Below are 227,026 nucleotides of genomic sequence, written 5' to 3' on the forward strand. Positions count from 1 at the left end.
CGACGGCGACCAGGAAGACGCGCCGGTGCTGCGCAGCTGCCTGAGCCTGCCCGTGCGCTCACGCTCGGGCCAGTTGCTGGGCCGGCTGCTGCTGGGCCATCCGCAGCCGGGCATGTTCAGCCAGCGCAGCGAACGCATCGTGGCGGCCATCGCGGCCCAGGCCGCTGTCGCACTCGACAATACCCGCCTGTACGTGGAGGCGCGGCGCGCCGCCGAAGAGCGCAAGGTGCTGCTCGACAGCGAACGCGAGGCGCGTGCCGAAGCCGAGCGCACGAACCAGCTGAAAGACGAGTTTCTGACCACCCTGTCGCACGAATTGCGCACGCCCTTGTCGGCCATCCTCGGCTGGGCCCAGGTGTTGCGGCGCGGCACGCGCGACCAGGCCGACCTGCACCGCGGGCTGAACAGCATCGAGCGCAACGCGCGCGCGCAGGCGCAATTGATCGAAGACCTGCTCGACATGAGCCGCATCACGTCCGACAAGGTGCTGCTGGACATGCAGACCATCGTGCCGGCCACCGTGATTGCGTCGGCCATCGACACCCTGCGCCCGGCGCTGGACGCCAAGCACATCATCTTGCATACGCGGATCGCCGCCAATGCCGGCACCATGACAGGCGACCCGGGCCGCATGCAGCAGGTCGTCTGGAATCTGTTGTCGAATGCGCTCAAATTCACGCCCCAGGGCGGCCAGGTCGATATCGATGTGGTGCGCGAGGGCACGCGCCTGGTGCTGACCATTGCCGACAACGGCATGGGCATCCGTGCCGACTTCCTGCCCCATGTATTCGACCGTTTCCGCCAGGCAGATGCCTCGACCACACGCAAGCATGGCGGCCTGGGCCTGGGCCTGGCCATCGTCAAGCACCTGGTGGAACAGCACGGCGGCACGGTCGCCGCCAGCAGCCCCGGCGAGATGCAGGGCGCCACGTTTACCGTGCGCCTGCCGGCCGACAGCCCGGCGCTGGCGCCGCGCCGGGAGCCGGCCGAACCACGCGACCTGGCCGGCATCAAGGTGCTGGTGGTCGATGACGAGGCCGATGCGCGCGAGCTGGCCGAACGTATCCTGCGCGACGCCCACGCCGACGTGGCCAGCGCCGCCAGCGCCGCGGAAGCCTTGCGCCTGCTGGCCGGCGCCCCGCCCGATATCCTGGTCAGCGACATCGGCATGCCCGATACCGACGGCTTCGAGCTGCTGGCCCAGCTGCGCGAGCGCGGTGGCGACCTGCCGGCGCTGGCGCTGACGGCGTTTGCCCGGCCCGAGGACCACCAGCGTGCGCTCGACAGCGGCTTCCAGGCCTATCTGGTCAAGCCGCTTGACCCGGCCGCCTTGCTGGCGGCAGTCGCCGGGCTGGTCATGCCGGCCGCTGAAAAAGTGGAGCAAAAGCCATAAAAACAGAGCCGCAAAAATGATGTGAAGAAACAAATAATTCAGATTAAAAATGTATGAATTTGGTTTAGACTTCCTACTTCCAGACGCGGCTCTGTCCTACAAGCAACTTCAAACCTGTTTGCTACACTAAAATGAATAGCAACAGCTCTCCACAAGCAGAGGCGCAGAGGCGCGCCACCTTGCCAGGCAGGGTCGAACCGGACTGATACGCTTTCGTGCGCCCTATCTTGATGCAAGCGGTTACTATCGTCGCGCTCCTCTGCTGGCCGCTGTCGCCGCGGACGATGGCTGCGATGACTTTACAGAATTCACCGGGACACCCCATGCCAAGCCAAGATGAAATTTTGAAAGCGAAGATTTTGGTCGTCGATGACTCACCGGACAATGTCGACCTGATGCTCGAAATACTGCGCGACGCCGGCTACAGCAACGTCACGGCCACCATGCGCCCTGCCCAGGTCTGCCCGCTGCACCTTGAACACTGTTACGACCTGATCCTGCTCGACTTGCAGATGCCCGAACTCAATGGCTTCCAGGTCATGAAAGGCCTGAAGGAGATCGAACAGGGCGGCTACCTGCCCGTGCTGGCACTGACGGCGCAGCCCAGTTTCAAGATTGCCGCCCTGGAAGCGGGTGCGCGCGACTTCATCAGCAAACCGTTCGACCTGATGGAAGTGCACAAGCGCATCCACAACATGCTCGAAGTGCGCCTGCTGTACAAGGAACTGGCGCAATACAGCAAGCAGCAGCAGGAACTGGCGCTGCACGACCCGCTCACAGGACTGCCCAACCGCCGCCTGCTGGAAGACCGCATCGAACACACCTTGCAGCATTCGGCCAGGGTGCGCGGCAAATCGGCCATCCTGTATCTCGATCTGGACGGTTTCAAGGCCATCAACGACAGCTATGGCCACGCCTACGGTGACGAAATCCTGAAACTGGTGGCCGCGCGCCTGGTCAACGCCTCGCGCAAGGAAGACACGGTGGCGCGCATCGGCGGCGACGAGTTCGTCATTGTGCTGGGCAACCTGGCCGGCAAGGGCGACGCGCGCGAGCCGGCCGCCAAGCTGATCGAAGTCATTTCCGAGCCGTATTTCATCAACGACCTGACCCTGCGCCTGTCGACCAGCATCGGCATCAGCATCTACCCCGATGACGCCACCACCGTCGACGCGCTGCTGAGCGCGGCCGATACGGCGCTGTACGAAGCGAAGCGGGCCGGCAAGAACCGCTATTGCTGTGCGCCGCATGACGTGGCCGCGGCGCAGGTGAGCCAGCATGGCATCACTTCGATCGCCTGAGACCGTCGTTTCCATGAAAAACCGGGATGCCGCTGTGACGCGGCATCCCGGTTTTTTTTATTGCCGCAAGCGCGCTTTATCTGGCTTTCTTGCCCGCCGCTTCCTCATGCTTGCCAGCATGCTGGTGATCGCTGGTGGCGTTGACTTTTTCAGGCGCCACTTCGATGCGCGTAATGCCGGCGTCAACGGAAATCGGGTCGCTGGCAGGGAACGTCATTTCGACGGCGTCGTCGAGCAGCTCCTCCTTGGCCTTTTCTTCGACCGTCATGCCCTCTTCGTCGGCCAGGATGGCCAGCGCACTGGCCCATTTGACAAAGTTCAGGTTGGCCAGCTCACGCACCGTAGTCACGCCGAAAGCCTGCTGCAGCGCCTTGGCGTCCTTGGCGCTGACGCCGCGCAGGGCGCTGATGGGCGCGTTGACGATGTCGCGAAAGCTTTTGGCACAGTATTCCTGGTCAACAATGGTATCGATATTCATGGCTAGTCCTTTCGTTTGGTGGGGGCCGGTCCTGCACCCGAGCCGCAATGGCGGCAATTGCCGCATCTGCTGCATGGCTTGCGCACAGGCTTACTATGGCAGGCGTGGCCGGCATGGTATGTGCGCAAGCGTACGCACGGCGCACAGTGCCAGCGGCGCCATGCGGCACGGTGTTGACCGCCAGCCATCATAGTTGTCGGAAAGATAGAAATTTTCCTGCCATGCGCCCTGCAATGGAATCCTCATGTATGATCCCGTCATTCCGGTCGTAATCTTTTAACACTCATGGGGCGCCATGTCCGCACACACAGATCAGAGCAAGCAAGCGGCCCATGCCGATGCGGCGCGTGCCGCCGATCTCAGCGAATTGCTGGGACACACCAATACCAGCTGGGACAATGAACGGCGCGCCCTGTCGCGCCAGCTGCATGACAGCCTGGGCTCATCGCTGACGGCGCTGACCATGCATTTGTCGCTGCTGACGCAAAAAATGCCACAGGAACAAGTGCTGCTCGATCGCGCGGCCACCATGAAGCAGTTGCTGTTGAATGTGATCGAGACCAACCGCCAGATGCAGATCAAGCTGTGGAATGACAAACTGGAATTCCTGGGCGTCAATGTCGCGCTCGGTGAGTTGGCGGCGCAATTTGCCGACCAGCACAAAATCACCGTGCGCTGCAGCCTGCCCGAAGATGAACTGGTATGTCCGCGCAATGTGGGCGTGGCCCTGCTGCGCACGCTGGAAGAAGGACTGGCCAATATTGCCGCCCACGCCCAGGCCACGGAAGTGGACGTCATCGTCGACGACAATGACGAAGCGCTGATGATGACGGTGAAGGATAACGGCGCCGGCCTGCCCGCCAGCCTGCCCGAAGACCTGCACAAGCATGGCCTGCGCGCCGTGCGCGAACGGGTCGCCTACCTGGGCGGCACCCTGTCGCTGGCCGCCCATCCACAGGGCGGCACGGCATTGACGGCGGTGCTGCCACGCGGCGCGCCGCTGTAGTCTTGCCCTGGTTTATCGGTGGCGCTCGCCCGTCTGCGCATCACAGCGCACCCGCGACATGGGATAGTTTATGGTGGTCAGCTTTCCTTGCAAGGTACCGACAATGCTGGCGTGCACCACGCGTTCACTGACATGGCGGTAGATGATGCGGCTGGGGAAATCATTGTCCAGGTTGGCGAAGATAAATTCGCTCGGTTTATCCTGGCGCAGCAGATTGAATTCCACCGCAGGCCCGCCCGACGGCTGTACGATATAAGCGAGCTGGCCCGGCACGGTCAGCCGCAGTTGCACGAATTCAAACGCGGTGGTCTTGCCGCCCTTGACCGTGCGGCTGGTGCCCAGGATGGTGCCGCCGGCCACCGTGCTCCACTGCTCGCCTGAACCAGGCTCGGCGCCATCGACCTGCCAGCAACCGGTCAGCCAGGCAAATTTGGCCACCGTTTCCGGCGGCGCCACTTTCTCTGCGGCCTGGGCCGGCCCCCATCCATAACACAGCGCTGCCGCCATCAGAATACTCAACGATCGTTTCATGCGGTCTCCGGCAGAGGGCCTGGCCCCATGGGGTCAGTGCAGCTTGACCTGCGGCGTGCTGCGCTTGATGAGGAAGCGGCCCATTGCCATCACGGCCGTGCGCACGCTGCCCAGCACCGCATTGTGGTGCATCAGGTGCAGGCTGACATACATCATGCGCGCCACAAACCCTTCGACAAACCAGCTCAGGCCCTTGAGCGAACCCATCAGGGTGCCGACCGAGGTGGTGCGGCCGAACGACACCAGCGAGCCGTAATCGAGATATTCATACGGCTTGGTCTGCGGCGGCTTGCCCTTGGCCTGCAGCATGAATGTTTTCAGCAGGTAATCGGCCTGCTGGTGGGCGGCCTGGGCGCGCGGCGGCACCAGCTTGCCATTTTCGCCCATGCAGGCGGCGCAATCGCCCAGCGCATGGATATTCGCATGGCCCTGCACGTTGAGCATGCCAGTCACTTCGAGCTGGCCGGCGCGGTTGGTCGGCAGGCCCAGGGTCGACAGGAATTCGGGCGCGCGGATGCCGGCCGCCCACACGCAGATATCAGCCGCGTAGCTGGTGCCGGTGGCAACATTGACCTTGTCGGGTTCGATCGAGGTGACGCGCGTATCGGCCGCCACGGTAATGCCATGCTGCAGCAGCAATTTGCTGGCCGCGCGCGAGACGCGCTCGGGCAGCGGCGCCAGGATGCGCGGCGCGCCTTCGAGCAGGGTGATGCGCACGTCCTTGATGGCGTTGAGGTTCTGGAAACCATAGGCCGCGTACACGTCGCTCGCTTCGCGCAGTTCGGCCGCCAGTTCGACGCCGGTGGCGCCGCCGCCGATGATGACGATATCGACACCGGGGTGGCCGGCGTCGCCACGGCGCTGTTCGGCCATTGCCAGCAGTTTCAGCAAGGTCAGGCGGAAGCGCTCGGCGTCTTCGGTGGCGTTCAGGGAAATCGTGTTTTCCTGCGCGCCCGGCACGCCGAAATAGTTCGAGGTGCTGCCGACGGCCAGCACCAGCTGATCGTAGCTGAGCTGCCGCTCGGGCAGCAGCAACTCGCCCTTGTCGGTACTGATCGCACCCACCGTCAGGCTGTTCGAGGCCGCATCGAGGGCGATCAGGGGGCCGTACACATAGCTGAAGCCGTTATCGTGCGCCAGCATCTGGTAGGACAGGCCTTCCTGGTGGATATCGAGGGTGCCGGCCGCGACTTCATGCAGTGACGGCTTCCAGATATGGTAGAGGCGGCTGTCGACCAGGGTGACCTGGCCGGCGCCGAGCTTGCGGCTGAGTTTGCAAGCGAGCTCAAGGCCGCCTGCTCCGCCACCGACAATGACGATTTTACTGTGCAAAGATCCTCCTGATCAGCATGCTTAATTCCTGTGGCCGTTGTTGCCGTTACCGTTACCGTTACCGTTACCGTTACCATGGCCGTTGCCCTTGCCCTTGCCCTTGCCTGGATGGTCGTCATGACGGTCGTGCTTGCCATGGGGAACGGGACGGCCATGCTGCGGCTGCGGACGGTACGCAGGCGGACGCGCATGTTCCTGGCGATAGCGTGGTGCGTACTGCTTGTTATACCAACTATCCTGGACAAAATACACTTCCTGGTTGCAGGCATTATAGCGGCGGCAGTGCTTGGACCAGTTTTTGGCGTGGCCGGGCGGCACGCGCAGGTAGATCGGGCGCGCCGAGTAATACTGCGGCCGTTCGACGATCACAGGCTGGGCATAGATCAATTCCGGTGCGGGATAGCTGCCCACGTCGATACGCCCGTAAAAGCCGGGCTGGCCGATGCTGACGGTAACGGCGGCAGTGGCAGTGGCCGCGCTGGCGGCGGCGAGCAGCAGGCTGGCGGCAAGAACGATGGTTTTCATGGGGAGACTCCTTGGATAATGTCCCGATTGTAGTCCTTGCAGGAAACACCGTATGTTCGCAAGGACACATAAGCAATCGCTGCCCGGCAGCCGGGCCACATCAGCAACAACTCAGGCCAGGCGGCGCAGCGGCTGCGCCCTGGCGGCAGGCGGACGGCGCAGCGGCGTGACGTTGCTGGCCGGTGCGCCGGCGGCCGGTGCCGTGCCGTGCAGGCGAAACACGCTGACAATGTCGTTGAGCGCCATGGCCTGGTCCTGCATCGATTCGGCCGCGGCGGCGGCCTGCTCGACCAGCGCCGCGTTCTGCTGGGTGACCTGGTCCATCTGCACGATGGCCATGTTGACCTGTTCGATGCCGGCGCTCTGCTCGCTGCTGGCGGCGGTGATTTCCTGCATGATGTCGGCCACCCGGCGCACGCTGCCGACCACCTCGTCCATGGTCTGGCCGGCGTCGCGCACCAGCCTGGCGCCCACCTCCACCTGCTCGACCGAATCGCCGATCAGGGCCTTGATTTCCCTGGCGGCGCTGGCCGAGCGCTGCGCCAGGTTGCGCACCTCGGACGCCACCACGGCAAAGCCGCGCCCTTGCTCGCCGGCGCGCGCCGCTTCGACGGCCGCGTTGAGGGCCAGGATATTGGTCTGGAAGGCAATGCCGTCGATCACACTGATAATGTCGACGATCTTGCGCGACGAGGCGTTGATCGATTCCATGGTCTGCACCACCTGCCCCACCACGGCGCCGCCCTTGCCGGCCACGTCCGACGCGGCGCCGGCCAGGGTGTTGGCCTGGCGTGCGTTTTCCGCATTCTGGCGCACGGTGGACGTGAGCTCTTCCATCGACGAGGCGGTTTCCTCCAGCGAACTGGCCTGCTCTTCGGTGCGTGAGGACAGGTCCAGGTTGCCCTGGGCAATTTCGCCCGATGCGGTGGTGATGGTTTCGGTGCCGGCACGCACCTGGCTGACAATGCCGACGAGCTTGTCGCGCATGGTTTTCATGGCAAACAGCAAGCTGCCGCTGTCGCCGTTGCGGGTCTCGATGGCCACCGTCAGGTCGCCTTCGGCAATCGCGCTGGCGATCTGCGCCGCATAGCCCGGCTCGCCACCGAGCTGGCGCGCCAGGCCGCGCGTGATCAGCGCCCCCAGCGACAGGCCGGCCGCCACACTGCCCAGCACCAGCGCGATCATGAAGCCGCGGCTGGTCTGGTACACGCTGGAGGCCTGCTCGGCCGCTTCTTTCGCGCGCAACTCCTTCTGCTGCGACAGTTTGTCGAGCACACTATCGAGTTCATCCGCATGCGCGCGCGTCTTGTCGAGCAGGGCGATCAGTTCAGGGCTGGGCTGGGCCAGCGGCCCGGCGGCGGCCATTGTCAACGCCTGCGCCATGCTGCTGGCATAGTCGGCCTCGACCACGGCAAAGCGGGCAAACAGTTCCTTGGCGGCCGGTGTGACGAACAGCGGCTGCGCCTTGGCCAGGTTATCCTTGTTCTCGGCGAGGAATTTGGCGATATCGGCACGGCGCGTGGCGCGCTCCTCATCGGTGGCGGCCAGCAAAAAATTGCTGCGCGCGCGGCCCGCCTTGATCAGCGCAATATTGGCTTCCTTGATATACGACAGGCCCAGCAGTTCATTATTGTACATCTGGCCGGCCATGGTATCGATCTTGCCCATGTTGTAAATGCCGATGCCGGCGACGATGGCGCCGAGCAAGGCGACGCAGAAGAACGCCGCCAGCAGGCGCGTGCCCACTTTCATTTGATTCAACATGTTTTCTCCGATACGTTCAAGGTGCAGGTGTTATCCGATATGCCTGGGCGCATCGCGGGCAAACTATAAGCTATTGAATATAAAGAAAAAAACAACTGAACAAAAGCGCAAATTGTCACAATCGGACAATTCATTGATCTTTCACAACACATTCCATGGCTTTCCGTGTTAGCAAAGCTCTCATGTTTATTCAATAGATATCAGTGTCCGGCGTGACCAGTTGGCTTTCGTACACTCATTTCCACCGCTGCGGCGGCCGGTTTGCCGGCGCGCTGCGCCCGCACCGGTTCCGGCAAGGCGCCCGTCCATTCGCAGGCCACGCTGCCTTTCGGATGGCGGTACCAGCCCGGATCGCGGTAGTCGCCCGGCTGCTGGTCCTTGCGCACCTTGACGGTGGTAAACATGCCGCCCATGCCGATGGCGCCAAACGGGCCGTCGCCGGCCATCATCGGCAGGGTATTGTCGGGGACCGGCATCTGCATCCCGCCCATGTCGGCCATGCCGCGCTCGCCCATCACCATATAGCCGGGCACCAACTGGTTGATCTTCGCCGCCACGCCCTGGTGGTCGACGCCGATCATGGTCGGCACATCGTGGCCCATGGCGTTCATCGTGTGGTGCGATTTATGGCAGTGAAAGGCCCAGTCGCCAGGGTCGGTGGCGGTAAACTCGACCGCCCGCATCTGGCCGACGGCCACGTCGGTCGTCACTTCGGGCCAGCGCGATTCGGGCCGGGTCCAGCCGCCATCGGTGCCGGTCACTTCGAACTCGTGGCCATGCATGTGGATCGGGTGATTGGTCATGGTGAGATTACCCACGCGCACGCGCACCTTGTCACCCTGGCGCACCACCATCGGATCGATGCCGGGGAACACGCGGCTGTTGAAGGTGAACAGGTTGAAGTCGGTCATGGTCATGATCTTCGGCGTGTAGCTGCCAGGATCGATGTCATAGTTGCTGAGCAAAAACACGAAATCGCGGTCGACCTTCATGAAGTTGGGGTCTTTCGGATGCGTGACCCAGAAGCCCATCATGCCCATCGCCATCTGCGTCATTTCATCGGCATGCGGATGGTACATGAAGGTGCCGGGGCGTTTGGCGACGAACTCGTAGACAAACGTCTTGCCTGGCGCGATGCCGGGCTGGGTCAGTCCCGTCACGCCATCCATGCCGTTCGGCAAGCGCTGGCCATGCCAGTGCACGCTGGTGTGTTCCGGCAATTTATTGGTGACAAAGATGCGCACGCGGTCGCCCTCCACCACTTCGATGGTCGGGCCCGGCGACTGGCCGTTATAGCCCCACAGATTGGCCATCATGCCGGGCGCCAGCTCGCGCACGACGGGCTCGGCCACCAGGTGGAATTCCTTGACATTGTTATTCATGCGCCAGGGCAAGGACCAGCCGTTCAGGGTCACCACCGGGTGATACGGCCGGCCATTCGGCGGCGGTGGCGGCGCCTGGGTCTGTGCACCGGCCATGCTGGCCGCTTCCGGCAAGGATGCCGCGCCGACCCGGCTGACGGCGGCGGCGCTCAGGGCGACAGCGCCCGCGTTCATGAAAAAGTTTCTACGTGTAATCATCATCAGTCCTTGCTGGTGGAAACGCCGCTGCCGTTGATAGCGGACTGCAACTCGGTTTGCGCGATCCAGAAGTCGCGCTGGGTGTCGATGGCGGCATTGACGCTGGCGACCTGTTCGCGCGCGTCCGACAGCAGTTCGAACACGCTGGCCAGCATGCCGTTATAGCGCAGCAGCACCTCATGCGAAATCGTCTTGCGCAGCGGCACCACCTCGTCACGGTAGTGGCGCGCCAGGTCGTAGGCCGTGCGGTAACTGGAATACGCCTCGCGCACCTGCGAGCGGGCATTGACCGCCGTGCCCGCCGTGCGCTGCAGCGCCTGCTCGTAGATGGCTTGCGCACGCGCCTGGCGCGCCGTACCCCAGTCGAACAGCGGCAATTCCAGCGCCACCTCATAGCCGTTTTCACGCGGCGCCGCGCTGGTGCTTTTGCTGGTGTAGCCCACCTCGAGCACATTGACAAAACGCGTGACCCTGGACAGGCCCAGCGCGCTGGCCGTCGCCTGCGCATCGAGTTTGCTCATCTGCACATCGAGCCGCTGCTCCATCGCCTGCGCCTCGATATTGGCCGCCTCCTCGGCCCTGGCCGGCAGCTCCGGCAGCCGCTCGGGCAAGGCAAAGGCAGCTTGCCGGCCCCACAGGCCCAGCAGGCGCGTCAGCCGTTCGCGCGCGGCGGTGGCCTGGTGGCGCGCGCGCGCCAGGTCGCTGACGGCGTCGGCGTAAAACACCTGCTGGCGCGCCTGGTCGAGCCGGCTCCAGTTGCCCGCCTGCCGCAGGCGCGTGGCCAGCTGGGCGCCGGCCTCGGCCGACACCAGCGCGCGCTGCATGAACTGCTCGGTCTGCACGGCGGCCACGGCCGTAAAGTAGGCGCGCCGCGTGTCGCTGGCCAGTTGCACGGCCTGGCTTGCCGCCTGCAGCTTGGCCTGCTCGAAGCGGCCGCGCTCGATATTGAGGCGCATCGGCATGGTCAGCAAGCCGGCCAGGTCAACGCTGACGCCCCGCTCGATCTCATGGCCTTCGCTGCCATGCGAGCGGCCGAACGACAGGCCGGGATTGCGCAGGCGGCCGGACTGCACCAGGTCGGCTTCCGAAGCGCCCAGCGCGGCCAGCGCGCTTTTCATGCCGGGATTGTTCATCAGCGCGATGCGCACGGCGCCATCGGCGCTCAGGGGCTGGGCCAGCAAGGGTGCAAGACGGTCTTCGCCATCGCCAGCGGACAAGGCGTCTGGCACGCCGGTACGGGCGTCGGCCAGCGCGGCAACCTCGGCCATGCCGCCATCGGGGCTGAAGCTGGCGCAACCGGCCAGCAGCAAGGCGGCCGCCAGCGGCGTCAGGCGCGTCAGTCGTAAATAGCTGTGGAAGTTCGCCATCTCAATGCCCCTGGTGTTCATGATGCTGCTCAGCCTGGGCCTCGGGCGCGGCAGGCTTGGCTATCGGCATTTTCATCGGCATTTTATGGTCTTTCATCATCTGGCCCATATGGCCGCCGGCGTCGCCCACCTTGCGGTTAACGGCGCGCCAGGTTTCATCGGGTGTGGCCTCGTCTTCCACGGCGGACTGATAGGTGTCAAAGGCGGAACGGTAAACGACGGACGGCACGCTTGCTTGCGCGTCTTGCGGCGCGGGCGCGGCATGGGCGGCCAGCGGCAGGCAAGCGGCCAGGGCGAGGCTGAACAATAGCTTCATGGGGTATCTCGATAACAGGACGGTCGTGCCTTGCAGGCACGCACACAAACGCTGGCGCAAAGGAAATGGCCGCCAGGCTCAGCGACGGTCAGGCGAAGCGGGCCATCCTGGGCGGACGCTCAAGCCCGGCCGGGATATGGCCGGCAAACAGCAGCGGCAGTGCGGCCGGCGGCGCCTGTGCACCGAGGCTCAATGGATGGAGCGCAGGCACCGGTGGCGGCGCCGTGGCGGCAACGCTGCACGCGCCATGGTTGCCGCAATCGTGGCCATGGCCGACGTCCATCGTGCCGCCATGCTCCGGCGTCGCGGCCATGGCATGGCAATGCGGCGCAGCCGCCTTTTCCATCACCGCTACCGCAGTGGCCTGCTGCAGGCAGCAGCTGCGCATGGCCGCGGCAAAGCCCTGCAAAGGCAGCGTGGCGACCAGCAGCCAGAGCAGCGAGCGCACGAAGTAACGGTAGAAGGTACGGTTCATGGCAGCACTATAAACCTTCCCATGCCGGCAAGGTCAAGCATTTATCTGTTCCAGCCAGATAATATAAACGCCGAAATAACCTTGCCCTTCCAACAGCACTTCATCGTCGACATAGCGCACCGTCTGCAGGGCGTTGACGGTAAAGTAAGCGCGTCCATCGGCGTTGCGCGGATCGCCGCTGCGGCGCGGGCGGTACGGTTCGGCGCCACAGCGGCGCGCGATTTCCTCCAGCAGCTCGCGGTACAGATAGTCGACCAGCAGTTCGGCCAGCAGCGGCCGGTGGCGCTGCAACATGGCGGCAAGATCCGGATAGCCGGCCTCACGCAGCGCCGGCAAGTCGCACTCGCCCAGCAAGGCGTCGTCATCGCGGCAGGTTCGCACGAATGCATCGCACTCGGCACCGACCAGGCTGTCGAGCATGTCGGCAGGCAGGCGCAACACGAAAGGGTGCAAGGGCAAGGCGCTGTGATGGCCATAGCCGAGTTCGCGGCAGCCGAGATAGCGCAGATCCAGGCCCCGTCCCGCCACCTCGCAGCGGCTTGCTGGCGCAAGATGCATGGTTTCCTCTTTCATCAATGGTGGGCCAGTTGTTCCTTGACGCCAACGCAGTTGCGCCCTCTTTCCTTGGCTATATACAAGGCCGCGTCGGCGCCCAGCAGGATTGAGGCGCTATCGCCGTCCTGCTCGCTCGACGATACCACACCCAGCGACACGGTCACCGTGCCGGCGCCGGGTATCCGCGTCTCAAACACCCTGTCGCGCAGCCGTTCGGCCACCTGCAGCGCCACGTCCAGGCTGGCGTCGGGCAGCAGCATGATGAATTCATCGCCGCCATTACGGCACAGCACGTCGGCGTCGCGCGAACCGGCGCGCATCAACTGCGCCAGGCGCAGGATCACGGCGTCGCCCACGGCATGGCCATGGCGGTCGTTGACCTGTTTGAAGTGGTCGATATCGATGGCGATCACGGAAAACGGCCGCGCCTGCGCCTGCCATGCTTCCAGTGCGGCCGACAAGCCGCGCCGGTTGGCCAGGCCCGTCAGCGGATCGGTCTGCACGTCGCTGTTGAGCTTGCCTATTTTTTTCTGCAACAAGGACATGCCGAGCAACAAGGCGCGCTTGATCTGCGCCGCTTCCAGGTACCACACGCCGATGCTGCCGATGCGCTCGGCCATGCCGGGCGTATCCATGCGGCTGGCGCCTTCGGCCAGCTGCACCAGCGGCCGCGAAATCAGCCGTGCCAGCCACCAGATCAATGGCAGGCTGAGCAAGGCAATCGGCAGGCTGTGCCACAGGGTATCGCGCAGCAGCTGGTTCAACGGCGCCAGCGTGGCCAGGATCGGGCGCTGCGCCACGATGCCCCAGCCCGTTGACGGCAGCACGGCATAGCCGGCCAGCATGCCGACACCCAGGGTATTGACGGTGGGGCCGGCGCCGCTTTCGCCGCGCACGATGGCGTCGATCACCGCATTGGCGCCGGCGGTGGCGCCCAGGCGGCCGGGGTCGGGGTGATAGAGCAGGCGCCGCCGCTGGTCGACCACATATAAATAAGAGCCATCACGGTAGTAATGCTGGCCCAGCAGGCTGGACAGGATATTCTGCTGCTTCAGGTAAATCGAGCCACCCACATAACCGAGATAGCGCCCGCGCGCGTCGACTATCGGATGGGAGATAAAGATCACCAGGTTGCCCGCCGAGGACAGATAGGGCTGGCTGATCAGGGGCCGCCGTTCGCGCAGCGCCTGCAGCGCGCCGCTTGACGCCAGCTGGGCATTTTGCACCGCCAGGGTTTCCGGCGAGACGGCCAGTACCACGCCCCTGGCGTTGACGACAAGAACCGAGTTGAAGCTGTTGGTCTGTGCACGCAAGCGCCCGGCCTCGGCCTTCAGGCCGGCCACATCGCCAAAGCGGCGCGCCAGCAGCCCGGCACTGTAGGCCAGCTGCTGGCGCGTCGACTGCAGGAAATCCTCGGTGCTGCCGGCCAGCTTGTGCGCATACGCCTGATTCGCTTCGAGGGTGCTGTCGATGAGCAACTGGCGCTGCACGCGATAGCTGGCATAAAAGGTATTGGCCAGCGCAAGGATGGCGCTGGCAAACGCCACCAGCAAGATCAAACGGCGCAAGTTGATGCGCGAGGACAGCTTGGGATGATGCGGCATGAGCAGGACGGCGCCAGAAAAGCACGCATTATACATATCTTTAGGGCAACAACAGACGATGGCAACCGTCTATTGCGCCAGGCACCGCGCCGCATCCATGCGCCAGCAACCGCGTTATCTGGGCTGCATGCGTATCGCGCCGTCGAGCCGGATGGTTTCGCCATTGAGCATCACGTTTTCAATGATGGCGCGCGCCAGTTGGGCGTATTCGGCCGCCTTGCCCAGCCGTGGCGGGAAAGGCACCATCTGGCCCAGCGCCTGCTGCACTTCGGGCGGCATGGCCAGCAACATCGGCGTTTCGAAGATGCCCGGCGCAATCGTCATCACGCGGATGCCGCTGCGCGCCAGGTCGCGCGCCATCGGCAGGGTCATGCCGGCCACGCCCGCCTTCGACGCGGCATAGGCGGCCTGGCCGATCTGGCCGTCGAAAGCGGCCACCGAGGCGGTATTGATCAGCACGCCGCGCTCGCCATCCCCGGTCGGCGCCTGCTGTGCCATCGCTTCGGCGGCCAGCCGGCACATATTGAAAGTGCCGGCCAGGTTGATGCCGACCACGCGCTGGAACAGGTCCAGCCGGTGGGGGCCGTCCTTGCCGACGGTTTTCCCGGCCGGCGCCACGCCTGCGCAATTGACCAGGCCGCGCAAGGTGCCTGCGGCAACGGCGGCGGCGACCACCGCGCGGCCGTCGTCCTCCGACGTCACGTCGCAGTGCACGAAGACGGCGTTCAGTTCGGCCGCCAGCGCGGCGCCGGCCTGGTCCTGGACGTCGGCCAGCACGGCCTTGCCGCCCTGCGCCACGATCATGCGCGCGGTGGCCGCGCCCAGGCCCGACGCGCCGCCGGTAATGATGAAGACTTGATCCTTGATCCGCATTGCTTGCTTTCCTTGCTAAAAGTGCGCCGCCGCGAACACGGCGGCATGGCGTCAGCGGCCGCTGTACTGCGGCGCGCGCTTGTCGAGAAAGGCGCCGACCGCTTCCAGGTGGTCGGCCGTGTTATGGCAGACGCCCTGCAGCACCGCGCACTGGTCGAGGAAGTCGGCCAGCTCCTGGCGCTGCGCCGACTTCATCAGGCGCTTGCTCATGCGCAGTGCCTGCGGTGGCTTGGCGGCAAAACCGGCGGCCAGCGCCTGCGCGCGCGCCATCAGCGCCGCGCCGTCGACCACCTCCATCACGATGCCCATCGCCTGCGCTTCGGCCGCGCCGAACACGCGGCCGCTGAAGGTCAGTTCGGCCGCGCGCTGGTAGCCGATCAGGCGCTGCAGGAACCAGGCGCCGCCGTCGCCGGGAATGATGCCCATGTTGACAAAGGTCTCGCCCATCACCGCCTCGCTGGCGGCCAGGCGGATATCGCACATGCAGGCCAGGTCGAAACCGGCGCCGATGGCCGCGCCGTTGATGGCGGCGATCACCGGCACTTCGAGCCGGTGCATGGCCAGCGGGATGCGCTGTATGCCTTCGCGGTACTGCTTCTGTACGGCGTACACGTCGCCGCCAAACGTGCCTTCGCGGCCCAGCATGTGCTTGACGTTGCCGCCGGCCGAAAAGGCCTTGCCGGCGCCCGTGACAATCAGCGCCGAGACCGCCTCGTTGGTGTTGACCCAGCGCGCCACGGCCTCGATGTCGTCGACCAGGCGGGTGCCGGTCAGCTCGTTGCGTACGTCGTCGCGGTTCAGGGTCAGGGTGGCCACGCGGCCATCGAGCTGCAGCAGCGCATCATGCAGCTGCGGCAGGGAAGGAGTCGTTGTTTGGTGCATATTGTTCGCTTTCGATAACGGTTATTGATAAATGCCGCACATGATGATCAGGTCGCCTGACTTTTCCAGCCAGGTCGATTTCTGCTCGACCTTGCCGCTTTGCGGATTGGGCCATTTGTAGTCGACCCAGCCGCGTCCCTTTTCCAGGGCCAGCGCGCGCTGGGCCTGGAAGATCGCCTTGCCGTCGGCATCGCGGATATCGCCGGTGGCCTTGCCGACCAGGCGCGGATTCAGGTGCGCCAGGCCATTGCCCTGCAGGTCGAACACCGCCAGGTACAGGTCGCGGTCGCGGAACTGGCCCTGCGGCCGGTTGAATTCCTCCAGTGCCTTTTGCCGGCCGTGCTGTTGCAGGTACAGCACCGCCTTGCCGACCATCGCCTGCGCCTCGGCGGCGCTGCCGCGTCCGGCGCCATGCGCCGCGCCGCCCAGCAGTGCCAGCCACAGCGCCAGGGCCCACGTCACGGCGCGCATCAGGCGTCCCTCCGCTGCCAGGCACTGGCCTGCAAGGGTAGTTCCGCCCGTCGCGCGCGGCGCCGCATCACCAGCAGCGCGCCGGCCAGTACCAGCGCGGGCGTGGCCGCCACCAGGAACAGCGACGAGATGCTCCAGTGATTGGCCAGCAGGACGCCGCCCAGCACCGGTGCCAGGATCGAGCCGAAACGGCCCACGCCCAGTGCCCAGCCGATGCCGGTGGTGCGCAAGGACACGGGATACGACGCCACCGCCAGCGCATTGATGCCGTTCAGGCCGCCAATCGCGCAAAAGCCGACCACGAACACCACCGCGAACAGCGCCGGTGGCGAGGTGGCCACCTGGCCGATCAGGGCGATCGCCAGCGCGCCGACCAGGTAGCTGGCCGGCAGCACGCGGAAATAGCCATAGCGGGTAATCAGGCGCGCCAGGCACAGGGCGCCGAGCACGCTGGCGATCTGCAGGATGGTGCCGGCGATAACGGAGGTGCGCAGCGGCAAGCCGGCATCCTTGACCAGGGTCGGCAGCCAGTTGGCCAGGAAATACAGGATCGCCAGATTGGCGAAATGCATCAGCCACAGCAGCAAGGTGGTGGTGCGCCGCCCTTCGCTGAACAGCTGGCCGATCGGCGCGCCGGCCGGACGTGCTTCGCCGTAGACGATGCGCGCTTCATCGGCCACCGCCACCTGCGGCGCGATACGGCGCAAGATGCCGAGCACGGCCGCGCGCTGGGCCGGGCCCTGGCGCCGCAGCAACACGTCCAGCGACTCGGGCAACATGAACAGCATCAGCACGCCGACCACGATCGGGCCGACACCGCCGACCACGAAGACCGCGCGCCAGCCGAAGTCCGGTATCAGCAAGGCCGCCGTGGCGCCGCCGACCGCCGCGCCGATCGACAGGCAGCAGGCCATCATCATCACCAGGAAGGTCTTGTGGCGGCCGGGGCTGTATTCGCTGGTCAGCGCGAGCGCATTGGGCAGGATGGCGCCCAGGCCAATGCCGGTCACAAAGCGCAACGCCAGCAGCGCTTCGACCGACTGCGCGCTCGAGGTGGCCAGCGTCACCACGCCGGACAGGATCACGGCGCCGATCAGCACCGGCCGCCGGCCGTAGCGGTCGGCTACCGCGCTCAGCATCAGCGAGCCGATCACCATGCCGATCAGGCTGGCCGAAAAGATCGGCCCGAACACGGCCGGTCCCACTTGCCAGTCCTGCCGGATGGCGGGCGCGACAAAGCCCATGGCTTGCACGTCGAAGCCGTCGAACACGACGGCCAGTGCGCACAGCAGCAGTATGCGGACCTGGTAGGCGCCCAGCTTGCTGCGGTCGATGATGTCCGAGAGCACGATCGCTCCCGCTGCGGACGTGCCGGTGGCCGCCCGCCGATGGTCTGGCATGTTCAAGTTTGTCTCCTGTATTGGTATTGTTTGACTTGCCCAGCTTTAAATAGTATGCGCCCGCACCTCCCCATCAGCTTCCTGCAAGCAGGCGATGGCGCCGGCCGCGCACAGCGCATCGATGCGCGTCTCGTCCAGCTGCAGCAACTCACGCAGCACGGCCCGCGTATGCTGGCCCAGCAGCGGCGGCGCGTGGCGGTAGCTGACCGGCGTGGCCGACAGCCGGAGCGGACTGGCCACCAGCGCCACCTGGCCCGCCAGCGGATGGGCCATCTGCACGCGCATGCCGCGCGCGACCACTTGCGGGTCCTCGAACACCTGGCGCACATCGTTGATCGGCCCGCAAGGCACGCCGGCCTGTTCGAACAGCCCGACCCAGTGACCGGTGCCCTGGCGCAAGGTCTGCTCCTGCAGCAGGGCGATCAGTTCGACCCGGTTGGCCACCCGCGCCACATTGCTGCAAAAGCGCGCATCCTCGGCCCAGCCAGGCTGACCCAGCGCCTGGCACAGGCGCGCGAACTGGCCGTCATTGCCCACCGCAATGATCATGAAGCCATCGGCGGTGGCGAAATCCTGGTAGGGCACGATGCTGGGGTGGGCATTGCCCATGCGTTGCGGCACCACGCCGGTACTCAGGTAGTTCATGGCCTGGTTGGCCAGGCCGGCCACCTGCACATCGAGCAAGGCCAGGTCGATATGCTGGCCGCTGCCCGACACGGCGCGCGCAGACAGCGCCGCCAGCACACCGATCACGGCATACAGCCCCGTCATCACATCGGTCAGCGCCACGCCCACCTTCATCGGCCCGGCGCCCGGCTGGTCGCCGCCGTGGCCGGTGATGCTCATCAGGCCGCCCAGTCCCTGCATCAGAAAATCGTAGCCGGCGCGCGCCGCATACGGGCCATCCTGGCCGAAACCGGTAATCGAGCAATACACCAGGCGCGGGTTGAGCTTGCTCAGCGTGGCGTGGTCGAGGCCGTAACGCTGCAGGCCGTCGACCTTGAAATTCTCGATCAGCACATCGCACTCGGCAGCCAGCGCGCGCACCAGCGCCTGCCCCTCCGGATGCGCCAGGTCGATCGCCACCGATTTCTTGTTGCGGTTGGCGGTGGCAAAATACGCGGCCTCGGCCGTCGGCTGGCCATCGGCGCCGGTGAGATACGGCGGGCCCCAGGCGCGCGTATCGTCGCCCACGCCCAGCCGCTCGACCTTGATCACTTCGGCGCCCAGGTCGGCCAGGATCTGGCCGGCCAGCGGCCCGGCCAGCACGCGCGACAGGTCCAGCACTTTCAGGTGCGACAGCGCGCCGCTCATGCGCCGCTCCGCTTGTTGTTAAGCTTCGATATCATGATTTTTCCCGACGATCAGCAAGGTGCAATATAAGCGGTCTTCACCGTGGTGTAGAACTCGGCCGCATGGCGGCCCTGTTCGCGCGCGCCGTAGCTCGATCCCTTGCGCCCGCCAAACGGCACGTGATAATCGACCCCGGCAGTGGGCACGTTGACCATCACCATGCCGACCTGGGCGTTGCGCCGGAAATGGCTGGCGTATTTCAGCGAGGTGGTGGCGATGCCGGCCGTCAGGCCGAACGGCGTGTCGTTGGCCAGCGCCAGCGCCTCCTCGTAATCGCGCACGCGGATCACGCCGGCCACCGGGCCGAACACTTCCTCGCGGTTCAGCCGCATGGAAGGCGTGGTGTCGGCAAACAGCGCCGGCGCCAGGTAAAAGCCGCGCGTGGCGCGTTCCAGCCGTGCGCCGCCGGCCACCAGGCGCGCGCCGTCGGCACGCGCCGAGGCGATGTATTCGAGGTTCTTGTCGAGCTGGCGCTGGTCGACCACCGGGCCGATCTCGGTGCCTGCCTGCAAGGCGTGGCCCACCTGCAAGGCCTGCACGCGCTGGCCCAGCGCGGCAACAAAGCGGTCGTGGATGGCGTCGGTGACGATCAGGCGGCTGGCCGCCGTGCAGCGCTGGCCGGTGGAATAGAACGCACTTTGCAGCGACACGGTCACGGCCGTATCGAGGTCGGCGTCATCGAGAATGACTTGCGGATTCTTGCCGCCCATTTCCAGCTGCAGCTTGGTCATATTGGCCACCGCCTGCGCCGCCACGCGCCGGCCCACGGCTTGCGAGCCGGTAAAGCTGATGGCATCGACATACGGCGAGGCCGACAGCACCGCGCCGACGACGTCGCCGCGGCCCATCACCAGGTTGAACACACCGGCCGGCACGCCGCTGCGGGCGATGATGTCAGCCAGCGCCCAGGCGCTGCCCGGCGTCAGTTCGGCGGGCTTGAAGACCACGCAGTTGCCATACGCCAGGGCCGGTGCGATCTTCCAGGCAGGAATGGCGATCGGAAAGTTCCACGGCGTGATCAGGGCCACCACGCCGACCGGCTCGCGGCTGATCTCGACCCCGATCCCGGGGCGCACCGACGGCAGGGTCTCGCCGCCGCTGCGCAGCACTTCGCCGGCAAAAAACTTGAAGATATTGCCGGCGCGAACCACCTCGCCGATGCCCTCGGCCAGCGGCTTGCCTTCCTCGCGCGACAGCAGCTGACCCAGTTCGGCGCTGCGCGCGAGGATTTCCGTGCCGATCCGGTCCAGCATGTCGGCGCGCGCCTGGATGGGCCCACGGGCCCAGGCCGGAAACGCCGCGCGCGCCGCCGCGATGGCGTCCTGCGCCTGCGCCGCCGTGGCAAAGCGGTACTCGCCCACCACCTCGGCCGTATCGGACGGGTTCAGGTTGGCGACCAGCTCGCCGCCACCGACCCATGCGCCGTCGATCAAATTATCATATGTCATTGTCGTCTCCAGTCAGGCCAGGGTTTACAGCACTTGCCAGGCGTGCAGCACCACGCTGCCGCCCTGGCGCTCGGCCTGCGCCACGGCGATCGCGCCATTGAGCCAGGCCAGCGCCGGGGCCGACGTTTCAAAGCGCATCACGGTGCGGAAAAAATACTCGCTTGGTGCCACCGCCTCGCCACTGGCCAGGCGCGCCATCACCTCGGCCGGCCCATGGCGGTAACCCTGGTTGACGATGCGCAACAATTCGCCATGCTCCAGCCGCACGACATAGGCGGCGTCGATTTCCAGCACACCGTCGGCGCGCAGCAGCTGCGTATCGCTGCCGGACAGCAATTGGCCGCGCAGCTGCGGTCCTTCCAGGATGCCGCCGTCGATGCCGGCCACGCGCCGCTCGCCGACCGCCAGCGGCCCCAGCGAGACCAGCGCACCGAGGCGCAAGGTCAGGTCGAACAAATGCTTGGTGGCAATCATGACGCGGCCTGCTCGTCGATCACGCTGTTGCGCAGCACGCCGATCTTTTCGATTTCCACTTCGACCACGTCGGACGGGCGCAGGAAACGCGGTGGCTTGAGGGTCCAGCCGGTGCCGGCCGGCGTGCCGGTGACGATCACGTCGCCCGGCACCAGGTCGAAAATGGTGGAGATATAGTTGATCAGGCGCGGCACGCCGAAAATCATGTTGCTGGTGTGCGAGTCCTGCACCAGTTCGCCATTGAGGCGGGTTTGCAGCTTGAGCTGCGACGGATCGGCGATCTCGTCGGCCGTCACCATCCACGGCCCGAAGCCGCCGGTGCCGACGAAATTCTTGCCGGCCGCGATCTGCTGCGCATGGAATTGCCATTCGCGCACGCTGGCGTCGTTGTAGCAGGCATAGCCGGCGACATGCGACAGAGCCTCGCTTTCGGCAATATGGCGCCCGCCCTTGCCGATGATGACGGCCAGTTCGCCTTCCCAGTCGAGCTGCTCGGAAATGGCCGGGCGCACGATCGGCGCCTCATGGCCGATCTGCGAGCGCCACACGCGCAGGAACAGCGGCGGAAACTGCGGTACTTCGCGCTTCAGGCCGGCGGCCACCACTTCATTGTGGTGGTCGAGATAGTTCCTTACCAGCAGGACGATTTTTTCAGGACGGGTAATTACCGGCAGCGGCGTGATGTCGGACAGGCGCAGGTCCGGCTGGCGCCCTGCCAGCAAGGCCTCGCGGCGGTCAAAATCGGCGCTGCCGATAAAGTCCTGCAGCAGCGGATACTGGCCGGCAAACGCCAGGCCCAGATCGACGACGCCGTCGCCGAGCACGGCGCCCCAGCTGTCACGGCCATTGCAGGTAAAAGAGAGCAGTTTCATGGTGATCCTTTCGCTCGCCGCATGGCGAGATGAGTGATGAACAAAATAATTGGCGGCACGGCTCCACCAGGGTGCGCGGGCGCATCCTGCTGCAGGCAACGATTCAGTGTTGGGCCGGGCCGCCGTCAGGCGGCGCCTGGTTCAGGCGCTGGAGCTCAGCTCAGCTCCAGGGGCCGAGATAGGTCTCGCCCAGGAAGCTGTCGGACGCGGCCGGCACGGTGTCGGGCCAGTGCTGCGGGTCGATCACGGGCCGCAGCGCGGCCGGGCGCGGCCGGCCATCCCAGCCGACCTGCTCCATGTAGTAATAGAGCTGGATCGCAAAGCCGTCCGGGTCGAGGGCGAAGGCGCAATAATCGATGCCGGGAAACAGTTCGGGCGGCAGCATCTTGATCGTCACGCCCTGGTTTTTCAGGAAAGCAACCGCGTCGCGCAGTTGCTGGTAATTGGCGACCTGCATGCCGAAGGAAAACAAGGTCGCGTGCGGGTTCAGGCCCAGTTCGGCGCGCAGCGCCATCGGATACAGCGCCAGCGAATGGTGTTCGGTATTGGCGCGCAGGAACACGCAGCGGTGGCCGTTCCACACCACTTCTTCGGTGATCATCAGGCCCAGTTCGTCGCGGTAGAAGCGCAGCGACTGTTCCATGTCCTGCACGAACAGGCGCACCGGGCCGACGCGGGTCACCTTGTAGGGCCGGCCCAGCAGCACGCCGTCGACATTCCAGGTTTCCGGCATCGCTTCGTGCTGCTGCCAGCCGGTGCTGCCGTCGATGCCTTCGCGCACGCAGGCCTGCACTTCGGCATATTCGGACGGGTGAGGCAAGTCGGGCGGGCGCGTGTAGCGCACCTTGTGCATGCTGTAGGGCTTGCTTTGACCGTTCCAGCCGACCTGCTCGATGCCGTAATACAGTTCATTGACATGGCCGTCCGGATCGAAGGGATAGACGTTCCAGTTCGAGCCGGGCAAGTCGCGCCCCGAGCGCTGGATGCGCATCTCTTTCTTGACGAACCAGTCGTGGCCGTCGACCACTTCGCGCAGGCTGCCCACCTGCCAGGTGATCTGGTTGGTCACCACTTCCGGGTAGTCGGCCGGAAAACCGTAGACGGCGTTGAGCACGCGGCGCGGGAAGAACACGAAGGAATGGTGTTCGGTGCCATGGCGCGCAAAATAGCCGACATGGGGGCCATGCCTGGCCATCTCTTCTTCGGGCAGGCGGCCACCGAAATCGAGCACATCGGAAATACGAAAGCCCAGCAGCTTTTCGTAAAAGTGGCGCGACACTTCCGGGTCGTGCACATTGATGCCGAAATGGCCCAGGCGCCGCACCTTGAACGGGCGCGGCAAGGTCACGCCGCCGACCACGCAAGCTTGTTTTGTTGTATTCATCGACTGTCTCCTCTTGTTGTCAGGTCCGCCGACGACAGCTTGCCCAGCACGGCGGCAACGTTTTCGGCGGTACGAAAAATATGGTCATGCAACAGCGCCACCGCTTCGGCCTTGTTGCGCGACAACACCACTTCCATCATCTGGCCATGCTCGGCCGCCTTGTGGCGCGGTTCGACCCGGTGCTTGATCGACAGGCGGCGGTAGCGCTCGGACTGGTCGAACAGGGCCGAACTCAACTTCATCAGCTTGCCGGAGCTGCAACCGGCCAGCAAGGCCATGTGAAAATCCTTGTGCCGCACGGTCCAGTCCGCGTCCAGGGTCAGCGGCCCCTCGCCGTGGCGGCCTTCGATGCGCGACAACCAGTGAAACGCCGTGACGATATTGGCTTCCCACTGGTCGTCGCCGTGCTCGATCGATTCGGCCAGCGCCTCGCAATCGAGCATCAGGCGCAAGCGCGTCACGTCGCGCAGGTCTTTCACCGACACGGGGGCGGCGCTGAAACCGCGCCGCTCGTCGCTCACGACCAGACCTTCGACCACCAGCCGGCTCAGCGCTTCGCGCAAGGGGCTGCTGGAGACACCGAGGTCGCGCTGCAGCGTGTCGATTTTCAGCTTGACACCCGGTTCGTATTCGCACCGCAAAATTTTTCCTCGCAGCAACTGAAACGCCCGTTCGGACACTGGTACATCCATCAATTCTTTCGCTCCCATGCAGTACTCCTCAACAGATTTGGCAAGGCCTACTACATACCACTCTTCAAGCAATTTTTCAGCATTTTTCAGATTATACTCAGACATTTCAATTTTGTGCACAAAATTATTTTTATACATAAGCCGTATTTTATGCATATAATTTAACTGCGCAGACCGAGTGCCGGTGGCCAGCAAGCCATCGCGACACGACGCTGCGTGCGGCACAACTACTTATAAAAACAATGGAGATCGACAATGAAACGTACCCTGTACGCACTGGCCCTGCTCGCCTCGGCCACCCCCTACGCCCTGGCCCAGGGCAATGTCAACATCTACGGCACCTTCGATGGCGGCGTGCGCAAGCTGACCAATAGCAATGCCGCAGGCGACAGCAAGCTGTCGGCAGGCTCGAACGGCACTTATCTGGCGAACCGCCTCGGTTTCACGGGCACCGAAGACCTGGGCGGCGACAATAAAATCAGGTTCATGCTGGAATCGGGCTTCAATACGGGCACCGGCGCGCTGGACAATGCCAATGGCGTGCTGTTCAACCGCGCCGCCTGGGTCAGCGTCGCCGGCAAATGGGGCAGCCTGATGGCCGGCCGCCAGTACACGGTGGCGTTTGCCGCGGCGCGCGACTATGAACCGTTCACTTTCCGCTACATCAGCCTGATCCCGGTGGGCGGCGGCGCCGGCACCACCCTGCCGGCGGCGGCCATCGCGGCCGGCCTGGGCGCCTCGGCCACCAGCGGCACGCGCTTCAATAATGACCTGCAATACCGGCTGACGACCGGGCCGGTGACGGTGATGGCCGAATATGCGGCCGGCGAGCAGGCCGGCAGCGTGCGCAATGGCGCCGCGCAAGCGGTCGGCCTGAAATACGCCGAAGGCCCGTTCAACCTGGGCGGCGCCTACACGCAAAAGAAAACCATTGCCGGCCAGGACAACATTTCCTGGACGGCTGGTGGCGGCTACCAGCTGGGCGACATGATCGTCAAGGCCGGCTACTCGAAAGAGCGGCAGCAGACGCCTGCCGCCGGCACCTACGCCAATCAACTGGGCTGGGTCGGCCTGCTGTACCAGATCACGCCGAAGGTGGAACTGGCGGCGGCCTGGTATCAGACGCGCTATCGCCATACGGCCACGGGCGAGCGCGACTTCTTCATTATCAGTTGCCACTACGCCCTGTCCAAGCGCAGCCGCCTGTATGTCGACCTGGACCGCAATCTGTACCGCGGCGCCCTGGTGCCGGCCACCCGGCAAACCGGCCAGACCGGCATCACCGTCGGCTTGAGCCACAGTCTCTGATTTCTTTTACTTCACGCCAGGAACCACCATGAAGCACGCCCCCCTCCCCCACGCCACGCCGGACTATGCCGGCACGGCCATCTTCCTGCACTGGCTGGCCGCACTGCTGGTGGGTGGCTGCTTTGCGCTGGGATGGCTGATGACCGATATTCCCGGCCTGACACCGACCAAGCTCAAGTATTTTTCCTGGCACAAATGGATCGGCCTGACCGTGCTGCTGACGATGCTGCCGCGCCTGCTGTGGCGTTTGCTGCGCACGGTGCCGGCCATGCCGGCGGGCATGGGACGCTGGCAGCGGCGCGCCGCCCACCTGGCCCATCTGGCGCTGTACTGCCTGCTGCTGGCGGTGCCACTGTCGGGCCTGCTGTACAGCCAGGCGGCCGGCGTGCCGGTGGTGCTGTTTGGCGTGCTCGACATTCCCGCCCTGATCGCCCCCGATCCCGGCTGGAAGGCGGTGCTGAAAAGCGCGCACTGGCTGCTGAACTACACCTTGCTGGCGCTGGTGTGCCTGCACGTACTGGCCGCGCTCAAGCACCAGTTCCTCGACCGCGACAACTTGCTTTCCCGCATGTTGCCGTTTCTGAAGCACAAGCAATAAATGGATGTGAACTTTTTTCAGGAGACCCCGCATGACCTTCAATCTTTATGGCGCCGCCGCGCTCGCCTTGCTGCTGCCGCTGGCGGCCGGCGCCCAGACGCCACTCGACATGCAAAAAAGCAGCATCGTCGCCGGCTTCAAGCAGATGGGTGTGCCGCTGGACGGAAAATTCCAGAAATATGCGCTCGACATGCAGTTCGACCCGGCCAAACCCGAGCAGGCGCGGGTGCGCCTGGAAGTCGATGTCAACAGTTTTGATATTGGCGACGAAAGCTACAACCGCGAGGTGCGCAGCAAGACCTGGTTCAACGCGGCCGCGTTTCCGAAAGCCGTGTTCGTTTCCAGCGCGGTCAGGCAAACCGCGCCCGGCCGTTTTACGGTGCAAGGACAGCTGACCATCAAGGGCAAGACGGCCGAGGTGGTGATCCCGGTGCAGCTGAGCCAGGCAGGCAAGGCGTCGGTGTTCGACGCCAGCTTGCCGATCAAGCGGCTGCAATTCAATATCGGCGAACAGGAGTGGAAAGACACCTCGCTGGTGGCCGATGAAGTGACATTGAAACTGCGCCTGGTGACGGCGCCCAAATGAGCTGTTGCCCTGACGCTATCGCACCCACAAGGAAAAACCACATGAAAACCATCCTGATCGCCGCCGCCCTGGCCAGCTCGCTGGCGGCGCCGGCACACGCCGCCGAGACCTATACCTTGCTGCCCAGCCATACCTATCCCAGTTTTGAGACCGATCACTGGGGCGGCATGTCGGTGTGGCGCGGAAAATTTACCAAAAGCAGCGGCAGCGTGGTGCTGGACCGCCAGGCCAGGACCGGCACCCTGGAGGTGACGGTCGAAACGGCCTCGGTCGATGTCGGTCATGCGGCCATGAACGCCGTGCTCAAGTCGGCGCGCATCCTCGACGCCGAAAAATACCCGACCGCCGTCTACCGCGGCAGCAGCATGCGCTTCGACGGCGAACGCCCGGTGGAAGTGATCGGCGAACTGACCTTGAACGGCGTGACGCGGCCGCTCAAGCTGCAGATCGATTCCTTCAAATGCATGCAAAGCCCGCTGTACAAGCGCGAAGTGTGCGGCGTGAATGCGTTTGCCAGCTTCAACCGCGCCGATTTCGGCGTGACAGTCAACCTGGACCTGGGTTTCAAGCCCGAGATCAAGCTGGCGATCCAGGCCGAAGGCTTGCTCAAGGTCGACTGACGGCCGGCAGCGGCGGCGGTGAATCAGGCGTGGATCGCGTGTTTCTTGACCCAGTCGACATAGCGCTGCATCCAGGCCTGGAAAAAGCCCAGGCTGGCTTCACCGATATTGCCGTGTTCATCGAACAGGCCGTCCTTGGCCTGGATAAACATTTCCGGCTGGCCCAGCAGTGGCACGTCGAGGTAGGCCAGCACATTGCGCAGATGCTGCTGCGCCATGGCCGTGCCGATGGCGCCGACCGATACGCCCAGCACCGCGCCAGGCTTGCCGGCCCACACGCTCTGGCCGTAAGGGCGCGAGGCGTGGTCGATGGCATTTTTCAGCACGCCCGGAATCGAGCGGTTGTATTCGGGAGTGATGAACAGCAGGGCCTGGGCATCGGCGATCCCGGTTTTCAGGCGCAGCACGGAAGCGGCTTGGGCGCCGTCATCGTCCTGGTTGTACAGCGGCAGGTCGCCGATCTCGATATGCTTGAACGAAAATTCAGGCGGTGCCAGCTTGACGATGGCGTCCGCCAGCTGGCGGTTGAAGGAATCCTTGCGCAGGCTGCCGACGACGATTGCGACTTGGTATTGACTCATGTAATCCTCCGGTGATGGTGAAAGAAAAGGCCTGTGGTGATGTTCACGACAGGCCCATCTTGCCATACAAGTATTGCCGGCGTCTGCACGCCAGAAGGTCAGGTGGCGCCTGGCGCAAGACCTGTATATATGCGGAAATACCGTCCGCCGAGATTGGTCAGCACTTCATAGCCGATGGTGTGGGCCATGGCGGCCACCGCATCGACCGGGTGTTCCGGGCAGATCAGGTCGACCAGCTGGCCCGGCGCGACCCGCGCGGCATCGATATTGCTGACATCGAGCGTGATCGAATCCATGGAGATGGCGCCCACCTGTGGCACGCGCACGCCGTCGATCACGGCCACGCCCTGGTTGCTCATGCTGCGCAGCCAGCCGTCGGCGTAACCGACGGACACGGTCGCCACCACGCACGGGCCGGTGGCCGTGTAGCGGCAGCTATAGCCGACATGGTCGCCGGCATTGATGCTGCGCGTCTGTATCACTTTTCCCTGCAGGCGCACCACCGACTGCAGCGGATTCGGTTCGCCCGCCTGCGGCGTGATGCCGTACAGGGCCGCACCGGGGCGCACCAGTTCAAAATGGTAGTCGGGCGACAGGAACACACCCGAGGAATTGGCCAGGCTGCAGGCGTATTGCGGCAGGCGCGCGCGAATTTCCAGGAAGCGCGCCAGCTGCTGGGCGTTGGCCGGATGATAGCGCTCGTCGGCGCAGGCCAGGTGGCTCATCAGGTACAGCACCTTGATGCCATCGAGAAAGTGCGCATCGGCCAGCCAGCCGTCGATTTCCTGCGCCGACATGCCCATGCGCGACATGCCCGTATCGACCTGCACGATGGCGTCCAGCTCACGGTCGAGCGCGGCGGCATGCGCGCGCCAGCCCGCCACCTGCGGCGCGCTGTTGAGCACCGGTGTCAACTCATGGCGCGTGAATTCGCCTTCCGTGCCGACCGGCGGGCCGTGCAGCACGAAGATCGATGCATCGGGCGCCAGATGCGGGCGCAGACTGATGCCCTCTTCCAGGTGGGCGACAAAGAAATGCCGGCAACCTTCCTGGTACAGCGCTGGCGCCACTTGCGCCGCACCGAGACCATAGGCATCGGATTTGACCACCGCCGAGCAGGCGGCCGGATGGGCGCGCTCGCGCAGCAGCCGGTAGTTGGCGCGCACGGCGCCGATATCGATCGTCAGGGTGGCGCCGCTGCGCGCTTGTGCCGTTACATTGTTCATCTTGGACATCAGGAATTACGCCTCCGCATAGTGCAGCTTGCCGCGCCGCTCCCCGCCATTGTAGCGGCCCACGGACAGGTCGTCGGCCTGGATCGCCGGCTGTTTCGACGACATCAGATCGGCCAGCAATTGCGCCGAACCGCAGGACATGGTCCAGCCCAGGGTGCCGTGGCCCGTGTTCAGGTACAGATTGCGCAGCGGCGTGCGGCCAACGATGGGCGTGCCGTCCGGCGTCATCGGCCGCAAGCCGGTCCAGAACGTGGCCTCGCCGGTATTGCCGCCACCGGGGAACAGGTCGTTGACCACCATTTCCAGGGTTTCGCGGCGGCGCGGGTTCAGGCGCAAGTCGTAACCGGCGATCTCGGCCATGCCGCCGACGCGGATGCGGTCGTCGAAACGCGTCACCGCGATCTTGTAGGTCTCGTCGAGAATGGTCGAGACCGGCGCCTTGGCCGCGTTGACGATGGGCACGGTAATCGAATAGCCCTTCAGCGGATACACGGGAATGCCCAGCAAGGGATTGAGCAAAGTGCTCGAATAAGAACCCAGTGCCACCACGTAGGCGTCGGCTTTCACCACTTCGCCGCCGCACTGCACGCCGGCAATATTGTCGCCCTGCGTCAGCAGCGCGTCGATCGCCACGCCATAGCGGAACTGCACGCCGAGGTTGACGGCCATCTCGGCCAGGCGCGTGGTAAACAGCTGGCAGTCGCCGGTTTCGTCGTTGGGCAGGCGCAGGCCGCCGAACAGTTTGTCCTTGACCGCTTCCAAAGCCGGTTCGGCGCGCGACAGCTGATCGCGCCGCAACACCTCGAACGGCACGCCGGCGTCGCGCAGCACGTCGATATCCTTGGCCGCGTCGTTATACTGTTTTTCAGTGCGGAACAATTGCATCGTGCCTTGCTGGCGGCCTTCGTAGCGGATGCCCGCGTCCAGACGCAGCGCCTTGAAGCAGTCGCGGCTATATTCGGCCAGGCGCACCATGCGCTCCTTGTTGACGGCGTAGGCTTCGGGGGTGCAGTTGCGCAGCATCTGCCACATCCATTTCAGCTGCGACATGCTGCCGTCGAGCGAGATCGACAAGGGCGCGTGGCGCTGCATCATCCATTTCACGGCCTTCAAGGGGATGCCGGGCGCCGCCCACGGCGAAGCGTAACCAGGAGAAATTTGCCCGGCATTGGCGAAACTGGTTTCCAGCGCCGGACCCGGCTGGCGGTCGATGACGGTCACGTCATGCCCTGCCAGGGCCAGATAGTAGGCACTGGTGACGCCGATGACGCCGCTACCCAGAATCACGATACGCATAATTTCCTCGATTTATTTTTAGGGCAAATTGCCAGATTTACCGCTATGATATTGCCAAGTCCATAGTATATGTTCACGTATAAATCGAGATATTCAGCAAATAATCATAAAAATCCATGAGAATTCTAAAAGAATCGTCACGCGGCCTCGACAAGCTGGACCGGCACATCCTGCGCATCCTGCAACAGGACGGCCGCATCTCGATGAAAGACCTCGGTGAACAGGTCGGCCTGTCGATCACGCCCTGCATCGAACGGGTCAAGCGCATGGAGCGCGACGGCGTCATCACGGGCTATCACGCCAAGGTCAATCCGGCCGCGCTGGGCGCCAAGCTGCTGGTGTTCGTCGAAATCACGCTGAACCAGAAATCGGCCTCGGCCTTCGAGCAGTTTCGCCGCGAGGTGCTGCAGATCCCCGAAGTGCAGGAATGCCACCTGGTGTCGGGCGATTTCGACTACCTGATCAAGGCACGCATCCATGAGATGGCGGAATATCGAAAATTGCTGGGTGACATGCTGCTGCAGCTGCCGGGCGCGGCGCAATCGAAGAGCTATGTGGTGATGGAGGAAATCAAGGAAACCCTGGCGGTGTCGACCGAAGTGCTGCAAGGACGCTGACAAGTATCGCCTTGCGCCACCATCGGCATCGTTTCATGCGCCTTTGTATATTCATGTAGCAGATCGTTACAAATGCACGCACACTTCCCCTCGACATCACGCCCGTCCCCTCTGAGATTGGAAGCAGTGATGCGCACCGGGACTACTGCTATGAATACTTTTTTAAAACTGGCGTTTTCTTGTCTCGCGGCTGTGAGCATGGCCGTGTGCAGCGCCAGCGAATACACCGTCAACCGCGCGCCGGCAGACGGTGCCATCTATAAAAACATTACCGTCGGCAAAACCACGCGTCTCGACCTCGACGCCGCCCTCGGCAGCGCCACGGTGGTCAAACTCGACCCCGGCTATGAAGTCTGGGTCTACAAGAACCAGGTGCAAGCGCCCTCCAGCAGCCGTTTCCTGCCCTTGCTCGACACCAAGGGCACGCGCGAAGTGGCCGTGATGTTCGACCGCGCCGGGGTGGTCAGGAAGTTCCGCATCCACGAGCCAAAGAAGTAGGCAAGCGTACGCCCTGATGCCGGTCCCTGCGCTACAGTAAGGTTTTATCTACCTGTGGCGCGACATGCAACGACCAGCCAACCTCGATCTCATTTCGCTGGACAAACACTGGCAGCACGCCAGGCCCTACCCGCCGCTCGGTTTTGTTCCCTTTCACGAAGCCGCCCTCGGCAATGGCGACAGCTTCGGCCTGTACTGGCCGATCGGCCGCGAAGCGCTGCAGCCCATCGTGGTCGAAACCTGGCACGACGAATGGCGCATCCAGCCGCACTTTTCCAGCCTGGCGGCCTTTTTGCAGGCCCATGCGCGACTCGATGAAGACGATGATGAGGGCTATGTCGACACGCCGGCGCTGGCTGACGACCCCGCTTCGCCACGCGCGTCCTTTCTGGCGGCCAGGGAACTGATCGCGCAGCACGATGGCGCCGCCGCCATTGCCCTGCTGGAAGCGGCGCTGGCCATCGTGCCCGAATATACGGACGCGCTGGTGGCGCTGCATGGCCAGTATGTACGCGCGGGAAGGATTGACGAAGCCGTGAAAGTGGCCATCCAGGCCCTTATCTCGCCGCCGTCGTTTGGCGGCCCGCCGCTGAAGGCCTTGCACTGGCTGCGCCAGCAAGCCTTGCCGGAGGCCGAGCCGGACCCCATCTGGCGCCACTGCGGGCAGCTGTCGCTCAGCTTTGGCGGCAGCAAGGAAAACGCCGATTACCCGGTGCTGGCGGCCGCCATCGACACCTATCTGGAACAGGGCAAGCTGCGCTCAGGCGCTACCCTGATGCAGACCTATGCGGAACTGATGAGCGCGGAAACCGTGTCCTTCCAGGAGCGTTACGGCTTTGATCAGGACGCCTTCATTGCGCGCCAGATCGCCCTCAGCGCGCAACTGGCCGAAGGCGGACGCGACCCGGCGCGACTGTGGACAGTTCAATCGGCTTGATTCATTGGCGCACCTTGCTGGCGGAACTGCTTGCGGTAGGCCGACGGCGAGGTCTGCAGGCTGGCGCGAAAATGCTGGCGCAGCGACAACGCCGTGCCAAAGCCGGCCTCTTGCGCCACCACATCGATGGCGGCATCGCTTTTTTCCAGCAGGCCCTGCGCATGCGCCAGGCGCTGGCCCAGCAGCCACTGCTTGAACGAGGTGCCCGTCGCCTGGCGGAAATGGCGGGTAAAGTTGCGCCGGCTCATGGCGGCCCGTTCGGCCAGCGCGTCGATGCCGTGCGCCTGGCCCAGGTGCGCGCCCACATAAGCGAGCACGTCGGCAAAGCGCCCTTCGCTGTGCGACACCGGCAGCGGCCGCTCGATGAATTGCGCCTGGCCACCTTGCCGGTGCGGCGCCACCAGCAGGCGGCGCGCCACGCGGTTGGCCAGCCCGGCGCCGGCCAGCTGGCGCAGCAGGTACAGGCAGCAATCGAGCCCGGCCGCCACGCCAGCCGAGGTCAGCAGGGCCCCATCGTCGACATACAGCATGTCCTGTTCGACCAGCACCTGCGGATGGCGCGCCGCCAGGATGGCCGCCATGCCCCAGTGGGTGGCGGCGCGCCTGCCGTCGAGCAGCCCCGCCTGCGCCAGCGGAAACGCACCGAGGCACAGCCCCACCATGCGCGCGCCGCGCCGGTGGGCGCCCTGCAGCGCGGTGACCAGCGCCTCCGGCGCCGGCCGGCAATCGTCGTGCCAGGACGGCATGATGACGATATCGGCCGTCTCCAGCAGCGACAAATCATGCGCGGGCACGATGGCAAAGCCGGCCGCAGTGGGCAGCGGCGCGGCAACGGCGGCGCAAACCCTGACCACGAACCGGGGCGCACCGGGCGCCTCGGCCTCGTCCAGGGGCGTACCGAACACCAGGCAGGGCACGGACAGATGGAAAGGCGTGATGCCGTCATAGGCGATCACGGCAACTTCAAGGGGACGGGTGGCGGAAAGTGTCAACATGGCCCGATTGTATCGCAGACAGGCCTTCAGGCCACTGTCGTGCCAGCGCCGCGTGGGCCAGAATGGCCCTCAGTCCACCTTGAAAGGCAACCCATGTCCAACACCCCACCGCGCCGCGCCCTGCTGGTCATCGATGTCCAGAACGAATATTTTACCGGCCAGTTGCCGATCGAGTACCCGCCGGTCGACATTTCCTTGCCCAATATCACCGCCGCCATGCAGGCCGCGCGCGCCGCCGGCGTGCCCGTGATCGTGGTGCAGCACGACGCGCCGCAAGGCTCGCCCGTATTTGCCAGGGGCAGCGACAGCTGGCAGCTGCATCCGCAGGTGGCCGCCATCGAGGCCGATCATCATATCCATAAAACCATGGGCAGCGCCTTTGCCGGCACGGATCTGCGCGAGTGGCTCTCTGGCAAGAACATCGATACGCTGGCCATCGCCGGCTACATGACGCACAACTGCGATGCCGCCACCATCTACCAGGCGGCGCACGACGGCCTCGCCGTGGAATTCCTGGCGGACGCCACCGGTGCCCTGCCCTATGCCAACGCGGCCGGCAAAGCCAGCGCCGAGGAAATCCACCGCGTCTACAGCACCGTGTTTCATTCGAACTTTGCCGCCGTGGCCAGCACGGCCGACTGGATCGCGGCGGTCAGGCAAGGCGAGCCTCTGGAAAAGGACAATATTTTCCTGTCCAACCAGCGTGCGCGCCAGGCATAAAGCCCGCTTGGCAGGTATCATGCCGCATGCTCAAATACCTGCTGATATTGCCGGCCAGCGTGCTGCTGGCCTCGGCCGCGATCGCCGTTGCCGGCCTTGATGACAGGATCGCGCCGGCCGACATGATCGTCGTGCCCGGCAATACGGTGGCACCCGACGGCACGCCCAGCCCGCGGCTGCAGGCCCGGCTCGATGCGGCGCTCACCCAATTTCGCAACCGCCAGGCGCCGCGCATCTTTGTCAGCGGCGGCACCGGCAAGGAAGGCTTTGACGAAGCGGCCGCCATGGCCGGCTATCTCAAACAGCAAGGCGTGCCGGCGGCGGCCATTATCGAAGACAAGCAGGGCTGGACCACGGAGGCAACGGCGAAGAATGCCGCCGCCTATCTGCATACCCACGGCCTGAGCACGGCCATGGTGGCCACGCAGTACTTTCATGTGCCGCGCTTGAGGCTGGCATTGGAGCGCGCCGGCGTGACCGTCAGCGCCCAGGTGCACGCGCCCTATGCCGAGCTGCGCGACCTGTATTCGACACCGCGCGAGGCCGTCGGCTACGCGGTGTATTACCTGAAACAATAACGCTTATTCGCTCCAGTCGCGCGAGCGCTCGACGGCGCGCTGCCATTTGTGCAGCCTGCTCAAGCGCTCGTCGTCGGCCATGGTCGGCTCGAAACGGCGCGCCACGCGCCACTGGGCGGCGATTTCTTCCAGCGAACTCCAGAAGCCCACGGCCAGCCCGGCCAGGTAGGCCGCACCGAGCGCCGTCGTTTCCGTCACTTCGGGGCGCACCACCGGCACGTTGAGGATGTCGGACTGGAACTGCATCAGCATGTCGTTGCGGGCCGCGCCGCCGTCGACGCGCAATTCGGATAGCGCAATGCCCGCGTCCTTCTGCATCGCCGACAGCACGTCGACGTTCTGGTAGGCCACGCCTTCCAACGCCGCGCGCGCGATATGCGCCTTGCCGGTGCCGCGCGTGATGCCGATCAGGGTGCCGCGCGCATACGGGTCCCAGTAGGGAGCGCCCAGGCCGGCAAACGCCGGCACGAACACCAGGCCGCCCGTATCGGGCACGCTGGAAGCGAGCGCTTCGACTTCGGACGAGTGTTTGATGATGCCCAGGCCGTCGCGCATCCATTGCACGGCGGCGCCGGCGACAAACGCACTGCCTTCGAGCAGGTAATCGGTGCTGTCGGGGCCGTCGCCGAGGCGCCAGCCAACCGTGCTCAGCAAACGGTTTTTCGAGGGCAAGGGCTTTTTGCCCACATTCATCAGCATGAAGCAGCCCGTGCCATAGGTATTTTTCGCCATGCCCGGCTTCAGACAGGCCTGGCCGAAGGTGGCGCCCTGCTGGTCGCCGGCGATACCGGCGATCGGCAGCGACACGCCCAGCAATTCGGCATGGGTATGGGCGGCCACGCCGCTCGACGGCACCACCTGCGGCAGCAAGGAAGCGGGAATATCGAGCAGCGCCAGCAGGTCCGCATCCCATTGCTGGGTATAAATATTGAACAGCATGGTGCGCGAGGCGTTGCTGGTGTCGGTCAGGTGGGCGCCACTGAGTTTGTAGATCAGCCAGCTGTCGATGGTGCCGAAAGCCAGTTCGCCGCGCTCGGCCCGCGCCCGCGCGCCGGGCACATGGTCGAGCAGCCACTTGAGTTTGGTGGCGGAAAAATACGCGTCCAGCACCAGGCCGGTTTTTTGCTGGATCAGTTCGGCCTTGCCTTCTTCCAGCAACTGCTCGCAGAAGGCGGCATTGCGGCGGTCCTGCCAGACGATGGCGTTGGCCACCGGTACGCCCGTGGCGCGGTCCCACAACACCGTCGTTTCGCGCTGGTTGGCCACGCCGATGGCGGCCACCTCGCTCGCGGCCACGCCGCTGTCGTGCATCACTTGCCGCATCACACTCAGCTGTGAGGCCCATATTTCATTCGCGTCGTGTTCCACCCAGCCAGGCTGCGGAAAAATCTGGCGGAATTCACCCTGGGCGCAGGCGTGCAGATGGCCGGCATGGTCAAACAGGATGGCACGCGAACTGGTGGTGCCCTGGTCTAAAGCGAGTATGTATTTAGTCATTGTCTGCTACTACAAAAAAACCGGTAAAAACAGGCGCAAGCTGTTGTCCGCTTGCGCCCTCATGACAGCGCGGCAGTTTACCTTACCTTGCCTTCCTTCCAAGCTTGCAGCAATTTATCGTAAGCGATGGTCTCTCCTTTTGGTTTTTCGTTGGCCAGTTTCTTCCACGGCGCGTGGCTGTCGGACAGATACTGGTTCGGGTCGCCCTTGGCGTTCAGTTTCGGCGCGCAGGCCTTCATGCCGGCCCGCTGCAACCGCGCCATCACCTGGTCCATTTCCTCGGCCAGGTTGTCCATCGCGGCCTGCGGCGTTTTTTCGCCGGTAATCGCGGTGGCCACGTTCTTCCACCACAGCTGCGCCAGCTTCGGATAGTCGGGCACATTGTTGCCGGTCGGCGTCCAGGCCACGCGGGCCGGGCTGCGGTAGAACTCGATCAGGCCGCCGTATTCATTGGCGTGCTTGGTGAAATAGTCGTGGCGGATATCGGAGTCGCGGATGAAGGTCACGCCAACGATGGATTTTTTCAGCGACACGGTTTTCGAGGTGACGAACTGCGCATACAGCCAGGCGGCGGCCTTGCGGTCGTCCGGCGTCGATTTGAACAGGAACCAGGAACCGACGTCCTGGTAGCCGTTCTGCATGCCATCCTTCCAGTACGGGCCGTGCGGCGACGGCGCCATGCGCCATTTCGGCGTACCATCCTTGTTTACTACCGGCAAGCCCGGTTTCACCATGCCGGCCGTAAACGCCGTGTACCAGAATATCTGCTGGGCAATTTCACCCTGGGCCGGCACCGGGCCGGACTCGGAGAAATTCATGCCGTTCGCCTGCGGCGGCGCGTATTTCTTCATCCAGTCGATATATTTGGTCAGCGCAAACACGGCCGCCGGCGAATTGGTGGCGCCGCCGCGCGACATCGAGGCGCCCACCGGCGTGCACTTGTCGGGGGCCACCTTGATGCCCCATTCATCGATCGGCATGCCGTTCGGAATGCCCTTGTCGGCGGCGCCAGCCATCGACAGCCAGGCATCGGTAAAGCGCCAGCCCAAGGATGGATCCTTCTTGCCGTAATCCATGTGGCCGTACACTTTCTTGCCGTCGATTTCCTTGACATCGTTGGTAAAGAAGTCGGCGATATCTTCATAGGCGGACCAGTTCTGCGGCACGCCCAGCTCGTAGCCATACTTGGCCTTGAACTTGGCCTGCAGATCCTTGCGCGCGAACCAGTCGGCGCGGAACCAGTACAGGTTGGCGAACTGCTGGTCGGGCAGCTGGTACACCTTGCCGTCCGGCGCGGTGGTAAAGCTGATGCCGATAAAGTCCTTCAGGTCCAGGCCGGGATTGGTAAATTCCTTGCCCTTGGCGGCCATGTAGTCGGACAGCGGCTCGACGGCGCCATAGCGGTAATGGGTGCCGATCAGGTCCGAGTCGGAAATCCAGCCGTCATAGATGCTCTTGCCGGACTGCATGGACGTTTGCAGTTTTTCCACCACATCGCCTTCCTGGATAATGTCGTGGCGCACCTTGATGCCGGTGATTTCCTCGAACGCCTTGGCCAGGGTCTTCGATTCGTAGACGTGGGTGTCGATGGTTTCCGACACCACGGAAATTTCCTTGATGCCCTTGGCTTTCAGCTTGGCGGCGGCGTCGATAAACCATTTCATTTCATCGAGCTGCTGCTGCTTGCTCAGGCTGGAAGGCTGGAATTCCTTGTCGATCCAGGTTTGTGCCTGCTTGACGTCGGCCAGCGCCGCGCCAGACATCAACAGCGCGGCTGCCGCCGCAATGACCGTACACTGCAATTTCATCGTGATTCTCCTTTATAGTTGTCATCCGGCCGGTCGCACCAGCCGGTGTCCGCATCTACGACTACTCCTACGACTTTATCCCCAACGCATTACTACCAACAACAGTACAAAACTGATCGCCGCTCCTATGGTTTGTTGAAATTCGGTAAAGCCGGCCCAGGCCAGGTTGACATAGGCCGCCGCCAGCAGGCCGACAAACAGGCGGTCGCCGCGCGTGGTCGGCATCGGCAGGAAGCCTTTGCGCTCGATGCTGGGCGAACGGATCTGCCAGATCGTCATGCCGGCCAGCATCAGGCCTATGCAGATAAAGAACACCGCCACTTCCGGCGTCCACGCCATCCAGCCGAACAGGCTGGTAGTGCTGTCGCTATTGTTTTCCATCTCACACCCTCCCCATGGCAAAGCCCTTGGCGATGTAATGCCGCACGAACCAGATCACCAGCGCGCCCGGCACGATAGTCAAGACGCCGGCCGCCGCCAGCACGCCCCAGTCCATGCCGGCCGCCGACACGGTGCGCGTCATGGTGGCGGCGATCGGCTTGGCATTGACCGAGGTCAGAGTGCGCGCCAGCAGCAGTTCGACCCAGCTGAACATGAAGCAGAAAAACGCCGTCACGCCCACGCCCGACTTGATCATCGGCAGGAAGATTTGAATAAAGAAGCGCGGAAAGCTGTAGCCGTCGATATACGCCGTCTCGTCGATTTCCTTGGGCACGCCCGACATGAAGCCTTCCAGTATCCACACGGCCAGCGGCACGTTGAACACCATGTGCGCCAGCGCCACGGCCAGGTGGGTGTCCATCAACCCCACGGTCGAGTACAGCTGGAAGAACGGCACCAGGAACACGGCCGGCGGCGTCATGCGGTTGGTCAGCAGCCAGAAGAACAAATGCTTGTCGCCGACAAAGTTGTAGCGCGAAAAAGCATAGGCGGCCGGCAAGGCCACGGTGACCGACAGCACCATGTTCAGCGCCACGTAGATCATCGAGTTGATATAGCCGCTGTACCACGACGGATCGGTAAAGATGGTGTGGTAGTTGGCGAACGTCAGCTGCTGCGGCCACAGGCTCAGCACGCCAACGATTTCCTCGTTGGTCTTGAGCGACATGTTCAGCATCCAGTAGATCGGCAGCATGGAGGCGAACAGAAAGGCGACCAGCACCAGGCTCTTGAGTTTGTGCTGCATCATTTCTGGTCTCCCGTGCCAACGCGTTGCATCCAGGTGTAGAGCACGAAGCAGAACAGCAGGATGATCAGGAAATAGATCAGCGAGAAGGCCGAGGCCGGTCCCAGGTCGAACTGCCCCACGGCTTTTTGCGTCAGGTATTGCGACAAAAAGGTGGTGGCGTTGCCGGGCCCGCCGCCGGTCAGCACGAACGGCTCCGTATAGATCATGAAGCTGTCCATGAAGCGCAGCAGCACGGCGATCATCAGCACATTCCTCAGCTTCGGCAGCTCGATATAGCGGAACACGGCCAGGCGCGAGGCGCCATCGATGCGCGCCGCCTGGTAGTAGGCGTCGGGTATGGCGCGCAGGCCCGCATAGCACAGCAGGGCGACGAGCGGCGTCCAGTGCCAGATATCCATCACCATCACCGTCAGCCAGGCGTCGAGCGAATTGCCGTTGTAGTTATAGTCTATGCCGAGCGAATTGAGGGTGTAGCCCATCAGCCCGATATCGCCACGGCCGAAGATCTGCCAGATGGTGCCGACCACGTTCCAGGGGATCAGCAGCGGCAGCGCGATCAGCACCAGCGCCAATGACGCCTTCCAGCCGTCGGCCGGCATGCACAGGGCGATCAGAATGCCCAGCGGAATCTGGATCGCCAGCACCGAGCCGGAGAACAGCAGCTGGCGCAGCAAGGCGCTGTGCAGGTCGCCGTCCCGCATCACCATGCGGAACCATTCGGTGCCGACAAACACCTTTTGCGTCGGGCTCAAAATATCCTGCACGGAATAATTAATCACCGTCATCAGTGGCAAAATCGCGGAAAACGCCACGCACAGCAGCACGGGCAGTATCAAAAACCAGGCACGGTTGTTATCGGTTTTCATCAAGCCACCCGTTTGTCGTTAAGGTAGTACAAGGTGCGCTCGCGCGCAAAGCGCAGCCGCACGCCGTCGCCCGCGACGGCGGCGATGGCGCGCAGCTTGGCCGCCACCGTCGCGCCGCCCAGCTGGAATTCGGCCAGGTAGTGCGTGCCCATATTGCGCACGGCCAGCACGGTGGCGGCCAGCGTATCGTCGCCAGCCTGGCCGGCGCTCGCGCACTCGACAAACTCGGGCCGCACGCCCAGCGTGATCTTGCCTTGCGCCCCGCAGAGCGCCGCGCGCGCCGCTTCGGACAGCGCCAGGAGCTGCCCCGCCACCCGCGCCTGGCCGTCCTCGACTGTGCATTCGAGCAAGTTCATGCCGGGGTTGCCGATAAAGTAGCCGACAAAGGTATGCTCGGGCGCTTCGAACAGCGCTTGCGCACTGCCCGTCTGCACCACTTCGCCTTGCGTCATGACGACCACCTGGTCGGCGAAGGTCAAGGCCTCCACCTGGTCGTGGGTGACGTAGATCAAGGAAAGCTTCAGTTCGTGATGGATTTCTTTGAGCTTGCGGCGCAGCAACCACTTCAGGTGCGGATCGATCACCGTCAGCGGTTCGTCGAACAGCACCGCCGCCACGTCGGGGCGCACCAGGCCGCGGCCCAGCGAGATTTTTTGCTTGGCGTCCACCGACAGGCCGCTGGCGCGCATTTTCAGGTCGCTTGATAGCTCCAGCATCTGCGCCACCTGCTGCACGCGCTTTTTCACCTCGGCTTCCTTCCAGCCGCGATTGCGCAGCGGAAAGGCCAGGTTGTCGTGCACGGTCATGGTGTCGTAGATGACGGGAAACTGGAATACCTGCGCGATATTCCTCGCTTCGGTCGGCAGTTGCGTCACGTCCTTGCCATCAAACAATACCTTGCCGTGCGACGGTTTGACCAGGCCGGAAATAATATTGAGCAAGGTGGTCTTGCCACAACCGGACGGTCCCAGCAAGGCATAGGCGCCGCCGTCCTGCCAGCTCATGCTCATCGGCCGCAATGCGTAATCGGTGGGGGCGGACGGGTTCGGTTTGTAGGCGTGCGCCAGGTCAACGAGTTCGATGCGCGCCATCTCAAGCACCTCCCTGTGGCGCGAACAACAGGGCGCCATCGGCGCCGAAGATCAGCAGCGATTGGGCCTGGCAATACATGGTGCAGGCGCTGCCGATGTCCAGCTTGTGCACGCCACCGAGCTGCGCCACCAGCGCCAGCGCGCCGCGGCGCGCGTGGACATAGGTTTCCGAGCCGCTGATTTCGGCCAGGTCCACCTGCGCCGCGATCGCCAGGTCGTCGCGCGATTGCGGCGCCAGGTGCAGGCTGTGGGCGCGCACGCCCAGGGTCACTTGCCGCTGGCCGGCCACGGCCGCCAATTGCTGCGCGCTCAGGGCAATCGCCAGCCCATCGGCGGCCTGCGCCACGCCGCTGGCGTCGAGTTGCGCCTCGATCAGGTTGATCGGCGGATCGCTGAAGGTACGCGCCACGGCGATGCTGTTGGGGGCGTTGAAGACGTCGAGCGTGCGGCCCTGCTGCAGCAGCCGGCCTTCGTGCAGCACCGCCACATGGCCGCCCAGTTGCAGCGCTTCGAGCGGCTCGGTGGTGGCGTAGACCACGGTGGTGCTGCCGCTGGAAAACAGTTCCGTCAGCTCGCGCCGCAATTCCTCGCGCAGCTTGTAGTCGAGATTGACCAGCGGTTCGTCGAGCAGCAGCAGGGAGGCGTCCTTGATCAGCGCGCGGCCCAGCGCCGTGCGCTGCTGCTGGCCGCCCGACAGTTCGCCGGGACGGCGTTCCAGGTAGGGCGTGATATGCAGGCGCTCGGCCAGCGCCAGCACCTTGCCGCGGATCTGCGCTTCGGGCTCCTTGCGCAGGCGCAAGGGCGAGGCCATATTATCGTAGACGGAAAACGCGGGGTAATTGATGAACTGCTGGTAGACCATGGCCAGGTTGCGCCTGCTGACGGGCACGCCCGTCACGTCGACGCCGTCGGCCACCACCTTGCCGGCGGTAGGCTTGTCCAGCCCGGCCATCACGCGCATCAAGGTGGTCTTGCCGGCGCGCGTGGTGCCCAGCAGCACATTGATGGCGCCCGGCACCAGCGCCAGCGACATCGGATACAGATAAGTGTCAGCACCCTGCTGCTTGCTGATCTCGCTCAAGTCAAGTTGCACGTCGTCTCCTCCAGGATAGTTCGCCGCGCCCTCTGCCGGGGCATGGTCGTCTGCCGCTTGCTGCTGTTACCTGTTTCTACATCGGATGGGCCGCCAGCCACGCATCGAGCAGCTGTTCCGTGCCAGCCGGCAGATGCAGGCCCAGCTTGGAGCGCCGCCATAATATGTCGGCCGCGCTGCTGGCCCATTCATGGCGCCGCAAGTAATCGATCTCGGCCGCGTACAGCCCGCTGGCCACTTCCTCGCCCATCTGCTCCACGCCGCTGCGGCCTTGCAGCAGCACATGGATGCGCGTGCCATAGGCGCGTGCGTAACGCGCCACCAGCCTGGCCGGCAGCCAGCCATATTGCCGCTGCAAGCCGGCGACAAAGTCGCCGAAGCCGCTCACCGCGCGGTTGTCGGGCAGCTTGCCGGCCACGTCGCCACCGGGCAGACAGGCTTGCGCCGTCCATGGCCCTTTTTTACTTTCCAGCAAAGGCTCAAGCAGGTCGACCGCTTCCTCGGCCAGCTTGCGGAAGGTGGTGATCTTGCCGCCGAAAATGCTCAGCAGCGGTGCGCCTTCACGGTCCAGCTCGAACCGGTAGTCGCGGGTGACCGCCTTCGCTTGCGCCGATGCATCTTCGACCAGCGGACGCACGCCCGAATAGGTCCAGACCACGTCGGCAGGCACGATCGGCTTGCTGAAATAGTAACTGGAAAGTTCGCATAAGTAACTAATTTCTGCGTCATCGATCGCAACTTTTCCGCTGTCGCCTTTGTAATCGAGGTCGGTGGTGCCGATCAGGGTGAAATCCTGTTCGTAGGGAATCGTAAACACGATGCGTCCGTCATGGTGCTGGAAGATGTAGGCATGATCATGGTCGAACAGCCGCTTGACGACGATATGGCTGCCCTTGATCAGGCGCAGATTGCGCCCTTGCGCGGTGGGCGCGGCCTGGCGCAGGAAGTCGGCCGTCCATGGGCCGGTGGCATTGACCACGCTGCGCGCGCGCACCTGCATGGTGCCGCCATCGCTGCGCTGCAAGCTGGCCAGCCAGTGATCGGCCTCGCGCACCAGCGCCGTGCAGCGCGTGCGCGTGAGCACGGTCGCGCCCTTCTCTTTCGCATCGAGCGCGTTGAGCAGCACCAGGCGGGCGTCGTCGACCCAGCCGTCGGAATACACGAAGCCGCGCTTGAACTGCGGCTTCAATGGTTTGCCGGCCGGGTGGCTTTGCAGCTTGATGCTGGCGGACGCTGGCAGCAATTCGCGCTTGGCCAGCATATCGTACAAAAACAGGCCAGCGCGTATCAGCCAGGCCGGGCGCTGTCCTTCGGCATGGGGCATCACGAAGCGCAGCGGCCACATGATGTGGGGCGCCGAGCGCAGCAGCACTTCGCGTTCGATCAGGGCCTTGCGCACCAGGCCGAATTCGTAATATTCCAGGTAGCGCAGGCCACCGTGGATCAGCTTGGTCGAAGCCGACGAGGTGTGCGAAGCCAGGTCATCCTTTTCGCATAACACCACCGACAGGCCCCGCCCGGCCGCGTCGCGCGCGATCCCGGCGCCGTTGATCCCACCGCCGACGACCAGCAGATCGCATTCCATCATCCCGTTTGCCTGTACCGCCACCATCAAAACTCCCTGCCGTTGTGATCAATAAAGATATAATTCGTATGCCAGATGAATAAGATTACGCCAGAATACGAACTCATGGCAACATATTTTCATTACTATTTGTTCGTTTCTGTTCGATTATAAGAAAGAATGCATCATGATCCTCAATCCCCGACAGCGCAGCCTGCTCGACGCCGTGCGCCAGCACCTGACCGTTTCGGTCGAAGAATTGGCCCAGCAATTGAAAGTGACGCCGCAAACCGTGCGCCGCGATGTCAAGCAGATGGAGGAAGCGCGGCTGCTGGCGCGCTACCATGGCGGCGTCGGCCTGCCCTCGTCGGTGGAGAACATCGATTACAGCCAGCGCCAGGTGCTCAACAGCGAAGCGAAGCGGCGCATCGCCGCCGCCGTCGCATTGCAGGTGCCGCATGGCTGTTCGCTGCTGATCAATATCGGCACCACCACCGAGGAAGTGGCGCGCGCGCTGGGCCAGCACACGGGCTTGCACGTGGTGACCAACAACCTGAACGTGGCCGCCATCCTGGCCGACAACCCCGGCTGCGAAGTGATCGTGGCCGGCGGCGTGGTGCGCGGGCGCGACCGCGGCATCGTCGGCGAGGCCACCATCGACTTCATCCGCCAGTTCAAGGTCGATATCGGCATCATCGGCATTTCCAGCATCGACGAGGACGGCAGTCTGCGCGACTTCGATGCGCGCGAGGTCAAGGTGGCGCAGGCCATCATCGAGCAGTCGCGTGAAGTGTGGCTGGTGGCCGACCAGCACAAGTTCGGCCGCAAGGCCCTGGTGCGCCTGGCCGACCTGGCCCAGGTCGACATGCTGTTTACCGATGCGCCGCCGCCGGCCCGGTTTGCCCAGGTCTTGCGCGACGCCGCCGTCAAGCTGGTGGTGGCCGCCTGAGTTTCACCACTGAGGGGAAGGGTGGCGGCGCATTGCCGCCATGTGTGGACGATCTCACTTAACACGGTGAAATAGTTAGCAAAACCAAAAAGATTCCTGTTACCATTGCGGCAACAAGAGTTGGTTTTTTAATCTTCCTCTCTGGCAACACCATTGCATGCATGGCATGACTGGTCGCGACGGTGCGGAAGGATGAAAAACTGGTGGGGCAGCGCCGGCAGGAAGAGCGCCGCTTTCCTTGCACATACCGACAACCATGCACTCGACCGCAAGCGCCCCGACCCTGCCCCATGCTGCCCAGTGAAGGAAACAAGATGAATCACAATGTCGAAGCGGCCACCATGCCGCCCCCTGCAAGTGCCACCAACGCCGCCAATGCCGCCAGCGTCAGCGAGCTCGAAGCCCACCTCGGCTACTGGTTGCGCTTTGTCTCCAACCATGTCTCGCACAGCTTCCAGAAAAAAGCCGAAGCCAATGGCGTGACGGTGTCCGAATGGGTAGTGCTGCGCGAGATGTTCCGCCTCGGCTGCACTTCGCCCACCGTGCTGGCGCAGGTGGCCGGCATGAGCAAGGGCGCCGTGTCGAAACTGATCGACCGCCTGGAAGGCAAGGGCATGGTCAGCAAGTCGATCCTGCTGGCCGACCGCCGCCAGCATTCGATCGAGCTGACCACCGAAGGCGAAGCGCTGGTGCCGGTGCTGGCCGGCATGGCCGACCAGAACGACGAGGAATTCTTCGGCCAGCTGCCGCCGCAATTGCGCGAAAACCTGCTGGTGGCGATGAAGGAAGTGGCGCGCACGCACCAGCTCAAAAGCGAGCCGCTGAACTAAGCCTCGCCGCCCACCAGCGCCACGCCGTCGCGGCCGGCGTCCTTGGCCTGGTACAGCGCCTGGTCCGCCAGGTCCAGCAGCTGTTCGGGCGTCAGCGCCGCCGCGCCGCTGATGGCAATGCCGATGCTGGTGGTCGCGCTCAACGGTCCGCTGGCCAGCACAAACGGTGCGCGGATGGCGGCCACGATCTTGGCGCCGATCTGGCGCAGCTCGGCCGCATTTTTCACGCCCTCGAAAACGATCACGAACTCATCGCCCGCCAGGCGCGCCACCAGGTCGCTGGCGCGCACGCATTGCTGCAGGCGCTGGGCAAACTCTTTCAACACTTCGTCCCCTGCCTGGTGGCCCAGGCTGTCATTGATGGCCTTGAAGCGGTCGATGTCGAGGTAGGCCAAGGCCATCGGCGCGCCTGTTGCCTGCGTACGCGCCAGGCATTGCGCCATGTGTTCGTCGAAACGGCGCCGGTTGGCGATGCCCGTCAAGGTATCAGTGGCGGCGGCGAACTGCAGCGCCGAGTGCGCCGCCTTGACCTTGGTGATTTCATGGATCAGGCCATATACGCCGATCACCACGCCATGGTCATCGACGTCGGGCACATAGCTGGTCTGGAAGGCGCGGCCATTGCCGCCGATGCCGGAACCGTGGTCATCGAACGTGAACTCATACTCCACCTCCTCGCCCGCAAACGCGCGCCGCAGATACTGCTCGCGCATCTGGTAAGCCGCTTCACCGAGCACCTCGCTGATCGAACGCATCATGCCCTCCCTGGCCGACACGCCGAACCATTTTTCAAATGTGGCGTTGATGAACTGGTAGCGGTGCTCGCGGTCGATATACACGATCACCACCGGCACGTGATCGGTCAGCAGCTTCAGCCGGCGCTCGCTGTCGCGCGTCTGCGTCTCGGCCAGCTCGCGCTCGGCCACCAGGGTGTAGAAATCGCGGCTCAAATCGCCGATCTCGTCGCGCCGTTCGATCTGCAGCGCGTCGATGCCGAGACGGTGGCGGCGGATCTGGTGCACCTGGCTGCGCAGCCGTTCGAGCGGCTGCAGCAGGCGCAGCACCACGCGCCAGCCGGCCAGGCCGGCCAGCGCCGCCAGCACCAGCGCCGCCAGCAAGATCTTGCTGCGGATGGCGCGCAGCGGCGCAAAAGCATCGCGCGTGGGGTAGACCGAGGCCAGTATCCAGCCGGTGCTGGCGAGGCGGCGGTAGGCAAACAGGGCCTCGTCGCCATTGCTGGTCTTGCCCGCCATCGAACCCTGGAAGCCCTGCATGGCGCTGCGCGTGGGCACGCTGGGCGGGCACAGGGCGCCGATATGCTGCATGATCAGCGACTTGTCGGGATGTTCGATGACGATGCCCTGCTCTGTCATGACATACAGATGGCCGCCCGGTCCCGGCTTGAGGGTGTCGAGGCGCCCGAGAAAATCGGGCTGGCGCAGATTGACGCTGGCCGCCAGCACCAGGCGCACCTGGCCGCGCGCGTCAAATACGGGTTCGGTGACGACCACCAGCGGCATGCCGGAGATATTGCCTTGCAGCGGCTCGGAAATCACCGAGCGTTTCAGCGCCAGGGTCTGCGTGAAATATGCGCGCTCCCTGACGCTGGCCCCAGGCGGCGGCCGGACGGAACCGATGCTGGCCAGCACGCTGCCGTCGACATCGATCACGCCGGCCGTGAAAAACTCCTTGCCCAGCACCGTCTGGGCGGCCAGGAAACGCTGCAGCCCGGCCCTGCCCGCCACATCCTGCGCGGCGATGCTGTCGGCCATCACGCGCAGCACATTGCGCCTGGCGGCCATTTCTTCGTCGATGAACACGGCGGCGCTGGCCAGCGACGCATATTGCTGCTGGCTCGTCACGCCGCGCATGTCGCGTTCGGCCACGGCCAGGGTCGCCAGCGCCAGCAGCGCCACAGCGCCCAGCACCAGCAGGAAGACGACCACACTCATGCGCGCCTTCAGGCTGGCGGGCAGGCTTGTGCTGATGCTCTTGCGTAGTCTCGTTCTCATGGAATCAGGGGTCGGGACTTACTGGCGCTGCGCCCCTGCTATCGTCGTCGCCAGTCCTGGCGCGTGCGCCGGCAGGCAAAACATGATGTTGCTTTACGATATGATACCAAATTGTCCATGCTTATGCGCAACACGGGCGCACTTACAACAGGGTGGCATGCACCAGCAGGCGGCGGTACAACTGTCCGGCCGAGTCCTCCAGCGCCTGGTGCTGGGTATCGAGCGTCATGGCCGGCGCCAGCGGCGCTTCGTAGGGGGCGCAGACGCCCGTGAATTGCGCAATCTGCCCGGCGCGGGCGCGCGCATACAGGCCCTTGGGGTCGCGTGCCTCGCACACCGCCAGCTGCGTGCTGACATGGACCTCAATAAAGTGCGTGTCGCCGATAATCGTGGCGGCCATGGCGCGGTCGGCGCGGTGCGGTGAAATCAGGGCGGCGATCACGCTCAATCCCGCCGCGTTCATCAGCCGCGCCACTTCGGCCGTGCGGCGGATGTTTTCACGCCGGTCTTCGGGCGTAAAACCGAGATCGCGGTTCAGGCCATGGCGCAGCAGGTCGCCATCGAGCACCGCGACCGGGCGGCCGTCTGCCTGCAGGCGCCGCGCCAGCGCCTCGGCAATGCTGCTCTTGCCGGCGCCGCTCAATCCCGTCAGCCAGACCGTGGCCGCCCTGCTTTGTGCTTGCTTCATCTGCTCTCCTGTGGTGACAGGAAATATAACAAAGCGGCGGCAAAAAAGACAGCCTATGCCGCGCGCTCGGCCAGCGCTTCGGCCGCCACCACCGCAATCAGCTGGCGTATCTCCGGCACGCAGGAGCCGCAATTGCCACCCGCCTTGACGCAAGCGGTCACCTGCGCGGTGGTGGTCAAATTGTCCTTGCGGATGGCGTCGCAGATCGTGTTGCGGCCGACGCCAAAGCACGAGCACACGGTGGGACCGGCGTCCATGCCTTTGGTAATCGGCTGACCCAGCAGCACGCCGGCACGGTCCGCGGCGTCGAGCTGTTCGTGCGCGAACAGGCCAGCCAGCCAGGCGCGCGACGGCAGGTCCGGCCGTGGCGACACATACACGCATTGCGCGATGCGCCCATCGGTCAGGTGCACCGCGCGATACACGCCAGCGCTGGCGTCGGCATAATCGAGCCAGTCGGCGTCGACGTCGGTCACTCCCAACTGACCACGCGCCCAGCCGGCCAGGTCGTCGATGCGGTTGCGCCCGGCCAGCTCGTAGCGCAGGAACTGCTCGCCCTGCACCCGCGTCCAGTGCGCCACGCCGTCGAGTGGCAACGGCGTGCGGCTCAGGACGAACGCATGCCAGTGCACGCGGAACTGTTCGATGCGGATCGGCGTATGCTTGAATTCCGGTTCGCCCGAGACCGGGTCGACCACCGGGTTGACCACGGCGCCCACCCGCGCGTCGGACGCATTGGCGTCGCTCCAGTGGATCGGCACGAACACCTGGCCGCGCGCGATGCCGCCGCCATGCACCACGCGCGCCACCATCGCGCCCCAGCGGCTGGAAATGCGCGCCAGCTCGCCTTCGCGCACGCTGTACAGCAGCGCGTCCTGCGGGTGGATGTCGATGAACGATTCGGCGATATGGCCCGACAGTTTCGCCGCCTTGCCGGTGCGCGTCATGGTGTGCCACTGGTCGCGCACCCTGCCAGTATTGAGCACCAGCGGAAAATCCTCGTCCGGCAAGTTGTGCGGCGTGCGCGGCGCGGTGGCAATGAAGCGCGCGCGCCCGTCGGCATGGGCAAAGCGGCCGTCGCCGAACAGGCGCGGCTGGTCTTGCGGCCATTGCTGCGGCGCCAGCGCCTCGTACTGCACCGCATCCAGCGCCACCAGGTGCGACAGGTTGAACAGCCGCGCCGTCTCGCCCGCGTTGCGAAAGGCGGACAAGCGCGCATGTTCGTCGAAAATCGCCTGCGGCGTGGTGAAATCAAAACCGTCATAACCCATGCGCTTGGCCACCTCGCACAGCACGCGCCAGTCGGCGCGCGCCTCGCCGGGGGCCGGCAGAAAGGCGCGCTGGCGCGAGATGCGGCGCTCGGAATTGGTCACCGTGCCGTCCTTTTCGCCCCAGCCCAGCGCCGGCAGCAGCACGTCGGCATACGCATTGGTATCGGCCTGCGCGCTGATGTCCGACACCACCACCAGTTCGCATTTGTCCAGCGCACGGCGTACCTGGTCGGCGTCGGGCATGCTGACCAGCGGATTGGTGGCGATGATCCACACGGCTTTGACCGTGCCCGCCTCGATGGCGCTGAACAGGTCGACCGCTTTCAGGCCCGGTTTGCTGGCGATGCGTGGCGCATCCCAGAACGTCTGCACCGCTTCGCGATGCGCCGGTTTGTCGAGGTCCAGGTGGGCCGCCAGCATGTTGGCCAGTCCGCCCACTTCGCGCCCGCCCATGGCGTTGGGCTGGCCCGTCAGCGAGAAAGGCCCCATGCCGGGCTGGCCGATGCGCCCCGTCGCCAGGTGGCAGTTGATGATGCTGTTGACCTTGTCGGTGCCGCTCGACGACTGGTTCACACCCTGCGAAAAGGCCGTGACGACCTTGCGCGTGGCGGCGAAATCGCGGTAAAAGCCAAGCAGCGCCTGCGGGTCGACCTTGCAGATTCTGGCCACCTGCAGCGGGTCGGCGCAGTCGACATGGGCGGCGGCCAGCGCTTCGTCGAGACCTGCGCTGTGCCGCGTGACGAAATCATCGGCGATCAGGCCCTCGCTGGCGAGATGGCACAGCAGGCCGTTGAACAGCCACACGTCGGTGCCCGGTTTGACGGGAAGGTGCAGGTCGGCCAGCTCGCAGGTGGCGGTGCGGCGCGGGTCGATCACCACCAGTTTCATATCCGGCCGGCTTTCCTTGAGGCGCGCGATGCGCTGGAACAGGATAGGGTGGCACCAGGCCGTGTTCGAGCCGACCAGCACCACCATGTCGGCCAGTTCCAGGTCCTCGTAGCAGCCCGGCACGATGTCTTCGCCGAAGGCGCGCTTGTGGCCGGCCACCGCCGACGACATGCACAGGCGCGAATTGGTGTCGATATTGGCGCTGCCGACATAGCCTTTCATCAGCTTGTTGGCGATGTAATAGTCTTCCGTCAGCAGCTGGCCCGAGACATACAGCGCCACCGCATCAGGACCATGTTCGTCGACGATGGCGCGCAGGCCGCCGGCGACCTTGTCGAGCGCGGCATCCCAGGACACGCGGGCCAGCGCGCCGTCCTGGCGCACCTGCGGGGTCAGCAGGCGCTGGTCGAGACCGACCGTGTCGCCCAGGGCCGAGCCTTTCACGCACAGGCGGCCCAGGTTGGCCGGATGCTTGGCATCGCCGGCGATGCGGATGGCGCCGTCGGGCAGGCGCGTCGCTTCGACACCGCAGCCGACGCCGCAATAAGGGCAGGTGGTTTTCACGGGCGTGCAGGTCGTCATGGGAGCTTTCCGGTCAGGCGGCCAGGTCGCACAAGGCCTGGCCAAACAAAAGGTGCGAACGCAGGCGGCTGATGTCGCTGCGCTTCTGTATCAGGTCGAAATACCACGGGCCGTCCTGCACCTCGCCATACAGCACGGCGCCGGCCAGGCGATTGCCCTGCACCACCAGGCGCTTGTAGACGCCGCGGCGCGGGTCGCGCAGCACCAGGTCCTCGCTGCCCTCGCCGCCGATGATATCGCCGGCCGAATACAGGTCGATGCCCGTCACTTTCAGTTTCGTCGCGCTGGCCTGCTGCACATAGCGCCGGTGGCCGGCGCCGGCCAGGTGGGCGCCGCACACGCGCGCCTGTTCCCAGATCGGCGCCACCAGGCCGAAGGTGGCGCGGCGGTGCTGCACGCATTCACCGACGGCATACACGCGCGGATCATAGCTTTGCAGGCAGTCGTCGACGACAATGGCGCGCTCGCAGTGCAGGCCGGCCTCTTTCGCCAGCGCGATATTGGGCCGCACACCGGCCGTCATCACCACCAGGTCGGCCGGAATCGACGTTCCATCGGCAAAGCGCACGCCCTGCACGCGGTCAGTACCAAGGATTTCGGCCGTCTGCGCCTGCATCAGGAACCGCAGGCCGCGCGCTTCGAGCGCCGTTTTCAGCAGCATCGAGGCGGGTGCGTCGAGCTGCTGGTTCATCAGGCTGCCACTCATGTGCACCACGGTTACGTCCATGCCCTGGCGCTGCAGGCCATTGGCCGCTTCCAGCCCCAGCAGGCCGCCGCCGATCACCACCGCGTGGCGGTGCTCGCGCGCCGCGCGCAGCATGGTGTCGACGTCGTCGATATCGCGAAAGCCGATCACACCGGGCAGTTCGTGGCCCGGCACCGGCACGATAAAGGGCGTCGAGCCGGTCGCCAGCAGCAGGCGGTCGTAGCTTGCCTTGAGGCCGGACAATGATTCCACCCTGCGCGCCTTGCGGTCGATGCGCACCACCGGGTCGCCGGCGTGCAGGGTGATGCCGTGCTGCGCGTACCACTCGCGCGTGTGCAGCATGATGTCGTCAACCGTCTTTTCGCCGGCCAGCACCGGGGACAGCAGAATGCGGTTGTAATTGCCATGCGGCTCGGCGCCGAAGACGGTGATGTCGTACAGGTCCGGGGCGAGTTTCAGCAATTCCTCCACCGTGCGCATGCCGGCCATGCCGTTGCCAACCACCACCAGCGATGGCCGCGCTGCGGGGGCCACGGCGGCATTCACAGCGCCACCCACACCATGCCGCCGAAGACGCGCGTCGGCCAGGCGGCCACCGAATGCTCGGGCGCTTCGATGCACTCGCCCGAGCGCAGGTCGAAATGCTGCTTGTAGATCGGCGAGGCGACCACGATGCGCTCCCCCAGGCTGCCGACCAGGCCGCGCGACAGCACCGAAGCGCCCGCGTTCGGATCGACATTGTCGATGGCGAAGATCTGCGGGCTGGTGTCGCCGACGCGGAACACGGCCACATGCCGGCCGTTCAACAGCGCGCAGACGCCGGTATCGGGCACGATATCGTCGAGCTGGCAGATGGCCATCCAGTTGTCGGCGGTAACGCCGGAAAGTTCGTTAATCGCGTTCATGGCTCAAGCCTCCACGGCAAGGATGGGGATCACGGTACTGCGGCGTTCGAGTTCGGTGGCGGGACGGATCTGGCCGCGCTCTTCGACAAACACCACGTTTTCATCGTGCTTGTCACTGTTGACGAAATGGCGGAAACGCTGGCGCACGGCCGGGTCGTTGACGGCCATCTTCCACTCGCACGCATAGGTGTCGACCACGTGCTGCATGTCCGCTTCCAGCTCAAGCGCCAGGCCCAGGCTGTCGTCGATGATCACGCGTTTCAGGTAATCGAGGCCGCCTTCGAGGTTGTCGCGCCACACGCTGGTGCGCTGCAGGCGGTCGGCCGTGCGTACATAGAACATCAGGAAGCGGTCGACATAGCGCACCAGCGTGGCTTCGTCGAGATCGGAGGCGATCAGTTCGGCGTGGCGCGGCTTCATGCCGCCATTGCCGCACACGTACAGATTCCAGCCTTTTTCGGTGGCGATCAGGCCGATGTCCTTGCCTTGCGCCTCGGCGCATTCGCGGGTGCAGCCGGACACGCCAAACTTGATCTTGTGCGGCGTGCGCAAGCCCTTGTAGCGGTTTTCCAGTGCAATCGCAAAGCCCACGCTGTCGGCCACGCCGTAGCGGCACCAGGTCGAACCGACGCACGATTTGACGGTGCGCAGCGACTTGCCGTAGGCGTGGCCCGATTCGAACCCGGCCGCGATCAGCTCTTCCCAGATCGCCGGCAGCTGATCGACGCGCGCGCCGAACAGGTCGACCCGCTGGCCGCCCGTGATCTTGGTGTACAGGCCGTATTTTTTCGCCACCGTGCCGACCGCGATCAGGCCGTCGGCCGTCACTTCGCCGCCGGCCATGCGCGGCACCACCGAGTAGGTGCCGTCCTTCTGGATATTGCCGAGAAAATAATCGTTGCTGTCCTGCAGGCTGGCATGCACGGGCGTCAATACGAAATCGTTCCAGCAGGAGGCCAGGATATTGGCCGCCAGCGGCTTGCACACGTCGCAACCGAGGCCATGGCCGTGCGCCGCCAGCAGCTCGCCGAAGCTGCGGATCTTGCCGACCCGCACCAGGTGGTGCAGCTCCTGGCGCGTATAGGCAAAGTGTTCGCAGACATGGTTGTTGACCGCCATGCCCTGCTTCTTCATTTCGGCCTTCATGATTTGCGTCACCAGCGGCACGCAGCCGCCGCACGCCGTGCCCGCTTTCGTGCAGCTTTTCAATGCGGCTATGGTGGTGGCGCCGTCGGCCACCGCCGCGCACAGCGCGCCTTTCGACACATCGTTGCACGAGCAGATCTGCGCGCCATCGGGCAAGGCGTCCACCCCCAGGCCGGCCTTTTGCTGGCCGTCGGCCTGCGGCAGGATCAAAAATTCCGGTGACTCAGGCAGCTCGATCTTGTTGAGCATCATCTGCAGCAAGGTGCCGTATTCGCTGGCGTCGCCCACCATCACGCCGCCGAGCAGGTATTTGCCGCAGTCCGAGACGACGATCTTCTTGTAGATCTGCTTGCGCTCGTCCATGAACTGGTAGGAGCGGCTGCCCGGCGCATTGCCGTGCGGGTCGCCCAGGCTGGCCACGTCCACGCCCATCAGCTTCAATTTGGTGCTCATGTCGGCGCCCTTGAACGACGCCTCGCCCTCTTCCTGCAGCAGATGGCGCGCCGCGATGCGGGCCATTTCGTAGCCGGGCGCCACCAGGCCGAAGATCAGCCCGCCCCACAGCGCGCACTCGCCGATGGCGTAGATGTCGGGGTCGGAAGTAACGCAGCTGTCGTCGATGGCGATGCCGCCGCGCGGCCCCACTTCCAGGCCGCAGGCGCGCGCCAGTTCGTCGCGCGGACGGATGCCGGCCGAGAACACGATCATGTCCGCTTCCAGGTGGCTGCCGTCGGCAAACTGCATGCGGTGCGTGGCGTGTTCGCCGTCGACGATGGCCAGGGTGTTCTTTTGCGTGTGGACGGTGACGCCCAGCTCTTCGATCTTGCGGCGCAACACGCGCGCGCCGCCTTCGTCGACCTGCACCGCCATCAGGCGCGGCGCGAACTCCACCACGTGGGTGTCGAGTTTCAGGTCGCGCAGCGCTTTAGCGCATTCCAGGCCCAGCAGCCCGCCGCCGATCACCACGCCGGTTTTCGATTTGTCGCCCCAGGCCAGCATGGCTTCCAGGTCTTCGATGGTGCGGTAGACGAAGCAGCCATCGCGCTCCTTGCCCGGCAGCGGCGGCACGAACGGCGTCGAGCCGGTGGCGAACACCAGCTTGTCGTAGGCCAGGATCTCGCCGCTGCTGACGGTGACGGTTTTTGCCGCACGGTCGACCGCGATGGCGCGGGCATTGAGTTTCAGCACCACATTGCCCTGGTCGAAAAAGCCGGGCGCCACCAGCGACAGCTCTTCCGCCGATTTGCCACTGAAAAACTCGGACAGGTGCACGCGATCGTACGCAGGGCGCGGCTCTTCGCATAGCACGGTGACCGACAGGCGCGTGTTGTTTTCCAGCGCCAGCCGTTCGAGGAATTTATGCCCGACCATGCCATGGCCCAGGACGACGATTTTCAGGGGATTGCTCATGCTATTCTCCTCAGGCCGCAGCCATCTTCGATTCGGCCGCGCTACTGGTAAAACGCACGGCGATGGCACACAGCGCCGACACCACCACCAGCACGCTCAAAATGATCAATGTCTGGCGGATATCGCCGGTGCCCTTCATCAGGAACCCGGCCGCCACCGCACCGACATTGCCGCCGGCGCCGATAATGCCGGCCACGCCGCCCAGTGCCTTGCTGTCGATAAATGGCACCAATGCATACGTCGCGCCGCAAGCCATATGGGTGAACAGGCCAAACACCAGCATGGCGATCACGGCCCAGGTGACGCTGTCGACCTTGGCAAACCACAGCAGGCCCACGCCTTCGCCGATCATCAGCATGAACAGCAGGGTGACGCGGCTATTGAGGTTGCCGCGCAGCGCCAGCTTGTCGGACATCCAGCCACCGAGGGCGCGGGCAAACAGGGCCAGCAGACCGAAGCTGCCGGCGGCCAGGCCGGCGGATTTCAAAGACAGGCCGAAATGGTCGACGTAGTAGACGGCGGCAATATTGTGGATAAAGATCTCGATGCCGAAGCAGGCACCGTAGGTGACGAACAGCAGCCATACACGGTAGTTGCTGCTCGCCGCCTTGAAGCTGGCCCAGCCACCCTTTTTTCCGCCTTCGATGGCGATGCCGGCCTTGCGCATGTCGGAATAATTGCCTTGCGGGCAGTCCTGCGTAAAGCGCCAGTACAGGGCCGCCATCACCAGCATCAGCACGCCAGGCACCAGCAGGGCCACGCGCCAGCCCAGCGACTCGGACACGCCCAGCATCACCAGCGCGCCCAGCAGCAGCGGCATCAGCGCCTGCGCCGCGCCGCCGCCCGCATTGCCCCAGCCGGCGGCGGCCGCATTGGCCGTGCCGACCACGCGCGGCGCGAACATCACCGAGGTGTGGTACTGGGTAATCACGAAGCTGGCGCCGACCGCGCCGATACCGAGGCGGAAGAACAGAAAGCTCTCGTAGCTTTGCGAAGCGGCCACGCCCAGCACGGGAATCGCGCCCAGCAGCAGCAAGCCGGTATAGGTCTTGCGCGGACCGTAGCGGTCGCACATGGGGCCGACGATCAGGCGCACCAGGATGGTGATGGCGACGGCGGCGATATTGATATTGGCCACTTGCGCCAGCGACAGGCCGAACTCGCCCTTGATGATGGGCATCAGCGGCGCGCAGGCGAACCAGGCGAAAAAGCAGACGAAGAACGCCATCCACGTCAGGTGGAAGGCGCGCATGGGTGGCGTGGCGAGGGAAAAGAGCGTGATGCTGGTAGCTTTGCTGGCCATGATGGTTCCCGAAGTATCCCGTTAGAAAAACAAAAACGGCGCCCGCTCCCACCGATCACAAAATCAGTTGAGCGGACGCCGTTGTCCATGGTGGTCCGTCGTTGGACCGTTGTTTGTTCAGGGGATCGCCGTTGATCCGTCCCTATCCTTTAGCAAGCGCCGTGCCAGCTGTTACAAGGGGCTAGCCGGTGAAACGACAGCCGTTTGCGCGCAATCATGGTTTATCGCGGTGCAGCATCGCCACTTCGTGGTGCACGCAGGGAACCGAAAGATGGCAGAGCTTGTCTAATCATTATCAAAGTCATCCCTGTGGAGGCAATCATGCACGGGCGACGGTGGTATCTGGCGGCAAGCCGGGCTTGTGTGCTGGTGTTGATGTCCTGCCCGGCGCAGGCTGGCGAACCGAAAGAGCATAGCGAGCTGGCAGCAACGGTCAGCGCGCCGTTCCGGGCCACGCCGGCGCAGCGCCGCACGCAGGCGCGCACCTTTGTCGTGCAGTTTGATCATTCTGAAGGCGACCACACGGATGCCGTGGACTGGCGCCTGATCCTCTCCGGCCCCGGCCCACAGGGTGTCTTGCAGCGGGTCTGGTCAGGGCGCAAGCGACTCCACACAGGCAGCGCCACCGTGCGCCTGCACTGGGATGGCCTGGGCAAAAACCGCCGGCCCGCGCCGCAAGGCCTCTATGACCTGCGCCTGGTGGCCGGCAGCGGTGACGACCGCGTGGAACAGCAATGGCAGATCGCCGTCGAGCGCAGCACGCCAGAAGCACCGCGCCTGATGGCGATGGCGCCGCCGCCGGCGCTCGACAGCAACTCGCCCTACCGCATCGTCTACGCCAACCTGCACAGCCAGACCCGTCACAGCGACGGCGGCGCCGCGCTCGCCTACTGCAAGGGTGCGCAGGAACCGCAATCGGCGCCTTACGGCCCGCTGGACGCCTACCGCTACGCGCAGGAACACGGGCTGGACGTGCTGCTCGCTTCCGAGCACAACCATATGTATGACGGTTCCGACGGCACCAATGCGGCGGCCGAACCGTTTGACGCAATCGCGCTGTACCACGACGGCCTGGCCACAGCGGCCGCCTATAGCGCCGCCCACCCCGGCTTTCTGGCCCTGTACGGCATGGAATGGGGCGTGATCAACAAGGGCGGCCACCTGAATATCCTCAATGGCGAGCACCTGCTGGGTTGGGAGAAAAATGGCCGCGGCCAGCTGCTGGCGGAGGTCGAGACGCCGAAAGGCGATTACGCAGGCCTGTACACCCTGATGCGCGCGCGCGGCTGGCTGGGCCAGTTCAACCACCCGGCGCGCTCGGGCCAGTTTCTGGTCGACGGCGCGGCACTGGGCTACACGCCGGACGGCGACGCCGCCATGGTGCTGTGCGAAGTGATGAACACCTCGGCCTTTTCCACCAACGAGCATGAAACGGAAACGCGGCGCAGCAATTTCGAGGCGGCCTGCAACCAGGTGCTGGCCGCCGGCTACCATGTCGCCTTCAGCAGCAACCAGGACAACCACTGCGCCAACTGGGGCGCCGCCTACGGCAACCGCACCGCCATCCTGGTCAGGCGCGACGCCGCCCTGTCGCGCGACAGCCTGTTCGAGGCGCTGCGCGCGCGGCGCGTGTTCGCCACCATGGACAAGCATGCGCAACTGGTTTTCACCGCCAACGGCAGGATGATGGGCGAACGTTTCGACAACCGCGGTCCCTTGCGGCTGGCGGCCAGTTTCAGCAACGCGCGCGGGCGCCAGATCGCCGCCGTAGCGCTGTTTCAAGGTATACCAGGCGCCAATGGCAGCGTCACTGTGCTATCGGACCAGGCCAGCCTGAGTCTGACGCCTTCTACAGGCGCGCATTTTTACTATGCGCGCGTGACCCAGGACGACGGCAACCTCGTGTGGTCGGCGCCGGTGTGGGTCAATCAGCTGCCTTGACATTCGCCTGCTGCGCCATCAATTCGACCACCCAGTCGATAAACACGCGCAGCTTCTTGCTGACATGGCGGTTCGGCGGATAAGCCAGGTACAAGGGCATCGGCTCGACCGTCCAGCCGGCGAACAGCGGCAGCAGTTCGCCCCTGGCCACCTGCGCACGCGCCATATAGTCCGGCAGCCACAGCACGCCCAGCCCCGCCACCCCGGCGGCCAGATAGGCGTTGCCGTCGTCAATCGACAGCACATACCGGCCATCGATCCTGACGCGCTTGCCTTCGCGCTGCATCACGTACGGAAAACCATTGCCGCCGCGCGCCCAGCGAAAGCGCACGATGCGGTGCGCGCTGTGCTGCAAGTCCAGCGGATGCAAGGGCGTGCCCAGCCGCTCCAGGTAGGCTGGCGCCGCATACACGCCCAGCTGCAGATCGGCCAGCTTGCGCGCCATCAGCGACTGGTCAGCGAGTTCCCCACCGCGTATCACGCAATCGACATTGTCGGCGATCACGTCCACCATGCGGTCGCTGGCGCCCAGGTCGAGCCGGATGTCGGGATACAGCGCATGAAACCGCGGCAGCGCCGGCACCAGCAGCATGGCGGCCAGCGGACTGGGTACATCGATCCGCAGTTGCCCACGCGGCAGCGCGGCCGCCTGCGGCAAGCTCGTTTCGATTTCTTCCAGCGTATCGAGCACCTGCACGATGCGCTCGTAATAGGCGGCGCCGTCGGCCGTCACGTTGACCTTGCGCGTGGTGCGGTTCAGCAGTTTCAGGCGCAGCCGCGCTTCGAGCTGCTGCACCAGCTGCGTCACGGTGGTGCGGCTCATGCCCAGCGTCGCGGCCGCCTTCGTGAAACTGCCTGTCTCGACCACCCGCACGAACGCCTTCATCGCATCAAACCTGTCCATAACTGCCTTTGCAATCCGATTGTTTGGATTATACAAATAGTGTTGGCGATTCCAGCCACTTTATCTGTCGGTACCTGGCAGATAAAGTGTTCTTCAGGCAGCAGCTTTGCTGCATCAAACAAGGAAACCCCATGAAACGCGACGTCATCTTCCCCCCGGGCCGCCAGGCCCTGTATGAAAAGAACCGCTATTCCCCGGCCGTGCGCGCCAACGGCCTGCTGTTCGTCTCCGGCCAGGTCGGCAGCCGCGAAGACGGCTCGCCCGAACCCGGACTCGAAGCGCAAGTGCGGCGCGCCTTCGACAACCTGAACGCCATCCTTGCCGCCGCCGGCTGCACCTTCGACGATGTGCAGGACGTCACCATCTTTATTGTTGACCCGCAAGAGAACTTCCAGCGCATCTGGGATATCGTGCAGGCCGACTACTGGGGCGCGGCGCCGCATCCGACCGTGACGGCGGTGGGCGTGACGTGGCTGTACGGGTTTGACTTCGAGATCAAGGTGGTGGCGAAGTTGCCGTAGGCGGCAACACGACGGTGATGGCCGCAGATTCTGCGGTCAACGTCTATTCCAGCAAACAATATTGGAAAAGCATGGTTTTTGCTGACCAAGCACTTGTGGCCTCTGGTTCCGCCTGGCAATCCATGGCAACATGGCTGCGCCGTTTTGACAGCAACGCGGCATAACCGACCAATGTCAAGGAACCCTGTCCATGTCTTTTTATCGCAAGTTTGCCGGCAGCATGCTGCTCGGCATGGCCGCGGCGGGCGCCGCCCATGCGCAAGCGCCTGGCGCCGCCACCGCTTCCAATCCCCCGACCGATCCGCTGCAATGGCTGGAAGAAGTCGCCGGCGAAAAACCGATGGACTGGGTGCGCCAGCACAATGCCGTCAGCCTCAAGGAACTGGAAGGCAAGCCTTCGTTCCCGGCCCTGCAGGCGCGCCTGAAAACCATCCTCAATTCGAAGGAGCGCATTCCGTATGTGAGCAAGGAAGGCGAGTATTACTATAATTTCTGGCGCGACGCCCAGCATGTGCGCGGCATCTGGCGCCGCACCACGCTGGCGCAGTTCCAGCTGCCTGACCCGGCCTGGGAAACCGTGATCGACCTCGATCAGCTGTCGGCCAGCGAGAACGAGAACTGGGTCTGGGGCGGCGCCAATTGCCTGTATCCGAAAGGCGAACGCTGCCTCATTTCGCTGTCGCGCGGCGGCGGCGACGCCAAGGTGGTGCGCGAATACGACGTCGCCAGGCGCGCTTTCGTGACGGACGGTTTCACCCTGGCGGAAGCGAAAAGCAATGCCGGCTGGATCAACGACGACACCCTGTTCGTGTCCACCGATTTCGGCCCCGGCTCGATGACCAGTTCGGGCTATCCGCGCATCATCAAGGAATGGAAGCGCGGCACGCCGCTGGACCAGGCCAAGACCCTGTACGAGGCCAAGGCCACCGACATGAGCGCCGGCGCCTACAAGGATTTCACGCCCGGCCATGAATACCAGTTTGTCGAGCGCCAGATCGATTTCTACAGCGGCGAGATGTTCCTGCGCGAGGGCGACAGCCTGGCCAAGGTGCCGAAACCGGACGACGCCACGGCGTTCACCGTGCGCGACCAGCTGGTGATCACCCTGCGCTCGGACTGGAAAGTCAACGGCACGACCTATTCGCAAGGCGCCCTGCTGGCGACCGATTTCAAGTCCTTCATGCAGGGCAAGCAGGCGTTCGAGGTGCTGTTCGCGCCGACCGCCACCACCTCGCTCGACAATGTATCGGCGACCAAATCGGCCATCCTGCTGACCACCCTCGACAAGGTGAAAAACCGCCTGACGGAACTGCGCCATGTGAATGGCACATGGCAGCGCCGCGTGGTCGACGCGCCCAAGCTGGGCACGCTGGCGGCCAGCCCGCTCGATGCGGTCGATACGGACCAGTACTTTCTGACGGTGACCGACTTCCTGACCCCCACCACCCTGTACCTGGCCACGGCCGGCAGCGACGCGCGCACCAAGATCAAGTCGCTGCCCGCCTATTTCGACGCCAGCCCGTACAAGGTGGAACAGTTCGAATCGACCTCGAAAGATGGCACCAAAGTGCCGTATTTCGTCATCATGAACAAGAAGACCAAATACGACGGCAAGAACCCGACCGTGCTGTACGGCTATGGCGGCTTTGAAGTGTCGCTCAAGCCCAGCTACAGCGGCATTACCGGCGCCGCCTGGCTCGCCCAGGGTGGCGTGTATGTGCTGGCCAATATCCGCGGCGGCGGCGAATTCGGCCCGCGCTGGCACCAGGCGGCGCTCAAGGAACACCGCCAGAAAGCCTACGACGACTTCATTTCGGTGGCGCAGGACCTGATCAGGCGCAAGCTGACCAGCCCGCGCCACCTGGGCATCATGGGCGGCAGCAATGGCGGCCTGCTGGTGGGCGCCGTGCTGACGCAGCGGCCGGACCTGTTCAACGCCGTGGTCAGCCAGGTGCCGCTGCTCGACATGCGCCGCTATAACAAGCTGCTGGCGGGCGCCTCGTGGATGGGCGAATATGGCGACCCGGACGTGCCGGAGCAATGGGCCTACATCAGCAAGTACTCGCCCTACCAGAACGTGTTCAAGGATAAAAAGTATCCGCGCGTGTTCTTTACCACCTCGACGCGCGACGACCGGGTCCACCCTGGCCACGCACGCAAGATGGTGGCCAAGATGGAAGAGCAAGGCCACGACGTGCTGTACTGGGAAAATACGGAAGGCGGCCATGCCGGCGCCGCCAATAACGACCAGCAGGCGCTGATGTGGGCGTTGACGTATACCTTCTTGCAGCAGCAATTACGGTAACGCCATGCCGGATTACGCGTTCCGCCAATCTGACCTACGATACTTCCGCGGTAACGGTGGCGATGTCGGGTTACGCCCTCCGGGCTGACCCGACCTACGATGCCTTCACGGGGCCGTAGGTCGGATTAGCTGGCCGCCAGGCCGGCGTAATCCGACATGCGCGTCCAGAATGGACAGATGTATTTATTTTGCCTGCGCGCTGGGGCGCTCGGCGATGCGGTCGCGCCAGGCTTGCAGATGCTGCAGGCCTTCCGCGCCCGGGCGGTATTTCATCAGGCCGCGCGCGAACTCCAGCGCGCAGAACGCAGTGATGTCGGCGATGGTAAACCGTTCGCCGGCCACATACGGCTGGCGCGCCAGCAGCTGGTCCAGCCACTGCGCCGTCTCGCGCATCTTGCTTCCCTGCGCCGCGCCGAAGTCGGGAAACTGCGGATTTTCCAGCACCGCCAGCGCCGGATGGCTGTGGCGCACGCAGTTGGCCACGCCCAGGAACAGGTGCAGTTCCACCCGGCGGTCGGCCATTTCAATAAAGGCGCGCTCATCGAACCCCTCGCCCATCAGGTTCGGTTCCGGCTGCAAGCCTTCCAGATACGTGCAGATGGCGCGCGTTTCGGCCAGCACGCGCCCGTCCGGCAGCTCCAGGGCCGGCACCCTGCCCATCGGGTTTTTTTCCAGGAAACCGGGATCGCGGTGCTGGCCCGCCATCAGGTCGAGCGAGACTTCCTCGATGCCGGCGATGGCTTTTTCGGCAATGAACATGGTGACGCGGCGCGGATTCGGCGTGCGGGGGCTGACATACAGTTTCATGGGGGTCTCCTGGTTGTTGTACTTGTTGATGACAGTTTGTATCTTATCAGCCGCCGCAGCCCCCGGCGTTTGACTTTGCCCCGGTTTACAACTAGATTGCTGGACGGGAATGCTGACCACGCCACGCCGACGCCAGCGCACCCGCCACTCTTCCATTGCGCCTGCCGCTTACAAGGCCGGCCGGCGCCACACTCTTTATCAACAGGGTTTTCATGCACCGCAATCTTTCCCGCAGCCGTATCGCCGCCGCCGTCGTCCTCGCGCTGGCGTCCTTGACCAGCCATGCCGCTCCTGCGGCGGCGCCACAGGCTTCGGCCAGCCATGCGCTTTCCACCACCACCCAGCTGCCGCGCGGCGTCACGCCCAGCCACTATGCGCTGTCGCTGACGCCGGACGCGCAGGCGGCCACCTTCACGGCCAACGTGACGATCACGGTGGACGTGGCGGCGCCGACGCGCAGCGTGACCCTCAATGCGCTGGAACTGGCCTTCGTGGGCGCCACCGCCGAAGGCGCGGGCGGCACGCAGCAGGCCAGCAGGATCGACGTCGACGCGGCCACGCAAACGGCCACCCTGCACTTCGCCCAGCCGCTGGCCAGGGGCAAGCACACGCTGGCGATCAGCTACAGCGGCAAGATCGGCACCCAGGCCACCGGCCTGTTCTCGCTCGACTACGATACCCCGGCCGGCCGCCAGCGCGCGCTGTACACGCAGTTTGAAAACTCGGACGCGCGCAGCGTGATGCCGTCGTGGGACGAACCCGACTACAAGGCCACCTTCGCGCTTGACGTCACGGTGCCCAGCACGCAAATGGCGGTCGGCAACATGCCCGTGGCCAGCAGCACGGAGCTGGGCAATGGCAAGAAGCGCGTGGCGTTCGCCGTCACGCCGCGCATGTCGACCTATCTGCTGTTCTTTGGCCTCGGTGACTTCGAGCGCGCCACGGCCATGGCCGACGGCACCGAAGTGGGCGTGATCACCAAGAAAGGCGCGCTGGCGCAAAGCCGCTTCGCGCTCGACGAGTCGGCCGCCCTGCTGCGCGAATACAACGATTACTTTGGCGTGCGCTATCCGCTGCCAAAACTGGACAATATCGCCGCACCGGGCCGCAGCCAGTTCTTCGGCGCCATGGAAAACTGGGGCGCCGTGTTCACCTTCGAATACAGCCTGCTGCTCGACCCGGCCATCTCGACCCAGTCCGACAAGGAAAACATCTACACCACACTGGCCCATGAAATGGCGCACCAGTGGTTCGGCGACCTCGTCACCATGCGCTGGTGGGACGACCTGTGGCTCAACGAAGGCTTTGCCTCGTGGATGGAAAGCCGCGCCACCGAACGCATGCACCCGGAGTGGAACACGGCCTTGTCTTCCGTGCGCGTGCGCGAAGGCGCGATGAGCCGCGACGCGCTGGCCACCACGCATCCGGTGGTGCAGCGCATCGCCACGGTCGAACAGGCCAGCCAGGCCTTCGACACCATCACCTACCAGAAAGGCGAATCGGTGATCCGCATGCTCGAAGCCTATGTGGGCGCCGACACCTGGCGCACGGCCGTGCGCAGCTACATGCGCAAGCACGCCTACGGCAATACCGTCTCGAACGACTTGTGGCGCGAAGTCGACGCCGCCGCCGGCAAGCCGGTCAGCGCGATCGCGCACGACTTCACCTTGCAGCCTGGCGTGCCCCTGATCCGCGTGGGCGAAGCCGTCTGCAAGGCCGGCAATACCAGCGTCACCTTGAGCCAAGGCGAATTTACCAAGGACCGTGAACAGAAAAAGCCGCTGTCGTGGCGCGTGCCGGTGATCGCGCAAACTGTCGGCAGCGACAAGCTGGCGCGCGTGCTGGTGCAAAACGGCAAGACCAGCTTGACCGTGCCCGGCTGCGGCCCGCTGCTGGTCAACGCCGGCCAGAGCGGCTACTACCGCACCCTGTATGCGCCGAAACAGGCTGGCGCGCTGGCCTCAAGCTTTGCAACCCTGCCCGCCATCGATCAGCTGGGCCTGCTGTCGGACAGCCAGTCGCTGGGCATGGCCGGCCTGCAGAACCCCGCCGATTTCCTGGAACTGGTGAAAGCGACGCCCTTGCAGGCCGACCCGCAAGTATGGGGCAAGGTGGCGGGCGCCTTGAATAACTTGCACGACCAATATGCGGGCGACCAGGCACGCCAGCGCCGTTTCGACGACTGGGCCATCGCGCGCCTGGCGCCGGTGATGGCGCAAACCGGCTGGCAGGCGCGCGCTGGCGAGGCGGCCACCGTGGCCACCCTGCGCAGCCAATTGATCGGCACCCTGAGCGATCTGGGCGACCCGGCCGTGATCGCCGAGGCGCGCCGCCGCCATGCCGCCGCCGGCAGCGACCCGTCCGCCATGCCGGCGGCGCTGCGCCGCACCATCCTGGGCGTGGTGGCCCAGCATGCCGACGGCGCCACCTGGGACCAGCTGCACGCCGAAGCGCAAGCGGAAAAAACGCCGCTGGTCCGCAATCAGCTGTACGACCTGCTGGCGTCGAGCGACGACCCGGCCCTGGCCCGGCGCGCCCTGGCGCTGGCGCTGACGGACGAGCCGGGACTGACCAACAGCCCGGCCATGATCAGCCGCGTTTCCCACGCGCACCCGGACCTGGCGTTCGACTTCGCGCTGGCCCATATCGACCAGGTCAACGCGCGCATCGACGCCAGCTCGCGCAGCCGCTACTTCCCGCGCCTGGCCGCCGCCTCCGGCAATCCGGCCATGCTGGACAAGCTCGCCGCCTACGCCAGGGCCCACCTGGCCGCCACCGCGCGCGGCGACGCCGACACCTCGATCGCCGACATTCAATACCGCATCAAGGTGCGCGCACAACGGTTGCCGGCGATTGACACCTGGCTGGCGAAACAATCGTAACGATCGTCGGACTAGCGCGGCGCAGCCGCGCGTAATCCGACAACAGAGTTGGCGTCAACAATGGTGTCGGGTTACGCGCAAGCGCCTCGGCGGCCCCGCTAACCTGACCTGCGCTGTTTGATCAGGCAAAAAAAACCGGCTTCGCGTGAGCGGCAGCCGGTTGAAACGCTTTTTCAGAGCGCAGGGATAAACAGGGAGACAGTACAGTAGTGCGGTACGACACATTCGTGCCGGTCATTGAGGTGTCCGGCAACCTTGCGCCCGGGTATGTGTCCGTGCGCCATGTGTGTACTATGCCAGTCCTGCCTTGAATCAGGCTTAGGACTTCATTAAGCCTGCCTAATTTTCCTGCCTGCTCCTATTTTGCTGCAAAATTGGTGCCGATGGTTGAGCTCACCGGCTAAGCTGTTGAGTCATAAGGGCATCCTATCGCTCCCGGAGCGTAGTGATGTGCGCCACCTATGCTGTGCCAACAAAAGAAGGATAACAGCGCCATATGACGCCAGCATGACGCGCGCCAACTGACCGGTGTTCTTCCGGTTTTTTTTGCAATCGCTTACCATTGCTTATTATTTCCCCCCAGGAACCACCATGCGCCATCCCTGCCTGCTCCTGACCTGCCTGCTGCTGGCCGCCTGCACGCCGCTGGCCGTCACGCCCCCTGCACCTGCCAGCCAGGCAACCGTCAGCGCGCCCTTGCAAGCGCCTGCCAGGGACGAAAACGTGCTGGCCATCGATAGCCAGGCTACCTTGCTGACGATTACCGTGCGGCGCGGCGGCGCGCTGGCGCGGCTGGGGCACGATCATGTGGTGGCCAGCCGCACCGTCACCGGCTGGGTAGCGCCACAGCTGAAACAGGCCGACTTCCAGTTCCGGCTCGACGCCATGAGCGTCGACGAGAGCGCGCTGCGCCAGCGCGCAGGACTGGAGACGACGCCCTCGGCCGAGGCCATCGCCGGCACGCGTCACAATATGCTGGTGCGCGTGCTCGACGCCGAACGCTATCCCGATGTCAGGGTGCAGGCGACCTTGCAGGCCGGCGCAAACGCCGTCGACGCCGCCATCACCCTGCACGGCGTGACGCGCCAGGTGGTGGTGCCGGTCACGCTGGCGCAGGCGCCAGATGGGCGCGGCCTGCGCGCCAGCGGCGCCTTTGTGCTGAAACAAAGCGACTTCGGCATCGTGCCGTTCTCCATCATGGGCGGCGCGATGGCGGTGCAGGATCAGATGGAACTGGCCTTCGATATCGTCGCCGGTGCTCGGGCTAGCGCGCCAGGATCAGCCTCAGCCCCAGCGCGATAAAGATGGTGCCGGCCACCCGGTCCAGCCACAGGCCGGCGCGCGGGCGGCGGTTGAGCCACTTGCCGACGGCGCCCGAAAAATAACCGAGCAGGCCGAACAGCAGGCAGGCCTGGGCCGTGAACACCAGGCCCAGCTGAAATGTCTGCCAGCTGGCATGGCCTTGCGACGCCACCACGAATTGCGGCAGGAACGACAAAAAGAACAGCACGACTTTCGGATTGATACTGTTGGCAAACAATCCCCTGGCAAACAAACAGCCCAGCGATACGTCGGGCAAGGCGGTGGCGCCATCGACGCTGGCGCCACCGCGGCTGCGCATCGCGCCGATGCCCAGCCACACCAGGTACAGGCCGCCGGCCACCTTCAGCACCGTAAAGGCCGTCGGCGAGGCGGCCAGCAAAGCCGACACGCCCAGGCTCGCCAGCACCGTGTGCGTGAGGCAGCCCAGTGCGCAGCCCAGGCCGAAGGCCATGCCCTGGCGCCGTCCGCGCGACATGCCCACGCCCAGCACCATCAGGTTGTCGGGGCCGGGACTGGCCGTGACCAGCATGGCGGTGGCCAGGAAGGCCATCAATTGTTCGGGGCTCAGCATCGTCGTGCTCGCAGGAAAAAAACGCCATGATACAGAAACTGTTGCGGCCGCATCAGCCTTGATGCCTTAAATGCAATAAATTGCATCTGCCCCATACTTGTCGATTAGAATGAGAGACCCCAGCACAGGGCATACCAGACCAGCCGATGCCAGCCCACTTTCTCCTATTGCTCCGCCGCTCCCGTCCTGCCCTGCGCACCATGACGGCGTGGCTGTTCGTGCTTGTGCTGGGATGCCTGGCGGGCCGCGCGCAGGCGCAAGGTGGCGCCATCGCCTTGCCGCTGCAGGGCATTCATCACCTGGGCACGCAAGGGCAACTCTATAGCGCCAGCGATGACGCCGCGCCCATGGCCACCAGCGCCCTGCCCGCCTGGCTGGCGCGGCAGCGGCCGGCAGCGGAAGTCGACCTGTTCGGCGGCGCCTACTGGCTGCATGCGCGCGTGCGCAACGACACCAATGAAACGGCGTGGGTGATCGATCCGAACGACACCCTGATCGACAAGGTCGATATCCATGTCTACGGCCCCGGCCAGCACAGTGCGCCGGCCACCTTGCTGTCGGGCTACCAGCGGCCGCACGAATACTTGCTGCACTATGGCGCGAATGTCGCCCTGGCGCCAGGCGCCACGTACGACATCCTGATCCATTTTTCCAGCCCCTATTACGCGCGCCCGCCGCTGTTCGCCGTCAAGACGCAGCTGGACTACCGCAAGCTGGTGGGCCAGGAAAACTTCCTGATCATCGCCTCTATCGGCGCGCTGCTGGCGCTGGGCCTGTTCAATTTCTTCATCTTTTCGCTGACGCGCGAAACAGCCTCGTTCTACTATGCGCTGTACGTGCTGGCCTACGGCCTGGCCTGGGCCATGACCTTCCACGTGTTTTCCGACCTGCTGGACTGGCGCTGGCTGCAGTTCCACTACGTGCCGTTCTTCCTGCTGCCGTTACTGAGCACCCTGTTCTACATGCAGTTCCTGCGCCTGCGCGAGCTGGCGCCGCGGCTGCATCGGTGGAGCCGCCTGAACCTGGTGCTGCCGCTGCTGCTGATGCCCAGCTGCTTTTTCGCGCTGCAGTACGCGCATGCGCTGGCCACCATCGCCATCACCATCTGGATGGTGCTGGCGCTCGCCTCGGGCATCGTCGTCTGGCGCGGCGGCTACCAGCCGGCGCGCTTTTTCGTGCTCGGCTTTGTCGCCCTGATGCTGCCCGGCTTCGTGATCCTGCCGGCCAACCTGGGCTTGATGCCGGCCGTGGTGAGCAACGCACAATTGTGGACCCTGCTCGGCGGCACGCTCGACGGCCTGCTGCTGGCGTTCGCGCTGGCCGAGCAGATACGGTTGCTGCGCAACCACCTGGAACAGCGGGTACAGGAACGCACGCAGGCGCTCACGCACAGCAACGACGCGCTGCTGGTGGCCAAGACGCAGGCCGAAGTGGTCAGCCGCCACCGCATCGATTTCCTGTCCGCCATGAGCCACGATATCCGCACGCCATTGGCCGGCGTGATCGGCATGCTGAAATTCGCCCTGCGCGACCAGACCGTGCGCGGCCGCACCCAGGAATACCTGCGCATCGGCCTGCACAACGGCGTATCCTTGCTGACCATCCTGAACGACATCCTCGACTTTTCCAAGATCGACGCCGGCAAGCTGACCCTGGAAACGGTGGACTTCGACCTGCTGGCCCTGATCGGCGACGCGGCCGCCATCGTGCAGGGCCAGGCCGACGCCAAGAGCCTGCTGCTGCGGCGCGAACTGGCGCTGGACCTGCCGCGCTACGTGCGCGCCGACCCGACGCGCCTGCGCCAGATCCTGATCAACCTGCTGGGCAACGCCATCAAGTTCACGGCCAACGGCGAAGTGCTGCTGGAAGTGCGCTGCAGCCGCACGCCATCGCACCACAAGAACTGCCAGCAGATCGATTTCGTCATCAGCGACACGGGCGCCGGCATCGATGCCGACACCCTGCCCCGTTTGTTCCAGAAGTTCGAGCAGGCCGACCATTCCACCACGCGCCGCTATGGCGGCACAGGCCTGGGCCTGGCCATCTGCAAGCAGCTGGTCGAACTGATGAAGGGCAGCATCGGCGTGGAAAGCCGGGTCGGCATCGGCTCGCGCTTTCACTTCACGCTGCCGCTGCCCGAAGGCAGCGCGCCGCCCGTCGATGCGCGCCAGGTGAACCGCAATGCGCGCCACGCCTGCCGGCTGCATATCCTGTGCGCCGAAGACGTGCGTACCAACCAGATCATTATCGGCACGCTGCTGGAGGGCATGGGCCACACCGTCACCATCGTCGAGAATGGCGAGGAGGTGCTGCGCGCGCTGGCCAGCGCGCCGTACGATGCGGTGCTGATGGACGGGCGCATGCCGCTGATGGATGGCGAACAGGCGGCGCGCCTGATACGCGCCGGCGGCAAAGCGGACTGCCAGGTGCTCGACTCGCGCATTCCGATCATCGCGCTGACGGCCAACGCCAGCGAGCATGACCGCCAGCGCTACCTGGCCGCCGGCATGGACGATTTTCTGACCAAGCCGGTCGACGAAACGCTGCTGTTCCAGAAAATCGACGCGCTGATCGACCTGCTGCTGGCGCGCGGCCATGCGCTGCCCTCCACCGCGCCGGTGCCGCCGGCGCAGGTGGACGAGGATGCGCTGGCGCGCCAGTTCGGCCTGGGCAAGGCCGCGCACGAAGACGCCAGTGCGGCAGCGGCGCCCGATCCGATAGCGGCACCGGTGCACATCCTGCCGCTGGCCGGCCTGTCGCCGCAGCACGTGCAGCGCATCGCGCGCGCCTTTCTCGACGAAGCACCGCGCCGCTTCGACCTGGCGCGCCACGCCGTGCGCGACGGTAACGCCAGCGCGGTGGCCGCCGCCTTCCATGCGCTCAAAGGCAGCGCCGGCTATTTGAGCCGCCCCACCTTGCATGCGCTGTGCCACCAAATGGAAACGCTGGCCTCGAACGGGCGGCTCGACGATGTGGCGGATAGCCTGCCGCAGATCGAGTCGGCGCTCGACGAGGCGCGGCGCGACCTGGCCGCCTCAGTGTGAACCGGCGCCGAGCCAGGCCTGCAGCAGCTGCGGCCAGGCGGCCGGCTCGCTGTCCTTTCTGCCCATGCCCCAGCCATGTCCGCCATGCTGGAACACGTGCAGCGCCACCGGCACCTGCGCGCGGTGCAGCGCCACCGGCACCTGCGCGCGGCGCAGCGCCGCCAGCATCAGCAGGCTGTTGTCAACAGGGGCGATGGGGTCATCGAGCGCCTGCGCGAGGAACACCGGCGGCGTGCGGCCATCGACCAGGGTTTCCACCGACAGCGCGTCGCGCGCGCCTTGCGCGGGTGAGGCCCCCAGCAGGATGCTTTTCGCATGCGTGGTATCGAACGGCGCCTGCATGGTCAGCACCGGGTACAGCAGCACGGCAAAGTCGGGCCGCGCCGAGGTCTTGTCCATGGCATCGATGACCGCAGTGAGCGGCGCATCGGGCCGCATTGGAGCGCAGCAGCCGCATGGCGCGCTGCGCGTCCTGGAATGGCGCCTGGGCGCCGCCACCTTCGCGCGGCAGGCGGTAGACCAGCTCGAAGGCGGCGATGCCCTGTGACTGCAGCCAGGCGGCGGCCGGCCCGCTCTCCTTGCCCGCCTCGATATGCGCGTAGCCGCCGCCGCTGATCACCAGCATCGCCATGCCATTGGGCCGCGCCGGCAGGTGGGCGACCAGGTAAGGCTGCGCCACTTGCGTGATCGAGCCTTTGCCGCTGACCTGCTGCGGTCCCCGGGCCGCACCGCCGGGCGTCGCGCCGGGCCACAGCGCGATGGCGCCGGGCGGCAGGGCCAGCGCGGGGAGGCAGGCAAGGGCGAAAACGACGGCAAGCAGGCGTTTCATGGGCGCTCCGGTGAAAAGGAGGCCCATGATACCAAGTCTAAAAATCGGTCTCGCCCTGGATCAGCGCCGGGTGCCCCGTCATCGCGCCCAGTTTTGCCTGCCCGGCGCAGCGCGCGGGAAAGCCGGTATTGGTCACCGGCGGGTAGCTGGCGACCGGATACGCGCTGCAGAAATACGAAACGTTTTTCGGCTCCATGCCCACCGGCCAGTCTTCGCGCGCCAGCAATTGATCCATCGGCGCCCAGGTGTCAAACGGCTCCGTAAACGCCGACAGCACCGGCTGCTGGCCGCGCGGCTGCGTGGCCCAGCCCATTTGCGCCAGGTCCTTGTTCAGCCACACCTGGTAGGCTTGCGTGGCCACCGTTTTCACCGTGTCGACCGTCTGCGCCAGCGCCGGCTTACAAGGCCACGTAGTCCTGCTGCTTGAAGGCGTCGCGCCAGGTCGCCAAAGGCGAACCTGCCGGGCGATCGAGGCTGGCATAGGCCCGCCTGATCATGCTGAACGCGTTGGCGTAGAAGCCGAACCAGATATGCAGGCCGTGCTCCTCGATGCGCTGGCCCTGCTGCGCATTGCGCCCGCTGGCGCCCTTGCCGCCCAGGCGCCAGCCCAGCTGGTAGACGGTGATCTCGTGCCGGCTCTGCCAGCCCGGCTGGCCGAAGAGGTACCAGGCGGCGGTCAGCGCGCCCACGCCGCCACCAAGGATGGCGATTTTTCCGGCGCGATGCTTGAATTGTCGACCAGCTCCTCGCCCGGCATGGCGGTAAAGTCGAAATTCACATGGAATGGCAAAATGGCCGATTGCGCGCCCAGCTTCAGGCCCAGGGTCTGGTGCAGCGGGAAGCTGTCGAAGGCGTGCAAGGTGCATTCGTACTCGTAACCAAGCAGGCGGCCGCTGTGCAGGTGCTTGATTTCGGCCGGCGCGGCCACCAGCGCCTGGTAGACGGCTTTCACGCCTGCGCTGTCGGGAAACTGCTTGAGGAAGATCTGGTCGATGCGCGGCTTGCGCAGCAGCGACAGGATATGGTGCCAGCCGGCGGCGTCCAGATCGAAAAAGTCGGGGATCGCCAGGAAGATCCTGAACGCCTGCTTGATCAGATCGAGGAAGCTGTTGACGGGTTTGTGCGGCCCCGTCTGCACGGTGGCGTTGACTTCCAGCAGCGGGTGCAGGGCAATTTTCGTCTCCGGCGAAACAGGGTGGAAACCCTTCGCGGCCACCGAGCAGCGCAGCGGCTCGCTGCCGGCTGCGGGGATCTCGTAGGCGCACAGGTAGTTCGGGTAGCCGAACAGCTCGCGCCCGTTGATCAGCGCCATCGCATCGTCGACAAAGATATGGCAGGGATACCAGTAGATGTGCGCCAGCTTGCCGTGTTCGTCCATCTGGCCGGCCATGATCCAGGTAACGATATCGACCTCCGTGATCCAGCCCTTGGCCTGGTCGGCCGGGTGGGCCGAGTCGGCGTGGTGGACCCTGGTAAAGGTCAGCATCACATATGGCGACAAGGCCTTGAAACGCAGTCGATCGCCAGCCACCTGGTTCAGGGTGGCATCGATGGTGGCCTGCAATTTTGCCAGCTCGCCCTTGACGAAGTAGCCAACCATCTCGGCCTGTTTCAGTTGCAGCGGCGAGTGCATCATCATCGAGCCGCCCTGGTAGATATAGTCAGGTCTTGCCGTCATCGCCCGCTCCCGCCGATAGGAAATATGATGCACATAGTCTAGGCGGAAATGAAAGATTGACGATATGAAATTAATTGCCGGGTTCGCCTACACGAACCTGCCCCGGCGCGCCGCCCGGTGTACGATGGCGGCATGCCCATCGCACCCGCCATCCAGACTATCGACATGCAAGCCGCCGCCATCACCACCGACTATGTTTCCACCTTTTCCGGCAACCGCTTCTACCCGCTGCGGCCCCATATCGACCGGGTCGCCATCGAAGATATCGCCCACGGCCTGGCCTACCAGTGCCGCTTCAATGGCCAGACCAAGACCTTTTATTCGATTGCCCAGCACAGCCTGATCGTCGCCGACCTGGTGCCGCCGCCCTTGCGCCTGGCCGCCCTGCTGCATGACGCGGCCGAAGCCTACCTGGGCGACATGGTCAAGCCCTTGAAAGTGCTGATGCCGGAGTTTGCCGCGCTGGAAGACCAGGTGACGGCGATTATCGCCGCCACCTACGGCATCGATTTTTCCGATTACGCGCCGATCAAGCGCGCCGACCTGATCGCCCTGGCGACGGAAAAACGCGACCTGATGCCGCACTCGGCCGAGCGCTGGGCCTACCTTGACGGCATTGCCCCCTTGCCCGGTATAATCGTGGCCATGGATCCGGGCCAGGCGAAGCAGTGCTTCCTCCAGCGTTTCCAGCAATTGCATGCGGCGTGACCCGTCGGCAAGCCCCGCTAAGCCCCGGTTTTTGCACGGCTTTTCCAGATATCCACAGCAACTGTGGATAAAGTTGTTGATAAGCCCCTCTTGACAAGCCGCAACGCCAGCATTGATGCGGGTTTCAATAATTTGCTGAATTCGCAGGCAATTTTTTTCCTGAATATAATCAATGACTTGCAATCGCGCCCTCGCGCTAGGCCAGGAATGTTTTGTCCATAAGGAAAAATATTTTTTCTGTGCATAAGCGCAGCGAAAAAAAGCGGCCGGTCGCCGCCCTGCCCTTTGACAAAGCGCGCGCACTGGCCTAAGGTAGATGCGGCGCGCACGCTCAACGCTGGGAAATGCATGAATACCGATACTGTAAAAGCCGCCAACGCGGATGAAGAACCGGACTGGCTGGTCGACGATCCGCAGCACGGGGACGAAGAAGACACCGGCCAGGCCAGTGTGCAGCCATGGCGGGTACTGATCGTCGACGATGACGTCGACGTGCATGTGGTCACCAAATTCGCTCTCAGCCAGGCCAGCTTCGAAGGCCGCAGGCTGAGCTTTCTGCACGCCTATACGGGCGAGGAAGCGCTGGCCCTGCTGCGCAGCACACAAGATATCGCCGTGGTGCTGCTCGACGTGATCATGGAAACCCAGGATGCCGGCCTGCATGTGGCGCGCCAGATCCGCGAAGACCTGCACAACAGCGCCGTGCGCATCATCCTGCGCACCGGCCAGCCGGGCCAGGCGCTCGAGCACCGCATCATCATCGACTACGATATCAACGACTTCTGGTGCAAGACCGACCTCACCACGCGCAAACTGTTTACCACAGTAATTTCCTCACTGCGCACCTACGCCAGCCTGCGCGATGCACAGCGCCAGGTTGCCGACCTGGCGAACGCGCTCGAACACTGCATCGACCTGCCGCACGACCCGGCCGCCTGAGTTTCATCGCGGCACTGGATAGGCATACAGCACTATTTTTGGCGGACTCAGACGCCGCAAAGTTCGCGATATTCCGACTGGAATGTGCTAAGTGGCGGATTGTTAAGCGCTTTTTCAGATATCCACACGGACTGTGGATATCTTTGTGGATAAGCGCCTCTTGACAGCCTTCAAAGCCACAGCCCGTGCGGCTTTCAATAAACTGCTCAATCAAGCAGCAGAATATTTCACCATTAAAATCAAGCACTTGCAAACACGGTGCAGCTCACCGGAAAATTATTTCCGCTGTTTCAGGAACTCATTATTTGTGTATAACTGAACAGTATGCGGCGGCGCGCCGGGCCGCGGCAGGGGGAATCTTCCGCCCCTGGCGCTGTCCAACCAGCACAGCCCTCAACAGGAGATTGCCATGCCCCCAGTTCCTCAAGACCAGAACACCCATCCGGGCGATATCGCACCACCGGGCACGCCGGGCACCGGCGAAAACGTCTGCACCCACTGCCATGGCGAGGGCAGCATGCCCGACGGCCACACCTGTCCCATGTGCGAAGGCAGCGGGGTGGTGATCGCCGGCATCGGCGGCGGCTAAAGGGATGGACAAGGTGGGCGCGGCCCGGCCATAATCGGTCATGAACGCGCCTGATTCCCTCCCCCTTGCCGATGACCCCGACCAACCACGGCCGCAATCGCTGTCCGACCTGTTTTTCTCGTTTACCTGGCTGGCCCTGCAAGGCTTTGGCGGCGTGCTGGCCGTGATCCAGCGCGAAATGGTCGAGCGCAAGCGCTGGCTGACGCCGGAACAGTTCCTGGAAGACTGGGCGGTGGCGCAGATCATGCCCGGCCCGAACGTGGTCAACCTGTCGCTGATGGTGGGCGGCCGCCATTTCGGCCTGCCCGGCGCGCTGGCGGCGCTGTCCGGCATGCTGGCCGTGCCGCTGCTGATCGTGCTGCTGCTGGGCGTGCTGTACACCGGCCTGGGCGACCATCCTGAAATGGCCGGTGCGCTGCGCGGCATGGCGGCCGTGTCGGCCGGCATGATCGCCGCCACCGGCATCAAGCTGGCCGCCGCGCTGGCCAAACATCCGCTGCCCTTGTGGCTGACCTTGCCCCTGGTGGTGCTGGGCGTGCTGGCCGTGGCCGTGCTGCGCCTGCCGCTGGTCTACGTGCTGCTGGTGCTGGGCGGCCTGGGCTGCACCCTGACCTACCGAAAACTGTCGCCATGAACCCGCCCTTGCAACTGGTGCTGAGCACCTCGGACTGGCTCAGCCTGTTCGGCCACTACCTGATGCTGTCATTGATGTCGGTCGGCGGCGCCATTTCCACCACCGCCGAAATGCACCGCTACCTGGTGGAACAGAACGGCTGGCTGACGCAGGCGCAGTTCAACGAATCGATCGCCATCGCCCAGGCCGCACCGGGTCCCAATGTGCTGTTCGTCGCGCTGATGGGCTGGAACGTGGGCATGAACGCCGGCAGCACCGCCGCCGCCTGCCTGGGCGTGCTGATCACCATGGTCGGCATCATGCTGCCCAGCACCACCCTCACCTATATGGCCGCCAGCTGGGGCCACCGCAACCGCCATCTGCGCGGCGTGCGCGCCTTCAAGCAGGGCATGGCGCCCATCGTGGTCGCCCTGTTGATCTCGACCGGCATGATACTCGGCGGCGCCAACCACAACCTGGCCACCGACTGGCCGATCTGGACCCTGTCGGTGGTGGCCGGCCTGATTATCTGGCGCACGAAAATCCACCTGCTGTGGCTGCTGGCGGCGGGCGCCGTGCTGGGCTGGTTTCAGGTGGTGTGAATCACACGGCCAAATGCCGTTTGACATCCTCGCCATCCATCAATTGCGCCGCGCCGCTGGCCACCACGCTGCCGCGTGACAGCACGATGAACTGGTCGGCCAGTTCGCGCGCAAAATCGAAATACTGTTCGCACAGCACGATAGCGATATCGCCGCGCTGCTTGAGCAGGCGGATCACGCGGCCGATATCCTTGATCACCGACGGCTGGATGCCCTCGGTCGGCTCGTCGAAGATGATCAGTTCCGGGCTGGCCAGCAGGGCGCGCGCGATCGCCAGTTGCTGCTGCTGGCCGCCGGACAAATCCCCGCCGCGCCGCGCAAGCATTTCTTTCAAGACCGGAAACAGGTCGTAGACCATGTCGTCGATGCGCGAGGCCTGGCGGCCGCTTTTGACGGCCATGCCCATCAGCAGGTTTTCCTCGACCGTCAGGCGGGCGAAAATGTCGCGCCCCTGCGGCACATAGGCGATGCCCAGTCTGGCGCGCGCATGCGGCGACAATTTGGTGATGTCGCGGCCGTTGAACACCACCTTGCCCTGGGCCACCGGCAGCACGCCCATCAGGCATTTGAGCAAGGTGGTCTTGCCGACGCCATTGCGGCCCAGCAGGGCCAGGCATTCGCCTTTTTTCGCCGTCAGGGACACGCCGCGCAAGGTGTGCGAGGAGCCATAGTATTGGTTCAGTTGCGTCACTTCCAGCATGTTATCTTCCCAGGTAGACTTCGATGACGCGTTCGTCGGCTTGCACTTCGTCCATGCGGCCCTGCGCCAGCACCGCGCCTTCATGCAGCACGGTGACGATGCCCTGCTGCGCGATTTCCGTGACAAAACCCATGTCATGCTCGACCACCATGATGGAATGCTTGCCGCGCAGTTCATTCAGCAGCTCTGCCGTGCGCGCCGTTTCCGCGTCCGACATGCCGGCCACCGGTTCGTCGAGCAAGATCAATTGCGGCTCCTGCATCAGCAGCATGCCGATTTCCAGCCACTGCTTCTGCCCGTGCGACAGCAAGCCGGCCAGCCGCGCCTCCTGGCCGTGCAGGCGGATCAGGCGCAAAATCGCTTCGATCCTGCCTTCCTGTTCCGCGTTCAGGCGCGCGAACAGGGTGGGCGCCACCCGCTTGTTCATCTTCATCGCCAGTTCCAGGTTGTCGAACACCGTATGCTGTTCGAACACGGTGGGACGCTGGAACTTGCGGCCGATGCCGGCGTGGGCGATCGCATATTCGGTCATGGTCGACAAATCCATGGTCTGGCCGAACCAGGCCGTGCCGGAGGTGGGCCGTGTCTTGCCGGTGATTACATCCATCATGGTGGTCTTGCCGGCGCCATTCGGGCCGATAATGCAGCGCAACTCGCCGACCGAAATATCAAGGCTCAGCTTGTTGATGGCCTTGAAGCCGTCAAACGATACCGTGATGTCTTCCAGATACAGAATCGCGCCATGCGTGGTGTCGACGCCCTCGCCCTTGACCCTGGCATAGGACGAGCCAGCTTCGCCACCGGCCATGCCAGGTACCATGCGGATACTCATGCGGCCTCCTCTGCCACGACGGCGGTTTTCCTGCGTTTCAGTTTGGCCAGCACGCCGAGCATGCCTTGCTGCATGAACAGGGTGACGACGATAAACAGCAGGCCCAGCGCGAACAGCCACAGTTCCGGCAAGGCGGCCGTAAACCAGCTTTTCAGGCCGTTGACGGTAAACGCGCCCAGGATGGGGCCGATCAAGGTGCCGCGCCCGCCGACGGCCACCCACACCACCATTTCGATGGAATTGGCGGGCGACATTTCGGACGGGTTGATGATGCCCACCTGCGGCACATACAGGGCGCCGGCAATGCCGCACAGCACCGCCGACAGGGTCCAGACAAACAGCTTGAACCACAGCGGGTTGTAGCCCAGGAACATCAGCCGCGCTTCGCCGTCGCGCACGCCCTGCAGCACACGCCCCAGTTTCGAGCTGACGATGGCGCGCGCGCCGACCAGCGCGCTGACCAGGAACGCCAGCGTCAAGAGGAACAGCACGGCCTTGGTGGCGGGCGCCGTGACGCTGTAGCCGAGGATGCTCTTGAAGTCGGTAAAGCCGTTGTTGCCGCCAAAGCCGGTGTCGTTGCGGAAAAACAGCAGCATGAAGGCATACGTCATCGCCTGCGTGATGATGGAAAAATACACGCCCTTGATGCGCGAGCGAAACGCAAAGTAGCCGAACACGAAGGCCAGCACACCGGGCACCAGCACCACCAGCGCCATGCAGTACCAGAAGTGTTCGGTGAAGGCCCAGTACCAGGGATAGGTCTTCCAGTCGAGGAACACCATAAAGTCGGGCAAGGCGCTTTGATACTGGCCCTCGGCGCCGATGGCCCGCATCAGATACATGCCGTGCGCATACGCGCCCAGCGCGAAGAACACGCCGTGGCCCAGCGACAGAATGCCGGTATAGCCCCAGACCAGGTCGAGCGCCAGCGCGGCCAGCGCATAGCACATGAACTTGCCGACCAGGCCGACCGTATAGGCCGACACATGCAGCCGATGGCCTTCGGCAAAGGCCAGGTTAAAAATCGGCAGCAAGGCCGCCACGATGGTGAAGGCGGCGATCGCCGCCCAGACAGGCCGCGAAAACAGGCCCTGCTTGACGCGTAAAGAGGTAATCATTCGACGCTGCGTCCCTTCATGGCAAACAGGCCCTGCGGCCGGCGCTGGATAAAGATAATGATGAACACCAGGATGGCGATCTTGGCCAGCACCGCGCCCGCCACCGGTTCCAGGAATTTGTTGACTTCACCCAGGCCCAGGGCCGCGATCACGGTGCCGGCCAGTTGGCCCACGCCGCCCAGCACCACCACCATGAAGGAGTCGACGATATAGCTTTGGCCCAGGTCCGGTCCCACGTTGCCCAGCTGCGACAGCGCCACGCCGCCCAGGCCGGCGATGCCGGAACCGAGGCCGAAGGTCAGCATGTCGACCTTGCCGGTGGCCACGCCCACGCAATCGGCCATGCGGCGGTTTTGCGTGACGGCGCGCACGAACAGGCCGAGCCGGGTTTTATTGAGGATCAGCCACACCGCCACCACCACCAGCATGGCAAACGCGATGATGGCGATGCGGTTGTACGGCAGCACCAGGGAACCGAGCACCGTCACGCCGCCCGACATCCAGGCCGGATTGGCCACTTCCACGTTCTGCGCGCCGAAGATGGTGCGGACAAGCTGCATCAGGATCAGGCTGATGCCCCAGGTGGCCAGCAGGGTTTCCAATGGCCGCCCGTACAGCCAGCGGATCACCGTGCGTTCCAGCACCACGCCGACCATGCCGGCAACAAAGAACGCGGCCGGCAGCGCCGCCAGCAGATACCAGTCCTGCATGCCCGGCAGGTAGCTGCGGAAGAACAGCTGGCAAAGATAGGTGGTGTAGGCGCCTATCATCAGCAGCTCGCCGTGCGCCATATTGATAATGCCCATCAGGCCAAACGTGATGGCCAGGCCCAGCGCGGCCAGCAGCAGCACGCTGCCCAGCGACAGGCCGTAAAAGATATTGCCGACGAATTCGGTGCGCTGCACCCGTCCGCGGATTTGGGCGATGGTATCGACGGCGGCGATGCGCACCGCGTCATCGGGCTCGCCGGGCTTGCCGTCCGGCCCTTTGTCGAGCATCGCCTGCAAGGGCGCGATCAGGCGCGCGTCGCTGCTGACGGCCAGGTCCCGCACCGCCTGCTTGCGCGTGGCCGCGTCCGGCGCATGCAGGTTGGCGCTGGCGATCAGCACCTGCAGCATCTGTTTGATTTCGGTATCGGTTTCCTGCGCCAGCGCCTTGCGGATCAGCGCAAGCTGCGCCGGGCTGACGGCTTTTTGCAGTTCACGCGCTGCGGCAAGCCGTGTTTCGCGCTGTGGCGCCAGCAGTTTCAGGCCAGACAAGGCGCCCTCCACCACGCCGCGCAGGCGGTTATTGACCATCACGCCATCGATGCCGTCCGGCGCCGGCCCGCTCTTGCCGGTGGCCGGATCATACGCTTGCGCGCCGTCGCCGTCGACGATCAGCACCTGGCCGCCGGGCGTGGCATACAGGGTGTCGGCCTGCAGCGCCTGCAGCACGCGGGCCGCCTCGGGCGTGGCCAGCGCGGCGATCTGGCCGACGGCCGCGACGCGCGCTTCGGGGTTGTCGCCGGACAGCGGTTGCAATAGCGTGGGGTCGATGGCGGCCTGGGCCAGCGAGGAGAACAGCAGGCAGGCGAGGGCCAGCAGTTTGGGAAGGAGCTGCATGCGCATGGGTTCCTGGGTGGAAAAGCAACTAAGATCAGGGGTCAGACCCGGCGGGTCTGACCCCAGCTTTTAAGCTAGCTCAGAGCGCAAATCACAACTTCTGCTTGCCTTCATTACCCTTGATAAACGGGCTCCACGGCTGCGCGCGGATCGGCTCCTTGGTTTTCCACACCACGTTGAACTGGCCGTCGGCCTTGATCTCGCCGATCATCACCGGCTTGTGCAGGTGGTGGTTGGTGGCATCCATGGTCAGGGTGAAGCCCGACGGCGCCTTGAAGCTCTGGCCACCCATGGCGGCGATCACCTTGTCGGTATCGGTCGACTTGGCCTTTTCCACCGCCTGCGCCCACATATGAATGCCGACGTAGGTCGCTTCCATCGGGTCGTTGGTGACCACCGAGCCCGCGTTCGGCAGCTTCTGCTTGACGGCGTAGGCTTTCCACTTCTTGATGAAGTCGGTATTGACCGGATTCTTGACGGACTCGAAATAATTCCATGCCGCCAGGTGGCCCAGCAAAGGCTTGGTGTCGATGCCGCGCAGCTCTTCCTCGCCGACCGAGAAGGCCACCACCGGCACGTCGGTCGCTTTCAGGCCGGCATTGCCCAGTTCCTTGTAAAACGGCACGTTCGAGTCGCCATTGATGGTGGAGATGACGGCCGTCTTGCCGCCGGCCGAGAACTTCTTGATATTGGCGACGATGGTCTGGTAGTCGGCATGGCCGAACGGCGTGTAGACCTCGCTGATATCGCTGTCCTTGACGCCACGGCTTTTCAAAAAGGCGCGCAGGATCTTGTTGGTGGTGCGCGGATACACATAATCGGTGCCCAGCAGCACGAAGCGCTTGGCCCCGCCACCATCGGCGCTCATCAGGTATTCGACGGCGGGAATCGCCTGCTGGTTCGGCGCGGCGCCCGTGTAAAACACATTCTTTTCCAGTTCCTCGCCCTCGTACTGCACCGGGTAGAACAGCAGGCTGTTGAGTTCCTTGAACACCGGCAGCACGGACTTGCGCGACACCGAGGTCCAGCAGCCGAACACCACCGACACCTTGTCCTGCGCCACCAGCTGGCGCGCTTTTTCCGCGAACAGCGGCCAGTTCGAGGCCGGGTCGACCACCACCGGTTCGAGCTGCTTGCCCAGCACGCCGCCCTTGGCGTTGATCTCGGCGATCGTCATCAGCGCCACGTCTTTCAGCGACGTTTCGGAAATGGCCATGGTGCCGGACAGGGAATGCAAAATCCCTACCTTGATGGTGTCGGCGGCAAGCGCCGACTGCGTGTAGGCCGAGGCAAGCAAGGCCATTGCGCCTGCTGCTGCCGCTTTCAAGATGATGCGTCGTGACATGTGGACTCCTGAGGGTGATGGATAGTCGAGAGGGGCATACCATGTTGTTAAAGCAGAATGCATGCCAGCATCGGTCCGCCTGCCACATGCACAAAGCGCCACTGTTTGGTGCGCCCGTGTTTTTGTTGCACGAAAAAAAAACCCGGCTGCACAAGGACTGTGCAGCCGGGTTGGCCTGGTGCTGCAGCTTGGTGCTGCGCTGGTGCTTTACGTCACGACGCCCTTGCGTGGTGCGCGCAGCCGGCGCCATCCTTTGCGCAGCAAGGGGAACAGGATGGCAAAGCCCACCAGCCACGGCAGGATGAAGGCCAGCGCCGTAATGGCGTTGGCCGTGCCTTCTGACAGGTTTTCCGTAAAGTTGCCCAGCGAACGCTTGACGGGCGACCAGAACGAACGCTTGCCCTGCGCGCTGATCGAGACGTTCAGCAAATCGGTATCGATGCGCTGCATCAGCAGCGCATTGGCGGCCGTCGCCTCTTCCAGCTCCGTCTGCACGGTGGCCAGCTCTTTCGTGACCTTGATCAAGGCATCGACATTATTACCGGAGCGCTTTTCCAGTTCCTGCAACTGAGCCTGGTACTGCCTGAGCATTTCCAGGCGCTTGCGGCTGTCCATCACGGGACGGCCCAGGTCTTCCGCCTTGGTGCCCTGGCTGGTCAGTTCGCCTTCGGCCGCCACCAGCGCGACGAGCTGCTGGATGCCGGCCGGCCTGGCGCGCAGGCTGATGCGCGCCTGCATGTAGCGGCCGCTGTCAAGGCTGGAATCGAGCAGCATGCAGCCATTGGCCGTATCGGCCTTGCAGGCGGCCACCACTTTTTCATACAGCGGCCGCACCTGGGCCTCGCCGGTGTCGACGCCGACCGAGTGTTCGTAGGCGAGAAACTCCGCGCCCTTTTCCTTGCCTTGCAGGCGCGCGGCGCTCGATTGGCCGCCGGCCTCGTTCTTGCTGCCGCAGCCAGCCAGCACCACCAGGGCGATCGTCGCCGCCACCCTGGCCACCTTCGCCAGCTTGATCGAAAATTGCATGATTTCCTTTTTATTAATATACCGTCGCCGGCATTTTATGGCCAAACCCGTATCATCGCCAACGCGGCAGGCAAGCGGGCAAACCCGCCCGCTTTGGCCCGGCGCCGCTAACTGGTATCATGCGGGCAAACGCTGGCCGCTCACGCTGCCCCAGCCCCGCAACACACCGCGAAGCGATCCCGCGCCAGTGCGCGGCGCTGACGCCATACTATAAGAGAAACCATCGATCATGAACACCGCAAACCATCCGTCGTTCTGGCGCCGTATCCCGCTCGCCTTTGGCGCCTTTTTCAGCACCCTGTCCGATGGCGCTTATGCCGCCCGCGTGGAAAAGCTGAACCTGCCCGAAGCCGCCCCGGTCGCCCCGGCTCCCGCACCCGTGCCGCCGCCGGCCGCCGCCCCCGTGATCCTGAAAGAAGCCACGCCTGACGCCGCCCTGCAACTGCTGGCGCTGCTGCAACGCGAAGCGCGTCTGATCGACTTCACCCAGGAAAACCTGGCCAGCCATGCCGACGCCGATATCGGCGCGGCCGCCCGCGTGGTGCACGAAGGCTGCGCCAAGGTCATGCGCGAATACTTCAGCATCGAACCGGTGCGTTCGGAAAACGAAGGCGCCCGCATCGTGCTGCAGGAAGGCTTTGATCCCGCCAGCGTGCGCCTGACCGGCAATGTGGTCGGTACAGCGCCGTTCAAGGGCACCCTGAGCCACCGCGGCTGGCGCGCGTCCAGCGTGCGCCTGCCGAAACTGAACGACAAGCATGACGCAGCCATCCTGGCGCCGGCCGAGGTGGAACTGTGAACGCGCAGACTGTTACCCCGCAATTTGCCATCGGCATCGACCTGGGCACCACGCACAGCGCCCTGTCGTATGTGAATCTGGGCGCGAGCGACGGCGAAAAATCGATCCACGGCGTGCTGCCGGTACCGCAATTATCAGCCCCCGGCACGCTGGAAGAGCTGCCGCTGCTGCCCTCGTTCGTCTACCTGCCGCATGCCGAGGAAGTCGCGCCCGGCGACCTGGCCCTGCCATGGGTCAGCGAAGAAGCCGAGGCGCCGTTCGTGGTGGGCGAGATGGCGCGCAGCCGTGGCGCCACCACGCCGATCCGGCTGGTCTCCAGCGCCAAGAGCTGGCTGTGCCACGCCGGCGTGGACCGCCGCGCGGCAATTTTGCCGAGCGACGCGCCGCCGGAAGTGGCCCGCATCTCGCCGATCACGGCCGCCACGCGCTACCTGACGCATTTGCGCCAGGCCTGGGACTACGCCCACCCTGAAGCGCCGTTCACGCAGCAGGAAATCACCGTCACCATCCCGGCCTCGTTCGACCCGTCCGCGCGCGAGCTGACGATGGAAGCGGCGCAGGCGGCAGGCTACGGCAACCTGACCCTGCTCGAAGAGCCGCAAGCGGCCTTGTACAGCTGGATCCAGACCAGCGAAGGGCGCTGGCGCAAGGACGTCAAACCGGGTGACATCATTCTGGTGGTCGATGTCGGCGGCGGCACCAGCGACTTTTCGCTGATCGCCGTGTTGGAGCGCGACGGCGTGCTCGAACCGCACAGGGTCGCCGTCGGCGAACATATCCTGCTCGGCGGCGACAATATGGACCTGGCGCTGGCGCACCTGGTGGCGCGCAAGCTGGCTGCCAACGGCACCCAATTGGATGCCTGGCAGATGCGGGCGCTGACCTATGGCTGCCGCAGCGCAAAGGAAAGCCTGCTGGCCGACAGCGGCATGGACAGCGCGGCCATCGTGGTGCCAAGCCGTGGCTCGAAGCTGATCGGCGGCTCGATCCGCACGGAACTGACGCGCGAGGAAGTGTCGACCTTTATCCTCGATGGTTTCTTCCCGCAGGTCGAAGCGTCGAGCCGCCCCACGGTGCGCACGCGCGCCGGCCTGACGCAACTGGGCCTGCCCTATGCGCAGGACGCGGCCATCACGCGCCACCTGGCGGCGTTTTTGGGCCGGCAAGTGGCAGCCACCGCCGAGCTGGAAGGCTTTGCCGGACGCCAGTCGAGCGAGGCGAGCTTCTTGCACCCGACCGCCGTGCTGTTCAACGGCGGCGTGTTCAAGTCCGACCTGCTGGTGCAGCGCATCATGGGCGCCGTCAACGACTGGCTGTACCTCGAAGGCGCGGAACCGGCGCGCATGCTGGCCGGCGCCGACCTGGACCTGGCGGTGGCGCGCGGCGCCGCCTACTACAGCTATGTGCGGCGCGGCCATGGCGTGCGCATCCGCGGCGGCACGGCCAGCGCTTTCTATGTGGCGATCGAATCGGCCATGCCGGCCATTCCCGGCATGGAGCCGCCGATCCAGGCCCTGTGCGTGGCGCCGTTCGGCATGGAGGAAGGCAGCGAGCTGGAACTGCCGGGCCAGCAATTCGGCCTGGTGGTCGGCGAACCGGTGCACTTCCGCTTCTTTGCCTCCTCCACCCGCCGCAACGATCAGATCGGCGACCTGCTCGACTTCTGGGCGCCGGACGAACTGCAGGAGCTGAGCGAGATCCAGGCCACGCTGTCGGCGGAAAACCGCCAGGCCGGCGACGTGGTGCAGGTAAAACTGCATGCGCGCGTCACCGAAGCGGGTACCCTGGAGCTGCTGGCCGTCTCGCTCGATGGCGCCGAGCGCTGGAAGGTGGAATTCGACGTGCGCGGCACGGCGCAGTAAATGGCCAAGGCCAAGGCTGCGGCTTCCTATCTGGTCGGCATCGACCTGGGCACCACCAATACGGTGGTGGCCTACGCAAATGCGGCCGACGCCGGCGATACGGCAGCCGCAATCAGGCTGTTCGAGATCGAGCAGCTGGTCGCGCCCGGCGAAGTGGGGCCGCGCGCCCTGCTGCCCTCGCTGCGCTACCACCCGGCCGAGGGCGAACTGGCGCAGGACGAGCTGCGCCTGCCCTGGTCGCAGCGTGACGTGGGCGGCGTGGACAACGCCGTCACCGGGATGCTCGCGCGCGTATTGGGCGGCCAGGTGCCGGGCCGGCTGGTGGCCAGCGCCAAGAGCTGGCTGTCGCATGCCAATGTCGACCGCCAGGCGCCCATCCTGCCCTGGGGTGCGGATGGTGATGTCGCCAAAGTCTCGCCGGTGGCCGCCAGCGCCAGCTACCTGGCCTACGTGCGCGCCGCCTGGAATGCGCGCTTTCCTGACTCACCGCTGGAGCGCCAGGAACTGGTGCTGACCATTCCCGCCTCGTTCGACGAAGGCGCGCGCGCCCTGACCCTGGAAGCGGCGAAACTGGCGGGCCTGCCCACGCTCAGGCTGGTCGAAGAACCGCAGGCCGCCTTTTATGACTTTTTGCACCGCCACCGCGACGACCTGCACACGCAGCTGGCGCACACGCGGCGCATCCTGGTGGTCGATGTGGGCGGCGGCACCACCGATTTCAGCCTGATCGATGTCGACCTCGATGAACACGGCGAGCCGCAGTTTACGCGCAGCGGCGTGGGCAACCACCTGATACTCGGTGGCGACAATATGGACCTGGCGCTGGCGCATCTGGTGGAAACGCGCATGTCCGCAGGCCTGGAGGGCTGGATAAAGCTGTCGGCGGCGCGCTTGTCGCAGCTGATGGAGCGCTGCCGCGCCGCCAAGGAAGTGCTGCTATCACACAATGCGCCGGAACAAGCCACCGTCACCCTGCTGGGGTCGGGCTCGCGATTAATCGGTGGCACGCGCTCGGTCGAGCTGACGCGCGCGGAAGTGGCCAGCATGGTGGTCGACGGCTTTTTCCCGCTGGTGGACGCGTCCGACACGGCCAGGAAGGGCCGCGCCGGCATTGTCGAGTTTGGCCTGCCCTACGCCCAGGACGCGGCCATCACGCGCCATCTGGCCAGCTTTTTGCAGCAGCATCCGGGCGAGATGCCCGACACCCTGCTGCTGAACGGCGGCGTATTCCGCGCCGACGCGCTGGCGCGGCGTCTCACAGCCACCTTGAGCGCCTGGCGCGGCTCGCCGGCTACCCTGCTGCACAACGATAACCCCGACGTGGCCGTGGCGCGCGGCGCGGTGGCCCATGCGCTGGCGCGTCGTGGCCAGGCGCCGAGCATTGCCGGCGGCTCGCCACGCAGCTACTTCCTGGTCCTCGGTGTAGCGGGCAAGGACCAGCGCGCCGTCTGCATCCTGCCGCGCGGCGCAGCCAGCGGCGAAGAAGTGCGCCTGCTTGAGCGCAGGTTCGCCCTGCGCCTGGGCCGGCCCGTGCGTTTTCACCTGGCCTCGTCCACCGGCGAGACCGGCACGCCGCCGCAGCTGGGCGATATCGTCGACCTGAACGAAGGCGACTATGTGCGCCTGCCGCCGCTGGCCAGCGTGCTGCACGACCCCGACCATCCGCAGGACAAGCGCGAAATCACGGTGCAGCTGGCCACCGTGATGACGGAAGTGGGCACGCTGGAAGTGCACTGCGTGGCGGAAAGCCAGGCCGGCTTGCGCTGGCTGCTGGAATTCCAGCTGCGCGGGGAGGACGAGATGGACAGCGAGGCGTCCACTGTTTCACCGCGCGTCAAAGAAGCGGTCGACAAGATCGAGCGCATCTTTGGCGGCAAGGCGCAAAAAGTCACGCCCAAGGAAGTGCGCCAGCTGCGCCAGCACCTGGAACAGGGCCTCGGTGGGCGCGAGGGCTGGGATACCGCCCTGCTGCGCCAGCTGTTCGACGCCCTGCTGCAGCGCAACCGGGGCCGGCGCCGCTCCGCCGAGCATGAACGGGTGTGGCTGAACCTGGCCGGCTGGTGTTTGCGCCCCGGCTACGGCGATGCGCTCGACCCCTGGCGCATCGAGCAGCTGTGGGCCATGTTCGACAGTGGCGTGCAGCACCACAAGGACAGCCAGGTCTGCGCCGAATGGTGGACCCTGTGGCGGCGCGTCACCGGTGGCCTGGACGCGACCGCGCAGTTGCGATTGCTCGACGACTTCGCCTTCAACCTGCAGGCCGACGCTGCACAGCGCGGCAGCCGTCCCGTCACCCTGGTCAACGGCAGCGACGACGACATGCTGCGCCTGGGCGCGTCCCTGGAACGCATCCCCGGCAGCTACAAGGCCGAAGTGGGCGCCTGGCTATTGAAACGCCTGGAAAAGACCAGGGGACGCACCGACGCCGGCGACGCCCACAACCTGTGGGCCCTGGCCCGCGTCGGCGCGCGCCAGCCCTTCCACGGCAGCGCGCATGAAGTGGTCGATGCGGCCACAGCGACAGAATGGCTGGACCGTCTGCTGGCGCTGGACTGGAAAAAAACCGAAGCGGCCGCCTTTGCCAGCGCCCATATCGCCCGCATGACAGGCGACCGCTCGCGCGACATCGGCGACGCGCAGCGCGCCACGATTGTCGCCAGGCTCAAAGGCATCGGCGCGCCCGAGAACTGGGTGGCGATGGTGCGCGAGGTGGTGCAGCTTGATGAGGCGGCTACCCGCCGCATGTTGGGCGAGGCGCTGCCGCCGGGGTTGAAGCTGCTGGCTTGAGGCCCTGCTTTACCACACTATATGGGTGTCGCTGGTGATGCCGGCTTACGCGCCTGCGCTAACGGCGTCGCGCGAACCCGCATACCTCGGCAGCCCATCGGCCAGCCTGACCCACTCGACCTGCGTCGCCGTATAAATATGGCTCTGTGGCGCAAACCGCCCGGGCTCATCGAGGCTGCAGGTGGTCAGGTCGACCTCGTCCGCGTAGCGGTCGTCCTTGAACATCAGCTGGGTGCCGCAGCGCGGGCAGAAGCTGCGCTTGCCGTGCTCGCTGGAGACATAGGTCGCGGGCTGGCCCTGCAGCCAGCGAAAGTTGGCGCGCGGCACGCTGAACCAGGCGACAAACGGCGCGCCCGAGGCACGGCGGCACATGGAACAGTGGCAGGCGCTCTGGTGCATGGCACCCGCACCTGCTTCGTAGCGGATATCTCCGCACAAACATCCTCCGGTCAGCATGGCATCCTCCGTAGGTCGGATTAGCGCTTCGCGCGTAATCCGACGCCATCGTTGGCCGCGTTAACACTGTTGTCGGATTACGCGGGGCTTTGCCCCGCTAATCCGACCTACGCGACGGCAATGATAAATAGTACCACCGCCAGCGGCGCCTGTACCAGCACGATGCCCGGATGGGTGCGGCGCAGCTGGGCCCACACGTTCAGGCCAGGCACTTCTTCGTGCGGGTGGTGCGCTTCGTCGCGCAGCGACATGGCGTGCAGGAACATGCCGGCGATCAAGGGGCCGGGATTGACCCACCAGCCCTGCTCCAGCAGGCCATGCGACAGGTAGACGGCCAGCACACCGATCAGCACGGGCGAGGCCCATACCACGACCAGGATCGCGCGAATGCCATAGAACTCGGCCAGCGTGCCCATGCGGTGCAAGCGGCTGATGTCCGTGTTTTCCATGCGCTTGTCGATCGCCAGCTCGGCGCGGCCGTACAAGGTCCACAGGCCGCCGAACAGGCAACCGAGCAAGATGCCGATAAAGATGTCGGCCGCGAACACCGCATACTTGTTGACGTCGGCCGTGCCGATGCCCAGCGAGGTGTGGGCGGCGGCATGCAGGTGCAAGCTGGCCTGCTCGCCTTCGGCCGTGGTGTAGCGGTCGCGCACGTCATAGGTGCTGCCGATATACACCACGTTCTTGCGCAAGGCCTTGTCATCCACCCCCGCCTTGCCATCGATCAGTTTCACGCGCGTGCGCGTGGGGTCGAGAAACTCGCGCGCCACGGCGGTCGGGTGGAAGGGCGCCGTGACGGCGTTCTGTTCCCTGGCGTCCCTGGCGTCGCCATGGATCACGGGCTCGAACGCCCAGCGCGCCAGTTCCTTTTCGCTGCTGGTGCGATTGGCCAGCTGGCAGACGCGGTCGGCCAGCCCCACCACCTCCTTTTGCTCGGACAAGACGGCAGGAATCGGCTGCTGCTGTTCCTGCTCCTTGACGCCATGCGCCAGCTCGAAGGCGACCGCGGCCAGCACCGGGCTTTTCACTTCGATGCGGGTGACGGCGCCCATGCGCTCGCGGATGCGGGCGCTGGCGAAATGCAGGCCGGCGGCGCAGCGCTCGCGTATCCACGGCAGATTGGCGTTCTGGTCCGACTGCTCGGGCAGAATCAGCACCAGCTGCTGGCCGCCCCGGGCGAGCTTGTCGAGCAGGCTGTCGAGCGGGCGTTCGCCGGCCTTGTGCTGTTCATACACGGCCGGCGCCAGGTCCAGGTCGATGGCCAGCACCTTGCTGCCGCGCGCGGCCGCGCTGGCGATCAGTTGTTCCAGGCGCGAGCGTTCCAGTGGTTCGCGCTCGTCGAACACCTGCTCGAACGCGGGCTGGTCGATCTCGATGATGCCGGGCCGGTATTTCGAGCCCTGATCGGTACGCTCGCGCACGATCTGTCCGTGCTCGGCGCTGAAGCGCAGCATGGCCGCATCGAGCCATTCGAGCACATGCAACCCCTCCAGCGCCAGCATCAGCGAGGCGATCAGGGCCGCGCCGATAATATGGTGCAGCAAATGCGTGCCCGTCAGCTTGAAGGCATGGCCCACCTGCACAAAGGGCCACAGCAGGCGTTTTCCCAAACTCAGCCTTGGCGGCGGGGGCGGTGCGGCGTGGTCGTCGGCATTCATGGTGTTCTTGTCTTTCTGAAGCTTGCTTCTTGATGAACAGTTATTAACGACAAGAGTTAGTAACGAGAAGAATATAGTATTGCAATAGTGCTCAGAAGCAGCGCACCTTTGGACGCGCCCATGCTGCGCCGCAGAATGCATCGCGCGCCGCTTCGTGCTACAAACACCCCATCAAAAAGGAGAACGCCATGCCCTATGTGCGCCAGACTACGCATCTCGAACGGGTCCGCAACCTGATCGCCGGCCGCATCGTCAACCCTGGCGACGACGTGGCACGGCTGGCTTCTTCCTACCAACGCTCGCTCGACGACTACCGGCTCGACCCGGCCTGCACCACCGGTCCGCGCATCCTCACCAGCGCCGAGCTGCGCGCGATCCAGCAGGCCGAGGAAGGTTTTTTGCGCTCGACCGGCCAGTGCCTGCCGCGCCTGCACGCCATGGTGCGCGAGGCCGGCTATTGCGTGATCCTGGCCAATGCGCATGGCGTGACGATCGACTACGCGGTGGACCAGGAACAGCGCAAGCATTTCAAGAAAGCCGGCCTGTACCCCGGTTCGTGCTGGTCCGAACACGAGGAAGGCACGTGCGGCATCGCGTCGGTGCTGCTGGACCATGAGGCGATCACCGTGCACAAGACCGACCATTTCCGCGCCGCGTTCACGGGCCTGACCTGCAGCGCGGCGCCGATCTTTTCGCCGCATGGCGAGCTGATCGGCGTGCTGGACGCCTCCGCCCTGGCCTCGCCAGACGCGCGCGACAGCCAGCGGCTGGTCAAGCAACTGGTGCGGCAAAGCGCCACCGTGATCGAGGACGGATACTTCCTGAAATCGTACGGCCACTGCTGCATCGTGCTGGCGCACCGCAACCGCCATTTCGTCGAAGTGCAGCCGGAGATGCTGCTGGCCATCGACGAAACCGGCAACGTGGTGGCGGCGAATCGCTGCGCGCGGCAGGTCATCGCGGGTCTGGACGCCCTGCCCCGGCCCGTCGGCGACGTGCTGGAAGTGCGCGCCGAACGCCTGGTCGATGCGCGCCCCGGCCAGAACCTGCTGTCGCTGCGCCTGGCGGGCGCCGGCAACTGGCTGCATGCCAGGCTGCGGCCGCCAGCGAAAACGGCATCGCTGCGCAGCCGCCTCAACAGCGCCCCTCCCGCGACCTTGTCACCTGATTACTCGAACGAGGAGCTGGCCGAGCGCACGCGCATCGAGCAGGCGATGGCGCAGTCGAAATGGCGGCACCTGACGGCGGCGGCCATGCTGGGCGTCTCGCGAGCCACCTTGTACCGGCGCCTGAAACACTTCCGTATCGTGCCGCCGCACAAACAGCAAGGGTGAGATTTTTGTCTCATTGCCGCGCGTGCTGCAATGCGCAATGCCAGCATAAAACGTGCGTGATACAACATCGTCAGCGGTGCAGTGGAACCTGCAAAGCCGCATTCCATCATCACGCCATGAGGAGACACGATGACTACCAACCCCCATCAATACACGGTCGCTGCCCTGCTCGAGCAGCTTGAAGGCGCCCTGCGCACGAACGACTTTGACGGCGCGGCGCAGCTGTTCGAAGACGACGGCTACTGGCGCGACCTGGTGCTGTTTACCTGGAACCTGAAAACCCTGGAAGGCCGTGCCCAGATCGCCGCCATGCTGGCCACCCAGCTTGGCGCCGTGCAGCCGGTCACCCTCCGCATCAGCGACGGCGAACAGGCCAGCGAGGCCGGCGGCGTCACCCAGTGCTGGATCACGGTCGAGACCAATGTGGCGCGCGGCGTGGGCTTTGTCCGCATCCGCGATGGCAAGATCTGGACCCTGCTCACCACCATGAGCGAGCTGAAAGGCTTTGAAGAAGCCAGGGGCGGGCGCCGGCCGATGGGCGCCGAACATGGCGCCCACACCAACCGCAGCAGCTGGCTGGAACAGCGCGAGCGCGAAGCGGCCGAACTCGGTTACGAGCGCCAGCCGTATTGCGTGATCATCGGCGGCGGCCAGGGCGGCATCGCGCTCGGCGCGCGCCTGCGCCAGCTGAACGTGCCGACGATTATCATCGAAAAGAATGCCCGCCCCGGCGACAGCTGGCGCAAGCGCTACAAGTCGCTGTGCCTGCACGACCCGGTCTGGTACGACCATATGCCGTATATCCCGTTCCCCGACAACTGGCCCGTCTTCACGCCGAAGGACAAGGTCGGCGACTGGCTGGAAATGTACACCAAGGTGATGGAGCTGAACTACTGGGGCTCGACCACGTGCGAGTCGGCCAGCTTCGATGACGCCACCGGCGAGTGGACCGTCAAGGTGGTGCGCGACGGCCAGGCCGTCACCTTGACGCCGAGGCAACTGGTGCTGGCAACCGGCATGTCGGGCAAGGCCAACATGCCCAAATTCAAGGGCATGGACGTGTTCCAGGGCGAGCAGCAGCATTCTTCGCAACACCCGGGGCCGGACGCCTATGTCGGCAAGAAGGTGGTGGTGATCGGCGCGAACAATTCGGCGCACGATATCTGCGCCGCCTTGTGGGAAGCGGGGGTGGACGTGACCATGGTGCAGCGCTCGTCGACGCACATCGTGAAATCCGATTCGCTGATGGACCTGGCGCTGGGCGACCTGTACTCCGAACGGGCGCTGGCGGCCGGCATGACGACGGCGAAAGCCGACCTGACCTTCGCCTCGATCCCCTACAAAATCCTGGCCGATTTCCAGAAGCCCGTGTTCAGGGCGATCCGCGAACGCGATGCCGATTTTTATGCGCGGCTCGAAGAAAAAGGCTTCATGCTGGACTTCGGCGACGACGATTCGGGCCTGTTCATGAAATACCTGCGCCGCGGCTCCGGCTATTACATCGACGTCGGCGCGTCCGAGCTGGTGGCCGAAGGCAAGATCAAGCTGAAAAGCGGCGTCGGCGTGGCCGAGCTGAAGGAACATTCCGTGGTGCTGACGGACGGCAGCGAACTGCCGGCCGACCTGGTGGTATATGCCACCGGCTATGGCTCGATGAACGGCTGGGCGGCCGACCTGATCTCGCCGGAAGTGGCCAACAAGGTGGGCAAGGTGTGGGGGCTCGGTTCGGCCACCACCAAGGACCCGGGCCCGTGGGAAGGCGAACAGCGCAATATGTGGAAGCCGACGCAGCAGCAGGCGCTGTGGTTCCATGGTGGTAATCTGCACCAGTCGCGCCATTATTCTCAGTATCTGTCGCTGCAGCTGAAAGCGCGGATGGAGGGGCTGGACACGCCCGTGTACGGGCAGCAGCAGGTGCATCACCTGTCGTGACCGCAAATTCACGATACCGCGATTCCGCGTAGGTCGGATTAGCGCGCAAGCGCGTAATCCGACAACATTGTTGGCGCGTTCGGTGGTGGTGTCGGCTTACGGCCTGCGGCCTCGGCGGCCCCGCCTAAGCCGACCTACCCGACGGACGAAAAAAATGGCGGCGGGCCATCAGCCCGCCGCCATTTTTTCATGTAAAACAATTACTCTTTGACCGATTCGATCGCAAACGTCAGGGTCACTTCATCGCTGACGGCTGGCGCGTATTTGCCGGCGTTGAATTCCGAGCGCTTGATCTGGGCCGTGGCGTTGGCGCCGCAAGCGTCTTTTTTCAGCATCGGGTGCGGTGCGCAGTTGAACGAGGTGACGGTCAGGGTCACTGGCTTGGTCACGCCTTTCAGGGTCAGGTTGCCTTCAACGGTGGCCAGCTTGTCGCCCTTGAAGTTGAACTTGGTCGACTTGTAGGTGGCAACCGGGAACTTGGCGGTGTCGAGGAAGTCTTCGCCCTGGATGTGCGAGTTGAACAGGGTCGAGCCGGTGTCCACCGATTTGGTATCGATCAGCACTTCAACCGAGCCGGTCTTGGCGGCGCGGTCCAGGGTGATCTTGCCGGTCGTGTTATTGAAACGGCTTTGCTGGGTCGAAAAACCCATGTGGCTGTATTCGAAACGCGGGAAGGTGTGGCTGCCATCGATGACATAGACTTCCGGCGCGGCGACGGCGGACAGCGAGAAGCCGGCGGCGGCGATAAAGGCGAGCAGTTTTTTCATGGTCAAGTCCTGAATGTGTGGATTAAGGTAAAACCGCAGGCAGCGCGCATGCACTGGGCAATCGGCAGGCTGGTGTGGCTTCTGTTGCAATGATTATGCATGGCATGCAGATCGATGTAAAACGGAAAATTTACCTAGTTAGCATCGAAAAAATCGATAGTACCGCTCAACTTGCCCGCGAATTGCTCGTCAGTAGCCGATTATTCACCGCGCGGTTGAAAAACTGCAGCCCTTTAGATGAGAATGATTCTTGTTATTATTCACCATGCTTGCTATCATCCCTGCCTTTTGCGGCGTCTGCAATATCGCGCCGCATCCGCCATAATAAGAGACCTACAGCGAGCCCGCCATTCATGACCATCACCGCTACCCTGGACTCCACCGATTTGAGCATCAGCCAGCCCCCTTCCCTGGCGCGCAGCGCGCGCCTGAAAGCCGACACCTCGGCCACCCATGACGTGCTCGACAAGCGCATCATGGCCGCCGCACCGTTCGACAACCGGCAAAACTATGTGCGCTTCCTGCAGGCGCAGTACGCCTTCCTGCGCGATGTCGACGCCCTGTACGATCACGCCGGCCTGGCCGCCCTGCTGCCCGACCTGCAACAGCGGCGCCGCTACGCCAGCATCGCCGCCGACTTGCGCGACCTGGACACGCCCCTGCCGGCCGGTTCGCCGACGCCGCCGTTCGGCGTGCAGCTGGACCTGGCCACGGCGCTGGGCTGGCTGTATGTCAGCGAAGGCTCGAAGCTCGGCGCGGCCCTGCTGTACAAGCTGGCCGGCCAGCTCGGTCTCGATGAACACCACGGCGCGCGCCACCTGGCCGGCCACCCGGACGGCCGCGCGCGCCACTGGCGCGAATTTACGGCCGTACTCGATTCGGCGCCGCTCGACATGGAAGGCGAAGCGCGCCTGATCGACGGCGCGCGCGCCGCCTTCATGCGCATGCACGGCCACGTCGAAGCGCAAGGACTATGAACGAAACCGGTCCGGCGAAAGCGGTAGTGGCGAGCGTGCGCGAAGCGCATGGCGCGCGCCTGCGCCGCTGGGCCTGGACCGCGGCCGGCATGCTGATGGTCGCGCTGGGGGTGATCGGCGCCATGCTGCCCGTGATGCCCACCACGATATTCCTGATCCTGGCGCTGGCCTGTTTCAGCCGCGCCTCGCCGCGCCTCGAAAACTGGCTGCTGCACCATCCGCGCTTCGGCCACCCTTTGCGCCAGTGGCGCCAGCACCGCGCCGTCTCGCGCCGCGGCAAGGCCATGGCCTGCATCGGCATGGCGATCGGCTTCGTCGCCATGTGCCTGGGACATCCGCCATGGTGGGTGATCGCCATGGTCGGCGCGATGGAAGCATGCGTATTGATCTACCTGCTGCGCCGCCCGGAAGGCCAGGCGGCGCGCGACACCACGTCAACCAGCTGAATTTTATTCGGCCTATCCTCAAGCTGACTGCTTTTCGCCGTTAAAACCGCCTCCATAGACATTATTTGCATATCCAAAGCAAGAATCTATCGTTGGCGTAATAACGCGATCAGGTATACTACGCAACCAACGTCGCAGTGCGGCCATCCGCCGCCCCCGCACGTGCACTGCCAGCGCCGCGAGGCGCCAATAATAAAAGGAACAGCATGACCACACCATCCCGCCCGCCGGTGATCCGCATCGAAGGCGCGAACAAGACCTTCGCGCTGCCCAAGGGCGAGCAATTTCACGCGGTCAAGGACGTCACGCTCGATGTCTACCCTGGCGATATCTTCGGCCTGATCGGCAAGAGCGGCGCCGGCAAATCGACCCTGCTGCGCCTGATCAACCTGCTCGAACGCCCGGACAGCGGCACCATCACCGTGGCCGGCCGCGAACTGACGCGCCTGTCCAAGAGCGAACTGCGCGACGCGCGCCAGAATATCGGCATGATCTTCCAGCAGTTCAACCTGCTGCAAAACGCCACCGTGTTCGACAACGTCGCCTTCCCCCTGAAAATCCACGGCACCGCCAAGGGCGGGCAGATCGCCGCGCGGGTCGGGGAATGCCTGGCGCTGGTCGGCCTGTCCGACAAGCAGCACAGCTATCCGGCGCAGTTGTCGGGTGGGCAAAAGCAGCGCGTGGCGATCGCCCGCGCACTGGCCAGCCACCCCGATGTGCTGCTGTGCGATGAACCGACCTCCGCACTGGATGCGGAAACCACGCGCGCGCTGCTGGGCACCCTGCGCGACATCAATCAACGCCTGGGCGTGACCATCGTTTTCGTCAGCCACGAATTGTCGGTGCTCGGCGCCATCTGCAACCGCGTGGCGGTGGTGGAAAACGGCGCGATCGCCGAACAGTTCGAACTGGCCGACACCGCCACCCCGCGCAAGACGGCGCTGGGCCGCGAACTGGCCTATTACGGCACCGCAGCGTTTGAAGCGACCGCCTGGAAGGATGCAAGCCATGTTTGAAAAATCGATCGATAACGTCGTCGCCCTGCTGCCGGAAATCTGGGTCGCGCTCGGCCAGACCATGACCATGCTGGGCATCGGCCTCACCGCCGCCATCCTGATCGGCGGCCCGCTCGGCGTGCTGCTGTTCCTGGTATCGGAAAAGCAGTCGCTGGAAAACCGCCCGCTGTCGATGATCCTGGGCTGGCTGGTCAACACCGTGCGCTCCTTCCCCTTCATCATTTTGCTGGTGGCGCTGACGCCATTTACGCGCGTGATCGCCGGCACCTCGATCGGCCCGCTGGCCGCCGCCGTACCGCTGTCGTTCGCCGCCATTCCGTATCTTGCGCGCCTGGTGGAGCAGAACCTGCGCGAAGTGCCGCGCGGCGTGATCGAGGCGGCGCACGCCATGGGCGCCTCGGAAATGCAGATCATCGTGCGCGTGCTGCTGGTCGAAGCGCGCTCCGGCCTGGTGCTGGCCCTGACCGTGCTGTCGATCAGCTTCCTGTCCTATTCAGCCGTGGCCGGTGTGGTGGGTGGCGGCGGCATCGGCGACCTGGCCATCCGCTACGGCTACTACCGCTTCGAGACCGACATCATGGTCGTCACCGTCGCCATCCTGATCGTGCTGGTGCAGATCATCCAGTTCGCCGGCACCCGTATCGCCAAGCGCCTCGACAAACGTTAATCCATATTGAATCAAAGGACACTCATGAACATCATCCGCCGCAACCTGCTCGCCGCCGCCGTCGGCCTGTCCCTGGCGTTTTCGGCCCAGGCCAAGGACCCGAAGGAAATCGTTATCGGCACCAGCGCCGGCCCGTATGGCGACCAGCTGAAAATCGGCATCAAGCCCATCCTTGAAAAACAGGGTTACAAAGTCAAGATCGTCGAATTCAACGACTACGTGCAGCCGAACTACGCCTTGGCCGAAGGTTCGCTGGACGCCAATGTGTTCCAGCACATCGTCTATCTCACCAAGTTCGCCACCGATAACAAGCTGGCCATCACGCCGCTGATCACCGTGCCGACCATCCCGATTGCCATGTACAGCAGCAAGCACAAGGCCCTCACCGAGATCAAGGACGGCGCGACCATCGCCATGCCGAACGACCCGACCAACCAGGCGCGCGCGCTGGTGGTGCTCGACAAAATGGGCTGGATCAAACTGAAACCGAACGTCGACCCGCTGCGCGCGTCCGAGCGCGACGTGGCCGCCAATCCGAAAAAACTGAAACTGGTGCCGCTGGAAGCGGCGCAACTGCCGCGTGCCCTGGCCGATACCGACTTCGCCTTTATCAACGGTAACTTCGCCCAGGCCGCCGGCATCAAGCTGACCAGCGCGCTGGTGGCCGAGAAAATTTCGGACAGCTATATCAACCTGGTGGCCATCCGCACCGCCGACAAGGGCAAGCCCTGGGTGAAAGACCTGGAAGCGGCCTACCGCTCGCGCGCCTTTCTGGACGTGACCAACAAGCACTTCGCCGGCTACGAAAAGACCGATTACCAGGTTGCGCTGGAAAAGACGCTCAAGAAGTGATACGTAGGTCGGCTTAGGCCGCAGGCCGTAACCCGACACCACCACTGTCACTGGCGCCCCTCCCTCCGGTCTTTTGATACGCTCGACGCCTGTCAGCTGACCAGAAGGAGATCTCATGTTCCCCGTTTTCAAACTCGCACGACTCATGCCGCTTGCCGCCGCCATCACGCTGGCCGCCGGCTGCGCCAGCACCGCCCCTGCCTCGTCGACGGCATCCCTGACCAATACCTACTGGAAGCTGACCGAACTCGATGGCGCGCGCGTCAGCATGGCGCCGGAACAGGAACGCGAAGTGCGCATCACGCTCGACGACAACGGCAAGGTCACCGGTTTCACGGGCTGCAACCGGGTGATGGGCGGCTATACGGTGGCGGCCGAGGTGCTGCGCTTTACGCAATTGGCCGGCATGCGCATGATGTGCCCACCGCCGGCGATGCAGCTGGAAAGCGCCGTGCTGGCCAATCTGAACAGCGTGACGGGCTTTCGCATCGACGGCGAGCAGTTGATACTGCTCAAGGACGGCGCGCCGGTGGCCCGCTATGAGAGCGTCTACCTGAAATAAAGACGCACTACCGTTACAATGGCTTTCACCGTATTTTTGGAAGGAAACCATGTCCGCCGTTCCCGCATCCCCACCCTCGGCAGCCGCCGGCCGCTACCGCGCATTCCTGTTCGATATGGACGGCACGGTGATCAATTCCATCGCCGCCGCCGAACGCATCTGGGGGCTGTGGGCAAAGCGCCAGGGCCTGGACGTGGCAACTTTTTTACCCACCATCCACGGCGCGCGCTCGGTCGACACGATCACCAAACTGGCCCTGCCCGGCCTCGATCCGCGCCAGGAAGCGCAGGGCATCACGGACGCCGAGATCATCGATGTGGAAGGGATAATTGAAATTGCCGGCGCCCAGCGCTTCCTGCAATCGCTGCCGCCCGCGCAATGGGCCATCGTCACCTCGGCGCCGCGCGCGCTGGCCGTGGCGCGGCTAAAGGCGGCCGGCATGCCGGTGCCCGCCGTGATGGTGACGGCGGAAGACGTCAAGGCCGGCAAACCCAAGCCCGACTGCTATCTGCTGGCGGCGGAAAAACTGGGCGTGTCGCCCGCCGACTGCCTGGTGTTCGAAGACGCCTTGGTCGGCATCGAGGCCGGTGTAGCGGCCGGCGCCAGGGTAATGGTGATCACCGCCACGCACGCGCACCCGCTGGCCACGCCCCACCCGGCAATTGCCAGCTATGAAGCGATGGTGGCCACCGTCGACGCCGATGGCTTTATCGTGCTGGCGCAGTCGGCCGCAACACCCGTCCAAGGATAGACTGCTCCAGTGCCGCAAATTGCGCGCTGCCGCGCTGGCGCGGGCGCGGCAGGTCGACCCGCACGTCGAGCGTGATCTGGCCGTCCTCGATCAGCAGCACGCGATCGGCCAGCGCCACCGCCTCGGCCACGTCATGCGTGACCAGCACCGCCGTAAAACCGCGCGCCAGCCACAGCGACTCGATCAGTTGCTGCATCTCGATGCGGGTCAGCGCATCCAATGCTCCCAGCGGTTCATCGAGCAGCAGCAGCTGCGGCTCATGCACCAGCGCGCGCGCCAGCGCCACGCGCTGCTTCTGGCCGCCCGACAGCGCGGCCGGCCACTCGTCGGCGCGCTCGGCCAGGCCCACCGTCCACAGCGATGCGGCGGCAGCGCCCACGCCGCGCGGCAAGCCGAGCGCCACGTTGTCCAGCACCGTCTTCCACGGCAGCAGCCGCGCTTCCTGGAACATGATGCGGATATCGGCTGCGGTGTTACCCGAGCCCACCGTGATTGCGCCCTGGTCGATGCTTTCCAGGCCGGCGATCGAACGCAGCAAGGTGCTCTTGCCGCAGCCGCTGCGCCCGACGATGGCGACGAATTCACCGGCGTCGAGCTTGAGGTCGACGTTTTTCAGCACCGGGCGCGTGGTATAGGACTTGCTCAGGTTTTCCAGCAGCAGAGGCACGCCGCTGCGCTCGCTGGCAGGACGCGGCGCCAGCTTCGCACGCGCCGGGGTGACAGGTGCATCCTGCGCAAAGTGGGAAAACAGATCCGTTTCGACTTGAACAGGAGCTAACAGCATGATGATTCCTTCTTAACGGTAGGCGGGATTCCAGCGCAGGCAGCGTTTTTCCAGGCGGCGCGAAAACAGATCGGCGGCCTTGCCCAGCAAGGCGTACAGCAGGATGCCGACCAGGACCACGTCGGTTTGCAAAAATTCACGCGCATTCATGGTCATGTAGCCGATGCCGGCCTGCGCCGAGATGGTTTCGGCGACAATCAACAGCACCCACACCAGGCCCAGCGAAAAGCGCACGCCGACCAAAATCGACGGCATGGCGGCCGGCAGTATCACGTCCCGGTACAAGGGCCAGCCGGACAGCCCATAGCTTCTGGCCATTTCGATCAGGCCCTGGTCGGCCGAGCGGATGCCGTGGAAGGTGTTCAGGTAGACGGGAAAGAATACGCCGACGGCCAGCAGGAACAGCTTGGCCGTTTCGTCGATGCCGAACCATAAGATCACCAGCGGTATCAGGGCCAGGGCCGGGATATTGCGCACCATCTGCAAGGTGGTGTCCAACAGGGTCTCGGCATGGCGAAAGCTGCCCGTCAACAGCCCCAGCAGCAGGCCCAGGCCGGCGCCCACGCCAAAGCCGGCGCTGGCCCGCCACAAGCTCGTTTTCAGGTGCAGCCACAACTCGCCCGACTCGGCCAGCGTCCGGAAGGCCTTTGCCACCGCCCACGGTTCGGGCAGGATGCGGCTCGACAGCCAGCCCAGCTGCGAGGCCAGTTGCCAGCCCAGCAGCAGCGCCACCGGCAAGGCCCACGGCGCCAGGTTGTCGCGCCATGGCGTGGGCGCGCCCACGCCATGGCTACTGAGGGTCGCCGCCATCTCAGGCTGCCTTTTTTTGCGGGGCGGCCGGCACGATATTGCTGGCCATCACTTCGCCGAACGGGCCGCTGAGGGACTGTTCGCCGACGGCCTTGCCCTTGCCCAGCAGCGGGAATACCAGCTCGGCAAAGCGGTACGACTCTTCCAGGTGCGGGTAGCCCGAAAAAATGAAGGTGTCGATGCCCAGGTCCGCGTACTCCCTGATGCGCGCCACCACCGTTTCGGCGTCGCCCACCAGGGCCGTGCCGGCGCCGCCGCGCACCAGGCCCACGCCGGCCCACAGATTGGGCGACACCTCCAGCTTGTCACGGTTGCCGCCGTGCAGGGCCGCCATGCGCTGCTGGCCCACCGAGTCCATTTTGGAAAACGCCGCCTGCGCCTTGGCGATGACTTCGTCGTCCAGGTGGCTGATCAGTTCATCGGCGGCGCGCCAGGCCGCTTCAGTGGTATCGCGCACGATCACGTGCAGGCGGATGCCGAAGCGCACCGTGCGGCCTTTTTTTGCAGCGCGGGCGCGGATATCGGCAATCTTCTCGGCCACCGCGGCCGGTGGCTCGCCCCAGGTCAGGTACACGTCCATCTGCTCGGCCGCCAGTTCATGCGCCGGTTCCGACGAGCCGCCGAAATACAGCGGCGGATACGGTTTTTGCACCGGCGGGTACAGGGTCTTCGAACCCTTGACCTGGATATGCTTGCCCTCGAAATCATAGCCGGCCGCGCCGCCCTCGCCGGCCAGGGTGGCGCGCCAGACCTTGATGAATTCATCCGAGATTTCATAGCGCCTGGCATGGTCGGCAAACAGGCCGTCGGCTTCCAGTTCGCCCTGGTCGCCGCCGGTCACCACGTTGATCAGCAGGCGGCCGTTCGACAGGCGGTCAAAGGTCGAGGCCATGCGCACCGCCAGGCCCGGCGTCGACAGGCCGGGGCGCACGGCGACCAGGAACTTGAGTTTTTGCGTCACGCTGATCAGGGACGACGCCACCACCCACGCGTCTTCGCAGGAGCGGCCGGTCGGCAGCAGCACGCCGTCGTAGCCCAGCGTGTCGGCGGCCACGGCCACCTGGCGCAGGTAATCGGCATCGACGGCGCGCGCGCCTTGCGAGGTGCCCAGGTAGCGGCTGTCGCCGTGGGTGGGAATGAACCAGAAGATATTCAATGACATGGTGTTCTCTCTTTCCTTGTTATTTGGTGGCGACCTGTTTGGCGGCCGGCAGCAGCGCGTCCCTGACGACGATGGGTTTGGGGATCAGCTTGAGGTTGGAAAACGCATCGGCGACTTTCTGCTGGGCCGCGATCACGTCCACCGACACCGGCTTGACGCCGTAGGCATAGCGCGAGGCGGCCAGCGCCACCACTTCCTTGCTCAAGCCCGTCTGCGCCGACAGCATGGTCGCCACTTCGTCCGGGTTGTTGCGGCCCCAGTCATCGACCTTGGCCACCTCATCGAGCACGACGCGCAGGATCTCGGGGTTCTTTTCCGCATAGCTGCGCGAAGCCAGGTAGAACTGGTAGTTGGCGACCAGGCCCTTGCCATCGGCCAGCACGCGCGCGCCGATCTGCTTTTCGGCGGCCGCCAGGAACGGGTCCCAGATGGCCCAGGCGTCCACGCTGCCGCGCTCGAAGGCGGCGCGCGCATCGGCCGGCGGCAGGAACACGGGCTGGATATCAGCGTAGGCCACGCCGGCTTTTTCCAGCGCCTTCAACAGCAGGTAATGCACGTTCGAGCCCTTGTTCAGGGCAATTTTCTTGCCTTTCAAGTCGGCCAGGGTACGCAAGGAAGAGCCCTTGGGCACGACGATGGCTTCGCTGGCCGGCGACGGCGGTTCATTGCCCACATAGACGAGATTCGCGCCGGCCGCCTGCGCAAAGATGGGCGGCGCTTCGCCGACGGTGCCAAAGTCGATGCTGCCCACGTTCAGGCCTTCGAGCAGCACCGGGCCGGCCGGAAACTCGCTCCACTTCACGCCCACGCCCTGCTCGGCCAGGCGTTTTTCCAGGGTGCCGCGGCCTTTGAGCAGCGTCAAGGTGCCGTATTTCTGGTAGCCGATGCGTACTTCGCCCTTGGTCTGCGCCTGCGCCGTGGCCGGCATGCCGCCGGCCATCACGCCGAGGCCGGCAAAGGCGGCGAACAGCAAGCCCACGGTGCTGCGGCGGGAGAGGCGTTTTTGGTGGCGATCGGTCATGGCGGTTTCCTGTGGTGTCAATAGTGGTGGATCAGGCGGTTTGCAGGGATGCGGTGCAGGGCTGTTCCTGCAGCGAGCGGCTCGGCGGCGCCACGGTGTGATCGTTGACGGCCGCCGGGCGGCGCGCGCCCTGCAGGATGAACAGTCCGGCCGACACGTCGGCGATGCCGGCCTGCACCCGCAGTTCGATCGCCGCGTCCAGGGTCAAGCCCCGTTCCTCATGCCAGTCGAGCTGCTGCGCATTGGCGTAGATGCTGGTAAATACCTGCTTGGCGCCCAGCGCGTGCAGCACCGGCCGCAGCGCGTAATCGAGCGCCAGGGTGTGGGCGTGGCCGCCGCCGGTGGCCAGCGGCAGCACCAGCTTGCCGGCCAGGCCGTCCTGCGGCAGCAGGTCGAGAAAGGCTTTCAGCAGGCCCGTATACGACGCTTTGTAAATCGGCGTGGCGATCACGATGGCGTGCGCTTCGGCCACGGCGCGCACGGCGCCGGCGATATCGGCATCGCTGTAGTCCAGCTGCAGCAGCGCACGCGCCGGCAGGTCGCGCACGTCGAGCTTGCTGCAGCTGTGGCCGTGCAGCGCCAGCTGGTCGCCGATATGCCGCAGCAGACGGCTGGAACTCGAAGGTATCTGCGGGCTGCCGCCCAGTAAAAGTATGCTCATGGTGTCCGTCCCTGTAAGTTGTCTGTGTCGAAAGGCGCTGCTGGAATGGATGCAGCCTATCGCCATCAAGGCCCGGGCAAAACGAATGCTTTCACGCTTCGATATGTGTTTTTCGACTAAGGCGCCACGACGCCCGGCAAGCGCCTCGCATTGACCGCGATCGATCTTTTTCGCATATCCAAGCGCGCTTTTCTTCGTGTACGGCGCCGCGATTGCGATGCAATACTGGCTCCATCGATTTTCTGGAATGACCGCCATGTCCGCTGCTTTTATCTATGCCCCCGCGCCACGAACCCCGGCTGCGCCACCCGACGCCATCGCCGTCGCCACCGCCCTTGCCGCCCGCCTGGCCGCTACCGCCAATGAGCGCGACCGGGCCGGCGGCCATGCGGCCGAGCAGCGTGACTGGATACGCGAATCCGGTCTCTTGACCCTGTCGATTCCCGCGCAGTTTGGCGGCCAGGGCGCCGCCTGGCCGCTGGTGTACCAGGTGATCCGCATTCTGGCGCGCGCCGACAGCGCACTGGCCCATGTCTTCGGTTTTCATCATCTGCAGCTGGCCGGCTTGCAGCTGTATGGCAGCGCCCAGCAGCAGCGCCGCCTGCTGACCCTGACGGTGGACGAGGGCCTGTTCTGGGGCAATGCCCTGAACCCGCTCGACAAAAGAGTCACCGCCACCGACAGCGCCGACGGCTTTATTCTGGACGGCATCAAGAGTTTTTCGTCCGGCTCGGTGGGCTCGGACTGGCTGACCGTATCGGCCTGGCACGCGCCCACGCAAACGGCGCTGATCGCCGCCCTGCCCACGCGCCAGCCGGGCATCAGCGTGCAGCCGGACTGGGATGCGTTCGGCCAGCGCCAGACCGACAGCGGCAACGTGCATTTCGAGAACGTCGTTCTGCCGGCGGCGCTGGTGCTGCAGGCGCCCGCGCAAGCGGCCACGCCACAGGCCACCGTGCGCTCGCAGATCGCCCAGCTGATCATGGCCAATCTCTACCTCGGCATCGCCGAAGGCGCGTTCGAGGCGGCGCGCAACTACACCAGCGAGCAGGCGAAGGCCTGGTTCGCCTCCGGCGTGGCGCAAGCGGCGGACGATCCGCTGGTGCAGCACCGCTACGGCCAGCTATGGCTGCTGCTGCGCCCCGCGCAAGTGCTGGCCGACCTGGCGGCGCGGGAACTCGACACCGTGTTCCGCAAGGGCGCCCTGGTCACCGCCCAGGAACGCGGCCTGCTGGCCGTCGCCGTGGCCGAAGCCAAGGTCTTGTCGCACAAGGCGGGGCTGGACATCAGCAGCCAGCTGTTCGAACTGACGGGCGCCCGCTCGACCTCGGCGCAATTCGGCTTCGACCGCTACTGGCGCAACGTGCGCGTCCATACCCTGCACGACCCCGTCGACTACAAGCTGCGCGACCTGGGGCGCTATGCGCTGTCGGGCACCGTGCCCGAGCCGACGGCTTATTCCTGACACCACCCCAACCATCCGGAGACACCACCATGACCATCACCCGCCGCACCCTTGTTCTCGGCGCATTGAGCCTCGCCCTGGCTACCACCTTCGCCCACGCCAAAGACCCGAAAGAGATCACCATCGGCGCCAGCGCCGGTCCGTATGCGGACCAGATCAAGCTGGGCATCAAGCCCATCCTGGAAAAGCAGGGCTACAAGGTCAAGCTGGTCGAGTTCAACGACTATATCCAGCCGAACTACGCGCTGGCCGAGGGCTCGCTGGACGCCAACGCCTTCCAGCATATCGTCTACCTGAAAAAATTCGCGCTCGAGCACAAGCTGGCGCTGACGGACCTGGTGCAGGTGCCGACGGCGCCCATCGCGCTGTACAGCAAGAAACACAAATCGCTGGCGGAGGTGAAGGAAGGCTCGACCGTCGCCCTGCCGAACGATCCGACCAACCAGGCGCGCGCGCTGGTGCTGCTCGACCAGCTGGGCTGGGTCAAGCTGCGCGACAATATCGACCCGGTGCGCGCCTCCGAAAAGGATATCGCCGTCAACGTCAAAAAGCTCAGGATATTGCCACTGGAAGCGGCGCAGCTGCCACGCTCGCTGGGCGACACCGACTACTCTTTCATCAACGGCAATTTCGCGCTGGCCTCGGGCCTGAAGCTGACCGAGGCGCTGGTGGCCGAGAAAATCCCGCCCAACTACATCAACCTGGTGGCCGTGCGCACGGCCGACAAGGACAAGCAGTTCGCCAAAGACCTGGCGGCCGCCTACCGCTCGCGTGAATTCCTCGACATCACCAACAAGCACTTTGCCGGCTATGTCAAACCCGACTACCAGCAAGCGCTGCAGACGGCATCGAAATAATGAGCAAAGCCATCCGCTTCAACGCCTTCCAGATGAACACGGTGGGCCACCAGTCGCCGGGCCTGTGGACGCATGCGCGCGACCGCAGCGACCGCTATACGGACCCCGCCCACTGGACCGAACTGGCGCGGCTGCTGGAAAAAGGGCTGTTCGACGCGGTCTTTTTGGCCGACGTGCTGGGCGTGTACGATGTGTACCAGGGCAGCCTGGATGCGGCGCTGGCGCACGGCGTGCAAGTGCCGCTGAACGATCCGCTGGCGCTGGTGCCGCTGATGGCGCAGGCCACCACGCACCTGGGCTTTGGCGTCACCTGCGCCCTCACCTACGAGCATCCATATACCTTCGCGCGGCGCCTCTCGACGCTCGATCATTTGACCGGTGGGCGCATCGGCTGGAATATCGTCACCGGCTACCTCGATAGCGCGGCGCGCAACTTGGGCCTGGACCAGCAACTGAGCCACGACGAACGCTACGACCTGGCCGACGAATACCTGGACGTGGTCTACAAGCTGTGGGAAAAAAGCTGGGACGACGACGCGGTGGTCAACGACAAGGTGCGCGGCGTGTATGCCGATCCGGCGCGCGTGCATGCGATCAACCATCTGGGCCGCTACTACAGGGTGCCGGGCATTCACCTGTGCGAACCGTCGCCACAGCGCACGCCGCTGCTGTACCAGGCCGGCACCTCGCCGCGCGGCACGCGCTTTGCGGCGCGCCATGCGGAAGCGACCTTTGTCAGTGGTCCCGGCAAGACGGTGGTGAAACGCTATGCGGACGACTTGCGCGCGGCCGTGCGGCAAGCCGGACGCGATGGCGACAGCCTGGTGATCTATGCGCAGGCACTGATCATCACGGGCGCCACCGAAGCGCAGGCGCGCGCCAAGCACGAGGACTATCTCAAGCATGTCGATATCGAGGCGGCGCTGGTGCTGCTGTCGGGCTGGACCGGCGTGGACTTTTCACGCTTCCCGCTCGACGCCACCATCGACTACATCGACTCCGACGCCGGCCGCTCGGCGCTGGCCTCGTTCAGCCAGGCCGACCCGGACCGCACCTGGACCGTGCGCGAAGCGGCGCAGCATATCGGCCTCGGTGGCCGCGGCCCGGTGATCGTCGGCGATGCGCGGCAGGTGGCCGACCAGCTGGAAAGCTGGCTTGATGAGACCGGTATCGACGGCTTCAACCTGGCGTTTGCCGTGGCCCACGACAGCATGGCCGACGTGGTCGACCATATCGTGCCAGAACTGCAGCGGCGCGGGCGCTACAGGACACAGTACGAGCAAGGCAGCTTGCGCCACAAGGTATTCGGCCACGGCCCGCGCCTGCCGGAAAGCCACGCGGGCCGGCAGGTCAGCATCACGAACGACACCGCCGCGCTGGCGGCATGACTCTCCACTTACTACTCAGGACTCCATGAAACGCAGAACCGTATTGCAACTGGCCGCCGCCGGCGTTTTGCCCGGGCTTTCCCATGCCGCCGCCCAGCCACCCCTGAAAGAGCTGCGCCTCGACTACGCCTATTACTCGCCCACCAGCCTGGTGCTGCGCCGCTTCGGCTGGCTCGAAGAAGCGTTCAAGGCGGACGGCACCAGCATCAAGTGGGTGCTGAGCGCCGGCAGCAACCGCGCGCTCGAATACCTGAACGCCAACAGCATCGATATCGGTTCGAGCGCCGGCCTGGCCGCCCTGCTGGCGCGCGCCAATGGCAATCCGATCCGCGCGCCGTATATTTTTTCGCGCCCCGAATGGACGGCGCTGGTGGTGCGCAAGGACAGCACCATCCGCAGCGTGGCCGACCTGAAAGGGAAAAAGGTCGCCGCCACCAAGGGTACCGATCCGTATCTGTTTTTACTGCGCGCGCTGAAGACGGCGGGCCTGAAACGCGGCGATATCGAACACGTGAGCCTGCAGCATGCCGATGGCCGCGCGGCACTGGAGCAAGGCAAGGTCGATGCCTGGGCGGGGCTGGACCCGCATATGGCCGCCAGCGAACTGGAAGCGGGCTCGCGCCTGATCTACCGTAACGTGGCCTTCAATACCTACGGCTTTTTGAACGTGCGCGAGGACTTCCTGGCCAGCCGCCCGGCCGAGGTGGGCAAGGTGATACAGGCCTATGAACGGGCGCGCGCCTGGACCAGCGCCAATCCGGCCGCGGCGGCAAAAATCCTCGCCGAGGAAGCCAGGGTCAGCCTGCCGGTGGCGCTGCTGCAGGTGAAACTGAGGAGTGACTTCAGCAATCCGCAGCCGTCCAGCGAGCATGTAAAGGCGCTGCTGGTGGCCGCCCCCATCCTGGTTGACGAAGCGCTGGTCAAGCCGGGCGCGGACCTGAACCGCGCCATCACCGGCCTGGTCGATACCCGCTTTGCCATCCCTTATATTACCAATCTCAAGAAGGCATAGGACTCGTCATGGCCAGAGACACGCTCACCGCACCGGCGTCCGAAGCTGAAGCGCAAGCTGATACCGGCGCGCGCCGCGCGCTGCGCATGCCGCGCGCGGCGGTTGGCCTGCTGCTGCCGGCACTGGCCTTGATCGCGGCCGAAGCCGGCGTGCGCGCAGGCCTGATACCGGCCAACCTGTTGCCGGCGCCCAGCGAAATCGCCGCCACCATCGCCGGCCTGGCGCGGCAGGGCCTCGGTGGCCATGTGCTGGCAAGCACGGTGCGCGTGGCGATCGGCTTTGCCGGCGGCGCGCTGCTGGCCATGTTGCTCGGTGCGGCGGTGGGCCTGAACCGCACGATGGAAGCGCTGCTCGACCCCACCTTCCAGGCGCTGCGCGCGATTCCGTCACTGGCCTGGGTGCCCTTGCTGCTGCTGTGGCTGGGCATCGACGAAACGCCCAAGCTGGTGCTGATCGGCATCGGCGCCTTTTTTCCGGTCTACATGGGCGTGGCCTCGGGCATCCGCGACGTCGACCGCAAGCTGATCGAGGCGGCCCGCATGTACCGTTTGAGCCGTCCCGCGCTGGCGCGCCGCGTGCTGCTGCCGGCCGCCCTGCCCGCCATTTTCACGGGCCTGCGCAATGGCCTGAGCCTGGCCTGGATGTTCATGGTGGCGGCCGAACTGATCGCCGCCAGCCAGGGCCTGGGCTATCTGCTCAGCGACGGGCGCGAGACCAGCCGCGCCGATATCGTCTTGTCCGCCATCGTGCTGCTGGCCCTCTTGGGCAAGGCCAGCGACAGCCTGATGCAGCGCCTGGAACACCGTTTGCTGGCCTGGCGCGACAGCTATGCCCCCGTCTGAAAGGAATACGCCATGAGCGCACTGCTCGACATCACCATCCATGAAAAGGCCTATGGCGCGCGCCGCGTGCTGCATAACGTGCGGCTGCAGCTGCGCCAGGGCGACATCGTCAGCCTGATCGGCGCCAGCGGCTGCGGCAAGAGCAGCCTGCTGTCCATCGTCGCGGGCCTCGACGCCGACTTTCGCGGCAGCTTGCGCCTGGACGGCCAGCCGCTCGCCGGCGTGCATGGCGATATCGGCCTGATCTTCCAGGAACCGCGCCTGTTCCCCTGGCTGACGGTGGCGCAAAATATCGCCTTTGGCCAGGGCCCGAAAGGCCAGCACGATCCGAAGGTCGCGCAGCTGCTCGACGAAGTGGGCCTGCACGGCCAGGCGAACAGCCTGCCCAAGCAGCTCTCGGGCGGCCAGGCGCAACGCGCGGCGATTGCACGCGGCCTGTTCGGCCAGCCACGCATATTGCTGCTGGACGAACCGTTTTCCGCCGTCGACGCGTTTACCCGCATGAAGCTGCAGGACCTGCTGGCCGACGTGGCCGCCCGCCACGGCCTGACGGTGCTGCTGGTGACCCACGATATTGACGAAGCGCTGTACCTGAGCGACCGCATCGTCATGCTCGACACCCGCGCCGGCCCGCCGCGCGCCCGCTACGACGTGGCGGCACCGCGCCCGCGCTCGCGCGCCCCGGCGACGCAGGCGGCGCTGAAAGACGCCATCCTCGGCGAACTGCACGCGGCGCACGCGATCTGACACGCCGCCGCATTTGCGCGGCGCCCGGTTCCATGTCAGCATAGGCCACCCTGGCCACTGAAAAGGACCGCAATGCCCTCTCTTTTTCCACCTGTGCTGGCCGTGCTGCTGGCCGCGCCCATGCTGGCGCAGGCGCAAGGTCCGGCGCCGTTCCGCCTGTTTGCCAACACCTATTATGTGGGCACGCAGGACGCCAGCTCGGTGCTGATTACCTCGAATGTAGGCCATGTGCTGATCGACGCCGGCCTGCCGGAGTCAGCTGCCACCATCATCGCCAATATCGCCGCGCTGGGCTTTCGCATCGAAGACGTGAAAATGATCATGAATTCGCACGGCCATGCCGAGCATGCGGGCGGCGTGGCCGAACTGCAGCGGCGCAGCGATGCGCTGGTCTACGCCAGCCCGTCGTCGGCGCTGGATCTGGCGGCCGGCGAAGTGGGGCCGGACGATCCGCAATACCATGCGGCCGCCACATTTCCACCGGTGAGCGACATGCGCCTGGCGCGCGATGGCAACCATTACACGGTCGGTCCAATCAGGCTCACCGCGCATGCCACTGCCGGCCATACGCCGGGCGGCCTGTCGTGGAGCTGGCAATCGTGCGAGGCCAACCGCTGCCTGGACATGGTCTATGCGGACAGCCTGGAGCCGGTGTCGCGCCCCGGCTTCAGATTCAGCGCCAGCAGCGAGTATCCGAACGCGCTGGACGACTTTGCGCACAGCTTCGAGGTACTGGAAAAACTGCCTTGCGATGTGCTGGTCTCGGCGCTGCCGCAGGCATCAACGCTGTGGCAAAGGCTGGCGGCCAGCGCCGACAAGGGGCCGGACGCCTTTGTCGATGCGGGCGCCTGCCGCGCCTATGCGGCGGCGGCGCGCGCCGCGCTGGCCACGCGGCTGGCCAGCGAAAAACCGTAAATGCACGCCCAGCCGTACGCGCCTGCCGGACGCACTTCTGCTAATCTGCCGCCATCTTTACAATGAGGACCGCCATGTTGACATTTTCCAGAGCCGTTTCCATCCTGGGCGCCGCCGCCGTGATCGCCGGCTGCGCGCAAACCCCGCCCGCCAGCCAGGGCGCCGGCGCCCCTGTCGCCAGCGCATCGGCCAGGCCGGCGCCGCCGCTGGCCGGCACCACCTGGAAACTCAAACAGCTCAACGGCCAGCCAGTGACGCGCACCGCGCCGCGCCAGCGCGACGTGACCATCGGGTTCAATAACGGCCGTGTCAGCGGCCACAGCGGCTGCAACCAGATGATGGGCGCCTACGGCACCAACGGCAGCAGCACGCTGACGTTTTCGCAGTTCGCCGGCACCATGATGGCCTGCGAAAAGGCCGACATGGACCTGGAAAACCAGCTGCTGAAAAGCCTGGGCACCGTCAACGGCTACCGCTTTGACGGGCAGCAGCTGCTGCTGTTGAAGGATGGCGTGGCGGTGGCGCGATATGAGGCGGTGAAGTAATCAATCGTGGCGTGTATGAGCCTGCGACACATTGCTGTTCGCCGGCACGCTCTGCGTCAGCCACACATTGCCGCCCACGGTCGACCCGGCGCCGATGGTGATGCGGCCCAGCACGGTGGCGCCGGCGTAGATCACCACGTCGTCTTCGACGATGGGGTGGCGCGGCGTGCCCTTGATCAGCACGCCCGACTCGTCGGCCGGGAAGCGCTTGGCGCCCAGGGTGACGGCCTGGTACAGGCGCACGCGCTCGCCGATGATGGCGGTTTCGCCGATCACCACACCGGTGCCATGGTCGATGAAGAAGCTCGCGCCGATCTGCGCGCCCGGGTGGATGTCGATGCCGGTCAGGGTGTGGGCGATATCGGCCACCAGGCGCGCCAGGAATGGTGAACCCAGCTTGTGCAACTGGTGCGCCAGGCGGTGGTACAAAATGGCGATGGTGCCCGGATAGCACAGCATGATCTCGGCCACCGAGGTGGCGGCCGGGTCGCCCGCATAGGCGGCCTGCACGTCGGACACCAGCAGTGCGCGGATGGCGGGCAGGCTGGCGGCGAAGTCGCGCGTGATCTCGCGTGCTTTCGCCGCCAGCGCGGCGTCATCGCTGGTTTCCGTCCGCGCGCCGCCCGGGGCTGAAAACAGCAGGCCGCGCCGCACCTGTTCGCTCAGGCGGTTCAGGGTGGTGTTGAGTGTGTCGCCGACAAAATAATCGATGCTTTCATCGGTCAGGTTGGGCCGCCCGTAATGGGTCGGAAACAGGGCCGCCGACAGGCCGTTGACGATGGTGGTCAATGCCTCGCGCGACGGCAGTTCGCGCACGCGGCCATTGTGGCGGATCTTGTGCTTTTCTTCGCGCGACACGCGCAGCGCGGCGATCACCGGGCCGAGGTTCCACTGGACCGTGTCGTCGACGCCGGCCGGACTATCTGTACTGTGCATGGCTGTTCATTTCAAATAAAACGGCGCGCAGGCCGGGTCGCCCCAGCTTATCGGCTGCCGCCTGCAAACCCAAGGAAGCATTTCATGCATCGATATGCGAAAAACGCATATCGACAGGCGGGCCGGAGCGGCCTCCGACGCCATCCCTGCCACTAGCGTAAAATGGCGGCCTAACAAAAACACTGTGAAACATGACTAAATTATTAACCTGGATATTGGCGGGCCTGGCGATGGTCGGACCGCTGGCCATCGATACCTACCTGCCGTCTTTCCCCGCCATCGTCACCGATTTTAACGCCAGCCCGCTGCTGGTGCAGCAGACCCTGAGCTTTTTCCTGTTTTGCTTTGCCTTCATGATGCTGTTCTACGGCACCCTGTCCGACTCCTTCGGCCGCCGCCCGGTGATCCTGGTCTCGCTGGTGCTGTACGTGATCGCCTCGGTCGGCGCCGCGCTGGCGCCGTCGCTCGGTTGGCTGCTGGCCTGGCGCGTGCTGCAGGGCCTGTCGGCCGGCGCCGGTTCGGTGATCGGCCGCGCCATCGTGCAGGACCGCTACGCGGGCGCCGAAGCGCAAAAAATCCTGTCGCACATCATGATGGTGTTCGCGCTGGCGCCGGCAATCGCGCCCGTGCTGGGCGGCTGGCTGCAGGTGGGCCTGGGCTGGCGCTGGATCTTCTGGTTCCTCGGCGCCTTCGGCGTGCTGATGTTTGTCGTCGTCTGGCGCGCGCTGCCGGAAAGCCTGCCGAAGGAACAGCGCCACGCCTTCCACCTGGGCAGCATCGCCGTCAACTACTGGAGCGTGCTGCGCCACCGCCAGTTCCTGCTGCTGTCGACCGCCATCGGCGCGGCCTTCGGCGGCTTCGCCCTGTATATCGGCTCGGCCGCCTACTTCATCATCAATATCCTGCACCTGCCCGAAACGGCGTTTGCCTGGCTGTTCATTCCTTTGATCAGCGGCATGGTGTTCGGTTCGGCCCTGTCGAGCAAGATCGCCCACCGCTACAGCCAGCGCCAGATGGTGTGGGCCGGTTTTGCCCTGATGCTGGTGGCGGCGGCCGTCAATATCGTCTACAACTACTTCTTTGCCGCCGAAGTGCCGTGGGCCGTGCTGCCGCTGTTCTTCTACTCGTTCGCCCTGTCGCTGGCGATGCCGCCGATGACATTGATGGCGCTGAACCACTTCCCCAACAACAGCGGCCTGGCCTCGTCGATGCAGTCGTTTATCCAGATGCTGCTGTTCGCGCTGGTGTCGGGACTGGTGGCGCCGCTGCTGTTCGACAGCGCCTTGAACCTGGCGTATGGGGTGATGGGCGGACTGGTGGTGGCGCTGGTGTGCTGGGTGCTGGCGCAAGGGATGCGTAGGTCGGATTAGCGCTTCGCGCGTAATCCGACGCCATTACGCCATTGTTAACGCGGCCAACGGTGGTGTCGGATTACGGCCTTCGGCCTAATCCGACCTACGCGACCTGTAATTTGCCATCAGGGCCAAGGAGCGGGGGTGACGTCGCGATACTGCGCCCCGCCATCCTCCGGTTCGGCTTCATCTTTTTGCGAGGGCTGGCTCAACGGTCCGGCCGGCGAGCGCAGGCCGAGGATTTCCTTGCGCGTCTCGACGAAGTCGGCCGAACTCAGGGGGTGCTGCTGGTCGGGCCAATGGCCCACGGCCCATTCCTGCAAGGCTTCGAAGCGGCGCCACAGTTCGGCGATGAACTCGCGGCGCGCCGCTTCCTGCTGTTCGGATGTCTTGTCGGTAACGTCGCCCACATTTGCTTCCATGGCTGCTCCTGGCTGATGGCTGATATATCGTGCCGCCATCTTAAGTATGGCCAGGGACAGCGTCTGTACGCGAACGAACGCTCAGACTACACCGGCATCTTGCCGAAACCCACGGCCAGGCGGTTCCAGGTATTGATGGCGCCGATGGCCAGGGTGACGTTGACCATTTCGGCCGGTGTCAGTTCCGCCGCCAGCGCCGCATACACGTCGTCGGACGGATGGGCTTGCGCGATCAGGGTCTGCGCTTCGGTCCAGGCCAGCACCGCGCGCTCGCGCGGCGTGAAGAACGGCGTTTCGCGCCAGACCGATACCGCATACAGGCGGCGCTCGGTTTCGCCGGCCTTGCGCGCATCGCTGGTGTGCATGTCGACGCAAAACGCGCAGCCGTTGATCTGCGAGGCCCGCAGTCGAATCAGCTCGATCAGCGAATGCTCGATGCCCAGTTTGGCGATGGCCGCTTCCAGTGCATACATGGCCTTGTTGGCGTCGGGCGAAGCGACTGCGAAGTCGATGCGTTGCTGTGTCATGATGATGTTCCTCGGTCAGTTGGAGATGCACCATTGTAGAATCGCGGCAACGGGCCATGGCAGGCCAATGTTCACGGAAAACAGCAGACCATTCATGGAACTACATATCAGCCTGGAAGGCCGGCGCGACCTGGGCGGCCAGTTGTACCGCCAGTTGCGCGAGGCGATCACCGCCGGGCGCCTGGCCGACGGCCAGCAGCTGCCGCCGTCACGCCTGCTGGCCAGCCAGCTGGGGCTGTCGCGCAAGACGGTGTCGGACGTCTATGACCGGCTCGCCTATGAACAGCTGCTGGTGGGCAAGGTGGGTGTCGGCAGCTTCGTGCAGGCGCCATCAGCCGCGCCACTGCCCCGCCCCGGCGGCGCGCCGCTTGCCAGCAGCGAACGCCTGGCGCGCTGGGAGGCGACGGCGCGGCCGCTGGTGCAAGGGCCGCGCAGCGGCTTTGCGCGCTACGCGTTTATCGGCGGGCGCGCCACCCCTGCCCTGTTTCCACACGACCAATGGCGGCGCTGCGTGCAGGCCGCGCTGCGCCAGGAACGCGGCGAGCGCGGCAACTATGGGCCGGTGGCCGGGTTGCCAGAGCTGCGCGCGGCGATCGCCGGCCACGCCGCCTTTACCCGGGGCATAGTCTGCACGCCGGAGCAGATCCTGGTGACCAATGGCGCCCAGCAGGCCTTGTCGCTGCTGGCAAACACCCTGCTGGACGCTGGCGACACGGTGGTGGTGGAGGAACCCGGTTATCCGATGGCGCGCCAGCTGTTCGAGGCCACGGGCGCGCGGGTGGTCGGCGTGGAGGTGGACCAGGAAGGCATGCTGGTGGCGCAGATTCCCGACAGCGCCAGGCTGGTCTATGCGACGCCGACCCACCAGTTTCCGCTCGGTATGCCGATGAGCATGGCGCGCCGCCAGGCGCTGCTGGCGCGCGCGGGCGAGCTGGGCGCCATCATTATCGAGGACGACTACGACAGCGCGTTTCGCTACGAAGGCCGGCCCACGGATTCGCTGCAAAGCATGGACCGCCACGGCCTGGTGGCCCATGTGGGCAGTTTTTCCAAGACCATGCTGCCGGAATTGCGCATGGGCTATGTGGTGCTGCCGACAGCGCTGGTGCGCGCCGTGCAAACAGTGAAACACCTGACCGACTGGCACACGCCCACCTTGATGCAACTGGCGCTGGCGCGCTTTATCGACGAAGGCCACCTGCAGCGCCATATACGCCGCTGCCACGCGGTGTACGCGGGCCGGCGCGAGCGGCTGCGGCACTGGTTCGGCGGCCCGCTGGCGCCGTGGTTCGAACTGGTGCCGACCGCGGCCGGCTTCCATGTGGCGGCGCTGGTGCGCGACCATGTGCGGCTCGACATGGCTGAACTGCTGCGCCGCGCCCGGCGGGCCGACGTGGGGCTGCTGTCGATCGCGCCGTTTTACCATGGAACGCCGCGCCGGCACGGACTGTACCTGGGCTATGGCGCCATCGATACGCTCGATATCGATGCGGCGCTCGGCATCGTGCAGGGTATCCTGGCCGATATGGCCGCCTGATTATCTGACTTTCCAGCGGTAATGCCCGGTAACGGGATAGGCAAACAGGATGTTTTCTTCTTTGGTGCCCGCGCCGATATTGTGGATGATCAGCGGCACGCCGCCGGCCTGCCTGTCGCTGACAATGCCGATATGCGTGAGATTGCCCGGCAGCATCCAGGTGACGATATCGCCCGGCTTGTAGTTGCGGCCGTCCTTGCTGACCGGCAGGCTGCTGCCGTGGCGGCCGAAAAACGTCGCCAGGTTGGGCACGCGCCGGTGGTCGATATTGCGGTCCGGCGCCTTCATCTGCCAGCGGCCCTGCTTCTGGTAGACCGCCCACGCCTGCCGCATGTCCTGGTGCACCAGCACCTGCAAGTCCGCGCCCAGCTTGCGGTAGGCGCGCACCACCACGTCGGTGCAGACGCCGCGCTCGATCGGCACGTCGCCACCCGGATAGGCCAGGCGCTCGTAGCGCGGATCGTAAGAGAGCGTGACACCGACCTGGCTGCGGGCGGCATCGACCAGGCCGGTGGCCGGCGCCGCATGGACAGCGGGCAAGACGGCCTGCGTGATGGCAAGCAAGAGGATGGGGAAGATTTTGACCAGCATGAGTCGGTGCATCAATCGGCAAAAGACCGACTGTACACCGTCAGAAAGCAGGACGGCGCGCGCGCTGAATCACTGCATGTTTGCCGGGCATATGGAACAAATGTTCCATGGAGCTTTCAATGTGATTGCCATAGACTCCGACTTCACCCTTGTGATTGCCAACAAATAAGCCAACAATGAAAAAGCGAACAAAGATTATTATTTCCGGATTGGCTGGCATTATCATCATGCCAGTGTGGATCTACACATTTTACCTGCTGTTTTTTGACAAATCGGAAGGCAAATCCGGGGAAATCGGAAAATCCGCGATTACAATCCAGGAGGGAATCTTGAGCGACGTCGGCCCTTCAAATAGCCATGGAATCATATTCTCAATGACAGAGTATTCACATCTGGTGATTGGCGATAATGAGCTCAAGGAACTGAGAATCGTCGATGAACTACGAAATTCACTGTCCGATGCAATGCGTAAAAGATGTACCCTGTACATCTACAACAGCACCATTGTCGGCATCAAGCTTTCCAATGGAAGAACTTATTGCGCGAATTACAAGCTCGGCGGCTTGTGGCACTTCCTGGGCTGGCTGTTGGTCATATTGGGCGTCCCGCTTATCTTTGCTTTGGGACTCGGAATATTATGTTTGATAGGTGGTTACGGCCTGATCAAGCGCGGTAAAATCTACTCCTGCGCCTCCAATGTACCTGATGGGGTTATTCTCACTGCCTGAAAATGAAAGGCTTTGCAGGTGGCTTGCGACGGATGCACAGCTGGAGCGTGCCGGTCAAGAGCGGCGATGTCCTGTGACGTAACAGGAGCCTGCGCTATACTCGGCGCCTTGATTCATTTACAGAAAGCTCCTTACCCATGTCCACAGCGGCCGAATTCTTCCACGCGATACTGCGCGCGGCGATCGATGAAATCAAGTCCCGCAATATCCCCGTCTACACGTTTGCCTTCCACCACGACCATCCGGGGCGCGCCGTCTCGGTCTGCGTCGATACGAAAGCGAGCTCGCAGCGGTCGGTGCAGGAGTCCAATACGGTCTGCCTCGAGTATTTCATGGAAGCGCTGGCCGACGGCGACCTGAAGGAGGCCAGCCAGTGGCCGGCCAATGGCGGCAGGAGCCTGACCCTGGCCGACTTCGCCGCGGTCAATATCGCGCGCCAGGAAATCGGCGATGTGCGCGTCAACAAGCAGTTTCATGGCCAGATGATACGGGCCGTGCTGGCGTTCCAGGATGAGATCGCCAGCCTGTCGCAGGAGCCTGCCGAGCTGCTGCTGACCTGCTCGGGGCCGGACGAAGAAGTCGAGTATGTCTGGTCGCTGCCGCCGGGCGTCCAGCAATAACTGCCCACCGCCGCGCGCCTCAGGAAGGCCACCACCAGCGCCGCCGTGCCGCATACGCCAGGCGCGCCGGCACCTTGACAACAATCCGTGTGCCGGGCGCCACTGCGCCATCGACCGCCAGCTTGCCCTTGATGCGCGCCACCCGTTCGCGCATGCCGACCAGGCCCCAGCGCCCTTCGCCGGCGCCCGGCGCCATGCCCTTGCCGTTGTCGCGCACCGCCAGGCTCAGCTGCCGTAAACCGAACTCCAGCGTGACTTCAACATGGCTGGCGCCGGCATGCTGGAAAGCATTGCGCAGCGCTTCGCGGGCGACCTCGCCCAGCTCTTCGGCCACCAGATCGCGCAGCAGCACCCGCCGCCCACCCGTCCGCAGCTGGAACGCCGTGCGCGGATGATCGCGCATCAGGCACTCGCCGGCCTCGGCAATCGCGTCCTCGATATCGCCGGCGGGGCTGAGCCGAAGCGCACTGACCTGGTCGCGTCCGTCGACGTAGGCCTGGTCCGCGTCATCGATCACCTGGCCCAGGCGCGCGCGCACAGCATTTCCTTCTGGCAGTGCGCCGCGCGCCACATGCAGGTGCAGGATAATGCCCTGCATGCTTTGCAGGATGGTGTCATGCAAAGCGCGCGCAATCCGGGTGCGTTCGCCCAGGCGCTCGTTCATGCGTACCTGCAACTGCGCCGTCAGCCGGGCCAGGCGCCAGCGGTGCAGCAGCCACGCCAGCAACAGCACGGCCAGCACGCACAGCACGCGAAACCAGGTGGTCTGCGCCAGGCCCGGCAGCATCTCGAACGACAGCTGGGCGCCGGTCTCGTTCCACAGGCCATCATCGTTCGAGGCCATCACGCGAAAGCGGTAATGTCCTGGCGCCAGGCTGGCATACTGGACCGAGCGCCGCCCTTCCACCTCGTGCCAGTCCTGGTCCAGGCCATCGAGCCGGTAGCGCAGGCGCATGCGCTCGGGCGCGCGCAGGCTGAGCGCTGTAAAGTCGATGTTCAGCTCGCCGGTACGCGGCGGCAAGCGCAGCCCGTCGCGCAGCGGATAATCCTGGCCGTCGGCCTTGAGTGCCGTGATATGGACGGGTGGCACGACACGATTGCGCGGCAGCCTGGCCGGGTCGAACGTGTAGACGCCGCCCATGGTCGAAAACCACAGCGCCCCATCCGTGCTGCTCACGGCGGACGGAAAAGGCGTGATCGCGCTGGCCGTGCCCTGCAGGCCATCGCGGTAGTCGAGCCGTCCGAACCGCACGCGGTAGCCGGGCTCGCTCAGGGCGCGCCGCAGCTCGGCTGGCGCAATCGATGACAGACCGGCGCCGCCATTGAGCCACAAGCTGCCATCGGCAGCAAACACCAGCCCCGTGGTACCGGCAAACGGGTCGTCGCCAACGCCGCTGACGGGCGTGACTTTCCGGCCCTCGACATGGGCCACGCCGTTTTCGCCGCCTATCCAGGCGCCTTGCGCCGTCGGCAAGATGGCCAGCACGGTGCCCAGCTGCACGCCGTCGGCACGGCCGATGGTGCGCAAGCCGCCCTGCTCGAGCACCGTCAGCCTGTCATTGGTCGAGCCAAACCAGGTACGCCGCGCATCGCTGGCAATGACGGACGGCGCCAGCCCCGCCAGGCCAGGCACGCCGCCGTTTTCCTGCCAGGCGCCAGCGCGCAGCGTGTACAGGCCACGCCTGCCCATGCCGACCCACAAGGCGCCCGAGGCATCGGTGGCCATCGACAACACCACTGCCGTGGCGGGATCGCGCAGGCCCGGTGGCAAGGGCACGGCCATGCGTTTGCCCTCGTGGATTTTCCACAGCGCCCCGATGCCGCCGCTCCACAGCACACCGTTTGGCGCCGCATGCAGGGCCGAAGTGAGATCGGTGGAAGTGGACGGTGGCGCGTACGGTTCGGCCGAGGCACCGGCGCTGGCGACGATCGAACGGTCGACCCAGACGCCGCCCGCGCCACGCGGCGCCAGTGCGCGCGCGGCGGCCAGGTACCTGGGCAAGGCGACAGGCGCCAGCTGGTACGCGCGAAACCGGTCGAGCCCGCTTTCCGTCCCCACCCAGAGATTCTGTTCGCGGTCTTCGAACACGGCAAAGCCATGCTGGCCTGACAGACCCTGTCCGGCACCGGTGCGCTGCGCGGGAAAGGCGCCGGCACCGGCGGCGCTGATGCGGCTCACGCCGTTATAGTTGGGCATCCACACGGTGCCGGCATGATCGAACAGAAAATAGCTGATGTTGCCCAGGCTGGCAGAGTCGGGCATGGGGGCTGCCGGCGTACCGGCCACCAGGTGCAAACCGGGACGCATGGTGTCGGAGGTCCAGATACTGCCATCCGGATGCTGGGCCAGCTTGCCGTAGCCCACCACCGCCGGCCCTTCCATAAAGCGCGTACCGTGTTTTTCCAGCGCATGGACGGCCTGGTTGGTGCGTACGTGAAATGTGCCCCTATTGTCGAGCAGCATTGCCGTGGCGATGCCACCGGACGCCGCCATCGATGCTGGCGGCACGCGCCAGTTGCCATCGGCGCCAAGCAGCATCAGGCCACGCGCGCCGGCCAGCCACAGCCGCCCGTCGCCGTCCTGTCCCAGGCATGCGGCGGTGCCGCCCGGCATGCCATGCTCGCCGACGCGAAAATGCCGCATGCCCGCCGCCGACAGCAGGCTGGCGCCGCCAAACTTGTAGGTGATCCACAGGCGGCCGTCCGGCAACAGCCCCAGGCTCTGGATGCTCGACGACAGCGGCGCCTGCGCACCGCTCATGCGCTCGAAGCGCACGCCATCGAAACGGAACAGGCCCATCGCGCTGCCGATCCACAACCAGCCGTCAGCGGTCTGGGTAATGGCCGTGATGCCGGTTGGCGCACCGTCTTTCGCGGTCCAGCTGGCGTGCTGCATGTCGATGATGGGGCGGCTGTCGGCGGCGCGCACCAGCGAGGCGCAGAAAAACACATGGCAGGCCAGTAAGCAGGCGGCAAAGGAGAGTGAACGCATCGGTCAGCGCAGGGATGGAACAAGCCGCCATTTTACGGCAAGCGCGGCCAATTCCGTACCGCCAAAAGGCCGGTATCGAGTTTGTCTGGCAAGTGCTTATGCCAGGCGCTGCGCTTTCGAGCGCGCCCAGCTGACGATGGTATTGGCATCGACCGCACCCGGCTGCCGCGCCACTTCCATGCCGTTCTGGAACAACGCCAGGGTGGGAATGCTGCGGATGGCCAAGCGGGTGGCGATGTCCTGCGATGCTTCGGTATTGACCTTGACCACGCGAAACGCCGGCTCCAGGGTTTGCGCGGCCTGGGCGTAGAACGGCATCATGGTGCGGCAGGGGCCGCACCATGGCGCCCAGAAGTCGACCAGCACGGGAATGTCGGTACGCTCGATGTGCTTCAAAAAGCGCGCGCTTGAAAGATCCACCGGCGCGCCGGTGAACAGGTCCTTGCCGCACTTGCCGCAGGTCGGCTGCTCACGCAGGCGCGCCGGCGGCAGGCGGTTGACGGCGTCGCAATGGGGGCAGACGATATGCAGGGATGCTGGCGAGGTCGGGGTCATGATAAAGCCGCTGGCTGATTCATAAAACCCCACCTTAGCAGAAATCCCTGCCGCCTTCCGCAGCCTTGCTTACAGGAACAGCGAGGCCGCAATCGACCACATCACCAGCGCGATGATGGCGTCGAGCACGCGCCAGGCCACCGGCTTGGCGAACACGGGCGCCAGGTAGCGCGCGCCAAAGCCCAGCACGAAGAACCACAGCGCCGAGGCCATGATGGCGCCGCCGGCAAAATACACGCGGCCGCTGCCTTCGTGCTGGCCACCGATCGAGCCCAGCAAAATCACCGTATCGAGAAAGGCGTGCGGGTTCAGCAGGCTGAACGCCAGCGCCGCGCCGATCACGGCCCAATAGCCATCGGGTGCCTTGGCGGTGGAGGCCGTCAAGGCGGCGGGACGCCAGGCCGATTTGGCCGCCCGCAGTCCGTAGGCGATCAAAAAGGTGGCGCCGCCGGCCTTGGCCCACAGCAAGAAGCTGGGGTTGTTGGCGATGACCGTGCCCATGCCGGCCACGCCGGCCGAGATCAGCAAGGCGTCGCACACCAGGCAGACCAGGATGCAGGTCAGCACATAGTGGCGTTTCAGGCCCTGTTTCAGCAAGAAGGCGTTTTGCGTGCCGATGGCCACGATCAGGCTGGCGCCCAGGCCCATGCCTTTCAAAAAGATTGCGCTATCCATGATGATTCCTTTATCGATGCTTTCCCCTGGCGCGCAGCCGCCCACGCCAGGCCGGCAAGACGCTCGGCGAGGCTGTAAAAGGTAGAAGGACGGTGGGCGCGAATGTCAGCGTTGCCGGCTGTGCCGGCAGTGCTGCGCGCGGAGGAAGTTGTTACCCTAAGGCAGCAGTGTAAAGAAAAAGTAAATATAAGTATAATCAATGATTCTAACCTTATATAAGAGATACTTATGCGAATGGTCGATTACCGGGGCCTGGCCGCGCTCGATGCCGTGATCGGCCTGGGCAGCTTTGAAAAGGCGGCGCAGTCGCTGGCCATCAGCCAGCCGGCCGTGTCGCAGCGCATCCGCACTCTGGAAAACCTGGAAGGCACTTTGCTGGTGATACGCAGCCATCCGCCGGCGCCCACGGAAGCGGGCCAGCGCCTGATCGCCCATTATCGCCAGGTCAAGCTGCTCGAAGCGGCGCTCGATGCACAGCCCGGCCCCAGCACGCGCCTGCCCGAGCTGGCGATCGCCGTCAACGCCGACAGCGCCGCCACCTGGATACCGGAAGCGCTGGGGCCGCTGTTGACGCCGCCAGCGTGCCTGCTCGACATTCGCCTCGATGACCAGGACCACACCCTGAGCCAGCTGCGCGAGGGGCGCGTGTTTGCCTGCGTCACCAGCGCCACCGACCTGGTGGCCGGCACCACCGCCACGCCGCTGGGCGGCATGCGCTATCTGTGCGTGGCCGCGCCCGCGTTTGCGGCACGCTGGTTTGCCGGTGGATTTACCGCCGACGCCGTCAGCCAGGCGCCCGCCATCACCTTCGGCAGCAAGGACGCGCTGCACGAGCGCTACCTGGAGCACCGGCTCGGCTACACGGGCCGCTATCCGCACCATGTGCTGGGCTCGGCGCGCGACTTCGTGCGCCTGATCGAAATGGGCTACGCCTATGGCATGGTGCCGCTGCTGCAGGCCGAAACGGCGCTGGCCGCCGGCCGGCTGGTCGACGTGGCGGCCGGCCAGTCGCTCGATGTGCCCCTGACCTGGCATGCCTGGGATATCCAGACGCCGCTCACGCGCACCCTGTCCGACGCGGTGATCGCCACGGCGCGCAAATGGCTGCTGCAACCCTGAGCGCGTCGCCAGCAGTGTGCGCTTGCCGACCCGATTGCCTTACACTGAGGCAACGATGAATAACAGGCAGGCATCATGAGCATTGCGCGTACCACCATCCTGGCCCTGTTGGCCCTCATACCCCTGACGGCCGGCCTGGTCGCCTGTTCGCCTCTGCGCGCCATCAATGCCCTGTCGTCCGGCAGCGCGTCAACCGTCACGCCGGACCTGCCCTACGGGCCGCTGCCCCGGCAAAAGCTCGATGTGTATGCGCCGAAAAGCCATGCCGGCCTGGCGCCGGTGGTGGTGTTTTTTTACGGCGGCAACTGGAACAGCGGCCAGCGCGCCGACTACGCCTTTGTCGGCCATGCGCTGGCCTCGCGCGGCTATGTGGCGGTGATCGCCGACTACCGTCTGTATCCGCAAGTGCATTACCCGGAAATATTGCAGGATGCGGCGCGCGCCGTGGCCTGGACGGCGGTCGAAGTGCGCCGCCATGGGGGCGACCCGGCGCGCCTGTTCGTGATGGGCCACAGCGCCGGCGCCTATAACGCGGCCATGGTAGCACTCGATACGAGCCTGCTGGCCCGCCACGGCATGCGCCCACAAGACTTGCGCGGCTGGATCGGCCTGGCCGGCCCGTATGATTTCCTGCCGATCGACAACCCGGACACCAAGCCCGTGTTTTTCTTCCCCGACACGCCCACTTCCTCGCAGCCGATCCACCATGTGACGGCAACGGCGCCACCGGCGCTTCTGATCGCGCCCCAGCGTGGCCACGACAAGCTGGTCGACCCGCAGCGCAATACCGGTGGCCTGGCGGCGGCCCTGCGCGCGCAAGGCCGGCCCGTGACGGAGCTGTATCTCGATGGCGTCAGCCACGCCACCCTGGTCGCCTCGCTGGCCAGCCCCCTGCGCAGGCTGGCACCCACCCTCGACCATATCAGCGCCTTTATCGACGCCAACAGCGGGCCGGAAACAAAAACGCCCGTCCGGTAAGGGACGGGCGCTGGCAAGTTAGCAGGTCAGCCAGGCTTCTGGACGGCGCTGCCACTACGGGGCTCAGCCCCCTGCGGGCAGTGCGGCCGTGGCCGGGCCGATGCCGGCCGGCTTACTCCTTGCGGCTGCTGGTCTTGCTTTGGCTGCCCGCATGGCTGGCCGATGCTTGCGCACCGCCGCTGGCGCCTTCGCTGGCCGACTGGGCGCCGCCCTGGGCACTGCCCTGGCCGCCGCTTTGCAGGCTCTGGCCTTCACGGCCCTGGGCGCCGCGCTGGTCGCGGCCATTGCCATTCTGGAAGCCCTGGAAAGGCTCGGCGATGCGCTGCATGGTTTCCTGCTGCTTGCGCAGGTTCTTTTCCGTTTCTTCCGAAGCCGTGCGGGCCACTTCCTCGGCCAGCGCCTTGGCGGTGCGGCTGGTCTCGGACACATGCTGCTCGGCCACGGTGGCCATTTCCACCTGGGTGTCGGCGGCCACGCGCGACAGTTGCTGTTGATACACACGCAGCTGCTCGGCGGCCGGCTGGCCGGAGGCGGCTGCCACGCGGAAAGCGTCTTCCGGACGCTCGACCGTGATCATGTTATGCGTGGCGATGGTGGCTTCTTCCAGCAGGCTTTGCGCCAGTTGCACATGCAGGTCGCTCACTTGCTGCACCGAATGAAACAACGATTTCGAGATGCCGTTGAAGAACGCCAGCTGGGCTTCCAGGTGATTCTTGGCGGCAGGGGTGACATTACGTGAATATGGATACATGGAGTTTCCTTTACGTGACATGGGTTGAGATGCCAAAGTGGCATCGGGCAATACGCGAGAAACATGACTGCGTGGAGGACAGCTGCTTGGCAACGCGAGCCCCAAGGCTACGTGAGGACTACTGATGAAGGATGATCTGGATCAAAGATGCGCAGGGCTGCGCAAAGAACTTTGCCAGGACGGCGCATCTTTGGTGCAGCGCAACATGAGAGAGGAAAAACTGTGCAGGGCCGGCAGACATAGCTCAGGCGACGCGAAAGTAGCCTTGGCGCAAAAGAGACGCTTCCAGCCAGCGGTTGCCATACCAGCCGCGCAGCATCAGGTAGGACAGCTGCACGCAGCTGGCCAGCAGCAGCGCCGCTTCCCTGCCCTGGATATCGGCCAGTTCGGCGCAGCCCGACAGCACGACGTCCAGGCACAGCATCGGCAGCAGCCACCACCAGCGGCGCTTGGCGACCGCCCACAAGGGACCGAGAAAGAACGCGGGCCAGGAAAAGCCCGCGCTGACATACGCGTAGCGGCCACTGCCGTCAGCGTACAAGGTACTGCCTGGTTTCATGCCATCCCTGACGTTAACGCAGGTTGCCCGTATGGCCCAGCGAATAGCGGCCCGGCTGCGGCCACACGGTCAGGCCGTGCGGCTCCTGGCCCACTTTCACCTTCGACACCTCGCCGCTGGTCGTACTGATGCGGTACACCACATCGTCAAAGCGGCCGGACAGCCACAGGTATTTGCCGTCGGCCGAGACATTGCCCATGTCCGGGCTGCCGCCGCCCGGGATGACCCACTGCGTCACCACTTTTTCGGTGGCAAAATCGATGACGCTGACGCTGCCCTTGCCATTGCGCTTGCCATGGATGCGGTGCGTGCCGCGGTTGGCCACGTACAACCGTTTGCCATCGCGGCTCGGGTACAGGCCGTGCGCGCCGACGCCGGTCTGGATAAAGCCGATTTCCTTCAGGGTGGCGCCATCGACGATGTGCACGCCGTCGGCGTCCATGTCGGCGATAAAGAATTTCTTGCCGTCCGGCGAGATGCGTATGTCCTGCGGCATGCCCTTCTTGACGCTGCAGATTTCATTGGCCGGGCCGCCCACCGGGCCGGACTCGGCAAAGCGCTTGGCCGGCATCTGCAGCTTCAGGTAGCCTTCGACCTTGCGGTTCACCAGGTCGATCTTGGCGATGGTGCCGTCAAATTCGCAGGTGAACATGGCATAGCGGCCATCGTTCGAAAAGTCGGCATGGTTGATGCCGCCGCACTGCGGCGTGTCGATCGAATACTGCACCGCCATGGTCTTCGGATCCCTGAAGTCCAGGCGGTGGCGCGCCTCGGCCACCACGATGGCCGACTTGCCGTCCGGCGTGTAATACATATTGTAAGGATCGTCGACCGCCACTTCCTTGCCGTGCTTGCCCGTCAGCGGGTCGATCGGCGTCAGGCTGCCCTTGTCGGTGCGCTCGGCGTTATTGGCCACCCACAGGGTGCGCAAGTCCCATGACGGCACCACGTGCTGCGGGCCCAGGCCGACCTTGAACTTGTCGACCACTTTCAGGCTTTCCTGGTCGATCACGTACACATCGTTCGAACGCAGGTTGGGCACGTAGACGCGCGGCAGGTGGTCCTTGACCACGGCGCTCATGTTGGACGGGCCGATGCTGCCATAGACATTTTTCGGGTCGACCAGCGGCGGCATGCCGGGCAGCGGCGAATAGGCCGGCGCGGCGGCAGGAGCGGCTGCTGGCGCCGGGGCCGGAGCCGCAGCGCCGATGACCTGGCTGGCCACGCCCAGGCCGGCGAATGCGGCGGCCAGGGCGGAAACGGTGACGAGGGTGCGTCGTTGGAGTATTTTCATGTCGGTTCGCGTATTGTCGTTGCAAATACCGGGCGCCCGCTGGCGTCCGGGTGGAAAGAATTATTTGTGCTGCAATAATTGTTTGATGGCCGCCACCGAGGTGTCGACCTGCAGCCTGACGCCGATCTGGCCCAGTTCGGCCGTGGCCCGCGTGGCGTCGCCGCGCACGCCGTCGGCCACGCCGGGCCTGGCACCATGGGCCATGGCCTCGCTGCGCACCATGGCCGGCTCGGTCGCCAGCATCAGCGCCGCGTCGGCCAGGCCCGCATGCAGGCCGATCTCGGCGGTGCTGAAGCCGCGCTTCTGCAGCTCGGCGATAAATTTTGTCTGGGTAATGTCGTAGTAGTCGAGCAAGGCGTATGCGCGCGCGTCCGCGTTTGGCCCACTTTTGCCGCCCTTGCTCCAGGCGCGGTTCAGTTTGGCGGCGACGTTCTGTTCGTTCTTCTGGTAGCCGCCATGGTCGCCGATAAAGATAATGTCGCGAAAGCCATGCTGGCGCAGGCTGGCGGCCGCGCCCTCAAGGATGGCTTCGAAGGCGGCCGGCGGTATCGAAATGGTACCCGCATGGCGCATGTGGCCGGCCGGCGGCGAGATACTGCCTTCCGGCACATAGGACACGACCGGCGCGACGATGGCATTGCCCAGCTTTTGCGCGATCTGGCGCGCCAGCATGCCGGCGCGCACGTTGTGCTTGCCCAGCGCGATATACGGGCCGCTCTGTTCGACGCCGCCGATCGGGATGATCGCCGTGGTGGCGCCGTGGTCTATGCGTGCGCGCAATTCGCTGCTGGTGAGTTCTTCCAGCACCACGCTGGACGAGGCAGGCGCGGCGGCCAGGCACGACAAGGGCAAGGCGAGGGTCAGGGACAAGGCAAGCAGACAGGCGCGGGGCGCCAGTGGCAGGCGGTACTGCAAATTCATCATCAAACATCTTTCGTGGTCATCAAGCGTGACGCCCTGCCTGGCGAGACCAGGCCAGCTGCTGCCACGAGGAATTGTATTCCATCGGGGCAGCATCGGCACGTTAATTTGACACGGTTTGGTGCGAATTGACTACAGGCAGCTTGTTACGCCAGCAGGCGCTGGGCAGGCTCCACGCGACGTGGTGCCGCCGTCACCGGCAAGCCACCGGCCACGCTCAGCTTGCGTCCGGTGGCGTCGCCGCGCAGGCGGAACACGGCCACCACGTCGACCAGTTCCACCGCGCGGTCCTGCAGCGAGGCTGCTGCGGCGGCGGCTTCCTCCACCAGCGAGGCATTCTGCTGGGTGACCTGGTCCATCTGCGAGATGGCCTGGTTGACCTGTTCGATGCCGGCGCTCTGCTCGTGGCTGGCGTTGGCGATCTCGCCCATGATGTCGGTCACGCGGCGGATGCTGACGACAATCTCTTCCATCGTGGCGCCGGCCTGGTCAACCAGCGCGCTGCCGGTGTTGACTTTCTCGACCGAATCCTCGATCAAACCCTTGATTTCCTTGGCCGCCGCCGCGCTGCGCTGGGCCAGGTTGCGCACTTCGGTGGCCACCACGGCAAAGCCGCGGCCCTGCTCGCCGGCACGCGCCGCCTCGACGGCCGCGTTCAGCGCCAGGATATTGGTCTGGAAGGCGATGCCGTCGATCACGCCGATAATGTCGGCGATCTTCTTGGCCGACGCATTGATCGAGCCCATGGTGCCGACCACCTGCGCCACCACGGCGCCGCCCTTGCTGGCCACTTCCGAAGCCGACACGGCCAGGGTGTTGGCCTGGCGCGCATTGTCGGTGTTCTGGCGCACGGCCGAGGTCAGCTCTTCCAGGCTGGACGCGGTTTCTTCCAGCGACGAGGCCTGCTGTTCGGTGCGTACCGACAGGTCGGCATTGCCGGCCGTGATCTGGCCGGCGGCCACGCTGACGGTATCGGCCGAGGTGCGCACGGTGGCGATCACGTCGACGATGCGCTCAAGGAATTTATTGAAGGCGGTGGCGGTGCGGCCCACTTCGTCCATGCGCTCGACCGGCATGGCGGCCGACAGGTCCATGGTGGCGCTGACGCGCTCCAGCGTGCTCTGGATATTGCCCAGGCCGCCGCTGATGGTGCGGTAGATATGCCAGGCCAGCGCGCCCGTCAGCAGCATGGCCACGGCCAGCACCGCCAGCATGGTGTTGAACGCCGTGTCGTAGGCGGCCAGGCTTTCCGCTTTCACGTCCGACACCAGCTTGTTGTTGTAGGCGATATGGTCATCCATGCTTTTCTTGGCGGCGGCGGCGGACAGCGCCAGCGGCGTACCGGCCAGCAAGGTGGCGCGCACGCCATCCATGTCGCCCGCGTGGGCGGCGGCAAAGAACGGCACCAGCGCGCGGCGGTAGGCTTCCATCGCGGCCTGGTCGGCGTCGAGCATCTTGCGGTCGGTGTCGTCATACAGGCGTTCGGCGCGGTATTTGGCGACCAGGTCGTCAAAATCCTTGTTGGCCGCGGCCAGCGCCTTGTCCAGCGCGGTCTTGTCGGCCAGGTTGGAGAATACCGACAGGCGGTAGCCGGCCAGGCGCGAATCGGTCAGCGCGGCTTTCGCCGCGTTCAGGCCCTGGATGCTGGGAATGATGCGGTTTTGTACCGTATCGAAACGCTCCTGGGCGCGCTGGAGCTGGATGGCGCCGCCGGCGCCCAGCAACAGCAGGGCCAGCAAGGCGATGGACAGGGTGAGGATTAATTGTTTGGTGATATTCATGGTGTGCTCGTCAGTGAAGCAGGACTGATTGGTGAAGTAAGTGGTTCATTGAAGCGGCAGGTCAGGCGGCCAGCGCCGACTGTTCCGCCGTGCGGCGCAGCAAGTCGCCATGTTCGCGGCAGAAGGCGGCGCCGGCCTTGTAGCCTACGTCGAACAGCAATTGCATGTTCGAGCTGGACCAGTCGAGGGTATCGGGCCAGTGCTGTTCCGGGATGCCTTTCATCAGGTCGAGCTTGAGCAGGCGGCGCTTGGGCTGGCCCGTGTGCGCGTCGGTGTTGTGCTCGAGCTCGAACAGGCGCAGCTCGGACTTGGAAATTTTTACCAGCGGCGTGATGATGGAACGCACCCAGGCGTCGTACAGATTGCGCGGCTTGCGCAACAGGCGCTCGTCGCCGAGGATGTCGAGAATGACCAGGGTATCGGCGTCGTGGTGCTCGCCCTTGCCTTCGATGAATGGGTCGAAATTGAGGGTATCGAGCGCCGCGCCTTCGATGTAGTCGCTGCCGGCAATATTGGTCGGCGCGTACAGGAAGGGAAACGACAGCGCCGCGCGCACGTGTTCGGGGGCGATTTCATGCTTGCCCCAGTTCTGCATGCGGTGCTCGGTCAGGTTGTAGGCGTTGATGTAGAACTGCGGACGCATGGTTTTTACGCCCGAAAAATCGACCGCCTTTTCCAGGAAGGGCAGGTGCGCGCACAGGCCCAGGCTTTTCGACGACAGGTCCGATGGCGACAGCGACGACAGCATCAGCTTGCCCCAGTCCGACCAGGCAGTCGGCGCCCCCGCAAACGTTTGCTTGAAGGCCTGCACGAAGGGATTGCTGGCCGGTGGCTGAAATACGTCGCGGAAGGTGCTGGCCTGCATGCCCGGCTTCTGGAAGATCTTGTAGTTAATCGGGATCATCTTGTAGATGCTGTCGGCCACGCCGGTATCGGCCCAGCTTTGCAGTGCCTGGCGCGGCGTCGCTTCGTGCGGCGTGGTGTACAGCAAGCCCATCAGCACACCCGCGCCCGACGCCGAGATCACGTCGAACTCGATGCCCTCGTCGACAAAGGCGGCCAGCGCGCCGGCGATCAGGGTGGAATTGGGTGCGCCGCCACCGAGCAGCAAACCGGTCTTGCGGGCCGGCATCGAGGCAACGGCGGGGGATTTGAGGTTGACAGATTTCATGCACGCTCCTGAATGGCGGAGCACCTGCGCCCCTGGGATTGTTAATCGCTTGTGATGTACGCAGCACTGTTTTAGTGAAACAATGTTGCAAAATTGAATGGCAAATTAACACAGAATAATTCCATATGGCAATTTAGTTGTCGTATATACGATATTCAGAAATGCCATAAGCAGCACCCATGCGGCTTGCGAGTGTTGCAGTGCAGCAAAAAAATATTTTGAAAGAGTGTCAATAAGTGTTGACTCATGGAAAATTTGGCAACTCCGCAAGCATGACGCGAACGCCGTACCGGCGGACCTTGGCCGCTTGCTTCATATATCAGGGCCGCACTAGCTTATGACTTAAAATTCTATCAAGCATGCCGACCCGGCAAGCACCTCATGGCACAATGGCAGCGGATTTCAACCCTACAAATTCAACACCGGAGACCCACCATGAGAATCGAAACCCTGGCCGTGCATGCAGGCTATACCCCCGACCCGACCACCCGGGCCGCCGCCGTCCCCATCTACCAGACGGTGGCCTACGCCTTTGACAATGCCCAGCATGGCGCCGACCTGTTCGACCTGAAAGTGGCCGGCAATATCTACACGCGCATCATGAACCCGACCCAGGACGTGCTGGAAAAACGGGTGGCCGCGCTCGAAGGCGGTGTGGCGGCGCTGGCCGTGGCCTCGGGCATGGCGGCGATTACCTATGCGATCCAGACCATCGCCGAAGCGGGAGACAATTTTATTTCGGCCAGCCAGCTCTATGGCGGCACCTACAATCTGTTTGCCCACACCCTGCCGCAGATCGGCATCGAAGTGCGCTTTGCCGATGCGCGCCAGCCCGACACCTTCGCCGCGCTGATCGACAGCCGCACCAAGGCGATCTTCTGCGAATCGATCGGCAACCCGCTGGGCAATGTGACGGACGTGGCGAAACTGGCCGAGATCGCCCACGCCCACGGCATTCCGCTGATCGTCGATAACACGGTGCCCAGCCCCTATCTGTTCCGCCCGATCGAGCATGGCGCCGACATCGTCGTTCACTCGCTGACCAAATACCTGGGCGGCCACGGCACCACGGTCGGCGGCGCCATCGTCGACAGCGGCAAATTTCCGTGGGCCGAACATAAAGAGCGCTTCAAGCGGCTCAATGAACCGGACGTGTCGTATCACGGCGTGGTGTATACCGAGGCATTCGGCCCGGCCGCCTTTATCGGCCGCGCGCGGGTGGTGCCGCTGCGCAATATGGGAGCGGCGATCTCGCCATTGAGCGCCTTCCAGCTGATACAGGGCATTGAAACGCTGGCCCTGCGCATGGACCGCATCTGCGACAACACGCTGGCGCTGGCCAAACATCTGAAGCAGCATCCGAAAGTCGCCTGGGTCAATTACGCCGGTCTGGAAGACCATCCGGACCACGCGCTGGTGAAAAAATACATGAACGGCCGCGCCTCGGGCATCTTGTCGTTCGGCCTGAAGCTGGCCGGCGGCGCGAATGTCAACCCGGACCCGCGCGCGGCCGGCGCCCGCGTGCTTGACGCGCTGCAGCTGTTCACGCGCCTGGTCAATATCGGCGACGCCAAGTCGCTGGCCACCCATCCGGCATCGACCACGCACCGCCAGCTGAACCCGGAAGAACTGGCCAGGGCGGGCGTATCGGAAGACATGCTGCGCCTGTCGGTCGGCATCGAGCATATCGACGATCTGCGCGAGGACCTGGAGCAGGCGCTGGCGGCGGCGTAGGTCGGATTAGCGCGCGGCGCGTAGTCCGACAACATTGTTGACGTCGTGGTGACGCCCGATTACGCCAGCAGGCCGGCGACCTGTTCGATCCGCTGCCGCACGCTGCCCGTCACATCGACATACGCAGTCCCCCGCCGCGCCAGCTCTTGCTGGTACCACGCATGCTGGCGCGCGCGAAAATCCTCGTCGCGGCGCGTGCCGTCCTGGATGAACGGAAAGTCCGGCGCGCACAGCAGCACCAGGTCGTAGCGGTGTTCGGCCAGCCGCGCCAGTTCCGGCTCGGCGCGGCCGAACATCTCGACGCAGTAGAAAAACGTGGTCATCGGCGAGGTGTCGCAAAACAGCCAGCGCCGCGCCTGCAAGGCCGCTTGCGCCTCGCGCTCGAGCTGCTCGCGGCCGATCTTCAGCAAGTCGTCATAGGCCAGCACGCCATCCTGGCTTTCCCACAATTGGCGGCCATATTCGGCCACCCAGCCGGTGCCGAAATGCGCGGCCAGCGCGGCGGTGAGCGTGGTCTTGCCGCTCGATTCGCCACCTAGCACGCAGATGCGCGTGACCAGGCTGGCGTACACCAGCGGCGACAGAAACGCGCGCTGCCCATGCGGATCGAGGCGCACGGCCGTGCCGGACACGGGTACCAGCGTTCTCGCCTGGTCCACGCTGACATGGGCCACCGGTGACTTTGCATAACATTCGCCCAGCACCTGTGCAAAGCCGGGCCCATAGCCTTCGCTGGAAAACACGGCGTCGACCGGCAATTTCAATACCGTCCAGCACAGCCAGCCCATGAAGTGACGGTGCACCTCGCCATCGTCGAGCTCATTGTGCGGCAAGCTGCGGGGCGCCACACCGCGCGCCGCGCACAGCGCGGCCAGGCGACCATCATCGAGCACGACGACGGTCGCCTGCGGATACAGCGCGCGCAGCCAGCCTTCACGGCGCGCCGGGTCCAGGCCGGGAAACTCGGGTTTGGTATAGCTGACGATCAGCAGTTCTTCGCAGGCCTGCCGCGCGCGATCGAGCAGCAGTTGATGGCCCAGGTGCAGCGGGCAAAATTTGCCGACCACCAGGGCACGTTTGTAAAGGTTCATGCCGCCGCTTCCTGCAGATCCGAGGTGTATTGAATGATCTTGTCTTCCGCCAGCAGGGCCGCCACCGTGATGTCGCCGAAGAATGGCGCGAGCAAGGCGCAAGCCTGTGGCGCCTGCGCCATGGCGCCGGGCGCCAGGCGCAGGACGACGCCGCCGTCCTGCCGCTGGTGCACGCCGAACAGCGCGATGGCCAGCGGTTTCAAGGCATGCGTGATATCGATATTGTTGATCCAGGCGCCGCTGCTGGTGCGGTAGCGCAGCGGGCTGCGCCCGGCCAGGCCCACCAGCACCGGGCCATCGGGGCCGTGCGCCAGCGAGGCGTAATCGCCGGTGCGGTAGCGCACGAGCGGCAGGCAAAAGTTGAAGCCGCCGGTGACCGTAATTTCGCCGCGCGTCCCATCGGGCACCGGCTTGCCGCCGGCGTCGAGGATTTCCACATACAGCCGGTGCTGCAGCAGCAGATGGCCTCCGGCCTGCTCGTCGTGGACGGCCACCGGCCCCACTTCATTGAGCGAATAGATATCGAGCACCGGGCAATGAAAACGCTGTTCCAGCCGCGCGCGCATGCCGGGCAACAGCATCATCGAGACCGACATCAGCGCGGCCGGCCGGTGCGTCATCGGCAACGTCAGCAGCTCGGCAAACGAGATCGGGTCGCCCGCGATCAGCTCGGGCGCCATCGCGTCCAGGTAGCGCGCGCGGTCATCGCGATGGCGCCAGTCGTCTGCGTGCAGGTTCAGCTTGGCCAGGCCCGATTCGCCCATGGTGGGCGTGACGGAGACATAGGTAAAGCAGCGCCGCTGGTGGCCCAGCAGCATCACGCCGACCTGCCCCGCGCCATGGCGCAAGCTCACGCCAGAGCGGCGCAGCGCGCGCTTGTGGTAGGCCAGGTAGCGCCCCGCCACCACCGGATGCGAAGCGATCAGCAAGGGGTGGCCTGTCGTTCCGGTGGTCTGGAAATTGATCATGCGCGCCACATCGGCGTCGTCCGGCACGAACGACGCGATATCGTGCGACAGCTCGGCGCGGCTGACCGGCGGCACGTCCTGCAGGCGCGCCGGGGGCGAGCCGCACGCGCGGTAGTGCGGTACCGTGGCCCAGACCCGTTCCAGGAAGGCCGCCATCCACGCTGGCGGCTGGCCGGGCTGCCAGCCGATGACCGCGTCCATCACTTCCTGTTCGTACGCGCGCAAGGCCGCCACCTCGTGCGCCTGCAGCTTGTTGCCGCTGCGGTTGCGGTAGACGGGTGCGGCCGGGTGGCCGCGCAAGCGCGCCAGCATGCGCCGGCCCGCGTCCGTCAGGGTGGGACAATAATCGAGATCGCTGTCCCAGGCGCCCGCTGGCAGGTTGTCATCACTAGCCAACGAGGTCATTCGCGCGACCATTTGTCGGCCGATTCCTCGGCCGCTTTTTTGGCCAGCGCCTCGCGGATCTCGCGCGAACGCTGTTCGGCCACGCGGCTCGCCTCCAGCAGGCGGCGCCGCTCGGTGCCGCTGATGGCCGACAAGCGGTCGATGGCCTGCGCCTCGCTTTCGTCGCGGGGACGAAAACCGAGGCGCGCCAGCACGATGCGCGCCAGCTCCTCGCGCCGCTCGGGGTCCTGCGTGTACTGGTGCGCCGGCGACGCCGCCGCCAGCTCGCGCGCGGCCTCGCCCAGCACCTGCAGCAGGTCGGCCTGCGCCAGCTGCCGCGCGACAAACCAGTCGTCGGCCAGCAGCCAGCACATGATCATGGCCAGCGCCAGCCGGTTGCGGTCGGCCCTGGCCTGGGCGCCATGGAAACCCTGCAGCGAGGTGGCCGGCGCGCGCGCGCCATGCAAATGCAGGGTGTCGTTGACCAGCGCGGCCACCGCCACCGCTTGCGGGTTATGCACGCCGGCGATGCGCGGCTCGCGCAGGAATTCCGCAGGCGTGTCGGCCAGGCGGTGGGTCAACACTTCAAGGTGGGGGCCGGATTGATTCATGCTTTAACTCTTCACATAATGCCGCTGGCTGAACAAGCGCGCAAATTCCAGCAGGTCCTCGAACTGCGCCACGGCATGGATATCCCAGCCTTGTTCGTCACGCGCACGTTTCAGGTCGCCGAAGATTTTCTGCATCCACTTGCCGCCGCCGTCCTGGTCCCAGCTGGTCGAGATATTGAGCGCCATGGTGCCGCCGGCGCCGCCATGCTCCATCGCCCTGGCCGAGATATCCCAGCCGCTGTTGCCCCGTTCATCCTTGTCGAACATGGTGGTGATGCCGCTGTCGGAAATTTGCAGGATATGCGTCGGCCGCTTGCGCTTGACGGCGTAGGTCTCGCGCAGGCAGTGGATGGGAAAGGCCGTGCCGCCGCCAAAAAAGCCGGTCAGCACGCCCAGTATCATGTCTTCGTCGCGCACGAAGCCGGGCGTGCGCATCACCTCGCGCTTGCCGCTCCACAAGGTGACTTGTACTTTCGAACCGGCGCGCAGCGCGGACAGCGCGATCACGGCGCCGGCCAGGGCCAGGAAGGAGGTGTGCTGCTGCGGGTTGGGCATGGAGCCGGAGCTGTCGACATACATGTCCAGGTCGACGGGGGTATTGTCGATGTCGCGCGCCGGTTCGCGCCCGTATTCGCGGCGCACGGTGGTCACGCCGGGGATCGGCCGCGGCGACTGCATCACCGACTGCAGCCAGTCGATTTCATCGAGCGGGTCGCCGATCTCCCATGGCGACAGCCCTTCCATCTGCGGCTCGGCTGTCTCGGGCGCGGGCCGCGACGGAAAGCGCACCAGGTGCGGCAAGGCGCGCTCGCGGTAGTAGCTGATGGCGATTTCATGGTCGCTCAGGTCCACGCCGGACGCTTTCAGGATGTCGCCCAGTTCGAACGGTTCGCGCAACTGGCCACCGCCTTGCCGGTGCGCTTTCTCAGCCAGCTCGCCCTCGGCGTCGTCCAGCCCCGAGATGCGCTTGTCGTGCACCGGGTGGATGGCGCCGTTTTCCTCGTCGTCTTCGATCTGCTGCGCGCCATAGGTCTGGCAGCCGCGCGCCGCGTCGCGGGTGTCGTGGAAATAGCGGCTGGGATCATTGCCCTTCAAGGCGCCCGTGTCCTCCACCAGATAAGGCAGCAGCAAGGTGGCAAAGCGCCCCGCCGCCAGCATCCAGTCGTTGGCATAGACGCGGATCAGGCGCGCGCCGAGCCAGGCGTCGGTATCGAGCCGCTCGTCGGCGCCGTCATCCATGCCTGCGCCGCCAAGATCACCCCTGGGCAGCTGCCACAGGTTTTCATAGATGCGCATGTACAGCAGCCAGACCTTGCCCGACGCCGGGCTATCCTGGCTTTTTCCCTGCTCGAGCTTGCGGTAGATATCGGCCATGCGCAGGCTGGCCTGGCGCTGCAGGCGGTCGTTGATGAACAGGTCGGTGTACAGATTGGCCACCATGGGCGCGTGCTGCTCCAGCGTGGGCAAGGCGCGGCGCATGCGCGCCAGCAGGCGGAACTGGTCGCCGGCGCTGCCGGGCGCCAGGATATGGTGGCCGATCTCATGCGCCAGGATTTCCAGCCCGTAGTCTTGCAGCCCCAGCTCCGCCACCAGCGGCAGGTCGACCACCACGCTCTGGTCCAGCAGACGGATCATGGCAAAGCTGCCCGTGAGGCCTTCCTTGCCAGCGTGCACGCGGCTGACGCACAGGGCCGGGTCGCGCAGGCGCGTGAATTTGCTCCACACGGCCAGCGCCTGCGGCCAGGCGGCGCGCCATTGTTCGATCAGTTCGGCGTGCTGGCTTTTCATGGCAAGGGCAGCAGGCGGATCGCATGCGTATAAGGCGAGGTGACGGCCAGCGTATGGGCGTTGGCGGCCAGCGCGATGTCGCCCGCAGGCAAATCGAGCGCCACGGTGCGCGCGCCCAGATGCAAGGTGGCGCCGTCGAGCCGCAAGGACGCCGGCACAGTCGCAGACGCCTGCGCATACTCGTCATCGCTGGCGCCATGCAGCACGGCGCCATGGGCGTCGGCCACCAGCAGATAAAAGCGCTCGCCGGCGCTGACGATAAAGCCGTCGGCGGTGGCGCGCACCTGCGGCGGCGTGGCGAATTCGCCGCCCAGGCCGGCAAAGGCGCCGAACTCGATGCCGTCCGCATTGCCGCGCCAGGGCCGGGTCAACAGCTGCGCGCGCAAGGACGGCCAATCGCCCTGCTGCTCGCCAAAGGCGGCCAGCGCCAGCGCCGGCGGCAAGGTGTCGGCGGCGGCAATCGCGCCCAGGCGAAAGTGCGCCACGCCGGCGCGCCAGGCCAGCACCTGGCCGACGGCGCGCAGCTGCGCCAGCGTGAGCACTTGCGGCGCGATGGCGGCCATCTCGTCCCGCCACTGCGCGGTGCGCGCGCCGGCCACGCCGCGCAGATGGATGGCCGCGTTGCTCAGCATGCCCAGCGCATCGACCGGGCTTGCCGCCAGCAGCGGCGCAAAGCGCGGCACCAGCTCGCGCCAGACGGCGCCGAGAAAAGGCATTTTCGCCGCCGGGCCGGCCAGGCCATGGCCCACCAGCTCCAGGGCCATATCGTAGGCAGCCAGGGTAAAACTGCCGGCGCGCTCAGGCGCGGCGATCGCCACCGCCTGCACCACGGGATCGACACCGTCCTGCAAGAACGCGCCGAAAGCCTGCATGTCGAGCGCGGGAAAGCTGCGCCGCGCTTCCACCGCGCGCGCATTGAACTGGGCGCGGCCACTGGCCAGGATGGCGGCAAAGGCAGGGGAAATCATCGGTGCGCGCAGCTCATTGCGAACGCAGCCAGCTGCGGTAGTTGGTATAGCGCTGGTGCAGGTACTTGAGCTTCAACAGGTCGTCGTACAGCGGGCCATACAGCTTGCGTCCCTTGGTGCGTTCGGCGATCAGTTTTTCGATGCGGTTCAGGCGCGCCAGGGTATCGCGCTCGCTCAGGCCGTCGAGGCCCAGGTCGAACTCGGCCGACAGCATACCGACCGGATCGTCGCGGTCCAGGTCCAGGCGGTTGAATTCGTCGTTCGACAGGTCAAACAGGCGGCGCAGCCAGCCCAGCCTGTCGCTGCGGTAGGCGGCGTTTTCGGGCAGCGCAAAAAACGGCGCGTCCAGGTCCGGCTGCAGCTTGTTGTGCAGCACGAACGGCAGCACCTGGCGCAGGTCTTCCAGCGCCACTTCGCCGTTGCCGCGGAAGTAAGCCATGGCTTTCGCGTAGATCAACAGCGCCATCAGGGTGCGTACCGAGATGCCGTTCAAGGTCTGGCAGCCGAGATCCTTCAGGCGGTCGCGCCCGTTGTCGGCCGCCTGCGCGGCATTGCGGTCAGCGCCGGACAGGCGCGCCGTATCCTTGGTCATGTATTCGAACTGGCCGCCGGCCGTTTCGAACAGCTCGAACTGGCTGGCGAAAAATTCCAGCCGGCGGCGCACGGCGTCGGGCACGCCGACCTGGCGGATATCGTTGCCGATCTGGTCCACTTCGCTTTCCGTGAAGATGATATCGGGCGGCACCAGCTCTTCGGGACGCACGTTTTCTTCCACGCGCAGCAGCAGTTCGTTCAGGAAGCGCGGATTGAAGGCCAGCGCCTGCACGGTCACGTCGACGCGGTCGCGCAGCGCCTCGATCACCTGGTAGGTGCCGCCGCCCTGGTCGTCATTGGCCGTCAGATACCAGGCCGCTTCCGGACACTCGTAGATATGGTTCAGCACTTCCGCGTAATTGTCGCCCATCACGGTCAGCAGCGCGCTTTGGGTGCGGGTGGGAATGCGGTTGTATTCGTCGACGATTTTCACGCGCATGCCCAGCCAGGCGCGCCAGGCGATGCGGATCTCGTCCATGCTTTGCGCGTTGACCAGGTCCGCCGGCAGCGGATTGCCAAGCAGGTCGGCGATCGTCATCTGCGGATGGCCGTGCTGCATGGCGCGCTTGACTTCCTTGACGGAGGAGCCGGCCAGCACCCCCATCAGCAGTGCGCTGGCCGTCTTGCCGCGCCCGGGACCGCCGACAAACAGGCATTTGCGGCGCGTGGCGAAGGTCAGCAGCGGCAGCAGAATAAAACTCGAATAGCTTTGCGCCGACGGCAAATTGAGCACGCGACGGCTGTCGCCCACCGCGTAGGTTTGCGACGGGCCGTCGTTGTATTCGATATCGTAATGGGGGCTGATGATGGCGTGGTTGACGATCCAGAAGTAAGCCTGGCGCAGTTTTTCGTCAAACGGCCGTGCCATGCTCTTGCCTTCCCCGCTCAGCGCCACCGGCCCCTGGTACAGGTCCGCCACATCGAACTGCCGCGCAACGGGGGCGGACCTGGGTTTGGTGGGGGCCTGGGACAGGCGCTGGAACAGGTTAAAAGGCGGCATGGCGATACTCTTCCGTTAAGGAAATGAAATTATTGCACAAGCCGCCTGCAATCCCTGTTTCAGATGAAACTCAGCCCGCCAGCGGCCCGGTCATGCAACACGCCAGCGCCGCCAGCCCAGTACCAGGCACGCGGCCAGCAAGACCAGCAGCCCGGCCACTTCATGGCGTATGTCGTGAAGCGACGCCCCCATCTGGTTCAGCGCGACAAAACCCTGGATGCCGGCCGTCGACGGCAGCAGCCAGCGCAGCGCCTGCAGCAGCGCGGGCATGGAGCTGACGGGCCAGGTCAGGCCGGCCAGGAACAATACCGGCATCGAGGTGGCGATCATCAGCTGCGTGCCCCGTTCGCGCGTGCGGAACAGCATTGCCAGCAGCATGCCGAAGGCGGCCTCGGTGAGCGAAAACAGCGCCAGCAGCAGCACCATGCCGCCAAAATTGCCGCCGCGCGGATAGTCCTGGAACCAGAACACGAAGCCGAAGAAATAGCAGCAGTTCAGGAACACCACCGAGGCGAACGCCAGCAGCATGCCCGCATAGCCGCCCATCGTGCGCCTGCGTGGCAAGGGAAAGGTCTTGCGCTGGTACCAGGTACCGAACAACATGGTCATGCCGATCAACAGCGTCTGCTGCACGATCAGGGTGGCAACGCCCGGCACCACATAGGCGCCATAGCCCTCCTTCACGTTGAACAGCGGTACGGCGTCAAACGCGATCGGCGAGCGCTGGTCCGCCGCCTGGTAGCTTGACGGCGTGGCGGCGGCCAGGCGTTTGAGTTCGATGCCGGCCGAGACCGTGCCCACCACTTCGGCCAGGCCGTTCAAGGCCACCTTGTTGAGCATCAGGTACAAACCGTTGCCCGCCACCTGGGCCTGGGCGGCGCGGCCGGCCAGCACGTCGGTCTGCAGGCCTTCCGGGATAATCAGCACGCCCATGACATCACCGCGCCACAGCAGGTCCTGGGCGGCGGGCAGTTCGGGCGTCACCGCCACCACCTGCAGGGCAGGATGGGCCATGGCAAAGCGCGTCATCTGGCGCGACATGCTGCTGCGGTCCTGGTCGACCACGGCCACCGGCACGCGCTGCACCACTTCCCGGGTGTAGGGCAGCGGATAAAAAAACGAATATAAAACACCGCCGGCAAACAGCAATGTCAGCGCCCCTTTGTCGGCCAGCATGGCGCGCCAGGTGGCCAAAAATGCCGTCCACATCATGTGCGCCCCCAGGCGGCGGGCACGTTGGCGCGATGCGCCAGCAGCAGCATGCCCAAAGCGCCGCAACCAACGGCAAAGCCGGCCAGCACCAGCAGCTGCGGCACGCCATAGCGCCATGGTGCGCCGCCCAGCCAGCAGATCGTCTGCAGCTCCAGGTAATGCGTGAGCGGCAGCGCTTGCGCCCAGGCGCGCGCCACCGGCGGCATGGCCATCAGCGGAAAAGCCTGGCCGGCAAACGCGAACGCCGGCGCGGTAATAAAGGCGGTGCCGGACAGGGACAGGCGCAAGGACAAGGTAGCGGCGACCAGCAGCAGGCCCAGGGCGCAATACGCCAGCACCAGCAGCAGCATGCCCAAGAGCAGGCCAGGCACGCTGCCCGCCACCGCCCAGCCGCGCACTACGCTGAAAAACAGCAGATACAGCAGGGCCAGCGCCGTGTAGGCGAGCAAGGGGAACAGCAGCTTGGCGCCCACCGCGCGCCACCAGCTGCCCTTGGCCGAGGCCAGCCATTGCGGCACCGTGCCGTCGCGCAGTTCGCGCCCGATGGTGGTCACCACCGCGATGACGATAAAGATCTGCAGCATGGACGGCATCAGCGCCAGGGTCAAAAACGCCTCGTAGCTGATGTTCTCGTTATACAGGCTGTTCAACTGCGTGCGGACCGGCTCGAACTGCGCGGCCGCCTGCGCGCCGGAGACGCCCCTCTTTGCCCGCGCCGTCATCTCGACGCCGGCCGACAAGGTGGTCGACACCGTGCGCACGTCGCGCAGCAAGGACCCCGCATGTGAGGAAAACTGCGCGTTGTAGAGCCATTGCACGGTGGCCTGGCGGCCAGCGAGCAGCTCTTTTTGAAAATCCGGAGGGATCACCAGATAGCCAAACGCGCTGCGCTCGCGCAGCAGCTGCAGCGCTTCCTCGCTGGAGCCGACCCTGGCGGCCACCTGCACGCCGGGCGAGGCGTCGAGCCAGCGCGTGAGCTGGCGCGACAAGGCCGAGTTGTCCTTGTCGATCACCGCGATCGGCAGCTCGCGCGCGATGCCGGCCGAAAAAATCCACCACAGCAGGCCACACAGCAGCAGCGGTATCCAGCTCAGCATGGCCAGATCCCAGAAGTCGGCGCGCAGCCGCGCCCACTCGCGCGCTACTGCGCCTGGCTGCCGCTGCCTGAGCGCTTCAGTCATGCCGTTTCACAGTGGCGGAAACACGACCGACATGCCGGGGCGCAGGCCTTCTACCTGAATGGCCGGACGCAAGCGGATCTCGAAGGTGCGCAGGTCGGTGCCGCCCGGGCGCGCCGCGCGCCAGGTGGCGAAGTCGGGCATCACGGCCACCGAGCTGACCTTGAAGGTCAGCTGCTGTTTCAGGCCCGGCACATTGGCCGTATGCGTGCTGCCCATGGCAAACGCCGCCATCTCGTCTTCGCGCACCTGCAGCACGGCCCAGGCGTCGGCCAGGTTGACCAGGGTAATCACGGGAAAGCCTTGCGGCGCCAGTTCGCCCGGCTGGATCTGGATCTTGCTGACCTGGCCGGCCACCGGCGCGGCGATCTTCGTTTCGGCCAGCGCCACCTGCGCCTCCGTCAGCACGGCGCCCACCTGGCGCGCCTGGGCACTGGCGGCGTTCCTGTCTTCCGGCCGGGCGCCGGCGCTGGCCATGTCGTACTGGGCGCGCGCGGCCTGCGCCTGCTGTTCGGCGGCGCGCCACTGCGCTTCGGCCTCGTCGCGCTTCTGGCGCGCGATCACGCCTTCGGCAAACATGTTGTCGACCCGCTCATAGGTGGTTTTCGCAATGGCCGCGCCGGTCTGCGCACGCTGCCAGTTGGCCCTGGCCGCCCGCACTTCCTCGGGCCGCGCGCCGGCCTGCGCTTTTTGCGCGACGGCGTCGGCCGCCTGCGCGGCGGCGGTTGCCTGCGCAACCTTGGCGTCGACTTCGGGGCTGGTCAGCTGGAACAGCACCTGGCCCCGGGTCACGGTATCACCCAGCTTCACATCGACCTGGCCGACCCGCCCCGCCACCTTGGACGAAACATTGACTTCCTGCGCATCCATCTGGCCCTGCAAGGGCAGGCGCTGCGGCTGGAACGCCCGGTACAGGCCCCAGGCGACAAAAGCCAGGATGACGATGCCGAACAGCGTGGCAAGCTGTTTTTTGAAGGTGCTCATTGGGGGGTATCCAGAGGTAGATGTATGTCGGCTTGCGCGGCCAGGCTGGCCAGGCGATGGGTCTCGCCGGCCGCTTCGAGCAGCTGCGCCAGCGCCAGCACATAGTTGTAGGCGGTCTGCGCGCGCTGGGTCTCGATCTTCGCCAGGTTCAGGCGCGCGTCGACCACTTCCAGCGACGTCACCTGTCCCTGCTGGAAGGCGACCGTCTGCAGGCGGATATTTTCACGCGCCAGCTCCACCGACGAGCCGGTGGACAGGAACTGGATGCGCGCGTTTTCCAGCGTGCGCCAGTTCTTTTCGATCAGGGTGGGAATATCGCGCCCGGCCTGGCGCGCCGTCACTTCCACCCGTTCCTGGTCCAGTTTTGCCGCTTCGATCAGCTTGCCGGTATCGATGCGATGCACCAGTGGCACCGACACCATCACGCCGACCGCCCAGTTCGAGCGCACCACCCGTTCGCCGCCCCGGTTCAGGTTGTAGTTACCGATGGCCAACACGGTGGGGCTGTATTGCTTGCCATGCAGGCGCAGCGCCTGCTCGGCCTGCTCACGCTTGCTGGCGATCTTTTTCCACGCCGCGTTCTCGTGCATGCCGCTGCTGATGAACGATTGCAGGGAGCCGACCGGCAGCGAATTGACGAACAGCGGCGTGGCCGGACGCACCTGGCTGCGCGCGTCGAGCAGACGGTCCAGCGCCACCTGCGCGATGTCCGCGTCGCTGCGCGCCTGGGCTTCCTCGCTGCGCGCGCCGTCCAGCGCCACGTCGGCGCGCAGGCGCTCGGCCTTCGAAATGAGCCCGCCTTTTTCCAGCTTGAGCGCGTCGCGCTGGTGTTCCAGTACGCCGGCCGTCACCTCGGCGCGCACGGCCACCACCCGCTGCGCCAGCAGCAGCTGGAAATAGCGCTGCGCCACCTGGGTCGCCAGTTTTTCCTCGGCTTCCACGCGTTCCGCATCGGCCTGCCTGGCCATGCCGGCCGCCACGCCCTTGACGGCGTCCAGGCGGCCGGCCGTGTAGATCGGCCACACGCCGACCAGGCCAAATGAGGTGAGATTGGTGACCACTTCGCGGTCCAGCGACTTCGGTATTTCCGGGATGGGCAGATTCGGCAGCGCCGCGCCGATGCCGCCGGCCACGCCGGACAGCCGGCTGGTGTCCAGACTCAGATCGGTCGACAGGCGGCCGCGAAAGGCCGTCAGGTCCAGCGAGGGGCCGTCGATATTCGACAGCGCTTCGGCTTTCAGGGTCCTGGCGCGCACGTCGAGCGAGGCGCCCTGCACGTCGCCCGAGGCGCCGGCCGCCTGCCGCAGCGCTTCGCCAAAGCTGAGCGATTGCGCCTGCGCAGGCAGGGCCAGCGCCACGGCACTGGCGATTAACAACGATATTGCGGTGGGGCCCATGTGGTGTCCTGTCCATAAAAAAGCGAAAGCACGGGATGGCCATGTTTATACTTTCACAATAGCAATTATAGGCAAGGATGTCCACGCCAGAGTGCACGGTTGAACCAGGCGGCAAGGGCGTCAGGGGCGCGACCAGCCGACGCCAATTGGATGCAGATCAAGGAATAGCGAAAAAGCAAACAAACCCGGCGCGCCACTCTGGACGGATCAAGGCGCCCTCGCCTACGCTGTTTTTTTACCTGAAAAGCAAGAGGCAAGCGATGCAAACAGCACGACTATCGATTACCGGCATGGACCACGAAGGCTGCGCCGATGTGTTGACGGAGGTATTGGAACGCGTCCGTGGAGTGGCCACGGTGTGCGTGTCGCTGGCCCGCAATGACGCCACGGTGCAGTTCGACGAAACGGTGGCCCCGCGCGAACGGCTGCTCGACGCCGTGATCGATGCGGTCAACCGCGCCGGTTTTATCGGCGAACTGGAACTGGCCCAGGCGCCGGCGGCCAGCAGCGCCACGCGCCACACCATGGCCCCCCATCTGGCGCAGTGAACGCAGGCTACAACGCTTCCTTCACATGCGCGCGCCCGCTTGCATCGTAAATCGCGTAGATCATCGCCAGCATGTTCTGCAGTTCTTCCGAGCGGTCCATGCGCCGCACACTGAAAATGACGGGCGAGACGGCCTTGCGGTCGGCGATCGGGCGGTAGGTGATGTCATCGCGCCGCATGGTCAGCAGGCCATCGGGCACGATGGTGACGCCTTGGCCGGCGGCGGCCAGGCCCAGCGCAATCTGCAATTCGCCCACTTCGAGCACCTTGCGCGCTTGTAAGCCGAGCTGGCTGAAGATCGCCAGCACCTGGTCGGCAAAACTGGGCCGCGGCGTGTTCGGATAGACGATCAGCGTTTCGGGCTGCAGTTCGCGCAGCATCAGCGGCGCCGTCCCCGCCGCCAGCGGATGCGCCTTCGACATGGCCGCCATCAGGCGCTCTTCGCTGAGCACGATGCGCCGGATCGCCGGGTCGTCGCCCTCGACGCGCCCGAAGCCGACATCAATGCGGCCATCCTTGAGCGCCTGCAGCTGCGTCATGGTCGTCATCTCGTGAAAGGTGATTTCCACCTCCGCATAACGCGCGCGAAAGCGCCGCACCAGTTCCGGCAGCAGGTCGTACAGGGTCGAGGCGACAAAGCCGATGGCCAGCGTGCGGTGCTTTTTGCCCACGCGCTGCGTCATCGACTTCAGGTCGGCCGCCGCTGACAGCACGCTGCGGGCGTGCACGTCAAAAAACGCTCCCGCCTCGGTCAGGCGCAGCGGCCGCGAGCCCGGTTCGAACAGCAGCACGCCCAGTTCTTCCTCAAGCTGGTGCAGCTGGCGGCTCAGCGGCGGCTGCGCCATGCACAGGCGCTCGGCGGCGCGCGTGAAATTTTTTTCTTCGGCGACGGCAACGAAGTAACGCAGGTGGCGCAATTCCATGTTCATACCTTAAAAGTATCGAAGCATACCAAATCGGTGTTGGACGCCGGTGGCGAACGGGCATATCGTACTGGAACACCTAGCCACCATACAAAATAAATATGATTCAACATATTGAAGTATTCCTTGCTGATGTGCCGACCATCCGCGCCCACCGCCTGTCGGTGGCCACCATGACCACCCAGACCCTGGTGCTGGTGCGCGTGCGCTGCGCCGACGGCGTCGAAGGCTGGGGCGAAGCCACCACCATCGGCGGCCTCAATTACGGCGAAGAGAGTCCCGAAAGCATCAAGGTCAATATCGACACCCATATCGCGCCGCTGCTGCTGGGGATGGACGCACGCCAGGTGGCCAAGGCCATGGCCAGGGTGCGCAAGGTAATCCAGGGCAACCGCTTCGCCAAATGCGCGCTGGAGACGGCGCTGCTGGACGCCGAAGCGCGCCGCCTGGGCGTGCCCCTGTCGCAGCTGCTGGGCGGGCGCGTGCGCGATGAATTGCCGGTCGCCTGGACGCTGGCCTCCGGCGACACCGCCACCGATATCGCCGAAGCCGAAAGCATGCTCGACGCGCGCCGGCACCGCATCTTCAAGCTCAAGATCGGCCTGCGCCCGGTCGCCGAGGACGTGGCGCACGTGCTGGCCATCAAGCGCGCGCTGGGCGACAAGGTCAGCGTGCGCGTCGACGTCAACCAGGCATGGAGCGAACTCGATGCGATGCGCGGCATCGCGGCACTGGAAGAAGGCGGCGTCGACCTGATCGAACAGCCGGTGCGCGCCGACAACCTTGGCGCCATGGCGCGCCTGGCGGCCCGTTTCACGGTGCCGATCATGGCCGACGAAGCGCTGCACGGACCGGCCGACGCTTATGCGCTGGCCACCGCCTGCGCCGCCGACGTGTACGCCGTCAAGATCACGCAATCCGGTGGACTGGGCCTGGCGCAGCAGGTGGCGAGCGTGGCCCAGCTGGCCGGCATCTCCTTGTACGGCGGCACCATGCTCGAAGGCGCCATCGGCACGGCCGCCTCGGCGCAGGTGTTTTCCACCTTCGGCGAACTGGCCTTTGGCACCGAATTGTTCGGACCACTGCTGCTGACGCAGGAAGTGCTGCAAGAGCCGCTGGTCTACCGCGACTTCATGCTGCAGGTGCCGGCCGGCCCGGGCCTGGGCGTCGACATCGACCTGCCACGCCTGCAGGCGCTGTGCCGTAAATAACCATTAAGGAGCATCCCATGCTGTTTCATATCCGAATGGACGTCAACCTGCCGTCCACCATGCCGCCAGAGCAGTCCGCGCAGCTGAAAGCCGACGAAAAAGCCATGTTCCAGGGTCTGCAGGCGAGCGGCAAATGGCGCCATATCTGGCGCATCGCCGGGCACTACGCCAACATCAGCGTGTTCGACGTCGCCAGCGTCGAGGAACTGCACGCGACGCTGTCGGCACTGCCGCTGTTCCCCTACATGACGATTGCCATCGCGCCGCTGTGCCGCCATCCGTCTTCATTGCACGAGGACGACCGCTGAGCTACACCTGCCGCACCCGATAACAAAAAAGAACCTGGAAGACAATGGAAACAAGACTGATGATCATCGGCGGCATCGCCGTGAGCTATTTCGCGCTCATGGCGTATATCACCTACAGCGTGCGCAAGCATGCCAACAGCAGCGACGGCATGACTGGCGGCGGGCGCAATTTCCCCGCCTTCCTGATCGGCGCGCTGCTGCTGTCCGAGTTCATCGGCAGCTCGGTCAGCATCGGCACCGCTCAGAAAGGCTATGAACTGGGCATTTCCGCCGCCTGGAATCTGGTTGCGCTGGCGCTGGGCTTCCTGCTGCTGGCCATCGTGCTGGTCAAAAAATTCAAGGAAACCGGGCAGACCACGATTTCCGGCATCCTGGCGCAAAGCTACGGCGAACCGGTGCGCTATGCCGCTTCAGTGCTGACCATCGTCGCGCTGGGCATCGTCGCCGTGGCCCTGTACGCCAGCGGCGGCGCGGTGCTGGCGGCGGTCCTGCATATCGATAAAACCACCGCCATCCTGCTGGTCGGCGTGACTACCGTCATCTACGTCAGCCTGGGCGGCATGCGCTCGGTCGTCTACACCAACTTTGCGCACGCCATCGTCAAATACGTGGGCATCATCCTGGCCCTGGCGTATGCGCTGGAAGCGACCGGCGGCATCGGCAACCTGCAGGCGCAATTGCCGGCCAGGATGTTCAACTGGATCGAAATCGGCTGGGGACAGATCATCGCCTGGATGATCGCCGGCATCGGTTCGATCTTCGCCACCCAATACGTGATCCAGGCCGTGGTCGGCACCGACAGCCCCACAGTGGCCAGGCGCGCCTGCTACTACGTGTCGTCGCTGATGATTCCGTTCGGCCTGATGGCGGCGCTGATCGGCATGTGCAGCGCGGTGCTGTACCCGGGCATGAAGTCGATCGACGCTTTTCCCACCCTGATCGCCCACATGCCGGCGTTTTCCGCCAGCGTGATGGTGATCGGCCTGGCCGGCGCCCTCTTCGGCGGCATCTCCGCCACCACCCTGGCGTCGGCCACGCTGGCCATGAAGGACTTCTACGACCCCTTCTTCAACAAGGAAAAGAACGACCGCAAATCGGTGCTGTTCATCCGCATCGCCATCATCGTCATCGGCCTGCTGCCGCTGGTGCTGGCCCTGTACGCCGAAAAACTGCTGATGATCGCCTTCCTCGGCAAGGCCCTGCGCGCGACGCTGGCCGTGATCATCCTGCTGGCCTTCTATGCGCCGAAGTTCGGCACGGCGCGCGGCGCGTTCTACGGCATTATCCTGTCGGTGATCGCCACCATCGCCTGGTTCCTGGCCGGCAATCCGTACGGCGTCGACAGCTCCTACCTGGCGCTGGCCGGGCCCCTGCTGACGATGACGGTCAGCCAGCTGTTCAAACGCACGCCGGGCGCCACCGCGCCGGTCTCCACCTGATCCAACAAGCCAGAAAGATAGCCATGCCCTACGCTCCCCTCCCCGACGGCCAGCTGCATTATTCACTGCAAGGCGATGCCGGCAAGCCGGTGCTGATCCTGTCGAACTCCCTCGGCACCTCGCTCGACATGTGGGCGCCGCAGATGGCGCGCTTTACCGAGGCGTTCCAGGTGCTGCGCTACGACACGCGCGGCCACGGCAAGTCGAGCGTTACGCCGGGACCGTACAGCATCGAGCAGCTGGCCGGCGACGTCATCGCGCTGATGGACCATCTGAACATCGCGCAAGCGCACTTCTGCGGCCTGTCGATGGGCGGCCTGACCGGCATGGCGCTGGCGACCGGCCATCCGGCGCGCGTCTCCAGACTGGTGCTGTGCAATACCGCCGCGCACATCGGCACGCCCGAGGCGTGGACGGCGCGCATCGCCGCCGTCGAGCAAGGCGGCATGCCGCCGCTGGCCCCGGCCGTGGTGGCGCGCTGGCTGACGCCAGATTACGCGGCGCAGCATCCCGCCACCCGCGCCGCGCTCGAAGCCATGCTGTGCGCGACGCCGGCGGCCGGTTACGCCGCGGCCTGCGCGGCCGTGCGCGACGCCGACCTGCGCGCGCAGGTGGCGCGCATCACCGCCCCGACCCTGGTGATCGCCGCCGCCCATGACCTGCCGACGCCCGCGGCCGACGGCCAGTTCCTGCGGCGGCAGATCGCCGGCGCGCGCTACGTCGAACTGTCCGCCGCCCATTTGTCCAACCACGAGCAGGCCGCAGGCTTTGCCGGCGCCGTCGTCGATTTCCTCACCACGTAAGCCCTTACGCTTACCTTTCGCCCACCACAGCCCCATACAACCAGGAGACAGGCATGAACCAGGAAGCCATCGCAGCGTTGCTGCAGAAAATCGAACAAACCGAGACTGCCGCCGGCAGTGCACGCGTCAAGACCGTCGTCAACCGCATCGTGCGCGACCTGTTCCAGACGATCGAGGACATGGACGTGCAGCCCGAGGAATTCTGGAGCGCGGTCAATTACCTGAGCGAAGCTGGCCGCAACGGCGAATATGGGCTGATCGCGGCAGGCCTGGGCTTCGAGCACTTCCTGGACCTGCGCATGGACGAAGCGGAAGCGGCCCAGGGCGTGTCCGGCGGCACGCCGCGCACCATCGAAGGCCCGCTGTACGTGGCCGGCGCGCCCGAGACGGTGGGCAGCGCGCGCCTGGACCAGGACCCGCAACCGGGCGAGGTGCTGTTCATGCAGGGCCAGGTGCGCGACAGCGGCGGCCAGCCGCTCGCCGGCGCGCTGGTCGAGGTATGGCACGCCAACCACCTGGGCGCGTATTCGTTCTTCGATACCACGCAAAGCCCGTTCAACCTGCGCCGCAGCATCCGCACCGATGCGAACGGCCGCTACAGCTTCCGGAGCCGCATGCCGGTCGGCTACAGCGTGCCGCCGGGCGGTTCGACCGACATCTTGCTGCGCCAGCTGGGCCGCCACGGCACGCGCCCGGCCCATATCCACTTTTTTGTCTCCGCGCAGGGCCAGCGCAAGCTGACCACGCAGATCAATATCGATGGCGACCCTTACCTGTGGGACGACTTTGCCTTCGCCACCCGCAGCGGCCTGGTGCCGCCGGTGACGCTGGTGACGGATGCGGCGGCGCTGCGCGAGCACGGCGTTGACGCGCCGTTTTACGCCATTACCTTCGACTTCGAGCTGCATGCCGAACAGGCCGGACTGCCTGCGGACGATATCGCCCGGCCGCACTTTATAGCCTGAATGCGGGCCTGAATGCGGGCTACATCCGCTGATCTTTGCCGGCCCTGCCGCACAGCTGCGCCAGCACGCGGCGCGGATGCAGAGACCGCACATCGAACGGCGGCAACTCCAGCGCATCGAGGGTGTTCTTGAACAGCAGGCCCAGTTCCGTGTCGCCTTCCAACAGCAGGCGGCGGCTGAAGAACAGGGTGTCCGGGTCTTCCTGGCGCCGCGCCAGCAGCAGCAAATCGTGCGCGCTGGCGCCGATGCTCAAGTCCGGCGCCTGGCCATGGCGGGCCGGCGCGAAAGCCGCGCCGCGCCAGCAGAAATCGACGGCCACGCCGGCGTCGAGCACGCGCAGGCGCAGGCTGCGCCCTTGCAGCAGCGCGCGCACGTCGTCGGGCAATTGCGGCGCCAGCAGCCGGTTCAGGCCCTGCACGAAGGCCCAGGAAGCGGGGTAAGGCGGCAGCCTGGCCAGCAGCGCGGCCAGTGGCGCCGGGAGTGTTTTGATGGGGTCGGACATGGGATTCCTGTAAGGTCAATGATAGGCGGCGGCATGGCTGTGCATGCCCGGCTGGCCATGCCAGTAGCCGTCGCAGGTGCCTGCCGCATGGCAGGCGGCCAGCTGTGCCTGCGCCTCGTCGGCGCACAGCACGCCGCGCCTGGCCTGGTCGAAGATGGCGATCACGTCGGCCGTATGGTGCTCCTGTGGGCTGAGGCGGGCCACGCCCACGCCCAGCGCCGCCATCGCACCGAGCTCGCGCACCAGGTTGTAGACCAGCGCCGACTGCGTCTGGGTGCCGTTCAGGACCAGGAACGGCTGCGCATCGCGCGTGCGCAGCAGCAGGCCGTCGGGCTCCTGCAGGCAGCTGTACTGGCAATCGTCTTTCGGCAGGTTGCGGTTGCGCGCCGTGAAGCAGCGTGCGGAAAACGCCAGCGGCATGCGGCCATACGAAAACACCTCCGTCTCGATGCCGGCCGGCGCCTGGCGCTGCAGCTCGGCCAGGGCCTGCTGGCTCATTTCGAGCGGCATCACCCAGCGCCGCGCACCGAGGCCGGCCAGCAGCTGCAGGCTGGGGCCATTGAACAGGTTCAGGTGCGGGCCGGCGACAAACGCCTGTCCCTTTTCCAGGCAGTGCACGGCGCCGAAGTCGTTCGCTTCGACCGCGTAGCGGCCATTGCCGGCGATGCGGCGCAAGGTGGCCAGTTCGGCGCCCGATTCGATCAGCGCCTGGGTCGACAGCACCACTTCCTTGCCGCTGGCCGCCAGCAGGTCGGCGATATCGAGCCAGTCCGAGAGACGCAGTTCATGCCGGCGCGAACAGACCGTCTCGCCCAGGTAGACGATATCGACGGCGGTGCCGGCGATCTGCTGGTAGAACTCGAACACGGTGGCGCGCGGCCAGTAGTACAGCAATGGACCCAATGACAGTTTCAACATAAGCTCCTCTATTTCCATGACCGGTGATAAGCACCCAATGTATGCTGCTGGCCTTCGGCCAGTTTGTCCATCGCCGCCATCCAGCCCGGCTTAACCGTATAGCGCTGCTGGCCTTCCCGGCAGGCGTCTACGCTGTCGATGGCTTCGCGCCACACGCGCGTGACCTGCGCCACGTAGGCGGGGCTGCGCTGGCGGCCTTCGATTTTCACGGCTTTCACGCCCATCGCGACCAGCTGCGGCAGCAGCGCCAGGGTATTGAGGCTGGCCGGCTCCTCGATGGCGTAATACTGTTCGCCCTCGACATCGAAGCGGCCCTTGCACAGGGTCGGATAGCTGGCGTTTTCACCGGGGCCGTAGCGGTCGATCAGCACGCCGTTCAGGCGCGACTCCAGCCCCGCTGGCGTTTCCGCCCAGCGCACAGCCCTGGCCGGCGAGCACACGCCGTGGGTATTGGGCGCTTCGCCGGTGGCGTACGACGACAGCGCGCAGCGCCCTTCGACCATCACGCACAGGCTGCCGAAACCGAACACTTCGATCTCGACCGGCGTGTTGGCGATCAGCTGCTCCACCTGCCCCATCGACAGCACGCGCGGCAGCACGGCGCGCGAGACGCCGAAATGTTCGTGGTAAAAATTGATCGCTTCGTAATTGGTGGCCGAACCCTGCACCGACAGGTGCAGGCGCAGCTGCGGATGGTGCTCGCGGGCATAGGCCATCAGGCCGGGATCGGCAACGATGATGGCGTGCAGGCCAGCGCCGGCGGCGCGGTCGATGGCGCTGCGCCAGACCATCCAGTTGTGCGGCTGCGGATAGGTGTTCAGCGCCAGCAGCACCTTGCGGCCGTGCTGGTGGGCGTAGCGCACGCCTTCGGCAATCGCCTTTTCATCGAAATTGAGGCCGGCGAAATTGCGCGCATTGGTGGCGTCGCGAAAGCCGAGGTAGACGGTGTCGGCGCCATTGTCGACGGCCGCTTTCAAGGCCGGCAGGCTGCCGGCCGGGCAGACCAGTTCCAGCGGTCCGGCCACGCGGTGGCGGGTGGGGTGTTCAAGCTGCATGATGATGATTCCCTGTAACGGCTCAGGGTCGAAACTATAGCCCCGCGCCATGCCGGCAGTCCTTGACGCAGGTGAAGGAATGCGCGCATCGCCCCCCGCCTTGCGCTGTAGAATGCGCCCTGCCATCGTGCCTAATCCTCTACTCACAACAGCCAACGCCATGACCCGCAAACCCCTGCTGATATTGCTCCTGACCCTGTTCCTCACCGCCCTGCAAGTGCAGTGGGCCTCGCCCGCCGAAGACCATGACGCCAGCAGCACGCACCTGTTTTCACCAGAGATACTGGGCCTGTATCCGGGCGTGCTGCTGCTGTTTTTGCTGGCCGTGTTCGCCCGCCGCCAGATGCCGCTGCTGCGCCAGAGCGCCATCTGCACCGCCATCCTGGCCGCGTACTGGCTGCTGGCCAACTACATCACGTTCGACATCCGCGTGGCGGGCTGGAGCACGTTTTCGCCGTTTGAAATCTGGCGCCACGTGCTGCCGGCATCGGTCATCAGCATCGTCGCCTGCGGCGGCGCATTCTTCGGTACTACCTGGATGATCCTGCGCGAAACGCGCTGGAACAAAAAGTGATGGCAGCGCGATCTTCACCTGGATCAAGGTTCCGGCAATCGCTTGCACGCGCCCTTTGACGACACTACATTTAGTCGATAACCTTCAATAAAACACCGCATGTTGTGGTTATTGGAGGTTTCATGTCAGCTAGCGCACTACCCGCATCCACGTCAAGAAAGCACGGCCAGGTCGACGTCGCCGCATCCATCAACGAGTACCTGGAGCGGCGCGACTGGCGCGTCAACGCCAACGCCAACCAGGGCTATTCGCTGGGCGGCCTGATACTCAATGTGTCGGGCAAGGTGATCGCCAATTACTGGCTCGACCAGGTCTATCCGCCGGACGTGGGCGCGGCCCACCGCGAGGCGGCGCTGCATATCCACGACCTCGACATGCTGGCCGGTTACTGCGCCGGCTGGTCGCTGCGCACCCTGCTGCACGAAGGTCTGAACGGCGTGCCGGGCAAGGTCGAGTCAAACCCGCCGAAACACATGTCGTCCGCCATCGGCCAGATCGTCAATTTCCTCGGCACCCTGCAAAACGAGTGGGCCGGGGCGCAGGCCTTCAGCTCCTTCGACACCTATATGGCGCCGTTTATCCGCAAGGACAAGCTGGCCTATGGCGATGTGCTGCAGTACATGCAGGAGCTGATCTACAACCTCAACGTGCCCTCGCGCTGGGGCACGCAAACGCCGTTTACCAACCTGACCTTCGACTGGGTCTGCCCGGAAGACCTGCGCGAGCAGATTCCCGTCATCGCCGGCGTGGAAATGCCGTTTTCCTATGGCGAGCTGCAGCTCGAGATGGACATGATCAACCAGGCGTATATCGAGATCATGATGGCCGGCGACGCCAAGGGCCGCGTATTCACATTCCCGATCCCGACCTATAACATCACCGAGGACTTCGACTGGCACAGCGAGAACGCCGAGCGGCTGTTCGAGATGACGGCGCGCTACGGCCTGCCCTACTTCCAGAACTTCATCAATTCGGAGCTGAAACCGAACATGATACGTTCCATGTGCTGCCGCCTGCAGCTCGATCTGCGCGAATTGCTCAAGCGCGGCAACGGCCTGTTCGGTTCGGCCGAGCAGACCGGGTCGCTGGGCGTGGTGACCATCAACTGCGCGCGCCTGGGCTACCTGTGGCGCGGCGACGAAGCGGCGCTGCTGGCCGACCTGGACCGGCTGCTGGAGCTGGGCAAGACCAGCCTGGAGATCAAGCGCGCCACCATCGACAAGCTGATGCAGGAAGGGCTGTTCCCGTACACGAAACGTTATCTGGGCACCTTGCGCAATCACTTTTCCACCCTGGGCGTGAACGGCATCAACGAGATGATCCGCAATTTCAGCGGCAACGCATACGACATCACCAGTGCTGAAGGGCATGCGCTGGCGATCCGCCTGCTCGACCATGTGCGCGCGAGGATGGTGCAATTCCAGGAACAGACCGGCCATATGTACAACCTGGAAGCGACACCGGCCGAAGGCACGACCTACCGTTTTGCGCGCGAAGACCGCAAACGCTATCCGGCCATCCTGCAGGCGGGCACCGATGACAATCCGTATTACACGAATTCGTCGCAGCTGCCAGTGGGCCACACGGACGATCCGTTCGAGGCACTGGAATTGCAGGACGCGCTGCAGCGCAAATACACGGGCGGCACGGTGCTGCACCTGTACATGACCGAGGCGCTGTCGGACGCCAACGCCTGCCGCGAACTGGTGAAACGCGCGCTGTCGCGCTTCTCGCTGCCTTACATCACCGTCACGCCCACGTTTTCGATCTGTCCGCGCCATGGCTACCTGGCCGGCAAGCACGAGTTTTGCCCCACCTGCGACGCCGAGCTGATCGCCCGCAAGCAGGCCAATCTGACTACCCTACTGGAGGAAACACCATGAACGCACGCCAAAACCTGACACCCGCGATTGCACTCGACGACAGCGAACGCCAGCGCTGCGAGATCTGGACCCGCGTGATGGGCTATCACCGCCCCGTCGCCTCGTTCAATATCGGCAAGCAGGGCGAATTCCACGAGCGCCAGTATTTCAGCGAAGCGCGCGCGTCGGTCTCGGGTCCCTTGATCTGCCGCTGATGGCCAGGGCGCTCAAGGTGGGCGGCGTCACGCCGTTCTCCGCCACCGATTACCCGGGCAAGCTGGCCGCCGTGGTGTTCGTGCAGGGCTGCCCGTGGCGCTGTGGCTATTGCCACAATCCGCACTTGCAGGCCAGGACCGGCGACGGTGCCATCGCCTGGAGCGACGTGATGGCGCTGCTGCGCCGCCGCGTGGGCCTGGTCGACGCGGTGGTGTTCAGCGGCGGCGAAGCGTGCATGGACCCGGCGCTGGCCAGCGCCATGCAGGACGCCAGGGCGCTGGGGTTCGATATCGGCCTGCACACGGCCTGCATTTATCCGCAGCGCCTGCGGCAGGTGCTGCCGCTGGTCGACTGGGTCGGTTTCGATATCAAAGCCGCTTTCAATGAGTATCGCGCGATTACCGGCATTGCCAACAGCGGCGATCCGGCGCGCGCCTGCCTCGACGCCATCGTGGCCAGCGGCGTGGCCCACGAATGCCGCACCACCATCCACCCGGCCCTGCTGCCCGACGAGGCGCTGCTGTCGCTGGCCGCCAGCCTGGCCGAAAAAGGGGTCACGCACTATGTGCTGCAGCAGTTCCGGGCCGAGGGCTGCGCCAATGACGCGCTGGTGCAAAGCACCACCCACGGCTATCCGGCGGCGGCGACGCTGGCGCAAATCGGCGCCATGTTTCCGCGTTTTACATTCCGTAATGAAGGCCGTTGAGCCTGCCTGCACTAAATGTTTGAAATGCCATCGTTCTGCAACGCTGAAACGCCGTGCTTGCTGTAATGTATCAACTGCGCCGCCAAGCATGACGGCGCGGTCCTGTACCCTACCCAGCATCACAGATAAGCGTCATCCATGAACGATTTCACCGCAGACAGCCCCTCCCTACATTCCGATATCCTGTACGGCCCGCCGCGACCGGATCTGCTGCAAAACGAGGTGCTGGCCGACCTGCTCGAAGCGACCGCCCGGCGCTGCCCCGCACAGATTGCCCTGATCGACGGCGAGCGGCGCATCAGCTACGCCGAACTCGATGCCAGCGCCAGCCTGGCCGCCTCGCGCCTGGTGGCGGCCGGCGTGCGGCCCGGCGATATTGTCGGCCTGTGGCTGCCGCGCGGCGCGAACCTGCTGCTGCTGCAGGCGGCGATTGCCAAGGCGGGCGCCGCCTGGCTGCCGGTCGACGAAGACACCCCCGTCGAACGCCTGCAGGTCTGCCTCGATGACGCCGATGGCGCAGGCATCGTCAGCTGCGCGCAGTTCGCGCCGCGCCTGACAGGCGCCGGTGTCGCACGCCCGGTCTGGACGGCGGAAAGCCTGCTTGCGCCGCGCGCCGACGGCGAAGTGCTCCATGCCCGCCATGAAACCCTGCCCGCACACCCGGCCTATGTGATCTACACCTCGGGCTCGACCGGCAAGCCGAAAGGCATCCTGATCAACCAGCGCAGCATCTGCCACTTCCTGCGCAGCGAAAACGCGGTGCTCGGCGTCACCCAGGGCGACACCGTCTACCAGGGCTTTTCGGTCGCCTTCGACATGTCGTTCGAAGAGATCTGGATCGCCTATCTGGTGGGCGCTACCCTGTGGCTGGGACCGAAAGAGATCTCGGGCGACCCGGAAGCGCTGCCGCGCGCACTTAGCGCCAACCAGGTCACCGTGCTGCACGCCGTGCCGACCCTGCTGGCGCTGTTTGCCGAGGAAGTGCCCAGCCTGCGCCTGATCAACCTGGGCGGCGAGATGTGTCCCGAGTCGCTGGTCGAGCGCTGGTCGCGCCCGGGCCGCGCCATGTTCAATACCTATGGCCCGACCGAGGCCACCGTCTCGTGCAGCCTGGCGCGCCTGCAGCCGGGCCAGCCCGTCACCATCGGCACGCCGCTGCCCAACTATGGCCTGCTGGTGATCCAGGTGGTCGAAGCGGGCGAAAGCCGTCCGCTGGCGCTGCTGCCGCGCGGTGAAACGGGAGAATTGTGCATTATCGGCCCGGGCCTGGCCGAGGGTTATCTGGGCCGCCCGGACCTGACGGTGGAAAAATTCCTGCCCAATCCCTGGACCACGGGGTTCGATGACGCGCGCCTGTACCGCACCGGCGACCTGGCCCGCATCGACGCCGACGGCCAGGTGCTGTGCCTGGGCCGCGCCGACGACCAGGTGAAAATACGCGGCTTTCGCGTGGAACTGGGCGAGATCGAAGCGGTGCTGGCCCAGCAAGCGGGCGTCGGCACGGTGGCCGTCCTGCTGCGCAAGGATGACGGCATCGACCAGCTGGTGGCGTATATCGTCGGCAGCGACGATGCAGGCGATGACGCCCTGGCGCCAAAAACCCTGCGCGCGGCGCTGAACCTGCACTTGCCGCCATACATGGTGCCGGGCAGGTTTGAACTGCTGCCGCTGATGCCGCGCCTGACCTCGGGCAAGATCGACAGGAAAGCATTGAAAGCGATGCCCTTGTCGGCCCCGCCGGTGGGCGAAGCCGGTGAATCGGATATCCCGGAAACCCCGGCCGAAGCGGCGCTGTTCGCGGCGCTGGCGCAGCTGTTCCCGGGCCAGCCGATTGTGCGCGGCGCCGACTTCTTTTCCGATCTGGGCGGCCATTCTTTCCTGGCCGCCCGCCTGGCGTCCAGCCTGCGCGCCGATCCGCGCTACGCCCACATGACGGTGCGCGACATCTATCACAACCGCCAGGTGGGCAAGATCGCCGCCGTGCTGGCCGAAGCACCGGCGCTGGCCGTGCCGGAAGCGGAGTGGACGCCGCCGTCAAGGATCAAGCGCTGGGTCTGCGGCGCGGCCCAGGCGGCGGCCGTGCCGGTGCTGGTCACGCTGCGCATGGCGCAATGGCTGGCGCCCTTCTTTACCTACCATTACTTTACGGGCGACCCGGGCGACACCGTGGCGCGCGCCGTCGCTGCCTCTATCGGCGTTTTTTTACTGGCCACCCTGGGCGAATTTGCCATCGCGATCGGCGGCAAATGGCTGATCGCCGGCCGCCTGAAGGCCGGCAGCTATCCGTTGTGGGGCATCACCTACTACCGCTGGTGGCTGGCCGACCGCCTGGTCGAATCTGCGCCGACCTATCTGCTCAGCGGCTCGTCGCTCAATAGCTGGTGGCTGCGCGCGCTGGGCGCAAAAGTGGGCAAGGAAGTGGTGATCGGCTCCATGACCCTGCGCGCGCCCGAATTGCTGTCGATCGGCGACAACGTCAGCGTCGGCAACGCCGTCAATTTTGAAAACGCCCGCGTCGAGCGTGGCCGCCTGCTGCTGGGGCAGATCACCATCGGCAACGACGCCTGCATCAGCTCCTACGCGATTTTGGAAGGCAATACGACGGTCGGCGACTTCGGCCACCTGGAAGGCCAGTCGGCGCTGGCTGACGGTGCGCAAGTGCCCGCCGGCCGTATCTGGACCGGTTCGCCGGCGCGCGACATAGGCGCTTTCGACCCGTCCAGCCAGCCGGCGCGTCCAAGTGTGAGCAAAGCACGCTTGACCGGTGAAATGCTGTTCTTCTGCTTTGGCATGGTCCTGATCGCGGTGCTGTTCTTTATGCCCGTCTTCCCGAGCTTTGTGCTGATCGACTGGTTCGACGAGCGCGAAATGATGCCGTGGCTACAGGGGCGCGACCCGACCGTCCAGCTGGCGCGCTATTTTATTCTCGCTTTCCCCGCCAGCGCCGTGCTGATCGTGCTCACGGCCCTGCTGTCGGCCGCCATCCGCTGGGGCGCGTTGCCGCGTTTGAAGCCGGGCACTTCGGCCGTCCACAGCAATATCTACTGCGCCAAATGGCTGGTCAGCCATATCCAGGAATCGAGCCTGAACGTGCTGCACGGCATTTACGCCACCGTGTTCGCGCCCTACTGGTATCGATTGCTGGGCGCCAAGGTCGGCAAGGGCGCCGAGATTTCGACCGCGCTGGGCGTGGTGCCCGACATGCTGACCCTGGGCGACGACACCTTTATCGCCGACGCCGTGATGCTGGGCGACGAGCAGATCGACGGCGGCTGGATGACCATGCGCCCCACCGTCATTTCGCACCGCAGCTTTGTCGGCAACGGCAGTTATATCCCGGACGGCACGGTGCTGCCCGAGCACGTGCTGATCGGCGTGCATACGCATGCGCCGCGCAATGAACAGATGCATGGCGGCGACACCTGGCTCGGCTCACCGCCGATGCACCTGCCGGCGCGCGAACAGGTGAGCGGCTTTGCCGAACACCTGACGTTCAAGCCGTCGGCGGCGCGCCGCCTGGGCCGCAGTCTGATCGAAGCGTTCCGCATCGTCGCGCCGCATGCGCTGGTGATCGCCGTCGGCTACACCCTGGTGCTGGACGTGATGCCGCTGGCCGGCGCCGGGCGCTGGGGCGAAGTGGTGGCCGATCTGGCGATGGCCGGCGTCGCTTACGGCATCGGCAATTTCCTGCTGGTGGTGGCGCTCAAATGGCTGCTGCTGGGCCGCTACCGCAAGCACGCGGCGCCGATGTGGACGCCGTTCGTGTGGCTGTCCGAAGGCGTGACCAACCTGTACGAAGGCATCGCCGTGCCGAACTTCATGCGCTATCTGCGCGGCACGCCATGGCTGCCGATGGCCTTCCGCCTGTTCGGCTGCAAGATCGGCCGCGGCGTCTACATGGACACCACCGACATCACCGAATTCGACTGCGTGCATATCGGCGACCATAGCGAATTGAACGCGCTGACCTGCCCGCAGACGCATTTGTTCGAAGACCGCGTGATGAAGATCGACCACGTGGAAATCGGCCAGCGCGTCTACATGGGTCCGCGCAGCTCGGTGCTGTACAGCGCCAGGGTCGGCGACAATGCGCGCCTGGGCCCCCTGACGCTGGTGATGAAGGGCGAGCATATCCCGGCCGGCAGCAACTGGGCCGGCTGCCCGGCGGCGCCGTTGCGCACGTGAGTTTCAAACGATATTGGCAAGGCGATGGGGTGCTGGTGATCGGCATCGACGCGGCCATGACGCGCACCGATGCGCGGCGGCGCATCCGTCTTGCGGTGCGTGAAGCGGTGGCCATGTGGCTCGATATCGATAGTGTGTCGGTGCAGTCCGAATCGGGTCATGCACCGCGCTTGCTGGTGGCTGGCCGCGCAGCCTGGCTGTCGATCAGCCACGACGACGGCATCTCGCTGGCGGCTATTGGCTTGCATGGCCCGGTCGGCATCGATGTGATGCGGGTGCAGGAGATTGATGACTGGCATGCGGTGGCGACGGACTACCTGGGGCCGCAAGTGGCGCAGTCTCTGGCGGCCTGTCCTGCCGGGCAACGGCCGCTGGCCCTGGCGCAGGCATGGACGGCGCGCGAGGCGGGGCTCAAGTGCTTGGGCCGCGAGCTGTCTGAATGGGATGGCGTAGCTTTACATTGCGATTTGCACGCGATGAAGATGCCGCAAGATTTCGCGGCAATGCTGGCGACCATCCCCCATTGCACCGACTAATCGTTGCCACAAGCGGCTTGACGGGGCGTTGCCTCAGCCTTCGGCATAAAGCAGCGCATCGGCCTCGCGCACGGCCGACGTCAACAGCGCCAGCTTGAGGATGTCGAGCCGGCCGTCGGTGCGCACGCGCGAGCACAGGTCGATGCCATACGGGCGCACCTGGCGCAGGGCACCGGCCACATTGCTGTCGTCGAGGCCGCCGGCCAGGAACACGGGTACGGGGCTGGCGCGCACGAAGCGCGCGCTGATGGCCCAGTCGTGGCTGCGGCCCGTATCGAGCAAAAAGGCGTGCACATGGGGCGCATGGGCCGGTATCATCGCCAGCGCGTCGCCGCCTTCCACATGAATCACCTGCACCCGGCGCACCTGCGGCAGCAGGCGTGCCAGTTCGGCCACTTCCTGTGGAGCAATATGGTTGACGATCTGCACCGTCGTCGGCAAGGTCGCGGCCACATGCTCGGCGATGCGGCTGGCGGTGGTCTCGGCCGTCAGTAAAAACGTGGACACCGGCGGCGGCGCCCAGGCGGCAATCTTCGCGATGCGCGCGTCGGGGAGCACGCCGGGACCGCACGGCACGGCCGCCACCAGGCCCAGCGCGTCGGCGCCGGCGGCAATCGCCAGTTGCGCTTCATCGATGGAAGCGATGCAGCAGATCTTGATACGGGTTCTCATGATGGCCAACATTACAACACGCTGCACGCCAGCAAGCCAGCCACGCGGTCAAGCCGGCGCACAATTGTGGCCGCGATTGACAGGCGGCGGACGGCAAACGATACTGGTTCGCTCCATCTTGCACAGACAGGTAGCAGGCTCATGGCCGATTTTGAGATACGCAAGGAGTGCCCGCCACAGCTGTGCGACTGCGCGCGCGAACGGCTGCTGGCCGACGCGCAGGCCGACCTTGCCATCCTGCGCCTGAACCTGACCGAAGAAAAACGCCTGCTGGCCCATATCGAGAGCATCAGCACGCTGGAAGGCTTGCGCAAGCTGGAAAAAAACCTGCAGAAAAACCTGGGCGTGGTGCTGCGCATCGCACCCGGCGGCGGCGAAGTGCGCACCATGCGCGGCTTCCAGATTCAACTGCTGGAACAGCCCGGCCTGTGCCGCAAGACGCGCGCGGCGATACCGGCGGCGGTGCGGCGCTGTTTGGCCGCGCATCCGGAAATCGCGTTTGCGATATTGAATGAAAATGATTTGCTGGGTGGGATCGGGGCGCTCCCGTAGGTCGTATTAGCGCGCAAGCGCGTAATGCGACAACACCACGGTCGGGGCCAACAAGGTTGTCGGATTACGGCCCCATGGGCCTAATCCGACCTACGCAGTCCGTATTTCAATGACTTTTTTGCCCTTGGCGGCACGTGCCCTGAGCTGCCCGCAGCCGCCCTCCACATCCTGCCCCGCCGAATCGCGCAGCTTGGTCAGCACGCCGCGCTCGTGCAGGCGGGTGGCGATGGCGCGCGCCTGCTCCCAGCTGGGGCGTTTGAACGGCAGGTCGTCGATGGTGTTATACGGAATCATGTTCAGCACCGCGTACTTGCCCTTGAGCAGTTCGACGATGCCGTCGAGCTCATCGTCGCCGTCGTTGACGCCTTCCATCAGGGTCCATTGATACTGCACCGGGTAACCGGTCAGGCGCGCATACGATTCGCCGAATTCGACCAGTTCGCGCGGCGTGAGTTTCGGCGCGCGCGGCAGCAGCTGTTCGCGCAAGTCCGGCTTGGTGGTGTGCAGGGACAGCGCCAGCGCGGGTTTCACGCGGCCCTGCGGCAGGCGCTCGAAGGCGCGCGGGTCGCCGACGGTGGAAAACACCAGGTTCTTGTGGCCGATATTGCCTTCCGTGCCCAGCAGCTCGATCGCTTCCATCACATTGGCAAGATTATGGGCCGGCTCGCCCATGCCCATGAAGACGACTTTTTTCACCGGCCGCAAGGTGCGCGCCAGCACCACCTGCGCCACGATCTCGCCACTGCTGACCTGCCGTATCAGGCCATCGCGGCCCGTCATGCAGAACTGGCAGCCGACCGCGCAGCCGACCTGGCTTGACACGCACAGGCCATCGCGCGGCAGCAGCACGCTTTCCACCGTCTGCCCGTCGTGCAGGCCGACCAGCAATCGCGCCGAGCCGTCGGCGCCGGGATGGGTGCTGAGCAGCTTGAGCATGGCCTGCAACTCGATGTCGAGCGCAGGCAAGGCGCCGCGCACCGGCAGCGGCAGGAAATCTTCGGCGCGGCGCCGGCCCTGGTCGTGCGGCTGCGCCTGTATCCAGTCGCGCAGCACGCGCTGTTCGTGCAGGGGCTTGGCGCCGAGCGCGCGCAGGCGCTGGCGGATGGTCTCGATTTGCATGGTGGCGGAAAGCGGCCGTCTTATACCTTTTTGACGAACTCGGTTTTCAGGCTCATCTGGCCGAAACCGTCGATCTTGCAATCGATATCGTGGTCGCTGTCGACCAGGCGAATGTTCTTGACCTTGGTGCCCATCTTGACGACGCCGCCGCCACCTTTCAGTTTCAGGTCCTTGATAACGCTGACCGTGTCGCCGTCCTGCAGGATATTGCCGGCCGCATCACGGTAGACTTTCGCGCCCTCTTCCACCGCCTCGCCGGCCGTGGCCGACCATTCATGCGCGCATTCAGGGCAGACGAGATTGCTGCCATCTTCGTACGTGTATTCGGACTGGCATTGCGGGCATGGAGGTAATGTGCTCATTCTTTTCTCGGTCTGGTGAACGGCCGCTGGCCGTAAAAGCCGACATTATAAGCGCTACGCCCGCCATCGGCGGGCTTTTTCGCATAGGGCGCCGCAGCCTTATTTGATGTTTTTATCCAGGAAGGCGCGGATCACCGGCACGATCTCGCGGGCATGCGTTTCAAGGGCAAAGTGGCCGGTGTCGTAGAAGCGGATATCGGCGTTGGGCAAATCGCGTTTCCATGCCTGCGCACCGGCCGGCAGGAAAAACGGATCGTTCTTGCCCCAGACGGCCAGCAGCGGCGGTTGCTGCTGGCGGAAATAGGCGTGGAACTGCGGGTACATGCGCACATTGGACGCGTAATCGAGCAGCAGGTCGAGCTGGATGTCGGCGTTGCCCGGACGTGCCACCCGCATGCCTTCCAGGGTATAGCCGTCGGGAGAAACGCTGCTTGGATCGGGCACGCCTTCCAGATACTGCCATTTCATCCCGGCCGGCGTCGGAAAGTCGGCCTGCGCCGCGCGGTTTTGCGCCGTCGGCGCCTGCCAGTATTGCTTGATGCCGTCCCAGCCCTTGGACAGTCCCTCTTCATAGGCGTTGCCGTTCTGCGAGATGATGGCCGTGATGCGCGCAGGATGGGCCAGCGCCAGGCGCCAGCCGACTGGCGCGCCGTAGTCATGCACCATGATGGCGTAGCGGTCCAGCTTCAACTGCTCGGTGAAACGGTTCATGGTCCGGGTGATGTTGTCGAAGGTGTAGGCGTAGTGTTCGCGCGCCGGCGCTTCGGTGTAGCCGAAGGAAGGCAGGTCCGGCGCCACCACGTGATAGCGGTCGCTCAGCGCCGGGATCACGTCGCGGTACATGAACGAAGACCCGGCAAATCCATGCAGCAGCACGATGGTCGGCGCGGCAGGGTCGCCCGCCTCGCGGTAAAACACGTTCACGTCGCCGACCTTTTCAAACCGGTAGTGTACCTGCGCCTTGTCGGCGGCCGACATGGGGACGGCGGCGGGAGCGGCGGCTGCGCTGGCGGCGATGGCCAGGGTGGTCGCGGCGGCGAGGGTGGTGGCTTTGCTATTCATGGTTTTTCCTTGTAACCGTTAAAGTGAGTATTTGAAGGTTACAGGCATTTATGGTAACCTGTCAATATTATTTTCAAAGGTTACAAAAAGGTGACAACATGACGCAGCATCCTGAGCACGCCCCACATTTCATCGGCAACGACCTGGCGCTCGATTTCATCAACAGCGCCTTTGGCATGGGCGATGACAGCCGGGATTGTCTGGACGACGACGCCGGCGCGCTGGCGTGGCTCAAGGCGGCGGGACTGCTGGCGCCCGATTTCGATGCGCCGGTGGCCGGACTGGCGACACTGGCACAGTCGCTGCGCACGGCGGCGGAGCGGCTGATCGATTTGAACAAGCCGCGTGAGCCAACCGACTTCGCGGTGGTGAACCGGATACTGGAGACTGGCCGCGCTGTGCGCACGCTGGCGCAGGGCGAAGGCAACAACGTCGTATTATTGGAACGGCGCCGCGACGACAGCGCGGCCAGCTTGCTCGAACCGGTGGCAACGGCGCTGGTCCAACTGCTGGCGCAAGGGAACCTGGCACAAGTGCGCCAGTGCGAGGCGCACGATTGCACGCTGCGCTTTCTGGACGTCACCAAATCGGGCCGCCGTCGCTGGTGCAGCATGGCCGTGTGCGGCAACCGCATGAAGGTTGCCGCTTTCCGGGCGCGCAAGGAAGCCAGATAGCGCCTGCCGGGCAAGGCGCCGGGCAGGCAAAACAATTCATTTCCACTGACAGGAGTTACCGCAATGACGACATCAAGCTATCCCGACACCCGCCTTCTGATCGCCAATGAGTGGGTGGACGCCACCGGCGGCAAATCGATCCCCGTGCTCAACCCGGCCACCGGACAGGCGATCGGCACGGTCGCCCATGCCAGCATCGCCGACCTGGACCGCGCGCTTGCCGCCGCCCAGCAGGGTTTCGAGACCTGGCGCGCCGTGCCGGCGGCCGAACGCGCCGCCATCATGCGCCGCGCCGCCTCGCTGCTGCGCGAACGCGCCGTCGATATCGCCCGCCAGATGACGCAGGAACAAGGCAAGCCGCTGGGCGAAGCGAAAGTTGAAATTTTGGCGGGCGCCGACATCATCGACTGGTTTGCCGCCGAAGGCATGCGCGTGTATGGCCGCATCGTGCCGTCGCGCAACCCGGCCGCGCAGCAGCTGGTGCTGAAGGAACCGGTCGGCCCGGTCGCCGCCTTCACGCCGTGGAATTTCCCGATCAACCAGATCGTGCGCAAGCTGTCGGCCGCGCTGGCCACCGGCTGCTCCTTCCTGTGCAAGGCGCCCGAAGAAACGCCGGCCTCGCCGGCGGCGCTGATGCAATGTTTCGTCGACGCCGGCCTGCCGGCGGGCGTGCTGGGCCTGGTGTTTGGCGACCCGGCCGAAATCTCGGGCTATTTGATACCGCATCCGGTGATCCGCAAGGTGACCTTTACCGGTTCCACGCCGGTGGGCAAACAGCTGGCCGCGCTGGCGGGCGCCCACATGAAACGCGTAACGATGGAGCTGGGTGGCCACGCGCCGGTGATCGTTGCGGAAGACGCCGATGTGGCCTTGGCCGTCAAAGCGGCCGGCGGCGCCAAGTTCCGCAATGCCGGCCAGGTCTGCATCTCGCCGACCCGCTTTTTGGTGCACAACGCGGTAAAGGCGGAATTCACCCGCGCGCTGGTCGCGCATGCCGAAGGCCTGACCCTGGGCGATGGCCTGCAGGCCGGCACCAACCTGGGGCCGCTGGCCAATGCGCGCCGTCTCACGGCCATGGCCAAGGTGGTCGAAGACGCACAGGCCAGGGGCGCGACGCTGGCCACCGGCGGCAGCCGTGTCGGCAACGCCGGCAACTTTTTCGCGCCGACCGTGTTCGCCGATGTGCCACTGGACGCGAGCATCTTCAACGACGAGCCGTTCGGCCCGATCGCCGGCATCCGCGGCTTCGACAGCCTGGAAGAAGCCATCCTGGAAGCGAACCGCCTGCCCTACGGCCTGGCCGGCTATGCCTATACGCGCTCGATCAGGAATGCCCAGCTGCTGATGAACCGCATGGAAGTGGGCATGTTGTGGATCAACCAGAGCGCCACCCCGAGCGCCGAAATGCCGTTTGGCGGCATCAAGGATTCGGGCTATGGCACCGAAGGCGGGCCGGAGGCGCTGGAGTCCTACCTGAACACCAAGGCGGTGTCGATGGTTGGCGTGTAAGGATGTTCGTGGCGGACGTGGCCGGCGCGGGCTTGCCAGGCCCGCCTTTCACTTTCAGGCACGCCGCACTATTTCTATCGTGCTGTGCACGATCTCTTCATGGATGCCGATGCGCGCGCGCAGCCGTTCCGGCGTCAGCGCCGCATCGCGGCTGACCACCGACAGCGCGCACGAATAGAGCTGCTTGCCGACGCGCCAGACGTGCAGGTCGACGATGCGCGGCGTGTCGCCGCCCTCTTCCACTTCCACCGCCTCGCGGATTTCCTGCACCACCGGGTGATCCATCTCGCGGTCCAGCAGCACCTTGCCGGTTTCCTGCATCAGCTTTTTCGCCCATAGCGCCACCAGCACGGCGCCGGCCACGCCCATCACCGGGTCGAGCCAGTTCCAGCCATACAGCCAGGCGCCGGCCAGCGCCAGCATGGCCAGCACCGAGGTGGCGGCATCGGCCAGCACGTGGATGTAGGCGGCCTTCATGTTCAGGTCTTCGCCATGGCCATGATGGTGCTGATGATGATCGTGACCATGGTGGTCCTGGTCGTGGCCATGGTCGTGATGGCCGCCGAGTATCAGCGCGCAGACCAGGTTGACGGCCAGGCCGATGCCGGCCACCGCCAGCGCCTGTGGATAATGAATCGCCTGCGGCGCAAACAGCCGCTCGACCGAGGCGACCACCATCAGCACGGCCACGCCCAGCAGCAGGATGGCGCTGGTATAGCCGGCCAGGATTTCGATCTTCCAGGTGCCGAAGGCGAAGCGCGGGTCGCGCGCATAGCGGCGCGAGGCGGCATAGGCAAAGGCGGCCAGGCCGATCGCCAGCGCGTGCGAACTCATGTGCCAGCCGTCGGCCAGCAGCGCCATCGAGTTGTACCACCAGCCGGCGACGATTTCCAGCACCATGGTGGCCAGGGTGATCCACATGACGACGCGCGCGCGGCGCTCCGCCTTGCCGTCGCTGGTCTCGAAAACATGTTCATGGGTCCAGGCCGACAGGTCGTCGGCCGCGTGCAGTTGCGTCATGATGGTCTTTCGCTTATTTCAGCTTATTTCAGCTTATTTCAGATAGGTGCGCAGGATGGCGATGATCTCGTCGGCGCCACGGGCGCGTTCGGCGTCGCTGGCAATCGCCGGGCTGGCGACATGCTCGCGCAGGTGCTCTTCGATCACCTCGGCCATCAGGCCATTGACGGCGCCGCGCACGGCCGCGATCAGCTGCAGCACCTCGCCGCAATCGCGCCCTTCGTCCAGCCCCCGTGCTATGCCTTCGACCTGCCCCTTGATGCGCTTGACGCGGTTCTGCAGCTTGTCCCTGTTTGCCGATGTGTGGCCCATGCCATCCTCGTTAAAATACTGTAGGGGGGTATGGTATCAGAAAATGGCCTTGCCACTCGATAAAATATCAAAAAATACATTATTATTGCTTTACGGACCAATACCCGAATTGATATTAAGCATTAAAAATTAATGATTGGAAAAAAATCGCGAAGCACTCTACCATCAGCCATCCGCCGCCATTTTGTCGCCTGTCGACGTGCCCGCCGGCGTACCATAAAAATATCGGAGACTAGCAACATGAAATTCAATAACTTAAAAATCGGCCGCCGGCTGGGCCTCAGTTTTGGCGCCATCATCGCCCTGCTCCTGATCCTGGCGGTGGTCGCCATTACCCGTGTCAGCCAGCTGGGTAACGAAATTCGCCGCATGAACGAAGACAGTTATCCGAAAACCATGCTGGGGCATGCGATCAAGGACGACGTCAATGAAACCATGATCGCCATGCGCAATATCTTCCTGACGGTCGAGGCCGAACTGGCCAATAAAGAAGTGCAGCATGTCGAGCAGATCGCGCGCCGCATCGATACGTCGATCGGCAAGCTCGAACGCCTGCCGGCGTCCGCGGACAGCGCCAGCCGCATCAGCCAGCTGAACGCGGCGCGCCAGCAATTCGACAAGGTGCGCAAGGACGTGCTGACCCTGGTGGCGGAAGACCGCAAGTTCGAAGCCAAGAGCCTGATGCTCAAGCAGCTGCTGCCGCGCCAGCAAGCCTATTTCGCCGCGCTGGAACAGCTGGTCAACTACCAGACCGGCCTGATGGAAGCGTCGGGCAAGGCGTCGGCGCAGCAGGCCGACCAGACCCGTTTGATCATCCTGCTGCTGTCAAGCGGCGCGGCGCTGGCCGGCATCTTGCTGGCGATCCAGGCCAGCAACAGCATCACCCGTCCACTGCAGCAGGCGCTGGGCGTGGCGCGCCAGGTGGCGGCCGGCGACCTGACCAGCAAGGTGGCCGTCGGCACGCGCGACGAAACGGGCCAGCTGCTGCAAGCCCTGAACAGCATGAACACCAGCCTGCAGGACATCGTCGGCCAGGTGCGCGGCGGCACCGACACCATCGCCGACGCCTCCGAGCGCATCGCCAGCGGCAATCTCGACCTGTCGGAGCGCACCGGCCAGCAGGCCGATTCGCTGCGCGACACGGCCGAATCGATGGCGCAGCTGACCTCGACCGTCAAGCAGAACGCCGACCACGCCAGCCAGGCCAACCAGATGGCGGCGCGCGCGTCCGAAGTGGCGGTGCGCGGCGGCGCCGTGGTGGCGCAGGTGGTGGGCACCATGGGCGCCATCAATACGTCTTCCAAGAAGATCGTCGACATTATCGCGGTGATCGACGGCATCGCCTTCCAGACCAATATCCTGGCGCTGAACGCGGCCGTGGAAGCGGCGCGCGCCGGTGAACAGGGCCGCGGCTTCGCGGTCGTCGCCAGTGAGGTGCGCAACCTGGCGCAGCGTTCCAGCCAGGCCGCGCGCGAAGTCAAGGCGCTGATCGACGATTCGGTCAGCCACGTGGCGGCAGGCAGCGTGCTGGTGCAGGAAGCCGGCACCACCATGACCCAGATCGTCGACAGCGTGCGCAGCGTCACCGACATCATGGGCGACATCAACGGCGCCAGCCATGCCCAGGAAGCGGGTATCGAACAGATCAACCTGGCCCTGGCCGAAATGGACAAGGTGACGCGCCAGAACGCCGCGCTGGTCGAGCAGGCCGCCGCTGGCGCCGAGTCGCTGCAGGATGAGGCGAGCCGGCTGGCACAGGTGGTCAGCCGCTTCCGGCTGGAACGCGGTGCGGTAATGCTGCAGGGCTGAGCCCATGCAACAATGCGATTTTAATTAATCAGAAAGCAAGCATGCCCTGCCTGTCAGTTGAACTCGATGGCGCCCCCGTCACCACCATCAACCTGGCCGGCATGGTGGTTGTCGACGTCTCGGTGCATGGCGCGCTGGACCGCAACCCGAAGGCGGCACTGGACGCAGGTGGCGGCAGCGACGCGCAAGGCGGACGCGGCTACCTGATCTGGGTAACCGAGTTGCCCATACAGGCTGGAGCGGTATTGAAGGTGGTCTTCCATGAGGCGTGCGAGAACCCGGACGAGGGCAAGACCATCGAGCAGCTTTTTCCTGACGAGGAACCATGCACGCAAACCGATTTTACGATCAATGATGAAATGGCGGCGGAAATACGTGCCCGGCCACAGCTGCACCAGGCATTCTCGGTGCAGGTAGCGACCTCACAGGGCCAGCAGGCAATGGCAGTGAGTGACGTCCGGAATACAGATTTCACGTTCAGGGTCTTGTGGGACCATACCCGCCCTCACCAGGCGCGTGCGCATCTGTCGACGCACTGCCTGGACGACGTGCTGGCGCGACGCGCCGGGCCCTCACACCTGAAAGCCATGCTGGACTTGGGCGACAGCGTCTCGTTCATGCTGACCGCCTGAGCGCGTCACACCTGGCCGGCCAGCATTTCCTTGCGGATGAAATGCATGGTCTGCGGCTGGTCCACCAGCACGCACTGCTTGCCGGTGCGCCGGCAATGGTCGTGCACGCGCCAGTAGGCGTCGTGGCTGACGCAGCCGGTCTGGCAGATCACCAGGTCGGCCGCCACCAGGCTCGCTTCGAGCGCCGCCACATCGTCAACGCCATCGCCGCCGCCCGCATGGTGCAGGAAGCGCCCGCCGGCCTGCTCGATCGCCTGGCCAGGGTCGGCGCCCGAAACAGCCCCCACATACAGCACGGATTTTTCCCGCACGCCGGCCAGCAGTTCCGGTTCAAACGCCGGCTTGCCTGTCAATGCCGGCTTCCACTGCAGGCGCAGCAGCTCGCGCATCAGATCCTGCACCCGTTCGCCCAGCCACTCGACCCGGCGCGCCAGCCTGGCGCGCGTCGGCAAGCCGGGCGCCGCAGCCGCCAGTGCGGCCAGTTCCTCGCGCAGCAAAGCCAGTTTCGTGTCGCGGATCAGCACCTGTGCCTGCGTGCGCATCAGCTGCGCTTCAAGCGCGGCAATACGCGCGGTTTGTTCGTCCAGCTGCGTGCTGCAGCGCGCCTGCGCGCGTCCATAGGCGCCCAGCAGCGCGCGGTGTTCCTGCGCGATCATGTCCTCCATGCTCACCATCTTGCCCATCTTGCCTCCTTTGCCAGCAGCCGTCCCTTATGCTGATTCGCATTATAAATGAGAATCATTACCATTCATGCATGAACCGCGCTCGCGATAGGGGTATAGTGTGGCCTTGGCCAACCTGCGAACACTCCCGATGCGCTACTTTCCCCGCTTCCTGATCACCGCCATGCTGGCACTGCCCCTGCAAGGAAATGCCATGCCCAACCAACCGCTGCAGGTCAGCGCCCGCTGCATCGACAACCCCGGCTGCGTATTTACAGGCGAGGACCTGCGGATCGAAATCGTCATTACCAATACCAGCGGGCAGATGGCGGGTTATCCGCTGGCCTACATGGAACGGCGCGGTCCCACCGTCATGCTGCGCGACCCTGCCAGCGGGCGCAGCCAGCCGCAGCGCATCTCGCTGGCCGACCACAAGCTGCGCGGCGTCTTTACGGCCATCGCGCCGGGGCAATCGATCACGCTGGACGACGTGGTCAAGGCCAGCCAGCTGCGGCAATTTGGCGAGCAGGTCGATGTGACGGCCGAGATCGGCGTCTCGACCACCATCACCGTGGGTACGGCCGGGGCGACGCAGCCGTTCGAGGGGAAGGTCACTTTGCGTATTGCCAGTCAGCCAGCCAACCTCCCGCAAACCCCGCCTTGACCAGCCCATCGCGCAAGTACTGATTGCCGCGCATTAGCCGCCATGGAAAATCGTGCAGATGGTTGTCGATCATCAGCAGTACCGGCCCGTCGTTGATGCCGAAGCGGTAAGGCGAGACCCAGCGCTTGCCCTGTCTGGTGACGAATACCGTCGAGCGGGCGTGGAATACGTCATGCTGCTGCGCCAGCGCCGGCAGCACGATCTCGGGCGCGAATGGCAGCGAGGCGGCCACCGCCCACGGCGCCACGGTGCCGTCGTCATAGCCATACGGCGCGCCACGGCCCACATAGTCGCGAAAGCAGCGCCGCACGCCGTACGACTGCTGGGTGGCCGGGCCGGGACCGTCGCTGGCGCTGATACCCCAGCAGTGTTCGCCGTAGCCGGGAAAGCCGAGCGGATTGGCTATCGCATAGCGCTGCTGCACCAGGCTCGCGCGCCGCGTGTTTTCCGCGTAATCGAGACCGTGGGCGCGCATGAAGTCGTCCTGGATGCCGCGCAGATCGAGCCAGGCATGCGACATCTGGTGGATGAACAGCGAACCGGCGTACAGGTAATCGATGCCGTATTCCGACTTCCATTCGAAGCTGTCGGTCCACGCATCGTAGCTGGCGCGCTCGACAGGTTTGGTGGGCGAGCCGAGCGCCAGCACGTACAGGATCAGCGCCTCGTCATAGCCGCGCCAGCACTTGCGCAAAAAGCCGGTTTCCGGCTTCCAGCCGTGGCGCAGCAACTGGCAGCGCGCGCGCATCCATTGCCAGTCGACCCGGCGGTACAAAAAGTCGGCCAGCGCGCGGATCTCCAGTTCGTCCTTGCCCTCGCCATCGAAGTACTCGGCGGCGGCCAGCACGCCGGCCATCAGCAGGGCCGTGTCGATGCTCGACAGCTCGCAATCCCAGGCGCGCCGGCCGTTGTCCATGTCAAGAAAATGATAGTAAAAACCCTTGTGGCCGGTGGCGGCGGGCGAGTCGCCCTGCTCGCTGGCGGCAAAGAAACGCAAGGTGATCAAGGTGCGCGCGACGGCGTCATCGCGCGCCAGATAGCCGCGTTCGACGCCGACGCAATAACTGGTGAGCGCCAGGCCGACGGCGGCGATGCTGGCCGGCCAGCCGTCCTTGTCCTTGTCGCGTACCAGGCCATTGGCCGGATTGACCTGCGCCAGGAAATAGTCGAAGGCTACGCGCTGCAGGGCCTGCAGCATGGCGTGTTCGTCGATCAGGTCAGGTGGAACAGGAAAGCTGGCCGGTTTCATGGAGGCGGGCGCGGGGCGCTTGGTGGCGATACAGGGCAGTATGGCAGCGAAGCGCAAATGCTGCCCACGCCGAGTCGGACCATTTATATCACGTTGTGATATATTGAGCGCCTTTCTTTTGCCGGAACACTGTCATGCCCCTCTCCCCCACCGCCCTGGGCAAGTCCGATTTCACGACCCTGTCGGAATTTCGCTACCAGATGCGCCGCTTCGAGCGCTTTTCCGACGACGTGATCCAGACGCATGGCATCACGCCGCTGCAATACCTGCTGCTGCTGCACATCAAGGGCTATCCCGGCCGCGACTGGGCCACCGTCGGCGAGCTGGCCGAACGCCTGCAAGCCAAACCGCACGGCGTGGTCGCCCTGGTCACGCGCTGCGAAGCGGCCGGGCTGGTGGAGCGCCGCCACAGCAGCGCCGACCGGCGCCGTGTCGAAGTCCATCTGCTGCCCGAAGGCGAGGCGCTGCTGGCCAAGCTGGCGCAATTGCACCGCACCGAACTGCAGTCGCTGGCCGGCGTGTTTACCATCCCGACCGTGGCAGGAGAGCAGCATGAGTAATACCATTTACGACAGCCGGCGCGACTTCGACGGCCAGGCGCGGCTGGTGCTGATTGCCAGTCTGGCCGCCGTGGTCGGCGCCCTCAGCACTGTCACCGCGTATGTGCTGCTGCACGCCATCCATTTTTTCACCAATCTGTTTTTCTTCCAGAAGTTCTCGACCGCCTTCATGTCGCCCGCCGGCCAGGCCTTGGGCGCCTGGGTGATCGGCATCCCGGTACTGGGCGGCCTGCTGATCGGCCTGATCGCGCGCTACGGCACCGAGCAGATACGCGGCCACGGCATTCCCGAGGCGATCGAGGCCATCCTGTTCAAGAAAAGCATGATGTCGCCCAAGGTGGCCGTGCTCAAGCCGCTGGCTTCGGCAATCGCCATCGGCAGCGGCGGCCCGTTCGGCGCCGAAGGGCCGATCATCATGACCGGCGGCGCGGTCGGCTCCCTGCTGGCCCAGCATTTTCACCTGAGCGCTGGCGAGCGCAAGACCTTGCTGGTGGCCGGCGCCGTGGCGGGCATGACGGCCGTGTTCGGCACACCGGTGGCGGCGCTGCTGCTGGCGGTGGAACTGCTGCTGTTCGAACTGCGTCCGCGCAGCCTGGCGCCGGTGGCCATCGCCTGCGTGATCGCCGGCTTTTTGCGCCCGCTGCTGATCGACAGCGGCCCCTTGTTCCCGCTGCACACGGCCGTGCTGCCGCCGTCGGCCCTGCTGTCGTGCCTGATCGCCGGCCTGCTGTGCGGCGCCATGGCCTGGTTGTTGTCGACCTCGCTGTACAAGGTGGAAGACCTGTTCCACCGCCTGCCCGTGCACTGGATGTGGTGGCCGGCCATCGGCGGCCTGGCCGTGGGCATCGGCGGCTATGTGCAGCCGCGCGCGCTGGGCGTGGGCTATGACGTGATCGCCGACCTGCTGAACAACCACCTGGCCGCCGGCGCACTGCTGGCGCTGCTGGCCGTGAAAGCCGTGATCTGGCTGCTGGCGCTCGGTTCGGGCACCTCGGGCGGCGTGCTGGCGCCCTTGCTGATGCTGGGCGCGGGCCTGGGCGCCCTGCTCGGACCTTACCTGCCCGGCAACGAGCCAGCCATCTGGCCGCTGGTGTTCATGGCCGCCACCTTGGGCGGCATGATGCGCGCGCCCATCATGGCGGTCGCCTTTGCGTTCGAACTGACGTACGACGTCAACGCCCTGCTGCCCGTGATGGCCGCATCGGCCGTGGCTTATGCATTCACGGTGATGTTCATGCACCGCTCCATCCTGACCGAAAAAATCGCCCGCCGCGGCTATCACATCTACCGCGAATACGGCATCGACCCGCTGGAACGCCACAGCGTGGCTGAAGTAATGAGCACGCAACCCGTCGGCATCGATGCCGATACCCCGCTCGCCGAGGCCCTGTCCAGCCACTTCGGCAGCACCCAGCGCCACCGCGCCTTTCCCGTCACGCGCGACGGCGCGCTGGTGGGCATGCTCGACCGCGCCACCCTGGAGCAAGGTATGGCGTCAGACGCCGGCATGACGGTGGGCCAGCTGTTCGGCGCCAACATGCCGGTGGTGGCGCTGGCCGACGAGACCTGCCGCACCCTGGCCACGCGCCTGGCCGTGCATGCGCTCGAACGCCTGCCGGTGGTCAGCGACGCGCACAGCCTGCGCCTGACCGGCATCGTCAGCCGCAGCGACCTGGTCAAACCGGCGCTGGGGCTCGATGCGGAAGAGCAGCAGCGCCAGACGGTGCGCCGCGTGTGGCCGCTGACGGCACGCTAAGCCGGCAAGTCAGGACTGCGGCCCACATTCCGGTTGCATGTCCTGCATCGCCGCCGTCATTTCTTCGGGCGTGACGTCCTTGACGTGGGTGGCCAGCGACCAGCTGTGGCCGAACGGATCGGTGACGATGCCGTAGCGGTCGCCCCAGAACTGGTTCTCCACCGCCATCTTGACGCTGGCGCCAGCGCCCACCGCCTGCGCGAAGGCCTGGTCCACATCCTGCACGTACATGTGCAGGGTAACGGGCGTGCCATTGAGCTTGTTGGGGCCGACGCTGCCATAGTCGGGAAATTCGTCGACCAGCATCAGGTGCGAGTCGCCGATGGTGAGCATGGCGTGCATGATCTTGCCATCCGGCGTCTGCATGCGCGCGTGCTCGACGGCGTTGAAGGCTTTTTTATAGAATTCGATGGCCTCGGCCGCGCCGTCGCAGACCAGGTGCGGGGTGATGGTGTGCATGTCTTGGGGGATGGGGTCGACTTGTGCTGTCATGACGGGCTCCTTTGCTTGACCAGGGAAGTCATATCACTCTAGCGCGATGGCGCGGCAAGACAAGGCTGATTGGCCAAATTTTTTGGCGATTACGGGTGTTGCTGAACCATAGGAAAGACACACCAGCACCAGGCCAGCAAACAGACAGCGCACCACCTTATGCAACCATCAGCAGTAAATCAGCGGTAATGTGCCGCCATGCGCTGTATCATGCCTTTCATTTCGTCGCGCAACAGCGCCGGCGCCACCACGTTCACGCCATCGCCCAGGCCCAGCAGCCACCAGCGCAATTCCCGCGTGTTGGCCACGGTGGCGTGCAAGGACAGCCCCCCTTCCGGCAAGGCCGTCAGCATCTGGTCGCTGGCAAGCGGCGTTTCAAACAGATGCTCGCCGGCACTGCGCGAAAAGACCGCTTGCAGCTGTATCGGTTCACCGGCGCGCACGCCCATATTGCCCGATTCGATATAGTCATCGAGCGAAAAACCGGCTTTCTTGCGGCTGTCGACATACAGCATCTCGGCCTGCGTGATGCGGTGCATGGCCAGCATGCGCACGTCATCGTAGGCCGCGAACATGCACACCAGGTAAATCAGTTGGCCGCGCTGCACCACCGCCAGCGGGTGTACCTCTTCATACCGCACTACTTGCAGATGCTCACGCTTGCGGTAACTGAGCCGCAACTGCCGGTCGCGCATCAGTGCATCGTATACAATCCGCTGACACGCCGCATCCGAGACAGGCGCCAGCAAACGCTGCATGGGCGCGATGGTGCGCACCTTGTCCAGCCACGCATTGGCCTGGGAATGGGGCTCGATCGCACCGAGCGCCTGCTGGGCAGACCGAAAATGCAGCTGCAAGGTATCGAGTGTGGCCGGCGGCAGGGAATTGGCCAGTTGCTGCTCGACCAGAGTCAGGGCCAGCGCTTCCGGCACCGACAGGCCAGGCAGATCGAAACTGGGACTGTCGCGCTGCCAAGACCAGCCATATGGCCTGTTGCGCCCATCCATGACGAGCGGAAACACACTGCTCAACTCCCGCAGGTCGCGCTGGATCGTGCGCTCGGTCACGGCAAAGTCCGCCGTCATGAGGCAGTCATGCAGTTCCTGTACCGTGATTTTTCGCGGCGCGCGGGGAATCGCGCGCAGCATATGCCATTGCCGCAGCAAAGTATGTTGATTGGTTGCCATAGTTAAGGAGAATTGCCTGCTTTGAAAGTGGTCAGCAGGGTTTGTTCAGCGGCACCGGTCAGGACTACATCTTGCCTTGGTATCCCGGCGCCACCGGTTCAGGCCAGGGCGGAAAACAGCAACTCACGGTTGTTTTTCCGCATAAAAGTCTGCAGCGTATGCAGCTTGGCACGAATGGTCGGCAGCGCGCCCAGCAGGTTGGCACGCGCGCGCTCCCAGTCTTTCGGTGCGTGGTACACCGCAACATAGCGATAGTCGAGATATTCGGAGGTGTACACGGCATAACCGTCGCGTTGCTCACCAGCCCAGCTGGCGGGGTCGGCATGCGGCAGCTCATCGAGCCCCGAAATGCGCAACTCGGGTGGCTTGCCCTGTTGATGCGGCGTCACCACCAGCTCCCACCACATTTTCGGCCCGGCGAACGGCGCTTGCAGCGTGCCGGCCAGATCCAGTCCGGCTTGCAGACGGAAGCGCTCGGCGCCTTTTGTCGCTAGGTGCAGCATGCCGTTCGGCAGGAACCTCACTGGCTCCAGTTGCAGCTGGCGCCCGTTGGTGACATTCCCGTCGCTCAAGGCGTCGAGCATGGCCTTGAACGCTTCCTCGAACCAGGCTTGCACGCCGGTCAGCACTTGACCGCAGGCGATTACATCGGATTGTTTCATCGTGTTGATCCAGATTGGTTGAACATTTGACGGGAACGCCGTGCGCGCTCGGTAGCCATTGGCATCAAACGCATTGCCCGGCTGGCGCAAGTTGTGCGCAATGCGATGCACGCGCGATGCCATGTGGTTCAGCAACGTTTCGGCGCCCGGTGAACGCAGCACCAGCGCACCGAACCACACCGCGCCATCGGACTCGAACAGATAGCCTGCGCTACGCGCCAGATTGCGCCTGGCCAGCCAGTTGCCTTTGTTACGTTTGCCGTTGAGGTCGAGCGTGGTGTTATCCTGCACATGGCAGCGCAGCAACCAGAAATCCGCGCCCACTGCCTCCAGCAGTACCGGGGCGGTGCCGGCACGCCAGAGGCAGGTGTTGCGCACGGCATCGAAGGCGAATGCGGCACTGGGCGGATGCTTGAGGGCATGTGGCCCGCCGCCTTCCAGCAGCAGTGCCGGTGAAACGTTGGCGTTGGCGCCACGCGGCATGACAAAATCCTCCGTCCAGCGCTCATTGCCTGCATCGCCATCGGCAACCAGACGTAGCGGACCATGGCCCGTCGGCAACTGGCGGCGCACCATTACCGCGCCATACTCCGGCAGCGGCACCAGGCTTTCGGCAGCATCGGCGTCGACCGGCTTGCCGGCGACGACTTCCTGCCGGTCTTGCTTGCGCAGCATGCCGGCGAGCAGCGACAAGTCGCCGCCACCGTGTTGCACGTACTTCACACTGTCCGGGAAGAAAATGGCGCCGCTCTCGGGCTCATCGGCGTGGTGCCGTGGTGCGTACTCCTGGTCATCGAGCGCCTCGACACTGATGTCGCCAAATTCATCCTTGCGCTTTCCCAGGTCCATGCGCAGGTCGCTGGCGATCTTGGCGCGGATGACGCGGTTGACCTGGTGCTGGTCCAGCGTACCCTCCAGGTAGGGAAAGCCCACTTGCAGGCGCGGCAGTGCAACATCCTGGCCGGCATGGGCACCGATACGACGGCTGATCAGGCTGCCGAAACGATCGATCCGGCCGATGCGCTGCTCCAGGTCACCCGAGGTCCATGCCACGCCGTAGTGCTCCACGCGGTCGCAGAACAAGTGCATGTCGACACCTTCCTTTAGCACGTCAGTGCAAACCAGGATATTCGGATGGCATGGCAGGTTGAAATGCGCGATCGCATGTTTATTGCGCACGCGGCCAGAGCGTCCGATCACCGGCGCCAGCGGCCGGAACACCTCGCCGATACGCGTACGCCACACATGTTCCCAACTATCAACCACGCCGCTGCGGAAGCATTTGTCGACGATCAGGTCGAAGTTGTCGATCCAGTGGCGCAAGCGCATGCGCTGGTTGGCAATGTACGGCGCCAGCGCCGCTGGCAGCGTGTCCTGCTCAAACAGCCAGAGCAATTTGTCGGGCAGTGCCGTCGCACCGTCCGGCGTTTGCGGCAAGTGCGTGTGCAGGATATACAGGTCGACCACGAAGTCGGTCTGGCGCATGGACTGCAACAGGCACAGCTGCAAGGCTGCCAGCCTGCAGGACTGCGGCGTGTCGAGCGCCGGATCGCCCAGCAGCCAATGGTTGCCCGGCTTGTCAAGCCACGCCTGGCCAACCACCGCCAGCAGCAGGCGCTGCCAGCGCTCGCGGTTCATCTGCCATGCCAGCTCCTCCTTGGCCACCGGTTCGCCGTGCGGCGCGGGCCGGCGATGCAGGAAGCCGCGCAAGGGCTTGTGCAGCAGGTCCGTATGACTGTGCAGGCGGCTGCGGAAGGACACCAGCTTGCCGTTGGTGTCATGCGTCTCCGACCGCTGTTTCAGCGCTTCAAAGTACGCCAGTTTGGGCTGCTCGCGAAAAGCCCGGTTCTGGGTGGCGGCGCCAGCTGGCAAGTCCGGTTCGCCGTCCTCGTCTTGCGCCTCGTCGCCGTCGGCCAGCGTCGCTTGCAGTTCCACTTCGGGCGCCAGACCGTCATCGCCGGAAGACTGCCAGAAGTCGGCCGGCAATGGCTTGCCGGCCATCTCCGGACTGGACAGGAACACGCGCCAGTCGGCGATGCGCGCATCGATTTCCTGCTGGAAGCGCAAATGCAGCAAATCGCGGATTTCTTCCACCGTGTCGATGCGGCGCACGAACACCAGCGTCTTGTGCGTGCTGCCCTGCGCGATGCTGCGATCGAACAGGTCATCGACCATGCGATTGAGCTTGGCGTGCGGCATGCCATGGCCGCTGCCCTGATCCATCGCCTGCACAAAACTGTGATTGAGTTCATCAATCACGCTGCGGTCCAGCGCCTGCCCCGATGGCTCGCCCTGCTTGTGGTCCTTCTGCGGCTCGATTTCAGGCAACAGGGCATCGGCCGCCTTCACCCTGGTTGCAATCGTTCCGATGCTGCGCGCCACCGACGACGACAGCGATTCGAACGATGCACATTCGCCCAGACGGAACTTGTTGCCACGACCGGCCAGCGCACCGACCAAGCGCTTTTGCACCAGCGCCATGGTCATCGCCATGAACGGGTCGTCGGCGCCGGAGTAACGCACGCGGTCGTAACGGCGGTACTGCAGCTTGCCGTGGCGTTTGCCGCCATGTTCGGCATAGGTGCGGGTACGGCGTATCATCATTTGCCGCAGCAGTTGCACCACATCCCAGTCCTTCTGCCCAGTGCGCAGCGTGGCGACCGGTTGCTGCTCGAGGTAGGTATCGAGGCTATTGATATCGCCAGCGCCCGAGTGCAGTGGCGTAGCGCTGAGAAACAACCACTTTTGCACCTTGCCGCGGAAGATATGACGCAGATGAAGATTCTGCCAGTTGTCCGTATGGCGGAGGTACTGCGCTTCGTCGAACACCACCAGTTCGAGCGGCGACACGGGCTGCGACGCGGCATCGCTGCCGTCCGTAAGCAGCGCGGCCAGGCGGTGACAATACTGCTCGGCCAGGGCGTGCCGCATCTTGTCGATCCAGCCGGCTGCCTGCGCGCCGAATTGCGCCGCAATGGCCAGCTCGGCTTCATTCAGATGAGCGACACCGGTCACGCCGATGGTCTTGGCGTAGTCGCACAACATGTGCTGCGCGTCCTGCTTGTCGAGCGACAGCGGACGGCTGAACGAAGAATAGCGCAGCAGGTGAATGCGGCAGTCATCGTCCTTCAGCGCGGCGGTGAATTCGCGAAGGTTGTTATGCCGCCGCAGTTCCTGCAACTGCGTGGCATCGGTACTCAGCAGGCGATCGTCGAGCAAACGATAGCAATTGCCCAGGAATGCCGACCATTCCTTTTGCCATTGATCCTGCAGCGCAGCGCTGGCGCAGACAATCACGATGCGCGAATCAGGCTTGCTGAGGAACTGGGTGGCGATCACGCCCATGGCCTGGCGGGTCTTGCCCATGCCGACTTCATCGGCCAGGTAGGCGTAGCCTTTTTGCTGTAACAAGCCCCACAGGCCGGCCACGCCTTCGCTTTGCAGCTCGGCCTGTATGCTGGGCTGGTCCGCGCTGACGCTGGCCTTGTGACCGTCAAAATCAATGTAGGAACGCACCATGCGCGCCGTCAGCTGGGCCGGAATGATATTGTCATGCATGGCTGGCCTCTTCTTTTTTCATCTCGTCGTGAAACCATTTCAGGAACACCGTTACCTGAGCCGGCGCATTGCCGCCAAACATGTTCTTGAAGGAAGCCGATCCGGCCAGTGCCTCGCGGATAGGACCGAGCAACAAGGCCAGTTCGGCATCGATATCGAGGCAGGGTGAACCTTGCGGTGCTTTCAGACCGGCATGCGCCAGGCTGTCCAGCACTTGCTTCACTTCCGTGAGCTGGATGTAGCGGCCGATTTTTTCACTTGGCCTGACGGCCGGCTGCAAGGTGATGGCGCGGTACAGCGTGCTCACACTGTATGGCGATAGGCTGTCGAACACTGGCACCGTCTCCTTTGCGGCGAGGCGGCGCTGCAGGTGCGCGCGCAGTTTCCACGTAGCCTGGAACAGGCCGAAGTAGTCGTAGCTGGCGTCGCCCTCGTCCTGCTCGCCGTCGCCGCCACCTTCGCCACGGCGGCGCGCGGCGCGCTTGCGCAGTTCCTCGTCGCTCAGTTCAGGGTCCAGGCTGCGCAGCAGTTCAAGTACCTTGTCCAGCCGTGGCCGTGGTGCGTATTGCAGCTCGTCGTCCTGCGCATTGATCTGCAGTACTGCGCCGGACCAACTGCCGGGCGCGCCGGCCGCATCGCGCCAGCGCACGATGAATGCGCGTTGCGGGCGGTTGCAATGGGCCTTGATGCGTGGCAGTTTTCCGCCGCTGGAGAAATGGTGGCGATGACCCGCCACTTCCAGCCAGATATCGAACGCCTCCTGCGGCTCGAGCACCGCCAGGTGCCCGCCAAACTCGTGCTGGCGCCAGTCGTAATACACGGTGACGTCGACCGGCGGCAACGGCGACGGCTCTTCCCCTGCCGCGCCATCCTTGTCGTCGAGCTGGTCGCGCCCGAGCAGCTGGAATGGAGGCCATGGACTGGCGCCCGCCGGCAACGCGTAACGCAGCATCGCTTCCACATTGGCCATGCCGATCGGGCTCAATGCCGCAGCCGTGAAGTTCGCCGAGCCGACGCACAGCACGCCAGCGCCATCGTCCTGTTCCAGCAGCAGAGCCTTCGCGTGCGTGTACTGGTCGTCACCAAACTTGCCGAAGCTGTGAGGGTCGTGCGCAGGCAGCGTGGAAATCGGGAACGCATAGGCGCCCTTCTGCAGTGACGGCACGAACCGGCATTCGGTCACGCCCAGCTTGCGTACCAGGCCCGGCACGTCGCTCCAGAAGGGCGACACCACGGTGGCGCGCCGCCATGCGCGGTCGGCGACGAGGGACTGGAGCAGATCGCCACGCTGCTCGAAGGGCAGCGCCAGATGCAGCGAAGGCATGCCTGCATGGTCGGCGTGTAGCTGCGCCTCATCCTGCAGGCACGCCAGCAGCGCATCGAGTACCTGGCGCACGCCGCCTTCCTCATGCCCGTTCACGTCGTCGAGCTGCGCGCGCGCCTGTTCCCGCAGCCAGTGCAACAGCAGCGTCAACTCGGCGGCGTGCTGACTGGCGACCGGCGTGACACCAACGATTTCGCGGTTGCGGGCCCAGCCGGACAAGGTCAGGTTGCCGCTGCCGACGAACAGCCACAGGCCGCGCTGGCAGCTGTCTTTCAGCGTGCCGGCCATCAGCATCAGCTTGGGATGGAAGCGGCCCTTGCGCAGTCCGACCGACAGGCAACCGTAGCGCATGCCACCCTTGGGCTCGGGAAGCGTCGAACGGTCATTGACGACCAGCACCTGGATCTTTTTCAGCTCCTCATTGATGGCGTGGCGCGTCTCCGATACGCCGGCCAGATCGGCCACCGTATCGCCGGCCAGCAAGGGTAGCACGTTCGATTCAAAGAAGCCCGGATGAAAATTGAAGGTGGTAAACAACACCAGCCGTTCGCCGTCCGGCTCGAAGCGGTCGATGATGGACTGGAACGCATCGCGCATGAATGCGCTGTTCTTTTGCGCGCTCATGGCCTCTCTCCATGCAGTTGTTGGTAGATGGTGCTGGCGGCGTGCAGGTAGTAGTCGTTGTCCCAGTCCGGATCGTCGGACGCCAGCCGCCGCAGCGCCTTGTCGGCACGACCGCCTTCGCCGCCGTGCACGGCGATCAGATGTCCCTCCAGCACCACCAGCGGATCGCGCGCGCGCTCTACCATGCAGTCGCCGTGATACCTGACCAGTTCCCTGAGGAAGACATTCAGGGTAGCGTGCGCGGCCCCATCGTGCACGGATACCAGCAGAGCCGCCAGACGCTGCAACTCGCGCATGCGCCTGGCCGGTCCGGCCTTGCTGATCTTGCCTGCCAGGGCACTGAAGTCGTTTGCGCGCTGGCGCATCTGCGGCAAGGCCGATGCGATACGTTCGGTCACCGCAGTAAGATGCTCGTTGGCGGCGGCGCGCACGATGTCGAAACTATCCTGCAGCACCAGCAGAAACGGTTCGCATCGGTGCATGTCCTCGATCTGGCCGGACAGCGCCTCCGAGGTCAGCAATCTTGCACGCTCGCGCAAGGAAAGATCGCGATGACGCAGGTCGGCAAAGTCGCCGGCCAGCGCGCGATACTTGTGTTCGCCAAGGATGCCGCGCAAATGATGTGTGACAGCTTGATCATTGTAGACAGCTTGCAGCGCCGCACTGATCTGCTTGTGGCTGGTGACCTGCGCGGCCAGCAACTGTCCACCCTCCAGGAAAGGAGCGAGTTCCTTCGCCAGCACCGCGCTCGCCGTGTCGTTCCAGACGCACTCGAACAGGTCGCCGAGCGACGCATCGACACGCCAGTCGTCATCGACCAGGCCGGCGCGTTCGCAGCTGCCGCGATAGTACTGATGCAGGCCATTGACAACGGTCTTGCCGCTGCGCGCACTGACAGTGAAGGCTGTGCCGCCACTCAACAGCGCCTGGCTTCCATAGCAAATCGGCAGGCCCGACTGCTTGAGCCAATATTCGATGACACCTTCCATCAGGCGGATGAAGCCACGCTGGCGAGCGGCGTTCGTCAGCAGTTCCTGCAAGCGCGGCCGCTCGCCGAGCCAGTGGATCAGCAGCACCGCGCGAATTCCGTTGGCCTGCAATACCGGCGAGGCCAGGTTCGGCACCAGTTCGCGGCCGATGGCGCTCCATACCGGCAACAGGCCAAGCGGATCGCGACCGGCCGACTCGCGGTTCAGTTCAGGATCAACTTGGGTAAAGTAGGGGAAGATGGCGCCAGGAATCTGCGGCACAGGTTGGGACTGAAGACTCAAGCGTGACTTTCGGCCTTGAAGGTGAAGACGATGGATTTTTATTGCTGCCGGCAAGCGATATCATGGTGGGGCCTGCCTACATGAAGAATCGCTCTCTCGACTGCCGAAGATCATTTTCCCATACTGTGCGACAAGTAATGTCGCAACAACTTGTTTTTGCAATATTTCACTATTGTAAAATATTTTACAGCGAGGAAATCTCACATTTTGTTGCACAAGGTGAATAATGTCGGGGGAGGGCTGGATGTTAGTGCTTGATATGAGGAGAGGCGTTGGCCGCTGCGCGGCCAACGGGGCCGCGCTTCGCGCGGCAGATGGGCGATTCGGAGAGCCTCGCGCCCGCCAGGGCGCTCGTCTTCGAATCCCACCGTTCCGTCCAGACAAATAAAAAAGCCTCCCGCAGGGGAGGCTTTTTTATTTGATTCTGGCGGAGACGGTGGGATTCGAACCCACGATACAGGTATAAGCCGTATGCATCCTTAGCAGGGATGTGCCTTCGGCCACTCGGCCACGTCTCCTAGCTGATTGCTCAACTATGTCGTTCCAGCTGACTGCGCTGCAGCGACGAACGTCATAATATCGATTGCCCCCCCTTTGGTCAAGGGCGTGCGGCGATATTTTTACTTGATTACGCTTTTTCCAGCTCGAACGCCTTGTGCAGGGCGCGCACGGCCAGTTCCATGTACTTTTCGTCGATCAGGACCGAGATCTTGATTTCCGAGGTCGAGATCATCATGATGTTGATGCTCTCTTCCGACAGCGTGCGGAACATTTGCGAGGCGACGCCGACGTGGCTGCGCATGCCCACGCCGACCACCGACAGTTTCGACACCTTGGCGTCGCCGGTGATGCTGGCCGCGCCCAGTTCTTCGCGGTGCGCTTCGAGCACGGCCAGGGCGCGGGCGTATTCGCCGCGCGAGACGGTGAAGGTGAAATCGGTTTTACCGTCGACCGACTGATTCTGTATGATCATGTCGACTTCGATATTGGCGTCGGCCACCGGCCCCAGGATGTGGTAGGCCACGCCTGGACGGTCGGGCACGCCGAGCACGGTGATTTTGGCTTCGTCGCGGTTGAAGGCGATGCCGGAGATAACTGCTTGTTCCATGTTGGTGTCTTCCTCAAACGAAATCAGGGTGCCCGAATTGGCTTCTACTTCCAGTGGCAGCAGCGGGTCGGTCAGCGACGACAATACGCGCGTCGGGACGCGGTAGTTGCCGGCAAATTCCACCGAACGGGTCTGCAGCACTTTGGAGCCCAACGAAGCCAGTTCCAGCATTTCTTCAAAGGTGATGGTCTTCAGGCGGCGCGCCTCGGAGACCACGCGCGGATCGGTCGTGTAGACGCCGTCCACATCGGTAAAGATCAGGCATTCCTGCGCCTTCATGGCGGCGGCGATTGCCACGGCCGAGGTGTCGGAACCGCCGCGGCCCAGGGTCGCGATATTGTCGTGCTCGTCGACGCCCTGGAAACCGGTAATGATGACAATCTTGCCGGCATCGAGATCGCGTTTGACTTTTTCGTCATCGATCGACTGGATGCGGGCCTTGGTAAAGGCGGAATCGGTTTTGATCGCGACTTGCCAGCCAGCATAGGATACGGCTTGTTTGCCGATCGCCAGCAGTGCCATCGACAATAGGCCGACGGACACTTGTTCGCCTGTCGAGGCGATCATGTCAAGTTCACGCGGATCGGGTTGATCCATGATTTCCCTGGCCAGTCCAATCAGGCGGTTGGTCTCGCCCGACATGGCGGATGGCACCACCACGATTTGATGCCCTGCGTCGTGCCACTTGGCAACGCGCTTGGCGACATTCTTGATACGGTCAGTCGAGCCCATCGACGTACCGCCATATTTGTGGACGATTAAAGCCATAAGAGTGAAGTTTCCGCTCAAGAAGAATAAAAAAGAGGGCTTTACTCTACATGCCGCAATGCAAAATAACAAGCTATTAAGCGCATTAGCTCATACCGATTACGCATATGGAAATAACCGATCCATGCAGTGTGCGCGCCAGCCCACACCGCATGGCAGGCCGCTCAGCCAGCGACCCAGCGCAAGGTCACGCGTGGCGCATCTCCCGAACCGAGGCAGTGGCAATCGAGGCCGATGCCGGCCGCATACAGCAATTGTTGCGCCGCACAGACAAGCGGCAGCCGTTCGCGCTCCCAGGCGGGCACGTCAAAGGCCTGGTAATGGTATTTCAGGCTCTTGGTAGGGCGATTCAAGGCCAGCTTCAGGCGCTCGCCACCCTGGCGGAAATCGATCGTCAGCAGCTGCGACTTGAGCCAGGCGCTATCGATGCCCTGCCCATCCTCTTCTGCCTGGTCGAAATGCAGCACGCCGCCATACGCGGGGAACGCCAGGTCCGCTTCGCCCTGCCACTGAAACTGCTGGCCGGCCTTTTCCAGGCCCGCAATATTCGCGTCATCACGCTCGCGCATGCCGGCCAGGTCTTCGAGCTTCGGCGTCAGGTACAGCCGGTCGCGGTGGCGCCGCACATGGCATTCGGGGTGCGTCACCAGCAACTGCGCATCGGGCCGCGCTTCCAATAACTGCGCCAGCATTTCCGCCAGCCAGGCCGTCGACGGCATGCGCAGGCCGCGCGTGCCGAACCAGTGGCGCAGCAGGTTGTAGCAGCGGTCGACGCTTACCTCGCGCAATCTGGCCAGTTCGATGCAGTCGCCATCGAGGCAGTTGGCCAGATCCTGCGTCGCCAGTTCCGTCAGCAGCCGCTGCGCCGACTGCGCGTGCTGGGCGCTGCGCGCAAAGCGCTCCTGGAAGCCGGGAAAGGCCTGCGCCAGCACCGGCATCACCTGATGCCGCAGGGCATTGCGTGCAAAGCGCGCATCGTCGTTCGATTCGTCGTGGATGTGAGAAATCGCATGTTTTTCGACATAGCTTTCCAACTGCTTGCGCGATACCGGCAGCAGCGGGCGCGCCATCACCAGATCGGGATTGGCCAGCAGTTCGGGCGCGCTGTTGGCGCCATCCATGCCCGACAGGCCGGCCGTGCCCGAGCCGCGCAGCAATTGCAGCAGCACGGTTTCGGCCTGGTCGTCCTGGTGATGGGCGGTCAGCAGCAGCTGCACGCCGTGTTGCGCGCAGAGGGCGCCCAGGGCGGCGTAGCGGCGCTTGCGAGCCGCCTCTTCCGTTCCCGTCTTCGGGTTGATCTCGATGGCGACGCGGGCAGCCTCGAACGGCACGTCGAGGCTGGCGCACAACTGTTCGCAGTGCGCCAGCCAGGCGTCGGCGTTCGGGCTCAGGCCATGATGGACGTGGAAGGCGCGCAAGGCCACGCCCTCTTCTTTCGACCAGGCATGGGCCAGGTGCAGCAGGGCCGAGGAATCGAGACCACCGCTGAGGGCGATGCCGATCACTTGGCCGGCTTGCGGCGCGCAGGCTTGCAAGGCGCGGGCGAAGATGTCGGCGACGCTGGCGGTTTGTTGCTTTTTCATATGGGTTCCGGGAATGCAAAGAGGGACAGGCAGGTAGTCGAAGATGTTCGGCTACCTGCCTGTCCCTGGTGTTTTTACTGTCATGTCTACTGTCATGTCGGATTACGTCATGTCGGATTGCGTCATGTCGGATTACGCTGCGCCTCGGCGGCCCCGCTAATCCGACCTACTCCGACCTGCTCCGACCTGCTCCGACCTGCTCCGACCGGCTTACTCGCTCGGCGTGGTTTCCTTGAACTTGCCATAGCTCAGCAGCTTTTCATGGCGCGCGGCCAGCAGGTCCTTGGTTTTCATGCCGTGGAACTGGCGCAGGGTGTCGGCCAGGGCGCGCTTGAGCAAGGTGGCCATCTGTTTCGGATCGCGGTGGGCGCCGCCCAGTGGTTCGTTGATGATCTTGTCGATCAGGCCCATGGCTTTCAGGCGGTGCGCCGTCAGGCCCAGCGCTTCGGCCGCGTCGGCGGCGCGCTCGGCGCTCTTCCACAGGATGGAGGCGCAGCCTTCCGGCGAGATCACGGCGTAGGTCGAGTATTGCAGCATCAGCACGGCGTCGCCGACGGCAATGGCCAGCGCGCCGCCGGAGCCGCCTTCGCCGATGATGGTGGCGATCAGCGGCACTTTCAGTTCGGCCATCACGTACAGATTGTGGCCGATGGCTTCGGACTGGCCGCGCTCTTCGGCGTCGATGCCGGGGAAGGCGCCTGGCGTGTCGACAAAGGTGAAGATCGGCAGGTTGAACTTTTCAGCGACCTTCATCAGGCGCATGGCCTTGCGGTAGCCTTCCGGTTTCGGCATGCCGAAGTTGCGCATGGCGCGCTCTTTGGTGTCGCGGCCCTTCTGGTGGCCGATGACCATGCAGGGCTGGCCGTTGAAGCGGGCCAGGCCGCCGACGACGGAGAGGTCGTCCGCGTAGCTGCGGTCGCCATGCAGTTCGTGGAAATCGGTAAAGATTTCGTTCACGTAGTCCATGGTGTAAGGGCGCTGCGGGTGGCGCGCGATCTGCGCCACTTGCCAGGGCGTCAGCTTGGCGTAGATATCCTTGGTCAGCTGCTGGCTCTTCTTGGCCAGGCGGTCGATCTCTTCCGAGATGTCGACGGCCGAATCGTCTTGCACGAAGCGCAACTCTTCGATCTTGGAATCGAGTTCCGCGATCGGCTGTTCAAAATTGAGGAAAGTCGTTTTAGTCATTGTACCTCCAGGGTTTTACCAGCCGCGTCGCCATGGCGCGCGGCGTTATTGATGGTTATTTTACCGTACCGGCTCAGGTGCGGGGGCCTGTATCGCTGGCAGGAGTGGCCACGGAGGCGGCCGCAGGGTCAAGACTGCGCCATAAATACCAGGTCGCCACGGTGCGCCACGGTTCCCAATTGGCCGATACCTCGCGCGCATCGCTGCGGGAAACAGGTTCGCCGGAAAAGTAATTGACACTGATGCCCTGGATCAAGCCGGGGTCATCGAGCGGCAGCACATTCGGGCGCAACAGATTAAAAATCAGGAACATCTCGGCCGTCCAGCGGCCGATGCCGCGGATCTGCACCAGCTCGGCGATGACGGCTTCGTCATCCATCTCGCCCCACTGGCTGGCGTGCACACGCTTGGCCTTGAAGTGGTCGGCCAGGTCCAGCAAATATTCGGTCTTGCGCTTGGACAAGCCACAGGCCGACAATTGCTCGGCACCTGCTTTCAATACCTGCGAGGGCGTGCATTTCGGACAGGCCAGCAGCAGCTTCTTCCAGGCCAGGTCGGCGGCCTTGGGCGTGATCTGCTGGCCCACCAGCGAGCGGGCCAGGGTGGTAAACGGGTCGCTATGGCCGACCAGGTGCAGGTCGCCAAATTGCGGGATCAGCTTTTTCATGATGCGGTCGCGCTTCATCAGCTCGATCTTCGCCTCTTCCCAGTAGGACGGCACCTGTATCACTTGCGCCGGCGCCACGGCGTCCCCGTTGTCCCTGGTGTTGGACATCATGCGCGGCGCCAGTTGGTCGAGCCGTCCGGCTTGTCTTCCAGGATAATGCCGGCGGCAAGCAATTCGGCGCGGATCTTGTCGGACTCGGCAAAGTCGCGCGCCTTTTTCGCGGCGCTGCGCGCAGCAATCGCGTGCTCGATGGTGGCCGTCTCGTCATTGCCGCCGGCGGCCGTACCGACGGTCGCTTGCAGGAATTGCTGCGGTGTGCGTTCGAGCAAGCCCAATACGCCTGCCAGGCCCTTCAACTGCCGCGCCAGCGCCGGCGACTTGCTCTTGTTTACTTCCGTGGCCAGGTCGAACAGGGCGGCCACCGCCAGCGGCGTATTGAAGTCGTCGTCCATTGCATCACTGAAACGCACGGCATGGGCTTCGCTCCAGTCGATCGCGCCCTCTTCCACGGCAACGTCGGCCAGCGCCGTGTACAGCCGCGTCAGCGCCAGGCGCGCGTCGTCCAGGTGCACGTCGGAATAATTGAGCGGACTGCGATAGTGCGCGCGCAGGATAAAGAAGCGGATCACTTCGGCGTCGAACTTTTGCAGCACTTCGCGGATGGTAAAGAAGTTGCCCAGTGACTTGGACATTTTTTCATTGTCCAGCCGCACGAAGCCGTTATGGATCCAGTAGTTGACGCTGGTGTGTCCAAACGCGCCTTCGGACTGGGCGATCTCGTTTTCATGGTGCGGGAACTGCAGGTCGGCGCCGCCGCCGTGGATGTCGAACTGTTCACCCAGCAAGGCACAGGCCATGGCCGAGCACTCGATATGCCAGCCCGGGCGGCCACGGCCCCATTTCGACTCCCATTTGACTTCGTCGGGTTCCGATTCCTTGGACGACTTCCACAGCACGAAGTCGAGCGGATCGCGCTTGCCGGTATTCACGTCAACGCGTTCGCCGGCGCGCAGGTCGTCGAGCGACTTGCCCGACAGTTTGCCGTAGCCGGGAAAGTTGCGCACGGCGTAATTGACGTCGCCGTCGTCGCCCTGGTAGGCCAGGTTGTTCGCTTCCAGCTGCTCGATCAGGCGCAGCATGTGCGGCACGTATTCGGTGGCGCGCGGCACGTGGTCGGGCGTCAGGATGCCCAGCGCGGCCGTGTCCTCGTCCATGTACTGCGTAAAGCGCGTGGTCAGCTGCGAGATGGTTTCGCCGTTTTCCACCGCGCGGCGGATGATCTTGTCGTCGATGTCCGTAATATTGCGCACATAGGTCACATCCAGCCCCGAGGCTTTCAGCCAGCGGTAGATCACGTCGAACGCCATCATCATGCGCGCATGGCCGATATGACAATAGTCGTAGATGGTCATGCCGCAAACATACATGCGGACCTTGCCCGCTTCCATCGGAACGAAGACCTGCTTTTCGCGTGCCAGGGTGTTGTAAATCTTGAGTTCGCTCATCGTGCTTTACTGTTGGAGCGGCAGCCAGCCCGGGAAACACGACAGACAGGCGCGGACACCGTGGGTGCCGCGCCACTGAACCGCCGTGTGCGCCGAGACTGGACTAGCCGCTGTATTGTTGTTCTTGTTTGTTAGAATTGGGCGTTATCGGGCAAGTATAACATTGATAAAAACCATACTGGCCCGATATGAATCAGGTTTTTACGAAGTTCAACACTTCTTTTGTTTCTTTACAATTCAAGCAAGTTTGAAGAAAAATAACGATCAAGGACAACTTATGCAAGAAACGAAATCTCCGCGCCGGCCCTTCCTGGCCCGTATTTTCACGCTGTTCGCCGGCCTTGCCCTGGGCAGCGCCGTCGTGGCCGCCCCGGCGGCGGCGCCCGATCCGACCCCGCACGTGACCCTGAAAACCAATATGGGCGAGATCGTGCTGGAACTGGACCAGCAAAAAGCGCCGAAGAGCGTGGCGAACTTTTTGCAGTATGTTAACAGCGGCTACTACAAGGGCACCATCTTTCACCGCGTCATCGACGGCTTCATGATACAGGGTGGCGGCTTCGACAAGAACATGAAGCAGAAGGCCACCAAGCCGGCGATCCAGAACGAAGCGCAAAACGGTTTGCAGAACGTGACCTACAGCATCGCCATGGCGCGCACCGGCGACCCGCATTCGGCCACCTCGCAGTTCTTCATCAACGTCAGCAACAATGGCGCGCTCGACTATCCGGGCCGTGACGGTTTCGGCTACACCGTGTTCGGCAAGGTCGTCAGTGGCATGGACGTGGTCGACAAGATCAAGGCCGTGCCGGTGGCCGACAAGGGGCCGCACCAGAACGTGCCCGTCACGCCGGTGGTGATCGAATCGGCCACCGTGCTCAAACAAGCGCCCGCAAAACTGTAAAATAGCGTTTTTGCCGCCCTGGCTTGCCTGCCTGGCCAGCCAGGGCACGAAATATTTCATCCAAACAAAAGGACTATCATGACTTCCGTAATCATCACCACCAACCTGGGCAAGATCACCGCTGAACTGGACGCTGAAAAAGCGCCGAAAACGGTTGCCAACTTCCTGGCATACATGGAAGCCGGCCACTACAACAACACGATTTTCCACCGCGTGATCGACGGCTTCATGATCCAGGGCGGCGGCTTCGAACCCGGCATGAAACAAAAGCCGGCCGACAAAACTGTCGAAAACGAAGCCAAGAACGGCCTGAAAAACGACCCCTACACCCTGGCCATGGCCCGTACCTCGGACCCGCATTCGGCCTCGGCCCAGTTCTTCATCAACATCAAGAACAACAGCTTCCTCGACTACCCGGGCCAGGACGGCTGGGGCTACGCCGTGTTCGGTAAAGTTACCGACGGCAAAGAAGTGGTCGACGCCATCCGCGCCGTGAAAACCACGCGCGCCGGCATGTTTGCCGATGTACCGACCACCGATGTCATTATCGAAAAAGTCGAAGCAGCATAATCCGCAAAGCATCATGAATCACAGGCATTGCCACGTTTTTCTTGCTTCCATGCATAATCTTGATCAGGGGAGCGTTGAACGATGACAATGCCTGCCGCACTTTTTATTTCCGACCTGCATCTGCAAAGCGCGCACCCGCGCACCAGCGCCGCCTTTCTTTCCTTTCTCGAGCACCATGCACAACACGCCCACGCCCTGTATTTGCTGGGCGACCTGTTCGAATACTGGGCCGGCGACGATGACCTGGAAGACCCGTTCAACGCACGCATGACCGCGGCGATCCGCGCCGTCAGCGACGCCGGCGTACACGTCTACTGGATTGCCGGCAACCGCGACTTCCTGGTTGGCTCCGGCTTTGCCTTTGCTGCCGGCGCCACCTTGCTCAGCGAACCGCATGTGACGACGATTGCCGGCCAGCGCATCGTGCTGCTGCATGGCGACGCCGAATGCACGAAAGACGTGGCCTATATGGAATTTCGCGCCATGGTGCGCCAGCCGGCCTGGCAGCGGCAGTTCCTGGCCATGCCGCTGGCGCAGCGCAAGGCCATCATCGACGGCCTGCGCAAGAACAGCCGCAAGCAGAACGGCGAAAAATCGATGGAAATCATGGATGTCACGCCAGACGCGGTGGCGCAGGTATTTGCCGAACAGGCCAGCACCATCATGATCCACGGTCACACGCACCGCCCTGCCCTGCATGAAGTCGATGGCACCTTGCGCTACGTGTTGCCGGACTGGGAATGCGATGTACAGCCGGGCGAGCCAGTGCGCGGCGGCTGGATCGCCATCGACGGCCATGGCCTCATCACGCGCCACGGCCTGGACGGCGCCATCATCGACTAGCCGTTTGCCGACGCCGCCACGCGGCATCGTCTGACAGGCAGGACCAGCCGCGTCTGCTGTAATGGCGGCATGTCCACACTCCATATCGGCACCGCCGGCTGGGGCATCTCCAGCGCGGCCTCCGCCAACTTCCCCGGCGAAGGCAGCCATCTTGCGCGCTATGGCCGGGTGTTCAACTGCGCCGAGATCAATACCTCTTTCTACCGGCCGCATCAACCCACCACGTATGCGCGCTGGGCCGACAGCGTGCCCGATGATTTTCGCTTCAGCGTCAAGCTGCCGCGCACCATCACGCACGAGCTGCGCCTGAAGCATTACGCGGCAGAACTGAAACGTTTCGCCAGCGAAGCGGGCGAGCTGAAAGACAAGCTGGGCTGCGTGCTGGTGCAACTGCCGCCCAGCCTGCGTTTTGAATCCGCCCTGGCCGACGATTTTTTCAGGCAACTGCGCGACCATTTCAATGGCATGCTGGCCTTTGAAGCGCGCCACGCGAGCTGGTTCGGCGACGCCGCCACCGCCCTGCTGCGTGCCTCACACATCACGCGGGTACGGGCCGATCCGCCGGCTGGCCAGCCGGGGCCGCATGTGCCGACCACCGAAGTGGCGTATATCCGCCTGCACGGCAGCCCGAAGATCTATTACTCGGATTACGCTGCCGACTTTCTCTCCTCTCTAGCCACCGAACTGCGCACGCAGGCGGCAAACGGCAGCTGGTGCATCTTCGACAATACGGCGTCGGGGGCGGCGCTGCTCAATGCGCTGGACTTGCAACAGCGACTTCAGGCGTCCTATCGCGTCCAGATCAAGACCAGCGGGCGCAATCCGACGGGCAAGAACGGCGAGACGATTCCGAGCCAGCCCGGCATGACGGCAACGGCGGAAATCAATACGGGCCGCAAGACCGTGCTGCGTTACCTGACCAAGCCAATTGCCAAGACGTTTTCGGAGGCTATGGGGGAGCGGTAACATATCCGCGCGCCGTGCACGAGCCAGACGTGCAGCCCGCCCTTGCCACCCTGACGCCCTCGCGCTGCGCCATGGCCAGCGGGTGATGCATTGTCTCCAGTTTGATACTTGTGGTCAATAAAGATGGGCTACACTTGTCTTGAAGAGCGCTAAAATGGCGTCCCTCCGTTTACCGTTTTTATCCGAGCAATCTCACGCCCCTCCTGATTCATGGCACTCGATCCCTCCACCATCCTCGTCCTCTCGACCGCGCTGGCCGCCTCCGCCTCACTTTACCTGGCCGTGGAGTGGCGCAGCGTGCGGGAAAAATCGCTGCTGTTCTGGAGCGCGGGGTTCGCCGTCATCACTGTCGGCTGCGTCCTGGCGCTGCTGCGCACCAGCGGCTACTTGCTGATCGGAATCTGGTTTGCCAACGGCTTGCTGATCGCCGCCCACTGGCTGTTCCTGGTTGGCGTGGCCAGGTTCACGGACGTGCGACTGTCGCGCGCGTGGACCCTGCTTGCCCTTGCCTGGCTGGCCGTGCTGCTGCTGCCGGGCGGAGCCTGGTGGTCCAGGGTGATGTTCGTGGTGCAATCACTGCTCATTGCCGGTATCAGCCTGCGCGCCAGCTTCCTGCTGCGCCCCCATGGCGTGTCACTGAGTGTGGGCGCGGTGCAGCTGCGCTACGTGCTGCTGCTGCATGGCTTGTTTTACTTTGCCAAGGCCGCATCGATCGTTGCGCTCGATACCTTCGTCGACCTGGCTGCCTTCCGTGGCGAGGTGATCCAGATTTCCCTGGTGGAAGGCGCCATGGCGATCATGCTGATCGCCTTGTCCATGACTGGCACGGAGCGCCACCGCCGCGAAGAGCGCATCGAGCAGCTGGCTGCGCGCGATCCGCTCACGGCCCTGTACAACCGCCGCGCCCTGGAGCAGCGCGCGCCCGGCCTGCTGGCACAGGCTTCGCCGCACAGTCCCGGCGCCCTGCTGCTGATCGATATCGACAACTTCAAGCAGGTCAACGACCTGCACGGCCATAGCGCCGGCGACAAATTGCTGGTGGCCCTCAGTGAAATGATCTGCAACACGCTGCCACAGGGCGCGCTTGCCGCCAGGCTGGGCGGGGATGAGTTCGTGATCCTGCTGCGCGAAGCCAGCAGCGAAAGCGTGGTGACGCTGGGGAATGCCCTGCGCAGCATGTTCGGACAGATGGCGCAGCAGGCATTTGCCACGCCCAAGGCAGTGACGCTGAGCATGGGCGGCACGCTGTTCGAGCAGCCGCCAGCAGGCCTGGAGGCGTTGCTGGAACTGGGCGACGCCGCCTTGTACGCGTCCAAGCGCGACGGGCGCAACAGCGTGCGGGTGGTGCGGGCCGCCTGATGCCAGGCGGCGTTTCCAGCTTGACTGCAGCAAGCAAAGAAGCTTGCGCCACAGCCAGATGGCAAGCTGGAGCCGGCCTCGGATGCGATCTGCTTCAAGCGCCATCGTCGATGGGCGAACGCTAGCGGCCTCTCGTCGCCTGGCAGTGCAATTATCAGATACACCACAACAGCAAAAAATAATTATCAAAAATAATTACTAAATAAGTAATTTCCAATTGGAAATGCTATGCTTCAAGTCAACTCTCGGGCTTGCTGAGCATGGATATTTCCCGCCGGTCCGGCGAGCGCAGCGGCGGCATGCCGCTGTAGTCATTCTCCATTCGATGTCCGTTTCGCGTTCCGTCACGCAGGCCTTGCCTCGCGGGTCCTGGCGCATCCATTTGAAGGGTCTTTCATGCACTCCATTTTCCCTCTGTTTCCCCGCTTGCCCGGGCTGGCGCGGCGCCGTACCGCGATACTGGCCGTTACCGGCGCCCTGCTGTGCCCGGCGTCCCAGGCCGCGCCCGTCATGCCCGGCAATTACACGCTGTTCAAGAATGCCAATATCGTCGACATGGAAAACGGCAGCAGTGTGCCGCGCGCCGGACAGGTGCTGGTGCGCAACGGCGACATCCTCGCCATCGACACCGATGCCGGCATGGCAAGCTGGCTGCGCGAGCACCAGATCGATCAGGTCAGCAATACCATCGACCTGAACGGCGATATCCTGATGCCGGGTTTTATCGAACCGCATGCCCATCTGGCCGTGATGACGCAGATGAAACAGATCACCGATATCTCGCCTTGCTGGCCCGCCAAATTTGAAACCCGCCAGACCTATACCGGCACGGCACCGAACTCGTCTGCGCTATGTCCCCTGTATATCAACGACGCGGTAAAGATGGTGTATGCCGACAAGAGCAGCAGGAAGGGCAAGTGGATCGTCGGTAACGGCATCGACCCGTCACGCATGACGACTGTCCAGGGCGGCACGCAGCAGCAGACCATGGATTTCATCAACGCGCCGGCCGCCTATTTTGCGCGCAACTTCAAGGATGACGGATCGGCGCCCCTGTTCCTGCTCGATCAATCCGGGCATATCGCTTACGTCAACCAGCTGGCACTGCAGACGGCATTGGCCGCCAATTGCAGCAGCAAGGAGCAGTGCCCGGGTGTCAGCGCGAAACAAATCACATCCTCCCGGTATCAGCCGACAGACACTTCCGCCCTATATGCCTACGCTTGTACCAAGACGCCTGATGTATGCAATTACACGGGACGCCTGCTGGAACCGGGCGCCTACACTGCGTTCATCGCCGCGATGCAACAAGCCATGCCCAAGACGCAAATCCTGCTCAACGAAACCCCGGACCAGTTTGTTCTTGCCGCCATGCCGCTTGCCAATGCCGCCGCCAGGGCGGGCATCACGACCTTCGTCAACGGCGGCGCCTTGAGCATGAACGAAGTGGCGAACCTCAAAGCGCTGTTGACTTACACGTGGAAAGACCCGAAACGGAAGACGCTGCGCGCGCCATTGCGCGCGGTGACCTTGCTGGCGTGGAACGCCACTGATGACAGCAATACTCAGCAGCAAAGCTCCGTACTCATCGGCATGGGGCGCGACATCTGGGCGCATGCCGGGCAGCGCTTCGGCATACAAGGCGTCAAGCTGTGGGCCGATGGTTCGACGCAGGGATGCTCCGCCGCATTGACCAAGCCGTATGACCAGAACGGACTGTGCGGCGACGCCAAACAGGGACACATCAATTACCAGACAGACGAGATTGTGAACAATTTGCGGCCGTTCTGGGACCAGGGCTGGTATGTCAACGTCCATACCAATGGCGACCACGCCATCCAGAACACCATGGCGGCGATCAGCAAACTGGGCGCCAGTTGCGCCACATCAACAGCGGGCGCCTGCACCAAAATGCATACCCTGATTCACTTCACGGTCGATGGCAACGGCAGTGCGCCAGGCCAGTCGGTTCCGCCCGAAGTCAAGCGGCTGATGGACATCCGCAGCAAGAATATCGATCTGAGCGCCAGCTTCCTGATCGGTCATGTTGCCTACTGGGGCGCCGCCTTCCAGACCATCCTCGACGGCGTGCCCAAGGAGGACCAGAACAGCGCTTCCGATGCTCAGGGCCGTGCGGCGCAACTCGATGCGGCACGCTCGCTGCATGACAACAAAATCCCATTTTCGCTGCACAGCGATGGACCGGTATCGCCCACGGTTCCGCTCTGGCTGGCCGAGCAGGCTGTGACTCGCCAGACCTGGGTCTACCCCAACCTGGGCACGGCCGGCAAGTCGCAGGCCATTACCATGCCCGGCCAGCAAGGCATCTCGTTTCACGATGCCCTGCGCGCCATCACCGTGGTGCCGGCCAGGCAGCACCAGCTGTTCAACCGCATCGGCTCGATCAAGGCCGGAAAGAAGGCGGACTTCGTGCGCCTGGCCAGGCAGGACTACGAAGCCGCGCTGCTGGACCCGAGCAAGATCAGCGCCATCAAGGTGATCGGCACCTATCTGGACGGCGCACCGGTCGACTACTTTCCGACCGCGCAGTAATTGCGGCCCGGCTGGCGGCAAGATAAATACCCTTTTGCGCCAGCACAAACAAGCGCCAATCGGCCGCTGACAACACCCGCCATCGCCCTACACTGTGTTTCCCAGCAGCATGAACCACAGGAGCGGCGATGGCATATCCGAAGATTCCCTATGTGACCGGCAGCGAGCAGGCGCTGCTGCAATGCGGCCGTGCGCCCGAACAGCTGGTGCGCGTGCGCGTGCGGCGCGAGCTGCCCGGCAATGTGATCGTGATCCATGGCGTAAACGACGTCGGCACCAGCTTTGGCGCGGTCGAAAAAGGCCTGTGCCAGGGCCTGGACGCGCGCATGCATGGCGCAAGCGACAGCCGCCAGCCCATCTTGCGCCCGGCGACCTACCGCCTGCCGCTGCCGGACGACAAGGACATGGTGGAGCCGGACCCGGACGCGGTGTTCTTCAAGCGCCAGTTGCTTGAAACCACCAACAGCCCGGTGATTCCGTTTTACTGGGGCTACCGGGAGCGCGGCAATGCGGCCAAGGTCGTCAACGGCCAGAACACCGACCGCCATGGCAACCGGCTCGACAAGGACATGTCGAAAAATGGCGGGCCCTTCGGCAACGCCACCAATACCCTGCCCGACATGTGGAACAAGGGCCTGCATTCGCCGATCGACGTGGGTGGCGACCCGGTACGGCCCCTGATGACGGCGCCGGGCCGCATGTACATGGTGCTGGCCGCCAAACGCCTGGCGGCCCTGGTCGCCATGATCCGCGACTACGACCAGGACGATGTCGTCTCCATCGTCGCCCATAGCCAGGGCTGCCTGATTTCGCTGCTGGCGCAAGCTTTCCTGATGGACGAAGGCAAGCGGCCGGCCGACACCCTGATCCTCACTCATCCGCCCTACAGCCTGGTGGAAGAGACCAGCATGTTTTTCGGCACCATCGAACTGAGCCGCATCTTTGGCGGTGGCGAGGACGCGGCGATGGCAGGCCAATATGACGCCATCAACAACCGCCAGACCTTCCATGCGCGGCTGCAGACCCTGGTGCAGATCGTGCAGGCAGTGGTCGCCAGGAAACACGCCCACCCCGCCTTCGATCAGCTCAAGGACCACACCTTGTGCCACGGCATGGCGGGCACACAGTGGAAAGCCGAAGCGGACCGCGACAATCGCGGCAAGGTGTATCTGTACTTCTGCCCCGAAGACATGACGGTCGCGCTGGACAATATGCAGGGCATCGGCTGGCAGGGCGTACCCGATCACCTGGATGGCCACCGCCTGTCGACGGCGAAAGGCAAGACGGAAAAAAGCATCTGGGGCGACGGCCCCACCTACTGGGAAAAGGAGTATCAGCAGCGCCAGCCTTTGCACGAGCTGGGCGCGGGATTTTACCAGCGCGTGTTTACCGGCAAACAGCGCCTCGACCCGGCGAAAAAAACCACCGGCCCGGTGCTGGTTGGCCTGCCGCCGCACGATTTCGCCCTGCGCCTGGACGGCGAGGACGACCACGCCCATGTGGCCGGCGCCAACCGCGGCCATCGCGCCAGCCACGACGAGGCACGGTGGCCACCGGTCAGCCGAACAGATGGAACATCTTTTCAAGCGAAGCGGGCCGGCGTGAGGGCCTGCGCACCATCAACGGCGAAGCGCTGCCCGTACCGAAAGCGGCCGTGCTCGATGGCGGTGAAATAGCCCCCGGCCAGTTCCCCGCCACCTCCAGCCAGGCCACGCTGCCGCGCAAGGAGCAAGGCCCTTGCGAAGAGGTCGACCCGATCGACGCGGCGATTGCCATTACCAGCAGCAAGGGACTGCGGCAACTTCCGCAGGAAGTCGTTGCCGATCCGCGAGCTGTGACACACCGGATTCCCGGCGAAGGCAATGGCTTCTTTGGTTCCGGCCCGCATCATCAGGTACAGCAGGCCTGGAACCTGAACAAGCCTGTGGAAGACCAGTGCAGGCTGCTACGCATCAGCCGCTATCCGGGAGGCGGCGACCGCCTATATATCGTGCGCGAGGAAACCCCGAACGAGGCACGCAAGCGCTGGCAGCATGAGGTCAGCCCCAAGTCCTTTCACGGCGCGATTATCGGCAATGCGGAAAATCACCGGCATGTCACGGCGTATGACGTGGCCATCGGTGGGGGCAAGGCGAGCAGTGATCCGAGGTTTTATGAATACCTATGTGCGGTAGCCGACTGGCGCCTCAAGACCAACGACCAGATTCCTCGTCCATCAATATTACGATGGGATACCTTCACGAAAAATTTTTCCCCATATTGGTCCGCTGAACCGGCAGAACGCAAGGCCGTCATCTTTGGTAATGCAAGGTATTACAGTTCTGGAGAACTGCCCGCTTGTGTTCCTTCATTGTTCTCTGGAATGCCATCGACTGTTGTGTGCGAAACAGTCAATGGAAGGCGAACACAATCTTCTGTCATACCCGCCGTCCACCGTGCCAGCGACGACATACCCAAATGAAGACCATCTTGTACACCCGCTTGCCAGGCTTAAAGGAGCAATCAATGACCAGCAACCCAGCAAAGTATCTTCAATGGCTACTCCTGCTACCCCCTATCGTTGCTGCAAGCTTGATTGGCATACGGTGGTTTAATCCGCAGAAACCCTTGGCTGCCACAAAGCAGCTCGAGCAACAGATGAATGTCAGCGAATCAGCCAAACGCGAATATGTGCTGGAGGTGATCGGCCTGGGTGTTACCCTGGACAAATATAGGCAAGGAAAATTGTGGGATGCTCTTCAAAAAGGTCACGCCTGTTCCAGCATTCGCGAGCAGGATGAAAAAAAGTACCCTTGGAATAGTCTTGAAAAAGCAGGCATCAGCGGCGGTCGGGCTGGAGACACACTAGAAAATGGTGCAGTCAATACGCCCATGTATTTCGCTGTACCCGTATTTAACGCTGAAGGTCCGATTGCCGATCCCGACATGCAGGACAGTCCCTATTCACCCAGATCAGGATTGTCCGGGAGTGCCAGCTCCTCCGGCATGCACTGGCATTTGTTTGCAGCTGCCAGCAGGCGTTTTGATGAGTATCCAGACAGGATTCTGGAAGAGGTGTTTGCATTCTTTGATGCTCATCCCGATGTGCCATACATTGTCTTGAATTCGCACGATGGCATGGAGTCACGCGATAGCAACCGTCTTCCCGACACTCCGGGGCTATTAAGGAACGGCTATTACATCCCCGAAATGCCCGACGCCTCCGCCCTGTTCGTGCTGGCCCGGCGCGAGCGCATCGATGCGGTGCGCAAGTTTGCGTTTGACGATGCCCCGCCCGAGGACAGTGTCGATGACCTGAACAATTACGGCGTGGCGCGGCGGCTGTATGTGGCGCATGACGAGTTGACACGCAAGGTTCCCAAGCAAGAGCCAGACTCTCCCGTCGGACGCGTACCCACCATCGAAGAATGGCTGCCCGTCGCCGCCCAGTTCGCCCGCCGCACCGATATTCGCGGCACCGGCAACTTCAGCCTGCTCTACAAGCTGCATGGCCGAAACTATCATCCGCCCAAGGACTGGCAGCCGACACCATGGTTTCCCGTGCCGTTCAACAAGGAGCAACTGGCGCAGCTGGACCGCCTGCCCACCCTGGGCTTTATCCACCGCCCTACATTCGTCAAAATGGTGGACGAGCACGGCAAGCCATTGATGCGCCGCGACCAGCGCGAACGCGCCTTGCAGGCGGGCTGGCAGGAAGCGCTGCGTACCCTGCCCGAAGCCGAACGGCCGTCGGCGCCGGCACGCCTGGTGGCGGCCACCGGCGGCGATACGCAACAATTAATCACGCTGCACACGACCTTGATGAAGCACGTGGAAGATGGCGGCACCGAACTCGACAGCGGCAATCCGGGGCAATGGATCGACACCGACCGGCGCCTGGGCAATACGGGAGCGGCAACGCTATTCGTGCAGATGGCGATCGGCGTGATGGGCAGCTACCGCGATGGCGGCGTCAGCGCGGCGGTCAACCTGCGCAACCCGCAGGAAGCGTCTATCGTGCTGGTCAGCCCGCCGTCAGAGGAAAAGCGCCGCACACAGAAGCACCCGAACGGCGGCGACGTGTTTGCCCACCATGGCACGCCGGCCATCGATCCGGCCAATTATCCGCCGAATTGAACCGTTTATTCGAACTGCTTTCTGAACGCCTCGAACTGCGCCGCCAGCCCGTCGAAGTCGCTGCGCAGCTGCAGCACTTCCTGTTCCAGCTGGGCCACCCTGCTGCCCTGCTGCGGCGCGCTGACGGCGCCGGCGTAGCCTGCCGCCGTCTCGATTTGCGCCAGCGCTTCGGCGCCACCGAGCAGGTGGCCGTAGCGCGGTTCCTTGGCGCCGGGGGCGACGGCCAGCTTGGCCACCAGCGGCGGGTATTTGTCGATCAAAAATTGCAGGCCGGATTCGACCTCGGCGACGGACTTGAATTCATGCACGCGGCCGCTGCGGCTGCGGATTTCACCAGCCGTTTGCAGGCCGCGCAGCATCAATATCGCCAGGATGGCCAGCTTGTCCTGTTCCAGCGACCATTTGATGCGCATGCGGTGTTCGTATTTGGCGACGCGGGCGCCGGCCTGGGTGATGCCGTTGACGAACTTGCGCTGCATCAGGCGCTGCAGCACGTCGTAGACGGTGTCTTCGGACAAGGCCATCACGGGGTCGCGGCTGGACAGCTGGTTGCAGCCGTTGGTCAGGGCATTGAGCGACAGCGGGTAGCTGTCCGGCGTCAGTGCTTCCTTTTCGGCCAGTACGGCCAGTACGCGGATCTCGAACGGGTCGAGCAGGTTGGGATTATCGTTGCTTGCTGCGCTTGCATCAGTACTCATGCGTCATCCTCTTTCACTAGTCCACCAGCTTGTTCATCTGTTCCGTGTCCAATTTATCACACTCGGGCACGCCCTGGCAGCAAATGCCGGCACGCTTCAGGGTCTCCAGGATGGTTTCGATGCGCTGCTCCTGCGCCACGGCGTGCGTGATCAGGCCCTGCAGCGCTTTCGACAGCGGATCGTCGCCGTTGGGCGTGACGCCATAGGCGGCGAACAGATGGGCGGTGCTGCCTTCGCGCAGGGTGTTGAGGTCTTTCTGCACGATATGCGCCGGGTTGCCGACGGCCGTCGCGCCCGACGGCACCGGTTTCAACAGCACCGCGTTCGAGCCGACCTTGGCGTAGGCGCCCACCGTGAAGCTGCCCAGCACCTGGGCGCCGGCGCCGACGATCACGCCGCGCTCAAGGGTGGGATGGCGCTTGCTGCCCGTATGCAGCGAGGTGCCGCCCAGGGTCACGCCCTGGTAGATGGTGCAGTCGTCGCCGACCACGGCCGTCTCGCCGATCACCACGCCGAAACCATGGTCGATGAAGACGCGCCGGCCGATGACGGCGCCGGGATGGATTTCGATGCCGGTGATAATGCGCCCGATATACGAGATAAAGCGGCCCAGCCACTTCATGTGGCGGCTCCAGCACCAGTGCGCCCAGCCGTGCATGACGATGGCGTGCAGGCCCGCATAACAGGTCAGCACCTCCCAGCCATTGCGGGCGGCCGGGTCACGTTCGATGATGCTGTTGATGTCTTCGCGCAGGTGGTGGAACATGGGACATGGTTCGAATAAGGTGACAGGGTGCAAATGGTAGCGTATTGCGCGGGGGCTTGCTTGGGAGGCAGATAAACAACCGCCGCCTCGAGGGCGGCGGCTGATTATCTGGAAGCGCTAAAAAACGTTCAGGGCAAGGCGCATTGCCGAAGACAGTACGATTGGTACGGCGAGGCAGTGCAACGCCGCCATGGGCGTTTTTTATGCTTCCAGGGCGATGCGCTGGCGGCGGGCTTCATACAGACACACACCCGACGCCACGGACACGTTCAGACTCTCGACCGAACCGAACATCGGGATATTGACGAGGATGTCGCAGGTGTCGCGCGTCAGGCGGCGCATGCCTTCGCCTTCGGAACCCATGACCAGCGCGGTCGGGCCGGTGAAGTCGGCTTCGTACAGGCCTTTTTCGCCATCGTCCGAGGTGCCGATCAGCCAGATGCCGCGGTCCTTCAGTTCACGCATGGTGCGCGCCAGGTTGGTCACGGTGATGTACGGCACGGTCTCTGCGGCGCCGCTGGCGACCTTGGCGGCGGTGGCGTTCAGGCCCACGGCGCGGTCTTTCGGCACGATCACGGCGTGTGCGCCGACACCGTCGGCCACGCGCAGGCAGGCGCCCAGGTTGTGCGGGTCGGTGATGCCGTCGAGGATCAGCAGCAGCGGTGGACCGTCGACGGCGTCGAGCAACTCGTCGAGGTTGCGCGCCAGCGACAACTGCGACGCAAACGCAATCACGCCCTGATGGCGGCGCGTGCCGACGATCTTGTCCAGGCGCGCCGAATCGACGGGCATGACGCGTACGCCGGCAGCCTTGGCGGCGGCGATCATGTCCTTCATGCGGCCGTCGACGCGGCTGGCGTCGACAAAAATTTCTTCCACCGACGACGCTTCATGACGCAGGCGCGAGGTCACGGCGTGGAAGCCGAAAATCATTTTATTCTTCATTGTTTATCGTTTCTTCCTGCTTGTTTTCGAACCGGTTTTTGCTGCGCGGGGCGCCGCCGCGGCAGGCGCCGCGACCGGGGTATTGCTGGTGTTGCCATTCTTGCTGCTGGTGGACTTGCCACGCTTCGGCTTGGCCGCGCCATTGCTGCCATTGGCGCCATTGGCGCCGCCGGCCTTGATTTCATGGCGCTGCTCGGTCGCGGGACCGGGTTTCACCATCGATTTCTTGTTGCGCTTGCCGCCGGCCGGTGCCGGCTTGTCGCTGGCGTCGTCGCCGGCCGCTTCGCCTTCGGTCACCAGGCGCAGGTCGATCTTGCGCGTTTCCAGGTCGACCCGCGCGACCTGCACCGTCAGGCGGTCGGTCAGCTGGTAGCGCTTGCCGGTGCGTTCGCCGCGCAGTTCATGGCGCGCATCGTCATACTGGAAGTAGTCGGTGCCCAGCTCGGTGACATGCACCAGGCCTTCGACAAACAGGGTATCGAGTTGCACGAACACGCCGAAGGTGGTCACGCCGGTAATGGTGCCGGTGAATTCCTCGCCCAGTTTATCCTGCATGAAGTAGCACTTGAGCCAGGCTTCGACATCGCGCGACGCTTCGTCGGCGCGGCGTTCGTTGGCCGAGCAATGCACGCCAAGCGCATCCCAGATGGTGAGGTCGGTTTTCTTCGGCTTGCCGTCGGCCTTGTCTTTCGCCTGCTGCTTGCGCGTGGCGTTCGACACGTTGGTGTTGAGCACGGTCTTGTCGGACAATTTCGGCTCGTATTTCTTGCCTTGCAAAATGGCCTTGATGGCGCGGTGCGTCAGCAGGTCGGGATAGCGGCGGATCGGGCTGGTGAAGTGGGCATAGGCCTCGTACGCCAGGCCGAAGTGGCCGATATTGTCCGGGCTGTAGACGGCTTGCTGCATCGAGCGCAGCAGCATGGTCTGCAGCAGGGCCGCGTCGGGACGCAGCTTGATCTGCTGCATCAGGGTCTGGTAATCGGTGGCCGTTGGCGTGTCGCCGCCGGTCAGGTTCAGGCCGACCTGTTTCAGGAAGGTGCGCACCTGGGTGAGCTTTTCCTTGGTCGGGCTGGCGTGGATGCGGTAGGTGCCCGGATGCTTGTGGCGCAGCAGCAAGTCGGCCGCGCAGACATTGGCCGCCAGCATGCACTCTTCGATGATCTTGTGCGCTTCGTTGCGGGTGCGTGGAATGATCTTTTCGATCTTGCCGGCGCTGTTGCAGACGATATAGGTTTCGGTGGTTTCGAAGTCGATCGCGCCGCGCGCGGTACGCGCTTTGAGCAAGGCGCGATAGACCAGCTCCAGGTTTTGCAGGTGCGGCAGGATCTCGGCGCGGCGTGCCGCTTCGGGACCCTTGGTGTTGCCCAGTACCGTGGCCACTTCGTCATACGTCAGGCGCGCGGCCGAATGGATCACGGCCGGGTAGAACTGGTAGGCCTTGATCTCGCCCTTGTCGGTGACGACGGCGTCGCACACCAGGGTCAGGCGGTCGACGGCCGGGTTCAGCGAGCACAAGCCATTGGACAGTTTTTCCGGCAGCATCGGAATCACGCGGCGCGGGAAGTACACCGAGGTGCTGCGTTCGAGCGCGTCGGTGTCGAGCGCGTCGTTCGGTTTCACGTAATGGCTGACGTCGGCAATCGCCACGATCAGGCGGAAGCAGTTGGCGCGGCCAATTTTCACCGGTTCGCAATACACGGCATCGTCGAAGTCGCGTGCGTCTTCACCATCGATGGTGACCATCGGCACGTCGCGCAGGTCGACCCGCTCTTTCAGGTCGGCGGCGCGCACTTCGAAGGGCAGCTTTTCAGCCTGCTTGAGGGCGGCGGCGGAAAAGATATGCGGCACATTGAATTTGCGCACGGCGATTTCAATTTCCATGCCGGGGTCGTCCAGCGCGCCCAGCACTTCGACGATCTTGCCGACCGGCTGCTTGAAGCGCATCGGCTGCTCGGTCAGCTCGACGCTGACGATCTGGCCGGCTTTCGCCTTGCCCACCGAACCGGTCACCAGGATATCCTGGCCGATGCGCTGGTCTTCGGGCGCCACCACCCAGGTGCCGTTTTCCTGGATCAGGCGGCCGATCACATGGGTATTGGCGCGGTAGGTCACTTCGACAATCGTGCCTTCCGGACGGCCGCGGCGGTCGGTGCCGACGATGCGCGCCATGACCTTGTCGCCATGCAGCACTTTCTGCATTTCTTTTTCAGGCAGGAACAGGTCGGCGCTGGCGTCGTCGGGAATCACGAAGCCGAAGCCGTCGCGGTGGCTGGTCACGCGACCGGCCACCAGGGCGCTCTGGTCGGCCAGGCTGAATACGCCGCTGGCATCAGACTTGAGCTGGCCGTCGCGCTCCATCGCTTTGAGGCGACGAACCAGGACATCCATGGAGTCGGCATGCACTTGCAGCGTTTTCCCGAGTGACTGCGGATCGAGAGGCGCGTTGACGCTGCGGAATATGCCGAGAATGTCCTCCCGGCTGGGGATGGTGTGGGTATTTTGGCTCAAAAGTATTTCTATAGTTGTATTGACAGTGATCAAACGGAAACAGGCCGATGACATCACCGTCAATCGACACGGTGATAGGCCGTAGTGTACCGGAGGACGCCTTGGTTTGCCTAACAGACAGCGTACCGGGAACCGGCCTGGCCCGTCCCCTGATGAAAATGTGCGGAAAAATGCGCCAGGTATTTGACATCGGCAAATATTGCTCTATAATCCTTGTCTCTTGCAGCGAATCACCGTCACCGGTGCAACGTTACAGGAAAGCGGTACAGGGTTGATGTGCAGTATGGAGCGAAAGCTCATCTGGCGCAAAACTCTTCAAGTCGCTATAATAGCAGAATTGACGCAGTTTATTGTCAAGTAGTAAGCAGCATCAGTGCCCACGTGGCGGAATTGGTAGACGCGCATGGTTCAGGTCCATGTGCCTTCGGGTGTAGGGGTTCGAGTCCCTTCGTGGGCACCATTACCTAATTCGCAAAAAGCCGCAAACTTTCACGAGTTTGCGGCTTTTTTCATTTCTCGGCGTCCATTTTGGCTGTCGGCATTTCTGACAATCGACGGCGCCCACACCCCTGTCTTTCACGCAAGTCCCTGATTTTAATAGTCGAGCACGCTTTTTGCGTGGTGATGGCGTCCCCCTCACTTTGTGGAGTCGCCATGAAAACCCGTTCATTTCTTCTCGGCCTGGCCATCAGCCTGCCCCTGGCCTGCACCGCCGCCCCCATCTTCAACCTGCAATACGTTCCCGGCACCTCGCTGCAGGCGCAGCAAGGCTTCCAGACAGCCGCCGCGCAATGGTCGCGCGTGCTGAGCGACAATGTCACGATCGAACTGACGGTCGGCTTCAATTCGCTGGGCAACAGCATCCTGGGCCAGACCGGTTCGAGCGAAGCGTTTTACCGCTACGGCGATGTGCGCAATGCGCTGGCGCAGGACGTCACCTCGTCCTACGACCGGCAGGCGGTGAACAACTTGCCCGGTGGCGACGATTTTGGCGTACTGATCAACCGCACGGCCAACAACCCAAACGGCCCCGGCAGCGAAGTGCCCTACGTCGACAACAACGGCGACGACAACAATCAATACCTGTTCATGAGCAATGCCGAGGCCAAGGCGCTGGGCATCGCGCCACCCGCCCAGTCGCTGCCCGGCTGCCTGGGCGATTGCGACGGCTTCATCCAGTTCAATAGCGACTTCACCTTTGATTTCGATCCCGGCAACGGCATTGCCGCCAACGCCATCGACTTTATCGGCGTGGCCATGCACGAAATCGGCCATGCGCTGGGCTTTCTCAGTGGCGTCGATATCCTCGACTACAACTCGCCGCCCAATGCGGGGCCGTATGACGATACCGAATTCACCTATGTGGCGCCGCTGGACCTGTTCCGCTATTCCGACGAAAGCACGGCGGCCGGCGTGATCGACTGGACGGCCGACAACCGCGACAAGTATTTTTCGCTCGACGGCGGCGTCACGCGGGGCCCGCTGTTTGCCAACGGCGTCTATCACGGCGGCGAAGGCGACCAGGCCAGCCACTGGCGCGACCAGCTGGGTCTTGGCATCATGGACCCGACCGTGGCCTACGGCGAACGGCTGGTGCTGCGCGCCAACGACCTGATCGCACTCGACGCCATCGGCTGGGACGTCAGCCTGTTCGCCGTGCCGGTGCCCGGCACCCTGCCCCTGCTGGGCCTGGGACTGGCGCTGATGGCTTTGCTGCGCCACAAAAACAGGCAGTTTTCATAAGGGAGGCGCTTTTTTCAAGTGAAAAAGGGCTTTCTTGAAGAAAACAGCAAATGTTGATTGACCGAATGCGCGCCAACCCTTATGATTTTGTCCGTCGCTGCAGAACACGCAGCGACGAGCAAGATAGCAGCAAACAAGCAGCACAATGCCCACGTGGCGGAATTGGTAGACGCGCATGGTTCAGGTCCATGTGCCTTCGGGTGTGGGGGTTCGAGTCCCTCCGTGGGCACCAGCAACGGCAGTTTTCGTTGTTATCCGCAGCAAAGCAGTAAAAACAGCAGCACGCAGTCAGTGATACATATGCCCACGTGGCGGAATTGGTAGACGCGCATGGTTCAGGTCCATGTGCCTTCGGGTGTGGGGGTTCGAGTCCCTCCGTGGGCACCAGCAGCGAGCGGTTTTCGTTGTTATCCGCAACAAAGTATCAAGCAATAAAGTAGTACGGCAACATCAGTGCCCACGTGGCGGAATTGGTAGACGCGCATGGTTCAGGTCCATGTGCCTTCGGGTGTAGGGGTTCGAGTCCCTTCGTGGGCACCATTACCATATTCGCAAAAAAGCCGCAGACTTTCATCAGTCTGCGGCTTTTTTCATTATGCCGCCCCTTTTATTTCGCCAGCGCCGCTTTCACCGCCTCGGCCAGCGTCGTGGTCGGACGCTTGATCAAGGTGCTCAGCTGCTGGCCATGCTCTTCCAGGCCACCCTTGGCCGTGCCCGCATCGGAATCGGCCAGCATTTCGGCAACGCCGTCCGGCACGCCGACACTCACCAGCGCCGCCTTGAAGTCCGCCTGCGGCAAGTCCTTGTACACGATCTGCTTGCCCGACTGGCGCGCCACTTCGGCCGCGTAGTCGTTCAAGGTATAGCTGTCGTCGCCGGCCAACTCATAAATGGCTTGCGGCGCCTCGCTGGTCAGCACGGCGGCGGCCGCGTCGGCGTAATCACGGCGCGCGGCCGACGAGAAACGGCCATCCTGCGCCGCGCCCAGCACCACGCCGTGTTCCAGCACCGGCGCCAGGTGTTCCGTATGGTTTTCCAGGTACCAGCCGTTGCGCAGGAAGCTGAACGGCAGGCTTGATGCGCGGATCGCCGCTTCGGTAATCACATGCTCGGCCGCCAGGCCCAGCGGCGTGGTGTCGGCGCGCAGGACACTGGTGTAAGCGAGCAGCGCCACGCCGGCGCGCTTGGCCGCGTCGATCACGTTCTGGTGCTGCTGCGCGCGCTGCCCCACTTCGCTCGACGAGATCAAGAGGATCTTGCTGGCGCCCTGGAAGGCCGCGTCGAGGCTGGCGCCGTCGTTGTAGTCGGCCTGGCGCACCTGCACGCCTTGCGCGGCCAGGCTGGCGGCCTTGGCCGGATTGCGCACGGCGGCGACGATGGTATTGGCTGGAACGGTTTTCAGCAGGCTGGCGATAACGTGCTGGCCCAGCTGGCCTGTGGCGCCGGTGATGACGATCATGATAAATCCTTGGTTGTTGGGTGAGAAAAATCTATAATAGCGCCATCACTTACCAAATGTAAGTACGTACCTTTTGGTAAGTATGAAGTTTCTTTTTTCAAGGCCAACCATCATGACCGAAGACATACCGGGCGCCAGCCTGCGCGCCGCGCTTGCCAAACAGCACAAGGACGCCCACCTGATGGCGGCCACCTGCCCCTCGCGCGCCGTGCTCAGCCACCTGACCAGCCGCTGGGCGGTGCTGGTGCTGGTCTTGCTGCTCAGTGGCACGCGGCGCTTCAGCGAACTGCGCCGAGAAGTGGGCGGGGTCAGCGAAAAAATGCTGGCGCAAACCCTCGACGCGCTGTGCAGCGACGGCTTCGTGCTGCGCCAGGCCTACCTGGTGATCCCGCCCAAAGTGGAATACAGCCTGACGCCATTGGGGCGCGAGGCGGCCGAACGGCTGGCCGGGCTGGTCGACTGGATCGAAGACAATTACCCGCGCATCGAACAGGCGCGCGCCGCGCTGGGGCAGGCCGCACCGCCGGCACTGGCAGCTTGATGCGAAAAATAGTATTGCTTTTTGTTACTAACGTGACGTTTACAGTGGCAGGGCTTGATGCAATACTAGGTTCAACGACAGGCGTCATGATTGCGACTCCATGAATCAGTTGATCTCCTCCGACCGGGCCAGGGTCTTGCTGGTCAGCCCTGCCACCAGCGATGTGCGCGAACTGCTGTATGAGCTGGACCGCCACAACCTGGGCACGGGCGTGGCCGGCGATATCGATACCGGCGTGGAACTGGCTGCCGGCGGCGCCGACCTGATCCTGCTCGACGCGGCGCTGGCCGGCGCCAATATCGACGCCACTTGCCTGCGCCTGCGCAATGCGGCCGAGCGCCATGGCGTGCCGCTGCTGCTGATGTCGTCCTCGCCCAGCGCCGAAGAACAGGGCCGCAGCGTGGGCGCCGGCGCCAGCGACTATATCAAGATGCCGTTCAATGCGCGCGACGTGGCCGAAAAAATCCTGATGGAACTGGCGCTGCACAAGGCGCACAAGACCGATGGCGAGACCATCAGCAAGCCTGACAGCATGGCGGCGCGCCCCTTCCATCCGCAAACCCTGGAAGTCAATTACCACTCGATCCTGGCCGGCTCGCCCGATGCGGTGCTGCTGTTCGACATCGACAACGCCTTGCTGATCGACGCCAACCACCTGGCCGAGAAACTGTTCGGCATGCCGCTGGCGATCCTGTTGCAAGGCGGCCTGGAACGCGTCTTTCCCGCCCGGCAGGCGGACGGCATGGCCTCGCCCCGGTTGCTGCAGGAAAAAATGCACGACACCCTGCAAGGCAGGATCGTGGTCTTTCGCGCCGAGTGCCGCCACCGCGACGGTCACGCCATCGCCTGCGAAATCCGGCTGATGCGCCTGTCGGTGCCGGGCCGCCAGCTGGTGCACGCGCGCATTATCGACCTTACCGAGCGCAACCTGGCCGAAGCCTTGCGCGCCGGACAGAATGCGCTGCTGGAAATGATCGCCAAGGGCGCACCGCTGGTGTCCACGCTTGATCGCCTGCTGCTGCTGATCGAAGGCCAGTCGGGCGGCGTGTATTGCTCCGTCATGCTGCTCGACGAAGACGGACGGCGCATGCGCAGCGCCGCCGGACCGAGCCTGCCACGCGACTACATGGACTTGCTCGACGGCATGGAGATCGGCGCCGGCGTGGGCTCCTGCGGTACCGCCATGTTCCGTGGCGAACCGGTGGTGGTCAGCGATATCGAACACGATCCGCTGTGGGCGCCGTATCGCGGCCTGGCCGCCACCTTCGGCCTGCGCGCCTGCTGGTCGCAGCCGATCTTCGGCCAGGACGAGCAGGTCCTCGGTTCGTTCGCCATGTACTACCGCGAAGTGCGCAGCCCGGTGCCGCAGGAACTGATGCTGATCGACGTCGCCACCGACCTGGCCGGCATTGCGATCGCCCGCATGCGCCATGAACAGGAATTGCAGCGCCACCGCGCCCACCTGGAAGACCTGGTGGCCAGGCGCACGGCCGCGCTGACCCTGGCCAAGGAACAATCGGAACAGGCCAACCGCGAACTGGCGGCGGCCCTCGCACACCTGTCGATTACCCAGGGCGAACTGGTGCGGCGCGACAAGCTGGCGGCGCTGGGCGCGCTGGTGGCCGGCATCGCGCATGAACTCAATACGCCGATCGGCAACGGCCTGGTGGTGGCCACCACCATGGCCGAACGCACGCAGGCGCTGCAGGCCGGCTTGCAAGATGGCCTGCGCCGCTCGGAACTGCAAGCCTACCTGGCGCAGGCCAGCGAAGCGGACGCCATCGTGCTGCGCAACCTGCAGCGCGCGGCCGACCTGGTGTCGAGCTTCAAGCAGATCGCCGTCGACCGCGCCAGCTCGCAGCGCCGCCACTTCCCGCTGCGCCAGTTTGTGGCCGAGCTGATGCTGCCACTGTCGGCCACGCTCAAGGGCGCCGGCCATGTGCTGAGCCAGGATGTGGCGCCGGCGCTGGCGATGGACAGCTATCCCGGCCCGCTGGGCCAGGTGCTGACCAACCTGGTGGAAAACTGCGTGCGCCACGCTTTCGAAGGGCGCCGTGGCGGCGCCATCGGCATCACGGCGCGCGCCAGCGCGGATGGCGAGACCATCAGCATCGCCATTGCCGACAATGGCACGGGCATTGCCACCGGCGACCTGGCGCGCATCTACGACCCTTTCTTTACCACCCGGCTCGGCTCGGGCGGCTCGGGCCTGGGCCTGCACGTGGCGCACAATATCGTCACCGGCGTGCTCGGCGGCCACATCGAGGCGGCCAGCAGCGGCGCCGGCACCACTTTTACACTGCACCTGCCGGCCGTCGCGCCACCGGCCGGCGCCATCGCCGGAGCATGAGATGAAGCAGCTGATTGCAACCGCCCTGCTGGCCGCCTGCGCCGTGGCGCTGGCCGGACCGGCGCCCTGGTACAAATGGCGCAGCAAGGTCGATGGCACCCTGTCGTGCGCGCAGTCGACCCTGGGCTTCGGCTGGGAACTGGCCTCGGGACCATACAAAGATAGCCGTTGCGAAAAACCGGCGCTTGTTAAATAATGGGGTCATAACAACACGGGGCAACCGGCTTGACAACAAGCGATGACACGCATGGAACGCGCATGGAAAGATAGTGCAGTCATATCTATTTCACCGAGGAGACCACATGTTTACGAATCCCGAACAATTCGCATCGGCCACCAAGGCCCTGTTTGAATTCCAGCTGATGACCTTCAACACCCTCACCACCAAGGCGGTGCAAGGCGTGGAGCAAGTGCTGGCATTGAACATGGCCACCGCCAAGGCCGGCATGGAAGACAGCATTGCCGCCGGCAAGGAAATGAGCCAGGCCAAGGATCCGAAAGCGGCGATGGCCGCCGCCGCCGCCCAGCTGCAACCGGGCGTGGCCGGCGCCAAGGCCTACAAGCAGCAGCTCGATGAAATCATCAAGGACATCCACACCGAATTTACCACCGCCGCCGAAGCCCATGTGGCCGAAGCGAAAAGCAACCTGAGCGCGCTGATCTACGACGTGACGAAAAACGTGCCACCCGGCTCGGAAAACGCCGTCGCCATCGTCAAGGCCGCCATCGACAACGCCTTCCTAGGCTACGAGCAAGTCACCAAGGCGACCAAACAGGCCGTGAAAACGGTGGAAGAGCAGATCGCCAAGGCTTCGGCGCAGGTCGCGCAGGCGTCGGACAAGGCAACGGCCGGGGTACAGGAAGCGGCTGAAAAAGTGATGCCGAAAGCGGCCAAGGCAGCAAAGAAATAGGCGTAGGTCGGATTAGCGCTTGCGCGTAATCCGACAACACCACGGTCATGGCCAACGATGTTGTCGGATTACGCGGCTTCGCCGCTAATCCGACCTACGTCGCCCTTACCGGGGTTATCCGGTACACACAACGTCTGCCCCCCTCCAGCAAATACTCGCTGCGCTCCACCATGCAATCGTCACCCAGCACGCGCTGGAAGATCGCCAGCTCCGAACGGCAAAATTTCTGGCAGGCGGTCGCCGCCGCGCAGATCGGGCAATGGTTTTCCACCAGCAACACGCTGCCGTCCGGCTGCGCTTCGCTATCGGCCATATAGCCTTCGCCATCACGCGCCAGCGCCAGGCTGGCCACACGTTCGGCCAGCAATGCGCCGTCATCGATGCAAGCCCGATAAACCGCCTCGCTGCCCGCTTCGCGCGCGGCGATCAGTTTGTCCATGCCCTCGTCGCCGAACAGCTGCCGCACTTGCCTGATCAATTCCAGGGTCAGGTCGGCGTGGCGGTCGGGAAAGCGCGCATGGCCGGCGTCCGTCAGCGACCAGCGCCGCGACGGCCGGCCCACCTTGTCGGCCACGTCCTCGAAAGCGACCAGGCCCTTGCCGAGCGCCGCTTCGAGCTGGCGCCGCGCGCCCATCGAGGTGATATCGAGCAGGACGGCCATCTGCTGCGCCGTTTGCGGTCCGCGCATCTTCAGCAGCAACAGCATCTGCTGCGAGGTGGCCACGGTGGCGCTCATGCGGCCGCCTTCAGGTCGGGCGCATCGGCGGCGTTCAGGTGGCGGCGCCAGCCGTTCATGCGCCAGGCCGACCAGGCCGCGCACAGTGCGCCGACGATCAGCACCAGCCGCGTATCGATCAGAATCAGCAGCGAGCCGCCCAGCGCAACGACGATATTGGCGATACAGAAGGTGGTCGACAGCAAGCCCATCACGGCGCCCTGCCCGTGCGCGCTGAAACGCTCGGCGCACCAGCCCTGTATCACCGTGTTGTACAGCGCGTTCGGGATGCCGAACAGCACGATGGCGGCGATGCCGACCCAGATATTGCCCATCGCCAGCACGAAAATGGCCAGCGCCACGGCGCAGGCATACCAGCCGGCGCGCAGCAGCGGCGCATGACGGCTGGGTCCGCCCGCCAGCAGCGAGGTGATCGTCATGGTGCCGCACAGACCCACATTCACCCAGGCAATCGCCTGCGCATTGTAGTGCGCCGTCTCGACCAGCCACAGCGGGTAAAACTCGTAGAAGCTGGCCACGCCGCAGGTCAGCGCCAGCTGCACGATGAACAGGGTACGCAGCTCCTGGTGGCGCAGCAGGTTGAGCGAATGGCGATCGCGCGCCACTTGCCACCACGAGGTCGTCAGCAATGACGGCGTTTCGCGCGCCAGGCCCACCGCCACCAGCACGGCCACCAGCATCAGCGCGCCAGCGGCAATCCAGAATGGCACCGTCACGCCCCATGCCAGGGTCGCGCCAGCGAGGATGGGGCCGACCAGCCAGCCCAGGTAAAAAGCGCCGTTCAGCCACGACATGGCGCGCAGGCGCAGCGGCCCTTGCAACTGGTCGGCCAGCATGGCGCGCGCGACGGCGCCATTGCCTTCGAGCAGGCCGGTGATAAAGCGCGCGACGATAAACAGCGGATAGGACTGGATCACCAGCGCCCACGCCGTGATCGCATGGCCAATGGCGGCGCCGACGGCGGTGCGCATCAGCAGGGGCCGGCGGCCGTAGCGGTCCGACAGCGGCCCCAGCAAGGCCGAGCCGATCAGCAGGCCCAGCGGGTTGATGGTCAGCGCCAGGCCGAACAGCAATTTCGATGGCAGGCCAAGAAAATTATTGAACGCGTTCGGCGCTTCGGCGGCAAACAGCGGTGGCAAAATCGGATACGGCAAGGAGGCGCCGATAGTCGACAGCAGGGCCAGCAGGCAGGCGGCGGTAATCAGGATACTATTTTTCATACCTCGGAATATACCGGTCAACTTGCAATATGTAAACATATTTGCTTACTTATCGATGCCGGCGCAACGCCGGCCAGACGGCGGCGGGAAAATCGCTGGGCAAGCTGGCCGCCAGGGTTTAAACTGTATATAAACACAGTAAAATCATGTCCGAGTAACATCAAAGAGCTTGCCTGCCCCATCATGTTGAGAGTCCTGGAAAATCCCTTGTACTATCTGGAGAACTTCCAGGGCGTGCTGAACTGGATCAGCGAACGCTATGCCGATCTGCTGAGCATTGAGGAAACACAATTCATCGCGCAGTTCGCGCAACTGCCCCAGGCCTCGCGCGCGCTGTTCGTGCGCCTGGTGATGCGCAAGGGTTGTCTGTTTCGCACCAGCAAACTCAACTATCCCGAGATCGGCGACACGCGCGCCGCCGCCCTGCCCCTGCTGGCCACCGGCTGGGTAGTGGCGGACCCGGCCATCGATATCGCCACCCTGTTCGAGCTGCTGCTGAAGGCCGAGCTGCAGCAGGTATTTGCCCTCGCCGGCCCCTTGAAAGCGGCGCGCAAGACGGAACAGCTGGCGGCCTTGTGCGAGCGGCATCCGGGCGAACAGCCTTTTTCCGCCTGGTATCCGGCGTCGAACGATGTGCTCTACAGCATCTGCAATCAGCCCCTGTGCGACCGGCTGCGGCTGATCTACTTTGGCAATTACCACCAGGACTGGTCGGAATTCGTGCTGTCCGACCTGGGCGTGTACCAATATGAAAAAGTGGAGTTTTCGCCGGCCTCGCGCGGCTTTCGCACGCGCCAGGATATTGCCCATTATGAAGTGCTGCACCAGTGCCGCGAGCGCTTCAACGACGCGCTGGTGCCCGCCTCCCCTGACCAAGTCTTGCAGGAACTGGCGGCGCTGGCGCCCGTGACCGATAACGCCTGGCTGGCCAGCCGCCGCGACAAATTGCAGTTCCAGATCGCCCAGCAACTGGAAAAGTCGCAAGACTGGCCTGCCGCCTACCGCGCCTATGCCGACTGCCGCTATCCGGGCGCGCGTGCCCGGGCGATACGCGTGCTGGAAAAAGATGAACAGCCGGGCGCCGCCTACGAGCGCCTGGCGATCGCCCTGCAAGCGCCCGAAAGCGAGGCCGAGCGCCAGTTGCTGCTGCGCATGGCGCCCCGCTTGCGGCGCAAACTGGGCCATGCGAAACAGTCGGCCACCCCGGCCGCGCCGGTCGAGCGCATCGATCTGCTGCTGCCCTTCCCGCAAGAAAGCTGCCATGTGGAAGGCGTGGTGCAACAGCATTTGATGCGGCAAGACACGCCCGTCTATTACGTGGAAAACACCTTGATCAATTCCCTGTTCGGCCTGTTGTGCTGGCAGGCGATCTTCAAGGCGATCCCCGGCGCCTTTTTCCACCCGTTTCACCGTGGCCCGGCCGACCTGCACAGCGCCGACTTCCATGCGCGCCGCCTGGACGACTTTGCAACATGTTTGGCACAGCTCGACAATGGCGACTACCGCGCCAGCATGCGCGCCACCCATGCCGCCAAGGCCGGCATCGTATCGCCCTTTGTCAGCTGGCAGGTACTCGATGGCGAACTGCTGGAACTGGCGCTGGCCTGCATCCCGGCCCGGCATTTGAAAAAGGCGTTTGAACGCATCTTGCTCGACATAAAAAGCAACCGCACGGGCTTTCCCGACCTGATCCAGTTCTGGCCGGCCGAACGGCGCTACCGCATGATCGAAGTCAAAGGACCAGGTGATCGCCTGCAGGACAACCAGCAGCGCTGGATCGCCTATTGCGCCCAGCACGCCATGCCGGTGACCGTGTGCTACCTGCAATGGTCGCAGGCGGTGGCGGCATGAAAAAATACACCATTGCCGTACGCGCCCTGTGCGAATTTACCGCCAAGGTGGGCGACCTCGACCTGCGCTTCACGCCCTCGCCCACGGCGCAGGAAGGCATGGCCGGCCACGCCACCGTGACCGGCCGGCGCGACGACGATTACCAGCGCGAAATCAGCCTGTGCGGCGACTTCGGCCCGCTGCATGTGCGCGGGCGCGCCGACGGCTACGATCCGGCCCGCCGCCAGCTCGAGGAAATCAAGACCTACCGTGGCGACCTGTCCGCCATGCCGGCCAATCACCGGCAGCTGCACTGGGCGCAGGCGCGCATCTATGGCCACTTGCTGTGCCTGCAGCTGAACCTGCCCATGCTGCGCGTGGCGCTTGTGTATTTCGATATCGCCAGCCAGAAGGAAACGGTGATGCACGAAGAGTGCACGGCCGACGTGCTGCGCCTGTTTTTCGAACAGCATTGCGCCTTGTTTATCGACTGGGCCGAACAGGAACTGGCCCACCGCGACAGCCGCGACCGGCAACTGGCGGCGATGGCCTTTCCCCACGCCGGCTTTCGTCCTGGCCAGCGCCAGCTGGCCGAAGCCATGTACAAGGCCAGCAACCGCGGCTGCTGCCTGCTGGCGCAGGCGCCGACCGGCATCGGCAAGACGGTGGGCAGCCTGTTTCCCATGCTCAAGGCGACGGCCGCCCATGGCCTGGACAAATTGTTCTTTCTCGCCGCCAAGGTGCCAGGCCGGCAGATGGCGCTCGACGCCTGCGCCATCCTGAAAAACAGCGCGCCCTTGCTGCCGCTGCGGGTGCTGGAACTGAGCGCAAAATCGAGCGCCTGCGAACACCCGGACAAGGCCTGTCATGGCGAATCGTGCCCGCTGGCGCGCGGCTTTTACGATCGTTTGCCGCTGGCGCGCGAAGTGGCGCTGGCCAGTGGCCTGATCCTCGACAAGGAAGCCGTGCGCGCGGTCGCCCTGCAGCAGGGCGTGTGCCCCTACTACCTGGGCATGGAGCTGGCGCGCTGGAGCGATGTGGTGATCGGCGACTACAATTATTATTTCGACCTCAGCGCCATGCTCTATGGCATGACCCTGGCGCATGACTGGAAGGTCAATGTGCTGGTCGACGAAGCGCACAATATGGTGGCGCGCGCGCGCGGCATGTACACGGCCGAGCTTGAACATGGCGCGCTCAAGGGCCTGCGCAAGTTCGCGCCCGAGCCGTTAAAGAAGCCGCTGGAGCGCTTGAACCGCCAGTGGAGCGCACTGCTCAAGGAGCAAAGCGACGACTACCTGGTGCATGCGGCCTTGCCCGAAAAATTCTTTGGCGCCCTGCAGGGCGTGGCCACCGCCATCGGCGACTACATGGCCGAGCATGCGGCCTCGCTGGACGAGGACCTGCAGCGCTTTTATTTTGACGTGCTCTTGATCAACCGCCTGGCCGAGAGTTTCGGCGACCATTCGCTGTTTGACGTCAGCAAGACGGCCGCCGGCTCGACCATCTGCATCCGCAACATCGTGCCGGCGCCCTTCCTGGCACCGCGCTTCGAGGCCAGCCACAGCACGGCGCTGTTTTCCGCCACCTTGAGTCCCTGGAATTACTACAACGACACCTTGGGCATGCCGCCCGGCACCGCCTGGGTCGACGTCGAGTCGCCCTTCCTGGCCGAACAGCTGGCCGTGCGCGTGGCTGACAATATTTCCACACGCTACCAGCACCGCGCCGCGTCCCTGCTGCCGATCGTGGAATTGATGGCAAAGCAGTATGCCGAAACCCCCGGCAACTACCTGGCGTTTTTCAGCAGCTTTGACTATATGGAAAAGACCGCCACCTTGTTCGCCCAGCATTTCCCGGACGTGCCGATCTGGCAGCAGCCGCGCCGCATGGACGATGCGGCGCGCACGCGGTTTTTGGGTCGCTTCGGCCTGGAGACGCGCGGCATCGGCTTTGCCGTGCTTGGCGGCGCCTTTGGCGAAGGCATCGATTTGCCGGGCGCGCGCCTGATCGGCGCCTTTATCGCCACCCTGGGCCTGCCGCAGATCAACCCGGTCAATGAACAGATACGCCAGCGCATGGGCGACATCTTCGGCGCCGGCTACGACTACACGTATCTGTATCCGGGCATGCAGAAGGTGGTGCAGGCGGCCGGGCGCGTGATCCGCACCCAGACCGACAAGGGCGTGGTCTACCTGATCGACGACCGCTTTGCGCGGCCGGAAGTGCGCCAGCTGCTGCCCACCTGGTGGGACGTCCAGCTGACAGATAAAGCCGACAAATTCAGCCGACCAGCAGCTTGAGCTTTTGATAGCCTGATTTGCTCACGGGAATGCGCGTGCCGTCAGCGAGGATGGCCACGTGGCTGTCCCTGGTGGCCGGTTCGATGCGGCTGATGCCGTCGATATTGAGCAGGTAGGAGCGGTGCACGCGCAGGAATTTTGCCGGGTCGAGCTGGGCTTCGAGTTCGCTCAGGCGCTGGCTTTTCAGCCACCGTTTGCCGTCGGCGCAGATGCTGACGTAGTCGTCCTGCGCCTCGATATAGGCGATGCTGGCGGCGGCAATCACATGCACGGTGGCGCCGTCGCGTATCAGGACGCGCGACAAAGGCGCGGTGCGCGTGGCGGCCTCGTACACCACGGTCTGCAGGGCGGCGCCCGGCGCACGCTGGGCCCGCGCATGGGCCAGCGCCTGCTCGAAGCGCTGCTCGCTGTACGGTTTCAACAGATAATCGAGCGCATGGCATTCGAAGGCCTTCAATGCATACTGGTCGTAGGCGGTGACAAAAATCAAACGGGTTTTCGCACCGATCAGTTCGGCCACTTCAAAGCCGTCCAGCCTGGGCATCTGTATGTCGAGAAACACCAGTTCCGGCGCCAGCTCGGCGATCGCCTTGACGGCCTCAAAGCCGTTGGCGCATTCGGCCACGATCTCGATATCGTCGTGGCGCGCCAGGTATTCGCGCAACACGGCCCGCGCCAGCATTTCATCGTCGACAATCGCCACCCGCATCTTGCCTTGCATTTAATGTTCCTCCGTAAAACCGGTCTGCGCCGGCATCGATATGCTCACTTCGAAACCGTCGCCCTGGCGCGCCCAGTGCACGCCCGCATCGTGGCCGTAGGCGCCCAGCAGGCGCTGGCGCACATTGTCCAGGCCGACACCATTGCCGCGCGGCGACACTTGCTCGTGGTCGACAGGATTGCGCACCTGTATCCGCAGCAGGCTGCCCACGCGCCGCGCGGACACCGTGATCACGCCGCCTCCGGTCAGGCCGCAGATGCCGTGCTTGACGGCGTTTTCCACCAGCGGCTGTATCAGCATGGGCGGCAACAGACACGCCAGCGCCGCCTCGTCGACGGTTTCCTCCACCTGCAAGCGTTCGCCGAAGCGCACCTGCTCGATCGCCAGGAAGTGGCGTATCAGCACCAGTTCCTGCGCCAGGGTAATGTGCTTGTGCGCTTCCAGGCTCAGGCTCTGGCGGAAGAAACTGGCCAGTTCCACCGTCATGGTGCGTGCACCCGCCGGATTGATGGACGTCAGCGCGCTGATGGAGTTCAGGCTGTTGAACAAAAAATGCGGATCGATCTGGGTGCGCAGCATGCGCAGCTGGGCTTGCTGCGCCGACAGCCGCGCTTCCAGCCCGCGCTGTTCGGCCGTCTTCGCACGCACGAATTCGAGCAGCAGATAATGCACGGCGCCAGCCAGGCAGTACAGCAGCACGCCAAGGCCAAAAAACAGCAGCAGCAGGCTCTGGCTCAGGGGCACGCCCAGCCAGGGCACTTCGGGCAGCTGGCTGAGACTATTGATAAATTGCAGCAAGGTGGCCCACAGCAGGCCCGCAAACAGCGCCGCCACCAGCATCACGACGAGGATGGCGGCCGGGTGGCGGGCGTTGAGCGGGTAGGCGCGGCACAGGTAGAAGGTGGAAAAGCCGGTGCCGATGGCGTACACCAGGGTGGCCGGCACCACCAGCAGCGCGGCATTGATCCACGGCACCGGCGCCGAGCGCGACAGCACGAAGGCCAGCGCCAGCCCCAGCGCCAGGCACACCAGGAAGGCTGCCACGGCGGCGCGCCGTCTCGACAGGGCTGGAGTCATGCGGGCGGCGGGCCTAGTTGCGCACTTCCAGGCCACCCATGATGGCGTAGCCGCTCACATACAGGCGCTTGTGCTGGTGCGGCGGCACGATGGTTTTCTCTTCGAAGCCGCCCAGAATCGGCGTGCCTTGCAGGATCACGCTCCAGTCGGGCGGCACCTTGATGGTGATGCCGCCGCACAGTGCGAACACATTGAGCACGGCTTCGCCTTCGATCGAGGCCTGGCGCAGGTCGATCTCGCAGCCGGCCATGATGACATTGATATCGCCGCCGCGAAAACGCTGCGACGACACGCGCCGCACGAAGCCGCCAAGAATGGCCGACACTTCGATAATGCTGTCGTCGTCGACCTGCCCGTTGGCATCGGGTGCGGCCGCCTTGTCCAGCGACACGGCGCCATTGCGGGCCTGGCCGAATGCATCAGGCTGTGCAGCGCTTTGCTGGCGTGCGGCAAAGCGCCGGTGGCGCTGGCGTTGCCGGCCACCGGGCAGCGACTTGCTCACCACGGCAATGCCGATGCCGATAATCACGAGCGGCCACAGCATGTTCCAGCTGATATAAAACAGGCCCATGGCGCGAAAGGTCCAGGTCACGCCCAGCAGGACCATCACGCCGCCCAGCACATAGCCGGAACGGGTGCGGCTTTGCGAAATCTTCAGCAAGCCGAAGATGATCAACAGGGTGGGCCAGAAGCGGAAGGTGTAGCGCACGCTGATCAAGCCCAGGTTATCGAGCAGGAATACCAGCCCCAGGCCGATCACCAGCACGCCGAGGATGATTTGCGATGGCGAATCGCCTTGCGGTTTATTGTTCATGCTCGGACTCCCGGTAGGCCATGAAGTGTTTGTTCAGCAGCGGTTCGAGCACCAGCCCCACGCCCCAGGCGATCAGCAGGGCGGGCCAACTGTTGTAGAAGCTCAGGTTCCACAGTTCTTCGTACGATACATACCACCAGGCGGCGAAAAAGATCAGCCACAGGCCACTGAGCACCTGCTTGGCCGAGACCGGCGCCACCAGTTTGTTGATGCCGAAAAGCACCATGATCACGGGCCAATAATGCCATAGCTGGCGATAGTCGCGCAGGTAGATGATGTCGAGCCTGTCGAGCAGGAAGACGGCGCCGACGACGATCAGCAGCACGCCCCACAGCAGCTGGGTGCGGCGCCAATAAGCTTGTTCATGTTTCACGATAGCCTCTGGTTGTTGGTTGATCGTAAAGATACGCGGGGAGGCAAAAAAAGGAAATGCCTGTTCGGCCAATGGCGGACGGGAGTCGGTGAACGGCGCGGAAGAAAAAAAAGGCCGGCTGAGCCGGCCCTGAAGGGGTCATTCAAAACAGACGCCGGAGAAAACAAGAGTGCGTGGCGTCTGAACGCTATTCACGCGCTGGAAACTGGTGCCGATCCTTGAGGCGACCGGCTGACCTGCTGGAAGATCGAACATGCCGCCAACTTCACGGCAGTGCGCCTCAACCGAAGCGATGCCATCTTAACCGCGATCGGCGTTTTGCACCGTTCGCCAGCGCACATAGAGGCAGCGTTCTGATCTGTATCAATAAGGTGGCTTGAGCATATCGTGGGCAATCCAGTCCAGCACGGCCGGTCCCTTTGGTTGCCAGCCCAGGGCACGTGCCCGTTCGCCACGCACGCGGCTGTTCGAACCGAGGCCATACGAGGCCATCTCGTAACCCCATTCGGCGATCGCTTCCGGCAGCGGCCAGTCCTGCGCCGGCCCCAGCTTCAACGCCTCGGCGATGGCCGCCGTCATGTCGCGGAAGGCCGCTTCGCCGGACTCGACAAAGTAAAAGGTGCCGGCCGGCGACTTTTCCAGCGCCAGCAGATACAGCGCCACCACATCATCGATATGCACATTCGACCAGCTATTGCGGCCCGGTCCCACATGGCGCACGATGCCGCTCTTGCGCGCCTGTTTGAGCAGGCGCGGCAGCTGCACGCTGTCGCGCGGCAAGGCGCCGTGGCCGTAGATCAGGGTATTGCACAGCACGCTGGCGCGCACGCCGTCGCTGGCGCTCGCCAGGACCAGGTCGTCGATGGCGACGCGGGCCGCCTTGTCGGCGGTCGGCGCCGGCAGCTTGTCTTCATGGTAAATGTGTACGCTGCCCTCGCCGCCCGACGCGTCGCCGACAATCGACGAGCCGCTGGTGTGCAGATAAGGCTTGCCGCTGCCTGCCAGCGCTTCGATGATGGCTTCCACGGCGCCGCGATGGTCGCTGCTGGCGGCGTTGATGACGGCGTCGGCCGCCCTCGCCTGTTCGATGATCAGTTCACGGTCGTCGAGGGTGCCGAGCACGCCCTGCACGCCGATGGTGGCCAGTTCGGCCACCTGTTCCGGTTTGCGCACCAGGCCGGTGACCTGGTGGCCAGCGGCGACCAGCCCTGCGGCGATGGAACTGCCGATAAACCCTGCCGCACCTGTCAGAAATACTTTCATGGCTTGCTCCTTGTTTGCTGTAATCACGGCAAACAAGTATGCGCCGCATGCTGCTGCGCAAACAGCTCTGGTACGGCAAATGATTTATGCAGGCGCAGCAACAATCAGCGCTTGGCCTTGCCAGGCGGCAGCACGGCGATATAGCGGCTTTGATAGGCGGGGTCTTGCGGCGCCAGTATCGTCAGCCGGTCGCGCGCGCGGGTGGCGGCCACATAAAAGCGGTTTTCCTCTTCCAGCGGATCGGATTTGCTGCGCGGGAATTCGTCAACCGCCAGGTAAGGCAGGATCACGTGGTTGTATTCAAGGCCCTTGATCTGGTCGATGCAGGCGATCACCAGC

208 protein-coding genes, 5 tRNA genes and 1 pseudogene (2 of these 214 only partly in view) are annotated in these 227,026 nt (G+C 64.4%); 93 read left to right on the plus strand and 121 right to left on the minus strand.

All coding sequences use genetic code 11. From position 1 onward, the window contains the following. Both ASR47_RS15590 and ASR47_RS15595 read left to right on the plus strand, forming a co-directional pair. Positions 1–1,393, plus strand: partial view of a hybrid sensor histidine kinase/response regulator gene (locus ASR47_RS15590; protein ID WP_065308707.1) — the 3' portion only. 1,091 nt of this gene lie to the left of the window's left edge; only the last 1,393 of its 2,484 coding nucleotides appear in the window; its start codon lies beyond the left edge, outside the window; its stop codon occupies positions 1,391–1,393. Positions 1,394–1,716: 323 nt separating this feature from the next. Then, positions 1,717–2,694: a GGDEF domain-containing response regulator gene (locus ASR47_RS15595; protein WP_065308708.1), complete on the plus strand. Its 978-nt coding sequence runs from the start codon at positions 1,717–1,719 to the stop codon at positions 2,692–2,694. Positions 2,695–2,770: 76 nt separating this feature from the next. Here the strand turns inward: ASR47_RS15595 and ASR47_RS15600 are convergent, their stop codons facing one another. Next, positions 2,771–3,172, minus strand: coding sequence for a hypothetical protein (locus ASR47_RS15600; RefSeq protein WP_065308709.1), 402 nt, complete (start codon positions 3,170–3,172; stop codon positions 2,771–2,773). A 295-nt stretch (positions 3,173–3,467) separates the two neighbouring features. On the opposite strand from ASR47_RS15600, the gene ASR47_RS15605 reads away from it, so the two are divergent. Continuing rightward, entirely contained in the window at positions 3,468–4,178 is a 711-nt protein-coding gene (locus tag ASR47_RS15605) for a sensor histidine kinase (protein ID WP_065308710.1), read from the plus strand. Positions 4,179–4,190: 12 nt separating this feature from the next. Here the strand turns inward: ASR47_RS15605 and ASR47_RS15610 are convergent, their stop codons facing one another. The 20 genes from ASR47_RS15610 to ASR47_RS15705 form a co-directional block, all read right to left on the minus strand. After that, positions 4,191–4,709 carry a DUF6265 family protein gene (locus ASR47_RS15610; RefSeq protein WP_150127826.1) on the minus strand — a complete coding sequence of 173 codons (519 nt, stop codon included), beginning with the start codon at positions 4,707–4,709 and terminating at the stop codon, positions 4,191–4,193. A 33-nt stretch (positions 4,710–4,742) separates the two neighbouring features. After that, the gene (locus tag ASR47_RS15615) at positions 4,743–6,041 is read right to left on the minus strand and encodes an NAD(P)/FAD-dependent oxidoreductase (protein ID WP_065308712.1); all 1,299 of its coding nucleotides are present in this window, start codon (positions 6,039–6,041) and stop codon (positions 4,743–4,745) included. 21 nt (positions 6,042–6,062) lie between these two features. Continuing rightward, positions 6,063–6,566 carry a hypothetical protein gene (locus ASR47_RS27085; protein WP_065308713.1) on the minus strand — a complete coding sequence of 168 codons (504 nt, stop codon included), beginning with the start codon at positions 6,564–6,566 and terminating at the stop codon, positions 6,063–6,065. A gap of 111 nt (positions 6,567–6,677) precedes the next feature. Next, positions 6,678–8,330: a methyl-accepting chemotaxis protein gene (locus tag ASR47_RS28170; protein WP_082988964.1), complete on the minus strand. Its 1,653-nt coding sequence runs from the start codon at positions 8,328–8,330 to the stop codon at positions 6,678–6,680. Between the two features lie 200 nt (positions 8,331–8,530). Further along, positions 8,531–9,910, minus strand: a complete 1,380-nt coding sequence (locus ASR47_RS15630; RefSeq protein WP_065308914.1) for a multicopper oxidase family protein — start codon at positions 9,908–9,910, stop codon at positions 8,531–8,533. Between the two features lie 2 nt (positions 9,911–9,912). Then, positions 9,913–11,277: a TolC family protein gene (locus ASR47_RS15635; protein WP_065308715.1), complete on the minus strand. Its 1,365-nt coding sequence runs from the start codon at positions 11,275–11,277 to the stop codon at positions 9,913–9,915. Between the two features lies 1 nt (position 11,278). Beyond that, positions 11,279–11,593, minus strand: coding sequence for a hypothetical protein (locus tag ASR47_RS15640; protein ID WP_150127827.1), 315 nt, complete (start codon positions 11,591–11,593; stop codon positions 11,279–11,281). An 88-nt stretch (positions 11,594–11,681) separates the two neighbouring features. Continuing rightward, the gene (locus ASR47_RS15645; RefSeq protein ID WP_065308717.1) at positions 11,682–12,068 is read right to left on the minus strand and encodes a hypothetical protein; all 387 of its coding nucleotides are present in this window, start codon (positions 12,066–12,068) and stop codon (positions 11,682–11,684) included. Between the two features lie 33 nt (positions 12,069–12,101). Continuing rightward, positions 12,102–12,626 (minus strand): hypothetical protein, encoded by a 525-nt coding sequence (locus ASR47_RS15650; protein WP_150127828.1) that lies wholly within the window; start codon positions 12,624–12,626, stop codon positions 12,102–12,104. A gap of 14 nt (positions 12,627–12,640) precedes the next feature. Beyond that, entirely contained in the window at positions 12,641–14,227 is a 1,587-nt protein-coding gene (locus ASR47_RS15655; RefSeq protein ID WP_065308719.1) for a GGDEF domain-containing protein, read from the minus strand. A gap of 114 nt (positions 14,228–14,341) precedes the next feature. Beyond that, entirely contained in the window at positions 14,342–15,100 is a 759-nt protein-coding gene (locus tag ASR47_RS15660) for a 3-hydroxyacyl-CoA dehydrogenase (RefSeq protein WP_065308720.1), read from the minus strand. Positions 15,101–15,151: 51 nt separating this feature from the next. After that, the gene (locus tag ASR47_RS15665; RefSeq protein ID WP_065308721.1) at positions 15,152–15,982 is read right to left on the minus strand and encodes an enoyl-CoA hydratase-related protein; all 831 of its coding nucleotides are present in this window, start codon (positions 15,980–15,982) and stop codon (positions 15,152–15,154) included. A gap of 21 nt (positions 15,983–16,003) precedes the next feature. After that, the gene (locus ASR47_RS15670) at positions 16,004–16,453 is read right to left on the minus strand and encodes a cache domain-containing protein (protein ID WP_065308722.1); all 450 of its coding nucleotides are present in this window, start codon (positions 16,451–16,453) and stop codon (positions 16,004–16,006) included. Then, entirely contained in the window at positions 16,453–17,853 is a 1,401-nt protein-coding gene (locus tag ASR47_RS15675; RefSeq protein WP_065308915.1) for an MFS transporter, read from the minus strand. The genes ASR47_RS15670 and ASR47_RS15675 overlap by 1 nt, the downstream gene beginning before the upstream one ends. 45 nt (positions 17,854–17,898) lie before the next feature. Further along, positions 17,899–19,167, minus strand: a complete 1,269-nt coding sequence (locus ASR47_RS15680) for a CaiB/BaiF CoA transferase family protein (protein ID WP_065308723.1) — start codon at positions 19,165–19,167, stop codon at positions 17,899–17,901. A gap of 50 nt (positions 19,168–19,217) precedes the next feature. Then, positions 19,218–20,654 carry an aldehyde dehydrogenase family protein gene (locus ASR47_RS15685; RefSeq protein WP_065308724.1) on the minus strand — a complete coding sequence of 479 codons (1,437 nt, stop codon included), beginning with the start codon at positions 20,652–20,654 and terminating at the stop codon, positions 19,218–19,220. Positions 20,655–20,678: 24 nt separating this feature from the next. After that, positions 20,679–21,128, minus strand: a complete 450-nt coding sequence (locus ASR47_RS15690; protein WP_065308725.1) for a DUF3237 family protein — start codon at positions 21,126–21,128, stop codon at positions 20,679–20,681. Beyond that, complete coding sequence (locus ASR47_RS15695; RefSeq protein ID WP_065308726.1) at positions 21,125–22,000, minus strand: fumarylacetoacetate hydrolase family protein; 876 nt, start codon at positions 21,998–22,000, stop codon at positions 21,125–21,127. Before ASR47_RS15695 ends, ASR47_RS15690 begins: the two co-directional genes overlap by 4 nt. A 160-nt stretch (positions 22,001–22,160) precedes the next feature. Beyond that, the gene (locus ASR47_RS15700) at positions 22,161–23,384 is read right to left on the minus strand and encodes a VOC family protein (RefSeq protein WP_065308727.1); all 1,224 of its coding nucleotides are present in this window, start codon (positions 23,382–23,384) and stop codon (positions 22,161–22,163) included. After that, positions 23,381–24,094: a GntR family transcriptional regulator gene (locus ASR47_RS15705; protein ID WP_065308728.1), complete on the minus strand. Its 714-nt coding sequence runs from the start codon at positions 24,092–24,094 to the stop codon at positions 23,381–23,383. Before ASR47_RS15705 ends, ASR47_RS15700 begins: the two co-directional genes overlap by 4 nt. A 237-nt stretch (positions 24,095–24,331) precedes the next feature. Between ASR47_RS15705 and ASR47_RS15710 the strand changes: the two genes are divergently transcribed. The 4 genes from ASR47_RS15710 to ASR47_RS15725 are packed head-to-tail and all read left to right on the plus strand — an operon-like array spanning position 24,332 to position 27,188. Continuing rightward, complete coding sequence (locus tag ASR47_RS15710; RefSeq protein ID WP_065308729.1) at positions 24,332–25,384, plus strand: porin; 1,053 nt, start codon at positions 24,332–24,334, stop codon at positions 25,382–25,384. Positions 25,385–25,412: 28 nt separating this feature from the next. After that, positions 25,413–25,982, plus strand: a complete 570-nt coding sequence (locus ASR47_RS15715; protein ID WP_065308730.1) for a cytochrome b — start codon at positions 25,413–25,415, stop codon at positions 25,980–25,982. Positions 25,983–26,013: 31 nt separating this feature from the next. Continuing rightward, a complete protein-coding gene (locus ASR47_RS15720; protein ID WP_065308731.1) occupies positions 26,014–26,568 on the plus strand; it encodes a YceI family protein in 555 nt (184 codons plus the stop codon). Positions 26,569–26,609: 41 nt separating this feature from the next. Continuing rightward, entirely contained in the window at positions 26,610–27,188 is a 579-nt protein-coding gene (locus ASR47_RS15725; RefSeq protein ID WP_065308732.1) for a YceI family protein, read from the plus strand. A 23-nt stretch (positions 27,189–27,211) separates the two neighbouring features. Here the strand turns inward: ASR47_RS15725 and ASR47_RS15730 are convergent, their stop codons facing one another. The 3 genes from ASR47_RS15730 to ASR47_RS15740 form a co-directional block, all read right to left on the minus strand. Next, positions 27,212–27,769 carry an NADPH-dependent FMN reductase gene (locus tag ASR47_RS15730; RefSeq protein ID WP_065308733.1) on the minus strand — a complete coding sequence of 186 codons (558 nt, stop codon included), beginning with the start codon at positions 27,767–27,769 and terminating at the stop codon, positions 27,212–27,214. Positions 27,770–27,867: 98 nt separating this feature from the next. Next, positions 27,868–29,004 (minus strand): alanine racemase, encoded by a 1,137-nt coding sequence (gene alr, locus ASR47_RS15735; RefSeq protein WP_065308734.1) that lies wholly within the window; start codon positions 29,002–29,004, stop codon positions 27,868–27,870. Positions 29,005–29,010: 6 nt separating this feature from the next. Then, entirely contained in the window at positions 29,011–30,300 is a 1,290-nt protein-coding gene (locus tag ASR47_RS15740) for a D-amino acid dehydrogenase (protein ID WP_065308735.1), read from the minus strand. Positions 30,301–30,416: 116 nt separating this feature from the next. On the opposite strand from ASR47_RS15740, the gene ASR47_RS15745 reads away from it, so the two are divergent. The 3 genes from ASR47_RS15745 to ASR47_RS27090 all read left to right on the plus strand — a co-directional run bounded on the left by ASR47_RS15745 (position 30,417) and on the right by ASR47_RS27090 (position 32,352). Then, a complete protein-coding gene (locus ASR47_RS15745) occupies positions 30,417–30,917 on the plus strand; it encodes an Lrp/AsnC ligand binding domain-containing protein (protein ID WP_065308736.1) in 501 nt (166 codons plus the stop codon). Positions 30,918–31,067: 150 nt separating this feature from the next. Continuing rightward, the gene (locus ASR47_RS15750; protein WP_150127829.1) at positions 31,068–31,415 is read left to right on the plus strand and encodes a hypothetical protein; all 348 of its coding nucleotides are present in this window, start codon (positions 31,068–31,070) and stop codon (positions 31,413–31,415) included. A 64-nt stretch (positions 31,416–31,479) separates the two neighbouring features. Next, on the plus strand, positions 31,480–32,352 hold the full coding sequence (locus tag ASR47_RS27090) for a tetratricopeptide repeat protein (protein ID WP_065308738.1): 873 nt from the start codon (positions 31,480–31,482) through the stop codon (positions 32,350–32,352). On the opposite strand, the gene ASR47_RS15760 is transcribed toward ASR47_RS27090, so the two are convergent. Next, complete coding sequence (locus tag ASR47_RS15760) at positions 32,340–33,347, minus strand: GlxA family transcriptional regulator (RefSeq protein ID WP_065308739.1); 1,008 nt, start codon at positions 33,345–33,347, stop codon at positions 32,340–32,342. The genes ASR47_RS27090 and ASR47_RS15760 overlap by 13 nt on opposite strands. Positions 33,348–33,440: 93 nt before the next feature. Between ASR47_RS15760 and ASR47_RS15765 the strand changes: the two genes are divergently transcribed. Next, the gene (locus ASR47_RS15765) at positions 33,441–34,067 is read left to right on the plus strand and encodes a cysteine hydrolase family protein (protein ID WP_065308740.1); all 627 of its coding nucleotides are present in this window, start codon (positions 33,441–33,443) and stop codon (positions 34,065–34,067) included. A gap of 26 nt (positions 34,068–34,093) precedes the next feature. Then, positions 34,094–34,645 (plus strand): YdcF family protein, encoded by a 552-nt coding sequence (locus ASR47_RS15770; RefSeq protein WP_065308741.1) that lies wholly within the window; start codon positions 34,094–34,096, stop codon positions 34,643–34,645. 3 nt (positions 34,646–34,648) lie between these two features. Here the strand turns inward: ASR47_RS15770 and glpK are convergent, their stop codons facing one another. From glpK to glpD, 8 genes are all read right to left on the minus strand, one after another. Beyond that, positions 34,649–36,142 (minus strand): glycerol kinase GlpK, encoded by a 1,494-nt coding sequence (glpK, locus tag ASR47_RS15775; protein ID WP_065308742.1) that lies wholly within the window; start codon positions 36,140–36,142, stop codon positions 34,649–34,651. 77 nt (positions 36,143–36,219) lie between these two features. After that, positions 36,220–37,950, minus strand: a complete 1,731-nt coding sequence (locus ASR47_RS15780) for an ABC transporter substrate-binding protein (RefSeq protein WP_065308743.1) — start codon at positions 37,948–37,950, stop codon at positions 36,220–36,222. Between the two features lie 75 nt (positions 37,951–38,025). Further along, on the minus strand, positions 38,026–38,301 hold the full coding sequence (locus ASR47_RS15785) for a DUF2160 domain-containing protein (protein WP_065308916.1): 276 nt from the start codon (positions 38,299–38,301) through the stop codon (positions 38,026–38,028). Between the two features lie 31 nt (positions 38,302–38,332). Further along, positions 38,333–39,139 (minus strand): carbohydrate ABC transporter permease, encoded by an 807-nt coding sequence (locus tag ASR47_RS15790; protein WP_065308744.1) that lies wholly within the window; start codon positions 39,137–39,139, stop codon positions 38,333–38,335. Further along, positions 39,136–40,005: a carbohydrate ABC transporter permease gene (locus ASR47_RS15795; protein ID WP_065308745.1), complete on the minus strand. Its 870-nt coding sequence runs from the start codon at positions 40,003–40,005 to the stop codon at positions 39,136–39,138. The genes ASR47_RS15790 and ASR47_RS15795 overlap by 4 nt, the downstream gene beginning before the upstream one ends. Beyond that, positions 40,005–41,096 carry an ABC transporter ATP-binding protein gene (locus ASR47_RS15800; RefSeq protein ID WP_065308746.1) on the minus strand — a complete coding sequence of 364 codons (1,092 nt, stop codon included), beginning with the start codon at positions 41,094–41,096 and terminating at the stop codon, positions 40,005–40,007. Before ASR47_RS15800 ends, ASR47_RS15795 begins: the two co-directional genes overlap by 1 nt. A 1-nt stretch (position 41,097) precedes the next feature. Then, positions 41,098–42,189, minus strand: coding sequence for an ABC transporter ATP-binding protein (locus tag ASR47_RS15805; protein WP_065308747.1), 1,092 nt, complete (start codon positions 42,187–42,189; stop codon positions 41,098–41,100). Positions 42,190–42,265: 76 nt separating this feature from the next. Next, positions 42,266–43,774, minus strand: a complete 1,509-nt coding sequence (gene glpD / locus ASR47_RS15810; RefSeq protein WP_150127841.1) for a glycerol-3-phosphate dehydrogenase — start codon at positions 43,772–43,774, stop codon at positions 42,266–42,268. 166 nt (positions 43,775–43,940) lie between these two features. Between glpD and ASR47_RS15815 the strand changes: the two genes are divergently transcribed. Continuing rightward, positions 43,941–44,702: a DeoR/GlpR family DNA-binding transcription regulator gene (locus tag ASR47_RS15815; protein ID WP_171898959.1), complete on the plus strand. Its 762-nt coding sequence runs from the start codon at positions 43,941–43,943 to the stop codon at positions 44,700–44,702. Positions 44,703–45,016: 314 nt separating this feature from the next. Further along, the gene (locus tag ASR47_RS15820; protein WP_082988965.1) at positions 45,017–45,532 is read left to right on the plus strand and encodes a MarR family winged helix-turn-helix transcriptional regulator; all 516 of its coding nucleotides are present in this window, start codon (positions 45,017–45,019) and stop codon (positions 45,530–45,532) included. On the opposite strand, the gene ASR47_RS15825 is transcribed toward ASR47_RS15820, so the two are convergent. The 7 genes from ASR47_RS15825 to ASR47_RS15855 all read right to left on the minus strand — a co-directional run bounded on the left by ASR47_RS15825 (position 45,529) and on the right by ASR47_RS15855 (position 56,443). Continuing rightward, the gene (locus ASR47_RS15825) at positions 45,529–47,544 is read right to left on the minus strand and encodes a diguanylate cyclase domain-containing protein (protein WP_065308749.1); all 2,016 of its coding nucleotides are present in this window, start codon (positions 47,542–47,544) and stop codon (positions 45,529–45,531) included. The genes ASR47_RS15820 and ASR47_RS15825 overlap by 4 nt on opposite strands. 142 nt (positions 47,545–47,686) lie before the next feature. Continuing rightward, positions 47,687–48,289, minus strand: coding sequence for an adenylyl-sulfate kinase (gene cysC, locus ASR47_RS27095; RefSeq protein WP_065308919.1), 603 nt, complete (start codon positions 48,287–48,289; stop codon positions 47,687–47,689). After that, positions 48,286–50,973, minus strand: coding sequence for a nitrate reductase (locus tag ASR47_RS15835; RefSeq protein WP_065308750.1), 2,688 nt, complete (start codon positions 50,971–50,973; stop codon positions 48,286–48,288). The genes cysC and ASR47_RS15835 overlap by 4 nt, the downstream gene beginning before the upstream one ends. 13 nt (positions 50,974–50,986) lie before the next feature. Then, a complete protein-coding gene (locus ASR47_RS15840) occupies positions 50,987–52,213 on the minus strand; it encodes an NAD(P)/FAD-dependent oxidoreductase (RefSeq protein ID WP_082988980.1) in 1,227 nt (408 codons plus the stop codon). 8 nt (positions 52,214–52,221) lie between these two features. Continuing rightward, complete coding sequence (nirD, locus tag ASR47_RS15845; protein ID WP_065308752.1) at positions 52,222–52,584, minus strand: nitrite reductase small subunit NirD; 363 nt, start codon at positions 52,582–52,584, stop codon at positions 52,222–52,224. A gap of 3 nt (positions 52,585–52,587) precedes the next feature. Continuing rightward, positions 52,588–55,140 (minus strand): nitrite reductase large subunit NirB, encoded by a 2,553-nt coding sequence (nirB, locus tag ASR47_RS15850; protein WP_065308753.1) that lies wholly within the window; start codon positions 55,138–55,140, stop codon positions 52,588–52,590. A 10-nt stretch (positions 55,141–55,150) separates the two neighbouring features. Further along, the gene (locus ASR47_RS15855; RefSeq protein ID WP_065308754.1) at positions 55,151–56,443 is read right to left on the minus strand and encodes an MFS transporter; all 1,293 of its coding nucleotides are present in this window, start codon (positions 56,441–56,443) and stop codon (positions 55,151–55,153) included. Positions 56,444–56,764: 321 nt separating this feature from the next. Here ASR47_RS15855 and ASR47_RS15860 point away from each other — a divergent pair, with 321 nt between their 5' ends. After that, the gene (locus ASR47_RS15860; protein WP_065308755.1) at positions 56,765–58,384 is read left to right on the plus strand and encodes a CehA/McbA family metallohydrolase; all 1,620 of its coding nucleotides are present in this window, start codon (positions 56,765–56,767) and stop codon (positions 58,382–58,384) included. Here ASR47_RS15860 and ASR47_RS15865 read toward each other — a convergent pair. Then, positions 58,368–59,288 (minus strand): LysR family transcriptional regulator, encoded by a 921-nt coding sequence (locus ASR47_RS15865; RefSeq protein WP_065308756.1) that lies wholly within the window; start codon positions 59,286–59,288, stop codon positions 58,368–58,370. The two genes, ASR47_RS15860 and ASR47_RS15865, sit on opposite strands and share 17 nt — an antisense overlap. A 131-nt stretch (positions 59,289–59,419) precedes the next feature. Between ASR47_RS15865 and ASR47_RS15870 the strand changes: the two genes are divergently transcribed. The 3 genes from ASR47_RS15870 to ASR47_RS15875 are packed head-to-tail and all read left to right on the plus strand — an operon-like array spanning position 59,420 to position 62,114. Next, on the plus strand, positions 59,420–59,809 hold the full coding sequence (locus tag ASR47_RS15870; RefSeq protein WP_065308757.1) for a RidA family protein: 390 nt from the start codon (positions 59,420–59,422) through the stop codon (positions 59,807–59,809). A gap of 17 nt (positions 59,810–59,826) precedes the next feature. Beyond that, positions 59,827–59,973, plus strand: coding sequence for a hypothetical protein (locus ASR47_RS27455; RefSeq protein ID WP_171898960.1), 147 nt, complete (start codon positions 59,827–59,829; stop codon positions 59,971–59,973). 26 nt (positions 59,974–59,999) lie between these two features. After that, positions 60,000–62,114, plus strand: a complete 2,115-nt coding sequence (locus ASR47_RS15875; RefSeq protein WP_171898961.1) for a prolyl oligopeptidase family serine peptidase — start codon at positions 60,000–60,002, stop codon at positions 62,112–62,114. A 183-nt stretch (positions 62,115–62,297) separates the two neighbouring features. Here ASR47_RS15875 and ASR47_RS15880 read toward each other — a convergent pair whose 3' ends face one another. Beyond that, positions 62,298–62,921, minus strand: coding sequence for a glutathione S-transferase family protein (locus tag ASR47_RS15880; RefSeq protein ID WP_065308758.1), 624 nt, complete (start codon positions 62,919–62,921; stop codon positions 62,298–62,300). 212 nt (positions 62,922–63,133) lie between these two features. Here ASR47_RS15880 and ASR47_RS15885 point away from each other — a divergent pair, with 212 nt between their 5' ends. Both ASR47_RS15885 and ASR47_RS15890 read left to right on the plus strand, forming a co-directional pair. Next, positions 63,134–65,803 (plus strand): M1 family metallopeptidase, encoded by a 2,670-nt coding sequence (locus ASR47_RS15885; RefSeq protein WP_065308759.1) that lies wholly within the window; start codon positions 63,134–63,136, stop codon positions 65,801–65,803. A 591-nt stretch (positions 65,804–66,394) separates the two neighbouring features. Beyond that, on the plus strand, positions 66,395–67,105 hold the full coding sequence (locus tag ASR47_RS15890) for a YceI family protein (RefSeq protein ID WP_065308760.1): 711 nt from the start codon (positions 66,395–66,397) through the stop codon (positions 67,103–67,105). On the opposite strand, the gene ASR47_RS15895 is transcribed toward ASR47_RS15890, so the two are convergent. Next, positions 67,068–67,697 (minus strand): LysE family translocator, encoded by a 630-nt coding sequence (locus ASR47_RS15895; protein WP_065308761.1) that lies wholly within the window; start codon positions 67,695–67,697, stop codon positions 67,068–67,070. The genes ASR47_RS15890 and ASR47_RS15895 overlap by 38 nt on opposite strands. A gap of 200 nt (positions 67,698–67,897) precedes the next feature. Between ASR47_RS15895 and ASR47_RS15900 the strand changes: the two genes are divergently transcribed. Further along, positions 67,898–70,741 carry a hybrid sensor histidine kinase/response regulator gene (locus ASR47_RS15900; RefSeq protein ID WP_065308762.1) on the plus strand — a complete coding sequence of 948 codons (2,844 nt, stop codon included), beginning with the start codon at positions 67,898–67,900 and terminating at the stop codon, positions 70,739–70,741. Here ASR47_RS15900 and ASR47_RS28375 read toward each other — a convergent pair. The 4 genes and pseudogenes from ASR47_RS28375 to ASR47_RS27945 all read right to left on the minus strand — a co-directional run bounded on the left by ASR47_RS28375 (position 70,733) and on the right by ASR47_RS27945 (position 73,248). Then, positions 70,733–71,597 (minus strand): annotated as a pseudogene (locus tag ASR47_RS28375) (alpha/beta hydrolase). The gene ASR47_RS15900 and the pseudogene ASR47_RS28375 sit on opposite strands and share 9 nt — an antisense overlap. Positions 71,598–71,607: 10 nt before the next feature. Beyond that, positions 71,608–71,940, minus strand: a complete 333-nt coding sequence (locus ASR47_RS27935; RefSeq protein ID WP_065308764.1) for a hypothetical protein — start codon at positions 71,938–71,940, stop codon at positions 71,608–71,610. Positions 71,941–71,968: 28 nt separating this feature from the next. After that, on the minus strand, positions 71,969–72,259 hold the full coding sequence (locus ASR47_RS27940) for an NAD(P)-binding protein (RefSeq protein ID WP_065308765.1): 291 nt from the start codon (positions 72,257–72,259) through the stop codon (positions 71,969–71,971). Beyond that, the gene (locus ASR47_RS27945) at positions 72,247–73,248 is read right to left on the minus strand and encodes an acetoacetate decarboxylase family protein (protein ID WP_245714369.1); all 1,002 of its coding nucleotides are present in this window, start codon (positions 73,246–73,248) and stop codon (positions 72,247–72,249) included. Before ASR47_RS27945 ends, ASR47_RS27940 begins: the two co-directional genes overlap by 13 nt. A 132-nt stretch (positions 73,249–73,380) precedes the next feature. Between ASR47_RS27945 and ASR47_RS15925 the strand changes: the two genes are divergently transcribed. After that, positions 73,381–73,956, plus strand: a complete 576-nt coding sequence (locus tag ASR47_RS15925; protein ID WP_245714370.1) for a phosphohydrolase — start codon at positions 73,381–73,383, stop codon at positions 73,954–73,956. 17 nt (positions 73,957–73,973) lie between these two features. On the opposite strand, the gene ASR47_RS27465 is transcribed toward ASR47_RS15925, so the two are convergent. Continuing rightward, entirely contained in the window at positions 73,974–74,306 is a 333-nt protein-coding gene (locus tag ASR47_RS27465) for a hypothetical protein (RefSeq protein ID WP_171898963.1), read from the minus strand. On the opposite strand from ASR47_RS27465, the gene ASR47_RS15930 reads away from it, so the two are divergent. The 4 genes from ASR47_RS15930 to ASR47_RS15945 all read left to right on the plus strand — a co-directional run bounded on the left by ASR47_RS15930 (position 74,305) and on the right by ASR47_RS15945 (position 76,699). Beyond that, positions 74,305–74,895 carry a response regulator gene (locus tag ASR47_RS15930; RefSeq protein WP_082988967.1) on the plus strand — a complete coding sequence of 197 codons (591 nt, stop codon included), beginning with the start codon at positions 74,305–74,307 and terminating at the stop codon, positions 74,893–74,895. The genes ASR47_RS27465 and ASR47_RS15930 overlap by 2 nt on opposite strands. A gap of 409 nt (positions 74,896–75,304) precedes the next feature. Next, a complete protein-coding gene (locus tag ASR47_RS15935; RefSeq protein WP_065308767.1) occupies positions 75,305–75,484 on the plus strand; it encodes a hypothetical protein in 180 nt (59 codons plus the stop codon). A gap of 40 nt (positions 75,485–75,524) precedes the next feature. Then, positions 75,525–76,118 (plus strand): chromate transporter, encoded by a 594-nt coding sequence (locus ASR47_RS15940; protein ID WP_065308768.1) that lies wholly within the window; start codon positions 75,525–75,527, stop codon positions 76,116–76,118. Further along, positions 76,115–76,699 (plus strand): chromate transporter, encoded by a 585-nt coding sequence (locus ASR47_RS15945; RefSeq protein ID WP_065308769.1) that lies wholly within the window; start codon positions 76,115–76,117, stop codon positions 76,697–76,699. Before ASR47_RS15940 ends, ASR47_RS15945 begins: the two co-directional genes overlap by 4 nt. A gap of 1 nt (position 76,700) precedes the next feature. Here ASR47_RS15945 and urtE read toward each other — a convergent pair whose 3' ends face one another. The 6 genes from urtE to ASR47_RS15975 all read right to left on the minus strand — a co-directional run bounded on the left by urtE (position 76,701) and on the right by ASR47_RS15975 (position 83,324). After that, the gene (urtE, locus tag ASR47_RS15950) at positions 76,701–77,399 is read right to left on the minus strand and encodes an urea ABC transporter ATP-binding subunit UrtE (protein WP_065308770.1); all 699 of its coding nucleotides are present in this window, start codon (positions 77,397–77,399) and stop codon (positions 76,701–76,703) included. Between the two features lies 1 nt (position 77,400). After that, on the minus strand, positions 77,401–78,231 hold the full coding sequence (urtD, locus tag ASR47_RS15955) for an urea ABC transporter ATP-binding protein UrtD (RefSeq protein WP_065308771.1): 831 nt from the start codon (positions 78,229–78,231) through the stop codon (positions 77,401–77,403). After that, positions 78,228–79,349, minus strand: coding sequence for an urea ABC transporter permease subunit UrtC (urtC, locus tag ASR47_RS15960; protein ID WP_171898964.1), 1,122 nt, complete (start codon positions 79,347–79,349; stop codon positions 78,228–78,230). The genes urtD and urtC overlap by 4 nt, the downstream gene beginning before the upstream one ends. Further along, complete coding sequence (urtB, locus tag ASR47_RS15965; protein ID WP_065308923.1) at positions 79,346–80,953, minus strand: urea ABC transporter permease subunit UrtB; 1,608 nt, start codon at positions 80,951–80,953, stop codon at positions 79,346–79,348. The genes urtC and urtB overlap by 4 nt, the downstream gene beginning before the upstream one ends. 91 nt (positions 80,954–81,044) lie before the next feature. Then, positions 81,045–82,298, minus strand: coding sequence for an urea ABC transporter substrate-binding protein (urtA, locus tag ASR47_RS15970; protein WP_065308772.1), 1,254 nt, complete (start codon positions 82,296–82,298; stop codon positions 81,045–81,047). Positions 82,299–82,505: 207 nt separating this feature from the next. Next, a complete protein-coding gene (locus ASR47_RS15975; RefSeq protein ID WP_065308773.1) occupies positions 82,506–83,324 on the minus strand; it encodes a DUF4349 domain-containing protein in 819 nt (272 codons plus the stop codon). A 229-nt stretch (positions 83,325–83,553) separates the two neighbouring features. Between ASR47_RS15975 and ASR47_RS15980 the strand changes: the two genes are divergently transcribed. From ASR47_RS15980 to ASR47_RS15990, 3 genes are read left to right on the plus strand one after another with little or no spacing between them, the layout of a single operon-like run. Beyond that, positions 83,554–84,123, plus strand: coding sequence for a DUF2760 domain-containing protein (locus ASR47_RS15980; RefSeq protein WP_065308774.1), 570 nt, complete (start codon positions 83,554–83,556; stop codon positions 84,121–84,123). Then, the gene (locus ASR47_RS15985; protein ID WP_065308775.1) at positions 84,120–85,985 is read left to right on the plus strand and encodes an Hsp70 family protein; all 1,866 of its coding nucleotides are present in this window, start codon (positions 84,120–84,122) and stop codon (positions 85,983–85,985) included. Before ASR47_RS15980 ends, ASR47_RS15985 begins: the two co-directional genes overlap by 4 nt. Then, entirely contained in the window at positions 85,986–88,772 is a 2,787-nt protein-coding gene (locus ASR47_RS15990) for an Hsp70 family protein (RefSeq protein ID WP_065308776.1), read from the plus strand. 45 nt (positions 88,773–88,817) lie between these two features. On the opposite strand, the gene ASR47_RS15995 is transcribed toward ASR47_RS15990, so the two are convergent. Further along, entirely contained in the window at positions 88,818–89,228 is a 411-nt protein-coding gene (locus ASR47_RS15995) for a GFA family protein (protein ID WP_065308777.1), read from the minus strand. 107 nt (positions 89,229–89,335) lie between these two features. Continuing rightward, the gene (locus ASR47_RS16000; RefSeq protein ID WP_065308778.1) at positions 89,336–90,889 is read right to left on the minus strand and encodes a CHASE2 domain-containing protein; all 1,554 of its coding nucleotides are present in this window, start codon (positions 90,887–90,889) and stop codon (positions 89,336–89,338) included. Positions 90,890–91,077: 188 nt separating this feature from the next. Between ASR47_RS16000 and ASR47_RS16005 the strand changes: the two genes are divergently transcribed. Continuing rightward, positions 91,078–92,223 (plus strand): sigma-54-dependent Fis family transcriptional regulator, encoded by a 1,146-nt coding sequence (locus tag ASR47_RS16005; protein WP_065308779.1) that lies wholly within the window; start codon positions 91,078–91,080, stop codon positions 92,221–92,223. Between the two features lie 129 nt (positions 92,224–92,352). Next, complete coding sequence (locus ASR47_RS16010) at positions 92,353–94,155, plus strand: NAD(P)/FAD-dependent oxidoreductase (protein WP_065308780.1); 1,803 nt, start codon at positions 92,353–92,355, stop codon at positions 94,153–94,155. A 200-nt stretch (positions 94,156–94,355) separates the two neighbouring features. On the opposite strand, the gene ASR47_RS16015 is transcribed toward ASR47_RS16010, so the two are convergent. Next, complete coding sequence (locus ASR47_RS16015) at positions 94,356–94,922, minus strand: YceI family protein (protein WP_065308781.1); 567 nt, start codon at positions 94,920–94,922, stop codon at positions 94,356–94,358. A gap of 353 nt (positions 94,923–95,275) precedes the next feature. Between ASR47_RS16015 and ASR47_RS16020 the strand changes: the two genes are divergently transcribed. From ASR47_RS16020 to ASR47_RS16050, 7 genes are all read left to right on the plus strand, one after another. Further along, positions 95,276–95,899, plus strand: a complete 624-nt coding sequence (locus ASR47_RS16020) for a biliverdin-producing heme oxygenase (RefSeq protein ID WP_065308782.1) — start codon at positions 95,276–95,278, stop codon at positions 95,897–95,899. Next, entirely contained in the window at positions 95,896–96,345 is a 450-nt protein-coding gene (locus ASR47_RS16025; RefSeq protein WP_082988969.1) for a YbaN family protein, read from the plus strand. The genes ASR47_RS16020 and ASR47_RS16025 overlap by 4 nt, the downstream gene beginning before the upstream one ends. A 206-nt stretch (positions 96,346–96,551) precedes the next feature. Then, positions 96,552–97,361 (plus strand): methionine ABC transporter ATP-binding protein, encoded by an 810-nt coding sequence (locus ASR47_RS16030; RefSeq protein ID WP_065308783.1) that lies wholly within the window; start codon positions 96,552–96,554, stop codon positions 97,359–97,361. Further along, positions 97,354–98,028 carry a methionine ABC transporter permease gene (locus ASR47_RS16035; protein WP_065308926.1) on the plus strand — a complete coding sequence of 225 codons (675 nt, stop codon included), beginning with the start codon at positions 97,354–97,356 and terminating at the stop codon, positions 98,026–98,028. The genes ASR47_RS16030 and ASR47_RS16035 overlap by 8 nt, the downstream gene beginning before the upstream one ends. A 24-nt stretch (positions 98,029–98,052) precedes the next feature. Then, positions 98,053–98,880 carry a MetQ/NlpA family ABC transporter substrate-binding protein gene (locus tag ASR47_RS16040; protein ID WP_065308784.1) on the plus strand — a complete coding sequence of 276 codons (828 nt, stop codon included), beginning with the start codon at positions 98,053–98,055 and terminating at the stop codon, positions 98,878–98,880. A gap of 115 nt (positions 98,881–98,995) precedes the next feature. After that, on the plus strand, positions 98,996–99,442 hold the full coding sequence (locus tag ASR47_RS16045; RefSeq protein WP_065308785.1) for an META domain-containing protein: 447 nt from the start codon (positions 98,996–98,998) through the stop codon (positions 99,440–99,442). Between the two features lie 49 nt (positions 99,443–99,491). Then, positions 99,492–100,193, plus strand: a complete 702-nt coding sequence (locus ASR47_RS16050; RefSeq protein WP_065308786.1) for an HAD-IA family hydrolase — start codon at positions 99,492–99,494, stop codon at positions 100,191–100,193. Here ASR47_RS16050 and ASR47_RS16055 read toward each other — a convergent pair. The 5 genes from ASR47_RS16055 to ssuE are packed head-to-tail and all read right to left on the minus strand — an operon-like array spanning position 100,150 to position 104,631. Then, entirely contained in the window at positions 100,150–100,977 is an 828-nt protein-coding gene (locus tag ASR47_RS16055) for an ATP-binding cassette domain-containing protein (protein WP_065308787.1), read from the minus strand. The two genes, ASR47_RS16050 and ASR47_RS16055, sit on opposite strands and share 44 nt — an antisense overlap. A gap of 12 nt (positions 100,978–100,989) precedes the next feature. Then, entirely contained in the window at positions 100,990–101,787 is a 798-nt protein-coding gene (ssuC, locus tag ASR47_RS16060; RefSeq protein WP_065308788.1) for an aliphatic sulfonate ABC transporter permease SsuC, read from the minus strand. 1 nt (position 101,788) lies between these two features. Then, positions 101,789–102,949 (minus strand): FMNH2-dependent alkanesulfonate monooxygenase, encoded by a 1,161-nt coding sequence (ssuD, locus tag ASR47_RS16065; RefSeq protein WP_065308789.1) that lies wholly within the window; start codon positions 102,947–102,949, stop codon positions 101,789–101,791. Positions 102,950–102,968: 19 nt separating this feature from the next. Beyond that, positions 102,969–103,970, minus strand: a complete 1,002-nt coding sequence (locus ASR47_RS16070; RefSeq protein WP_065308790.1) for a sulfonate ABC transporter substrate-binding protein — start codon at positions 103,968–103,970, stop codon at positions 102,969–102,971. A 31-nt stretch (positions 103,971–104,001) separates the two neighbouring features. Further along, positions 104,002–104,631 (minus strand): NADPH-dependent FMN reductase, encoded by a 630-nt coding sequence (gene ssuE / locus ASR47_RS16075; RefSeq protein ID WP_065308791.1) that lies wholly within the window; start codon positions 104,629–104,631, stop codon positions 104,002–104,004. A 256-nt stretch (positions 104,632–104,887) separates the two neighbouring features. Between ssuE and ASR47_RS16080 the strand changes: the two genes are divergently transcribed. The 8 genes from ASR47_RS16080 to ASR47_RS16115 all read left to right on the plus strand — a co-directional run bounded on the left by ASR47_RS16080 (position 104,888) and on the right by ASR47_RS16115 (position 112,402). Beyond that, the gene (locus ASR47_RS16080; RefSeq protein ID WP_065308927.1) at positions 104,888–106,096 is read left to right on the plus strand and encodes an acyl-CoA dehydrogenase family protein; all 1,209 of its coding nucleotides are present in this window, start codon (positions 104,888–104,890) and stop codon (positions 106,094–106,096) included. 29 nt (positions 106,097–106,125) lie between these two features. Beyond that, the gene (locus ASR47_RS16085; RefSeq protein ID WP_065308792.1) at positions 106,126–106,953 is read left to right on the plus strand and encodes a MetQ/NlpA family ABC transporter substrate-binding protein; all 828 of its coding nucleotides are present in this window, start codon (positions 106,126–106,128) and stop codon (positions 106,951–106,953) included. Next, positions 106,953–108,341 (plus strand): LLM class flavin-dependent oxidoreductase, encoded by a 1,389-nt coding sequence (locus tag ASR47_RS16090; protein WP_065308793.1) that lies wholly within the window; start codon positions 106,953–106,955, stop codon positions 108,339–108,341. The genes ASR47_RS16085 and ASR47_RS16090 overlap by 1 nt, the downstream gene beginning before the upstream one ends. 25 nt (positions 108,342–108,366) lie before the next feature. Continuing rightward, positions 108,367–109,353, plus strand: a complete 987-nt coding sequence (locus ASR47_RS16095; protein ID WP_065308794.1) for an aliphatic sulfonate ABC transporter substrate-binding protein — start codon at positions 108,367–108,369, stop codon at positions 109,351–109,353. A gap of 8 nt (positions 109,354–109,361) precedes the next feature. Then, complete coding sequence (locus ASR47_RS16100; protein WP_065308795.1) at positions 109,362–110,195, plus strand: ABC transporter permease; 834 nt, start codon at positions 109,362–109,364, stop codon at positions 110,193–110,195. A 12-nt stretch (positions 110,196–110,207) separates the two neighbouring features. Then, positions 110,208–110,942, plus strand: a complete 735-nt coding sequence (locus ASR47_RS16105) for an ABC transporter ATP-binding protein (protein WP_065308796.1) — start codon at positions 110,208–110,210, stop codon at positions 110,940–110,942. A 72-nt stretch (positions 110,943–111,014) separates the two neighbouring features. Continuing rightward, positions 111,015–111,857: a subclass B3 metallo-beta-lactamase gene (bla, locus tag ASR47_RS16110; RefSeq protein WP_082988970.1), complete on the plus strand. Its 843-nt coding sequence runs from the start codon at positions 111,015–111,017 to the stop codon at positions 111,855–111,857. A 74-nt stretch (positions 111,858–111,931) separates the two neighbouring features. After that, positions 111,932–112,402 (plus strand): META domain-containing protein, encoded by a 471-nt coding sequence (locus ASR47_RS16115; protein ID WP_171898965.1) that lies wholly within the window; start codon positions 111,932–111,934, stop codon positions 112,400–112,402. Here the strand turns inward: ASR47_RS16115 and epsC are convergent, their stop codons facing one another. Continuing rightward, complete coding sequence (gene epsC, locus ASR47_RS16120; protein ID WP_065308797.1) at positions 112,403–113,338, minus strand: serine O-acetyltransferase EpsC; 936 nt, start codon at positions 113,336–113,338, stop codon at positions 112,403–112,405. It abuts the gene before it with no gap. Between the two features lie 191 nt (positions 113,339–113,529). On the opposite strand from epsC, the gene ASR47_RS16125 reads away from it, so the two are divergent. Further along, positions 113,530–114,708, plus strand: a complete 1,179-nt coding sequence (locus tag ASR47_RS16125; protein WP_065308798.1) for a multidrug effflux MFS transporter — start codon at positions 113,530–113,532, stop codon at positions 114,706–114,708. A 107-nt stretch (positions 114,709–114,815) separates the two neighbouring features. Here ASR47_RS16125 and ASR47_RS16130 read toward each other — a convergent pair whose 3' ends face one another. Then, on the minus strand, positions 114,816–115,112 hold the full coding sequence (locus tag ASR47_RS16130; RefSeq protein ID WP_065308799.1) for a hypothetical protein: 297 nt from the start codon (positions 115,110–115,112) through the stop codon (positions 114,816–114,818). An 86-nt stretch (positions 115,113–115,198) separates the two neighbouring features. After that, positions 115,199–115,639 (minus strand): carboxymuconolactone decarboxylase family protein, encoded by a 441-nt coding sequence (locus ASR47_RS16135; RefSeq protein ID WP_065308800.1) that lies wholly within the window; start codon positions 115,637–115,639, stop codon positions 115,199–115,201. A gap of 94 nt (positions 115,640–115,733) precedes the next feature. Here ASR47_RS16135 and pdxR point away from each other — a divergent pair, with 94 nt between their 5' ends. Next, on the plus strand, positions 115,734–117,176 hold the full coding sequence (gene pdxR, locus ASR47_RS16140) for a MocR-like pyridoxine biosynthesis transcription factor PdxR (RefSeq protein WP_065308930.1): 1,443 nt from the start codon (positions 115,734–115,736) through the stop codon (positions 117,174–117,176). On the opposite strand, the gene ASR47_RS16145 is transcribed toward pdxR, so the two are convergent. Next, positions 117,177–117,767: a DUF1287 domain-containing protein gene (locus tag ASR47_RS16145; RefSeq protein WP_150127832.1), complete on the minus strand. Its 591-nt coding sequence runs from the start codon at positions 117,765–117,767 to the stop codon at positions 117,177–117,179. Positions 117,768–117,943: 176 nt separating this feature from the next. Here ASR47_RS16145 and ASR47_RS16150 point away from each other — a divergent pair, with 176 nt between their 5' ends. Together ASR47_RS16150 and ASR47_RS16155 are read left to right on the plus strand one after the other, a co-directional pair. Continuing rightward, the gene (locus ASR47_RS16150; RefSeq protein ID WP_150127833.1) at positions 117,944–118,495 is read left to right on the plus strand and encodes a hypothetical protein; all 552 of its coding nucleotides are present in this window, start codon (positions 117,944–117,946) and stop codon (positions 118,493–118,495) included. Between the two features lie 137 nt (positions 118,496–118,632). Then, positions 118,633–119,115 (plus strand): hypothetical protein, encoded by a 483-nt coding sequence (locus ASR47_RS16155; protein WP_065308803.1) that lies wholly within the window; start codon positions 118,633–118,635, stop codon positions 119,113–119,115. Between the two features lie 19 nt (positions 119,116–119,134). Here the strand turns inward: ASR47_RS16155 and ASR47_RS16160 are convergent, their stop codons facing one another. The 3 genes from ASR47_RS16160 to ASR47_RS16170 all read right to left on the minus strand — a co-directional run bounded on the left by ASR47_RS16160 (position 119,135) and on the right by ASR47_RS16170 (position 123,337). Continuing rightward, positions 119,135–122,107 carry a sensor histidine kinase gene (locus ASR47_RS16160; RefSeq protein ID WP_065308804.1) on the minus strand — a complete coding sequence of 991 codons (2,973 nt, stop codon included), beginning with the start codon at positions 122,105–122,107 and terminating at the stop codon, positions 119,135–119,137. A gap of 96 nt (positions 122,108–122,203) precedes the next feature. Then, positions 122,204–122,662, minus strand: coding sequence for a thioredoxin TrxC (trxC, locus tag ASR47_RS16165; protein ID WP_065308931.1), 459 nt, complete (start codon positions 122,660–122,662; stop codon positions 122,204–122,206). A gap of 69 nt (positions 122,663–122,731) precedes the next feature. Further along, positions 122,732–123,337, minus strand: a complete 606-nt coding sequence (locus ASR47_RS16170) for a LysE/ArgO family amino acid transporter (protein WP_065308805.1) — start codon at positions 123,335–123,337, stop codon at positions 122,732–122,734. Between the two features lie 228 nt (positions 123,338–123,565). Between ASR47_RS16170 and ASR47_RS16175 the strand changes: the two genes are divergently transcribed. Continuing rightward, complete coding sequence (locus ASR47_RS16175; RefSeq protein ID WP_065308806.1) at positions 123,566–124,456, plus strand: LysR family transcriptional regulator ArgP; 891 nt, start codon at positions 123,566–123,568, stop codon at positions 124,454–124,456. Between the two features lie 75 nt (positions 124,457–124,531). Beyond that, positions 124,532–125,434 carry an alpha/beta hydrolase gene (locus tag ASR47_RS16180; RefSeq protein ID WP_065308807.1) on the plus strand — a complete coding sequence of 301 codons (903 nt, stop codon included), beginning with the start codon at positions 124,532–124,534 and terminating at the stop codon, positions 125,432–125,434. A gap of 112 nt (positions 125,435–125,546) precedes the next feature. Here ASR47_RS16180 and phaP (ASR47_RS16185) read toward each other — a convergent pair whose 3' ends face one another. The 6 genes from phaP (ASR47_RS16185) to ASR47_RS16210 form a co-directional block, all read right to left on the minus strand. Then, entirely contained in the window at positions 125,547–126,185 is a 639-nt protein-coding gene (gene phaP, locus ASR47_RS16185) for a TIGR01841 family phasin (protein ID WP_065308808.1), read from the minus strand. 244 nt (positions 126,186–126,429) lie between these two features. Then, the gene (locus ASR47_RS16190; protein WP_065308809.1) at positions 126,430–126,744 is read right to left on the minus strand and encodes a DUF2628 domain-containing protein; all 315 of its coding nucleotides are present in this window, start codon (positions 126,742–126,744) and stop codon (positions 126,430–126,432) included. 13 nt (positions 126,745–126,757) lie between these two features. Next, the gene (locus ASR47_RS16195) at positions 126,758–128,038 is read right to left on the minus strand and encodes a YncE family protein (RefSeq protein WP_065308810.1); all 1,281 of its coding nucleotides are present in this window, start codon (positions 128,036–128,038) and stop codon (positions 126,758–126,760) included. Positions 128,039–128,098: 60 nt separating this feature from the next. After that, complete coding sequence (locus ASR47_RS16200; protein ID WP_245714371.1) at positions 128,099–128,962, minus strand: creatininase family protein; 864 nt, start codon at positions 128,960–128,962, stop codon at positions 128,099–128,101. A 143-nt stretch (positions 128,963–129,105) separates the two neighbouring features. Then, positions 129,106–130,740, minus strand: a complete 1,635-nt coding sequence (locus ASR47_RS16205) for a methyl-accepting chemotaxis protein (RefSeq protein ID WP_065308811.1) — start codon at positions 130,738–130,740, stop codon at positions 129,106–129,108. A 61-nt stretch (positions 130,741–130,801) separates the two neighbouring features. Further along, positions 130,802–131,911 carry a patatin-like phospholipase family protein gene (locus tag ASR47_RS16210; protein ID WP_245714372.1) on the minus strand — a complete coding sequence of 370 codons (1,110 nt, stop codon included), beginning with the start codon at positions 131,909–131,911 and terminating at the stop codon, positions 130,802–130,804. A 435-nt stretch (positions 131,912–132,346) separates the two neighbouring features. Here ASR47_RS16210 and ASR47_RS16215 point away from each other — a divergent pair, with 435 nt between their 5' ends. Then, a complete protein-coding gene (locus ASR47_RS16215; RefSeq protein WP_065308813.1) occupies positions 132,347–133,645 on the plus strand; it encodes an O-acetylhomoserine aminocarboxypropyltransferase/cysteine synthase family protein in 1,299 nt (432 codons plus the stop codon). A 59-nt stretch (positions 133,646–133,704) separates the two neighbouring features. Here ASR47_RS16215 and ASR47_RS16220 read toward each other — a convergent pair whose 3' ends face one another. The 10 genes from ASR47_RS16220 to ASR47_RS16265 form a co-directional block, all read right to left on the minus strand. After that, positions 133,705–134,736 (minus strand): AAA family ATPase, encoded by a 1,032-nt coding sequence (locus ASR47_RS16220; RefSeq protein WP_065308814.1) that lies wholly within the window; start codon positions 134,734–134,736, stop codon positions 133,705–133,707. After that, complete coding sequence (locus ASR47_RS16225; RefSeq protein ID WP_065308815.1) at positions 134,733–136,109, minus strand: phenylacetate--CoA ligase family protein; 1,377 nt, start codon at positions 136,107–136,109, stop codon at positions 134,733–134,735. The genes ASR47_RS16220 and ASR47_RS16225 overlap by 4 nt, the downstream gene beginning before the upstream one ends. Further along, on the minus strand, positions 136,106–136,699 hold the full coding sequence (locus ASR47_RS16230; protein ID WP_065308816.1) for a hypothetical protein: 594 nt from the start codon (positions 136,697–136,699) through the stop codon (positions 136,106–136,108). The genes ASR47_RS16225 and ASR47_RS16230 overlap by 4 nt, the downstream gene beginning before the upstream one ends. 3 nt (positions 136,700–136,702) lie before the next feature. Continuing rightward, a complete protein-coding gene (locus ASR47_RS16235) occupies positions 136,703–138,487 on the minus strand; it encodes a vWA domain-containing protein (RefSeq protein ID WP_065308817.1) in 1,785 nt (594 codons plus the stop codon). Continuing rightward, complete coding sequence (locus ASR47_RS16240) at positions 138,484–139,455, minus strand: hypothetical protein (RefSeq protein WP_065308818.1); 972 nt, start codon at positions 139,453–139,455, stop codon at positions 138,484–138,486. Before ASR47_RS16240 ends, ASR47_RS16235 begins: the two co-directional genes overlap by 4 nt. 13 nt (positions 139,456–139,468) lie before the next feature. Then, positions 139,469–141,049: an AAA family ATPase gene (locus ASR47_RS16245; protein WP_065308819.1), complete on the minus strand. Its 1,581-nt coding sequence runs from the start codon at positions 141,047–141,049 to the stop codon at positions 139,469–139,471. A 90-nt stretch (positions 141,050–141,139) separates the two neighbouring features. After that, entirely contained in the window at positions 141,140–142,261 is a 1,122-nt protein-coding gene (locus ASR47_RS16250; RefSeq protein WP_065308820.1) for an ABC transporter permease, read from the minus strand. Next, a complete protein-coding gene (locus ASR47_RS16255) occupies positions 142,258–143,442 on the minus strand; it encodes an ABC transporter permease (RefSeq protein ID WP_065308821.1) in 1,185 nt (394 codons plus the stop codon). The genes ASR47_RS16250 and ASR47_RS16255 overlap by 4 nt, the downstream gene beginning before the upstream one ends. A 6-nt stretch (positions 143,443–143,448) precedes the next feature. Continuing rightward, the gene (locus ASR47_RS16260) at positions 143,449–144,423 is read right to left on the minus strand and encodes an HlyD family secretion protein (RefSeq protein WP_065308822.1); all 975 of its coding nucleotides are present in this window, start codon (positions 144,421–144,423) and stop codon (positions 143,449–143,451) included. Next, positions 144,420–145,820: a TolC family protein gene (locus ASR47_RS16265; RefSeq protein ID WP_065308823.1), complete on the minus strand. Its 1,401-nt coding sequence runs from the start codon at positions 145,818–145,820 to the stop codon at positions 144,420–144,422. Before ASR47_RS16265 ends, ASR47_RS16260 begins: the two co-directional genes overlap by 4 nt. A 260-nt stretch (positions 145,821–146,080) precedes the next feature. Between ASR47_RS16265 and ASR47_RS27470 the strand changes: the two genes are divergently transcribed. After that, positions 146,081–146,368, plus strand: a complete 288-nt coding sequence (locus tag ASR47_RS27470) for a heavy-metal-associated domain-containing protein (protein WP_171898966.1) — start codon at positions 146,081–146,083, stop codon at positions 146,366–146,368. A gap of 7 nt (positions 146,369–146,375) precedes the next feature. Here ASR47_RS27470 and ASR47_RS16275 read toward each other — a convergent pair whose 3' ends face one another. Next, the gene (locus ASR47_RS16275) at positions 146,376–147,290 is read right to left on the minus strand and encodes a LysR family transcriptional regulator (RefSeq protein WP_065308825.1); all 915 of its coding nucleotides are present in this window, start codon (positions 147,288–147,290) and stop codon (positions 146,376–146,378) included. A gap of 101 nt (positions 147,291–147,391) precedes the next feature. On the opposite strand from ASR47_RS16275, the gene ASR47_RS16280 reads away from it, so the two are divergent. From ASR47_RS16280 to catA, 5 genes are read left to right on the plus strand one after another with little or no spacing between them, the layout of a single operon-like run. Beyond that, the gene (locus ASR47_RS16280) at positions 147,392–148,501 is read left to right on the plus strand and encodes a muconate/chloromuconate family cycloisomerase (protein ID WP_065308826.1); all 1,110 of its coding nucleotides are present in this window, start codon (positions 147,392–147,394) and stop codon (positions 148,499–148,501) included. Positions 148,502–148,518: 17 nt separating this feature from the next. Further along, positions 148,519–148,809 (plus strand): muconolactone Delta-isomerase, encoded by a 291-nt coding sequence (gene catC, locus ASR47_RS16285; protein WP_065308827.1) that lies wholly within the window; start codon positions 148,519–148,521, stop codon positions 148,807–148,809. Positions 148,810–148,853: 44 nt separating this feature from the next. Further along, the gene (locus ASR47_RS16290; protein ID WP_065308828.1) at positions 148,854–150,248 is read left to right on the plus strand and encodes a sodium:solute symporter family protein; all 1,395 of its coding nucleotides are present in this window, start codon (positions 148,854–148,856) and stop codon (positions 150,246–150,248) included. A gap of 23 nt (positions 150,249–150,271) precedes the next feature. Next, positions 150,272–151,051 carry a 3-oxoadipate enol-lactonase gene (gene pcaD / locus ASR47_RS16295; RefSeq protein ID WP_065308829.1) on the plus strand — a complete coding sequence of 260 codons (780 nt, stop codon included), beginning with the start codon at positions 150,272–150,274 and terminating at the stop codon, positions 151,049–151,051. A gap of 53 nt (positions 151,052–151,104) precedes the next feature. Next, positions 151,105–152,016 (plus strand): catechol 1,2-dioxygenase, encoded by a 912-nt coding sequence (gene catA / locus ASR47_RS16300; RefSeq protein WP_065308830.1) that lies wholly within the window; start codon positions 151,105–151,107, stop codon positions 152,014–152,016. Positions 152,017–152,035: 19 nt separating this feature from the next. On the opposite strand, the gene ubiT is transcribed toward catA, so the two are convergent. The 3 genes from ubiT to ubiU are packed head-to-tail and all read right to left on the minus strand — an operon-like array spanning position 152,036 to position 154,491. Continuing rightward, the gene (ubiT, locus tag ASR47_RS16305) at positions 152,036–152,518 is read right to left on the minus strand and encodes a ubiquinone anaerobic biosynthesis accessory factor UbiT (RefSeq protein ID WP_065308831.1); all 483 of its coding nucleotides are present in this window, start codon (positions 152,516–152,518) and stop codon (positions 152,036–152,038) included. Between the two features lie 15 nt (positions 152,519–152,533). Further along, positions 152,534–153,436 (minus strand): U32 family peptidase, encoded by a 903-nt coding sequence (locus ASR47_RS16310; protein WP_065308832.1) that lies wholly within the window; start codon positions 153,434–153,436, stop codon positions 152,534–152,536. Positions 153,437–153,444: 8 nt separating this feature from the next. After that, complete coding sequence (gene ubiU, locus ASR47_RS16315; protein ID WP_065308933.1) at positions 153,445–154,491, minus strand: ubiquinone anaerobic biosynthesis protein UbiU; 1,047 nt, start codon at positions 154,489–154,491, stop codon at positions 153,445–153,447. A gap of 160 nt (positions 154,492–154,651) precedes the next feature. On the opposite strand from ubiU, the gene ASR47_RS16320 reads away from it, so the two are divergent. The 6 genes from ASR47_RS16320 (at position 154,652) to ASR47_RS16345 (ending at position 162,570) form a co-directional block, all read left to right on the plus strand. Beyond that, positions 154,652–155,065, plus strand: a complete 414-nt coding sequence (locus tag ASR47_RS16320) for a hypothetical protein (protein WP_065308833.1) — start codon at positions 154,652–154,654, stop codon at positions 155,063–155,065. A gap of 122 nt (positions 155,066–155,187) precedes the next feature. Then, positions 155,188–156,948, plus strand: coding sequence for a ribonucleoside triphosphate reductase (locus ASR47_RS16325; protein WP_065308834.1), 1,761 nt, complete (start codon positions 155,188–155,190; stop codon positions 156,946–156,948). Continuing rightward, positions 156,945–157,142, plus strand: a complete 198-nt coding sequence (gene nrdD / locus ASR47_RS28175) for an anaerobic ribonucleoside-triphosphate reductase (RefSeq protein ID WP_065308835.1) — start codon at positions 156,945–156,947, stop codon at positions 157,140–157,142. Before ASR47_RS16325 ends, nrdD begins: the two co-directional genes overlap by 4 nt. Next, positions 157,142–157,849, plus strand: coding sequence for an anaerobic ribonucleoside-triphosphate reductase activating protein (locus ASR47_RS16335; protein WP_065308836.1), 708 nt, complete (start codon positions 157,142–157,144; stop codon positions 157,847–157,849). The genes nrdD and ASR47_RS16335 overlap by 1 nt, the downstream gene beginning before the upstream one ends. Before the next feature lie 138 nt (positions 157,850–157,987). After that, positions 157,988–162,034: a Pls/PosA family non-ribosomal peptide synthetase gene (locus ASR47_RS16340; protein WP_065308837.1), complete on the plus strand. Its 4,047-nt coding sequence runs from the start codon at positions 157,988–157,990 to the stop codon at positions 162,032–162,034. After that, positions 162,031–162,570 (plus strand): 4'-phosphopantetheinyl transferase family protein, encoded by a 540-nt coding sequence (locus ASR47_RS16345; protein ID WP_150127834.1) that lies wholly within the window; start codon positions 162,031–162,033, stop codon positions 162,568–162,570. Before ASR47_RS16340 ends, ASR47_RS16345 begins: the two co-directional genes overlap by 4 nt. A 33-nt stretch (positions 162,571–162,603) precedes the next feature. Here the strand turns inward: ASR47_RS16345 and ASR47_RS16350 are convergent, their stop codons facing one another. After that, positions 162,604–163,242: a phosphoribosylanthranilate isomerase gene (locus ASR47_RS16350; RefSeq protein ID WP_065308934.1), complete on the minus strand. Its 639-nt coding sequence runs from the start codon at positions 163,240–163,242 to the stop codon at positions 162,604–162,606. Positions 163,243–163,383: 141 nt separating this feature from the next. Between ASR47_RS16350 and ASR47_RS16355 the strand changes: the two genes are divergently transcribed. Further along, entirely contained in the window at positions 163,384–163,794 is a 411-nt protein-coding gene (locus tag ASR47_RS16355) for a hypothetical protein (RefSeq protein WP_065308839.1), read from the plus strand. 90 nt (positions 163,795–163,884) lie between these two features. On the opposite strand, the gene ASR47_RS16360 is transcribed toward ASR47_RS16355, so the two are convergent. The 3 genes from ASR47_RS16360 to ASR47_RS16370 form a co-directional block, all read right to left on the minus strand. After that, positions 163,885–164,913 carry an RNA methyltransferase gene (locus ASR47_RS16360; protein ID WP_065308840.1) on the minus strand — a complete coding sequence of 343 codons (1,029 nt, stop codon included), beginning with the start codon at positions 164,911–164,913 and terminating at the stop codon, positions 163,885–163,887. A 20-nt stretch (positions 164,914–164,933) separates the two neighbouring features. Next, complete coding sequence (locus tag ASR47_RS16365) at positions 164,934–165,275, minus strand: zinc ribbon domain-containing protein YjdM (RefSeq protein ID WP_065308841.1); 342 nt, start codon at positions 165,273–165,275, stop codon at positions 164,934–164,936. A gap of 99 nt (positions 165,276–165,374) precedes the next feature. Continuing rightward, positions 165,375–166,253 (minus strand): alpha/beta fold hydrolase, encoded by an 879-nt coding sequence (locus ASR47_RS16370; protein WP_065308935.1) that lies wholly within the window; start codon positions 166,251–166,253, stop codon positions 165,375–165,377. 182 nt (positions 166,254–166,435) lie between these two features. On the opposite strand from ASR47_RS16370, the gene ASR47_RS16375 reads away from it, so the two are divergent. Next, complete coding sequence (locus tag ASR47_RS16375) at positions 166,436–167,011, plus strand: CGNR zinc finger domain-containing protein (RefSeq protein ID WP_065308842.1); 576 nt, start codon at positions 166,436–166,438, stop codon at positions 167,009–167,011. Between the two features lie 63 nt (positions 167,012–167,074). Beyond that, positions 167,075–168,520, plus strand: coding sequence for an NAD-dependent succinate-semialdehyde dehydrogenase (locus tag ASR47_RS16380; RefSeq protein WP_065308843.1), 1,446 nt, complete (start codon positions 167,075–167,077; stop codon positions 168,518–168,520). Between the two features lie 54 nt (positions 168,521–168,574). On the opposite strand, the gene dmeF is transcribed toward ASR47_RS16380, so the two are convergent. After that, on the minus strand, positions 168,575–169,540 hold the full coding sequence (gene dmeF, locus ASR47_RS16385; RefSeq protein WP_171898967.1) for a CDF family Co(II)/Ni(II) efflux transporter DmeF: 966 nt from the start codon (positions 169,538–169,540) through the stop codon (positions 168,575–168,577). Between the two features lie 33 nt (positions 169,541–169,573). Next, the gene (locus tag ASR47_RS16390; protein WP_065308844.1) at positions 169,574–169,852 is read right to left on the minus strand and encodes a metal/formaldehyde-sensitive transcriptional repressor; all 279 of its coding nucleotides are present in this window, start codon (positions 169,850–169,852) and stop codon (positions 169,574–169,576) included. 240 nt (positions 169,853–170,092) lie between these two features. On the opposite strand from ASR47_RS16390, the gene ASR47_RS16395 reads away from it, so the two are divergent. Beyond that, on the plus strand, positions 170,093–171,661 hold the full coding sequence (locus ASR47_RS16395) for a methyl-accepting chemotaxis protein (protein WP_065308845.1): 1,569 nt from the start codon (positions 170,093–170,095) through the stop codon (positions 171,659–171,661). Between the two features lie 41 nt (positions 171,662–171,702). Next, positions 171,703–172,293, plus strand: a complete 591-nt coding sequence (locus ASR47_RS16400) for a hypothetical protein (protein ID WP_065308846.1) — start codon at positions 171,703–171,705, stop codon at positions 172,291–172,293. A 5-nt stretch (positions 172,294–172,298) separates the two neighbouring features. On the opposite strand, the gene ASR47_RS16405 is transcribed toward ASR47_RS16400, so the two are convergent. Beyond that, on the minus strand, positions 172,299–172,976 hold the full coding sequence (locus ASR47_RS16405; RefSeq protein ID WP_342670544.1) for a DUF2325 domain-containing protein: 678 nt from the start codon (positions 172,974–172,976) through the stop codon (positions 172,299–172,301). Positions 172,977–173,169: 193 nt separating this feature from the next. Between ASR47_RS16405 and ASR47_RS16410 the strand changes: the two genes are divergently transcribed. Further along, the gene (locus tag ASR47_RS16410) at positions 173,170–173,619 is read left to right on the plus strand and encodes a hypothetical protein (protein WP_150127835.1); all 450 of its coding nucleotides are present in this window, start codon (positions 173,170–173,172) and stop codon (positions 173,617–173,619) included. Here the strand turns inward: ASR47_RS16410 and ASR47_RS16415 are convergent. Continuing rightward, on the minus strand, positions 173,567–174,868 hold the full coding sequence (locus ASR47_RS16415; protein ID WP_065308848.1) for a glucoamylase family protein: 1,302 nt from the start codon (positions 174,866–174,868) through the stop codon (positions 173,567–173,569). The genes ASR47_RS16410 and ASR47_RS16415 overlap by 53 nt on opposite strands. A gap of 134 nt (positions 174,869–175,002) precedes the next feature. On the opposite strand from ASR47_RS16415, the gene ASR47_RS16420 reads away from it, so the two are divergent. Then, positions 175,003–175,428, plus strand: coding sequence for a MarR family winged helix-turn-helix transcriptional regulator (locus ASR47_RS16420; RefSeq protein WP_065308849.1), 426 nt, complete (start codon positions 175,003–175,005; stop codon positions 175,426–175,428). Next, a complete protein-coding gene (locus ASR47_RS16425) occupies positions 175,421–177,184 on the plus strand; it encodes a chloride channel protein (protein ID WP_065308850.1) in 1,764 nt (587 codons plus the stop codon). Before ASR47_RS16420 ends, ASR47_RS16425 begins: the two co-directional genes overlap by 8 nt. 9 nt (positions 177,185–177,193) lie before the next feature. Here the strand turns inward: ASR47_RS16425 and ASR47_RS16430 are convergent, their stop codons facing one another. The 11 genes from ASR47_RS16430 to cysS form a co-directional block, all read right to left on the minus strand. Then, entirely contained in the window at positions 177,194–177,676 is a 483-nt protein-coding gene (locus tag ASR47_RS16430; protein ID WP_082988975.1) for a VOC family protein, read from the minus strand. A gap of 179 nt (positions 177,677–177,855) precedes the next feature. Then, on the minus strand, positions 177,856–178,761 hold the full coding sequence (locus ASR47_RS16435) for a helix-turn-helix transcriptional regulator (protein WP_245714373.1): 906 nt from the start codon (positions 178,759–178,761) through the stop codon (positions 177,856–177,858). Between the two features lie 200 nt (positions 178,762–178,961). Further along, a complete protein-coding gene (locus ASR47_RS16440; RefSeq protein WP_065308853.1) occupies positions 178,962–183,083 on the minus strand; it encodes a DEAD/DEAH box helicase in 4,122 nt (1,373 codons plus the stop codon). Then, entirely contained in the window at positions 183,076–185,031 is a 1,956-nt protein-coding gene (locus tag ASR47_RS16445) for a phospholipase D-like domain-containing protein (protein ID WP_065308854.1), read from the minus strand. Before ASR47_RS16445 ends, ASR47_RS16440 begins: the two co-directional genes overlap by 8 nt. Then, a complete protein-coding gene (locus tag ASR47_RS16450) occupies positions 185,028–186,356 on the minus strand; it encodes a hypothetical protein (protein ID WP_150127836.1) in 1,329 nt (442 codons plus the stop codon). The genes ASR47_RS16445 and ASR47_RS16450 overlap by 4 nt, the downstream gene beginning before the upstream one ends. Before the next feature lie 371 nt (positions 186,357–186,727). Next, a tRNA-Ser gene (locus tag ASR47_RS16455) sits at positions 186,728–186,820 on the minus strand. 110 nt (positions 186,821–186,930) lie between these two features. Continuing rightward, entirely contained in the window at positions 186,931–188,178 is a 1,248-nt protein-coding gene (locus ASR47_RS16460; protein WP_065308856.1) for an aspartate kinase, read from the minus strand. Between the two features lie 164 nt (positions 188,179–188,342). Further along, on the minus strand, positions 188,343–189,761 hold the full coding sequence (tilS, locus tag ASR47_RS16465; RefSeq protein ID WP_065308857.1) for a tRNA lysidine(34) synthetase TilS: 1,419 nt from the start codon (positions 189,759–189,761) through the stop codon (positions 188,343–188,345). A 210-nt stretch (positions 189,762–189,971) separates the two neighbouring features. Continuing rightward, on the minus strand, positions 189,972–190,946 hold the full coding sequence (locus ASR47_RS16470) for an acetyl-CoA carboxylase carboxyltransferase subunit alpha (RefSeq protein ID WP_065308858.1): 975 nt from the start codon (positions 190,944–190,946) through the stop codon (positions 189,972–189,974). A 73-nt stretch (positions 190,947–191,019) separates the two neighbouring features. Next, a complete protein-coding gene (locus tag ASR47_RS16475; protein WP_065308938.1) occupies positions 191,020–191,721 on the minus strand; it encodes a DNA-3-methyladenine glycosylase family protein in 702 nt (233 codons plus the stop codon). Next, positions 191,721–193,118, minus strand: a complete 1,398-nt coding sequence (cysS, locus tag ASR47_RS16480) for a cysteine--tRNA ligase (RefSeq protein WP_065308859.1) — start codon at positions 193,116–193,118, stop codon at positions 191,721–191,723. Before cysS ends, ASR47_RS16475 begins: the two co-directional genes overlap by 1 nt. 277 nt (positions 193,119–193,395) lie before the next feature. Here cysS and ASR47_RS16485 point away from each other — a divergent pair, with 277 nt between their 5' ends. The 9 genes from ASR47_RS16485 to ASR47_RS26550 all read left to right on the plus strand — a co-directional run bounded on the left by ASR47_RS16485 (position 193,396) and on the right by ASR47_RS26550 (position 204,429). Further along, positions 193,396–194,022, plus strand: coding sequence for a peptidylprolyl isomerase (locus tag ASR47_RS16485; RefSeq protein WP_171898968.1), 627 nt, complete (start codon positions 193,396–193,398; stop codon positions 194,020–194,022). Positions 194,023–194,100: 78 nt separating this feature from the next. After that, positions 194,101–194,592, plus strand: a complete 492-nt coding sequence (locus ASR47_RS16490) for a peptidylprolyl isomerase (RefSeq protein WP_065308860.1) — start codon at positions 194,101–194,103, stop codon at positions 194,590–194,592. Between the two features lie 87 nt (positions 194,593–194,679). After that, on the plus strand, positions 194,680–195,435 hold the full coding sequence (locus ASR47_RS16495; RefSeq protein WP_065308861.1) for a UDP-2,3-diacylglucosamine diphosphatase: 756 nt from the start codon (positions 194,680–194,682) through the stop codon (positions 195,433–195,435). 69 nt (positions 195,436–195,504) lie between these two features. Next, the gene (locus ASR47_RS16500) at positions 195,505–196,401 is read left to right on the plus strand and encodes a DUF72 domain-containing protein (RefSeq protein WP_065308862.1); all 897 of its coding nucleotides are present in this window, start codon (positions 195,505–195,507) and stop codon (positions 196,399–196,401) included. A gap of 210 nt (positions 196,402–196,611) precedes the next feature. Beyond that, positions 196,612–197,760: a GGDEF domain-containing protein gene (locus ASR47_RS16505; RefSeq protein ID WP_065308863.1), complete on the plus strand. Its 1,149-nt coding sequence runs from the start codon at positions 196,612–196,614 to the stop codon at positions 197,758–197,760. A 396-nt stretch (positions 197,761–198,156) separates the two neighbouring features. After that, complete coding sequence (locus ASR47_RS16510; protein WP_082988976.1) at positions 198,157–200,313, plus strand: amidohydrolase family protein; 2,157 nt, start codon at positions 198,157–198,159, stop codon at positions 200,311–200,313. A gap of 128 nt (positions 200,314–200,441) precedes the next feature. Beyond that, complete coding sequence (locus ASR47_RS27955) at positions 200,442–201,989, plus strand: T6SS effector phospholipase Tle3 domain-containing protein (protein ID WP_065308865.1); 1,548 nt, start codon at positions 200,442–200,444, stop codon at positions 201,987–201,989. After that, a complete protein-coding gene (locus ASR47_RS26545; protein ID WP_425402737.1) occupies positions 201,968–202,774 on the plus strand; it encodes an effector protein Tle3 domain-containing protein in 807 nt (268 codons plus the stop codon). The genes ASR47_RS27955 and ASR47_RS26545 overlap by 22 nt, the downstream gene beginning before the upstream one ends. Positions 202,775–202,818: 44 nt before the next feature. After that, a complete protein-coding gene (locus ASR47_RS26550; RefSeq protein WP_171898970.1) occupies positions 202,819–204,429 on the plus strand; it encodes a type VI lipase adapter Tla3 domain-containing protein in 1,611 nt (536 codons plus the stop codon). 5 nt (positions 204,430–204,434) lie between these two features. Here ASR47_RS26550 and ASR47_RS16525 read toward each other — a convergent pair whose 3' ends face one another. From ASR47_RS16525 to rnr, 4 genes are all read right to left on the minus strand, one after another. After that, the gene (locus ASR47_RS16525; protein ID WP_065308867.1) at positions 204,435–205,127 is read right to left on the minus strand and encodes a YceH family protein; all 693 of its coding nucleotides are present in this window, start codon (positions 205,125–205,127) and stop codon (positions 204,435–204,437) included. Positions 205,128–205,143: 16 nt separating this feature from the next. Then, a complete protein-coding gene (gene cysE / locus ASR47_RS16530; RefSeq protein WP_065308868.1) occupies positions 205,144–205,893 on the minus strand; it encodes a serine O-acetyltransferase in 750 nt (249 codons plus the stop codon). A gap of 201 nt (positions 205,894–206,094) precedes the next feature. Then, complete coding sequence (gene rlmB / locus ASR47_RS16535) at positions 206,095–206,838, minus strand: 23S rRNA (guanosine(2251)-2'-O)-methyltransferase RlmB (protein ID WP_065308869.1); 744 nt, start codon at positions 206,836–206,838, stop codon at positions 206,095–206,097. A gap of 3 nt (positions 206,839–206,841) precedes the next feature. Then, on the minus strand, positions 206,842–209,346 hold the full coding sequence (gene rnr, locus ASR47_RS16540) for a ribonuclease R (protein WP_065308870.1): 2,505 nt from the start codon (positions 209,344–209,346) through the stop codon (positions 206,842–206,844). Positions 209,347–209,721: 375 nt separating this feature from the next. Here rnr and ASR47_RS16545 point away from each other — a divergent pair. The 5 genes from ASR47_RS16545 to ASR47_RS16565 all read left to right on the plus strand — a co-directional run bounded on the left by ASR47_RS16545 (position 209,722) and on the right by ASR47_RS16565 (position 211,629). Then, positions 209,722–209,806 (plus strand) — tRNA-Leu (locus tag ASR47_RS16545). 194 nt (positions 209,807–210,000) lie between these two features. Continuing rightward, positions 210,001–211,089: an NF038122 family metalloprotease gene (locus ASR47_RS16550; protein ID WP_065308871.1), complete on the plus strand. Its 1,089-nt coding sequence runs from the start codon at positions 210,001–210,003 to the stop codon at positions 211,087–211,089. A gap of 147 nt (positions 211,090–211,236) precedes the next feature. Next, positions 211,237–211,321, plus strand: a tRNA-Leu gene (locus ASR47_RS16555). A gap of 70 nt (positions 211,322–211,391) precedes the next feature. Then, a tRNA-Leu gene (locus ASR47_RS16560) sits at positions 211,392–211,476 on the plus strand. 68 nt (positions 211,477–211,544) lie between these two features. Further along, a tRNA-Leu gene (locus ASR47_RS16565) sits at positions 211,545–211,629 on the plus strand. Between the two features lie 67 nt (positions 211,630–211,696). Here ASR47_RS16565 and ASR47_RS16570 read toward each other — a convergent pair. After that, positions 211,697–212,548 (minus strand): SDR family oxidoreductase, encoded by an 852-nt coding sequence (locus tag ASR47_RS16570; protein WP_065308872.1) that lies wholly within the window; start codon positions 212,546–212,548, stop codon positions 211,697–211,699. A 112-nt stretch (positions 212,549–212,660) separates the two neighbouring features. On the opposite strand from ASR47_RS16570, the gene ASR47_RS16575 reads away from it, so the two are divergent. The 4 genes from ASR47_RS16575 (at position 212,661) to phaP (ASR47_RS16590) (ending at position 216,350) form a co-directional block, all read left to right on the plus strand. After that, on the plus strand, positions 212,661–213,089 hold the full coding sequence (locus ASR47_RS16575) for a winged helix-turn-helix transcriptional regulator (protein WP_065308873.1): 429 nt from the start codon (positions 212,661–212,663) through the stop codon (positions 213,087–213,089). A 100-nt stretch (positions 213,090–213,189) separates the two neighbouring features. Beyond that, positions 213,190–215,439, plus strand: coding sequence for an ATP-binding protein (locus ASR47_RS16580; protein ID WP_065308874.1), 2,250 nt, complete (start codon positions 213,190–213,192; stop codon positions 215,437–215,439). Position 215,440: 1 nt separating this feature from the next. Continuing rightward, the gene (locus ASR47_RS16585) at positions 215,441–215,635 is read left to right on the plus strand and encodes a hypothetical protein (RefSeq protein WP_065308875.1); all 195 of its coding nucleotides are present in this window, start codon (positions 215,441–215,443) and stop codon (positions 215,633–215,635) included. Positions 215,636–215,741: 106 nt separating this feature from the next. After that, positions 215,742–216,350 carry a TIGR01841 family phasin gene (phaP, locus tag ASR47_RS16590; protein WP_065308876.1) on the plus strand — a complete coding sequence of 203 codons (609 nt, stop codon included), beginning with the start codon at positions 215,742–215,744 and terminating at the stop codon, positions 216,348–216,350. A 94-nt stretch (positions 216,351–216,444) separates the two neighbouring features. Here phaP (ASR47_RS16590) and ASR47_RS16595 read toward each other — a convergent pair whose 3' ends face one another. Beyond that, complete coding sequence (locus tag ASR47_RS16595; RefSeq protein WP_245714374.1) at positions 216,445–217,086, minus strand: helix-turn-helix transcriptional regulator; 642 nt, start codon at positions 217,084–217,086, stop codon at positions 216,445–216,447. After that, positions 217,083–218,306, minus strand: coding sequence for an MFS transporter (locus tag ASR47_RS16600; protein WP_065308877.1), 1,224 nt, complete (start codon positions 218,304–218,306; stop codon positions 217,083–217,085). Before ASR47_RS16600 ends, ASR47_RS16595 begins: the two co-directional genes overlap by 4 nt. Positions 218,307–218,489: 183 nt before the next feature. Between ASR47_RS16600 and ASR47_RS16605 the strand changes: the two genes are divergently transcribed. Both ASR47_RS16605 and ASR47_RS16610 read left to right on the plus strand, forming a co-directional pair. Next, positions 218,490–220,157, plus strand: coding sequence for a VRR-NUC domain-containing protein (locus tag ASR47_RS16605; RefSeq protein ID WP_065308878.1), 1,668 nt, complete (start codon positions 218,490–218,492; stop codon positions 220,155–220,157). After that, positions 220,154–222,439 carry an ATP-dependent DNA helicase gene (locus ASR47_RS16610; RefSeq protein ID WP_065308941.1) on the plus strand — a complete coding sequence of 762 codons (2,286 nt, stop codon included), beginning with the start codon at positions 220,154–220,156 and terminating at the stop codon, positions 222,437–222,439. The genes ASR47_RS16605 and ASR47_RS16610 overlap by 4 nt, the downstream gene beginning before the upstream one ends. On the opposite strand, the gene ASR47_RS16615 is transcribed toward ASR47_RS16610, so the two are convergent. The 6 genes from ASR47_RS16615 to ASR47_RS16640 form a co-directional block, all read right to left on the minus strand. Further along, complete coding sequence (locus ASR47_RS16615; RefSeq protein ID WP_065308942.1) at positions 222,420–223,148, minus strand: LytR/AlgR family response regulator transcription factor; 729 nt, start codon at positions 223,146–223,148, stop codon at positions 222,420–222,422. The two genes, ASR47_RS16610 and ASR47_RS16615, sit on opposite strands and share 20 nt — an antisense overlap. Before the next feature lie 12 nt (positions 223,149–223,160). Beyond that, positions 223,161–224,237, minus strand: a complete 1,077-nt coding sequence (locus tag ASR47_RS16620) for a sensor histidine kinase (RefSeq protein ID WP_065308879.1) — start codon at positions 224,235–224,237, stop codon at positions 223,161–223,163. A gap of 13 nt (positions 224,238–224,250) precedes the next feature. Then, positions 224,251–225,051, minus strand: a complete 801-nt coding sequence (locus ASR47_RS16625; RefSeq protein WP_065308880.1) for a LiaF transmembrane domain-containing protein — start codon at positions 225,049–225,051, stop codon at positions 224,251–224,253. After that, positions 225,041–225,424: a LiaF transmembrane domain-containing protein gene (locus tag ASR47_RS16630; protein WP_065308943.1), complete on the minus strand. Its 384-nt coding sequence runs from the start codon at positions 225,422–225,424 to the stop codon at positions 225,041–225,043. The genes ASR47_RS16625 and ASR47_RS16630 overlap by 11 nt, the downstream gene beginning before the upstream one ends. A gap of 363 nt (positions 225,425–225,787) precedes the next feature. Then, a complete protein-coding gene (locus tag ASR47_RS16635) occupies positions 225,788–226,687 on the minus strand; it encodes an NAD-dependent epimerase/dehydratase family protein (RefSeq protein ID WP_065308881.1) in 900 nt (299 codons plus the stop codon). A gap of 104 nt (positions 226,688–226,791) precedes the next feature. Continuing rightward, positions 226,792–227,026, minus strand: partial view of a UvrD-helicase domain-containing protein gene (locus tag ASR47_RS16640; RefSeq protein WP_065308882.1) — the final stretch only. Its footprint extends 1,700 nt past the window's final position; the window shows 235 of its 1,935 coding nt (coding positions 1,701–1,935); its start codon lies beyond the right edge, outside the window; its stop codon occupies positions 226,792–226,794.

The organism is Janthinobacterium psychrotolerans (assembly GCF_001677885.1).
In the GTDB taxonomy this organism is placed as follows: Bacteria; Pseudomonadota; Gammaproteobacteria; order Burkholderiales; family Burkholderiaceae_D; genus Janthinobacterium; species Janthinobacterium psychrotolerans.

Excerpts from the sequence above, each read along its gene's own strand:
- ASR47_RS15595 (WP_065308708.1), top strand. The coding sequence starts at position 1,717 with ATGCCAAGCCAAGATGAAATTTTGAAAGCGAAGATTTTGGTCGTCGAT.
- ASR47_RS15600 (WP_065308709.1), bottom strand. The coding sequence starts at position 3,172 with ATGAATATCGATACCATTGTTGACCAGGAATACTGTGCCAAAAGCTTT.
- ASR47_RS15605 (WP_065308710.1), top strand. The coding sequence starts at position 3,468 with ATGTCCGCACACACAGATCAGAGCAAGCAAGCGGCCCATGCCGATGCG.
- ASR47_RS15610 (WP_150127826.1), bottom strand. The coding sequence starts at position 4,709 with ATGAAACGATCGTTGAGTATTCTGATGGCGGCAGCGCTGTGTTATGGA.
- ASR47_RS27085 (WP_065308713.1), bottom strand. The coding sequence starts at position 6,566 with ATGAAAACCATCGTTCTTGCCGCCAGCCTGCTGCTCGCCGCCGCCAGC.
- ASR47_RS28170 (WP_082988964.1), bottom strand. The coding sequence starts at position 8,330 with ATGTTGAATCAAATGAAAGTGGGCACGCGCCTGCTGGCGGCGTTCTTC.
- ASR47_RS15630 (WP_065308914.1), bottom strand. The coding sequence starts at position 9,910 with ATGATTACACGTAGAAACTTTTTCATGAACGCGGGCGCTGTCGCCCTG.
- ASR47_RS15635 (WP_065308715.1), bottom strand. The coding sequence starts at position 11,277 with ATGGCGAACTTCCACAGCTATTTACGACTGACGCGCCTGACGCCGCTG.
- ASR47_RS15640 (WP_150127827.1), bottom strand. The coding sequence starts at position 11,593 with ATGAAGCTATTGTTCAGCCTCGCCCTGGCCGCTTGCCTGCCGCTGGCC.
- ASR47_RS15645 (WP_065308717.1), bottom strand. The coding sequence starts at position 12,068 with ATGAACCGTACCTTCTACCGTTACTTCGTGCGCTCGCTGCTCTGGCTG.
- ASR47_RS15650 (WP_150127828.1), bottom strand. The coding sequence starts at position 12,626 with ATGCATCTTGCGCCAGCAAGCCGCTGCGAGGTGGCGGGACGGGGCCTG.
- ASR47_RS15655 (WP_065308719.1), bottom strand. The coding sequence starts at position 14,227 with ATGCCGCATCATCCCAAGCTGTCCTCGCGCATCAACTTGCGCCGTTTG.
- ASR47_RS15660 (WP_065308720.1), bottom strand. The coding sequence starts at position 15,100 with ATGCGGATCAAGGATCAAGTCTTCATCATTACCGGCGGCGCGTCGGGC.
- ASR47_RS15665 (WP_065308721.1), bottom strand. The coding sequence starts at position 15,982 with ATGCACCAAACAACGACTCCTTCCCTGCCGCAGCTGCATGATGCGCTG.
- ASR47_RS15670 (WP_065308722.1), bottom strand. The coding sequence starts at position 16,453 with ATGCGCGCCGTGACGTGGGCCCTGGCGCTGTGGCTGGCACTGCTGGGC.
- ASR47_RS15675 (WP_065308915.1), bottom strand. The coding sequence starts at position 17,853 with ATGCCAGACCATCGGCGGGCGGCCACCGGCACGTCCGCAGCGGGAGCG.
- ASR47_RS15680 (WP_065308723.1), bottom strand. The coding sequence starts at position 19,167 with ATGAGCGGCGCGCTGTCGCACCTGAAAGTGCTGGACCTGTCGCGCGTG.
- ASR47_RS15685 (WP_065308724.1), bottom strand. The coding sequence starts at position 20,654 with ATGACATATGATAATTTGATCGACGGCGCATGGGTCGGTGGCGGCGAG.
- ASR47_RS15690 (WP_065308725.1), bottom strand. The coding sequence starts at position 21,128 with ATGATTGCCACCAAGCATTTGTTCGACCTGACCTTGCGCCTCGGTGCG.
- ASR47_RS15695 (WP_065308726.1), bottom strand. The coding sequence starts at position 22,000 with ATGAAACTGCTCTCTTTTACCTGCAATGGCCGTGACAGCTGGGGCGCC.
- ASR47_RS15700 (WP_065308727.1), bottom strand. The coding sequence starts at position 23,384 with ATGAATACAACAAAACAAGCTTGCGTGGTCGGCGGCGTGACCTTGCCG.
- ASR47_RS15705 (WP_065308728.1), bottom strand. The coding sequence starts at position 24,094 with ATGGGAGCGAAAGAATTGATGGATGTACCAGTGTCCGAACGGGCGTTT.
- ASR47_RS15710 (WP_065308729.1), top strand. The coding sequence starts at position 24,332 with ATGAAACGTACCCTGTACGCACTGGCCCTGCTCGCCTCGGCCACCCCC.
- ASR47_RS15715 (WP_065308730.1), top strand. The coding sequence starts at position 25,413 with ATGAAGCACGCCCCCCTCCCCCACGCCACGCCGGACTATGCCGGCACG.
- ASR47_RS15720 (WP_065308731.1), top strand. The coding sequence starts at position 26,014 with ATGACCTTCAATCTTTATGGCGCCGCCGCGCTCGCCTTGCTGCTGCCG.
- ASR47_RS15725 (WP_065308732.1), top strand. The coding sequence starts at position 26,610 with ATGAAAACCATCCTGATCGCCGCCGCCCTGGCCAGCTCGCTGGCGGCG.
- ASR47_RS15730 (WP_065308733.1), bottom strand. The coding sequence starts at position 27,769 with ATGAGTCAATACCAAGTCGCAATCGTCGTCGGCAGCCTGCGCAAGGAT.
- alr (WP_065308734.1), bottom strand. The coding sequence starts at position 29,004 with ATGTCCAAGATGAACAATGTAACGGCACAAGCGCGCAGCGGCGCCACC.
- ASR47_RS15740 (WP_065308735.1), bottom strand. The coding sequence starts at position 30,300 with ATGCGTATCGTGATTCTGGGTAGCGGCGTCATCGGCGTCACCAGTGCC.
- ASR47_RS15745 (WP_065308736.1), top strand. The coding sequence starts at position 30,417 with ATGAGAATTCTAAAAGAATCGTCACGCGGCCTCGACAAGCTGGACCGG.
- ASR47_RS15750 (WP_150127829.1), top strand. The coding sequence starts at position 31,068 with ATGAATACTTTTTTAAAACTGGCGTTTTCTTGTCTCGCGGCTGTGAGC.
- ASR47_RS27090 (WP_065308738.1), top strand. The coding sequence starts at position 31,480 with ATGCAACGACCAGCCAACCTCGATCTCATTTCGCTGGACAAACACTGG.
- ASR47_RS15760 (WP_065308739.1), bottom strand. The coding sequence starts at position 33,347 with ATGTTGACACTTTCCGCCACCCGTCCCCTTGAAGTTGCCGTGATCGCC.
- ASR47_RS15765 (WP_065308740.1), top strand. The coding sequence starts at position 33,441 with ATGTCCAACACCCCACCGCGCCGCGCCCTGCTGGTCATCGATGTCCAG.
- ASR47_RS15770 (WP_065308741.1), top strand. The coding sequence starts at position 34,094 with ATGCTCAAATACCTGCTGATATTGCCGGCCAGCGTGCTGCTGGCCTCG.
- glpK (WP_065308742.1), bottom strand. The coding sequence starts at position 36,142 with ATGACTAAATACATACTCGCTTTAGACCAGGGCACCACCAGTTCGCGT.
- ASR47_RS15780 (WP_065308743.1), bottom strand. The coding sequence starts at position 37,950 with ATGAAATTGCAGTGTACGGTCATTGCGGCGGCAGCCGCGCTGTTGATG.
- ASR47_RS15790 (WP_065308744.1), bottom strand. The coding sequence starts at position 39,139 with ATGATGCAGCACAAACTCAAGAGCCTGGTGCTGGTCGCCTTTCTGTTC.
- ASR47_RS15795 (WP_065308745.1), bottom strand. The coding sequence starts at position 40,005 with ATGAAAACCGATAACAACCGTGCCTGGTTTTTGATACTGCCCGTGCTG.
- ASR47_RS15800 (WP_065308746.1), bottom strand. The coding sequence starts at position 41,096 with ATGGCGCGCATCGAACTCGTTGACCTGGCGCACGCCTACAAACCGAAC.
- glpD (WP_150127841.1), bottom strand. The coding sequence starts at position 43,774 with ATGGAATGCGATCTGCTGGTCGTCGGCGGTGGGATCAACGGCGCCGGG.
- ASR47_RS15815 (WP_171898959.1), top strand. The coding sequence starts at position 43,941 with ATGATCCTCAATCCCCGACAGCGCAGCCTGCTCGACGCCGTGCGCCAG.
- ASR47_RS15820 (WP_082988965.1), top strand. The coding sequence starts at position 45,017 with ATGAATCACAATGTCGAAGCGGCCACCATGCCGCCCCCTGCAAGTGCC.
- ASR47_RS15825 (WP_065308749.1), bottom strand. The coding sequence starts at position 47,544 with ATGAGAACGAGACTACGCAAGAGCATCAGCACAAGCCTGCCCGCCAGC.
- ASR47_RS15835 (WP_065308750.1), bottom strand. The coding sequence starts at position 50,973 with ATGACGACCTGCACGCCCGTGAAAACCACCTGCCCTTATTGCGGCGTC.
- nirD (WP_065308752.1), bottom strand. The coding sequence starts at position 52,584 with ATGAACGCGATTAACGAACTTTCCGGCGTTACCGCCGACAACTGGATG.
- nirB (WP_065308753.1), bottom strand. The coding sequence starts at position 55,140 with ATGAGCAATCCCCTGAAAATCGTCGTCCTGGGCCATGGCATGGTCGGG.
- ASR47_RS15855 (WP_065308754.1), bottom strand. The coding sequence starts at position 56,443 with ATGGCCAGCAAAGCTACCAGCATCACGCTCTTTTCCCTCGCCACGCCA.
- ASR47_RS15860 (WP_065308755.1), top strand. The coding sequence starts at position 56,765 with ATGCACGGGCGACGGTGGTATCTGGCGGCAAGCCGGGCTTGTGTGCTG.
- ASR47_RS15865 (WP_065308756.1), bottom strand. The coding sequence starts at position 59,288 with ATGGACAGGTTTGATGCGATGAAGGCGTTCGTGCGGGTGGTCGAGACA.
- ASR47_RS15870 (WP_065308757.1), top strand. The coding sequence starts at position 59,420 with ATGAAACGCGACGTCATCTTCCCCCCGGGCCGCCAGGCCCTGTATGAA.
- ASR47_RS27455 (WP_171898960.1), top strand. The coding sequence starts at position 59,827 with ATGGCCGCAGATTCTGCGGTCAACGTCTATTCCAGCAAACAATATTGG.
- ASR47_RS15875 (WP_171898961.1), top strand. The coding sequence starts at position 60,000 with ATGTCTTTTTATCGCAAGTTTGCCGGCAGCATGCTGCTCGGCATGGCC.
- ASR47_RS15880 (WP_065308758.1), bottom strand. The coding sequence starts at position 62,921 with ATGAAACTGTATGTCAGCCCCCGCACGCCGAATCCGCGCCGCGTCACC.
- ASR47_RS15885 (WP_065308759.1), top strand. The coding sequence starts at position 63,134 with ATGCACCGCAATCTTTCCCGCAGCCGTATCGCCGCCGCCGTCGTCCTC.
- ASR47_RS15890 (WP_065308760.1), top strand. The coding sequence starts at position 66,395 with ATGCGCCATCCCTGCCTGCTCCTGACCTGCCTGCTGCTGGCCGCCTGC.
- ASR47_RS15895 (WP_065308761.1), bottom strand. The coding sequence starts at position 67,697 with ATGCTGAGCCCCGAACAATTGATGGCCTTCCTGGCCACCGCCATGCTG.
- ASR47_RS15900 (WP_065308762.1), top strand. The coding sequence starts at position 67,898 with ATGACGGCGTGGCTGTTCGTGCTTGTGCTGGGATGCCTGGCGGGCCGC.
- ASR47_RS27945 (WP_245714369.1), bottom strand. The coding sequence starts at position 73,248 with ATGACGGCAAGACCTGACTATATCTACCAGGGCGGCTCGATGATGATG.
- ASR47_RS15925 (WP_245714370.1), top strand. The coding sequence starts at position 73,381 with ATGCCCATCGCACCCGCCATCCAGACTATCGACATGCAAGCCGCCGCC.
- ASR47_RS15930 (WP_082988967.1), top strand. The coding sequence starts at position 74,305 with ATGAATACCGATACTGTAAAAGCCGCCAACGCGGATGAAGAACCGGAC.
- ASR47_RS27465 (WP_171898963.1), bottom strand. The coding sequence starts at position 74,306 with ATGCATTTCCCAGCGTTGAGCGTGCGCGCCGCATCTACCTTAGGCCAG.
- ASR47_RS15935 (WP_065308767.1), top strand. The coding sequence starts at position 75,305 with ATGCCCCCAGTTCCTCAAGACCAGAACACCCATCCGGGCGATATCGCA.
- ASR47_RS15940 (WP_065308768.1), top strand. The coding sequence starts at position 75,525 with ATGAACGCGCCTGATTCCCTCCCCCTTGCCGATGACCCCGACCAACCA.
- ASR47_RS15945 (WP_065308769.1), top strand. The coding sequence starts at position 76,115 with ATGAACCCGCCCTTGCAACTGGTGCTGAGCACCTCGGACTGGCTCAGC.
- urtE (WP_065308770.1), bottom strand. The coding sequence starts at position 77,399 with ATGCTGGAAGTGACGCAACTGAACCAATACTATGGCTCCTCGCACACC.
- urtD (WP_065308771.1), bottom strand. The coding sequence starts at position 78,231 with ATGAGTATCCGCATGGTACCTGGCATGGCCGGTGGCGAAGCTGGCTCG.
- urtC (WP_171898964.1), bottom strand. The coding sequence starts at position 79,349 with ATGATTACCTCTTTACGCGTCAAGCAGGGCCTGTTTTCGCGGCCTGTC.
- urtB (WP_065308923.1), bottom strand. The coding sequence starts at position 80,953 with ATGCAGCTCCTTCCCAAACTGCTGGCCCTCGCCTGCCTGCTGTTCTCC.
- urtA (WP_065308772.1), bottom strand. The coding sequence starts at position 82,298 with ATGTCACGACGCATCATCTTGAAAGCGGCAGCAGCAGGCGCAATGGCC.
- ASR47_RS15975 (WP_065308773.1), bottom strand. The coding sequence starts at position 83,324 with ATGCAATTTTCGATCAAGCTGGCGAAGGTGGCCAGGGTGGCGGCGACG.
- ASR47_RS15980 (WP_065308774.1), top strand. The coding sequence starts at position 83,554 with ATGAACACCGCAAACCATCCGTCGTTCTGGCGCCGTATCCCGCTCGCC.
- ASR47_RS15990 (WP_065308776.1), top strand. The coding sequence starts at position 85,986 with ATGGCCAAGGCCAAGGCTGCGGCTTCCTATCTGGTCGGCATCGACCTG.
- ASR47_RS15995 (WP_065308777.1), bottom strand. The coding sequence starts at position 89,228 with ATGCTGACCGGAGGATGTTTGTGCGGAGATATCCGCTACGAAGCAGGT.
- ASR47_RS16000 (WP_065308778.1), bottom strand. The coding sequence starts at position 90,889 with ATGAATGCCGACGACCACGCCGCACCGCCCCCGCCGCCAAGGCTGAGT.
- ASR47_RS16005 (WP_065308779.1), top strand. The coding sequence starts at position 91,078 with ATGCCCTATGTGCGCCAGACTACGCATCTCGAACGGGTCCGCAACCTG.
- ASR47_RS16010 (WP_065308780.1), top strand. The coding sequence starts at position 92,353 with ATGACTACCAACCCCCATCAATACACGGTCGCTGCCCTGCTCGAGCAG.
- ASR47_RS16015 (WP_065308781.1), bottom strand. The coding sequence starts at position 94,922 with ATGAAAAAACTGCTCGCCTTTATCGCCGCCGCCGGCTTCTCGCTGTCC.
- ASR47_RS16020 (WP_065308782.1), top strand. The coding sequence starts at position 95,276 with ATGACCATCACCGCTACCCTGGACTCCACCGATTTGAGCATCAGCCAG.
- ASR47_RS16025 (WP_082988969.1), top strand. The coding sequence starts at position 95,896 with ATGAACGAAACCGGTCCGGCGAAAGCGGTAGTGGCGAGCGTGCGCGAA.
- ASR47_RS16030 (WP_065308783.1), top strand. The coding sequence starts at position 96,552 with ATGACCACACCATCCCGCCCGCCGGTGATCCGCATCGAAGGCGCGAAC.
- ASR47_RS16035 (WP_065308926.1), top strand. The coding sequence starts at position 97,354 with ATGTTTGAAAAATCGATCGATAACGTCGTCGCCCTGCTGCCGGAAATC.
- ASR47_RS16040 (WP_065308784.1), top strand. The coding sequence starts at position 98,053 with ATGAACATCATCCGCCGCAACCTGCTCGCCGCCGCCGTCGGCCTGTCC.
- ASR47_RS16045 (WP_065308785.1), top strand. The coding sequence starts at position 98,996 with ATGTTCCCCGTTTTCAAACTCGCACGACTCATGCCGCTTGCCGCCGCC.
- ASR47_RS16050 (WP_065308786.1), top strand. The coding sequence starts at position 99,492 with ATGTCCGCCGTTCCCGCATCCCCACCCTCGGCAGCCGCCGGCCGCTAC.
- ASR47_RS16055 (WP_065308787.1), bottom strand. The coding sequence starts at position 100,977 with ATGCTGTTAGCTCCTGTTCAAGTCGAAACGGATCTGTTTTCCCACTTT.
- ssuC (WP_065308788.1), bottom strand. The coding sequence starts at position 101,787 with ATGGCGGCGACCCTCAGTAGCCATGGCGTGGGCGCGCCCACGCCATGG.
- ssuD (WP_065308789.1), bottom strand. The coding sequence starts at position 102,949 with ATGTCATTGAATATCTTCTGGTTCATTCCCACCCACGGCGACAGCCGC.
- ASR47_RS16070 (WP_065308790.1), bottom strand. The coding sequence starts at position 103,970 with ATGACCGATCGCCACCAAAAACGCCTCTCCCGCCGCAGCACCGTGGGC.
- ssuE (WP_065308791.1), bottom strand. The coding sequence starts at position 104,631 with ATGAGCATACTTTTACTGGGCGGCAGCCCGCAGATACCTTCGAGTTCC.
- ASR47_RS16080 (WP_065308927.1), top strand. The coding sequence starts at position 104,888 with ATGTCCGCTGCTTTTATCTATGCCCCCGCGCCACGAACCCCGGCTGCG.
- ASR47_RS16085 (WP_065308792.1), top strand. The coding sequence starts at position 106,126 with ATGACCATCACCCGCCGCACCCTTGTTCTCGGCGCATTGAGCCTCGCC.
- ASR47_RS16090 (WP_065308793.1), top strand. The coding sequence starts at position 106,953 with ATGAGCAAAGCCATCCGCTTCAACGCCTTCCAGATGAACACGGTGGGC.
- ASR47_RS16095 (WP_065308794.1), top strand. The coding sequence starts at position 108,367 with ATGAAACGCAGAACCGTATTGCAACTGGCCGCCGCCGGCGTTTTGCCC.
- ASR47_RS16100 (WP_065308795.1), top strand. The coding sequence starts at position 109,362 with ATGGCCAGAGACACGCTCACCGCACCGGCGTCCGAAGCTGAAGCGCAA.
- ASR47_RS16105 (WP_065308796.1), top strand. The coding sequence starts at position 110,208 with ATGAGCGCACTGCTCGACATCACCATCCATGAAAAGGCCTATGGCGCG.
- bla (WP_082988970.1), top strand. The coding sequence starts at position 111,015 with ATGCCCTCTCTTTTTCCACCTGTGCTGGCCGTGCTGCTGGCCGCGCCC.
- ASR47_RS16115 (WP_171898965.1), top strand. The coding sequence starts at position 111,932 with ATGTTGACATTTTCCAGAGCCGTTTCCATCCTGGGCGCCGCCGCCGTG.
- epsC (WP_065308797.1), bottom strand. The coding sequence starts at position 113,338 with ATGCACAGTACAGATAGTCCGGCCGGCGTCGACGACACGGTCCAGTGG.
- ASR47_RS16125 (WP_065308798.1), top strand. The coding sequence starts at position 113,530 with ATGACTAAATTATTAACCTGGATATTGGCGGGCCTGGCGATGGTCGGA.
- ASR47_RS16130 (WP_065308799.1), bottom strand. The coding sequence starts at position 115,112 with ATGGAAGCAAATGTGGGCGACGTTACCGACAAGACATCCGAACAGCAG.
- ASR47_RS16135 (WP_065308800.1), bottom strand. The coding sequence starts at position 115,639 with ATGACACAGCAACGCATCGACTTCGCAGTCGCTTCGCCCGACGCCAAC.
- pdxR (WP_065308930.1), top strand. The coding sequence starts at position 115,734 with ATGGAACTACATATCAGCCTGGAAGGCCGGCGCGACCTGGGCGGCCAG.
- ASR47_RS16145 (WP_150127832.1), bottom strand. The coding sequence starts at position 117,767 with ATGCTGGTCAAAATCTTCCCCATCCTCTTGCTTGCCATCACGCAGGCC.
- ASR47_RS16150 (WP_150127833.1), top strand. The coding sequence starts at position 117,944 with ATGAAAAAGCGAACAAAGATTATTATTTCCGGATTGGCTGGCATTATC.
- ASR47_RS16155 (WP_065308803.1), top strand. The coding sequence starts at position 118,633 with ATGTCCACAGCGGCCGAATTCTTCCACGCGATACTGCGCGCGGCGATC.
- ASR47_RS16160 (WP_065308804.1), bottom strand. The coding sequence starts at position 122,107 with ATGCGTTCACTCTCCTTTGCCGCCTGCTTACTGGCCTGCCATGTGTTT.
- trxC (WP_065308931.1), bottom strand. The coding sequence starts at position 122,662 with ATGACCCCGACCTCGCCAGCATCCCTGCATATCGTCTGCCCCCATTGC.
- ASR47_RS16170 (WP_065308805.1), bottom strand. The coding sequence starts at position 123,337 with ATGGATAGCGCAATCTTTTTGAAAGGCATGGGCCTGGGCGCCAGCCTG.
- ASR47_RS16175 (WP_065308806.1), top strand. The coding sequence starts at position 123,566 with ATGCGAATGGTCGATTACCGGGGCCTGGCCGCGCTCGATGCCGTGATC.
- ASR47_RS16180 (WP_065308807.1), top strand. The coding sequence starts at position 124,532 with ATGAGCATTGCGCGTACCACCATCCTGGCCCTGTTGGCCCTCATACCC.
- phaP (WP_065308808.1), bottom strand. The coding sequence starts at position 126,185 with ATGTATCCATATTCACGTAATGTCACCCCTGCCGCCAAGAATCACCTG.
- ASR47_RS16190 (WP_065308809.1), bottom strand. The coding sequence starts at position 126,744 with ATGAAACCAGGCAGTACCTTGTACGCTGACGGCAGTGGCCGCTACGCG.
- ASR47_RS16195 (WP_065308810.1), bottom strand. The coding sequence starts at position 128,038 with ATGAAAATACTCCAACGACGCACCCTCGTCACCGTTTCCGCCCTGGCC.
- ASR47_RS16200 (WP_245714371.1), bottom strand. The coding sequence starts at position 128,962 with ATGATGAATTTGCAGTACCGCCTGCCACTGGCGCCCCGCGCCTGTCTG.
- ASR47_RS16205 (WP_065308811.1), bottom strand. The coding sequence starts at position 130,740 with ATGAATATCACCAAACAATTAATCCTCACCCTGTCCATCGCCTTGCTG.
- ASR47_RS16210 (WP_245714372.1), bottom strand. The coding sequence starts at position 131,911 with ATGAAATCTGTCAACCTCAAATCCCCCGCCGTTGCCTCGATGCCGGCC.
- ASR47_RS16215 (WP_065308813.1), top strand. The coding sequence starts at position 132,347 with ATGAGAATCGAAACCCTGGCCGTGCATGCAGGCTATACCCCCGACCCG.
- ASR47_RS16220 (WP_065308814.1), bottom strand. The coding sequence starts at position 134,736 with ATGAACCTTTACAAACGTGCCCTGGTGGTCGGCAAATTTTGCCCGCTG.
- ASR47_RS16225 (WP_065308815.1), bottom strand. The coding sequence starts at position 136,109 with ATGACCTCGTTGGCTAGTGATGACAACCTGCCAGCGGGCGCCTGGGAC.
- ASR47_RS16230 (WP_065308816.1), bottom strand. The coding sequence starts at position 136,699 with ATGAATCAATCCGGCCCCCACCTTGAAGTGTTGACCCACCGCCTGGCC.
- ASR47_RS16235 (WP_065308817.1), bottom strand. The coding sequence starts at position 138,487 with ATGAAAAGCCAGCACGCCGAACTGATCGAACAATGGCGCGCCGCCTGG.
- ASR47_RS16240 (WP_065308818.1), bottom strand. The coding sequence starts at position 139,455 with ATGATTTCCCCTGCCTTTGCCGCCATCCTGGCCAGTGGCCGCGCCCAG.
- ASR47_RS16245 (WP_065308819.1), bottom strand. The coding sequence starts at position 141,049 with ATGCCGCCTTTTAACCTGTTCCAGCGCCTGTCCCAGGCCCCCACCAAA.
- ASR47_RS16250 (WP_065308820.1), bottom strand. The coding sequence starts at position 142,261 with ATGATGTGGACGGCATTTTTGGCCACCTGGCGCGCCATGCTGGCCGAC.
- ASR47_RS16255 (WP_065308821.1), bottom strand. The coding sequence starts at position 143,442 with ATGACTGAAGCGCTCAGGCAGCGGCAGCCAGGCGCAGTAGCGCGCGAG.
- ASR47_RS16260 (WP_065308822.1), bottom strand. The coding sequence starts at position 144,423 with ATGAGCACCTTCAAAAAACAGCTTGCCACGCTGTTCGGCATCGTCATC.
- ASR47_RS16265 (WP_065308823.1), bottom strand. The coding sequence starts at position 145,820 with ATGGGCCCCACCGCAATATCGTTGTTAATCGCCAGTGCCGTGGCGCTG.
- ASR47_RS27470 (WP_171898966.1), top strand. The coding sequence starts at position 146,081 with ATGCAAACAGCACGACTATCGATTACCGGCATGGACCACGAAGGCTGC.
- ASR47_RS16275 (WP_065308825.1), bottom strand. The coding sequence starts at position 147,290 with ATGGAATTGCGCCACCTGCGTTACTTCGTTGCCGTCGCCGAAGAAAAA.
- ASR47_RS16280 (WP_065308826.1), top strand. The coding sequence starts at position 147,392 with ATGATTCAACATATTGAAGTATTCCTTGCTGATGTGCCGACCATCCGC.
- catC (WP_065308827.1), top strand. The coding sequence starts at position 148,519 with ATGCTGTTTCATATCCGAATGGACGTCAACCTGCCGTCCACCATGCCG.
- ASR47_RS16290 (WP_065308828.1), top strand. The coding sequence starts at position 148,854 with ATGGAAACAAGACTGATGATCATCGGCGGCATCGCCGTGAGCTATTTC.
- pcaD (WP_065308829.1), top strand. The coding sequence starts at position 150,272 with ATGCCCTACGCTCCCCTCCCCGACGGCCAGCTGCATTATTCACTGCAA.
- catA (WP_065308830.1), top strand. The coding sequence starts at position 151,105 with ATGAACCAGGAAGCCATCGCAGCGTTGCTGCAGAAAATCGAACAAACC.
- ubiT (WP_065308831.1), bottom strand. The coding sequence starts at position 152,518 with ATGTCCGACCCCATCAAAACACTCCCGGCGCCACTGGCCGCGCTGCTG.
- ASR47_RS16310 (WP_065308832.1), bottom strand. The coding sequence starts at position 153,436 with ATGTTGAAACTGTCATTGGGTCCATTGCTGTACTACTGGCCGCGCGCC.
- ubiU (WP_065308933.1), bottom strand. The coding sequence starts at position 154,491 with ATGCAGCTTGAACACCCCACCCGCCACCGCGTGGCCGGACCGCTGGAA.
- ASR47_RS16320 (WP_065308833.1), top strand. The coding sequence starts at position 154,652 with ATGACCCGCAAACCCCTGCTGATATTGCTCCTGACCCTGTTCCTCACC.
- ASR47_RS16325 (WP_065308834.1), top strand. The coding sequence starts at position 155,188 with ATGTCAGCTAGCGCACTACCCGCATCCACGTCAAGAAAGCACGGCCAG.
- nrdD (WP_065308835.1), top strand. The coding sequence starts at position 156,945 with ATGAACGCACGCCAAAACCTGACACCCGCGATTGCACTCGACGACAGC.
- ASR47_RS16335 (WP_065308836.1), top strand. The coding sequence starts at position 157,142 with ATGGCCAGGGCGCTCAAGGTGGGCGGCGTCACGCCGTTCTCCGCCACC.
- ASR47_RS16340 (WP_065308837.1), top strand. The coding sequence starts at position 157,988 with ATGAACGATTTCACCGCAGACAGCCCCTCCCTACATTCCGATATCCTG.
- ASR47_RS16350 (WP_065308934.1), bottom strand. The coding sequence starts at position 163,242 with ATGAGAACCCGTATCAAGATCTGCTGCATCGCTTCCATCGATGAAGCG.
- ASR47_RS16355 (WP_065308839.1), top strand. The coding sequence starts at position 163,384 with ATGGCCGATTTTGAGATACGCAAGGAGTGCCCGCCACAGCTGTGCGAC.
- ASR47_RS16360 (WP_065308840.1), bottom strand. The coding sequence starts at position 164,913 with ATGCAAATCGAGACCATCCGCCAGCGCCTGCGCGCGCTCGGCGCCAAG.
- ASR47_RS16365 (WP_065308841.1), bottom strand. The coding sequence starts at position 165,275 with ATGAGCACATTACCTCCATGCCCGCAATGCCAGTCCGAATACACGTAC.
- ASR47_RS16370 (WP_065308935.1), bottom strand. The coding sequence starts at position 166,253 with ATGTCGGCCGCCGACAAGGCGCAGGTACACTACCGGTTTGAAAAGGTC.
- ASR47_RS16375 (WP_065308842.1), top strand. The coding sequence starts at position 166,436 with ATGACGCAGCATCCTGAGCACGCCCCACATTTCATCGGCAACGACCTG.
- ASR47_RS16380 (WP_065308843.1), top strand. The coding sequence starts at position 167,075 with ATGACGACATCAAGCTATCCCGACACCCGCCTTCTGATCGCCAATGAG.
- dmeF (WP_171898967.1), bottom strand. The coding sequence starts at position 169,540 with ATGACGCAACTGCACGCGGCCGACGACCTGTCGGCCTGGACCCATGAA.
- ASR47_RS16390 (WP_065308844.1), bottom strand. The coding sequence starts at position 169,852 with ATGGGCCACACATCGGCAAACAGGGACAAGCTGCAGAACCGCGTCAAG.
- ASR47_RS16395 (WP_065308845.1), top strand. The coding sequence starts at position 170,093 with ATGAAATTCAATAACTTAAAAATCGGCCGCCGGCTGGGCCTCAGTTTT.
- ASR47_RS16400 (WP_065308846.1), top strand. The coding sequence starts at position 171,703 with ATGCCCTGCCTGTCAGTTGAACTCGATGGCGCCCCCGTCACCACCATC.
- ASR47_RS16405 (WP_342670544.1), bottom strand. The coding sequence starts at position 172,976 with ATGGGCAAGATGGTGAGCATGGAGGACATGATCGCGCAGGAACACCGC.
- ASR47_RS16410 (WP_150127835.1), top strand. The coding sequence starts at position 173,170 with ATGCCCAACCAACCGCTGCAGGTCAGCGCCCGCTGCATCGACAACCCC.
- ASR47_RS16415 (WP_065308848.1), bottom strand. The coding sequence starts at position 174,868 with ATGAAACCGGCCAGCTTTCCTGTTCCACCTGACCTGATCGACGAACAC.
- ASR47_RS16420 (WP_065308849.1), top strand. The coding sequence starts at position 175,003 with ATGCCCCTCTCCCCCACCGCCCTGGGCAAGTCCGATTTCACGACCCTG.
- ASR47_RS16425 (WP_065308850.1), top strand. The coding sequence starts at position 175,421 with ATGAGTAATACCATTTACGACAGCCGGCGCGACTTCGACGGCCAGGCG.
- ASR47_RS16430 (WP_082988975.1), bottom strand. The coding sequence starts at position 177,676 with ATGACAGCACAAGTCGACCCCATCCCCCAAGACATGCACACCATCACC.
- ASR47_RS16435 (WP_245714373.1), bottom strand. The coding sequence starts at position 178,761 with ATGACGGCGGACTTTGCCGTGACCGAGCGCACGATCCAGCGCGACCTG.
- ASR47_RS16440 (WP_065308853.1), bottom strand. The coding sequence starts at position 183,083 with ATGCATGACAATATCATTCCGGCCCAGCTGACGGCGCGCATGGTGCGT.
- ASR47_RS16445 (WP_065308854.1), bottom strand. The coding sequence starts at position 185,031 with ATGAGCGCGCAAAAGAACAGCGCATTCATGCGCGATGCGTTCCAGTCC.
- ASR47_RS16460 (WP_065308856.1), bottom strand. The coding sequence starts at position 188,178 with ATGGCTTTAATCGTCCACAAATATGGCGGTACGTCGATGGGCTCGACT.
- tilS (WP_065308857.1), bottom strand. The coding sequence starts at position 189,761 with ATGAAAAAGCAACAAACCGCCAGCGTCGCCGACATCTTCGCCCGCGCC.
- ASR47_RS16470 (WP_065308858.1), bottom strand. The coding sequence starts at position 190,946 with ATGACTAAAACGACTTTCCTCAATTTTGAACAGCCGATCGCGGAACTC.
- ASR47_RS16475 (WP_065308938.1), bottom strand. The coding sequence starts at position 191,721 with ATGTCCAACACCAGGGACAACGGGGACGCCGTGGCGCCGGCGCAAGTG.
- cysS (WP_065308859.1), bottom strand. The coding sequence starts at position 193,118 with ATGAGCGAACTCAAGATTTACAACACCCTGGCACGCGAAAAGCAGGTC.
- ASR47_RS16485 (WP_171898968.1), top strand. The coding sequence starts at position 193,396 with ATGCAAGAAACGAAATCTCCGCGCCGGCCCTTCCTGGCCCGTATTTTC.
- ASR47_RS16490 (WP_065308860.1), top strand. The coding sequence starts at position 194,101 with ATGACTTCCGTAATCATCACCACCAACCTGGGCAAGATCACCGCTGAA.
- ASR47_RS16495 (WP_065308861.1), top strand. The coding sequence starts at position 194,680 with ATGCCTGCCGCACTTTTTATTTCCGACCTGCATCTGCAAAGCGCGCAC.
- ASR47_RS16500 (WP_065308862.1), top strand. The coding sequence starts at position 195,505 with ATGTCCACACTCCATATCGGCACCGCCGGCTGGGGCATCTCCAGCGCG.
- ASR47_RS16505 (WP_065308863.1), top strand. The coding sequence starts at position 196,612 with ATGGCACTCGATCCCTCCACCATCCTCGTCCTCTCGACCGCGCTGGCC.
- ASR47_RS16510 (WP_082988976.1), top strand. The coding sequence starts at position 198,157 with ATGCACTCCATTTTCCCTCTGTTTCCCCGCTTGCCCGGGCTGGCGCGG.
- ASR47_RS27955 (WP_065308865.1), top strand. The coding sequence starts at position 200,442 with ATGGCATATCCGAAGATTCCCTATGTGACCGGCAGCGAGCAGGCGCTG.
- ASR47_RS26550 (WP_171898970.1), top strand. The coding sequence starts at position 202,819 with ATGACCAGCAACCCAGCAAAGTATCTTCAATGGCTACTCCTGCTACCC.
- ASR47_RS16525 (WP_065308867.1), bottom strand. The coding sequence starts at position 205,127 with ATGAGTACTGATGCAAGCGCAGCAAGCAACGATAATCCCAACCTGCTC.
- cysE (WP_065308868.1), bottom strand. The coding sequence starts at position 205,893 with ATGTTCCACCACCTGCGCGAAGACATCAACAGCATCATCGAACGTGAC.
- rlmB (WP_065308869.1), bottom strand. The coding sequence starts at position 206,838 with ATGAAGAATAAAATGATTTTCGGCTTCCACGCCGTGACCTCGCGCCTG.
- ASR47_RS16550 (WP_065308871.1), top strand. The coding sequence starts at position 210,001 with ATGAAAACCCGTTCATTTCTTCTCGGCCTGGCCATCAGCCTGCCCCTG.
- ASR47_RS16570 (WP_065308872.1), bottom strand. The coding sequence starts at position 212,548 with ATGATCGTCATCACCGGCGCCACAGGCCAGCTGGGCCAGCACGTTATC.
- ASR47_RS16575 (WP_065308873.1), top strand. The coding sequence starts at position 212,661 with ATGACCGAAGACATACCGGGCGCCAGCCTGCGCGCCGCGCTTGCCAAA.
- ASR47_RS16580 (WP_065308874.1), top strand. The coding sequence starts at position 213,190 with ATGAATCAGTTGATCTCCTCCGACCGGGCCAGGGTCTTGCTGGTCAGC.
- ASR47_RS16585 (WP_065308875.1), top strand. The coding sequence starts at position 215,441 with ATGAAGCAGCTGATTGCAACCGCCCTGCTGGCCGCCTGCGCCGTGGCG.
- phaP (WP_065308876.1), top strand. The coding sequence starts at position 215,742 with ATGTTTACGAATCCCGAACAATTCGCATCGGCCACCAAGGCCCTGTTT.
- ASR47_RS16595 (WP_245714374.1), bottom strand. The coding sequence starts at position 217,086 with ATGAGCGCCACCGTGGCCACCTCGCAGCAGATGCTGTTGCTGCTGAAG.
- ASR47_RS16600 (WP_065308877.1), bottom strand. The coding sequence starts at position 218,306 with ATGAAAAATAGTATCCTGATTACCGCCGCCTGCCTGCTGGCCCTGCTG.
- ASR47_RS16605 (WP_065308878.1), top strand. The coding sequence starts at position 218,490 with ATGTTGAGAGTCCTGGAAAATCCCTTGTACTATCTGGAGAACTTCCAG.
- ASR47_RS16610 (WP_065308941.1), top strand. The coding sequence starts at position 220,154 with ATGAAAAAATACACCATTGCCGTACGCGCCCTGTGCGAATTTACCGCC.
- ASR47_RS16615 (WP_065308942.1), bottom strand. The coding sequence starts at position 223,148 with ATGCGGGTGGCGATTGTCGACGATGAAATGCTGGCGCGGGCCGTGTTG.
- ASR47_RS16620 (WP_065308879.1), bottom strand. The coding sequence starts at position 224,237 with ATGACTCCAGCCCTGTCGAGACGGCGCGCCGCCGTGGCAGCCTTCCTG.
- ASR47_RS16625 (WP_065308880.1), bottom strand. The coding sequence starts at position 225,051 with ATGAACAATAAACCGCAAGGCGATTCGCCATCGCAAATCATCCTCGGC.
- ASR47_RS16635 (WP_065308881.1), bottom strand. The coding sequence starts at position 226,687 with ATGAAAGTATTTCTGACAGGTGCGGCAGGGTTTATCGGCAGTTCCATC.